Raw genomic sequence first — 229,360 nt, 5'->3', positions numbered from 1 at the left:
TTCACCATCGTGCTGTCCACGATCGGTGCCACCCAGCTCTTCGGAGAGCCCCTGATCTTCGGCCAGGGCCCGAACGGCATCACCGGGGGAGCGGACAACCAGTACCAGACGCTGGGACTGCTCCTGTACGAGGAGGGCTGGAAGAACTACCAGATGGGCCGGGCCGCCACGGTCGCCTGGGCGATGTTCCTGCTGCTCATCGTCCTCTTCGTCGTCCAACGAGTCGTCAAGCGCGTCCTGGCGCGCAGGGCCTGACCGGGAGAACCCCATGACCACAGACAGCATCCCGGTCGAGACGGCGGACGCACGCCCCGGGACCGTACAGAAGAAGACACGGAAGACCACCAGCCCGCCCGGTGGCCGGAGCCGGCAGCTGTTCCGGCATCCCGGTGCCGGGCGCCAGCACCACGCGGGCCCCGTCGCCTACATCCTGCTGGGGATCGCGGCGCTCTTCTCCCTCTTCCCGCTCTACTGGACGATGGTGGCGGCCTCGACCGACAACACGCGCGTCACCCAGACGCCGCCGCCGTTCCTGCCCGGACCCCATCTGCTGGACAACCTCGGCAAGGCCTGGCAGGACGCCGCGCTGGGCAAGGCCATGCTCAACAGCCTGATCGTGGCAGGGGTGATCGCGCTGTCCACGGTGCTGTTCGCCACCCTCGCCGGTTTCGCCTTCGCCAAACTCCGCTTCAAGGGCCGCAACATCCTGCTGATGCTCGTGATCGGCACAATGATGGTGCCGCCCCAACTGGGCGTCGTACCGCTGTTCATGATGATGACCGAGCTGGGCTGGGGGCAGCAGCTGCCCGCCGTCATCTTCCCCACGCTCGTCAGCGCCGTCGGGGTGTTCTTCATGCGGCAGTACCTCAGCGAGGCACTGCCCGACGAGCTCGTCGAGGCCGGACGGGTGGACGGTGCGCACTCCCTGCGCATCTTCTGGAGCATCGTGCTGCCGATCGCCCGGGCCCCCATGGCCGTCCTGTTCATGATCACGTTCGTGCACGCCTGGAACGACTTCTTCTGGCCGTTCATCGTGCTCGACATGTCCAATCCGACCGTGCCCGTCGCGCTCACCCAGCTGAGCGCGGGATACGTGCGCGACCAGTCGCTGATCATGGCGGGCGCTCTCCTCGGCACGCTCCCCCTGCTGGCCATGTTCATCGTCTTCGGCCGTCAGATCGTCGGCGGCATCATGCAGGGAGCGGTCAAGGGATGACCGGCCCGCCGCCGGCCGGGTGCCGCGGCCCGCCGCCGTCCCGTCCCGCTCCACCTGGCCTCTCCCGTCCCGCAGCACATCTGGAAGGACTCACGTGACCACCGTTACCCGACGTGTCGCGCCCACCCCGGACGACTCCACCGCCCTCCGGTTCCCGCAGAACTTCACCTGGGGCACGGCGACCGCCGCCTACCAGATCGAGGGCGCCGCCACCGCGGACGGACGCACCCCCTCGATCTGGGACACCTACTCGCACACGCCCGGCAGGGTGCGCAACGGCGACACCGGCGACGTGGCCACCGACCACTACCACCGCTGGCGCGAGGACGTCGAGATCATGGCCGACCTCGGGGTGAGCGCCTACCGCTTCTCCCTGTCGTGGTCGCGGGTGCAGCCGACCGGCCGCGGTCCGGCCGTCCAGAAGGGGCTCGACTTCTACCGCGCCCTCACCGACGCCCTGCTGGAGAAGGGCATCGAACCCGTCGTCACCCTCTACCACTGGGACCTGCCGCAGGACCTGGAGGACGCGGGCGGCTGGCCGGAGCGCGTCACCGCCGACCGGTTCGCCGACTACGCGACCCTCGCGGCCCGAGCGCTGGGGGACCGGGTGAAAACCTGGACCACGCTCAACGAGCCCTGGTGCAGCGCCTTCCTCGGGTACGGCTCCGGTGTCCACGCACCCGGCCGCACCGACCCGGTGGCCGCCCTGCGCGCGGCGCACCACCTCAACCTCGCCCACGGCAAGGCGGTGCAGGCACTGCGCGCCGAACTGCCGTCCTACGCGCGGGCCTCCGTCACGCTCAACATCCACCACGTCCGCGCGCTGACCGAGGCCGCCGAGGACGTGGACGCGGCCCGCCGCATCGACGCGCTGGCCAACCGCGTCTTCACCGGCCCCCAGCTGCGCGGCCAGTACCCGCAGGACCTCCTCCAGGACACGGCCGGCCTCACCGACTGGTCCTTCGTGCAGGACGGCGACCTCGCCGACATCCACCAGCCGCTGGACTTCCTGGGCGTCAACTACTACACGCCCACCGTCGTCTCCGCCGCCACCGACGGGGCCAGCCACGGCTCCGACGGGCACGGCGCGAGCGAGCACAGCCCGTGGCCGGGCGCGGACGTCGCCTTCCACCGGCCCGAGGGCAGCACCACCGCGATGGGCTGGGCGGTCGACCCCAGCGGCCTCTACGACCTGCTGCTGCGGCTCAAGGCGGACTTCCCCGCCATGCCCCTGATGATCACCGAGAACGGGGCGGCGTTCGACGACTACGTGAACCCGGAGGGCGAGGTGGTCGACCCCGAGCGCATCGCCTACCTCCGCGGCCATCTGTCCGCGGTGCACCGGGCGATCAGGGACGGCGTCGACGTACGGGGCTACTTCCTGTGGTCCCTGCTGGACAACTTCGAGTGGGGCTACGGCTACAGCAAGCGCTTCGGCGCCGTCTATGTCGACTATCCGACCGGCAGGCGCATCCCCAAGGCCAGCGCGCGCTGGTACGCGGGCGTGGCCCGCTCGGGCACCCTGCCGGGGGAGGGAAGCGGGAGCTGAACCGGGCCTCCTCCACACCTTCGCCGAGGCCGTGAAACAAATGAGGGGCATGTGCAGGTATGGACTCGCGGGGACGGGGCACCCGGTGGTGTACCCGACACCGTGATCCGGTGTCGCCCAGTGTCAACGACGCCACTGAGGAAGTCCTGATTCTCGCGGTGGCGGCTGCCCACGCGCGAGCTGTGCTGTGTGTGGGAGAGGAAATCACCATGATGGTGCCGGCGGAGAAGGAATTGCGTGCGGTCCTGGCCCAGTTCGCCGAGGTGCGGATCGAGCACGACGTGCGCCCGACCGGCCGCACCAGCCGTGCTCTGGAGGACGTCACCTACACCCTGTGCGTCATGACCGCCTCGCGCACCGCCGAAGAGGCACTGCGGACGGCCGACCTGCTGATCGAGCAGTACCGCACCGCGCGCGAGGGCGTGGCGCGGGAGGACGAGGCACTGGCCGCATAGGCGGCACGGTCCGGTGACGGCTGCCTCGCCGACGCGGGGGCACGGTCGGCTCCCCATTTCCGCAGGTGCCCCCGCGCCGGTCTGTCCTCCCCCTTGGTGGGAGCGAGCGGGAGCCGCTCCCAGGACGGAGGGGAGGACGCAATGCCGGGGCCCCGGTGTCCGCTGCGAGGATCACAGGGCTCCGGCCGTCTCGCGGCCGTCACCACTTCCGGTGCGCGGCCCGGGGTCCGGGAGCCGGGCGGCACGGTGACCCCGCGGGTTGTCGGCGCGGGCACCTGCCACTGCCCACACTGTGGACGGGCGCCGGTCTCCGGCGCTGCGGCGCACACCGGGCGGACCGGGGGCAGGGACGGCGCATCGACGCACACACCGGATACGGCACATCTCCTGCCCCAGGGGCACGGACAGTTCCCGGGCCGGTGTCCAGTCAGGTGTTCGGTGTTCGAGCAGCACGCGGCGGGTCGGCCGCGCGAGTTCCCGGGTGGCCGGTGACAGTACGGCCCCCTGACGACGGACCACGGCGATGGTGTCGTACAGCGGCTCGGCGAAACCGACGGTGTGCAGGTTTCCCGGGAACGTGCGGCTGCCCGCGACGGCCCGGGACACGATGGTGTCCCCGGCGCCCCGGCGCCCCGTAGACGAGGTGCAGCGCGGAGTCGACCTGCTCGACCTCCACCACCGGGGACAGCGTGTGCCCTCCACCTGGGCGCGCTCGGCCGGCTGGCGGCGCGTGGGATCCCGCCGGCCGTAGTGCGCGGGCAGCCCGTCCGGCCGCTGGGACTGCGCCGGGCGCGCGCGGCCACCGCGCTCATGCCGGCACCCCCCGGGGCACGGGTACTGGCCGCGTCCGAGCCGGTGACGACCCATGTGCCCATCGACGCCACGGTCTGGTTCACCACCGAGGAGGCCTGACACGCGGGGCGGCGGTTCTCACGACGCGCAGGGAGTCATGGATGCGCGGGCAGGGGGAAACCGACCGGGCATGGACGCAACGACAACGACGCGCGTACGGTGCCTGGTCGCCCTGACGGCGATCGTCCCCCTCGTGGCGGCATGCGGCGGTGGCCACGACGGAAGCGACGATGACGGCGCGTGGGGAGCCGCGGCGCAGCCGTCCGTGGCCCGGGGCGCCGACCTCGTGATCAGCACCGACAACGGGGTGCGGCTGCGCCCCGCCGACGGCGACCGGGTGGGCGTACGGGGCCATGTCCGGCACGAGTGGTCCCACCGGGACGACACCTGGGTGCTCGACCTGTCGTGCCCCGAGCAGGACACCGACGACCGGGAGTCGGGCCAGGAGCCAGGCCGGGCATCCGGCCGGGAGTGTGCCCGGATGCCCGAGGTCGAGGTCCCGGAGGGCGCGTCCGTCACCGTCTCCGCCCGCAACGCCGGCATCGACGTGGCCGGTGTCGTGGCCGCACTGGACCTCACGACCGTCAACGGCGATGTCACCGTGACCAGGTCCGGTCGGAAGGACGCCCCCGTCCGGCTGGAGACCCGCAACGGATCCGTCCGCGCGGGCACCCTGCGCGCCGACGACGTGCACGCCGAGACGGTGAACGGCGATGTGACGCTCGGCTGCGCCACCTCACCTCAGGGGGTCGGCGCCCGCACCACCAACGGCTCGGTCCGGGTCACGCTGCCGCACGACGCGCCCGCCTACCGCATCGCGGCGACCACCGACAACGGCCGCCCCTCGGTCACCGTCCCCACCGCCGACGGGGACGACGACCGCGACATGACGCTCACCACGGTCAACGGTGACGTCACGGCCGGCGTGGAATAGGCCCGTACCGGGTCCGTCGGCGGTTCATCACCCGACCGTGAGGGACACCCCACTGGTCCGGTCGGACGACGGGCCTGTCTCCAGGAGGAGTTCACCCGCCTCGACACCCACGGAGAGGTCGCGCGTCACCGAAGTGAGTGTGTCCGCGTCGATGTCGAACACGGCTTCCGCGCTCTCGCCCGGGGCGAGCCGAACCCGGGCGAACCCCCGCAGCTCCCTCGTCCTGGGCCACGAGGAGCCGCCCGACAGCCGCCGCACGTACAACTGCACGGTCTCGCACACCGGCCGCCGCCCCGTGTTGGTGACGGTGACCGCGCAGGTCAGCTCGGGCGAGTCCAGCGACACGTACGTACGCGACAGCGTCGGCTCGCCGTAGGACACCGACGTGTACGACAGGCCGTGGCCGAACGGATGGCGGGCGGACGCCGGTTGGTCGACGTATCCCCGGTAGCGGTGGTCCTTGCCGTTGTAGAAGACGGGCAGCTGTGCCGCCGAGCGCGGGACCGACACGGGGAGCCGTCCCTCCGGCTCCGCGCGGCCGAAGAGGACGTCGGCGACCGCACGGCCGCCCCAGGGCCCCGGATACCAGGCGCTCAGCACGGCGCCCGCGGTACGGGAGAGGTCCGGCAGCGCGTGCGGACGCCCCTGGATCAGGACCACGACGACGGGTGTGCCCGTGGCGGCCACGGCATCGATGAGCCGCAACTGAGCGACGGGCAGCGAGAGTTCGGCCAGATCGACGCCCTCACCGCAGGTCATGCCGCTCGGTGTGGCCGACCCGACCCGAGCGGCTCCGTTGTCGTCGAAGGCCGTTTCGGCGTCGCGGGCGCTGGAGCCGCCCAGCACCAGCACGGCCACCTCGGCCGCGGCGGCCAGGGCGACCGCTTCGGGGAGCGCGGACAGATCGGCGCCGGTCAGCGCGCACCCGACGGCGTGGGTGACCTCGACGCCGGCGGGCGCGGCCTCGCGGATGCCCCGCAGCACGGTGACGCCCGTCCCGGGCCGCTGGGGCGCGGTGTAGTCCCCGATCTGGTGCGGTACGGAGTCGGCGCCGGGCCCGAGCACGGCGATCCGCCGGGCCGCCGGACCCAACGGCAGCGTGGCCCCGTCGTGTTCGAGCAGCACGACGGATGCCCTGGCGATCCGCTCGCTCAACTCCCGCACGGGGTAAGGCGTTTCATGGGGTGCGCGCCCGGACGCGTACGGCTGCTCGAAGAGGCCGAGCCGGAACTTGAGCGCGAGGACCCGGGCGACGGCGGCGTCGAGCGCGGCCTCGGGAACGAGTCCACGGGTGACGGCCTCGGCCAGCCGGGGGAAGCAGGCGTCCCACAGGCTGAGGTCGCAGCCCGCCGACAGGGCCATGGCTCCCGCGGCCACCGGGTCGCCGGTGAGGCGGACCAGACGGTCGATGGCGCCGCCGTCCGCCATGACGATCCCGTCGTAGCCCCACCGCTCGCGCAGCAGCCCGGTCAGCAGGGGCTCATTGGCGACACAGGGCAGCCCGTCGAGTTCGTTGTACGCGGCCATCACCCCGGCCGCGCCCGCCCGGACGCCCGCGCGTGCCGCCGCGAGGTGGATCTCGTGGAGTTCCCTCGGCCCCAGTTCGGTGGCCGCGCTGTTGCGTCCGCCGACCGTGGCCCCCTGTCCGGCGAAGTGCTTGAGCACGACCGCGGTGTCAGCCCTGCGCATGCCGCGTACGAGCGCCTCCGTGAAACGGGCCGCCAGGTAGGGGTCCTCGCCGAAGCACTCCTCGGCGCGGCCCCAGCGCGGGTCGCGCACCAGGTCGAGGGCCGACACGAGCGCCACATGGCCGCCCCGGGCCCGCAGTTCGGCGCCCGCGGCCTCGGCGGCGGCCTCGTACAGGGCGAGGTCCCAGGTGGCGCCCACACCGAGGTTCACCGGCAGGAGGGTGCCGTCGAGGGCCTGGTGGCCGTGCGGCACCTCCTCCACGAACAGCACCGGCACGCCCAGGCGGGTGTTCTCCACGACGTGCCGCTGCACCTCGTCCGCGACCCGGGCACCGTCGGCCGCCGTGATGCCGTCCGCGAACCCGACCCCCGACCAGGGATCCGCGCGCTGGAGCCCGTACAGGGCGCCCATGCCGTCATGGGCGTCGACCTCGGTCCGGAAGGCGTCGGTGAGCCGGTGCCCGCCGGACGACGCCCGCTCGTAGGCGTCCCAGCCGTACAGGCGCTGGTTGACCTGGCCCACCTTCTCCCGGAGGGTCATACGGCCCAGCAGGTCCCCGACCCGGGTGTCGACCGGCGCGTCCGGGTCCCGGTAGAGCGGGCCGCTCATGTCAGCTCCAGGACGGCGACCCCGTACGGGGCGAGCCGCACGTCCGTCACCTGTGCGCCGGAGGTCACGTCGTGCAGGGTGCCGTCCGCCCGCGGGCGGACGGCCAGTTCCTCGGCGCACTGGCTGACCAGCCACACGAAGCGCCGTCCGTCCTCGTGCACGAGCAGGTCGGCGCCGACGTACGGGCTGTCGACGGTCACCGGGCGGTCGGCGCCCGCGAGATCGGCGAGCGCCGCGTACAGCCGGTGGGTCTGCTCCGGATTGACGTGGGCGGTGCGGGCGGCCATGTGCTCCAGCGGGTAGGTCGCGAGAACCGTGCGTCCGCTCCCGGTCTCCCGTACGAGGAGGGCGGGGCGGCCGTGCCCGTCGACGGCGACCACCCTGGCGTCGCGCGGGACCACCGGCAGATAGGCCCGGCTGTCCTCGTTGCCCGCCACCGGGAAGGTGAGGGTTTCACCGGCCGCGAGCGGCCCGAAGTCCTCGGTGAAGGTCATCTCCAGTACGTCGTCGGTGATGGGTTCGGCGACCCCGTACGACAGTTGCAGCTCGACCCCGAAGAGGCCGTCGAGGTCGTCGAACCACGGGCCGCGCGTGCCGGGGTGTTCGCCGGAGCAGAACGACAGGTAGACCGTCGCCCCCTCCTCCGCCCGGCGGGCCAGTTCACGCCGGGTGCGGGTGGTCAACTGCCGGGTGGCGGGCAGCAGATAGAGCTTGGCGTGGCCGGGGAGGTGGTCGGCCTCACGGACCAGTCCGGCCGGCAGGTCGGCGGCGCGCGCGGCGACGTACGCCTGGTGCAGCGAGGTGAAGATCAGCGGCCGGTCGGCCGGCCTGCTGTAGGGGTAGCCGCGCTCCAGGAACGCGGGCACCACCAGGGCGGCGTCGGTGTCGGCCCGGCGGCAGCGGGCGAAGTCCACGGCTTCCAACACAGCGGCGAACGCGGCGAGTTCGAGGAGCGGGGCCTTCGGTGCGCCCTGGCTGTCCGTGATGCCGAAGTGCATCTCGAAGGGGTGGTGGTCGTACGGCGAGCGGTCCCACAGGTCGTCGTAGTCGGTGTTGTTCCAGGCGATCCAGCCCGTGGCACCGCCGAGCAGGCTGTTGTGCAGGGTCTGCCGGTAGTAGATCCCCGCGTTCTCGGCCGAGACGGTGTCGGTGGAGAGGCCGAACTCCTCCAGCACGACGGGCTGTTCGGTCACCGAGGCCAGCTCGCACTCGAAGGCGGCCCGGTAGTGCTGGCGGGCCCTGTCGGTGTCCGAGCGGTAGACGTGCGGTCCGACGAAGTCGACGTACTCCGCGGTGTCCCGGAGGGAGAAGCCGTTGTCGCGGCCGGTCACCTCGATGCCCCAGGCGCCGTCCCCGAGCGAGACGGGCTGGGTGCCACCGGCCGCCCGTACGGCGTTGCACATGGCCTGCGCCCAGGCCGTGACGACGTCGGAGGAGGGAGGATTCTCCTGGTAGACGCGGCCGTAGCCGGGCATCTCGTTGGTGATGAGCCAGCCGGTGACCGCGGGGTGGTCCTTGAAGCGGCGGGTCATCTGCGAGGCGAACCACGCCTGGCGGCCGACCATCCACACGTCCTCGTACAGGTCCCGGCCACCGCGCCAGACGGGGTCCCAGTTCTCGCCGGACATGTGGCCGACGATGAAGGTGGGGACCGTGCCCATGCCCGCCTCGGTGTGGGCGTCGAGGAAGTCCGCGAACCGCTCGCACAGGGTCTCGTCGATCCGGTGCGGCTCGGGGTGGAAGTCGGGCCAGTAGAAGAAGGAGCGCGTCATGGTCAGACCGTGCTCGCGCAGCACTCGCAGTTCCTCGCGGACCGTCTTCGGGTCGTAGTCGCGCCACATCAGAGGGCCGCCCGTGCGGGACCAGAAGTTGGCGCCGAGCCAGGGCAGTACGGCGGAGTCGTGGGTCAGGTGGGCGCTGTGGCGTCGCATGGTCCTTCTCGGATCGATCGGGTGGTGCGTGTGCGGGCGTGGGGGGAGAGGTCAGGAGGGCGGTCTGCGGGGAACCGGGCCGGTGGACTCGCGCACGACCAGGCGGGGCCGGTCGTTCAGCGGCTCGGCCTCGACGTCCTCGCCGCACCGGGCGAGCAGGACCCGCGCGGCGGCGGCGCCGACCCGCTGCACCTGCTGGTCGACGGTGGTCAGCCGCGGGTGGAGCCAGCGGCCCAGCGGCAGGTTGTCGTATCCGACGACCGAGAGGTCGCGCGGGACGCGCAGACCGGCCCGCTGGGCGGCTCCCATTCCGCACACCGCCATGGAGTCGTTGGCGTAGACGATGGCCGTGGGGCGGTCGGCGGTGTCGAGCAGCGCGACGGTCGCGGCGACGGCCGACACCTCCGAGAAGTCCGTGTGCAGCACGGCGACCGGCCGCACCCCCGCTTCGCGCAGCGCCGCGTCGAAGGCGCCGTGCCGCAGCCTGGTGTGCTGCAACTCCTCCGGGCCCGCCACATAGGCGATGCGCCGGTGGCCGAGCTGCAGCAGGTGGGCGACGACCTCTTCGACGCCGGCCCCCTGCTGTCCGAGGCCGACGCTCGGCACCGCCGCCGCGCGGTCGGGAGCGCCGAGCAGCACCGCGGGCAGGCCGAGGCGGGCCAGCAGCGCGGGGCGGGGGTCGACGGCCCGTGCGTCGGTGAGCACCGCGCCGTCCACCCGGCCCTCGGCGGCCAGCCGCTCGTAGAGGACGTTCTCCTCCTGCGCCCCGGCCACCAGGTGCAGCAGCAACCCGTAACCGCGCGGGGCGAGTTCGCCCTCTATGCCGGTGATCAGCTCGCTGAAGTGGGGGTCCGCGCCCAGGACGTCGGTGGGGCGGCGCACGACCAGGGCGAGCGTACGGGTGCGGGCGCTGCGCAGGGCGGCGGCGGGCGCGCTGGGCGACCAGCCCAGCTCCAGGGCGGTGTCCAGGATGCGGCGGCGGGTCGTCGAGGACAGCCGCCCCTTGTCGTTGAAGGCCTGGGAGACGGCGGCGGTCGACACACCGGCGGCTGCCGCGACGGCCTTGATGGTGGGACGCCGCCCCGCCCTGTCCGCCGTGCCGGACTCCTCGGTGGGCGTGCTCACATCTTCACCGCCCCACTGACGAGCGCCTGCTGCATGCGCTTCTGCAGCACGGTGTAGACGACCCACACGGGGACCAGGGTGAGCACCGTGCCCGCGGTGAGGACGCCGTAGTCGGTGCCGGTGATCGACTTCAGGGTGGGCAGGGCGACCTGGACCGTGCGCTGCGCGGGATCGGGCCCGATGATCACGAGCGAGTACAGGTACTCGTTCCAGAAGGTGAGGAAGTTCAGCAGCAGGACCGTAGCGATGCCGGGCATGCACATCGGGATGTAGACGTGCCGCAGGACCGCGAACGTGGACGCCCCGTCCATGCGCGCCGCCTCCTCCATCTCCTTGGGGATGGTCCGCATGAACTGCACCAGGATCACCACCGACAGCGGCATCGCGGTCGCGGGCAGGAACAGCACCATGAACGTACGGGTGTGGAACAGGCCCGTCGCCGCGGCCAGCAGGAACGTCGGGAAGAGCGCGGCGAAGGTGGGGACGAGGAAGCCGAGCGAGAACACCTTCTCCATGACCGGGGCGAGCCGGCCGGTGGACCGGGCCAGCGCGAACGCCGCGGGCAGGGCCAGCCCCAGGGTCAGCACGAGCGCGAGGACCGTCACCAGCGTCGAGTTGACGACGGCGAGTCCGAGGTCGGCGCTGTCGAAGGCGGTACGGAAGTTGCCGAACCCGAACGAGGTGGGCAGGGCGAAGGGATGCGCGAAGATCTCGTCGTTGGTCTTGAAGGCCGAGGCGAGGAAGTAGTACAGCGGCACGATCAGCAGGACCGCGTAGGACCACACCAGGATGTGCGCGGGCAGCCAGCGCTTGCCGAGCTTCATGGTGAGCGGCTCCGATCAGTAGTTCTGGCGGAATGCGCGGCGGATGGTGAGCAGTCCGACGAGCCCGGCGAGGAAGAGGATGACGCCGACGGTCTGGCTGTAGCCCAGGTCGGCCGCGATGAACGCCTTCTGGTAGACGAGGAACGACAGGGTGGTGGACGAGCTGCCGGGGCCGCCCTGGGTGAGCAGCAGGACGTGCTGCGCGGAGCCGAAGAGCGTCCACAGGAACTGGAGCATCGTCACGACGCCGACGTAGTCGCGGATGACGGGGAAGTGGATGAGCCACATCGTCCGCCAGTGCCCGGCGCCGTCGAGCTGGGCCGCCTCGCCCAGTTCATCGGGCACGCTGCCGAGCCGGGCCGCGAAGAGTACGGCCGTGAAGCCGATCCCGGCCCACACGTCGAGTGCGATCAGACAGGCCAGCGCGGTGGACGGCGAGGCGAGCCAGGCGTCGGTGAGCGAGCCGAGGCCGACGGACTCCAGGGCGCCGTTGGCCAGCCCGTCAGGCGACAGGGCGGCGTAGAAGACCATGGCCTTCGCCGGGGTCGAGATGAGCCCCGGGATGAAGAGCAGATAGCGGATGACCCGGTGCCCCGGCGGCTTCTGCGCCACGTAGTAGCCCAGCATGTAGGCGCACACGATCATGATCGGCAGGGCGACGGCGAGCTGGACGGCGGTGTTGCGCACCGCGTCCCAGAACACCGGGTCGTCCATGACCGTACGCACGTTGCCGAGGCCGGCGAACGACACCGGTTGCAGCATGCCGGGCCAGTGCAGGGCCGCGACCACGAAGATCGCGACCATCGGCCCGACCATGAAGACCAGGTACCAGATCAGGGCCGGCACGGCGAGGACGGTGCCGCCCTGCCGGGGCGGGCGCCGCTCCGCGGTGGCGGACGGCGGTCCGGGACGGCGGACCGTGGTGTCGCCCGGGGTGGGCGTCAACGTCGTCATGCGGTGACTCCGATGGACTGGGGCGAGGGACGAGGGGGACACGGGGGAGGGGGCGGGGGATGGCTCATGCGGAGCGGTACGCGGCTTCCAGCGCGGCACGCACCTTGGCGGCGCCGGTGCCCCGGGTGAAGGACGTACTGGTCGCGGTGATCAGCGGCTGGGTCGCCGCGGGCGGCACGTACACATCGGGCAGCAGGACCTGGCTGACGTCGTTTCCCAGCCGCTGGGCCGCCGCGACCAGCGGGAAGTCCGTGCTCACCGTGTCGGAGCGCAGTGCCATGTCCCGTCCGCTCTCCTGGATGAACCGGGACACGGTGTCGGGGCGGTACATGAACCGCAGGAACTTCTCGACGGCGTCGATCTTCTTCGTACCGTTCGGACTGATCCAGAACCCGATCAGCGTGTACGTCCGCAGGATCGTCGGCAGCTTGTGCGCGGCGCCCTCGGCGAGCGGCCAGCCGCCCACGTCCGTGTGGCGGGCGACGGCCTCGGGCACCTTGGCGAGCGCCGACGACATCGCCGACTGGATGGCGGCGGACCGCGTGTTGTACTGCGTGGTCATCAGGTCGGAGGTCAGCCCCTGCGCCTTGTCCACGAACACCCCGGCGTCGCGCAGCGCCACGAAGTACTCGATGCCCTCCTTGGCGCCCCGGCTGCCGCTGAAGTCGCCGGTGGAGTAGACGTGCCGGGCCTCGTCCTCGGTGAGGAAGGTCTGGATGACCTGGGCGAGCAGCTTCTGCCCGGTCCAGTCGTTGCCGCCGGTGGTGACGGGTCCGATGCCCTTGGCCCGCAGCTTGCGGGCGGCGGCGATCAGCTGGTCGCCGGTGACCGGGATCTCGTCCACGCCCGCCTTGTCGAGGAGCGAGCGGTTGTAGGCGACCGGCCAGTTCGTGGCGAAGTAGGGGAAGGCCCGCAGCCTGCCCTTCCCGTCGGTCCAGGCGTCCAGGGCCACCGGCAGCACCCGCTCGCGCAGCCCCCAGTCGGCCATGTAGTCCTTGACGTCGACCGTGGCGCCGACGTCGGTCCAGGCCAGCGTCTTGTCGTAGAGGTTCACCATGACGACGTCCGGCTCCTTGCGGGCCAGCCGGGAGGTCTCGTAGACCTGGGCGAGGTCGTCGCCGTTGACGAGGTTCTTGACCTTGAGCCCCGGGTTCTCCTTGCGGAAGCGGTCCAGGGAGGCCAGATAGGTGGGCGATCCCGGCGCGGTGGTGCCCAGCTGGCTGTGCACGACGAGGGTGTCGGGATCCGAGTCCGCCGCGGCCAGCGCGGAACAGCCGGACAGAGCGGGCAGGGCGGTCGCGGCGGTGAGGCCGGAACCGGCGGCGAGGAAGCCGCGCCGAGTCAGCGGTGAGCGCACAGCGGGGTGTCTCCTACCAAGGCGGTTAACGAGTGGTTAATCGATGTACCTGCGGAAGTGCGAGGACTTTAGGAGGGGTTCCGCCTGCGGTCAAGACCCAGAGGGGTACGAGTGCCCCGAGGGGGTGCGGGGAACTGCGCGCTCGGCCCGAGCCGCCCCGGGAATGGGGAAGACCCCCAGCACCGTTTCCGGTCACCCCTTGGCGGGGCTGGGAGAACGGTGCTGAGGGTCGGTGGTCTTGCGCGGCGCGCCCGGTCGCCACCGGGCCGAACAGGGGCAGGCTCAGTCGTGGTGGCTGCCGTGGCGGCCGTCGTCCTCGGCACCACCGTGCTTGCCGGCGTCACCGTGGTCGTCGTCGGACTTGGTGCGGGACCGCGTGATCTCGCCGCTGCTCCGGTCGACGTGCACCTCGTACCGGCTGCCGTTCCTGAGGATCTTCACGCTCCACACCGCGCGGCCGTGTTCCGTCTCGGCCTCGATCTCGGTGAGGGTTCCGCCGCCCACGTGGGAGAGCGCGATCTCCCCGGCGCGTCGGCTGCCCACCGACGAGCCCGCGGGAGCGGTGGTGGTCGGAGCCGTCGTGGGCACCCCGGAGGGCGAGTGCGACTGCCACGGTGAGGCCGACGAGGTCGACGAGGTCGACGAGGCCGACGAGGTCGGCGCGTCGGAGGACGGTCCGGACGGAGCCGTGGCTTCTTCCGTGGCCTCTTCTGTGGCCTCTTCCGTGGTGGTGGCCGTTGCCGAGGCCGACGACGTGCTGCGGGCGCGTGACGTGTCGTCGCTGCCGCCCGCCAGCGCGGTGCCGGTGATCGCGGCGACGAGTGCTCCCGAGGTGAGCAGGACGAGTGATGCGCGCTTCATGACGAACCTCCTGTGTACCTGTGTACCTGTGTGCCTGGTGTCGGAGAGAGGTTCGCGCGGGCCGGGATAGGCCCGCGCTGCGGCAGTGCTAAGAGCGCGCTAAGGCGGTCATCCAGAGAGGGGAGGGGAGGCGGCCGGGGGTGTGCGGGGTGTGGGGGGTCCCAGTTCCAGGGTCACCCGGGCCCCGCCCGACGGGCCGGTCGCCAGGACCATGCGACCACCGCTGGACCGGGCGGCCCGGCGGGCGATGTCCAGGCCCAGGCCGGTGGACCCGCCGAGGCTCGCGCCCCGTCGGGCCAGGTCCGCCGACAGGCCGGGACCGTCGTCGGCCACGGTGAGCACGGCTCCGCCGCCGGCGCGGGGTGACAGCGTGACGCGGAAGGCGGTCCCGTCGGGAGTGTGGGCGAACACGTTCCCCAGCAACGCGTCCACGGCGGCGGCGAGTTCGTCCGCGGGGACCCCGACCGGCAGGGGGCCCTCCGCCGTGACGTCCAGGGTGACGGCCCGTCCGGTGTCCTCGGCCAGCACGGTCCAGAACGCCACCCGTTCACGGAGCTCCGGAGCCGCGTCGCACCGCGCGTGCGCGTCCGCCTCCGGGCGGTGCCTGGCCTGGCTGATCAGGCCGGTGACCGCCCGTTCCATGGCGTCCACGCGGGCCGCGATGCGGACGGCGTCGGTACCGGTCAGCGATTCCGCCTCCAGCCGCAGGGAGGTGAGAGGGGCGCGCAGCCGGTGGGAGAGGTCCGCGACCTGTTCGCGTTCCTCGCGCAGCAACTCCTGGATCCGGTCGGCCAGATGGTTGAGGGCGCTGGCGACCTCGCGCAGTTCGGGCGGCCCGTCGGGGCGGGCACGGGCCGAGAGGTCGGCCCGTGCGAGCCGGTGGGACACGGCGGACAGCTCCGAGATGGGGCTCACCAGGGCGCGGCTGAGGCGGTCCGCCACGAGCAGGCCCAGCAGCAGGAGCGCGACGCCCAGACCGGCGAGTACCAGCCAGGCCTGCGTGACCCCGCGGGTCAGTTCGGCGGCGGGCACGAAGGCGCGGATGACCGCCGTGCCGTCCGGGCGGCCGAGTACGGCCACGACGATCTCGCGTCCGTCGGCCCGCTCCACGGTCCGGCTGACCCCGGCCAGGCTCGCGAGCCGCACGGCACTGGTCCGCGCTGCCGGGGTGCCCAGGACCGACCCGTCGGCGAGGAACACGGTGAGTGGGCCCCGGGCCCCGGCGGCCACGTGCTCGACGCTGCCGCGCAGGGTCTCCGGGTCGGCGGTCCCCACCAGCGAGACCAGGCTCTGCGCGTCCGCGCTGGCGGCGACGGTGGCACGGTCCTGCGCGACCGTACGCAGCAGCAGCGCCAGGGGCACGACGAACGCGAGGAGCGCCAGGCACATGGTCGCCGCGACGAGCAGGGTCAGACGGCGTCTCACGCACGGTCCGCGGGCGCGCTCAGTCTGACACCGACACCTCGTACGGTGTGCAGATAGCGGGGTTCCTGCGCGCTCTCGCCGAGTTTGCGGCGCAGCCAGGACAGGTGGACGTCCACGGTCTTGTCGGCGCTTCCGTACGGCACCCGCCACACCTCGGTGAGCAGTTCCCGCTTGGTGACGACCTGGCCCGCCCGGCTGGCGAGATGGTGGAGCAGGTCGAACTCGCGGGGCGTGAGGTCGAGTACGGCGCCGGCCAGGCTCGCCTCGCGGGTGCCCGGATCGATGCGCAGTTCACCGACGACGGTGGCGGCGGCGGGTTCCCGGGAGTTGGTGCCGCGCCGCAGCACCGCCCTGATCCGTGCCTCCAGTTGGGCGGCGGTGAACGGCTTCACCACATAGTCGTCGGCGCCGGCGTCGAGCCCCCGGACGATCTCCGCCTCGTCGTCCCGCGCCGTCGCGATGATCACCGGGACGGGACTGACCGCCCGCAGCATGCGCAGCAGTTCGATGCCGTCGAGATCGGGCAGGCCGAGGTCGAGGACCACGAGATCGGGGCGCTCGTCCAGCGCGGTCTGCAGCCCGCCCATCGCGGTGTGCGCGGCGGCGACGGCGTGACCGCGCTCGCGCAGGGCGCGGAGCAGCGGCGTCCGTATCGTCGGGTCGTCTTCGACTATCAGGAGGTGAACCACAGCAGGCACGCTATCCGAGCGATCGGGCGGGCCCGGGCTGTTAACCATCCCTTAGGTTTCCCCGGTGCTCTCCTTATCCACGGCCGGGGCATAGTCGTACGCATGCCATCCCGCACCTTTCTCGCCCTGGCCGGCTGGACGGCCGCCGCCGTGGCCGCCACGCTCACCGGCCTGGCCGCCGTCGAGGTCATCGGGGACGGGATCACCGGCTCCTCCGACGGCGGCACACTCAGTTCCCAGCAGGTCGAGCGGCAGCTCGACGCGGCGAAGGCCTCGTCGTCGGCCGGGCCCGACGGGGGAGGGGACGGCGCGACGCCGAGCGCGACGTCCGGCACCCGGGAGCCGACGCCCACGCCTACCGCCGCGACCGCACCCGCCGCCACCGCCGCCGGGGTGCGCAAGACGTTCTCCGCCCCGGGCGGCACGGCCATCGCCACTTGTGAGGGAACGACCGTACGGCTGCTGTCCTGGGCGCCCGCCCAGGGGTACGGGGTGAAGAGCGCCGATCCGGGCCCCGACGACGAACACGCCGAGGTGAGGTTCGAGGGCGCGGCGGGCAGGGCCGAACTGCGTGTGCGCTGCACGGACGGCCGCCCGACCGGATCGTGGAAGCTGGACGACTGACACGCGCCCCCCCGCGGTGGAGGAGACGTGGGCCGGACTCCACCCGTACTTCCACCCATGGGTCCAGGCGTGAGAGGCCCGCGAACGACAGCCTTGGGCACATGACCACCACCGACTGGCTCACCGATGTCGCCCTCGTACTCGTCGTCTTCCGGCAGTTGCGGGAAGGCCGTCTGGACCTCAGGTCCTATCTGATCCCGCTGGGGATCGTGGCTTTCGTAGCCTCCCAGTACCTGCACACCATTCCCACCGCGGGCAACGACCTGGTGCTGATCGGAGCGCTGGTCGGCGTCGGCGCGGCGCTCGGCGTCGCAGGCGGCGTCTACACCCGGATCCGCGGCGCCGGCGGACACCTCTTCATCAAGGCAGGCGCCGTATCGGCGATCCTGTGGGTGCTCGGCATGGGGGCGCGCATGGCATTCCAGGTGTGGGTCGACCACGGCGGCGCCGACGACGTGGGCCGGTTCAGCGTCACCCACGACATCACCACCTCACAGGCCTGGGTCGCCGCGTTCGTGCTGATGGCGCTCACCGAGTTGGTCACCCGGCTGGCGACGATCTTCGTCAGGAGCCGGCGGGCGACGCGCGAGCCGCAGCCGTCCATGGGTACGCGCCCCGCGGCCACGGCCCTCGACCACACGGTCTGACCGTGGGTTATGGTCGCGGCGTGTCCGCATCGGCGAGTGCCCCGCACCCCGGGCCGGCTCCCGACGGGGAGCCCGGCCCCCGGGTCGTGCCCCGCCAGGACCCGCGGCTGCAGTGGGCCATCAGCCTGGCGGTCGTGGTCGCCGCGATCGTGACCGTCCGGCCGCTGGCCACCAGCGGCCGTGGTCTGCTGGTGGCCGCCCTGCTCGTGGTCAGCTCCGCGGCCCTGATGGCGCGGCACCTTCCCGAGGCCAGGTTTCCGCCGCGCGTCGCGCTCGTCTGGCTGACCACGGGGGTCGTCGCGTCCGCGGCCCTGATCGGGGTCGGCCGCACCGGCTCCACGTATCTGTTCGCGTACTTCCTCGTCGGCCACATCGGCTACCGACTTCCGCTGAAGCAGGCCCTCCCGCTCGCCGTCCTGACCAGCCTTCTCTGCGGCGGTGTCCTGTACTTCCGCCTCGGCCCCGGCCACGAGGCGCTGCACTGGACCCTCGGCCTCACCGTCGGCGCTCCGGTGGTGGCGGGGATCCTGAGCCGCAGCAGGCAGCGCGCCATGGAGGCGGTGCTCTCGTCCGCCGCGTCCGCCGAGCGGGCCGCCCGCGCCGAGGCCCGTACCGCCGTACTCACCGAACGCGGTCGCATCGCCCGGGACGTCCACGACGTACTGGCGCACTCGTTGGCCGGGATCAACATGCAGTTGGAGCTGGTGGACGCCCTGATCGACACCGGCGACCTGGAAAAGGTCCGCGAGGCGAACGGCAAGGCGCACAGCTTGGTCAAGGAGAGCCTGAAGCAGGCCCAGTGGACCGTGCACGCGCTGCGGGAGGACGCGCTTCCGCTGCTCGGCAGCCTGAGCGCGATGGTCGAGTCCTCCGGCCACCGCGACGGCCTCACCGTCACCGGAACCGTCCGCGAACCGCCCGTCCAGGTCACCCAGCACCTGCTGCGCGTCGCCCAGGAGGCGCTGACCAACGCCGCCCGGCACGCTCCGGGCGGCGACGCGGGGGTGGAGCTGACGTTCGACGCCGCGTCGACGACACTGCGCATCCGCAACGGGCCCGCGACCCGCGCGGTGACCGCGGGCGCCGGCAGCGGAATGGGGCTGATCGGGATGCGGGAGCGCGTCGCCCTGCTGGGTGGCACCATGACGGCGGGCCCGGTGACGGAGGGCCCCGACCAAGGCGGCTGGCAGGTGGAGGCAGTGATCCCGGGATGAGCGAACCGACCGATGAGCCGCAGCAGTTGAAGGTGATCGTCGCCGACGATCAGGCGGCCGTCCGTGAACCCCTTGCCGCGGTGCTCGGCATGTCCGAGGACATCGACGTCGTCGCCGCCGCGGCGGACGGCACCGAAGTGCTCGCCGCCGTGGCCGCCGCACCGGTGGACGTCGTCCTGATGGACCTGCGCATGCCCGTGCTGGACGGCATCGAGACGACCCGCCGGCTGAGCGAGGAACACCCCGAGGTCGCCGTGGTGGTGCTCACCACCTTCGCCGACGACGACTCGATCCTGGCGGCGCTGGGCGCCGGCGCGCGCGGCTACCTGACGAAGAACGCGGGGCGCCAGGACATCGTGCGGGCGATCCGCGCCGCCGCCGCGGGCCAGTCCGTACTCGACCGCGAGGTCCAGGACCGGCTCCTCGCCACCGCCCGAGCCCGCCCGTCCGCCACGGACCGGGCGCTTCCGCCGGACCTGACCCCGCGCGAGCGCGAGGTGCTCACCCTCATCGGCCGGGGCCTGCCGAACCGGGCCATCGCCGAGAAGCTCTTCATCAGCGAGGCCACGGTCAAGACCCACATCAACAACCTGTTCGCCAAGGCCGCCATCCGGGACCGCCCCGACGCCGTCCGCCGGGCCATCGCGGCGGGCCTGGCCTGACTCCCGCGCCCGGGCCCTGTCGCCGTTCTCTCGTCCTCCTGCTCCGTCCTCTTGCCTCCGTCCTTCTACTCGGCCGGGACTCGTATCGGTGCGGCAGCGACGTGTGCGCGTTCGCCCCGCGGGCCGTCGAGGGTGGCCGACAGCGGGATGTGGTCCAGCGCGGTGAGCCGCAGCAGGAGCCGGATGCGCGGCTGGTCGCTGATCAACTCGATGTGGCCGCTGCGGGCGCGGGCGCGTTGGTGGGCGCGGTTCAGCAGGTGCAGCCCGCTGGAGTCCATGAAGGACACCGGCCGCAGATCGACGATCACGTGCGGGACGGGCTGCCCGGTCACGGCGTCGAGGTCGACGGCGATCCTGTCGACGGTGAAGACGTCGATCTCTCCGTGGAGTTCGACCACCGTGACGTCGCCGTGCGGAAAGCAGCGAGCATGGGCGCTCGGCGGATCCGTACCGGGCAGAGGGCAGGAGATGGGCAGCGGCATGATGACCTCACCGTGAACGTCGTCCGGGCCTCCGCGCACCGCGCCACGGCGATACGGAGGTCGAGCTGATCTGTTGCTGCGGGCTCACGGGGTCCAGGTCGCCTCTTCCGCACCGTAGGGCGCGAGGGACGCGCAGAAACGATATGCCTGTCCGACGGATCACTCGATCGTATGAATAACGGGCAAGTAGCTTGCGGTGAGTTGGCGAAGGAACTTGATTGGACGCGGTTGTTGCCGCGACCGGACCTCGGCATGATGGACGGCGCATGACGTGAACCGGCGCCGACCGCCGCCTCTCCGCCGCCGACCGCCGCTTCTCCATCGCCTCGCCATCGAAGACCCGGCCGGAACGCCTGTCGCGATACAGCGCTAGTCTTCTCCCGCGTCGCCGACCGCGTCGCGCGGAGATGTTCGACCGGACCAGGACGGAAGCATGTCGGAAGAGATCTCGCCCACCGGGAAGCCCTCCGGCCCCGGTTCGCCACCCGACCTGCGCGCCTCCCACGCGGACCGGGACCGGGTGGTGGACGTGCTGCGTATTGCGGCGGGGGACGGCCTGCTGACCGCGGACGAGCTGGACGAACGCCTCGAAGTCGCCCTGTCCGCGCGGACGCTGGGCGAACTGGCCACGCTCACCACCGACCTGCCGCCCACGGTGGCCACGGCCGGCGGCGCCGGGGTCGAGGCCAAGGCCAAGGACATGGTCCGGATCGAACAGGCCTTCAGCGGCGCGATCCAGCGCGTGGGCGCCTGGGTGGTGCCCCGGAGGCTGGAACTCGCGGTCACCTTCAGCGAGGTGACACTCGACTTCACCGAAGCGGTGATCACGCACGACACCCTGCGGATCGACGTGGCCATGACGGGAAAGACCCTGACGCTCGTCACCAGGCCGGGCATCGTGGTCGACATGGACGCGCTGCAACTGGTCCACAGCAAGGTCAAGTACCGTCAGGCGCCCGCGCTTTCCGACACACCGGTCGTGCTGCGCGTGGAACTGGTCGGGCAGAAGGCCCACGGCCGCGTGGTGGTGCGCCCCGTCCGGCGGACGTTCGTCCAGTGGCTGCTGCGCAGGCCCGCGTCCCGTCCCACGGGCGCCTGACTCAGGTCAGTCGATCCACCATGCCGGCCCCGCTTCAGGATCATGCCCGTTGCTCTCTGGTGGTAGCCGGTTCCGCGGTGTAGCGTCATCCCCAGATGTCGTGGTTCGCAGTACCTGCCCGCGCTCCGGTGCGGGCATTTTGCTGTGCAGTGCTGGACCAGGGCGATCACCTCCGGGCCCACGCGGTGTGGGTCCGATAGCGACTGGAAGGGCACGAACATGGCCAAGGGAACTGTGAAGTGGTTCAACGCCGAGAAGGGTTTCGGCTTCATCGAGCAGGAGGGCGGCGGTCCTGACGTCTTCGCCCACTACTCGAACATCAACGCCTCCGGCTTCCGTGAGCTGCAGGAGGGCCAGGTCGTGAACTTCGACGTCACGCAGGGCCAGAAGGGCCCGCAGGCGGAGAACATCACCCCCGCCTGACCCGTCTGACCCGCACGGCCGGACTTCGGTGGCCCCCGGAACATCCGTTCCGGGGGCCACCGCCGCGTGTCACCCGTCCGCGCCCTTCTCTCTTCGCGTCCGGTCCTGCTCCGGGCCGTCGTGCGACGGCCGCCGTCCCGGTGATCCGCCCGACGGCGCGATGTCGTCCCCCCGGTCGTGGCGCATACCGGGTACCGCGTCCAGGGCGCCGTGCGGCCGGTCGGGCCGGGCGGACTCGTTCGCCACGACGACCACCTCGTCCCGCGCGTTCCACACGCGTCGTTCGGTCTTGGCCGGACCGAGCCGCAGTTCATGACCGTGACCGGCGCCCGCCTCCGGGTCGATACGGCGGTAGCCGACGGCACATTCGCTCCGCTCCCGGGCAGCCGCTACGACGGTCGCGAACGACGCCTCGCACCCGGTCGGCGTGTAGTGATGGGCCGGACGCAGATGGACCGAGGCGCCGTGGGCCGCGAACAGTTCCCCGAACACGGCGGCCAGCCCCGGGTTGTGCGCGATCTGAGCCATCAGCAGGCTGGTCAGTTCACCCCGGATGACGACATCGGATGCCGGGCCCAGCGGCGCGAGGGCTCGGTTGCGGTGGTCGCCGAGCTCCGCGACCACCGGCAGGATCCGGCCCGCGCGAAGCTCCAGCTCCCGCAGTATCAGCAGAGTGACCAGAACTCCGTCGTCGGGATGCCCCGGCCCGTCCACGGCGTCCGCCCCGAGCACGATCACCGTGTCGTATCCGAAGAGATCCAGGTCCGGCAGGCTCTCCGGGTGCAGCAGTTCGCCCCTCCGGCACGAGACGGTCAGCCGTGCCGAGTCCCCCGGCGAACAAGCCTGCTCCTGGACGGGGGCCGCCGGTGTCTCGTCGACGACGACATCCAGTACGGACCCCGCAGCGACGCTGTCGCGCAGTGCCTCCACCAGCAGGGGCGCGCGGCGGTTCCAGCCGAGCAGCAGCACCCGCACCGGCCCGACGGGATCCGGCCGCGGCGCCGCGAACGAGGTCCGGTCCACGTACGCGCCGAAGTCGGCCGGCGCCTCCCGGACGGCGTCGTGCGCGATCACGATGAGCCGGTCTCCCGGGCCGACGACGGTGTCCGGAGCTGGGCTGAGCCGCGGCTGCCCGTCCGGACTCAACAGCCCCACCACCACAGCCCGTTCGAAGCACAGCAGCAGCTCTCCGAAGCGAGCGCCCGCGGGCCCCTGCCGGACGAACCGGGGCACCTCCACGAGATGGAATTCCGCGCCGGAGAAATCGAGGAGGTCACGCAGCACCTCGCCCACCCCGGTGCGCCGCGCCGACTGCACCAGCAGCCTCGCCGTCGTCGCGTCCGTCTCCACGATCGTGCCGCGGCCACCCGCCGCGAGCCGGGCGGCGGGCAGCTGACGGCGGTCGCGCACGGCCGCGACGACGGGCGGACCGGCCTCGTCACCGAGCACCGCCCGCAGGGCCAGCAGCACGCGTACGACTTCACTGTCCGCGTCCGGAGCCTCCGAGGGCAGAACCAGCACGGAACTGGCGGCCCGCGGAGTGACAAGGGCCAGGGTGTCGACCGTGGTCAGCGAACCGCTCCGGCAGACCAGCCGGACAGCGGAGCCGCGCCCCAGGGACGCGGTGAGTGCCTCCTGCATCTCGGCGACGTCCCGGTCGGCCAGAACGGCGATCACACACCGGGCGCCGGCCCGGGCCGCGGCCAGTTCACCCACCACCGTGAACACCTGGTCCGACCAGCCCAGGACAACCGCGTGCTCCTGCTCAAGCACCATCGAGCGGCCCCGCCGCAACTCGGCCAGCCGTTCACCCAATCCGGTGGTGATCACGCCCACCAGAGTCGACACGCACAGCAGCGCGACGACCCCCAGCAGCACCGACAGCGCCATCCGCACCGGCGCACCGGTCGGCGCGCCGAGCCGCAGCGTCTCCGCGCTGGTCCGCCACACCTCCGACAGGCGGCCCGACAGCGACCGCGGCGAGCCCGGATCGGTCCACACCACCAGCGCGCTGACGGGCACCACCACCGCCAGACAGGACAGCACCAGCCAGCTCACCAGCATCCCCGTGCTGCGGGCCAGCGTGGTGTCGAACCGGTAGCGTGCCCGGTCCCGTAAAGAGGTCGGCCGTTGCCGCTCCACCGCGTACCCCCGCTTCCCCCGCCCGCCAGGGACGGCGCCGCCGACACACACCAGGGGCACCACCGTCCGCACGTGAAACGGCAGTGCCCTGGTCCGGCAAGAGTGCTGGTCCGACGGCGAGGACACGCCCGGACGCGAGGACGTTCATCCTTTCGGGACACGTCACGTTTACTCGGCGGCGGGCGGCGGGCGGCGGTCAGGGATCGTCGCGGCGACGGTCGGCTTACGCCAGTGGCCCCTGGCCCCAGTTGCCCCAGTGGCCTGTGGCGGGCGGGGGTGACTACGCGCCGGACGGTGCGGTCTGCTGCACCACCTCGAAGGACCACAGCGTGGAACCGCTCGCCGCCGGCTTGGGCCGCTCACCGCCCTCGGCGCCGCCGCCCTGGTGGGCCGACTTCATGTTCCCCTCCATCCACGCGGTGAAGGACTCCTCGTCACGCCACCGCGTGTAGACGAGGTAGCTGTCGGTGCCCTCGGTCGGGCGGAGGAGTTCGAACCACTCGAAGCCGTCGGAGTTCTCGACGGCGCCCGCGCGGGACGCGAACCGCTTCTCCAGAAGTTCCCGCTGCTCGGCCGGGACGGTCAGGACATTGATCTTGACTACGCTCATGAGCCCATCCTGCCGTCACCACGCCGGGCGACGGACGACGGGGTCGCCGTGGCGCCCCACGGCCTTGCCGCGCCACCTGACCGGCATACGGACAGAATCATCCGTATGAACGCGCACGACGGACCGCGGAAGACTCCCGACGGCCACCACGTCGTCATCAAGGGGCGGAAATGGCGGGCCACGGATCCCTCCCTGCCCGAGGACGTCGCGGCCCGGCTGCGACGCCATCTCATGGCGGCCCGCCGTGCGGTCCGTTCGGCGACCACCGCCGACGACGCGGCGGCCGAGCGGCTGGCACGCGCACGCGTGCAGCAGGCGAAGACCGCGTTGGGGGAACGGGGCACACCCTGGTGGGAACAGTCCCCGGACCAGCGCCGCCGCCGCTGGGAGGGCCACCTCGCGAAGCTCGACGCGGACGCGCCGGACCAGCAGGACAGCTGATCCGGGCCCCTCTTCCGAGGACGGGCGTGCCCGTGCCCGGCCGGATGTACCGGCCTGATCGCCTGAGTGTCAGTGCCTGCCTCTACGGTGTGAGCAGTGGGACCCGCCGGAAAGACCGCGGGGCCTGTTCCGGGGAGGGAACTGTCATGGCTGGTGGGTCCGCGTCGACGACGTATCTGGAGCTGTCGCAGGAGGACGGCGCCGCGCACAAGTTCTACGAGGTGGCCGTGGACGGCCTGGTGGTGACGGTGCGGTACGGACGCATCGGCGCCGCCGGACAGACACAGACGACGACGTTCCCCACGGTGGACAAGGCGCGCGCCGCCGCCGCGAAGAAGGTGGGGGAGAAGGTCCGCAAGGGATATGCCCCCGCGATCGCCGGACAGCGTGCGCCCCGTGCGGTGACGCGGCGTCAGGTGGCGTCGGCCCCCTCCACCGCGCGGGCCGTGGCTCCGGTGCTGTGGCGTTTTCGTACCGGCTCGTCGGCGTTCGGCATCCACGTCGACGACGACCGCTGCTGGGTCGGCAACCAGGCGGGCGATGTCTACACCCTGGACCACGACGGCGGTGTCCTGGCCCGCTTCAGCCTGCCGGACGGGGTGAAGTGCCTGGTCGCCGACGACTTCTGGATCTACGCGGGCTGCGACGACGGCCGGGTCTACGACCTGTCCTCGAAGCTGCCGTTCGCGGCGTACGACGTGGCGGCGGACGTCGACATCTTCTGGCTGGACATCCACGAGGGCGTCCTGAACGTGTCGGACCGCGAGGGCCGGCTGACCGTCATCGACCACGAGGACGAGCACCAGTGGTCCCGGCGCAGTTCCGGCGAGCACGCCTGGATGGTCCGCGCCGACGACCGTGCCGTCTACCACGGCCACCAGAGCGGGGTGAGCGCCTACGCGCCGGACGGCAGCGGCGAGTTGTGGCACACGCCGACCCGCGGCGGGGTCCTGTTCGGCTGGCAGGAGCAGGACGCCGTGTTCGCGGGAACCGCGCACCGCGTGGTCCAGCGGCTGTCGAAGGCGACGGGTACGGTCGAGGCCACCTATGCCTGTGACAGCGCCGTCTACTCATGCGCCACCTCGCCCGGCGGACGCTTCGTCTTCGCCGGGGACGCCTCCTCGTCGGTGTACTGCTTCGACCGGGACGGCACGCGCCTGTGGAAGCTCGGCACCGGCGGCGGCTCGGCGCTGTCGATGCAGTACCGCGAGGAGCGGCTGTACCTGGTGACCACGGACGGCTCGCTGGTCTGCGTGGACGCGAGCGAGGCGGCCATCACGGCGGCCCAGCAGGGTACGGTGCCGGTCGCCCGGGACGTCAAGCTCGCCGCGGCACTGCCGACCTACGCACCGGCCACCGCCGCCACCTCGCTGGCCAGCGTCTCCCAGGCTCCCGCCGGAGCGATCGTCGTCGAATGCGTCCAGACGACCGGCCGCCTGCGCGTCCACGTGGTGTCGGAGGGCTACGACCACTCCTGGAACGTCCAGTTCCCGCGCACGATACGAGAGCCCGGAGCCCGCTACGTCGTGGACGCCCTGCACCCGGCGGCGGGCGGCTTCTACCGGGTCCGCGGCGACATCCGCCGCCTGCTGTAGAACGGCCCGGCGGCCCGGCCTCCGCCGACCTCCATGCCGCCGGGCGGCCCGCACGGCGGTTCGTACCGTCGGGGAAGGAACCGCCTGGCTGCGCGAACCCCGGGGACGGGGGCGGGCGCGGGCCCCGGGTCGGCGTCGCCGCCGACCCGGGGGGCGCGGACGCTACTTCTCCAGGGCGCCCGAGGCGGCGATCACGATCTTCGCGCGGGTGGTACCGGAGCGCGAGCCCAGGGACTCGATCTTCCGCACGAGGTCCTGGCCCTCGACGACCTCACCGAAGACGACGTGCTTGCCGTCCAGCCACGAGGTGACCACCGTGGTGATGAAGAACTGCGAGCCGTTGCTGTTCGGGCCGGCGTTCGCCATGGACAGCAGGAACGGCTTGTCGTGCTTGAGCTTGAAGTTCTCGTCGTCGAACTTGGCGCCGTAGATGCTCTTGCCGCCCGTGCCGTCGCCGCGGGTGAAGTCACCACCCTGGAGCATGAAGTCCGGGATGACACGGTGGAAGCCCGAGCCCTCGTATCCGTAGCCGTGCTGGCCGGTGGCCAGCTCACGGAAGTTCTGCGCCGTCTTGGGGACGACGTCGTCGTACAGGTCGAAGACGATGCGGCCGGCGGCCTCGCCGTCAATGGTGATGTCGAAGAAGACGTTGGTAGACATAGGGGGATCCTTTCACGTCGCCGCGCCCCGCCCGGGGCCCACCCTGGTGCGCCGCCCGAGAAGCCCAGTTTCCGGCGGTTTCCCGTCCGCGGAGCGAACGGCCGGGCAGTGACGGCAGCCGGTACAGCGACGGCAGCCGGTACACCGACTGCGTCGCCCGCACCTACTTGGTGACCCGGAGAGGGGTCCCGCCGGTCACTTCCATCCGTACGCGTACGCCGCCACCCACGTGATGTCGATCCGCGCGCTGCTGCCGGGCGCCGCCCCGGGCCCTTCCAGGGCGCTCTCGTTCTGCATCACCCATGACAGCGGGCTGTCCGGCACACCTCGGGTGTCATGGCCCGTCTCGCGGCCGTCGACGAAGAACCGGACATGGCCCGGCGTCCATTCCGTGGAGACCGTGTGCCAGTCGGTCCAGTCGTCACTGCCCGGGAAGTAGCCCTGCTCGCCGCCGCCGCAGGGGTGGTGGAAGGACGAGAGGGGGCCGGTCCACTCGCCCTCGGGGTGGTCCATCTCGCAGCCGCCGCCGTAATGCAGCCAGGCGGACTTGTAGCCTGGCGCCACCTTCGTCACCCTGATGCGCGCGGAGTACTTGCCGTAGGCCATGTCCATCACCGCGCGAGGCACCACTGCCGCGGAGTGCACCGGACCGCCGTCGGCCGGACGCCACATCCGGATGAACATCCGTCCGTCGCCGTTCGGCGCCGTACCCACGCTCACGGTGTCCTCCGGGTGGTACACGCCCACCACCTCGCGGCCCCGGCTCCGGGCCGTGTCGGGCCAGCCGGTGGGGTAGGCCCACCAGTTGGCGCGGAACGTGCCGCGCAGTCCTGCGCAGTAGGCGCCGGAGGTGTCGGCGTGGTGATCGCAGTCACTGAACGAACCGAGCGGTACGCGGTCGCCGTTGAAGTCCTCCGCGAGGACCTGCCAGAAGGGACCGCAGTCACCACGGGGCAGCCGCACGGCCGTGGCACCGCAGGCGTCGGTCCTCCCGGGCGCGCCATCGGCACGGGTGAGCCACAGCAGTGCGGCCATCAGCACGACCGCCACGGACACCAGCAGCACAGGGGGCCTCGGACGGTGCGGGGCCGCGTGTGAACCCATCACCCACTCCTCGGGTCGCGACTGCCGACTGCCGACTGCCGAGCGTCGAACTGCCCGCCGCCGAACGCCGGCTGCCGGAAAACATCCTCGCCGGTGACCTGGCGGGGCGCCACAGCAGCGCACCGGCCCTACGCCGATTCCCGGACCACCAGCTCCGGATCGAAGATGACCGAGGTCGGCTCGGTGCGTACGCCCCCGATGTGCTCGGCGAGCAGGCGGGCCATCGCCGCCGCCATGTCCTCGACCGGCTGGCGGACGGTGGTCGGCGGCGGCCGGCAGCTCCGTCATCGCCGCCACGCCGCTGCCGACGGTGAAGCCGCCCTGGACGAGCGGAACGTACGCGTGACCGTGGCGGGCCGTCGTGTCGCGGAACCCGGCCAGCCGTCGTCGGTCTTCACGTACGGTGCGGTCATCAGGGCGTCCAGGTTGTTCGTCGCACAACGACCTTGGACGCCCTGTCCGCGTTCCCGGACACACCGTCAGCATGCGGAGTGATGGGAAGGGGCGGCCGTGGTGACGCAGCTTCAGACGCCTCTCTGTTTCGGCGACAGGCTTTCTGCGACAGCCGCGATGGTCTGAGCGAGGGGGGCCAGCAGGTCCGGGGGAATCTGGTCGAGGACTCGACTGCGGGCGCTGGCCAGGTGTGCAGGCTGGGCCGAACGGAGGGCACGCAGACCAGCTTCGGTGAGGACTGCCTCGCTTCCACGGCCGTCCTGGCCGTGGCGTTCTTTGCGGACGAGGCCGTGTTTGCTCAGCCCGTCGATGACGCGCGTGATCCGGGAGGGCGTGAGTCCGGAGGCGCCTGCGAGGGCTGACATGCGCATGCGGTGGTCGGGGGCTTCGCTCAGGATGAGCAGGGCGGCGAACTCGGTCATGGTGACGCCTGCACGGGTCATGTCTTCTTCCAGCGCGCGTGGCAGGGAGTGGACCAAGCGGCCCAGGCTCTGCCACAGGAGGAGTTCGTCGGGTGTCAGCGGGGCGGCGTGGGCGTCCATTCAGCCAGTTTATTTGACGAGGCAAGCAACTAGAGTAATGCTTGCTTAGGCAAGCAAATTCTGAAGGGGTTCCATGCTGTCTCCTGCATCTGCACCTGACGGGTTCGTCCATGCCTACGTCCAGGTCAACAGCGATGTCCGGCTGCACTATGTGATCGGCGGAAGCGGCGGCCCCGCGATCGTCCTCCTTCACGGATGGCCGTTCAGCTGGATCGAGTGGCGCACGGTGATGCCGTTGCTGGTGAGGCACGGCTTCACGGTGATCGCGCCTGATCTGCGCGGTACCGGACACTCCGCCATACCGGCCGGGCACTGGAGCAAGCGGGACGAGGCCGAGGACCTGCACCGGCTCCTCCGCCACCTCGGCCACGACCGGACGTTCGTGGTCGGCACGGACGTGGGCGCGATGACCGCCCATGCCTGGGCGCAGGCGTACCCGGAGGAGGTGTCCCGGCTGGTACTCGGCGAGGCGTTCCTGCCCGGCTTCGGCCTGGAGGAGCACATGAATCCGGCCACCGGAGGCTCGTGGCACTTCGGCTTCCATGCCCAGAGTGAGCTGGCCGCGATGGTCACCGAGGGCAAGGAGGAGGCGTACCTTTCGGGCTTCTGGTCGATGATGAGCCGCGGCGGCCTCACCGACGCCGACCGCGCCGACCTGTTGCGCGCCTACACCGCGCCCGACGCGATGCGCGGCGGGTTCGAGCACTACGTCACCCTCGTCGACGACGGCCGCGCCGCCCGCAACGCCAACCGTCTCCGCATGCCCGTCCTGGTACTGAACGGCGAGTTCGGACTGCCACAGCACGTTCTCCTGGACGGCGCCCGGCAGGCAGCGCGCGACGTGCGCGCGGACATCGTGCCGGCCGCCGGCCACACCTTCGCCGCTGACAACCCCGCCTGGACAGCGGAGCGGCTCGCACGCTTCTTCACCTCCTCCTCCGCCGCCTGACGCGCGGCCACTCCGCACCACACCGAAAACGGAGCACCACCATGCAGATCCTCGTTATCGGCGCCACCGGCTACGCCGGCCGCCGTGTCTGCGCCGCCCTGGCCCGCGCAGGGCACACCGTCCTGGGCCTGGCCCGCGACACCACCACCCCGGCCGCCCGCGACCTCGCGATCAACGAAGTCACCCCTGTACAGGGCGACTTCTCCAAGCCCGACACCTGGCGCGGCCACCTGGACGGCACGGATGCGGTCGTGCACCTCCTGATGGACATGAGCGACCCGATCGGCGCCGACCAGCGCCTGCTCGCCGAACTCACCGGCGCCCAGGAACGCGACGGGCGCCACCGACACCTGGTGTTCACCACCGGCATCTCCTCCTATGGCCGCACCGGCCTACCGCTGATGGACGAGAACACACCCGGCAACCCCGAAGGCCCCCTCGGCTTCCGCTTCGCCCTGGAGAAGGAACTCGCCGACAGCGGCCTCGCCCACACCGTGGTCCGCCCCGGATTCATGTACGGCGGCCCCGCCACGACCTCCATGACCGGCCAGTGGTTCGCCGCAGCCGAAGCCGGCAACCCCGTCTTCTACGGCGACACCGCCAAGCGCTGGAGCTGGGTCCACGTCGACGACCTCGCCGACGCCTACGTCCGCATCCTCGGCAACCCCACTGCCGTGGACGGCGAGGTCTTCGTGATCGCCGACGACCAGCGCCTGACCGCCCTGGACATGCAGTACGCCGCCGGGCGCGCCGCCGGCTACACCGGCGAGATCACCCTGGAAACCGCCGATGCGGGCGGCATGATGCAACTGGCCGCCGACCAGGACGAACTCGTCACCAGCGCCAAGGCCCACCGCCTCCTCGGCTGGCGCCCCCGCCACGCCTCCTTCACCGACGCCCCCGACCGGCACTACCGCGCCTGGAAGGCGGCCCAGCCCGCTGACTGACCCAGCCCCGGAGATCTGACGGATGTGCAGTGGACCCGCCTGGAAACGTTGTTGCCCCAGGGTGAGAAGTCGGGGCGTCCTGCCGGACGGTCGCGGACCCGCCCTGGCGGAGTCCGCGCCGACAAGGCCTGCACCTCCCGCGAAACCGCGCCTACCCGCGACAACGCGGGATCCGCTGCACCATCCCGGACAGAGCAGGCCAGGGAATCCCATCACAAGAAGCGCGGCTCCCGCGGAGGCAGGCCATCCGCCGCAACTCGGCGCCGTCCCGGCGAGGCCGAACAGCTCGTTCCTGGCCCTGGTCCTGGCCCTGGTCCTGGTCCTGGTCCTGGTCTTGGTCTTGGGAAACTCTGATCAGCGGTGGAGGCGCCAACGCCGACTCTGGCCGGCTACAGCGCAAATCGGTGCCGGGTGGCGGCGAGTTGGACTGTTGCCGAGATTGATCGGTTCACCCGTCCATACCGGCCCGGCCGGGTCGATGCCCTCCCCGCGCACACAGGCCGTTGCCGTCACCGGCAGGGTCCCGGCTCCCCCTTTCGCCTCCGCTTGCGCCAGGGCCCCCACCTTCGCGAAGTCGGCCTACTGATCGCGGTGCCGAAGGTGCCCGGTGTAGCCGAACGTGGCACACACAAAAACGAGTACTATCGCGTTCTGGATGGAACGCGATAGTATCGCGTCCGGTTGGATGCTGGCCTTCAGCGCCCTGCCGCATAGACGAGTTTCCGAGGAGTCCCATGGCTGCCCTGCTCTCCCCCCTCCTGGACCTGCTGACGATTCAGGGCACGGTCACCGAGACCGAACATGTCGCCGCCAGACTCCGTCGTCTGCGCGTTGAGGGCGAGGCGCTGTCCGGGCTGACCGTCCGTCCCGGACAGCAGGTGAGGGTCGTGGTCGGCGACGGGCTGACGCTGCGCACGTACTCGATCTGGCGCTACGACCCGCAGGGCGCCGTCGAGTTGTGCGTACTGGATCACCCCGGGGGTGGCCCCGGAGCACGGTGGGGGAGCGGCGTCACCGTCGGTGACCGGGTCCGCATGCGCAAGCCGGAAGGGACGTTCACGCTGCGGCCCGACGCCGCGCACCACGTGTTCGTCGGGGAGGAGACGGCGTCGGTCTGCTTCGGCGCGATGCTGGGCGCACTGCCTGACGGGGCGCGCATATCCGGCTGTATCGAAACGGAGACGGCTGCCGACCGGCTCCCCGTGCCGTACTCGGACCGCCTCGACTGGATCATCAGGAACGGCACTTCGCTCCCGGACGCGGTGCGACGCCTCGCCCCTGAGGCGGGCGGGATCGCGTACGTCGCCGGGGAAGCGCGGACCGTGCAGCACGTGCGGCAGGTGCTCGTGCGAGAGGCTGGCTGGGACCGACGGGCGGTACTCACCAAGCCGTTCTGGGCGCCGGGCAAGCGCGGGCTGGAGTAGGGCGGAATCACGCCCGGCTGTAGTTGTGCGGGATGCCACCTCCGGGTCGGTCGGGTGCTGGTCGCGCAGTTCCCCGCGCCCCTGAAGGGCGCCACGGCCGAACTCGTGGCGATGAGAGACCGGGGCGCAGCCCCGTCTCGTAGGGGCGCGGGGAACTGCGCGGATGCCCCCTACTAGGGGGCATCATGGGGAGGAGCGGGGATGCCAGGCGGAGCTCAACCCCACAGACCCTTGTCGAACAGGTCGTTCAGGCCCGCCCCCGCCGCCCAGCGTTCGAGCGCGGAGCCGTCGACGAGCCGCGTGTCCCCCTGGCGCTGCGCCCACCGGACATCCCGCTCCCGGAACACCCCCCGGTGCACGACCAGTTGGAGACGCGGCCCCGCCGTATCCCGGCGGCTCCGGGGATCGGGGGTGGCCTCGTCCGGCAGCGGCTCCGCCACCGGCCGGAACGCCACGTCGAGCTGCCTGCCCGCCGAGTCCCGCGCGTACAGCCGCGGCCGGTCCGGCGCCGGCAGCAGCCGGACCCGCCAGCCGTCCCGCCGTAACATCCGCGCGACCGCCAACGCCAGCCCCTGCACGTCGAGTTCGCGTAACTCTTCCGCGCTGTAGCGTCCGCGCCGACGGCGTGCGCCCGGGCGGCGGCGCCGGATCTCCACCGCGATGACGAGAGCCGGCAAGGAGACGCCGATGACCGGCACGACCGGCCCGCCCACGCGGTATCCCACCGCCAGTCCGGCGACGACCGCGCACACGACCACGACCGCCCCGGCGAGGGCGGGCAGGACGTCACGGAACCTGGGCCCGTAAAGTCCCTGGTCCCGCAGCCGCCGCACGGTGTGCCGCCTGCGGGAGAAGGACGAGCGGGGCGGTCCTGACGTCCACGACAGGCGTGCCACAGTGCCAGTCCCCCCAACGCCGCAGAAGCCATCGTTGGGGAGAGGAATACCCAGCGTGCGGCCTCATGCCCCCGAGGGCGGTGGGAATCCGGCCACCTGCCCCGGCGCACGGAAGCACCGGACGGCTCACACGGAGGCTCAACTCCTCCCGTGCGTCACCCGGACCGGGTCGAACGACACCCGCGTGCACGCGCCGTCCTCCGCCCACACCACCTCGACACCGTCGGTGTCGGCCACCACGCGTGTGACGGCCTCCGCGAGCGGACCGGGGCCCGGCGCGCCGGTGAGGGCGGCCAGGCTCACGTGCACGGAGGTCCCGCCCGCCTCCCCGACCAGACGGGGCAGCTCGGCCCACGGCACGTATGCGGTGCCCTGCGGCGCCCGTACCGTCTCCGGCTCGGGGCTCCAGCCGTGCAGACCGTGCAGCGCCGAGACCAGCGGCTCCAGCGGCCCGGTCGCCCACCCCGTGTGCGTGAGACGCGCACCGGCCGGCGCGCCCACCACCCGGTGCACCCGCAGTTCGTAAGGCCCCCGCACCACCGTCACACTCTCCACCCGCAGCCCCGGAACCATCGGGGGGCCGCCCACGAAGACGGGCCGGTGCCACGACGCCGCCCAGCCCCAGCCGTCGCCGTGTCCCGTGCCGAGCGGATGGATCCGGCGCCGCACACTGCGCCGGCCGCCGACCTCGACCGACAGATGGTTGTCCGCGATGTTCCCGGTGGCGGTCGGCCCGGTCCGGGTCGAGTAGGCCTGCCGCCCGTAGTGCGGATCGACCCCGTCGGCCGACTCGGCCTCGTGCGGCCGCACATGGTCACTGCCGTGATTGTGCAGCCGTACGATCCCGTCCTCGCGCGTCGCCTGTACGAGCAGTCCGGGCGAGGCCAGGGCCAGCACCCGGTCGCCCTCCTCGACCGGGGCGGCCTCTTCCGTCGCCGTCCACAGCGGATGGCCGGCGGGTGCGAGGAGGGAGACGAACGCCTTCGACGCCCAGTAGGGCGAGGCGGGGCCGGAGTACGTCTGCAGGGTGGCGTCGTTGGGCCCGTACCAGCCGAGGCTCAGCAGACCGTCGTCCGTCAGCGCCCCGCGGTCGAGGAAGTGCCGCAGGCTGCCGCTGACCAGACGGCGTGAGGTGCCGGGCGTCAGCGGTGTGTGGCCGGTCAGGGAACCCAGGCCGACGGCGGCGGACGCGGCGAAGCGGTAGGCGAGCGACCGGCCGAAGTGCATCGGCGCCCCGTCCGCGCCGAACATGAGCCCGAAGCCCGCCAGGTGCTCGCGCAGCCGGTCGCCGTACCGGTCGAGCTGCGCCGCGTCGCCGCCGAGGTGGGCGTCGAGCACCGGGTACAAGTGCAGTGCCCAGCCGTTGTAGTGGTCGAAGGCGCGTCCGTCCCCGTCGGCGTACCAGCCCTCGCCCCGGTACCAGCCCTCCATCAGCTCCAGCGCCCGCTGCCGTACGGCCGCCGTCCCGGCGTCGCCGCGGCCCACCGACTCCAGGAAACCGGCGACCGTGTAGGGGAAGAGGTACCAGTTGTTCGGCGCGGGCACGTGCCGCAGCGATCCGCGCAGCCACTCCTCGACCCGGTCCTGGACCCCCGCGTCGAGATGCTTCCACAGCCAGGGCGCCGTCAGCCGCAGACCGAGGGCGACCGACGCCGACTCGACCATGGGCTGGCCCTGGACGTCGTGGTCGAGGATCAGCGGCCAGGACTCGGTGTCGTCGCGGCCCGGGGACCGGGTGCCCGAGGCCAGGCCCTCGGCGTAGCGCCCTACCCAGCCGTGCGGGTCCTCGCCACCGGCGCCCGCGACCCGGAATCCGGCCGCGAGGAACGTCCGGGCGAAGCCCTCCAGACCGTCGGAGCGCACCCCCGATCGGGAGGGCCGTCCCGGCAGGTCGAGCAGGGCCCGGCCCGGCGTGCTCCAGCGCCACGCGGCTGCCAGCAGACCGTCCGCGACGGCCTCCCAGTGGGCACGGGTGTAGCCGGTGTACGGGCTCGACGCACGGTCCTCAGGGGGGAGTTCGAAGGGGATGCGGATGCTCATGCCAGGAACGCCAGCCTTTCGCGTCGTACGGGATGGAGGAAGCCGGTGCCGGACGCCCAGCGAGCGGTCTCGGCGAGCGCGAGGTCGGCCAGCCGTCGCCACTCGTTGCCCTGGGAACCTGCCAGGTGAGGGGTGATCAGCGCGTTCTCGCAGTCCCACAAGGGGTGGTCCGGCGGCAGCACCTCGGGGTCGGTGACGTCCAGCACGGCCCGGATCCGGCCCGCCCGGACGGCGTCGGTGAGGGCGTCCTGGTCGACGACGGCGCCCCGGGAGGTGTTGATGAGCATGGCTCCGGCCGGCATCGAGTCGAGCAGGGCGCGACTGACGAGGCCCCGGGTGGTGGGCAGCAGCGGGGTGTGCACGCTGACGGTGTCGCAGCGGGCGAAAAGATCCGCCAACTCCACGCGCTCCACGCCGAGTTCGGCCGCGTCCGCGTCACTCACGTACGGGTCGTGGAGCAGGACCCCGATGTCGTGCGGACGCAGCAGCTCGATCACCCTGCGGCCGATCAGCGACGCGGAGAGGATGCCGACGGTGCTGCGGTAGTTGCCGACGGTGTCCGGGGTGCGCAGCCACTCGTCGCGCCTCCGCGACGCCCTGAAGTCGCGGGCGCGCTCCAGGACCTGCTTGCCCGCGAGGAGGATCATGGCGAGCGTGTACTCGGCGACCGGCAGGGCGTTCGCCGCGGCGGCCGAGGACACCTCGATCCCGCGCTCCCAGCACGCGTCCGTGACATGGCCGCGCACGCTGCCCGCCGTATGCACCACGGCACGCAGCCGCGGCGCGGCACGCAGTACCTCCTCGTCCAGGACCGGGCAGCCCCAGCCGGTGATCAGCAGATCGGCCTCGGCCAGCACCGCCTTCGCCCGCGGTGTCGACAGGTCGTCCAGGGCGGGGAGAGGGGCGAGGTCGCAGATCTCGCGCAACGCGTCCAGCGACACGCTGTCGAGGACGGCCGCGGCGGCGTCCTGGGACATGGCCAGGGCGGCGCGGGGCCGGAAGCCGGGGCCGGGGCCTTGCGTACAGGGAGCGTGCGAGGTCACTTGACGGCTCCGGCGGTCAGGCCGCTGCGCCAGAACCGCTGGAGCAGGACGAAGGCGAGGACGAGGGGCAGTACGGCGAGCAACGATCCCATGATCACCACGGAGTAGTACTCGGGCGACACGGACGCCGAGCTGTTCCACTGGTACAGGCCGAGGCTGACCGGATACAGGTCCTGGTCGGACAGCATCACCATGGGCAGGAAGAAGTTGTTCCAGATCGCCGTCAGCTGGAAGAGGAAGACGGTGATCAGGCCGGGGCCGAGCATCCGCAGGCTGACCCGGACGTACGTGGTGAGTTCTCCCGCCCCGTCCACCCGCGCGGCCTCCAGCACCTCGTCGGGCACGTAACCCCGGCTGAAGATACGGCCGAGATAGACGCCGAACGGGTTGAACAGCACCGGGATGAACACGGCCCAGAAGGTGTTGACGAGCCCGGCCTCGGAGGCCATCAGATACAGGGGGAGCGCGAGGACCGTCTGCGGCACCATGACCGCCGCGAGGACCAGACCGAACAGCTTCTCCTTGTGCGGGAAGCGGTACTTGTCGAAGGCGTACCCGCAGGCCACGCTCAGCAGCGCGCCGACCGCGGCGCCGAGGACCGCGTACAGCAGGCTGTTGAGGTACCAGCGGCCGTACAGCCCGCCGTCCATGGCGAACAGGTCCTGCAGGTTGCGTACGGGGGAGAAGCCGCTCGTGGAGAGCAGGTCGCTGCTGAACAGGGCGTCCCGGTCCTTCGCGGCGGCCAGCACCAGCCACAGGACGGGCAGCAGGGTGTAGAGGACGGAGACCGCCACGACCACGTTGACCGTGGCCCGCCCCAGCAGACGAGGGCGCAGCAGGGAACTGTCGGTGGTGCTCATCGGGCCTCCTCGGCGTCGGCACGGCTGGTGAAGCGGGTGACGCCGTAGGACAGCGCGATCGTGCACACCAGCAGGACCACCGAGGCGGCCGCCGCCAGGCTGTAGTTGTTGCGGGTGAAGGCCGCGTCGTAGATGTACATGCTCGGTGAGAAGCGGGAGCTGATCATCGGGGAGGACTGGCTGAGCAGCATCGGCTCGGTGAAGAGCTGCAGCGCCCAGATCAGGGTGAAGATCGCCACCATCACGATCGAGGCGCGTACCAGCGGTGTCTTGACCTGGAGCGCCGCGCGCACGGGTCCGGCGCCGTCGACCACGGACGCCTCGATCACCTCGCGGGGCACGGCCTGCAGGGCGGCGTAGAAGACCACCATGTTGTAGCCGAGGTTGCTCCACAGGGCGATGTTCACGATGGACGGGACGACGGCGTGGATGCCGAGGAAGTCGATCGTGATGTCCGCGCGGGCGAAGAGGTCGATGATCGGGCTGATGCCCGGGGTGTACAGGTACAGCCAGATCAGTGCGGCGATGATGCCGGGCACGGCGTGCGGGAGGAACAGGCCCAGTTGCGCGAAGGCGCGCAGCCGCACCACCCCGGAGTCCAGGAGCAGGGCCAGGGCCAGCGCCCCGACGACCATGAGCGGGATGTAGATCAGGCAGTAGAGCGCGACCGTGCCGAGTCCGCCGAGGAAGGTGGGGTCGGTCAGGACGGCGGCGTAACTGCGCAGTCCGACGAAGACGGTGTTCTCGGGGCCGAAGCCGAGCCCCGGCTGGTCGTCGCTGAAGAAGCTGAGGTAGACGGCCGTGCCGACGGGGATGAGGAAGACGGTCGTCAGCAGGACGAAGAACGGCCCCATGAGGACGACGACCGCGCCGGACCGGCGGCGGCCTGCGGTGCGGCGGGCGCGCCTGTCCGCGGCGGAGCGGGCCGGGTCGCCGGCGCGGGACGCGTCGGTCGGCACCCGGGGCTGAGCGGTGGTGGTCATGCGGTGTCACCTGCCTTCTCGTCGGCACAGGCTCCTAGGAGGAGCGCTGGGTGGTGGACAGGCCCAGGGCCTTGAGGTCGGGCATGGTGCCCTCCTGTGCGGCGCGCAGGGATCCGGTCAGCGAGCCCTGGCCGCCGCCGACACGGGCGAAGGAGTCCTGCATGACCCGCTGGGTGGCGCTCATCCGTGGTCCCCACAGCCAGCCCTCGCCGATCTTCTCCGCTTCCTGTTCGTACAGTCGGTAGATGTCCTGTCCGCCGTAGTAGGACCGGTCGAAGGCCTTGCGGCCGACGGCGACCAGGCCGGGAGCGGCCGGGTACTGACTGCTGTTGCCGCTGGAGAGGCGGGCGCGCAGGGCGTCGGGATGGGAGACCTGCCATTCGATGAACTCCATCGCCGCCTCGGGTCTGCGGCTGTCCTTGGTGATGGCGAACGTCGACCCGCCGTGCGTGCCGACGGCGGGGCTGCCGGTGTCCCACTGGGGGAGCGGGGCGATCCGCCACAGGCCCTTCTGGCCGGGCCGCGCGTTCATCTGCGCGCCCGCGTCCCAGGCGCCGCTGAGCCGGGTGAGGACCAGTCCGTTGCCGATCTGCGCGTCGGACTGGCGGCTCTCGACGGCGTTCACGAACACGTCGTCCCGGTCGATGAGCCGCTGCCAGTACGCGGCGACGCGCCGGGAGGGTGCGTCGGCCAGGGAGACGTTCCAGGCGCCCTTCGAGGTGTCGAACCACTGGGCGCCGGCCTGCCAGGCGTAGGCGGCGAACTGGGTCATCCCGTCCGTCGGGAACAGCACGAGCCGCCGGCCGGCCGCCTTGCGGCGCACGGTGCGCGCCTGCTCCGCGAACTCGTCCCAGGTGCGCGCCACTTGGAGGCCGTATCCGTCGAAGAGATCGGTGCGGTAGTGCATCACCATCGGCTCGACGTCCAGCGGAACGCTGAACACCCGCTTCTCGAAGGTGGTCTGGGCGAGCGCCTGCGGCAGCAGTTTGCGGCGCAGGGAGTCACTGACGAGATCGGTGATGTCCCGGGCGACCCCGTCGATGGCGAACCCCGGCACCTGTGGATACTCGATGGTCGCGATGTCGGGCGCGTTGCCCGCGCGGGCGGCGTTGCTGAGCTTGGCGTAGCCGCCCTGCCCGCCGGACGGGATCTGCTGGAAGTCGACCTGCACGCTCGTGTGTGTGCGGTTGAAGGCGTCGACCACTTCCTGGCTGCCGCGCAGTGCGGACCAGAAGGTGATGCGTGTGGTGCGTCCCGTGCCGGCCGACGAGGCTCCGTTGTCTCCGCTGCAGGCGCTTACGGCTCCTGTCAGCGGTACGGCGGCCATCGCGGCGAGCACGGAACGACGATCGGGTCGTCCGGGCATGGCGCCTCCCGCGGCTCCTGCGTGTCCACGTCCCTGCGGACACGACTGTTCGGGACACGGGAATCCTCATCGCTCCCGACCCAAACGGTCAATAGAGCGATCAGAAGAAAATAAAACGCTCAAACGCTCATTGTGAGGGGGAGGTGATCCCGGCCGGGCCGTCGGCCCGCCGGGTGGAGCCGCGCACCATCAGCCGCGGGAGCAGCTCGACGCGGCGCGCGGGCTCCCGTCCGCCCTCCCGCAGACGCTGCGTCAACAACTCGGCGGCGGCCCGGCCGACCTCCGCCTTGGGCGGGGACACGGCGGTCAGGGGGGACGTGCCCAGCGCCGCCACCACGTCGTCGTACGCCACGACCGAACAGTCCTCGGGCACCCGTATCCCGTCGTCCGCCAGCCGCTGCACCACCATCAGCGCGTCCACGTCGCTGTGCAGCACGATCGCGGTCGCGCGCGTCCGGCGCAGCAGACCCGGCAACTCCGCCGTCTCCTCCGCCGTGTACGGTCCCTCGCGCCCCGCCTGCTCCGAGATCAGCGCCCACGCCCACTCCTCCAGCAGCGGATGTGCCCCGGCGATGCCGGTGAAGGCGGCCCGCAGGGTGCGCGCCGTCGGACTGTCCTCGCGCGTCGCGAACACGATCCGGCGATGGCCCAGTCCCACCAGGTGCTCCACCGCGAGGTGCGCGCCGAACCAGTGATCCGTGCACACCGAGTCCAGGGCATGCGCCACGCTGCCCCGCCGCGGCCTGCGCTCCATCAGCACCGTGGGCACCTCCAGCGCGGCCAGCCAGTCGTGGTCGGCCAGCTCCGCCGCCAGGGTGTGCCAGCGGGGCGCGAGCAGCAGACCGCGGGCGCCGTCCGCCAACGCCCGCTCCACCAAAGGGCGTTCGGCGCCGGCCACCTGGGGGGCGATGTGCAGGGCCATGCGCATCCCCGCCTCCTCCAGCGCTGTACGGGCGCCGTGCAGGGTCTCGGTCAGGTACGAGTGGCGTTCCGGCACCACGACGGCCACCCGGTCGCCGTGGGCCAGGTCGTTCGCGGGGATCTCCTGTGCGGGCAGCGTCGAACGGACGACACCGTGTCCGCGGCGCAGCATGCCCTCGCGCGTCAGCTCCTCCACGTCCCGGCGCACCGTCACCACCGAGACCTGCAACTCGTCGGCGAGGTCCCGTACCCGCGCGGCCCCACGGGCCTGGACCGCCGCGAGAATGCGCTGACGCCTGCGATCGACCGGCTCCCGCACTGTGCTCCACCCCGAATGTTCGTTTGAGCGATTCAGCTCATCATAACGATCGGCTCGCGGTGCCGTCGGACTTCGTGCCGGGAACGGTTACGGAGTCACCCCGGCGAGGACCGCGTCGATGACCAGTTCCGTCGACGCCGCCATGTCGACCGCGGTCGGGTCGAGGAGCCACTGGATCTGGAGGCCGTCCATGACGGCGATGACCGCGTTGGCCGCGTGCCGCGCGCGTTCCGCGTCCGCCTCGCCGTCGCCGAGTCGGCACGTCTCCGTGAGGGCGTCGGCGACGAAGCCGCGCAGACCTGCGTAACGGCTGCGGAAGTACTCCTGGGCCGGGTGGTCGTCGGTGACGGACTCCGCGGAGAGCACGGCGTAGAGCCGGACGATGCCCTCGCGTTCGGCGTTGCGCCGGGCGGTCTCGACGAGGTGGTGCAGGAACCGCAGTCCGCGCGGACGCTCGGTGCCGAGTTGCTCGATGTCCGTGTCGTCGCGCAGTTCGAGCACGCTGGTCAGCAGCAGCGACTTGGAGCGGAAGTAGTGCAGGACGCCGGCCTGGGTGAGGCCCGCCCGGTCCGCGATCTCCGCCAGGGAGGCGTTGTTGTAGCCGCGTGCCGCGAACGTGTCCATCGCGATGTGCAGGATGTCCTGCTGGCGCCGTCGGGCTTCGGGGCTGCGTGGGACGCGGGGCCTGTCGCGGGCTCCCCGAGCGGCTCGGCCTACCGACTGGTCAGTCACCCGTTCACCATACGCCGCGCTGCCCGGCCCCCGAATGATCTTTCCGGCACGTTCCGTTTTGTGATGCAGACCACTTACTAAGTGTTTAGTAGGTGTGCTTTCATGGCGCCGTCGTTCCGCCGCGCCACGCCGGTTCGGCGGCACGCGCGCACCACCCCTTCGCACCCCGTCCGGCTCGCCACCCCCTCACCAAGAGGCGGGACGGCCGGGGCCCCCACGCGTCACCGACCGAAGGAGAGCCGCACCCGTGTCACATCTCCCTCTTCGAAGAATCCGTTCAGCACGGGCAGGGGCCGCCGCCCTGACCCTGGCCCTCGCCGCCGCCGGTCTCGGGCTCACGGGCGGCGGCACCGCACACGCAGCCGACCCGGTCGCCCAGGTCTGGGTGACCACCGGGGACGGTGCCCGCAAGCTCAGCTCCGACGGCACCCTCACCTTCAACGGCTCGCCGCAGGGCACCGACGTGCGCATCGACGGCAACCAGCGGAGCCAGCGCTACACCGGCGCCGGCGCCTCGGTCACCGGAGCGTCCGCGCGCCTCATACAAGGGCTCCCGGCGGACAGGCGCAGCGAGTTGATGCGCTCACTGTTTTCCACCTCGGGCGACGGGATCGGTCTGTCCTACCTGCGCCAGCCGCTGGCCAGCACGGACTTCGACGCCTCCAACAGTCCGTACTCCTACGAGGACACCCGCGGACAGTTTTCCATCGACCGCGACAAAGCGGAGATCATCCCCGTCGTCAAGCAGGCCCTCGGCGTCAACCCGTCCATCCGCTTCATGGGCACGCCCTGGTCGCCGCCCGCCTGGATGAAGACGAACAACTCGCTCAACGGCGGCAGCCTGCGGACCGAACACTACGGTGACTTCGCGGACTACCTGGTCAAGGCGGTCAAGGCGTACGGCCAGGAGGGCATCACCCTCACCGACCTCACGGTGCAGAACGAGCCCGAGAACCCGACGAGTTACCCCTCGATGTCGATGAGCTCGGCACAGCAGGCCGACTTCGTCCGCGTCCTGGATCAGCGGCTGACCGCGGCCGGGCTGCCGACGAACATCCTCGCCTTCGACCACAACTGGGACCACCCGAACTACCCGCTCGACGTGTTCTCCCGTACGAACGGGATCAACCGGGTCATCGGCGCCGCCTTCCACTGCTACGCCGGCAGTCCCACCGCCCAGCAGCAGGTCTACGCCACCGGCAAGCGCGTCTTCTTCACGGAGTGCTCCGGCACCGACAGCGACAACCCGGCCGGCACCTTCGGCGACAGCCTGCGGTGGCAGGCCGAGAACCTCGTCGTGCAGAACATGCGCAACGGCGGCGAGACCGTACTGACCTGGAACCTCGCCCTCAACCAGAGCGGCGGCCCGCACCAGGGCCTGTGCGGCACCCGGTGCAACGGCGTGGTGGAGATCGCGAACGGCAACGTCACCCGGGGTGCGGAATATTATTCGCTCGGCCACATCAGCAAGTTCGTGAAGGTCGGCGCCACCCGGATCGGCTCCACCAGCCCGGGAGGCGGCATCCAGAACGTCGCCTTCCAGAATCCGGACGGCACCCGCGTCGCCTACGTCGTGAACACCGGCGGCACGCAGCGCTTCTCCCTCACCGACAACGGCCGCTCGCTGGCCTACACCCTGCCGGCCGGTGCGGTCGCGACCTTCGTGTGGAACCCGTCCGGCGGCGGCGAACCGACCGGCCCGATCGACACCACTGCCTGGTACCGGGTGGCGAACACCAACAGCGGGGCCTGCCTGGACGCCACCGACTGGGGTACCGCCAACGGCACGGCGCTCCAGCAGTGGTCGTGCGGTGACGGCGCCAACGAGAAGTGGCAGTTCCGCTCCACCGGTGACGGCTACTACCAGGTCGTCAACCAGCACAACAACAAGTCCTGGGACGTGGACGGTGGCGCCGGCGCGACCGCGGACGGCGTCAAGGTCCATCTGTGGGACTACACGGGCGGCGCCAACCAGCAGTGGCGTGCGGAGTCCGTGGCCTCGGGGCAGTACCGCTTCGTCGCCCGGCACAGCGGCAAGTGCCTCGCCGTCGACGGATCGTCCACCGCCAACGGCGCGAAGCTCTCCCAGCAGACCTGCTCCGGTTCGGCGGCCCAGTCCTTCCGGCTGACCTCCTGATCCACCGCCCGCCGCACCTGGCCGTCACCGCGCACGCGGCGGCGGCCCGGTGCCCACGCCCCCGGGCCGCCGCTACGACTGAGTACGCCGGCCGAGTCGACTGAGTAGGCCGTCCGATGCCCCGCCGCGCGAACGGTGCTGAACTGTCCTCATGACCAAGGACATGCCGTCTGCCCGCCCCCTGCGTTCCGCCACCCGCACCGCTGTCACCACCGGTTCGGCGCTCGCGGTCGTGCTCGTCCCCTTGGTGGTCGGGGCCGTCGCCTCGCGGGCGATCGGGGGCGACCCGATGGCATCGGTCAACGCCATGATGACCGGCGGGGGACAGCGCGCCCGGCTCTCCCGCAGCCAACTCCGCACCTACCGGGGCCGGGCGCTCACGACGGCACGGAACGCCTGGGACCGGTCGTCCCGGTCATCCCGGTCGCCTCGGTCCTACCGGCTCACCGGCGGAGAGCAGCTCCGGGACACTCTCGCCGGGACGGGCCACCGCCTCGGGCTCAAGCGCCCGGTTCCGCCGCGCCGTGGGATGCCGGGCACGGCGCAGCGGCCGTAGCGGTAGTCATGGGTCGGTCGGTGAGTGCTGGTCGGCGCGTGCCGGTCGGTAGGTGAAGGCCGCCGGCGCGTCAGCCCAGCGTCGCGCTCGCCGCCCGCAGTTCGTCCAGTGCCGCCAAGGTGTACCCCGCCAGTGCGTCCTCGGCGCCACGCTCACCTTCGGACCATTCGGCGAACCCCCGCTTGAAGGCCAGGATGCCCAGTTCACCCGCGAGGTCCGCGGTTGGGCCGGGGACGCCCCGGGCGGTCAGGGCCGCCGCCATCGTGGCCGCGAGGCTGACGCTCTTGAGAACGTCGCGCTCCTGCAGTTCGGTGCTGGCGGCGACGGCGGCCTTCACCCGTGGGGCCAGTTCGCGGTTCATGGGCCCCATCGCGCCCGAGGCCCGCACAAGGCCGGCGGCGACCGCCTCCAGCGGGGTGGCCGTGTCGGGTGCCTCGGCGATGCCCTCCGTCAGCAGCCCGCTCAGCGTCTCCTGCCCGGCGACCAGCAGCTCGCGCTTGTCGGGGAAATGCCGGAAGAACGTGCTCTTGGTGACTCCGGCGCGCTCGGCGATCTGCGTGACCGTCGTGGCGTCGTATCCCTGCTCGATGAACAGATCGACAGCCGCCATGACGAGGCGTTCGCGTGCGCCCGGTTCCCATCGACCCATGAGCCGATCATACGTGACGGGACTCTTGTCCCATCACCCTGTACAGTGATGGGACAAGAGTCCTATCACTTGCGGGAGATTTTCATGCGTGTTCTCGTCACCGGTGGCACCGGTCTGATCGGCACCGCGGTCGTCGCCGAACTGCTCGGCAACGGCCACACCGTCCTGGCGCTCACCCGCTCCGACGCGTCGGCGCGGGCCGCCGAGGCGTCGGGCGCCGAGCCGCTCAAGGGAGGTCTCGCCGACCTGGACGTCCTCCGCGCCGGCGTCGCCCGGACCGACGGAGTGATCCACCTGGCGTTCCGCAACGACTTCAGCAGTCCCGAAGCCCTCGCCTCGGCGATCGCCGAGGAGACCGCCGCGCTCACCGTCCTGGGCGAGGCACTCGCAGGAAGCGACCGCCCCCTCGTCACCGTCTCGGGTACGCCGTGGGTACCGGGCCGGGCCTCCACCGAGGCCGACCCGCTGCCGACCGACGGTCCGGTGGGCGGACGTGGCCGCACGGTCAACGAGATCCTGGGCCTGTCCGCACGAGGGGTCCGCAGCACGGCCGTACGCCTGCCCCGGACAGTGCACCACCAGGGCACGGGCGGGTTCGCCGGAGTGCTGACCGAGACCGCGCGCCGGACCGGAGTGTCCGGCTGTCCGGGCGACGGCACCCAGCGGTGGCCCGCGGTGCACGCACTCGACGCGGCCGTCCTCTTCCGGCTCGCTCTGGAGCGCGGGCCCGCCGGGTCCGCCTGGCACGCCGTGGCCGACGAAGGCGACCGGGTGCGCGACATCGCCGCGGTCATCGGCCGGCGGCTCGGGCTGCCGGTGGAGTCCGTACCGCAGGACGCGTACGGTCCGCTCGGCCCGATCTTCGCAACGGACCAGCCCTCCTCCAGTGCCCGTACCCGCGAGGCACTCGGCTGGGAACCCGAGCACCCGGGCCTCCTCCAGGACCTGGAGAACATCCAGCCCTGACGAGGCACGGGGAGGGTTCCCGACGGGGATCCTCCCGCCGATCCCGGCCCGGCCACAGGACCGGGGCGGAGGTGGCTGATGAGCACGGGCCGGTTCAGAGTTCCCAGGCCGGTGCCTCTCCCGTCCAGCTCAGGACCAGCAGGACGTCGTCGAGTGTGCCCGACTCGAACACAGCGCCGGCGCCCGCGTCGAAACCCAGTTGCCAGTCGCCCGCCGGACCGGTCCCCAGTAAGGCGTTCCAGGCCGCGGCATTGCCCCGCCGGGTGCCGGCGACGCCGTTGGTCGCCGTCGCCCGGCCGCCGCTCGCCCCACGGGACAGGGAGACCGTGGTGTCGGGAACCGGCGCGTCGCTCGCCAGGCGAACCGCGACCGCGGCGGTGGTGAGCTCTCCGATCCCGGCCGGGAAGTCGATGTCGCGCAGCGGGAGCGTGATCGACCTCGCGGTGGGGTCGGCCGGGTTGTTGAGGTCGTACCACTGGTCCGGGAAGTCCCTCGCCAGGCTGAACACACAGTCGGCGCCACGGTCCCGGTCGGCGTTGAGCCGGGTGACCACCTGCTCGCGGTAGGTGCCGTCGTATGCGGCGGTGTAGTCCACCGTGACCAGCAGGTCGACGATGGTGGAGTAGTCGAGTGGATTGGCGGCGGGCGGCAGCCGGAACTCCCAGGTGGTGTCCACGCCGCTGCCCTCGAACGGCAGCAGCATGTCCGACTGGGCGTCGAACTCGAACACCCCGCTGGCGTTCATCGGCGATGTCAGGGCGACGACCCCCGGATCGCTGCGCACCACGACCTCCTGGAACGTGCCGTCCCGACCGGTGGTGACCCGCGAGATGCCGTTCGAGTAGAGGGTGGCGCGGATTCCCCGGTCCGGCGGCACCAGCGCGACAAGGCTGGTGCGCACCTGACGGACCAGCCGGAGGTAGTGGCCGGGGAAGTCGGCGTCGAACAACGCCGTGGGGGTGGTGAAGGCGAGCGTGCCCGTCCGGCGGAACTCCAGGAACTCCACCGGCATCAGACGGGCCAGCGAGAACGTCTGCGAGAGGTTCAGGCGCCGGCGCGCGGAGCTGAAGGCGTACTCGTCGAGCCGGGCCAGGTCCTGGGCGAGCTGTTCCGCGCCGGTGAGGCCCCGCCGGTCGGGACCGGCGTTCGAGGTCATCTCGGCCGGCGTCTGGCCGTAGTCCTGGCGGATCAGCACCCGGGCGGGTTCCGCCCGCTCGAAGGCGAGTTGGGCCTGCGCCTGCCGGGCCGTCGCGGTGGCCTGCTGCAGGAAGTACCGGTACACCCCGCCGAGGGTGTTGCTCATCCAGAGGTACAGGTCGGCGTTGGTGAACTGGCCGTTGAGGAAGGTCAGGGTGGCCGTCGCCTGGTCGTGCTGGAGCGTCGCGACGTCCTGTTCCCGCTCGGCGATCGTGACCTGGTCGTCCGCCACGGTGACCTGCGCGGCGGCGATCTGGATGTCCTGCTGGGCGGCCACCTGCTGGCGCCGCCACTCGTCCTTGCGCTGCTCGATGCCGGCCCGCAGCTGATTGGCCTGCAACTGCGCCTCCAGATGGTTCTGCTGGAGCTGGAAACCGCCCTTGACGGCCGCGGTCGCACTCATCGAGATGGCGAGGGCCTGCCGGGCACCACCGCTGAAGATCGCGTCCATCAGGCTGGCCCCGGACGACGCCGCCTGCGCGATGGCGAGAGCGGTGTCCGCCACCGTGATCGCGTCCCTGATGTCGCGCATCTCGCCGTAGTTGTCGAGCAGGTCCTGCTCATACCTGTTCGTGGGCGCTTCGAGAGCTTCGGCATAGGACGCGGCCATGGTCTCGGCCTTCGTCAGCTGCGCCGTGGCGGCGGTGACGGCATCGTGGGCCTCGTCGACCCGGCTCAGCGCCACCCTGGCCTGCGCCGCGCTCAGATCGATCGCCTTGAGGGCGTCGTAGACACGCAGATTGCGGTCGTCGTACTTCTCCAGGGCGGAGAGGTAGCCGGCCTCCATCTGGGCGGCCTGCGCGGCGAGTTGCCCGGCCCGCTCCAGCAGCACCTTGCAGCGGTACGGGGTCGGCTGACTGACCGTCGCCGCCGCGAGGCCCTGCGTGCGCGGCATGCCGGCGATGTTGCGGCCCTGGCGGAGCTTGGCCAGTTGCATGTCCACCCGGGTGCGCAGGGTGCGGACCTCCGGGATCGGCAGCGCCGGCTCACCGAGGTTCGTCGGCGTCTGGGGCACCAGAGCGGCGGAGCCGAGCAGTCGGCGGGCGGTGACGTAGAGGGTACGGGCGTGCGCGACCGACTCGTCGGTCTCCCGGGTGAACTCCGCGTCGCCGTAGTCGAGATGACATCTGATGATCGACAGCAGGGTGTACCGGGTGTGGGGCTTGGGACGCTTCGCGGACGCCGAGTCCGCCAGCGCGAACGGGTCGAGATTCGTGGTCCAGTCGGCCGGGAACGTCAGATCGGGGCCGGACAGCGTCTCGCCGTTGATGCGGCTGTAGATCGAGGTCGGCGAGGCGAGGTCGTACGGAAGGACGATCCAGTACCAGTCGAGCGCCGCCCGGTAGTCCCCGGCCGCCTGGAGGCGCTGCGCGAGGAGCATCGGCACGGCCCAGAAAATCTCCCGGTTGTCGGCGTGGCCGGTGTTCTGGACGGCCTCGATCCCGCTCGACGTGCCGGCGAGAGCGGTCTGATGGGCGAGCCTGCGCTGCGGATCGAGATAGGTGTACGAAGCGGGGAGGGTGATCCTCTTCGCCGTGAGGTAATCGGCTGCCAGCTTGACGGCCGTGCCGGCGGTGAACGTGACCCCCGGCCCACTGACCTGCGCGAAAAGTATGTCCAGCGGCAGGGTCGGCGTGCCTGGAGTCATCGTTCTGGTGCTCGGGACGAGCAGCGCGGGGTCGAGGTGCCGCTCGGGGAACAGGAACGCGGTGGTGGCCGCCTGCCAGGTGCCCTGCTCACCCAGCCAGGCCCAGGCGGCGGCGAACGTCTCGGGTCCGTTCCTGAACGTCCAGCCGGCCGCGGGGTGGTCCGGGGCCAGCTCGCCCGACCGCTTCGCCGACAACAGTGACTGCACACTCTCGACGGCCTGCCCGATACGGCTCGTGCGCAGGGTCCCGCCGGCGAGCATGTCGACGAAGAACCGTGCCGACATCGACTCGCCCACTTCGCCCGCCGCCGTGGTCGTGGCGGCGAGGTCGGCGAGCAGGGCGTCACGCAGGACCGGCAGCGCGGCCTGCTCGGCGGCTGCCACGGCCTGCGCGTCGGCCTCGCCGAGGGCCTCCCGCTGGGCGATCCTGGCGCGCAGCACGGACTGCCAGGCGGCACGGGCCCCGCCCTCGGCACGGTACGGGCCGGGCGCGGGCCCGGCGCCGCCGGTGACGAAGAAGTCCGGCGAGAGCACGAAGCCCGACTCCGCCGCCCGCCAGGCCGGGTAGAGCTGTTGGCGCTTGTACGCACCTGTGAGGACGGCCAGGCCGTCGTCCCACTCGGCCGTGGTGACCGTTCCGGCGCCGGCCAGCGCGCTCAGCTGCCTGAGATACAGGAAGCCGCCCCGGGCCAGGCCCCGGGCGGCGAGGGCGCCGCCGATGTCGGCACCCTGCGCGTCCTGAGCGGCCAGGGCGGCCAGGTCGAGGCCGGGCTGCGCCAGCGTGAGCATCGCGGTGAGGGCGGCGGCCGGAGTCCTGCCCGTCCTGAGCGCGGACAGCGTCGCACGGTACGCGGAGAGGGCCTGGGCCCGGTCGGTCAGCAGCTTGCGGACGGGGTCGCCCGCCGGCCCGTCGATGACGTCGTCGGCGTCGATCACATCGGGATCGGCGAGCACCTCGAAGGCCCTCGGCGCGTCGGGATGCTGGTCCTGTCCGGCCCAGGCGAGCGACTGGGCGGCCAGCCGCCAGCCGAGCAGCAGGGGCACGGCGGGGACACGCAGGGGGTCGGCCGCGGTGGTCGAGGGCAGGCCGAACAGTGTCTCCAGACCGGCCTCGGTGAGAGCGGGGCCGTCGACGAGCAGTTGGTCGAGTTCGTCGGGCGCCGTCGTCCTGAGCCGGATGCCGAGCCGGTCGGCGAGCGCCCGTCGGGCCGTGGCGTCGGCGCCCCTGGCCAGCCGCAGTTCCGCGTAGGAGGTTCCGGCGGCGGCGAGCAGGGACGCGTAGGCCGTGCCGCGGTACTCCTGCTCCAGGGCGGCACCGGGCGCGGTGGGCGTGTTCGTGGCCGCGATACGGGCCCGCAGGAGCTCCACGGGAATCCGCAGCTGGTTGACTTCGTGGCCGCCCAGACCGGCCTCGGCCGACAGCGGCTGGCTGAGCCGGTCGAGCGGCTGCCCGAGCGCCGCCACCAGGGTGGCGGTGTCCAGCGGCGCGGCGGGCGGTCCCGGCACGTTGACCTGCCCGTGCGCGAAGGACAGCAGCGCGGCGAGATACTCGCGCTCGTCCAGCCGCTGCTCCAGGGACTCGGGCACATAGGAGCTGATCACCGTGGCCTGGACGTCCTTGGCGGTGACGTTGCCCGCGTTGTCGGTCGCCCACAGATGGACGGTGTGCGCGCCGAACCCCGTCAGCGGTACGTCCGCGGTCCAGTTCCTGAAGTCGCTGCCCGCCCCGGGCTTCGCCAGGGTCCTGGTGCCTGTGGGGGACAGCGCCCACTCCACTTTGGCGCTGCCGCCCGTCATACCGCTCTGCGCGTCGGGAGCCGTCCCCTGCAGCGGGGCGGTGGCGGTGCCCTTGCTGTCCCCGAACACGGTGACGGGGGAGACCTGAAGGTTCGGCGGCGAGGCGTCACGCCCGGTGAACGTGCGGGTCTGAGTAGCGGTCAGGCCGTCGGGATCGGTGCAGGTGAACGTCACGGTCCGCGCCCCGAGCGGCATGGGCAGCAGACTGACCGGTATCCGGTACGAGGTGACTCCGGCCCATGCCACGGGTGTGGTCGTGTTGTCCCGGGTGATGGAGAGGGTCAGCGGTGTGATCTGGGCGCGGGTGACGTTGAACTGGGCGGTGATCTGCCCGCTCCCCTCGAACAGGTCGACCGTGCTCCCGGCGGCGGGGGACGTCCAGGTGAAGGCCGGTGGTGAGGCCGCCTGCACCTGGACGGTCTGGGAGACGCTGATGGGGGTGGACGTGGCGGACCACACGTCGGGCCACTGCTCGGGGTACGGGACGTACCAGTCGATCGCACGGTAGTTGGCGGTCACCTTGACCGAGATCTGCGTGCCCGGCGTGACGGACGCGGGCAACGGCACCTGAGCGGTCCAGCCCCCGCCCGAACCGGTCGCCTGTACCGCGGGCTGCCCGGCGACGGTCACCATGACCGAGTTGAGGATGTCGTACGGGTCGTGGTCACCGCCCGGCGGGACGAGCCCATTCACCTGCGCGGTCACCACCACCGTGCGCCGTACCACTGCGTTCGCGGCCGGCCCTGTGATCTGTACGGTAACGGTCATTTCTGCTCTCTCCTTCTCGTCGAAAACGGCAATGGCCGGGGCGACGCCTCACCGGCGTCGCTCCGGCGGTCAGGGCTGTGGCGCGGGCTGTTTCGACGAGTTGAAATGACTTTCGATCATCTGCCTCGCACGGTCCTGTGCCCCCTGCGATTCGCGCAGCAGCTCCTCGGCGGTCCTCCGGTCGTTCTCGAAGGCGGCCCTGGCACCGTCGAGGCTGTCGTAGGCGGTCGTCGCGCCGAAGCTGTTGACGAACTTGATCTGAGGCGTGAGGTCCACGAAGCCGGGACTCTTCTTGTCATGCATCTCGGGCCGGTAGTCGTGGAGGAATCGCACGACCGCGGAGACCTCCTCCTTTCTGATGGAGAAGAGGTCCTTACCCGTCGGGTCACCGTGTCCGTGCGCGGAGGAGAGCTCCTTGGGATCCATCACCCCGCCCTCGACGTAGTAACGGCCGGTCGCGTCCGCGTGGCTGTCGTCGAGGCCGTAGAGGTGACCGATCTCGTGCTTGACCAGATCGGGTGAGTTCCCCAGTTCGCCGTAGCGGCGGTGCTTGTTCATCCAGACACCCCCGCCTCCGCCACCGAACCTGGTCACCCCGCCGACGTAGGTGTCACCGGGGCGCGCCCGGTCGTCCCCGACGGCCTCGGGCGTGTAACCCCTTCTGGCCTCCGAGAGGTACCTGTTGCCGCGGTAGTTCACGGTGCCGGGGTCCGGAGCGGCCGGCTTGTTGAGGACCTGGAGCCGCACCCGCACGTCGAAGGTGACCGTCATCCCGTTCTGGTCCGTGAAGGGGGCCGCCGTGTCGAACGCCTTCTTCGCCTTGAGTACTTGCTGCTCCTCAAGGGGCGTGGCGACCACGATCACCATGCCGAGGACCATGGTTCCGCGTTCCCAGTCGGTGACCACCGTGAAGTCACGGCCCGACCCGTCGACGAGCCGCAGCGGCGCGCTCCCGCAGTACTGGTAGAGGTTGATCGCACCCCCGGGTCCCGCGGGGTCGGGCACCGACCAGCGCGCCAGCCACGGCAGGTAGTACCGGTCGCCGTGGCAGGCGAGACCGCTCTCCTCATCGCGTTCCGCCCCGGTGAAGCGGTAGCGCTTGCGGGTGTGGCTGCCGAAGCTGGTCTCGCCGTAAGGGGTGTACTCCTCACGGTTGGTGAGGGTGCCGCTCTGGTCCAGGACGGCGGCGCTGCTCCCGAGGTGGTCCGGCAGGTGGTAGGCGACCGCGGGCCCGCCCTCGTCGGGATGGGCGCCGCCGAACCGCACCAGCGCGACCCGCCGGTGGTTGTCCATGACATGGACGTGGTTGTTCTGACCGCTCCGCGATCCGCTCCAGCGGTGCTGCTCGAAGGTCCCGTCGATGTAGTGGGTGACCTCGACGGCGCCGCCCTGTCTGCGGACGAGTTTCTTCACCCGTGCACCGGCCGAGTCGTACAGGTACTGGGCGTGCACGGACGGCTCGGCCCCGGCGGTCTGCGTCGCGAACGCGGTCATCCGGCCGGCGTGGTTCCAGGAGAAGTGGCGGGACGTGGTCTCGGACAGCAGGTTGCCGCCCGCGTCGTACGTGTAGTCGTACGGTGTCGTCCCGTCCGTGCCGGTCGTCATGCGCCGCAGCCGGTTGCCGCCGTCAGCCGCCGTGAACGTACGGGTGAAGCCGCCGGCACCGGCGTGGACGAGGCTGAGCAGGTTCCCCGCCCCGTCGTAGTCGTACGTCTCCCGGTACACCTGGGCCCGGGTCACGTCGGTGCCGCGCGGAGTGGCCGGCCACGGATCGCCCTGGGCAGGGGCCGCGTACTCGCGCCCGCTCGCCGACAGCAACCGGTAGAGCGGATCGTGGGTGAAGCGCCGGTCGAGCGCGTCACCGCCGGCCAGCAGGGCACGCAGTGCCGGGTCGGCGACGGCAGCCGCCTCGGGATTGCCGGGAACACCGCTGCCGGGGGTGCGGTCGCGCAATGCGGTGAGGTTGCCGACCAGGTCGTAGGTGTAGCCGAAGTCCTGTAGCGCGGGCCCGGCGGGCCGGAAGGTCATCGGGTCGAGCAGGCTGTAGCGCTCGGTGCGCAGCCGGGTCAGCCGGAACGTGTCCGGGTCGTAGGCATGGCGGGTCAGCACACCGTTGCCGTAGGCGATCAGCGACCGTTGGCCCTTGGCGTCGTAGGCGATGCGCCGGACGTGCACCGTGCTGTCGAGCTGCACCTGCTCCAGCGCACCCGCCCGGTTGTACGTGTGATAGAGCACGTGCCGCCTGCCCTCCGCGTCGACGGGCAGGAAGCGTCGCTTGAGGCGGTTGAGGGCGTCGTACTCGCTGGAGGTGACGTGCTCGGCCGGTTCGAGGAGCTGTGTGTCGCGCTGGGCCTGGCTCTGGCCGGGCCAGGGCGTCCAGTCGAGTTGGAACGGCCGCACCTGCCAGCCGTCGGCCGCCGCCCGGTCGTAGACGGACAGGAGAGCCGCGTCGGCGATCACCCGGCGACTGCTCTGCAGGACGTTGCCCTTGAAGTCGACGGACCCCACACCGGCGTGTCCGGCCTCGTCCCAGTGGCGCACGGCCCGGCCGAGCAGGTTGCGGCCACGGGCGCCGTCGCGTTCGGCGGGCCGCTGGGCGGCGGTCCCGGCGTCGCCGTAGGAGACGCGCTGCCGCAGGGTGACGCTGTCGGCGTGGTCGTCCCTGGCCCAGACCCGGCTCGGCCGGTGCAGCGCGTCGAACGAGCCCAGGACGAGCGCACCCCTGCTGTCCCGGGCCTCGACCACCTGCCCCATGGCATCGGGGACGCTGTCGTGCCGGCCCGCGTCGATGCCGTCCGCCCGCCAGCGTCGGTGCGCCAGGTCGAAACGGTAGGCGAAGGCCGCCCGCCCGAGCTGATCGGTGATGCCGAGCAGATTGCCCTGGACGTCGTACGCCGACGTCGTGGTGAGCCACTCGGCGGCGGTGGGCCCGCGCCGGGCGACGGCGCGTACGACCCGGCCGAGCGCGTCGACCTCCGTGCTCGACGGGGTGTCCCAGTGTGTCCGGTCCGCCGGGGCCGCGTCGCCGTGGGTGCGGCCCGCGTTGTCGTTCTCGTCGTAGGTGTACGACTCCCAGGGCGTCGGCAGCGCGCGGTCGGGGTCGGCGAGGTCGAACGGGACGCCGAAGACGACCCGCTGCTCGCTGCCGTCCGGGTTCACCGTGCGCTCGACGCGCCCGCTCGCGTCGTGGAACATGACGCTCCTGCGGCCGAGTTGGCTGTCGAGGGGCGGCGCGTAGTCGTAGCCGATGGAGAAGAAGGGCTCGTACTTCTGCACCACCCGGCCCTTGTTGTCGTACACCTGCCAGCCGGACACCACCACGTTGTCCGGGCTGCCCGGCGCCCTGGTCCGGCCCGTCGAGTCGCCCGTGGGCGTGAGGTCGCCGCCCGGGATGACGTTCCCGCCGAAGGACGGATCGCCGAAGAGCGTGTCCTCGGCCTGCGTCCTGGTCTGCAGCGGCCTGCCGAAGCCGTCCGAGTACGCCACCGACACGAGCACGTCGTCGAGCCGTTCGGCGGGAACCGAGGTCTCCCAGTCGTGGTGCACCCGCCTGACCGTGCGTACGGACGCCGGCTGTCCGCTGCCCAGGAAGGCATGCAGGTTGTACTTCATCGTCGTCCCCGGTGCCGTCCGGTCGCCCTCGCCGTTCTTGCCCCGGGTCCAGGTCGCGGTGACCAGCCCGGCCGGGGAGAACGTCACCGAGGTGGCGTTGCCGTTCGGATCGGTCACCGTGTGCGGGCGCAGCAGGCGGTAGTCGTACTCCGCGGCGGTGGTCAGCCCGACGGCGTCCGTGTCGAGGACGGGGAACAGGGCGTGCCGGTCGTGGGCGACCTGGCTCCGCGCGCCGAGCGGGTCGAGCGAGGCCGTCCGCAGGCCGCGCGGTGTCGACCCCGGCTCGTGGATGTCGTAGCGATGCCGCCACGCGGTCACGTAGTAGCCGCCGGGGGAGCCGGGCACCTCGGCGTTCGCGTAGTGCGTGTATCCGGCGAGCGCGGGCAGCGAGCCGCGGAAGGCGGCCGGATACTCCACGGGCCAGTCGACCCGGTCGCCGGGGGCCAGGTAGGGCGGGCGCGGCCCGGCCGCCCGCGGGTCGTCGGCGGGGTACAGCCAGTCGAGAAAGCTGTCCTCGAACGCCAACGACTCGCAGCGCACGGGCAGTCCGTACGCGCCGAGCGTACCGAGCGGCAGCCCGGTGAACTCCGCGCCGTCGTAGTAGGTACGGGTGTGACCGGTCACCCGCAGCGAGACCCCGGACGGCAGCGTTCCGCCGACCACGGCGTCCCGCAGCGACGGCACCGGCAGCCGGCCGTCGTTGACGACCTCGTGACTCGACGTCCTCGCGACGCGGTCCACGACGTAGTGCTCGGCGTCGTCCCGGCGCGCGTACTCCGTGGTCGCGTACGTGGCCGGGTAGGGCTCGGGCGTCTCGTCCGGCCCCGCGACCGTCAGCGGGTCACGGCCGCGCGGCACCGGGACCGAGAGCTGCCCCGTCGGACACCCGTACGCGTCGTACCCTGTGGGGAACGCGAACTGTGTCATCGGCTCCGGGCCGCGTTCCCACCGCGTCGTGCGCGTGCCGAGCGAGAACGGGAAGAAGACCCGCTCCCGGTCCGGCGGACCCCCCGCCGCCTCCTCCCGTACGCCCGACAGGGTCTCCGTCACCGTGTAGGGCCGGTCGGACAGCGTGCCGCCGTCCAGCGCGAACACCTCGGTGCGCAGCACCTGCCCCCGCAGGGAGCGCAACGCCGAACGCCGGGCCGCCCGCGGCAGTCCGGCCAGGAACGCGAGCTGCTGCGGCGGTCTGGACAGCACGGGTGAGTCGCCCTGCCAGTACTCGTGGCTCAGGTCGAGTTCGGTCCAGTCCCCGGCCTCGCCGGCTGCGACCGGCCCGCAGTGGAACCAGCTCCTGGTGAGCACGGGCGGCGCGTGATGGTCCGCGGGCACGCCGACGCCCGTCGCTCCGCCGAACGTCTCCGTGTCCAGATGCTCGACCAGCGCGAACCCGCGGAACTCCCGCTCGACGCCGTCCCAGTAGCCATGACGGTAGCGGTACTCGGTGGCCAGGGTGCCGCCCGAGATCCGGTCGGCGGCCTCGGTCCTCGTCACCACGTGCACCGGGAAGGGCAGCGGGGTGCGCCACCGGGTGGCCGGATCGGCGAAGTCGCGCAGGTACTCCTGGGTGGAGGGTGCGTACGACACCCGCGTCACCGCGCCGAGGCTGTTGTCCATCGAGGTGAGCAGATGCGGCTTGACCCCGCCGGTGAAGTCCAGGAAACGCGCGTGGGGCCCGCCGGAGACACCCGCCGGCCGGCTCAGCAGCAGCCCGGCCATCCCGGTGCCGAACAGGTCGGACAGTTCGAGCAGGTCGGTGCCGGACACCGGCGGGGTGCCGCGGACGACGACCGGGGTCCGGGTCCATCCGTTGCCCGACCGGTTGCCCCACAGCAGCACCCGCCCGCTGTCGACGTACAGCAGATCGGCGACCCCGTCCCCGTCGACGTCCCCGAGGAGCACCCGGCGCGGATCGTAACCCTCGGGCAGGCGGGGCGCGTCGCGCATCTGGATCCGGGCGCCCCATCTGTTGTGCCCGAGGTTCGGCCAGTACGCCACGTTCCCGTTGCGCAGCAGCACGAGGTCCTGAAGGCCGTCGCCGGTCATGTCGGCCAGTCGCACCCGGGGATCGGCGAGGTCGACGGGCGGGCCACCGGTGCCGGTCGCGGTGCGCTGCCAGGCCTCGCGGGGATCGCGGTCGTTGAACCACGCCTGGAGGCGGGTGCCGGACCGCACCAGGTCGGTCAGCCCGTCGCCGTCGAGGTCGACCGGCTTCACCCGCGGGTCGGCGACGCCCACACCGGGGGAACCGCGGTAGCGGGTGAAGCCGCGGCGGCTCCAGCCGCCCGCGAAGGCCATCGGGAAGTAGCCCGCGGCGGGGCCGGCGTCCCGGCCCGGGGTGCCCGGCGCCGGCGCGAACAGATCGGGCCGGCCGTCGCCGTCGGCGTCCAGGAACATGACCCCGGGCTGTCCGAGCGAGAGCGGGGGTGCCTCGGCCATCGAGCGGGGCGCTTCGAAGCGCCCGCCGCCCGCGTTGCGCCACACCCGCGCCGCCGCACCGAGTTCCACGACGTCGGGCAGACCGGCGCCGTGCAGATCCACCAGGGCGAGCGTGGGACTGTTCAGCGCGGCGGCCGGGAAGCCGGGGCCCGTCACCGGGGAGAAACCGCGCCCGCCCGGATCGAAGCCCGAGTACCCGAAGATCAGCGGAGGCATCAGCTCCTCCGTCACCACCGCCGAAGCCGACTCCGATGCCGAAGCCGACTCTGTCTCTGTCTCCGTCTCCGTCTCCGGTGCCGACTTCGGTGCCGGTGCCGGTGCGCCCGACTCGTCGATCCCCACCTCGGTCACGCTCGCGAGCAGCGACACCCCGTTGAACTCCGCCTGCCGGTAGGCGAGTCGGTACTCGCGAGCCACCCGTGCCACCCCGTCCACGGCGTGGGTCGTCACCCGGATCACCTCGCAGCGCACGGACGTCCGTACCTCGAAGCCCGCCCGGTGTTCGGAGAACGGGTCGGGGCGCGACGCGTACCCGAAGTCGACGGAGACCAGGAACCGCGGGTCGGCCCGGTCGCCGTAGTCGGCGTAGAAGATGCCCGCCAGGAGCGGCCGGGACCACGACCTGCCCTGCTCGGTGCCCGCGTCGGCGAGGTAGACGTAGCGGACCAGGTTGCCGAGCGGGTCGACGGTCTCGGTGAGCTGCCAGCCGAACACGCGCCCCGTGTCGCGCGGATCGGCGGTCACCGCCGGGTCCCGCCAGGTGTCCGCGGCTCCCGCGGGACGCCGTGTTCCGTATCTGCTGAGCGAGCCGTCCTTGCCCCGGACCTCCCAGTAGTCACCCGTCGCGTCCTTGACGTGCTCGATCCGGGCGAACAACCCCTCCGTGCGGGGCCGGTAGCGCACCCGGCCGGGATACGAGCCGAGGACCGGCACCAGGTCCTCGGCCCCCGACAGCAGGAACACATCGGCCGGATCGCCTGCCGGCCCGGTGGCATCCACATACCTCGGAACGCCGTGCGACGTCTTCCGCGAGACACCGGGCAGACCCAGCTGCCAGCCGAGCCCGAACGGCCCGTTCCCGTTGCCGGTGCTGTAACCGAGGGCGAGCGACGGCGTCGCCCCCTGCCGCCCCGCGGGTATCGACAGCGGCACGGACATGTTGCCCGTCCCCGTGAACAGGTCGGGCGCGAACTTCTCCCCCAACCCGCCGACGGCGCCGCCCCCTTGCGGTAACGAGATCGCCGAACCCGCCGCCGTCGCGTCCGCGGTGTCCGCAGAACTCATGGTGCCTCCCCCTGGATCGAGCCCCGGCACCCGCTGTCGCTCATCGACGGGACACCGATCTGATTCGTCAGCGTGGGCTGCGTGTGTGGATGGAAACGTTGTCGATAGGTTGTCGCCCAGCGTGAGCCGTGTGTGGAGTGTGTGGGGAAGATCTGTACGGGGGGTGCGGACTCGTGATTCGACTGCGACTGCTGGGTCCGGTGGAGCTTGTGGCGGGGGAGCGGGGCGTGGAGATCGGGCCGCCCCAGCGCAGGGCCGTGCTGGCCGCGCTGGCGGTGGACGCCGGCAGGCCCGTCACGGCCGACGTGCTGATCCGGCGGGTCTGGGGAACGAGCCCGCCGGACGGGGCCCGGCGGGCACTGCACGCGCACATCGCCCGGCTCCGCCGACTGTGCGAGCAGACCACGAACGACGGCGGGGACGTCCAGTTATGCCTGGTACGTCGTTCGGGCGGCTACCTTCTGGAGGCCGAAGCGGACCAGGTGGACGTGCTCCGCTTCCGCCTGCTGGCCGGCCAGGGACGGGAGACGGGACGCACGGACGACGACCGGGCGGCACTGCTGCACGAGGCGCTGCGCCTGTGGCACGGAGACCCACTGGCCGACGTGGGCGGACAGTGGGCGGAGCGGGTACGGGAGGCGTGGCGGCGCCAGTACGTGGACATCACCGTCGGGTGGGCCGCCGTCGAGTCGCGTATCGGCGATCCCGTCACCGTGATCGGCCCGCTCACGGATCTGCTCGACGAGTTCCCGCTGGTGGAGCCCCTGGCCGAGACCCTGATGCGGGCCCTGCACGCCGCCGGCCGCGGTGCGGAGGCACTGGACCGCTTCGCCACCCTCAGACGCCGGCTGGCCGAGGAACTGGGCGCCGACCCCGGTCCCGGACTGCGCGAGGCACACCGGGCGATCCTGCGGGGAAACCCGCCCGCGCCCGCCCGGCGGACGGCACACCGGAAGACCTACGAGCCCGCCTCCCACGGGTCCCTCCCGGCACGACCCGAGCCGGAGCCCTCACCGGGTCCCTCGCCGGTGACAGGACGGTGGCCGGGCGCGCTCCCCGCCCAACTGCCCATGGGCGTACGGAGTTTCACCGGCCGCGCAGACGAGCTGGCGCAACTCGACATGATCCTCGCGTCGACGGCCGTCCAGCCGTCGGCCGTGGTGATCTCGGCGTTGTCGGGCACGGCGGGCGTGGGCAAGACGGCGCTGGCCGTGCACTGGGCACGCCGGGCCCAAACGGCCTTCCCCGACGGTCAGTTGTACGTGAATCTCCGCGGATTCGGCTCCGCCGCAGCGGTCATGAGCCCGGCGGAGGCGGTACGGGGATTCCTGGACGCGTTCGGAGTGCCACCGGCCCGTGTCCCGGTGGGCCTTGAGGCACAGACCGGCCTGTACCGCAGCCTGCTGGCCGGACGGCGGGTGCTGGTGGTGCTGGACAACGCGCGCGACGCCGAGCAGGTGCGCCCGCTGCTGCCCGGCGCGCCCGGCTGTCTGGCGCTGGTGACCAGCCGGCGCCTGCTGACCGGCCTCGCCGTGGCCGAGGGCGCCCATCTCCTGACCGTCGACCTGCTCACGTCCGGCCAGGCCCGAGAACTGCTGACCGGCCGACTGGGCGTGAGCCGGACGAGCGCGGAGGGCGCCGCCGTCGGGGAGATCGTCGGACGGTGCGCGGGACTGCCCCTGGCCCTCGCGATCGTGGGAGCCCGCGCCGCGGCGCGCCCCCGGTTCCCGCTCGCCACCCTCGCCGAGGAACTGCGCCGGGCCGAGAACCGCCTCGACGCCCTGGACGGCGGGGAGGTGACCAGCCAGGTGCGTGCCGTGTTCTCCTGGTCCTACGAGGCGCTGAGCCCCGGGGCGGCCAGGCTCTTCCGGCTGCTGGGCGTGCACCCCGGGCCCGACGCGGCCCTGCCCGCCATCGCCGCCCTGGCCGGCATACCGGTCAGCCGTGCCGTCGCCCTGCTGGCCGAACTCGTCGACGGGCACCTCCTCACCGAACACGCTCCGGGCCGGTACACCTTCCACGACCTGCTGCGCGCGTACGCCGTCGAACTGGTCGACGCGATCGACAGCGACCTGGAACGGCACACCGCGCTGCACCGGCTCCTCGACCACTATCTGCACACCGCCCACACCGCCGACGTACTGCTGACTCCGCAGCCCAACCCCGTCCCGTTGCCACCCGCCGGGCCGGGCGCCGCCCCTGAGACACTCGCGGACCACGAGCAGTCCCAGGCCTGGTTCGCGGCGGAGCACACCGTGCTCGTGGCCGTGGCGGAGCAGGCCGACGCGCGCGGCTTCGACCGGCACAGCTGGCAGCTCGCGGCGTCCCTCACCACCTTCCTCGACCGGCACGGGTACTGGCGGGTGCTCGCCGCCCTGCAGACGAGCGCACTGAAAGCGGCACGCCGACAGGGCGACCGCGCGGGCCAGGCCGGTGCCCACCGGGGACTCGGACTCGCCCTGGACCGGCTGGGCCGCGGCGAGGACGCCCGTGGCCACTACCTGCTCGCCCTCGACCTGTTCGCCGAACTCGGCAGCGACGCGGGCCAGGCGCGCACCCACCAGCACCTCGCACGGATGTCCGCCGCCCAGGGCAGCCCCCAGCGGGCGCTCGACCACGCGGGGCACAGCCTCAGGCACTACCGGGCCGCCGCCGACCGGGCCGGGCAGTCCGCCGCCCTCAACCACATCGGCTGGCTCAGCGCCCAGCTCGGCGAGCACCACGAGGCCCTCGGCCACTGCCGACAGGCCCTCGACCTGGCCCAGGAGACCGGCGACCTCAACGGGCAGGCCCACACCTGGGACAGTCTCGGCTACATACAGCACCGCCTGGGCAGGCATGCCGGGGCCGTCGACTGCTACCGGCGGGCCGTCGACCTCTTCCACCGGACCGGCGAGCGACAGAGCGAGGCCGCCGGCCTGCTGTGTCTCGGTGACATCCATCGCGTCACGGACCGCCCCGACGCCGCCCGCACCGCCTGGACGCGGGCCCTGGCCATCACCGACGAGTTGGCCCTCCCGGACCTGGATCCGCTCCGCACCGAACTCCTCACCCGTCTCGACGTACGGACCGGGCCGGCCTCGGAGCAGCGGGAGCAGCCGCTGCGGTCGGCGGTCCGGGCCGTGCCGGTGAGGGCGGTGCCGGAGACCTCCGCCCCGTAGCCGTGCGAGGCCGCGGCCCGGGTCACTCAGGAAACCGTGGCGGCGGGCGGCGTCCACCGTTGGGCGCGGCGCACCGAGTCGGAGACTCCGTACTCCCTCTTCAGCTGTTCGGGGATGGCGTAGTGCATGACGCGTCCGCGGGTGAGGGAGGACAGTTCGAGGACCGTGGTGAGGTGGCCGAGGCGGTCCAGCGCCCAGGCGCCCAGCGGTGAGCGGTCCTCGATGGTCTCCAGTACGCCGAGAAGGTGGGGCACGGCCTTGACGACCGTGTCCCACGGGCTGCGGGGCACCTGGAGCCAGTCGCCGCAGGTGTCGCCGGCGAGATGGCGGATCAGCGCGGAGACGACCGGGTCGAAGAAGGTGCCGGGCACGACCTCTTCGTAGAGGTCGATGAGCTGCCGGGTCAGGTGCGCGCCCTCCTCGGAAGGACCCATGTGCCGGACCATGTACAGGTCGAGGAACTGGCGTGCCTCTTCGAGGGACTTGGGTACGGCGTCCTGGTCGACCCCGAGCATCGCTCCGACGACCCGCCAGGCGTAGTAGTAGGCCTCGGCCCCCTCGGTGGACATATGGATGCCGAGGCGGTGCAGGGAGTCCAGCACCAGCAGGGAGAAGAACATCTGCCCGCCGATCATGTCCTCCTGGCAGATCGGCGTCCCCTGGTCCTCGGTGCCCCAGCGGTCCTCGCGTGCGAGGTGGTAACGGATGGAGGCGTGCAGCAGGCGGACCTTCTGGGCGGCGGGGATGAAGCGGCTGCCGGCCTCGAAGGCGTCCGGCTGCATGAGGTAGACGGTGAACTGGCCGGTCTCCGCCATCCGTTTGGACGGGTACTTCAGCCCGTGGGCGGCCGACAGCAGCTTCGCCACATGGGGGACGACGTAACAGGCGGGCATGGAGGCGAAGGAGAGGGCGGTGGAGATGTGCACGTTGTTGTCGATGAAGAACAGCCGGGCCTTCTCCATCTCGCCCCAGTCGACCCAGGCCGGCGGGGTGCTCGTGGCCCGCAGGTACTCCCGGGCCACCTCGGGCAGCCCGTCCGGCAGCGGCGCGCCGACGGTGGAGACGTACCGCATCAGGGTGTTGAACTTCCCCACCTCACCGCGTTCGAAGAGGGTGGCGACGGTGGCGTCGGCGAGTTCGTCACCGGACTGCCGCAGGGCGTCCATGGATGCCTCGGTGTAGTTCATGGCAGGGCTCCTTACGAGGTTCAGGACGAGGTTCAGGACGAGGATCAGGACAGGCGGGCCGCGGCCGAGTGAGCCAGCGACGTCAGGGCCGAGGCGGCGTGTGCGGGTACGTCCAGTTCGTCCAGCGCGCCCAGGGCCTCCGCCACCCGGGCGGCGATCATGTCCTCCACGCGGTCGGGTGCCTTCAGCCGGCGCATCACCTCGCGTACCGCGCGCAGCCCGTCGCCGTCCGGGTCGCGCCGGCCCAACAGGGCGCGCAGCCGCTCCCGGTCGGCGTCATCGGCGAGGCGCCAGGTCTCCGCCAGCAGGGCCGTGGGCCGCCGGCCGCGTACGTCGTCGGCGTTGGCCTTGCCGGTCCGGTGCGGGTCCCCGAACAGGCCCAGCAGGTCGTCCCGCAACTGGAACGCCTCACCCAGCGGCAGCCCGTACGCGGAGTAGCCCTCACGCAGCCGCCCGTCCGCCCCGGCCAGGGCGCCACCGATCAACAGGGGGTGCTCGACGGTGTACTTGGCGGTCTTGTACCGGATCACCTTCAGCGATGCCGTGATGTCCGGCTCGTCCCCGGTCCGCAGGATCTCCAGGCACTCGCCCGCGATCAGCTCACGGGCCAGCACCGACCACAACGGGCGGGCCCGCGCCAGATAGGCCGCGGGCAGCCCACTGGTGGCGAACAACTGCCCGGCCAGCCCCATCAGCAGATCGCCCACCAGCAGCGCCAGCGACCTGGCGGCGGCGACGGCACGCGGACGGCGGCGTACGGCACCGCGCAGGGCGACGTGGGCGGTGGGCCGCCCGTGCCGTAACGCGCTGTCGTCGATGAGGTCGTCGTGCACGACCGCGGCGGCGTGCACCAGCTCCATGGAGGCCGCCGCCCTGACCAGCGCGTCGCTGTCCGGCTGTCCCACCGCGCGCCAGCCCCAGTAACAGAACGCGGCCCGCAGCCGTTTGCCGTCCGCGACCGCCGTCTCCATCTGCGTGGCCACCGGCCCGAGCGCCGGGTCGATCGCCGCCAACTGCCCGGCCTCCTGGGCCACGAACGCGTGCAGCACCTCGTCGACGCGGCGCTTGAACGCCGCCGGATCCGAAGGGTCAGACATCGTCGGCGGCCTGTCGGGCCAGGGCACGCCGGGCCAGGATCTCCAGGTGGGCCGGGGGCGCGGTCGCGTACCGGTCCAGCACCAGGCGCCCGCGCGCCAGCAGATCGTGCTCGGCCTCCGCCGCCAGTTCCGCGCCGTCCGAGCGGCGCAGCAGCCCCCGCACGGCCCCCAGGGCCGACCCCGCCGTGCTCACCGTCAGCTCGGCCAGGCCCGCCACCAGCAGGACGGCCCGCTCGTCCATACCCTCGGCTCGTTCCGTCGCTCGCGTCACGCCACTCCCCACCCACAGCACATCCGGACGGCGCCCGTCGCACGCCGTTCTTCCCAGCATCACGACATCCAGCATCACGACATACCGGGCACAGGAGGTAAGGAACTCACGATCGAGTGATCACCTCGCTCGACCGTACGGATCACGGTCGACGCCGGCTCGGGTCGTGGAGGTGCACCGGCCCGGCCACGGTGACTCCACGAGGCCCGGGATCCCGGTGACCGTCGCCTTCCAGGACCCGTCCGACGGGCGGGAGTTCAGACTGCGGCATACGGGAAGGAACGGCCATGTCGTGGCAGCGGCCTGGGTGGGCCAGGAGTTCCCGGTGCGCTATCCGCGCCGCCGCCCCGAGCGGTGGCACCTCATGCTGGACAGCAGAGGGGAGGAGCGGGGGCTGGGCGGCCCGAACTGCATGCTCCTCCGGCTGCTCGTGGGGCTGGTCGTCCAGCCGTCCGGCGTGGCCGCCGACCCGGTCGCGCTCCAGACCGTCGTCTCCGAACTGCGGATTCCGCGCACCGGCGACCAGGTGCTGCTGATCGCCGACCCCGCCCGGCCGGGCGGCTACCTCTACGCGGGGGACGGCGTGACGCCGTAACACGGTGGCCCCGGGACCTGCCTCCGTCCCGACGCTCCGGCCGCGCACAGCAGTGGTCCCGCGACCACGCGCACAGCAGCGGTCCCGACAACGCACATGCGGTGGTCCCGGAGACAGGAGAACGCCTCCCCCCACCGGGACCACCGCCGTGCGTGCCGTCGGCTACGGCTTCTCGTCGCCGTAGAGGGTGCTCACCTCCTGGGCGGTGAGTGCCCGGTCCACAGCGTGCACCTCGTCGACCGCGCCGTTCCAGAAGTCGACGTTCGAGCCGTCCCAGTGGGCCCGGCCGACCGTGAGCGGGCCGGTGCTCCCGAGTGCGGCGCCGCCGGTGGTCGTCGCCGCGAGCTTCCCGTCGAGGTACAGCTTGATCTCGTTGGTCACCGAGTCCCGGACCCCCACGAGGTGGTACCAGCGCCCCGTCTCCGCCGCGACGGCCACCTGGGCACGGCGCTCACCCGGGGTGCTGAAGGCGAAGTTGCCGTGTCCGTACTGCAGATAGAACGAGTTGGCCGTGGCACGCGTGTCCTGGCTGACGGCCGTCCCGTAGTTGCCGGGAATCCCGTCGAGCCGCACCCACGCCGACACCGAGTAGCTGCCGCTGGTGTCGAGCACCGGTCCGGAGGTCTCCGCGTACTGCTTCTGGCCGTCGAACTTCAGGGCGCTGCCGCTGACACCCTCGGTCCAGGAGGCACCCTCGCGCAGCGTGAGGGGACTCTTGCCGGGCCCGGTGTCCTTGGCCGTGGTGCCGGTGCCATCGTCGAGGGTCCAGTGCCCGCCCTTCAGCTTCTGCTTCGAACCGGCCGCGGCCCCCGCCGCGATCACCTTGAGGTTGACCTTCCGTACCTCGGCGGCGTCCATCTTGATGTCGCGCCGGTCGTACGTGTAGAGACCGTTGAGCTCGTTCTCCAGGTCGGTGATCTGTGTGTAGACCGAGCCGGACAGTTCGGCGCCCGCCTGCTCGACGTAGAACTTCTCGGTGTTCTCGACGTACTTGCGGGTCAGCTCCGCCTTCGTGGTGACACCGCTGTAGATCACGGTCGGGGCACCGGGCCACATGTGGCCGGGGGAGCGGAGGGTGAAGCCGCCGTGCTCGCCGTCCATGGCGGCCCGCTTCTCGTCCGGGAAGGGCGGGTCGTCGTTGTTGTAGTCGTGGTGGTCGATGATGTCGCCCTTGCCCGAGTCACCCTTGCTGTTGCAGCAGTTGACACCGCTGTGGGCGTTGACGACACGGGACGGGTCGGCGGCCTTGACGGCCTCGGTGATGCGGCCCGTCTCTTCGCGGTTCCACTCGCCCCAGCCCTCGTTGAAGACGATCCAGCCGATCACGGCGGGCGAGTTGTGGTGCTGCTTCATCACCTCGCGGCCCTGGTCGACGAACGCCTTCTGCCCGGTCTCATTGGTGATGTTCCCGGAGACGAAGTCCTGCCAGACGAGCAGGCCGAGCTTGTCCGCGTGGTAGAACCACCGCGCCGGCTCCACCTTGATGTGCTTGCGCACCGCGTTGAAGCCGAGCTTCTTGTGTGCCTCCAGGTCGAAGGCGAGGGCGTCGTCGCTGGGCGCGGTGTAGAGACCGTCGGGCCAGAAGCCCTGGTCGAGGGTGGCGAGGGAGAAGACCGGCTTGCCGTTGAGGACCAGCTTGTTGAAGCCCCCCACCTTCTCGACGCCGATCTCGCGCATACCGAAGTAGCCGCGGACCTTGTCACTCGACCTGCCGTCGGTCAGCGTCACGTCGAGGTCGTAGAGGTACGGGTCGTCGGGGCTCCACAGATGCTGCTTCGCCACGGGCAGGGTGAGCTTCTTGTCGGCCGCGCCGCTGACCCTGCCGACGACCTTGCCGCGGGCGTCACGGGCGACGGCCTCGACGCGGGCGGAGGAGGAGGCGCCTTCGGAGTCGACCGTCACCGCGAGGGTGCCGGTGTCGATGTCCGGCGTGGTGACGACGTTCTCGATCGCGGCGGGCGCGACCGGCTCCATCCACACGGTCTGCCAGATACCGGAGGTCTGCGTGTAGAAGATGCCGCCCGGGTTCGTGGACTGCTTGCCCATGGGCTGGTCCGCGCCGCCGGTGTCGGTGACGGCGACCACGATCTCCTGCTTGCCGCCCTTCTTCAGCGCGTCGGTGATGTCGACGTCGAAGGCGGTGTAACCGCCGGTGTGCTCGGCGACCTTCGTCCCGTTGACATAGATACGGGACTGGTAGTCGACCGCGCCGAAGTTGAGCTTGAGCCGGTTCGAGCGGCTGTCCTTGCCGACCTTCCAGCTCTTGGGCACGTCGATGACCCGGCGGTAGAACATGTGGTCCTCGTGCCGCTCAAGGCCGGACAGCTGCGACTCGACCGGGAACGGCACGGTGATCTTCTCGCCGAGGTCCTTGCCGAAGACCGGCTGCTCACCCGCCTTGGCGGCGCTGAACTGCCAAGGCCCGTTGAGGTTCTCCCACTTGGACCGCTTCTGCTGCGGCCGCGGGTACTCGGGCAGCGGGTGCTTCTTGTCGACCTTGTCGCCCCACTTGGTGGTGAGACGGTGGGTGGAGGCGTTCTCCGCGTACCGGATGACCTTCGGTACGGCCTTGCCGCCGACCGTCAGACCGCCCGAACCGTCGTAGGAGACCCGGACGAGCTGGGCCTTCTGGATCGGCTCCGACAGATTGACGTAGAGGGAGGAGGAGTCCCCGGGGACGGACGTCACCGACTTGATCGGCATGGCGGTCGTGTCGGCCTCGACCTTCAGATGGTCCTTGACCCCCTGGAGGCTGCCCACCTTGCCCTCGAAGCGGGCGCGCAGCCGCGTCCCGTTCTCGGCGACGGTGTACTCCACCGGGAAGACCTCGAAGTCGGCCGGCGGGGTGAACGCGGACATCGGCACGATCTGCTTGGCCAGCGTCGGCGTCGACCAGCGCAGGTACATGTTGGCGCCGCCGGTGTCCTGGAACAGCTCCAGCCGGAACGAGTGCTTCTCACCGGCCGTCAGTTTGACGGCCTGGCTGGTCTGTTCCTTGTCCCAGTCACCCACCCAGTGGTCGATGACGGGCTCGTCGTCGATGTAGAGACGGAAGCCGTTGTCGCCGATGGCGTAGAACGTGTAGTCACCCGTGGCCGGCGCCTCGATCTGGCCCGTCCAACGGGCCGTGGTGTGCTCCGTCTTACCGGTCAGCTCCTTGAACGTGTCGGTGAGACCGGAGAAGTTGATCTGCGGGTCGAGCGTCGTGCCACCGAGTTCGGCGAAGTCCCGGGCGCCGGGCGCCGACATGCTGAAGTACTCGCCCTTGAGACCGTGCGTCACCACGGCGGCCTGGCCGGTGGCGGGTGCCGACGACGCTCCGCCCGTCGACTCCGCAGCCGCCGCGACGGGCAGCATTCCGCTCGGGGGCAGCACGAGAGCCGCCATGGCGAACAGCGCCAGCACTCTGGCTCTGTTCCTGGTTCTGGGGCGGGTGCCGTGTCGTGTCATCGAACCTTTCCTCGCATTGAGGCCGCGACCACGACCGCGTCCGACTGCCGGGGCGGGCGGGCTACGGGTGCTCGGGTGCGGCCTTTCCAACGTTGGAAACCCTCTGCCAGCGGTATGACAACACGCTCACAGGAACCTGTCCAGACCTCGTGCAGCACTCTGTTGTGCGGCGTCACGACGAGGAGGGCGCCGGAGTGCCGTGCGGTCGCCGGATACGGGGAACGGGAGAGAGGAGGGGTGGTGCGCAGTGCCAAAGCGGTTGCCGACGGGCAGAGTTAGGCCGAAATTGTCGAATACCCTCTTCTTGAAGACGTCGGATGTCGTGGCCGTGCACGTTCCTGGACGCACACGTTCATGGGCGTTCACCCGGAGGAGGCGATCGTGTTCACGAGGCGCATGCGTCTGCTCGTGGGCGTCCTGATCCTGGCCTGCCTGGTCCTCCTCGGCCGCAGCGGACCGATCGACGGCCCCTTCGCCAAGTCGCTGGAGGACGAGGGCACCGCGGACGTCGTGCCGAACCGCGTCATGACCTGGAACATCTGCAATCCCTGCGACGAGAGCAGCGCGGACCGCGCGGCGGAGATCGCCAGGTACGCCCCCCAGGTCATCGGCATGCAGGAAGCGTGCGTGCGCGACGTCGAGCGGACCCGGGACTATCTGGAGAGGCGGCACGGGCTGGTCTACCACGTCGCCTACGGGTCGGTCCTGCAGAACTGGGGCCGTTGCGGGGGACTGCCGTGGAGCCCCGGAGCCTTCGGTCAGGCGATTCTCTCGGCGGCGCCCATGACCGACGTCGTTCACAAGGAGTATCCGAACGGCGGATCCGAGGACCGCGGGTACATGGCGGTCACCACGACCGTGGGCGACCGGTCCGTCCGTCTCTTCAACACCCACCTCGCGCAACGGCGTCAGGAGGCCGTCCGGGCGGACCAGACCCGCGTGCTCGCCGCGGAGGTGGCGCGCTACGACCGCGCGATCGTCATCGGCGACTTCAACGCGGTGTCCAACGCCCCCGAGCTGGCCCCGATCTGGAAACTGGCCACGGACGTCGACCCCGCGTGCCTGCCCTCCTCGTACTCCGGCGACTGTAAGCCGACCACGGACTGGCAGAGCAAGTTCGACTACATCTTCCTGCGGGGGATCCGCCCGCTCGATCACCGCGTTCATCCGACCCGGTACTCGGACCACCACATGCTGTACGGCGACCTGGACCTCGGAACGGCGCGGGGGGACGGTTGAGGCCGTCTCCGTGCGGGCGTCACCCCGTCAAGACGCGAACGCAGAACGGGCCGGCCCTTGCCATGACCCCCGTGTTGTGTTCAATCTATTGACACGTCCATTACGAAGGCTTTACGTTGCGCCCACCTGAGAGCGCTCTCAGGCACCCGTCCCGTGAGACTTGAGGTGCCGCATGCCATCCCCCCGCATCAGGCCGGCAGCCGGGTTGCTCCTGGCCTCAGCCCTTGTCGCCGTGGGCCTGGGCCCGGCCGCCGCGCCCGCGGCAGCCGCCACCGTGCCCGTAGGCTCCGGCAGTTACTCCGACACCCGGCCCGCCGGTACGTCGGGCCCCACGACCAACACCGGCGCCCCGGTCACCCCCAAACTGACCGCCGCCGCCAAGGACAGACCCGTCCCCACCAACGACTGGTGGTCCTCCCTGGCCTTCCAGCGCTACGGCGACAACCCGTACTCGACCCCCATGTACGGCCACCCCCTCACCTACCAGGCCGCGTCCGGCGGTCTTGACGTCGGCTACCCGACGACCCCCGCGATCGTCGGCGACGGCCGCCAGTACGAGTACGCCCACAAGCGCGACCTCACCATCGGGCTCACCGGCCTCAACTCGCCCGACACCAAGGCCGACGACTGGTCCGACTGGACGGTCACCCCGCAGTGGTCCGACGGCACCCGCACCCTGCGCACCACCATCGGCCACGGCTCCCCGTTCGTATACGCCAAGGGCACGGGCGGCAACGCCCAGATCACCACCGCCGCCACACCCACCGTCTTCTCCGACCAGGGCAACGTCCTCGGCATCACCGTCGCCGGACACCACTACGCCCTCTTCGCGCCGACCGGCAGCGACTGGAACATCGCCGGCTCCACCGTCACCGCGGGTCTCGGCGCCAAGGACTACTTCTCCGTCGCCGTGCTGCCGTCCACCGACGCGCTGGCGACCTTCAAGAAGTACGCCTTCAGCTTCGTCACCGACTCCAAGGCGACCTGGAGCTACGCCGGCGGCACCGTCAGAGCCACCTACACGCTCACCACCGAGGCGAAGGAGGGCACCGAGCGCGGCACGCTCCAGGCCCTCTACCGCCACCAGTGGCTGAACACCACGGACGCCCTGACCTCGTACACCTATGTCTCGCCGCGCGGCACGATGAAGGTCCGGGAGTCGGCCTCCTTCAGCACGAGCCAGAAGTCGTCCGCGGTGCTGCCCGGACTGCCCAAGTCCAGCGGTGTGGACACCGCCAGGCTGCGCGGTTATCTGAACGAGGTCGTGAACGCCTCCGACCCGTTCTCCGGAGCCTCCGACACCTACTGGACGGGCAAGGCCCTCGGGCGCCTCGCCCAACTCGTCCCGCTGGCCGACCAGATCGGCGAGACCGGCACCCGCGACAAGCTCCTCGGGCTGATGAAGGGCAAACTGCAGGACTGGTTCACGGCAGGCGGCGCGAACGAGTTCAGCTACGACAAGGACTGGAAGACGCTCACCGGCTACCCCGCCTCCTACGGCAGCGACACCGAGCTGAACGACCACCACTTCCACTACAGCTACTACGTCTACGCGGCGGCGATCGTCGCCCAGTACGACCAGGGATGGGCCGCCGACTCCGCCTGGGGCGGCATGGTCAAGGCCCTCGTACGGGACACCGCCAACCCCAGCCGCACCGACACCGCCTACCCCTTCCTGCGCGGCTTCGACGTCTACGCGGGCCACAGCTGGGCCTCAGGACACCAGGGCTTCGCCGCCGGCAACAACCAGGAGTCGTCCTCCGAGTCCACCAACCTCAGCGCCGCCCTCGTCCTGTGGGGCTCCGCCACCGGTGACACCTCGCTGCGCGACCTCGGCACCTACCTGCTCACCACCGAGTCGGAGTCGATCGCCCAGTACTGGTTCGACGCCGACGAGCAGGTCTTCCCGTCTTCGTTCAGCAAGGACACAGCGGGCATGGTCTGGGGCAGCGGCGCCGCCTACGCGACCTGGTGGACCGCCAACCCCGAGGAGATCCACGGCATCAACGTCCTTCCCGTGACCGGCGGTTCGCTCCACCTCGGCGGCGAGAAGGCCGCCGTCCGGCGCAACATCGCCGAGATGGAACGGGAGAACGGCGGCTCGGCCGTCGAATGGCGGGACATCCTCTGGGAATTCCAGTCCCTCGCCGACCCGGGCACCGCCAAGGCGAAGTGGGACGCGGGCAACGCCGACTACACCCCGGAGCAGGGGGAGTCGAAGGCGCACACCTACCACTGGATCAACACCCTCGACAGCGTCGGCGCCCCGGACGCCACCGTGACCGGTGACATCCCCACCTCAGCCGTCTTCACCAAGGGCACGACCCGGACGTACGCCGCCCACAACTACGGATCGACGGCCCGTACCGTCACCTTCTCCGACGGCAAGACCCTCGCCGTACCGGCCCGGTCCACCGCGACCGGCACCGGGACCGGTTCGGGCGACCCCGACCCCGACCCGGACCCGCCGACCGGGACCGGCAACACCTTCCAGTTGCGTACCGGCGGCACGCTGACCACGGCGACCGGGGGCACGGCGGGCAGCGACACCATCGCCTCCGCCGGTGGCACCAACCACGACGGCACCCCGTACCAGCCCCTCGTCTACGAGGTCCGGGGCGTCGACGGCACACTCACCCCCGGCGCCCAGAGCGCGTTCCGGCTCCAGGTGGACGCGGGCAGCGCCGTCGGACTGGGCCAACAGGCCCGGGTCAGCTACGACTTGACCGGCGACGGCACCTTCGATCGCACCGAGACGTACAACTACTTCGCGACCGACCCGGTGAGCGGCTGGGAGGAGTACACGCAGGCCCGCGGCCTCAAGGCGGCCACGGGCACGGCGGGCGATCTCGACGGCGGCACCGTACGCCTCGAAGTGTGGAACGCCATCGGCAACGGCGCGTCCAAACTGCAGACGGGCACGGACAAGTCGGTGCTGGTCATCCCCTACAGCTGAACCGCAGGACCGCCCGCGGCGGGCAACGGCGCCGGCCCTTGCCCGCCGCTTCGGCGGGATATGACACAGGCTCTCAGCCCTCGACGGTGTTGTAGTTGACGATCCCCTCCACCAGGACGGCGACCGCACCGACCAGTGGACTGTCCACCCCCTTCCGGACGACGTCGGGCAAGCGGTGCGCCTCCTCCTCGGTGACCGCCACCATGCCCCAGAACGCGTTGAAGGCCGCGGGATCCGCCGGCTTGTCGGTGGCCGCCTCGACCGTCACGACGCCGTCCCCCTCGACCAGGGCCAGCGCGCCCATCTGCCCCAGCGTGCCGGGATCCCGCTCCTCGGCGGCCACCACGCTCCAGCCCGCCCCGTCCACGTGCCGGAGTGCGGCGAAGAGACTGCCGGCGCTGCCCGGACCGGAGACAACGATGTCAGGCAGTACGAGGGCCACCGGCCCCCGCGTCATGGGCAGGGCGGACCGGATCGCGCCGTCGAGGTCCGGTTCGAACGACTGGTCCTGGTGGACGAAGACCAGTTGGAGGGTGTCGGCGTAACGCGTCAGATAGCTCACCGTGTCCAGCTTGTGCGTCCCGAACACGACGACCAGGCGCACATGGAGTCCGCTCTTGGCCAGTTCGACGACCGCCTCCAGGCTGCGGTCCAGCACGGTGACCCCGGGAGCCAGACAGTGCAGCTCCTTGGAGTAGGGCGCCTTGAAGCGGGTGCCGAATCCGGCGCAGGGCAAGATGATCGAGACATCGGGTACGGGCGCGGACGGTCTTTGCATGGAGCCGCTCTCAGGTTGTGTGGACGACAGGGAACCTTGCACGCGTCGGCGGGTACGGGCGGCCGGGGGGCCGACGGGGCACCGTCGGCCCGAAAGCACGTCGGCGATCACCGTAGCCATCGGGCCGGTTCCGCGCGAGAGGGCGTGGAGCGAGTGAACCGCCCACGCTGTACGGGAAGCCGTGCGGTCGCCGGGAAACGAGGCACCGTCGGTGACCGCTGCCGCCCGAACCCGTGTGGCCTCGACCGCGGTTGGGCAGGCATGGGCCGGAACGTATGGCGAGCCGTGACGAAGGAGAGCGCACGATGCGGGTGTTGTTGTCCACATACGGGACGCGCGGCGATGTCGAACCGCTGGTGGCCCTCGCGGTCCGGTTACAGGCGCTCGGTGCGGAGGTACGGATGTGCGCCCCGCCGGACGAGGAGTTCGCGCGGCGGCTGGCGGGCGTCGACGTGCGACTGTTTCCGGTCGGGCCGCCCGTGCGGTCGATGATGAGCGGCACGTCCCTGCCCTCGGCGGCGAAACTGTTCCGGTCTCGGAACGAGTTGGTCGACGCGCAGTTCGACGTCCTGCCCGCAGCGGTCGAGGGCTGCGACGCGCTGGTGGTGGCAGGCCTGGCGCAGATCGCCGCCCGGTCCGTGGCCGAGGCCGCGGGCATCCGCTACGTGTACACGAGCTACGCGGCGGTCAACCTGCCGTCGCCGCACCATGCGCCGCCGCCGAGGCCAGGCTGGCCGGAGCCGGAGACCGACGACAACCGCACCCGGTGGGAGGTGGACGCCCAGCTCGTGAACGCGCAGTACGCCGAGACACTCAACGGCCACCGGGCCTCGCTCGGGCTGCCCCCGGTGGACAACGTCCGCGACCACGTGTACTCCGAGCAGCCGTGGCTGGCGGCCGACCCCGTCCTGGGACGGTGGCCGCGGACCCCTGGCCTCGACGTGGTGCAGACGGGCGCCTGGGGCCTGCCCGACGAACGCCCGCTCCCCGCCGGACTGTCGGCGTTCCTGGACGCCGGCGCGCCGCCCGTCTACGTGGGCTTCGGCAGCCTGCGCCCGGCGCCGGACATCGCCCGCAGGGCCGTCGACGAAGTCCGTGCACAAGGCCACCGCGTACTCGTCTCCCGGGGCTGGGCCGACCTGGACATGGCCGACGAGCAGGACGACTGCCTCACCATCGGCGAGGTCAGCCACCAGAGCCTGTTCCCCAGGGTGGCCGCGGTGGTGCACCACGGCGGCGCGGGTACGACGCTGACGGCGGCCCGGGCGGGTGTGCCGCAGGTGGTGGTACCGCTCCAAGTGGCCGACAACCCGTACTGGGCGAGCCGGGTGGCGGCCCTGGACATCGGCGCGGCCCTCGACGGTCCGACCCTCACCGACGACTCACTCACCCTCGCGTTCAAGACGGCTCTGGCCCCCGGAACCCGGGCGCGGGCCAAGGCCCTGGGCGCCGGGATCCGCTCCGACGGAGCGGAGGTCGCCGCGAGACTGCTGGTCGAAGCCATCGGCTGAGCGGGACCGACCAGGCCTCGGGCCGCCGCACCACGTGCCGGCCGGCCGCCGGCTGCTAGCGTTCGGGCGCATGGAAGAGAGCGTGTACGTGGGCAACGCCGGCAAGGACGCGGCCCTGGACCGGGGTTGGCTGCTCGGACACTTCAAGGAGCACGGCGATCCGCGCCACAGCGATGCCCTGGAGGTCAAATGGGGCGTCCACCCACGGGGCGAGGGGCGGGCGCAGTGGGTGAAGGGCGAGGTGCGGACAGCTCTCCTGGTGCTCATCACGGGCCGCTTCCGTATGGAGTTCCCCGGTCGAAGCGTGCTCCTGGAGGAACAGGGCGACTATGTCGTGTGGGGCCGGGGAGTCGACCACTCCTGGGTCGCGGAGGACGAGTCCGTGGTACTGACCGTGCGGTGGCCCTCCGTGCCCGGATACGCCGTGGCGCACGACGACGAGCGGACAGGCTCGGAGAGCTGAGCACGCGCCTGCCCGACCGTCCCGGTGGGTCCGCCCTCAACGACCGGCCGGCGCCGACTCATGGGGGTGCGCCTGGGCCTGCCGGAACCGCCCCGGCGGGACTCCGTACTCGCGCCGGAACGCGCCGGCGAAGGCGAACTCCGTCGAGTAGCCGACCTGCCGGGCAATCGCGGCCAGCGACGCGTCCGTCTCCCTGAGCAGCCGGGCGGCGCAACTGAGCCGCCACTGCCGCAGATACGTCATGGGCGGCTTGCCGACCACTGACGTGAAGCGCCGCGTGAACGCCACCCGCGACATGCACACGGTCTCACTGAGCCGCGCAACCGTCCACTGCGTCTGCGGCTCGTTGTGGATCGTGCGCAGCGCGGAGGTGATCGCCGGGTCGGACAGCACGGGCCGGCCCTGCGAGCCTTCGTCCTCCATCCACTGACGCAGCACGTGAACGAGCATGAGGTCGAGCAGCGCCGACCGCGTCACCCTCGTACCCTGCTGCGCCTGTGCCTGCGCCTGCGCGTGTGACTGTGACTGGGCGTGCGCCTGTGCTTGTGCCGTGTCGTCGTCGAGCAGGTCGATGACCGACCGCAGTGCCGGGAACCGGCCATGGTCGGGAGACACCACGAGCAGGTCCGGCATGACCGTGAGGTACGGGTGCACCTGGCCGTGGTCCAGACGGTAGGCGCCGCAGAGGAACTCGAAGTCGGCCGGGCCGGCGGGCGGGCGGTCGAGGCCCAGGGTCACCTGCGGCAGCCCGTCGAGCAGACACGGAGCGTGGCTTAGCCCGTGGTCCGCTCCGGAGGTGACCAGGACGACATCGCCGGGGTGCAGGGCGACGGGCGGCGCGTCGGCTGAGACGAGCCAGCCGGAGCCCCGCAGGACCACGTGGAAACCGCTCCCGCTCAAGCCGGCGTACCGCATGCCCCACGGACCCGACTGACGGAAGCGTCGGACGGTCTCACGTCCGACGCGAAGACCGGAGACGGCCTGGCTGATCATGTCCACCCATCCAATTGTATCGGCCGTCCAAACGCGTATGCGGTGGCGACGGCCGCGTATGTCCGAGCACGTCAGCCGCTGGTTCAGTGAGTGGCATGAACGAGAATCACAGCGGAACGAAGGACTGCGTCGTGGTCGGCGCGGGGGCTGCCGGACTGAGTGCCGCACTTACGCTCGGCCGGGCCCGGCGCGGCACCATGGTCATCGACGCCGGCCGGCAGAGCAACCTGGTCGCGGGGGGTGTCGCGGGACTGCTCGGACACGATGGGCGGCCTCCTGCCCGGTACTACGCCGCGGGCCGCGCCGAACTGCTGGCCTATCCGTCCGTCGAGCTGCACAGTGGCGAGGTCACCCACGGTGCGCGGGAGGACGACGGAACCTTCGTCCTCACCCTCGGTGACGGCCGTCGCGAGCGGGCGCGGAGCCTGGTCCTGGCACCGGGAACGGACTACCGACACCCCCAGGTGCCCGGCTTGTCCGAACGATGGGGGGACGCGGTCTTCCACTGCCCGTTCTGTCACGGCTGGGAGGTCGGTGACCGCCCGCTGGGTGTTCTCGCGACGGGCGCGGTCGGTGTGCACGGAGCGCTGAACCTCCGGGCCTGGAGCGATCGGATCACGTTGCTGACCAACGGGGTCGAGCTGACCGACGGGCAGCGCGAGCAGCTGACCGCCGGCCGAGTGGGCTGGGACGAACGGCCGGTCAGTGCCCTCGACGGGCCGGGGACCGAGCTGCGGGCGGCGGTCTTCGCCGATGGCGCCGAACTCGCCCTCGGGGCTCTGCTGGTCAAGTCGACCCTCTATCAGCGCTCCTCACTGGCGCGGGATCTCGGAGCGTCACTGTGCGAACCGGACGAGATGCTCAGTGTCGAAGCGATCAAGGTCGACGCGATGGGCCGGACCGGCGTCCCCGGGCTGTACGCGGCCGGTGATGCCGCCACCTCGGTACCGCCGTCCATGGCGGCGGCCGTGGCCTCCGGTTATCTGGCGGGCGCCGCGGCGGCCGTGCAACTCGCCGCGGGGTACTGAACGGGTACCGGGCTGCCCCCGGTTCTGCCCCCGTGGACATCCCGACTTCGACGCCTGCCGGATAGGAGGGAAGAAGCAACAGCCAACAAAGGGGAAAATATGCGTATCCAAAGGGAGAACGACAAGGGAGCGGACAGTGCGGGCAAACGTCCCGCCTCCCGGCCGCCCACGGCCCTGCACCCGCTGATCGCTCTCCAGCAGGCCGCCGGAAACGCCGCGGTGACGCGCGCGATCCAGCGGGCACGGAACGAGCAGCGCCCCGAAGGGCAGCAGAACGTGCCAGAAGGGAAGAACGCCGATGGGCAGCGGAGCGTGCCCGAGGAGAAGACAGCCGACGGGCGGCAGAGCGTGCCCGAAGAGAAGGACACCGACGGCCCGCAGAGCGGGACCAGGGGTGGGACCGCGGGGCACGAGGCCGAGGGGACCGCGCCGGTCCAGCGGCGGCCATCGGTCCGCGACGCCGTCGGTTCCCCCGGCCGCCCCCTGGAGCCCCGCGTCCTGCAGCGGGCCGAGCAGGCCTACAACATGCCCTTCGGTCACGTACGCGTGCACAACGGTCCCCTCGCCCAGCGTTCGGCGGAGGACCTCGGCGCTCTCGCCTACACGACCGGCTCCCACATCGTGCTCGGTGGGAGCCGCGTCAGCGACGAAGTCATGTACGAAGAGGTCGACCACGTGCGTCAGCAGGCGCTGGGGCCCGTTCCCGGCACCGACAACGGCAAGGGCGAGAAGGTCTCCCGACCGGACGACTCGTTCGAGCGGAGTGCCGGCGCCAACGGGCGCAAGCTGGCCCGGGGTTCGGCGCCCGACCTCTCCCTCCCGGGGGCGTCGTTACCCGCCTTACCCCGCGGGGCGGTGCAGCGCAGCGCGGACGGATCCGTCCCCGTCCAGCGGGCGGACCGCCCCGGCCCCGTACCCACGGCCGAGCCGCCGACCGTGGCGGAACCCTCGACCGTGGCGGAGCCGCCCACCGTGGCCACGCTGCCGGCCGTCGTCCGTCTCGCGCGGCTGCTCGTCGGCGGCAATCAGGAGATCAGGAACAAGGAAGTACGGGCCGTCATCCACAAGCGGGTGCGAAGCGGCCCGAGGTTCACGGACGAAGAGCTGCGGACGATCAAGGCAGTGGAGTCCGAGGACCCCAAGTGGCTGAAGACCGTGGGCCTGTGCACCCATACCGAGGCCGAGACCTACCTCAAGGCGGGCAAGTTCCACGACTGGCTGGAGCAGCCGGAGGGCAAGCGCCTGTTCGTGGCCACCCTGCGCTGGGAGCAGGAGACCGAGAACCACAGTGCGGGCAGGCCGCCGGTGGAACCCAGCCGATCGGACTACCAGCTCGGCCGGCACATGGCGATGCACGCCGAAGACACCCCGGGGCCGGAGAAGGACCGGCTCGCGGGGGAGCGGAACGAGCAGATCTTCCAGACCTTCGTCGACACCATGCTCCCTCCCGGGATCAGCGACAAGGTGCCGGACGCCGCCAAGCACCGGGAGCGGGTCGCGCGCGGCACCGAGCTGCTGACCAAGATCTTCCTGATCCTGAAGGAGGGGCTGAAGGTCTTCAACCCTGAGGCCGGCGTCCACGAGGACTTCAAGGACGACGTCGCCCACGCCCTGGCCTACGGCGGACGCGTCAACATCCGCATTCCGCAACTTGCCGACGGCCAGCACGGTTACGAGCTGCCGCAGTGGCTCCACATCACCAAGGAGGACCGGAAGTTCTGGGAGCCCAGGTCGACGCCCGAGAAGCCGGTGTACCGGCGCGGGTTCGGTACGCATCACATGGACATCGGCGACAACCAGAAGGACGGCACGCGGGGCAGGTTCGTGGAGAAGGGTGAGATCGGGGCCACCCTGCAGAACTGGCTGGATCCGCACAGCCACCTCTACGGTCTGCCGCTGGCCCTCAGGGGCATGGGCAACAAGGACTTCCACGGCGACACCATTCTTCCGAACGAGTCGTACGGACACGCGTTCATGGGCTACAAGCCCCCGAGCGCCAAGCGGGACGGGGCCCTGCAGGTCGGTATCGAGACCGCCGGGCCGGGAGGCCGGACCCCCGACGGCTACGAGCACGGTCTGACGAGCAGTGAGAAGAACAGCAACCCCGTGAGTCAGCTGGGCGGCCACAAGGACGACAAGATCGGCGGCAAGGCTCCTCTCGAATCGAGCCAACGCCACGTCGACCTGCGGGAGTTCGGCGACTGGGTGCAGAAGCTGAAGGACCTGGAGAAGGACTGGAAGGCCGGTCTGGACGCGGCCAAGACGCATGAGGAACGCGCGGCCCTGTACCGGGACCTGATCGGCAAGCGGAGCGATTCCGCCTCCTGACCGTCCGCCTCCTGGCCGTCCGCTTCCTGGCCGGCGGACGGCTGCTCGTGCGGCGGCCGGCGCAGAGACCCCGCCGCACGAACGGCCCCGATCCCTCTGTTCACGTGGTGTTCGGCACACAACCATCGGCCGTTCCCGCGTGTCTGACAGGCGAATGTCAGCCGTGCGCGGCCCAGGAGGCCGCGGACCGTCAGGAGGACTCGTGGGCATCCGTCGACTGGCCGTACCGACCGCCGTGGTCGCCGCTCTGATCGGCACCTTCAGCGTGCAGCTCGTCGCGGGCACCGCGTCCGCCGCGGGGCGTGCCACCACCGTGCGCGAGGACTTCAACGGCGACGGCTACCAGGACGTCGCGGTCGCCGCCACCGCCGCAACGGTGGGCGGTCACGCCTGGGCCGGCTACCTCACGATCACCTACGGCTCGGCGGCCGGCCTCGACACGGCCCACCCCACCGTCATCACCCAGGACACCCCGGGCGTGCCCGGCGCCTCCCGCGACAACGGCGTCTTCGGTTACGAGCTGATCCCCCGCGACCTGGACGGCGACGGCCTGACCGACCTGGCCGTGACGACCCGCGAGTACCAGCCGGAGGGCAACATCAGCGGATCGGTGATCGTCCTGTGGGGCCGGAAGACGGGCATCTCCGGCCAGGATTCCGTCCGCGTCCCCGGGGCACCGGAGAACGCGGACGTCGGCGGCGACATCACGGCGGGCGACTTCGACGGGGACGGTCACACGGACCTGTTCATGGGCAACGGCGACGAGTACGACTACCGCGACGTGCTCTACGGCCCGTTCGAGCGCACCGGGGCACCCGCCCGTGAACAGCGGATGCTGGTGTTCAGCACCGACAACACGATCTCCTCCACCGCGGCCGGCGACTTCGACGGCGACGGCATCGAGGACCTCGCGACCTTCTATGTCTACGAGAACCACGCCGAGGGCGGCAAGCTGTGGCTCGGCACGAAGGACGGCCTGTCCACCGTCCCGCAGCGGTTGTCCTCCGCGTCCGCCACCGCCGTCGCCGACTTCGACCAGGACGGTTACGCCGACCTCGCCACCCGCGAGTTCCCGGGCGGCGACACCGAGATGGTCGACGACCCCGGTACCGTCAAGATCTATTACGGCTCGGCCGCGGGACCCAGCCAGACCCGTACGGTGACCATCACCCAGCAGACCGCGGGCGTGCCCGGCACGAGTGAGAAGAACGACGCCTTCGGTGCGCGTCTGAGCGCGGGCGACGTGAACGGCGACGGGTATCCCGACCTGGCCGTGGGTGTCCCTGGTGAAGCGATCGGTTCGGTGGCCAGGGCCGGTTCCGTGGTGCTCCTCAAGGGCGGCAGGGGCGGCGTCACCGGCGCGGGCGCGCAGGCGTTCCACCAGGACACCGCGGGCGTGCCGGGGGTCGCGGAGAAGAACGACGTGTTCGGCGGCTCGGTGCGGCTGCTCGATGTGACGGGGGACGGGAAGGCCGATCTGACGGCGGGCGCGCCCGGGGAGGATCTCGGTTCGGTCAGTAACGGCGGCGCGGTGTGGCTGCTGCGCGGCACGGCATCCGGCCTGACGGCCTCGAAGTCGTCCGCGCACAACCCCGTGGACTTCGGGGGGCCGTCGGCACGGGCAGAGTACGGCTACAACCTCAGCGGCGACAACGGCCCGGGCGTGCATATCCCCTGACCGCCGTCGCGCCGGGACAGCTGTTCCCCTACCTGTCGGCGGGGCTCCGCCGCGGACGCAGGTCGTGCTGGTACCAGGTGCCCGGCCTGCCACCGAGGTGGGCCGGGTCGGCCGGTCCGACGGGGACGAAGCCGGCGTGGGTCAACACCGCCCGGGACGCGGCATTCTCCTGTGCGGTGGCCGCCCGCAGGGTGTGCAGTCCGTGCCGGGCCGCCGCCAGCCGGCACAACTCCCGCACCGTCGCGGTCGCCACGCCACGGCCGGAGGCGTGCTGCGCGACGCGATAGCCGAGTCTCGCGGTGCCGTCCTCCAGGTCGTACAGGTTGAACCTGCCGAGTACCGAACCGTCCTCGGCGAGGAGCACGTAGAAGGCGCAGACTCCGGCGTCCTGGTCGGCCAGCGAGGCGCTGAACACGTCGGGGAACTCGTCGAAGAAGGCGTCGCCGCGGTCGGAGACCGAGGCCGCGAAGTAGGCGCAGTTGGCCAGCTCGAAGGCCAGGACCGCCGCGGCGTAATCGGTGTGCAGCAGCTCCAGTTCAGGCACTGCCCGACTGTATCGAGACGGTTCTCATACGTCCTGTCTGTTCGGGTCCCGGAAGCGGTCGAGCCCCTTCTTGAGGGCGTTGAGCGGTGAGCTGATCGCCTTGGGCGTCTCCGGCGCCGACAGCCGGGGCGTACCGGCGGCGCTGGTGAACTCGGCCAGCGCCGCCCGGGCGGCGTCGGCCGCTTCCCGGTAGAGGTCGCAGGACTTCGTCATGGCGTCGAGGGCTTCGGCGTATTTGACGGCCATGCTCTGGGCGTGGGCCAGTTCCTCGTCCGGGGTCAGCAGGTGCCAGCCCTGGCGCAGTTGGGTGAGGGCCTGCTCGGCGCCGTCGGGCAGCGGGCGCGGCAGGTGGGCGAACTCCGTGATGAGGGCGAGGAGTTCGGTGGGTTCGGAGCCGTCGAGGAAGACGGTGTGCACGCTGAAGTGCTCCGCGTCGTGGTCCCGGCCGCGCGGCTGGGCGGGCAGGACGACGGCGCCGCCGCGCGGCATCCGTACGCCAAGTTCCCGCTTCATCGCGAAGTCGGCGGTCTCCGCCTGTGCCGGCGTGGCGCGGTGTTCCACGACACGGTGGCGCAGGCTCGGCGGCAGGAACGCGGAGACCGGCCGCTGCCCGCTCGCGTCGGGCGTCATGGCCTCATGCACCACGACATGGATGTACCAGGTGTTGCGGGAGCAGTCCCGCAGGCGGCGGCGCAGCTCGCTGTCGTCGGTCGGCAGGTGGTTCGTCGTCCGCAGACGGACCCCGGGCAGCAGGTCGTGGTCCCATTCGACGCGCTCGCTGTCGGGCCAGAACATGGTGGCCGGCGAGGGCCATCGGAAGTCCCACGGCAGCTCCGCCTCGGCGGCCAGGATCCAGGTGACCGCCTCGTCGTCCGAGCGGCGGCCCCGGGGCTCGTACGTGGTCAGCTGGGCGCGCACCATGACGCCGTCCGTCACGCGCCAGTGGGCCTCGAAGAGGCGACGGGCCGACGGGCCGGGAGCGGCGGACGCCTCCCGCGGATACAGGACGGTGGAACGTCCGGCCTCCACCGGGTCGAGGTCCAGGAAGTCGTCGATGACCCCGGCCGCCTTGAGGGCGATCAGGTTGCGCCGGACGTCCTGTTCGGGATCGGCCCCGGGATGACGCCCACGTGCCAGCCACACGGTGCCGGGGACGGTCGTCGCTGAGCTGCTGTTCTTAGCCATGGAACCGTTCTGTGGAGATCAATGCCTCTACCAGTATGGCCCCTGCCGCCGCACCCACGGCGCGACGCCCCGCGCCCTCGTGCGCCTGTCGCCCACTCCGGGGCTCCGGCTTGCCGTGCAGGCAGTCCCATTTGTTGCTTCGGTCGGCGTCGGCGCATCGGTGTCTGAATTACCCGGTTTGCGCGGCGCATTCGGCATCCCCTGTTTGTCACTCGTAGGAGTCATTGAGTTGTCCACGAAATCCACGGTGATCGTCGGCGGCGGTTCAGTGGGGCTTACTCCTGCGGTTCCTCTGTCCCGCACCCCCGTCTCCGCACCTCCGTGTCCGCACCTCCGGATCCCCCACCTGATTGCGTCTGGGTTAATCGTTGATTCATTTGCGTGCACTTGCTGTTAAGTGGGCCGCTCTCTAGCGTTCTCGGCATGGACCTCATCGCCCTCGCGGCCTCCGGCCGGACGAACCCGGACCCGGACCCGAACCTGTGCCGAGCCGGGGGCGGGCGGCGGCGTCGTGGCCCCGTCGTCGGCCGCCCGTGGTCAGTCGGCGGTGATCTCGTCGATCGACGCCCTGACCTGCTCGCGGAGCCAGGCGTGGGCGGGGTCGGAATCGTAGCGCTGGTGCCAGTTGCAGTGGATCGTCACCGCCGGGGACTCGATCGGCAGCGGCCGGGCGACGAGGCCGAACGCTTCGATGAGCGGGCGGCCGAGGACCGCCGTGCAGGTGACCAACGCGTCGCCGTGGGCGGCGATCCGCAGGGCGGTGGGCAGCGTGGCCACCGCGGCGACCACCCGGCGGTGCAGACCTTCCGCGGCGAGCGTCTCGTCGATCGGCGCGGTGAGGCGGCCACGCCGGGAGACCAGCACATGGGGGTGTGCCGCGTAGGCCTTCAGGTCGAGTCCGGTGGCGCAGGGATGGTCCGCGCGCATCGCCACGACGAACGGGTCGGTGCCGAGCGGCTCGGACCGGAACTCGGGCAAGCTGGGCCTGCCACCGCCGAGTTCGAGATGGACGCGCCCGTGCCGCAGGTCGTCGGTGTCGACGGAGTTCTCCGCCAGCGCCCGCAACTGCACCCCCGGCGCCTGTTGCCGGAGTCTCCCGACGAGTACCGGGAGCGGTGACGCGGCCACCGCGTCGTGGCACTGGATCGTGAAGGTGCGGTCCATCGTGGCCGGGGCCAGCTCACGGATCGGCGACAGCACCTCGTGCGCCTGCCTCACCAGCCGGTGCACGTCCTCCCGCACCGACATCGCGTATGGGGTCGGGGTCATCGAGTGGCCGGTGCGAACCAGGATGTCGTCCCCGGTGACGGCCCGCAGCCTGCCGAGGGTGCGGCTGACCGCGGGCGAGGACAGGTGCAACCGCTCGGCCGCGCCCATCACGCTGCCCTCTTCGAGGAGGGCGTCCAGCACGGTCAGCAGATTCAAGTCCTATTGCATGACGGTAAGTCTGAACAACTCATAGATTCATCTCGATCAACTCCAGGAGCATCGCATGAGCCAGGAACTGCTTGCCGCCACCGTCGCCGCCGTCCGCGCCGCCGGCGCCCGGATGATGACGCGCTACTCCACCGAGTCCCGTCCGTCCGGGCTCCCCGAGCTGCTCGCGAACCTCCAGGCCAATGACGCGGCCGTCGTCGACGTGTTGCGCCCCGCGTTGACCGAGGCTCTGCCGAGCGGGGGCTGGCTCAACGACGAACACGGCTCGGGGCCGCTGGCCACGGGTGAGTGGTGGCTCATCGACCCGGTCGGCGGCAACGTCAACGCCGTGCACGGCATGCCCGACTGGAACATCGGCGTGAGCCTCGTTCGTGACGGCCGCCCGGTACTGGCAGTGGTCCACTTCCCGGTCCTCGACGAGATGTACACCGCGACCGAGGGTGGCGGGGCGTTCCTCAACGGTGTGCGGATGCGGGTCTCGGCCAAGGCCTCCCTGGACGGCGTACTCGCGGGGACCGGCCAGGCCCAGCCGGGCCACGACCCCGAGCTGGCGGAGAGGATGGGGTCCTCGTTCGCCGCGATGACGAACGCCGCCCTGCATGTGCGGGTGTCCGTGCCGGTGACCCAGCAGCTCGCCCACGTCGCCGCGGGCCGGATGGATCTGCACTGGCAGTTCGACAATGTCCGGTCCCACGCGGCAGGGGTGCTGCTGGTCCAGGAGGCCGGAGGCGTCGTCACCGACTTCGAGGGCAAGCCGTGGGACCTGACCGACGGGAGCTACCTCGCCGCCGCGCCGGGTGTGCACGCCGCCGCACTGAAGGTCCTGACCGCCTGAGAACCGACACCGTCGAACGCGTCACCCCTCTCAGTGCCGTTGCTGGGCGGCCATCCACTGCCAGACGTGGGTTCCGTTGCTGCTGGGGTCGTTGCGGCCCACGTAGATCCACGACCAGTGACCGGAGAACTGGTGGTCGTTCCACACGACATGGTCGTAGAGCGTCACCAGCGACCCGGGAATGAGTTCGTGCGCGTGGACGGTGTTGGCCCGCGGATCCACGGTGAGGTCGTCGAGGGAGGCGACGAGCCAGCTGGGGGTGCTGATCTTCACCAGTTCGCTGTCGGGGATCAGCGGCGCGCCGCCGGGCGGGAAGGATCCGACAACGCCGCAGATCGGCACGGAGGCGGCGAACAGAGTGGGATAGACGGTGGTCATCTTCATGCTCATGTAGCCGCCGTTGCTGCAGCCGACGACATAGATCCGGTCGTGGTCGACGCGGTTGCCGCGTACGACGTCGCCGATGATCTCGCGGATGAGGGGGGCGAAACGGGGGCCGTCCTGCATCCAGGCGGAGGTGCTCTGCGGGGCCACCACATAGGCGCCGTCGAAGATGCGCTGCGCTTCGGGGGTGGCGAAGCCCAGGGCGCCGCGGTTGGCTCGTAGCGTCGTCTCGTTGTCGTAGTAGTCGGGCAGCGAGGCGCCCTCGCCCCCACCGTGCAGCCAGACGATCAGCGGGCGTCGGCCCCGTCGGGAGGAATGGGCGCCGGTGGGGGAGTACAGCCGGTACTTCATCCCCGAGCCGGAGACATGGGAGCTGAACGCGTCGACCTCCGGGTCCGACAGCCGACGGCTCTGCGTGAAGCTCTCGATGGTGACCGGTCGGTGGTTCCGGAGGGTGAACGGGGCCCGCTGCGTGATGGTGTAGACGAGGTCCAGCATGACGTTGCGGCCTCTGCCGGCGATGTATCCGAGCGTGCCGCCGCCGGTCTGGCCCTCGGCGTGGCTCAGGTCGAGCACGATGTCGCCGCGGCGGTCGAGCCGGACCGCGGTCACCGTGCGGTCGAGGTCGTATTCGCCGAAGATCACGTCATCGGTGACGGGGATCGGGCTGGTGGCCTTGGCGTGCACGGTGAAGGTGCCGGTGGTCAGACTGGCGGGGTCGATCGGGCCGAGCCGGGCGGCGTGGAGGGTGACGGAGGTGACCTGTTCCCCACCGTCCAGCACCTGTGCGTTCAGGGTGAATCTCACACCGGCGGTCGCGCGGTGGTCGTCGGCATACGCGGTGACGCCGGGCAGGGACAGCCCCGCGGCGGCGCCCGTACAGGCGGCCAGAAGAGTGCGACGGCTGAGCGGTGTTGCCATGCGGACTCCTTGAGTGGGGGGTTTCATCGCGGACGGGTCGCCGAACGCGGCTCTGCCGCTGAGGAGTTGACGGCGGCTCGCCCGTGCCGGATCAGGACGGGCCGTGTCATGAGCAGCACAGGAGCGAGCACCGTCGGCACGTTACCTGCGCCACCGCGTCGCGGACAGGTGCCGCTTCGGCTTTTCTGCGCACGGCGAGCGCGTCGCCCGTCCCGTTCCCGCCGGGCGGAGGGTGGCCGCCCTCGGCACGGACTGTCACATCGGGCGCGACGGGGACGAGGGCGGAGATGGCGTGTGGCGTACGAAGCATGACGTTCGACGTGTGGCGCGGGCCTCCGTCGACGCCGGTCGTTCGCGAACAGGCGCTGGGGGCTTGTGCCGTGACGGATCGAATGCAGGCTGCTTCATGTGCGAACACTGCATTTATTCACTCGGTCGAGTGGAGCCGTGCGAGTGGATTCGCTGGTTCCGCGAGTGAACTGCAACACAGTTGAGCCGGGAGAGGCGTAGACCACCCTCTGACGCTCACGGGGAAAGTGCTGGCCACTCTGCGTTACTGACCGGTATGCGGCGGCTTTGTGCATCGTTCAAATATCGCTCTGTCATGTTCGCCCTGCCAAGCATGCGTGTTCGGCCGTTCAGCCGAGTTTCATGGGCGACGTCAGAAGGCGCCGCGGGTGCGCATCTCGTAGCGCGGAGCCGTTCGCATCTTGCCTCAACGAAGAGGATCCATGACTGACGATGCCCGCGCGGGGGCCGGCGGCAGTCCGGTGACAGCCACCGGCGTGCTGCCCTTCCCGCTGGATTTCGAGGCGCTCTATCTGAAGAACCAGGAGGACTACCACCGGTTCGCGCGAGCGATACTCAACGATCGGCAGGACGCCGAAGACGCCGTCCACCGCGCTTACTTCGAGATCCTCGCGCACTGGCCCGACCTGCTGGCCGACGGCAACGTCCACCAGCAGACCTGGGCGATCCTGCGACGCACCGTCATCTCCGAGAAGCTGACGACCTACCGGGGCAACCTGGCCGAACTCACCGAGGACAACGACGTGGCGCGTGCCCTGTGCACCCTGCCGTCACGGCAGTTCGACGTCATGGTCCTGCGCTATCTGTGCGGCTGTGCCACCGCCGACATCGCCTGGTACCTGGGCGTGTCGGCCAGCACCGTCGACTACCACGGCCGAAAGGCCAAGCAGCGCCTTGAGCAGGCCATGCCCGCCCGTATCCGAAGGAGCAACTGAATGAGCGCCCAGAAGGGATCCGTCTCGCACGCCGAACAGGTGCTGGCCGCGGCAGGCCGACGTCTGCGCGCCCGCCAGCCCGGATTCGATGTCGCGGCCGGACTGCTCCGCCTGGCCCGGGACGCCGGTTACAGCCCCGTACCGGACACCGTCCCGTCCGTCTCCCGCGCCCTGCGCCACCTTGAGGAGTTCGTCAGCTGGAGCCTGGACCAGCCAGGCGCCACCACGCACGTCGAGCGGTACGCCGCGACGCTCGGGGAGAGCGACGCCTACCGTCTGCTGACGCGTGATCGGGACACCGAGGAGATCGACCTGGACGGCGCGCACGTCTTCGCCTGCATGCTGTATCTGGCGGGCCATCCCGAGAGCGCCCAGTTCTGGTGGCGCTTCACGGCCGGCGCCGGCATCGGAGCCAGTGCCCTGTGCCTTCAGTTGCTGCACAGGTCCCGGGGGGAGACGGCCGAAGCGGAGCACTGGCGCGAGATGCTGCTCCTCGTCGTCGACCTGGACGATGACGTCGCCGTGAAGACGACGTTCGTCACCACGGTCGGCAGGTTCGCCGCCTACACCCGGCGCCACCGGCCCCCGGCCCCCGTGACACCGGCCCTGAACGCCGAAGTGCGCCGTCTGGCGACTCAGGACGACGCCGCCGACCGCCTGGTGTGCCGGCCCGACGCCGGCCTCGCCCGGCGCCTGCAGGACTGCACGGGCTCCCGCTGACCCCGCACGGACGAGGTGCCCGCCCGCTGTCCCGGGTTCCTGTGCCACCGACCGCAGGCAGGCATCTCCTCATGCCCCCGGAAGGACGTACAACACCATGCGACGTACGCCACGAACCGCCGTGTCCAGCACGGGATCGCGCCGCCGACGCCTGCGTGATGCCGCCGCCTTCGCTCTGCTGCGTGGCATGGCGTACGGCCTGGGAACCGGAGCGGCGGGACTGCTCGTGTACTGGCTGCAGTCCTACCTGTGAATGTCCTGCCGCACCTCTGCGACGCACTCCCGCCATCGCGCTCGCCACGCACCCCTCCCGTGCTCCGAACAGTCCTTGGACGGCGGCTCGTTGTACGTGATCCTGACCGGTGCGTTCGCCTCCGCGCGTGCACGCTCCGACGCCGTCGCGACCTCCTCGTAGGTCCACTCCTTGTAGAAGCGCTCCCCGTGGGCATCGGTGATGTCGATGACCACGCCGGTCCACTCCTCGGCGGGCTCCTCGGGGACGAGTCCCAGCTCGTACACGGCGTCCTGGAGGAGGGCTTCGGTGACCCGTATGCCGGTGAGTGTCTCGGTCAGAGCGAGGACCGCCGCCTTGCGGTCGACGTCCGGGGCGCTGTCGTCGTGCTCTCCCTCGGAGGTCAGGGGGAAGCCGACTCCCCGTAGCAGGGGGACCAGTCCGTCCGATGCCACTGACAACGCGCGGTCCTCCTCCTGCCGGTCCTAACTCCGGCGGGGTCAGGTGCCCTCAGGCAGACCCAGGGCGGTCAGGAGGGCCGAGGAGAGCTCTTCCGCGAACAGCTCCGACCCGGTGAGAGCCTGCCGGACGGCCTCCTCGTCCGGCGTCAGTCCGGCGGCGGCCGACCATGCGAGTGCGCCGGCCACGGCGGCTTCGACGGGGAAGTGCTCCACAGGTATCTCGTAGCTCTCCGCCAACTCCGGGTTGAGCAGGCCTTCCCAACTGCCGCCGTCCGGTGTGAGGGCCTCGACGAGACCCACATCGCTGTCGACGTAGGACACCATGAGAGCCGGCGCCCCCAGTCGCCGGACGAGGTTCGCCAGGCTGCTCGGTCCGGCGTCGGCGAAGTCCGTGACCTGCCAGCCCTTCACCGACGCCCTGGTGTCGTCGATGCCCGTGAACCCGGCTGCCCGCATGAGCTGGTGCAGTTCGCCCGCGGCCCGGGTCGTCAGCGATCCGCCTGAATTTCCCATGGTCCGCACCGTAACGGGTGCCTCTGACAAGCCGACTCCGGCAGTACGGGCCCACTCACCGTCCGCCGCGATGGCGGTCGGGGTGTCGATTTGCCCTGGAGCGCACTCGAAGGTGTTCGCTGGGGGTGCAGGGCCCGCTCTGCCACGCGCGACGGTGTGAAGCCGCTGGCCGCGGGCCCCGGCGACGAGTTTTCCTGAGGAGGATGCCATGACGCAGAAGATCTGGTTCATCACCGGTGCCTCACGCGGATTCGGCCGCGAGTGGGCGATCGCCGCGCTGGAGCGCGGCGACTCCGTGGCCGCGACGGCACGCGACCTGTCCACGCTGGACGAACTCGTGGAGACCTACGGTGAGCGGTTCCTGCCGCTGCGACTCGATGTCACGGACCGCGAGGCCGACTTCGCCGCCGTGCGCCAGGCGCACGAGCGGTTCGGCAGGCTCGACGTGGTGGTCAACAACGCCGGTTACGGCCACTTCGGCATGGTGGAGGAGATCTCCGAGCCGGAGGCCCGGGCGCAGTTGGAGACCAACCTGTTCGGGGCGCTGTGGGTCACCCAGGCGGCCCTGCCGTTCCTGCGTGAGCAGGGCAGCGGCCACATCCTGCAGGTCTCCTCCATCGGCGGGATCAGCGCGTTCCCCCTGGTCGGCATCTACCACGCGTCGAAGTGGGCGCTGGAGGGCATCAGCCAGGCCCTCGCCCAGGAGGTCGCGCCGTTCGGGATCAAGGTCACCCTGATCGAGCCCGGCGGGTTCGCCACCGACTGGGCCGGCTCCTCGTCGAGCACGTCCGAACCGCTGCCCGCGTACGCGGAGTTCCACAAGCAGGTGCAGGAGCAGCGCCGCAAGCGCGTCGGCACCCCCGGCGACCCGAGTGCTTCCGCCGCCGCCGTGATGGAGATCGTGGACGCCGACGAGCCGCCGCTGCGCTGCTTCCTCGGCACGGCACCGCTGGGCATCGCCAGGGCCGACTACGAGGGACGGCTGGCGACGTGGGAGAAGTGGCAGCCGGTGGCGGAGCTGGCCCAGGGCTGAGGGGCAGGTCCGAGCGCCGGTCGGCCCGGCCCCCGGTCGGTCGGCGGCCTCCCTCAGGGGCTGCCCGTCCCGAAGCCGACATCGACGTCGACGGCCTCGGGATGGTCCTGGATGTACGCCCTGACGACCGACTCGAAGTCGTCGTCGGGGCGCAGGCCGAGTGCCGTGGCGCGCGCGTTGTCGAACGAGGCGGGCCATGAACCGACGATGGCCTCGATGGCCGGGTCGGGCGCGACGGTCACCAGGTCGGCGACGGCGTCACCGGCCACCCGGCGCAGCGCGTCGAGCATCTCGGCGACCGTGACCGTGAGCGCCGGCAGGTTGACCGGAAGCCGGCCTTCGAGGGAGCCGGGGCCGTCGTCGCGTGCGGCCTCGGTGATACGGAGGATGCCTTCGACGGTGCGCCGCGGTGAGGCCAGCGCGACCCGCAGACCGGGGTCGACCGGGCAGGTGGCGGGGGATCCGGCGAGGGGCTCGCGGATGATGCCGGACAGGAAGCCGGAGGCGGCGGCGTTCGGTGCGCCTGGCCGTACCGTGACCGTCATCAGACGCGCCACGCGTCCGTCGATGAAGCCCCGCCGCGTGTATTCGGCGATCAACTGCTCGCAGACGCGTTTCTGTGTGCCGTAACTCGACTGCGGCGTCGGCAGCGTCCGCTCGTCGACCATGGGCGGCAGGGGCGCCGCGGGGTCGGAGCCGTACACCGCGACGCTGCTGGAGAACACCACCCGCGGTGTCGGTCCGCCGGCGGCCGACTGGGCGCGGGCGGCGTCGAGCAGTGCGCGCGTCGTGTCCAGGTTGGCGGTCATGCCGAGGTCGAAGTCGTTCTCGCACTCGGCCGACACGGCCGACGCCAGGTGGATGACCACGTCCACGGGCTCCCTGAATACGTCGTCGAGCCGCTCGCTCAGGTCGCCCCGGACGACGTCGACCAGCGGGTGGTGCGCCACCGGCGACGCGGTCGGCACGTACCGGTCGGCGAGCAGCAACCGGTCGACGGGCGCACCGCACAGGGCCCGCCGGGCGAGCAGGACGTCGGTCACCCGCTGCCCCAGGAAACCGAACCCACCGGTGATGACGATCCTCATGCCGTCCTCCTCATGCGGTCCTCCTCAGGGCGTCCCGAGGCATCGGGGTTGGCATCGAAGTAAGCTAAGGCTAGCCTTACTCGCGTGTCGAAGAATCCGAAGTTGATGCCCCGGCAGCCCCGGCTGTTCCGTTGTCACGTCGTGCGCAGTGAGCGGTACACGTCCTCGATGCAACGGGTCACGGTGACCGGACCCGAGCTCTCCTCGTTCCCGTGGCAAGGCTACGACCAGTGGTTCCGGTTGTTCCTGCGCAAACCGCACCAGGAGGAATTCGTCCTGCCGGAGATCTCCGGTCCTGTCTGGTGGAAGCCGTTCCTCGCCACACCGGAGGACGAGCGGGCGCACTGCGCGAACTACACCGTGGCCGAATTCCGTCCCGACGCGGCGGAGCTCGACATCGATTTCGTCGTGCACTGCGGCCCGGGCGGCGAACCGGAGGGCGCCGCGGCGATCTGGGCCTGCGGGGTGGCCCCCGGCGAGGAACTCGCGCTGCTCGACCAGGGGTTGCTGTTCGACTGCCCCGACGACGCCTCCGAGGTGCTGCTCGTCGCCGACGAGAGCGGTCTGCCCGCCACGGCCGGGATCCTGCGCTCCCTCCCGCGTGAAGCGGTCGGCCGTGTCATCCAGGAGATCCCGACCGCGGGCGACCGCCGCGACCTGGACGCCCCGGCCGGAGTGAGCGTCACCTGGGTGGTGCGCGACGACCCGTCCGCGGTTCCCGGCGCCGCCGCGCTCGCCGAACTGCGCCGGCACGTGCCCGCCGCCCCGACGGGCTATGCCTTCGTCGTGGGGGAGTCGACCCTCGCCACCGAGGGCCGCCGGCACCTGCACCGCTCGGGGCTGCCGAAGTCGCGTATCACCTTTTCCGGCTTCTGGAAGCGCGAGGCGCACGAGCAGGCCGCTGCCGCCTGACCGGTGCCGCGCCCGGGGGGCCGTGCCCACCGGCACGGCCCCTCGCGGACGTTACGCGTCCGGTGTCGGGCGCAGGTGGAGGACGACCGCCGCCGTTCCGAGTGGCGGCACGGTGACCGGGACGGTTCCCTCCGGGTCCACGTCGATCGCGTGCGGGTCCAGCCCCAGGTAGTTGGTGCGGAACGCCTGCCCGACCGCGAGCGGGGTACCGACGCGGCAGACGACCGGAGTGTCCGCCAGGGACTGCAGGCGGACCATGAGCCGCCCCTCGCCCGGAACGGTCAGCCCGACGAGCCGCACCCGGGGATCGTCCAGCGTCAGCAACCTCGTCTGCGCCGGAAGATCCGCCTCGGCTCCCGCACGGGCACGGGCGCGGACCGGTACCAGCGGATGGCTGGTGACGGCCGCGGTACGCACGGCCAGTCGCTCGCCGAGCCCTTCGGAGTTCCCCTTGGCCGCCGTGAAGGCGACGCTGTAGCGGAACGTCTGGTGGAACGCCTGCTGGGACGGGAAGTTGGTGTCCCAGACGTTGTTATGCACCCAGGAGAAGACCGTGCCCGGCTCCTCCTGCGGCAGCGACTGCGGGTAGGGCGCGTACGGGATCGCGATCCCGCCGAGCTGCACGAGCGGGGCGTCGGCCGTCGCCAGGGCGGCGTGGTGGCCGGCGTCGCTCAGGCTGATCCAGCGGCGGATCGCGCGCATGTGGATGGCGGACCCCGGCACGGTCTCCCGGTCGGTGCCGAGGACGCCGCCGGTGGCCTCCGTGCGCACGGAGGGGTCGTCCAGGGCGAACGGGAAGGCGAAGAAGGCGCTCTCCTTGGTGAGCGTCGCCGTCTTGTCGATGCGGTTCTCCACGTCGATACGGGCCGCGTCGTGCGGCAGGCGCACCGTCACCCGGAGCCGTCGCGTGCCGGCCGGGGCGCATTCGTAGACGAGGCTCTGGCCGGTGGCGTCCGTGGTGCGGTCGACGAGTGCCGCGGGCGGCGCCGTGCTGCGCGAGGCGAGCAGGTGCATCGAGTCGTCGGCGACGGTCTTGCTCGACTGGTGGTTGAACGCGCCGGCCGTGGCGTACTCGTCGTACACATAGCCGTTGAAGCCGATGACGGAGTCCTGCCGGACGAGTTCGCGTCCGGTCCCCTTGTCGACGACCGAGCCGATGCACGCCTCGCGCAGGTCGACGGTGACCCGCAGGTGGTCGTTCTCCAGGACGACCGGGTCCGCGGACGAGCCCGCCCGGCCGTCGTCCCGGGGCTCGGGGGCAGGAGCGGTGCCGGGCACGATGTCCAGACGCAGCGAGCCGCAGGCCGGTACGTCGGCGACGGGCACGTTCAGGAACCGGCCGGCCGCCCGGTGACGGTCGTTGCTCTGCGCCTCCTCCACGAACGGCAGCGCCGTACCGGTGCGCGCGTCCAGAACCTGGACCGGGTCGCGCAGCGCGACGGTGCTCTCCGGCAGGAAGAGCCGTGCCGTCTCCGTACGCGGCCAGCTGCAGGTGTTGACGACGTGGAAGGAGGCCGGCGCGTCGGCGGGTGCGGCGAAGGCCTCGCCGAGCAGTGCGGAGGCGGCGTCCAGGAGCGTCTCCGCGTCGTCGTGCGCGCGCATGGCCTGGGAGTACTTCCAGTGCCACTGCTGCTCACCGGAGCCGTGGCCGTGATCGCCGTGGGTCCACGGGTCGCCGGCGCCCCAGGTGTGCTCGTTGAACAGCGAGGCGGCCCGGTAGACGTCCGGCGCCTTCGAGGTGACCGCCGTGCTGCCGGGTACGTTCAGCAGGTGCGCGTACCCGGCCACGGTCTGGGCCTCGGCGAGGGCCGCCTGGCCGCGGCGGGTGGCGGCGAGCGGGACGGCTCCGGCGCCGACCCCGTCCACCCACCAGTCGCTCCAGTCGCCCCGGTAGGTCTCCAGCCGGTCCCCGACGCGCTGCTCGGCGTCCGCGAAGAAGTCCTCGTTGCGGGAGGCCCGCAGCTGCGGATAGGCCCACTGCTCGTTCCAGCGGCGCACCGTGTCGGCGATGATCCGGCGCGGCGGGCCGTTGTCCGCGAACTTGCCCAGCACGCGCAGGTGCAGGACGTCCCACGGATAGGGATCGACGCCGGCCGTGGCGGCCGAGGTCTGGTCGAGGACGGGGAAGCCGGGAATCCCGCGGCCCTCGTGCGGATGGGGGAACCGGGCCAGGGCGGACAGGTAGGCGGGCAGCAGGTCGTCGACGCTGTCGTAGGACTCGTCGAAACCGAGGATCGAGCCCTCCATGTACGCCAGACCGTGCGGAGTGTCCGTACGCCACACCAGGACGCTGTTGCCGCTCGGCGCCTGCCAGCGGAACAACCGCGGGAGGTGTGCTCCGCCGACGAGGTGCGGGACGGCCCGTCCGGCCCAGTTGTGCGCCACGGACAGGTAGCGGATGCCGTTGTCCGCCAGGACGTCCGGCAGGCCGACCACCTGCCCGGGCACGTCGGTCTGCATGGCCGTGGTGATGCCGATGCCGTGGCGGTCACGCAACTCCGTCACCGGGCGCAGCAGTTCGTGCAGTTCGTCCGTGGAACAGGTCTCCGTGTGGAGGTTGAACGGCATCGCCGTCAGCTCGACGCGCCCCTCGCGCACCCGGTCCAGGAAGTTCTCCACCTGGCGGGCGGGCCGGTTGGCGCTCCAGTCCTGGAAGGAGTGGAACCCCTCGACGGCCCAGCGGAACCGGGCGGGCTCCGGCCAGTCGTCGGTGTCCCGGCACAGTTCGAGCAGGGAGTCGAGGTAGGCGCGGGACTCGGCCATCACCCGGCCCTGCGGATCGGTGTAGCCGATGTCGAGGTGGGAGTGCTGCACCAGGTGCAGCGTCCAGTGGCGCTGCGGGCGGGCCTCGAAGTCGAGCCAGGTTCCTTCCGCGAGGTCGGGGAGTTCGATCCGCAGGTCGGTGGGCGCGTCCACCTCCGGCACCAGGACACGGAGGTCCGTCCCGGGGCCGGAGAGGAGTTCGCCGCGGACGGGTGTACCGCCGGCGGTGGTGACCCGGACCCTCGTGATACGCGGCACCCGGACGCCGGCCGCCGCGCCCGGACCGTGCAGCCGCACCCGGATGGACTGCAGCAGTCCGCCGGAGCCGTCGTGGCGCAACAGGGGTTCGCCCGACAGGCGCACCTCCAGGTCACCCACGCCGACGGCGGCGGTGACCACGCGGTTGCGCAGGATGTCGCGCGCGATGTCGGAGTCCCACCAGGACGGCCGGGTCAGCGGTGGCTTGGGCATGGTGCGTGATCGTCCTTCGTGTCGGGGTTCGGGTCGGGTGGTACGGGCCCTACTTGGGCCCGTGACCGTGCCGGTCGCCGCGGGCCAGGGTGGCGAAGATCTGCACCATGGCCGACTGGTTGAGGGTCGCGGCCGGGGCCTGCGGGTCGTAGTCGCCGCCGTTCGACGGCTGGAAGCGGAACAGCCCGTCGGAGGCGTCCCGGTTGGTCCGGTACGTGCTGTCCGCGTAGTCGCTCATGGTCTGCCGATAGGCCGGGTTGGGGCGGATCGCGTCCAGGTCCAGCAGGTCCTTGAAGTAGAAGGTGTTGAAGATGGCCGGCTGGTCGTGCAGCCGGGTATCTTGCGCCCAGTACGCGAGAGAAGCGTCGGCGTCGGTGACGGCCTTGGTCAGCCAGGCGGACTTGCCGGTCCCGCGGTACAGGGCCGTCGCCGTGCCGATCATGGCGCCCGAGTTGTACGTCCACAGGGTCTCGTTGATGCTGCCGTCGTCGTTGCGATCGTTGACGTACAGCCCCGGGGCCTTGCGCATGCAGGAGGCCACCCAGCCGTACCACTGCTCGGCCTTCTCCAGGTAGGCACGCTTGTGGGTGTGCTCGTAGAGCCGGGCGGCGAGCTGCGCCGAGAGGGAGGTGACGTTGGTGGCCCGGACGTTGTTGTTGGGGGAGTCGACCCAGTCCATGCCGCCCGGACAGGCTTTGGCGGTGTCGCCGTCCCAGGCGCGGGTGACGACCGGTATGACGTTCTCGGCCCGCCGCAGGAACGTCCTGTCGCCGGTGGACTCGTACTGGTCGAGCTGGCTCAGGGCGACCACGGCGTTGTCGTCGTAGTAGACGTCGCCGCCCGGGCCGAGCGGGGCGGGCAGGTACGACTGGTAGCCGGGCCGCTCGCCGCCGGAGTGGTACAGCTCGAACGTGTCGAAGCGCTCCGCCGCGTCCGCGCGGTAGGCCTGGCCGGTGCGCGGGAGTTCCTGCATGTCGACGGCCGCAGCGGCGGCCTCGCGGAACGGCCACAGGAAGGAGTGCGCCGGGTCGCTCGCCTGTCGCGGGGTGTGCTCCAGGTACAGACCGTGCTGGTCCGTGCCCTCGTACAGACGGGTCTGCAGGGCCCGGTAGGTCTCGGTGGCGCGGTCGGCCCACAGGGACTGCGGGACGGGGCGGGGCCGGTCGGGACGGTCGGTGCCGGCGTGTGCGGGGGCGGCGGTCCAGAGCAGGCCCGCGCAGACGGCGGTCACGGTGGCACGGCGGAGCAGCGGTCGCGGCATGGTTCACCCTTCACGGAGAGGAAAAGGAGAAGAGAGGGACACAGCGGACGTACGAGAAGACGTAGGAGAGGACGTACGGGGGTCAGCGGTGGATCTTGAGGCTGCTGATGAAGAAGCGCTGCGCGGAGAAGAACAGCACCAGCGTCGGCAGGGAGACCAGCAGGGCGCCGGCCAGCACGACCGGGGGACCGACGTTGGAGTAGTTGCCCTGCAGGTCGGCGAGCGCGGCCATGACCGGCCGGATGTTGCGGCTCGTGGTCAGCGTGATGCCGAACATCAGGTCGTTCCACACGGCCACGAACTGGAACACGAACACGGCGATCATGGCGGATCTGGTGAGCGGTACGTGGATCTGCCAGAACAGCCGCCACCAGGACGCGCCGTCCAGGCGCGCGGCCTCCACGACCTCCTTCGGCAGGGTGAGGGCGTAGTTGCGCATGACGAAGAAGGCGAAGGGGATCGCGATCGCCGTGTAGATCAGCACGAGCCCGAACTGGGTGTCGTACAGGGACGATTCCGCGTACGACAGGAACAGCGGGCGGATGAAGACCTGCAGGGGCAGCAGCGTGCCGGAGTAGATCACCCAGAACCACAGCGCCCGGTGCTTCACGGGCATGATGATCGTGGCGAAGGCGGCGCCCGCGGCCAGTACGGCGGAGGCCAGCGCGCTGACGACGGAGTACAGCAGGCTGTTGCCGAACGCCGGGCCCAGGTTGGCCCGGTCCCAGGCCTGGGACATGTTGTCGAACAGTCCGAACTCCGTCGGGAACCAGTGCGGGCTGCCCGAGTAGCTTTCGGCCGGCACCAGGGCGTTGACCACCAGGAGCCAGGTCGGGACCAACCAGAGCAGGGCGAGCACCGCGACGGTGCCGGTGCGCAGGACGCGGCCGAGGGACATGGTCATTCGCCTTTCACGTCGAGCTGACGGCGCAGATAGAGCCAGGAGGCCGCCAGGACGATGACGGTGAGGACGACGGCGATCGCCGCTCCCGCGCCGGGCCGCAGTTCCAGGAAGGTCTCGTTGTACATGGACACCGCGAGGGTCTCCGTGGCCCGGCCCGGGCCTCCTTGGGTGAGCACCCAGATCAGGTCGAACGACTTGAGGCCGTTGACCAGGCTCATGCCGATCACGATGATCGACACGGGGCGCAGCTGCGGCAGGACGATGTACCGGAACTGCTGCCAGCTCCCCGCCCCGTCCAGGGAACCGGCCTCCAGGGTCTCCGGCGGGATGGACTGGAGTCCGACCAGGAAGAGGATGACGGCCACACCGGTCGCCTGCCAGGCGTTGGCGAGGATCATCACGAGGGTGTTGCCCGGCCAGGTCAGCAGCCACCCCTGGGCGAACGAGTCGAGGCCCACCGTGGTCAGGACCTGGTTGACGGCGCCGTCGGTGGTGAGCATGAAGTTCCAGACCACCGCCACCGCGGAGCCCGAGAGCGCGTACGGGAGGACGACACACAGCCGCGCGAGGCGCGAGAAGCGGGTGGCGTCGGTCATGCAGGCGATGGCCAGCCCGAGCACGAAGGGGAGCACGACCGTGCCCACCACCCACAGCAGGGTGTTCTGGATCGAGCGGGTCAGGGCCGGGTCGGAGGCGAAGCGGGTGTAGTTGTCGAACCAGCTGAAGGGGGAGGTCCGGGTGTCGGCGAAGAAGCTGCGGTGGATGGTCCACACGAACGGGGCGAGCAGGAACACCGAGACCAGGAGCACGGCCGGTGCCATGAACCCCCCGGCCGTCAGGCGCTCGCGCCCGCTGATCCAGGTGTCCCGCCGCACGGGACGCGGCTCCCCGCCGGCGGGCGGTGTCCGTCTGCTCCCGCCGGTGGCGGGTCGGTCGGTCGTGGAAGTACTCATGCCTCGTCGCGCCTCCAGGCTGCCCATTCGTCTTGTGCGCGCTCCTGCATCCGGCGCAGCGTGGTCTCCGGTGAGGTCTGCCCGGCCATGAACCCGCCCAGGTCGTTGGTGTTGCCCTGGATGAGGCTCGGCGGGCTGGCCTCCCAGTAGCGGATCAGCGGGATCCGGTGCTCCTTGGCCACGTCCCGCTGCAGCGCCGCCACCACCGGGTTGTCGGACCGCACCGTCGGGTTGGCGGAGCTGTCCTGCAGGAAGTCGCTCCACACCCGCTGGACGGGCGGGGCGAGCCACGAGCCGACGTTCGCCAGGGCGGCGTCGTGCGAGGAGGCACGGGCGGGCACCGTGAAGACGCCCGACTCGGCGATCACGCTCTTCGGTGTCGCGGACTTCACGGTGGGCAGGATGAACGCCCCGTAGTCCGCGCCCGGCTTCATGCCGGCCGCGGTCATTCCCTGGGCCTGCCAGGTGCCGTGCAGGAACATGCCGACCGTCCCGGCCTTCAGCGCGCCGGGTCCCCGGGCCTGGTCGAAGTCGGGCGACGTCATCCAGCCCTTGCGCATGAAGTCGTGCCAGATGTCCATCGCCTCGCGGGCCGGGTCGTCGGTGTACGAGGCCTCGCCGGTGACCAGTTTCTGGTAGAACCGCGGGTCGACCTTGGTCACCAGCTCCTGGAACCACTCGATCGCGGGCCAGCCGCCGACCTGACTCGCCAGGAACGGCGTGATCTTGTTTCGCTTGAGGACCTCGGCGCAGTGCAGCAGCTCGTCCCAGCTCCGGGGCTCGGACAGCCCGAGCTTCTTGAACACCGGCTTGCTGTAGAACAGCACGTAGTACGACTCGTAGAGGGGGATGCCGTACACCTTCCCCCGGTACGCCACCGCGTCCCGTGAGGCGCCGCGCACCCATCCCTTCGCTTGGTACTTCGCCCAGACGCCCGACAGGTCCGTGAGGCCGCCGGCCCGGGCGAGGCGCTTGAGCTGGTAGCCCGAGGCCCACTTGACCAGGTCGGTGGCCTTGGACGTCTGCAGCGTCATCTGGACGACCTGCTGGTACGAGGTCACCGAAGGGTTGGACAACGGCCGCAGCGCGTAGCCGGTGATCTTCTCCAGCGCGCGTCCGGCCGCCCGGTAACCGTCGTCCCAGGTCGCGTTGTCGTTGGAGATGCTCGTGGTGCCCGGTTGCGCCGACGTGCTGTCTCCGCGGGCGCAGCCTGCTGCCGTGAGCGTGGCCGCGCCCGCGGCCATCCCGGCAAGAAGGCGGCGCCGGGCGAGCGGCGCGGCCGCACTTCGGGTCCTGCCCGATGCTGACATTGATCACCTTCACGGAAGCGAGCCATGTGCATGGCCGAATGTGAACCACTGGGCACAGTTATGTCCCGGAAACGCCCGGGGTTGCCGAGTGGTTGTTGCGTGGAAGTTAACGACAACATCTCTGCAGTGGCAAGGGTCTGGACGGTAGAAGGAGAGAAAGTGGGTTCGACCTCTGCTAAAAGGCCAGCTTGTAAGGCCATATGCCGGAGAAAATCGATGACGGATCGAGGATGGACTCTCCCGGACAGTCGTTGTTATCGTTAACGCACCGACAGAGCCCTACTGAGGAGCAGATGTGCAGTCCGCGTCTCGTTCGTACGACCCCCACCCCAGTTACGAACCCGTCGGCGGGCAGGTGACCGGGGGATGGCCGGCCGCGGTCGCCGCGCTGCCGCCCGGTCCGCTCGTCCTGGCCGTGGACGGTCCTGCCGCACTGGACTGGGACGCCCTGGCCGACGGCCTCACGGCGGCCGTGCGCCTCACGGGACGGCAGGCACAGCGGCTGGACGTACGCGATCACTACGCACCCTCCGCCGCCGAACGGATCACGGCATCGCCCCACCCCGCCGACGACCCGTTCTTCACCCCGCTGTCGCAGGCGAGCACCGCGGACCTCTTCGACTCCGTGCCGCAGCCGGAAAAGCCCGAGGGGGACGGCGTGCTGCTGGTCCTCGGGCCGGGCGCGGCGCTCTGCGCACCGGACGTGCTCTGGTACGCCGACCTGCCGAAGCGGTACGCGGAGGCCGCCGTGAGCAAGGGCGAGCTGCCCGTCGGCGCCAACCTGGGGCGTCCCGGCGCGCCGGGCGACCTGGTGCGCCTGTTCTACACCGACTGGCCCGTACTGGACCGCCACCGCGACGCGATCGCCGGCCGGGTGGACCGATGGATCGACACCCAGGACCCGTCGGCGCCCGCCTCCCTGGACGGCACGGCGCTGCGCGCCACGCTGGAACACCTGGCCCACGGGCCCGTCCGTACCCGCCCCTACTTCAACTCCACGCCCTGGGGCGGCCAGTGGGCCGCGAGCGAACTGGGCTTCACCCCGCAGGCCGGCAACACCGCCCTCGGCTACGAACTGATCGCCCCCGAGGCGGGCGTGGTCGTCGGCGAGAAGGACGGAGCGCAGGTCGAGATCCCGTTCCAGCTGCTGTGCGTCGAGCACCCCGAGGCCATGCTCGGCGAAGAGGGGCACCGCCGGTTCGGCACCTCCTTCCCGATCCGCTTCGACTACCTCGACACGATGGGCGGCGGCAACCTCTCCCTGCACCTCCACCCGCGCGAGCAGTACATGCGGGAGGTGTTCGGCTGGCCGTACACCCAGCACGAGACGTACTACGTGACCGCGCACGAGGAGGGCGCCCGCGTACTGCTCGGGCTCACCGAGGACGCGAACCCCGACGTCATGCGCGGCCAGGTGGAGGAGTCCATCGCCGACGGCACCCCCTTCCCCGTCCAGGACCACATCCAGACGCACCCGTCGGTCCAGGGCCAGCTGTTCATGATCCCCGCGGGTACCCCGCACGCCTCCGGCGCCGGGAACCTGGTGCTCGAGGTGAGCGCGACGCCGTACCTGTACTCGCTGCGCCTGTACGACTGGCTGCGCAAGGACGCCGCCGGCGCGTCCCGGCCGTTGCCCTACGCGCACGGCTTCGCCAACCTGGACACGGCACGGCGCGGGGAGGACGTGGTGAAGGACCTGGTCCAGCAGCCGCGTACGCTCCGCTCCGGCGAGGGCTGGCGCGAGGAGGTCGTCGGCGCGCTGCCCGAGATGTTCTACGCGGTCCACCGGCTGGTCGTCGCCCCCGAGGCGGGCATCCCCGACGACACCGCGGGCCGCTTCCACATCCTCAACGTCGCCGCCGGCCAGGGCGCCGTCGTCGAGACCCACGACGGACGCACCCACTTCCTCGCCTACGCGGAGACCCTCACGGTGCCCGCCGCGGTGGGCCCCTACCGGGTGCGCGCCGTGGGCGGCGACGAGGTGCGGATCGTGAAGGCCCTGGTGGTCGAGCCGTGACCGAGGCCGCGAAGGACCGGTCGGCCGCGCCCGTCCCCGTCCTCGACGTCGGCGGTACGCACGTCACCGCCGCGCTCGTCGATCCCGGGACAGGCCGCCCCGTGGTGTCGTCGGTGATCCGCAGGCCGCTCGGTTCGCACGCAGGCGCCGACGGCATCCTCGACGACATCGCCCTGACCGCGCTCCGACTGCCGCCCGGACACGGCCCGTACTGGGGGGTGGCGATGCCCGGACCCTTCGACTACGACACCGGCATCGGCCGTTTCACGGGTATCGGCAAGTTCGAGTCCCTGTCCGGTGTGGACGTGGGCGCGGGACTGCGCCGACGGCTCCTCGACCGGGCCGAGCGGCTGTGCTTCCTCAACGACGCCGACGCCTTCGCGCTCGGCGAGCACCGGGCCGGGGCGGCCGAGGGGCACGACCTTGTGGTGTGCCTGACGCTGGGCACGGGCATCGGCTCCTCCTTCCTGCGTGCCGGCCTGCCCGTGCACGACGGCCCCGACGTGCCGCCCGGCGGCCATGTGCACCGGCTGGACATCGACGGCCGCCCGCTGGAGGAGACGGTCTCGCGCCGCGCCATCCGCCTCCACCACGCCCGGCTCACGGCTCCGCACCGGGAGCCGGACCCGCGTCACGAAGCCACCCTGCCGGACGTCCACGAGATCGCCGCGGCGGCCGAACAGGGCGACAGCGCCGCGGCGGAGGCCTTCCGCTACGCTTTCGACGCCCTCGGCAGGGCCCTGGCCCCGTGGATCGACCGCTTCGAGGCCACCGCCGTCGTCGTCGGCGGTTCCATGGCGCAGTCGTGGGACCTGTTCCATCCCGCGTTCGCCCGCGGACTGGCTCGGGCCGAAAGGTCGCCCGTACGTGTCCTGCCGGCCCGGCAGCCCGCGGCGGCACCGCTGATCGGGGCCGCGCACTGGGTCCGCAGCGCGGCGGGCACGTCATGAGGACCGGTCCGGGGCGAGGTCGCACGCCGCAGGCCGACGGAGAAGGGGGAACGGGCATGACAGCTCGTCGAGGCGGCGGGCCGACCATGCATGACGTCGGGAAGCTCGCACAGGTCAGCGCCATGACCGTGTCCCGCGTACTGAAGAACGACCCCGGAGTCTCCGAGGCGACCAGGGAACGCGTCTTCGCCGCGGTGGACCGGCTGGGCTACCGCCGCAACGAGACCGCGCGCAGCCTGCGGCTCGGCGGCAGCGGGATGATCGGGCTCGTCGTCACCAACCTCGCCAACCCGTTCTACTCACGCCTCGCGCTCGGCGTCCAGGAAGTCGCCACCGAGTACGGCTTCCGCATGGTGCTCAGCAACTCCGCCGAGCAGGCCGACCGGGAGCCCGGTCTCGTCGACGGCCTCGTCGACCACCAGGTCGAAGGGCTCATCGTCGTCCCCGCCGGGAGCCGGCAGCAGCACCTGGCCGCCGCCATGCGCCATGTACCCGTGGTGCTCGCCGCACGGCCACCCGCGGGACTCGACACCGACTGCGTGCTGGTCGAGGACTTCCACGGGGCCCGCGAGGCCACCGCCTGCCTGCTGGCCGAGGGGCACACCCGTATCGCCTTCCTGGGCAATCCGCCCTCGCTCTACACCGGGGCCGAACGACTGCGCGGGTTCTGGGCGGCACACGACGAGGCCGGCGTCGAGCCCGACAACTCCCTCATCCGGCAGGGCCTGGTCGACGCGGCGACGGCCGAGGCGGCGACCCTCGAACTGCTGGGCCGGCCCGACGCCCCCGCGGCGCTGTTCTGCACCAACAACCGCATCAGCCAGGGCGCCATCCGGGCCCTGCACAAGTCGGCGACCACCCTGCCGCTGGCGGGCTTCGACGACTTCGAGCTGTCCGACATCCTGGGCCTGCCACTGACCCTCGTCTCCTACGACGCCGACGAGATCGGCCGGGAAGCCGCACGCCTGCTCATCGACCGCCTGGGACACAAGGACGCGGAGCAGCCCCCGTCCCGCCGCGTCACGATCCCCACGCGCGTCGTCCGCCACGGCGTCCACGCCGGGGGCCGCGCCCTCGGTACCCCGCGGACCGACACATAACGCGTCACGCAACGAGTCACGTAACACCGCATGTACCAGGTGACCCGGCGCGTCACGCGACACGTCACGTACGAAGAAGGGCCGACCATGCAGTTCCCCACGAGTGTCGAGGACCATCCGCTGGTCCGGCGCGCGGTGCGGCACCTCGACTCCCTCGGCGACCGGCGCCACGGACAGCTGCTGGTGCGCTGCCTCGACGACACCCTCGCACGCACCGTCCGGGCCATGCCCGACGGCAGCGCGTTCGTGGTCACCGGCGACATCCCCGCCATGTGGCTGCGCGATTCGTCGACCCAGCTCATGCCCTACCTGGCGCTCCTGCGGGACGACAAGGGCCTGCAGGACCTGGTGGCCGCCGTACTGGAGCGCCAGTTCGACCAGATCCGGCGCGACCCGTACGCGAACGCCTTCAACCCCGAACCCTCCGGACACGCTCACGACGGCGACGACCTGTGCGTGGACCCCTGGGTGTGGGAGGAGAAGTACGAGGTCGACTCGCTGGCCTTCCCGCTCCTGCTCGCCCACCGCTTCTGGCGGGCCACCGGCCGCACCGACCACCTCGACGGGGCGGTGCGCACCGCCCACTCCGTACTCACCGTCTGGCGGACCGAGCAGGACCACGAGCGCCTGTCCGCCTACCGCTTCTCGCGGACCTCGGGACCGGCGAGCGACACGCTGCCCGCAGAGGGGCGCGGAACGCCCGTCGCCCGGACCGGAATGACCTGGAGCGGGTTCCGCCCGAGCGACGACGCCTGTACGTACGGATACAACGTGCCCGCCAACCTGTGCGCCGCCGCCGCCCTCGACGGGACGGCCGAGATGGCACACCAGGTGGGGGACACGGCACTGGCCGAGGACGCCACCGCCCTGGCGGCCGAGCTGCGCGAGGGGGTCGCACGCCACGGAACGGTCGACCACCCCGACCACGGCACGATCTACGCCTATGAGGTGGACGGACTCGGCAACGCCCTGCTGATGGACGACGCCAACATGCCGAGCCTCCTCTCCCTGCCCCTGGTCGCGAACGTCTCCACCGCCGACCCGCTGTACCGCGCCACGCGCGAGTTCGTCCTCTCCCCGGCCAACCCGACCTGGTACCGGGGGACCGCGGCCGAAGGAGTGGGCAGCCCGCACACCCCCGAGGACCACATCTGGCCGATCGCCATCGCGGTGCAGGGCCTGACCGGCGACGACGAGGCGGCGCGGCTCGCGGCCCTGCGCACGCTGGCGGACACCGACGCGGGCACCGGCGCCATGCACGAGTCCTTCCACAAGGACGACCCGCGGCGGTTCACCCGGCACTGGTTCTCCTGGGCCAACGCGATGTACGCGGAACTCGCCCTGGACGTGGCCGGTCTCGGGACCCGCCCCCTGTGGTCCCGGCCCTCTCCCCAGGCGTCCGCGCCCCCGGGGGCGTGAACGGGTAGCGTTCCCGTATGGACTTTCGTACAACAGTTGAGCGTGCTCAACGCCTGAAGCAGTTGCATGCCGAGTACAAGCCGCTCGTGCTCCCGACCGTCTGGGACGTCTGGTCGGCGCGTACGGCGGCCGGCGCCGGGTTTCCCGCGCTGACGATCGGCAGCCATCCACTTGCCGACTCCCGGGGGGCCGAGGACCACGAGGGGCAGACCTTCGAGGAAGTGCTCGCCGCCGTCAGGCCGATCATCGCGGCGGTCGACGTGCCCGTGTCCGTGGACCTGGAGGCCGGGTACGGACAGCAGCCGGCGGATCTCGTCGCCGGACTCATCGAGGCCGGCGGTGTCGGTCTCAACGTCGAGGACACCGTCCACTCGGACGGCGGACGCGTGCGCGGCACGCAGGAGCACGCGAAGTACATCGCCGGGCTGCGCGCGGCGGCCGACGACGCGGGCGTCCCGCTCTGGGTCAACGGGCGCACCGACCTCTTCCTGCACGCGAAGGACGCCTCCGAGGTCCGCGACGAGGCGATCGAGCGACTGCGGGCCATGGAGCAGGCCGGCGCCGACAGCGTCTACCCGGTGGGCATCCAGGACGACGACGACCTGCTCACGGCGGTGACCGGTGCCGTCGCCGTTCCCGTGAACTCCACCGCTCATCCCGTCAAGCACGACCTCGAACGCTTCCGCCGTCTCGGCGTCGGCCGGATCACCTACGGTCCGCTGCTGCAGATCGCGCTGACGGACGCGATGAAGGGCATGCTCGGGCCGTGGGCCCCCTGACGACCCTGACGAACTGACCGGGCGACGGGCGCCCCCGGCCCTCTGGGAGGGCCGGGGGCGCCCGTCTGTCGTCGGCGTCGTACGAGGATCTCCCCGAACCCTTGACGGCGTTGGTTCAGACCTTTACGTTCTTGCGCACACCACGTGTTCATAGGTGAACTCGTTGTTCACCACCTTGAACGAGCCTCCCCCACCGTCTGTCTCGGACGAAAGGCTGCGATCACTCCCATGACCGTGCGTACCCGTACCCGTACTCGTCCCCATGTCCTGCGCGGCGGACTCGCCCTGGCGGCCCTGCCCCTGACGGCGGCTCTCCTCGCCGCCCCGCAGGCCGGCGCCGTCCCCGCGGCCACCTCGACCGCCGTCGCCCCGTACCTGTACAACGGCTGGGGAAACCCGCCCAGTCCCACGACGATCACCCAGGCCACCGGCGTGAAGTCGTTCACCCTCGCCTTCATACTCAGCAACGGCTACTGCAACCCGCAGTGGGACGGCAGCCGCCCGCTCACCGGCGGCGTCGACCAGCGCACCATCACCACGATCCGCAACGGCGGCGGCGACGCCATCCCGTCCTTCGGCGGCTACAGCGGCAACAAGCTGGAGAGTTCCTGCTCCAGCGCGAGCGAACTCGCCGCCGCCTACCAGAAGGTCGTCGACGCCTACACGCTCAAGGTCATCGACATAGACATCGAGGCCGCCGCGTACGACAACCCCACCGTGCAGCAGCGCACCGTCGACGCCCTGAAGACCGTCAAGTCCCGCAACCCGGGCCTGAAGGTGCACATCACCATCGGTACCGGGCAGAGCGGCCCCGACACCAGCCTGATCAAACGCGCCGCCGCCTCGGGCCTGGCCGCCGACAGCTGGACCATCATGCCCTTCGACTTCGACGGCGGAAGCCAGAACATGGGCACCCTGACCCTGCGCGCCGCCGAAGGCCTCAGGACCGCACTGAAGCAGGCGTACGGCTACAGCGACGACCAGGCCTACCGGACCATGGGCATCTCCTCCATGAACGGCGTCACCGACCAGAACGAGAAGGTCACCGTCGCCGACTTCCGCACCATCCTCGGCTACGCCCAGCAGCACCACCTGGCCCGGCTCACCTTCTGGTCAGCCAACCGCGACCGGCCCTGCACCGGGGGCGACTCCGAGAGCTGCTCCGGTGTCGCCCAGGCCGCCTGGGACTACACCCGTGTCTTCGCCCAGTACACCGGCTGACCCGCCCGCACCGTTCCCCCTCGTCGCGAAGGAACTCACATGACGCGCTTCAAATCCCTGGCCACCGCCACCGTCGCGGGCATCGTCGGTACGATCGCGGTCCTGAGCACCGGCAGTGCCGCCGCGGCCGACCCGAACAAGGCTCCGGGCGGCAACTTCGACCTCTCCGTATGGCAGTTGCAGGAGCCCGTCGGCTCTCCCGGCTCACCGACGACCATCTCCTCGTCCCGGCTCCAGGGCGCCAACGGCTACCAGGACTCGTACTTCTACACCGACACCCGGGACGGAGCGATGACCTTCTGGGCCCCGGAGAAGGGCGTCACCACCCCCAACTCCAAGTACGCCCGCTCCGAACTGCGGGAGATGAACCGCAACGGCAGTGCCGCCGACTGGTCCCTCAAGGGCAGTCACCGTATGGACGCGACCCTGCGCGTGGTGTCGGTGACCTCCAACGTGTGCGTCGGGCAGATCCACCTCGGTTCCGGCGGATCCTCCACGAAACCGCTCGTCGAGCTGTACTACCGCGCGAACGGCGACATCGTGGCCGGCATCGAGAACTCACCCGCCGGCGGCCAGACCCCGCACACCGTCGGCCATGTCTCGCTCGGCAAGACCTGGACGTACTCCATAGCCGTATCCGGTGGCCGGACCATCGACCTGACCGTCAACGGAAGCACCACGCACTACACGATCCCGACGTCCTTCGACCCGTACAAGCAGTACTTCAAGGCCGGTTCCTACAACCAGTCCTCATCGGACAGCACCACCAAGGGGGCCCGTGTCGCCTTCTACGGCCTGACGGTCTCCCACAACTGAGCCTGGCCGGGGGCGCGTTCCACGGGCGCGCCCCCGGTACCGCCTTCGTCAGCCGGCCGTGCCGTCGAGCAGCCGGCTGTACCGCAACCGCAGTGCCCGCTCGGTACCCGCCACCGCGGTGACCAGGGTCAGCACGACGTTGCACCAGGCAGGCAGCTGGACCGGCGCGGTGAAGGCCCCGACCCGCTCGGCCACCGCGGGGATCTCGGCGACCTGCTGGGCGAGCTGCGTGACCAGCACGACCAGGGCGACGACGAGCACGGTCAGCGAGAAGGCGCCGATCCAGCGGCTCAGGGCCGGGTGGCTCCGGTCCAGGTGGGCCCGGCGCCCCTCGGCGGAGTCGCGGTCCGGCACGAGCGGGTGTTCGGCGCCGTCGACGGTGACGTAATGGCAGCGCCGCAGCCCGAAGGCGCTCAACCGCACCTCGACGGTGCCGCCCGGCACCGGGAAGGCGGCGGGGAGTTTCGACCGGGCGTGATGCCTGCCGTCGAGGTACAGATCGGCCCCGGCCGTCGCGGACGTCTGGTCCTGTCCGCGTTTGACGTCCACGGCGTAGACCGCCTTCCCGCCGCTCCCGTCGGGCAGCGGCAGATAGAACAGGGAGCGGTAGGGCAGCTGCCACCAGCGGAACCGCTTCAGCGGCCGGCCGTCCCCGGGGGTGATCCGCCGTGCGGCCCGGCGGCTCCGCATCTCCTCGAACATCGCAGGCACCTGCCTCACTTGCTTACGTTGCGGGGTTGCGCCGCGTCACCGGAGTGCGTCGCGTCACCGGGTTGCGCCGCGCAGGCGAGGTCCCGCGCGGGGCGTTCCCCCGTGGTCAGGAACGTCGTCGCGGCATCGTTGGCGCACGTGTTGCCGCCGTACGGGTAGACACCGTGGCCGCCCTGGTCGACGGTCACCATCGTGGCCCGCCCGCCGAAGGCCCGCCTCAGCTCCCGGGCGCCGGCCAGTGGAGTGCCCGGGTCACGCTCGTTCTGCACCATCAGCACGTTCGACGGGCCGCGGCCGGTGATGCGCACCGGCGGTTCGGTCCGCTCCCGCGGCCAGTACGCGCAGGGGTTGACGCTTGCCGTGGAGCCGCCCAGCATCGGATACCTCAGCCGGTCGACGGCGACATTGCGCTGGTACTCCCGTACCGTCCCCGGCCAGCGCGAGTCACCGCAGACCACGGCGAGACGCGAGGCCAGCAGGTTCTCCAGGCCCGCGGGCAGCTCCGGGAGCGGCAGCTCACCACCCGTCTCGACCGCCTGCCAGAACTCGGCGAGCCGGGGCAGAGAGCTGTCGGCGTACAACTGCTCGAAGGTGAACGCGCGGAACGCGGTCCCGTCGACGCCCTGGACCGGCTTCGCGTCCAGCCGGGCCGCGAGCTCGTAGAACTTGGCGGTGATCTGCTCGGGTGTGGAGCCCAGACCGTACTCGGGGTGCCCGACGGCGAACGCGGCGAAGTCGGGGAAGCGGTCCTCAAGCCCCCTGGCGAACAACCGCATGGCCGTGACGTCGTAGCCGCCGGGACCCAGATTGCTGTCGAGTACGATCCGGTCGCTGCGCCGTGGGAACAGCGTCGTGTAGACCGCGCCGAGGTAACTGCCGTAGGAGGCGCCGAGGTACGACAGCCTCGGCTCGCCCAGTGCCGCGCGGAGGAGGTCCATGTCGCGTGCGGTGTTGGCGGTGGTGGTGTGCGGCAGCATCCACGCAGTCGCCGAGTTCTCGCACTGCCCGGCGATCTTCCGGGCGTACGGTGCTTCTCGCGTGACGTCGGCCGCGGTGTGCGCGTACGGCGGGAAGTTGCCGCTCCACTGCTGTTTCTCCGTCAGGTCGCAGGTCACCGGAGTGCTGCGGCCGACACCGCGCGGGTCGAAGCCGATGATGTCGTAGGAGTCGAGCACCTCCTGCGGCAGCCCCGACGCGGCGAGGACCGCCGGGTAGGTCAGGCCGGAGCCGCCCGGACCGCCCGGGTTGGTCAGCAGCACACCGCGTCGCTGTGACGGCTTCTCGCTCGCCAGCCGGGAGACGGCGACATCGATCCGCCGGCCTCCGGGGGCGCGGTGATCCAGCGGGACTTCGAGCGTCGCGCACTCCAGGCGGGGTGCCGCCGCTCCCTCGGGGCACGGGCCCCACCGCAGGGCGCCGGGCGCCGGCGCCGTCGTGGCCGCCACGGACACCGGTGAGGACGGTGTCGCCGCGGGCGCCGACGCCGGAAGGGCGGTCACCGTCAACGCTGCGGCGGTCACGGCGAGGGGCAGACTTCTGCGCATGAGGTGTCCTCCTGTGGGGGGCTTTACCGGCACGCGAACGAGTCTGTCGAGCAGCGGCGGCCCGGACATCGGCCCGACGGACCGACCGGGCCTGGACCGGGGGAGAGGAGCGGGTTAGACCTGGGTCGTAGGCGCATCGGTCCTGGGTGTGATCCACCGGTCGCACGATATGGTGACAATGGCCTGGTGAACACGGATGTGATGCCGCGGCTCGGGGTGGGGCAGCAGGCCTGGCGGCTGACGGTGGCCGCGCTCGTCGGCCTGCCGATCTGGCTGACGACCCTCGCTCTGTCGCGCAAGCAGCCCGGCGGCCCGGACACCTGGATCCTCGTCGGCGATCCGCTGGTGGCCCTCGGGTGTCTGACGCTGCTCGTGTGGCGACGGCGGCGGCCCCTCACGGTGGCCCTGGCGGTCGCGGTCGTCTCGACCGCGTCGGCGTCCGCCACCGGCGCCGCCCTGCTGGCACTGTGCTCGGTCGCCACCCGCCGCCGCCCGGTGGAGATCGGGGCCGTCGTCCTGGCCTACGTGATCGCGTCGCAGCTCTCCGTCGGGATGTTCCCGGTGGAGGGCTCGGACGACGTGGCGTTGTGGGTCCAGGTCGTGGTGCCGGCGCTGACGGCGGGGATGGCGGTGGCCGCGGGCATGGCCGTCGGGGCGCGACGGGCCGAGATGCGGTCCCTGCGGGAGCGGGCGGAGAGCGCGGAACGGGAGCAGAGCGCGCGGGCGGCGCAGGCACGGGCCATGGAGCGCAACCGGATCGCCCGCGAGATGCACGACGTCCTCGCGCACCGCATCTCCCTGGTCGCCATGCAGGCCGGGGTGCTCGACCACCGCCGTGACCTCCCGGCCGACGAGAACCGCGTCCTGGTCCGCGGCATTGCCGAGGGCTCCCACCAGGCACTGGAAGAGCTGCGCGAGGTCCTCGGCGTGCTCCGCGCCGACCCGGGCCGGCCGGAACCGCCGCAGCCCTCCCTCGACCGGGTCCCCGACCTGGTGGCCGACGCCCGCGCCTCGGGACTCGACGTCCGGCTGACCGACGGCGTGACCGCGACCCCGCCCGGCGGCGCCGGCCGGACCTGCTACCGGATCGTCCAGGAAGCGCTGACCAACGCCGCGAAGCACGCTCCCGGCGCGGTCGTACAGGTCACCCTCGACGGCGCTGAGGGCGGCACCCTCGACATCCGCGTCCGCAACGGACCGGCCCCGCTGCGCACCACCCGGCCGCCCGCCTCCGGCTTCGGCCTGCTGGGCCTCGGCGAACGGATCACCCTCGCCGGCGGCGAACTCGACCACCGTGCCACGCCCGACGGCGGGTACGTTCTCACCGCACGACTGCCCTGGCCGGACGGCCCCGCCCCCACCCACGAAAAGAGCGCATGAGCCACGCCGAGAACACGTCGACCGAGAGCCGGCCCGATCCCGTACGGGTCGTCATCGTCGACGACGAGGAACTGGTCCGCATGGCCCTGCGCCTCGTCATCGACGGCGAACCGGACCTGACCGTCGTGGCGGAGGCGGCCGACGGCAGCGCCGCGCTGACCGTGGTGGCCGAACAGCGGCCCGACGTCGTACTCATGGACGTACGCATGCCGGGCCGGGACGGTCTGGAGACGACCCGGGAACTGCTCGCCCGGCCGGCGCCGCCCCGGGTGCTGATGCTGACCACCTTCGACTCCGACGACCTGGTGCTCGGGGCACTGCGCGTCGGAGCGCTCGGCTTCGTCCTCAAGGACACCCCGCCCGCCCGCATCCTCGACGCGGTGCGGACCGTCGCGGACGGCAACCCGGTGCTGTCACCGGCGGCCACCGCACGGGTGATCGCCGCGGCCACCGGACCGGACTCCGCGCACGCCCGTGACCGTCACCGCGCCGCCGCGCGTGAACGCCTGTCCTCGCTGACCGAACGGGAACGGGAGACCGCCCGCGCCATCGCGGACGGACTGGGCAACCCGCAGATCGCCGAACGGCTGCACATCTCCGTCGCGACCGTCAAGGCCCACACCGGCAGCCTCTTCGCCAAACTGGCGGTCGAGAACCGGGTACAGATCGCGCTGCTGATCCGGGACGCGGAGGACTGACGCACCGGCGGCGCAAGGGGATCGCTCGACGTCGCCGACGGCTCCTGTGGTCAGGCCAGGGTGGTGTGTGGGCGGCGTACAGCGTGTGCTGGTCGCCCGACTGCGGCGTGCCAGACCAGGGCCGCGCATATGAAGGCCGTCGCCGCGGAGACCAGTGACCTGGTGAGGGTGTCGCTCCGCGCGCCGGAGACGAGGGCGACGGCCAGTGCCGCCGTCAGGGTGATGAAGGGCAGCGCACGGGGGATCCGCGTGGCGTTCGGCACGGCGGCCGGCGGCGGCAGCAGCCAGGTGGCGAGGCCGTAACACGCACAGGCCAACAGTGTGGCTCCCAGCACCTCGCTGGGCCGGTGGCCGCCCATGGTCGCGCTGTAGGCGGCGATGCAGGCGAGCCACAGCACACCGACCATGGCGACGTAGGGGCGGATCCGGGGGGAGAGCACGAGGACGGCGGCGAAGGTCAGCGCGGCGGGGATGGCCGTGTGCCCGCTGGGGAAACCCTGATCAAGGAGGTTCTCGGGCGCGCCCACCAGATCGGGGCGGGGCAGGGTCGATTTGAGCACCTCCTTGCCTCCGGTCGCGAGAACGACGACCCCGAGCGCCGCGAACCCCTGCCGCCAGCACCGCCGGACCAGCGTGAGGACCACGATGACGGCCAGGCCCACCATCAGGGTGGGCTTGGCGCTCAATTCCAGCGGTGGGAGGGGCGTCGAGCCGTAGGCCGCTCCTGACAGGGGGTAGATCCAGGCAGTTTCAGGGTTCCCGTTGCCGAGGCGGAACAGGGCGTTCTCAGTTCGTTGCCCCCACGGGGTGCAGATGGCGAGCAGGTAGACCGTCAGGAACCCCAGGGTGTACAGCAGCGCAGGCATCCACGGCCGGGTCGTGCGGGACGGAGGGCCGGGGGTGTCGAGGGTCTTCTCGGGGGTCTCGGGGGTGGCCTGCGTTGCGGGCCCCGGGCGGTGCGTGGGCAGGGACTGGGAATCGTGCTGAGTCATCGCTCTTTTTCTTCTGTCGGGGGGTGTTCGGTCACGCACGTCTTCCGGCACGACGCGGGCCGCCCGGCTCGGCCGGCCGGCCCGCCGGAGGGCCGCTCCTATTCGGCGAGTGCCCGTCCCTGTCGGCGCTGGGCGGCGATCGCCAGGGCGGGGAGGGGTGCGATCAGCAGGATGAGGACGACCAGGTCCGGAAAGGACTGCATGAACGCGTCCGGCCGGACGACGATCGCCTGCGTGCGGACGATCGCGAACGCCGCGACGGGGATCAGCCACCGGTAGTCGCCCGTGGCGGCCGTCGCCACCCACGCGGCGATCAGCGCGGCGACTTCGAGGACGAACAAACCGCGTTGGAAGGTCGGACTGACAGAGATGATGTGCAGGCCCCCGGCCACGAACATGGCGAGCATGACAGGGGCCAGCCAGCGGTACGAGCGGCGGCGCAGCCGGCTGGGACGGCAGAGCGCCAGTACGGCGCACGCGGCACACAGTGTCCCCGACAGCACCAGGTCACGGGCCGTTATCGGGGCGCCCAGGCCGTAGTAGCCCAGGCCCGCCTTGCCCTCGTCACCGAAGAAGGTGCGGCCGTGGGACGTGGCGCCGGCCCACATCATGGCTGCCGCGGCCGGCAGCGCGAACCCCGGTCTGCCGCGCAGCAGGGCGATCAGGCAGCCGAGCGGGAGCAACCCGTAGGGCAACAGCCGTACCTGCGTGGGACCTTCGGCCCACGGGTACCAGCCGGCGAAGCGGAAGGCGATGGCGTGCTGTCCGGGGTCGATGTGCAGGGCCCAGTGCCACACATCCTGCAAGTACGGCACCAGTGCCAGCGCGGCGAGGGCCAGGGCGGTCAGATGGATGCCGTCCAGCCACCACGGCCGGGCCGTGTCGTCGACGACGGCACGGGCGCGGGCCTGCACTCCGGCGCGCACCAGGGCGGCGACTTCCCGCGGCGGGGGCCAGGAGCGGCCGGGATACGCCTCGGACAGGCAGGCCAGCACTTCCTCTCCCTGCCGGGAACGGTAGGGCTCGGGATAGGGGGCGAGCAGCAGACGATTCATGCCGGGGCCGCGCCCGCGTCCCGCGAGTGTCCGATGACGACGGCCGCCGCCTGCTGCATCCGCAGCGCCTCCCGGCCGAGCGCCTCGGTGCCGTCCTCGGTGAGCCGGTAGTAGCGCCGCGCCCGCCCGTCCACGATCTCCTCGTGGCCGGCGGCCACCAGCCCAGCCCGTTCCATCCGCTCCAACGCGCCGTAGAGAGTGCCGACAGCGATCCGGACCCTCCCGCCGGTGGCCCGCTCGGCGGCCTTGATGATGCCGTAACCGTGCAACGGGCCGTCCATGAGTGCGGCAAGGATGAAGTACTGCGGTTCCGTCAGGGGCGGATTCCGTCTGGTCATGCGTCGAGCATATATCGAGCTACGAAATATATCTGCCCGTCTCTGGTGGTCTCAGGCAACACCCCCATGCTTCACCCGGGCCCGTGCGGCGTCTCCTTGCCGCCGGTCTCTGTTTCGATGACGTGGACGCATCGGTCGAGGGCGGCCACCATGTAGCGGCGCCAGAGCGGGGCGAAGGGGCCGGCGAGGATCCAGCGGCGGCCGGGCAGTGCCTTGAACTCGTAGGTCCAGCGGATGAGCGTGCCGTCACCGTCGGGGTTGACGTTGAACTCGCCCCGGACACCGGCCGCGAGGCGGGACAGGACGTTGGTGAAGCCGGTGAGCTGGTAGGCGAAGGAGGAGTCCGGTACGTACTCGGTGAGTTCTTCGTCGACCTGGGAGCCGTCGTCGAACTGCGGGTTCCTTCGCGGTCCCGCGTGATCCCAGGCCCCCGTCTGGTTCTTCACACCGCTGACCCCGGGAAACGGGGCCACCGGGCGGAAGACGGTGGGCAGATCGATGGGCGCCAGGATGCGGAAAGCGTCCCGGGGTGACGTGCGGGTCCGCTGCTGGACGGTGATCACGACGGTTCTGTCCGCCGGGCCGATGAGGAGACTGGTCATCTTCAACTCGCCATACTTGTCGTCGCGGTCATGGTCATGGTCATGGTCGTGGTGCGGAAGGTCGGATAGTCGGTGTAGCCGCGGTGGTCGCCGCCGTAGAAGGTGGCCGGGTCGGGCTCGTTGAGCGGGGCGCCCGTGCGGACGCGGTGGGGCAGGTCGGGCGCAGGCCACGCGGTGCGGCTGTCGTCGTAGGTCCACAGCAGGTACGGCTCGATGTGCGGGTCGGGTGTGGGGGTGCGGTCGTCGAGCACCGGCATGAGCAGGATCTGCCGGGCGATCGCCGGTCCGCCGCGGTCCCGGGCGAGAATCGACAACGCCGCCGCCAGGCCACCGCCCGCGCTGTCGCCCATCACACCGACCGCGCGGGGTCCAGACCGAGCGACATGGTCTCCTGCTTTCCAGATTCGGGTTCGTGCTTCGTGCTTCGTGCTTCATGGGTCTGGGCTGGTCGGCGAGCAGCGAGCAGCGAGCAGTGAGCGGCGGGCAGCGCTCAAGCGAAAGAAGCGGAGGGAAGGGTGGGACGGGAGGGAAGGACGATGGCCTTTCCGGCGAGCGCTCCTTCGGCGGCCTCCGCGTGCAGGGCCGGCAGGTCGGCCAGCGGCACCCGCCGGGCGATGTCGACGCGCAGCACTCCGGAGTCGACCAGTGTCACCAGCCGTGCCAGCTGCCCGGCGTCGCTGTTGACGAACAGGTTGACGCCGCGTACGCCGCGGTCCTCGTCGGACGGCGCGGGCATCCACACCGTCGTGTTCACCACGACACCGTCGTCGCGCACCACGGAGGTCAGGGCGGCCAGCTGCATCGGATCGACCGGCGCGAGGTTGAGTACGACGTCGACCAGCGCGGAGAGTTCGGGAACTCCGTGGCCGAACACCTCGTCGGCGCCCGCCGCCCTGGCCCGCTCGCCGCTGCGCGGCCCGGCCGTGGCGATCACGTGGGCGCCGGCGTGCTTGGCCAGTTGGACGGCGTAACCGCCGACCGCGCCGCCCGCACCGTTGATGAGCACCCGTTGGCCCGGGGTCAGCGCGGCGTGGTCGAAGAGAGCCTGCCAGGCGGTGAGGCCGACCAGCGGCAGTCCGCCCGCATCGGCCAGCGGGATGCTCGTGGGCGCCGCCGTCAGCAGCTCGGCCGGTGCGATCACGTACTCCGCCGCCGCGCCGGTGCCGGTCATCGGCAGGAAGCCGACCACCCGGTCTCCCACGCTCACGACGTCCACGCCCTCGCCCAGTGCGTCGACCGTGCCCGAGACGTCGATGCCGGGGGTGTGCGGCAGCGTCACCGGGATGGGGCCCTGCATGAAGCCCGCGCGGATGTTGCCGTCGACCGGGTTGAACGATGTCGCGGCCACCTGGATCCGGACCTCCCCGGCCGCGGGAATCGGCTGCTCCACCTCCTCGTACCGCAGGACGTCCGGACCGCCGTACTCATGGAAACGCACTGACTTCATGACAAATACCAACTTTCATGACAGGGAGAAGACGTGGATGCGCATGCGTGGATGCGCGTGCACGGACGAATGTGCATCCATGTGCTTCGAATTTGAATCACTGGAGGATCGGGGCACGCCTCAGCTCTTGAGGAGGTGCCGCCGTGTGTGAGGGCCGACAGCGGCTAGTCGTCGTCGACGACGGCCAGGAGTTGGAGTTTGTCGTGGCTCGGGGAACCGGGCACGGCGGAGAACACCAGCAGCGTCTGGCGCTGCTCCGGATCCAGCAGCATCTCGGCGTACAGCTCCAACTCTCCCAACTCGGGGTGGAGGTAGCGCTTGAGGTCGTGGTGGTGGGTCACCCCCACCTCGTGCAACCGCCAGATGTTCGCGAACTCGGGACTCGCCTCCAGCAGTGCTGCGACGATCTCCCCCGCCTTCCCCGTGGGGTCCGCCGTGTACGCCTCCCGGATCTCCGCGGCGAAGACCCGGCCCCGCCGAGGGTGGTCCTCGATGGGGTACAGGCCACGCACCCGCGCGTCGCCCGTGAACCAGCGGTACACCAGATAACGGGACAGCCCCGAGTACTTGGTGTAGTCGCCCAACAGCGCGACCGCCGGGCGCGTCTGCAGCAACGCCTCGCCGCACCGTGACAGCACGATGGCGGGCACATCCGCGAGGCCGGCGACGATCCGCAGCATCGTCGGACCCACGTGATCGTCACGCAGCATCCGCCGCGGTGCCGGGAGCCCGCCCAGGATGAAGAGGTGGTCACGCTCGCTCAGATCGAGACGCAGCGCCCGGGCCAACGCGACCAGCATCCGTTCCGACGGCACCGGGCCGCGCTGCTGCTCGATCCGGCCGTAGTAGTCGGCCGACATCCCGGCCAGCACCGCCACTTCCTCCCGCCGGAGCCCGCCGGTGCGGCGGCGCTGCCCGCGGGGGAGCCCCACGTCCTCCGGCTGCAACGCCTGACGACGCGCACGGAGAAAATCCGCCAGCAACGCCCGGTCCATCGTCCGACCTCCTCTGTTCGACAAGGCAATCTTGACGCGAACCGGGAACCGGATGAAGGGCGATCTTAACCGGGGACAAGTTGTCCCTGGCTGAGCGCGGTGAATCGTGGGTACACGGTCAATCTGCGGTACAGGGCGAATCTGCGGTACAGGGCGGATCTTCAGTGCATGGCGAATCCTCGGTACACGGCGAATCCTCGATGCACGGCGAATCCTCAGTACACGGTGATACCGAAGATCGACAGGACCTCCGCGACGGGCTGGTGGTAGGAGACCCCGCCCGAGGTGCAGTTGCCGCTCGCCCCGACCAGGAAGCCGACGGCCAGGGTGCCGGAGTACGCCGGGGCGCCCGTGTCACCTGCCTCCGAGCAGGGGGTGGACCGGATCAGGCCGTAGACGGTGCCCTCGGAGTAGTTGACCGTGGCGTTGACCGCGGTCACCCTTCCGCAGTGGACCCCGCTGGTCCGGCCGACATGGCAGAGCGACTGTCCGACCGCCGGGCTCGCGACCCCGGTGATGTCCTGGTAGACACCCCCGCCCAGCGCGATGTCACCGGGCAGGTTCAGCGTGTTGGAGGTGTAGCGGACCACGCCGTAGTCGTCGATGGGGAAGGCGGCGCCGGCGGTCACACCGACCTGCACGGTACGTGCCGCGTCGGCGTACCAGGTGGTGGTGTGGGTGCCCGAGCAGTGGCCGACCATCACGCCGTAGTAGACGCCGTTGCCCCGCGCGTTGAAACCGACGACGCACTGCGCGCCGGTGGCGGCGTAGAGCACGGTGCCGCCCCGGATCGTCGTCGCCTGCAGGGCGGTGGCGGACGGAACGGTGCCGAAGAGCAGGGCGATCACGGCCGTCACGGCTGTGGTCAGCATCGCCAGGCAGGTGTGCAGACGTCTCACGGCCCCTCCCGGGGTCATCGGTGGTCCGGTACCGGACAGTTCCTTCATGGTGGGGGCGCGGCGGGCGCGGCGACAGACCTACTCAGGCCGTCCCTTCCCGCCTCCGCCTCCGCCTCCGCAGCCGTCCCTTCCCGCCTCCGGGGCCGTCCCTCCCGGCCGCCGCAGCCGGCCCTCGTCGCCGCCGAAACCGCGCCCCGTCTCCCGCCGCATCCGGAGTCGTCACATCACCCAAGTGACGGCCACCGGTCGGCGGCCCACGCGCACCACCCCCGCCAACCCGGAGGCGGCTCGCCGATCCCCCGTCCATCGAGTTCCGCGGCGTCCGGCTCCTCGAACAACGCCCTCCAGTGCGTGAGGTCCGCCTCGCTCATCGGAAAGGTCTGCTCCGGAGCGAGCGACTGACGGCGGGCAACCCTGGCTCGCTGAGTCCCAGGGTCCACCGGCATGTACACGATGCGGTAGGACGCGCCCACGGACTCCGCCAGCGAGCGGACCGCGGACCTTTCGTCACGAGTCCAGCATCCGAAGTCCAGGATCACGTTGGTTCCGAGGCTCAGCGCTTCCAGGCCCAGCGCAAGGAGGCGTCCCTCAAGGACGTCACGCTTCCCGTTCGCATCGGGCTCACCGAACAGCGGGATCATCCATTCATCAGGCGTCAGCCGAAGCGCGTGGTGCTCCACGGCCAACTGCCGAGCCCTGGTGGTCTTCCCGGCCCCCGGGAGGCCGACAGTCAGGAACAACGTGGTCACGCCTGGATCATTCACGGAGTCCAACTGAAGGGCAATCGAGTAACTGCCCCTCTGGTCAGGGACGTTGAGACGGCACCGTAACCCCGTAACCCCGTAACCCCGAACCCCGTAACCCAGAACCCCAGAACCCCGAAACCCCGAACCCCGACTCCGGAACCGCGCCGACGTCACCTAATTGTTATGGCGGATGACAAATAGCGCTCCCCGCCCTCTGGGCACAGGGTCCTGAGCGTCGTAAGTTCCCGCTCACAACATTCAGTTCGGGCGGATCGCCCGACACCCGGCAATTCCCCCGAGTCGCGCTTCTCGGTTTCCCGCTCACCACCCTCGGCCGTCCGGCCGTCCGGCCGTACCACCAGAAAGGACCCTGCCCATGCGCAAGGGACTTCTCCTCACCGCCGCTTCGGTGGCGCTGGCCAGCTCGCTCGCTGCCTGCAGTGACTCCTCGTCGGGCGACGACTCCGGTTCCGGCTCCGGCTCCGGCGCCAAGCCGAAGATCGGTGTGATCCTTCCCGACAGCAAGTCCTCGCCCCGCTGGGAGACCGCGGACCGCAAGTACCTCTCCGAGGCGTTCAAGGCGGCGGGCGTCGAGTACGACATCCAGAACGCGCAGAACGACAAGCAGGAGTTCCAGACCATCGCGGACCAGATGATCACCAGCGGTGTGAACGTGCTGATGATCGTGAACCTGGACAGCGGCACGGGCAAGGCGGTTCTGGACAAGGCCAAGGGGCAGGGCGTCGCCACGATCGACTACGACCGGCTCACCCTGGGCGGCTCCGCCCAGTACTACGTGAGCTTCGACAACGTCGAGGTCGGCAAGCTCCAGGGCGAAGGCCTCACCAAGTGCCTGAGCGACATGAAGGCCAAGAAGCCCATCGTCGCCACGCTCAACGGCTCACCGACGGACAACAACGCGACCCTCCTCGCCCAGGGCTACAACGGCGTCCTCGGTCCGCGGTACAAGTCGGGCGACTACGTGAAGGGCCCGAACCAGTCCGTCCCGGACTGGGACGGCGCCCAGGCCACCACCATCTTCGAGCAGATGCTCACCAGCCAGCCGAAGATCGGCGGCGTGCTGGCCGCCAACGACAGCCTCGGCAACGCGGCCATCGCCGTCCTGCGCAAGCAGAAGCGCAACGGTGAGGTCCCGGTCACCGGCCAGGACGCGACGGTCCAGGCCCTGCAGAACATCCTCGCGGGCGACCAGTGCATGACCGTCTACAAGGCGGTCAAGAAACAGGCCGATGCCGCGGTCGAGCTCGCCGTCTCCCTCGCCAAGGGCAAGAAGGGCAAGACGAACGGGACCGTCAAGGACCCCGAGGGCAAACGCGAGGTGCCGTCCGTGCTGGAGACGCCGCTGGCCGTCTACAAGAACAACGTCAAGGACGTCGTCGACGACGGCTATGTCACCAAGGAGGAGCTGTGCAAGGGCAAGTACGCCGCCCTGTGCGCCGAGGCCGGCATCAAGTAGCCCTGACCGGCCGGACCGTCGTCCCCGGTCCGGCTGGTCCGCTCGGCCCGCCCGGTCCGCCCGCGGGCCCCGGAGCTCCCGTCTCTCCGGGACCCGCGACCTCACGACCCCTGAGGAGCCGTCTTCAATGACCGTGACCCCGATCCTCCGGCTGCGCGGGATCGACAAGAGCTTCGGCGCCGTGCGGGTGCTGCACGACGTGTCCTTCGACGTCCGTCCGGGGGAGGTGACCGCACTCGTCGGAGACAACGGCGCGGGCAAGTCCACCCTCGTCAAGTGCATCGGCGGGATCCATCCGATGGACGGCGGCGAGTACTGGTTCGAAGGTGCGCAGGTCCAGGTGCACAGCCCGCGCGAGGCGGCGGCCCTGGGCGTCGAGATCGTGTACCAGGACCTGGCACTCTGCGACAACCTCGACATCGTGCAGAACATGTTCCTCGGCCGCGAGAAGCGCCGGGGGCTCGTCCTGGACGACACGACGATGGAGGAGATGGCTGCCCAGACCCTCGAAGGTCTGTCGGTCCGTACCGTCAAGTCCATCCGCCAGCAGGTCTCCAGCCTCTCCGGCGGCCAGCGGCAGACCGTGGCCATCGCCAAGGCCGTGCTGTGGAACAGCAAGCTCGTCGTCCTGGACGAGCCGACCGCCTCGCTCGGCGTCGCCCAGACGGCGCAGGTCCTCGAACTGGTCCGGCGGCTGGCCGACAACGGTCTCGCCGTGGTCCTGATCTCGCACAACATGAACGACGTCTTCGCGGTGTCCGACCGGATCGCCGCCCTGTACCTGGGCCGGATGGCCGCCCAGGTCAGCACCTCCGACGTGACGCACTCCCAGGTCGTCGAACTCATCACCTCGGGCCGCAGCGGAGACCTCGGCCTGGCCCAGAGCAATGGAGTCACCGCATGACCGCCGCAGTCGCCCCCGAGAAGCCGGAACTGCCGCGCGGTCCCGGTACGCCGAAGAAGAACGGAGCGGCCGGAGCCACAAGTCTGCGCTCGGTCGCCCGGAACTACGTCGACCGGGTGAGGGGCGGCGAGTTGGGCGCCCTTCCCGCCGTACTCGGCCTGATCGTCCTGTGCGGGTTCTTCGCCGCACTGCGCCCGGTCTTCCTGTCCGAGCTGAACTTCGCCAACCTGCTCACCCAGGGCGCGGGCAGCATCGCCATCGCCATGGGGCTGGTCTTCGTCCTCCTCCTCGGCGAGATCGACCTGTCCGCGGGGTACGCGAGCGGGGTCTGCGCCGCCGTCCTCGCCATCCTGCTCACCGACCACGGATGGCCCTGGTACGGTGCTGCCGGCGCGGCGATCCTCACCGGCACGGTCATCGGCCTGCTGCTCGGCCTGCTGGTGGCGAAGGTCGGCATCCCCTCCTTCGTGGTCACACTGGCCGCCTTCCTGGGGTTCCAGGGCATCGTGCTGATGCTGCTGAAGGAAGGCACCAACATCTCGATCCGGGACGAGACGATCCTGGCCGTCGCGAACAACAACCTCTCCCCGGCGCTGGGCTGGGTACTGCTGGCCGTCTGTGTCGGGGCGTACGCGGCGATCCAGTTCCGGCGGAGCGGGAACCGCCGGCGGCGCGGGCTCGCCACCCCTCCGGCCGTCCTGCTCGCGGTCAGGATCGGTGGCCTCGCGGCGCTCGGCGCGATCGCCGTCCATCTGCTCAACCAGGAGCGCAGCCGCAACGTCATCGTCGACTCGCTGAAGGGCGTGCCGATCGTGGTGCCGGTGATCGCCGTCCTGCTCGTCGCCGGTACGTTCCTGCTGCAGCGCACCAAGTTCGGCCTGCACATCTACGCCGTGGGCGGTAACGCGGAGGCTGCCCGCCGGGCCGGCATCAACGTGGCGGCCGTCCGGATCTCGGCGTTCGTCATCTGCTCCTCGCTGGCCGCGGTCGGCGGCATCATCGCCGCGTCCCGGGGCAACTCGGTTGACCCCAACACCGGGGGCAGCAACGTGCTGCTGCTGGCGGTCGGCGCCGCCGTGATCGGCGGCACGAGCCTGTTCGGCGGGCGGGGCAGGGTCGTCGACGCCGTGCTCGGCGGCATGGTGGTCGCGGTCATCCAGAACGGCATGGGCCTGATGGGGTACAGCTCAGGGGTCAAGTACGCTGTCACGGGTTCCGTTCTGCTGGTGGCCGCGGGCGTGGATGCGCTGTCCCGTCGCCGGGCCGTACGACGATGATGTCTGGGGTGCCATGAAAGCCGGTCCCTCGCAGGAGGAGATCCGCCGGCACAACCTCGGCACCCTGCTCCGTCATGTGCACATCGGCGGATCCATGTCCCGTGCCGTGCTGGCCGAGCGCATGGGGCTCAACCGCAGCACCATCCTGGGTCTGGTGAGCGAGCTGGGCTCGGCCGGCCTGGTCCGCGAGGAACTGCCCCGTGAGACCGGCCGGGCGGGCCGGCCGTCCCTGGTCGTACGGCCCGAGTCCGACCGCGTGTACGTCCTCGGCTTCGACGTGGGAGTGGACCGGCTGGCCGCCGCCCGTATCGGCCTGGGCGGGGTCTTCCTCGACCGCAGGGAGATCTCGGTGCTTCCCGGGCCCCGGCACGCGGGCAAGGTGGCCGAGATCCTGGCCGGCGCCGCGCTGGACATGGTGGGTGCGGCAGGGCACGGCACCTACTGCGTCGGTGTGGCCGCCGCTGTCCGCGGGATGGTGCGCCGACCCGACGGTTTCGTCCGTGCCGCCCCCCATCTCGGCTGGGAGGACGAGGAGTTCGGCGAGGACCTCATGCGTCTGCTGGGCCTCGGCCTGCCCGTCTCGGTGGGCAACGAGGCCAGCCTCGGCGCGCTCGCGGAACACCTGCGCGGAGCCGGGGCGGGCTGCCAGGACCTCGTGTACCTGCACGGCGACATCGGCATCGGCGGCGGTGTCATCAGCGGCGGCCAGTTGCTGGCCGGCGACCAGGGATACGGCGGCGAGATCGGGCACATGGTCGTCAACCCGCGGGGCGGCAGACCCTGCGGCTGCGGGGCGCTCGGCTGCCTCGAAGCGGAGGCGGGCGAGCGGGCCCTGCTGGAGGCCGCGCAGCGCGATCCGTCGGCGACCGGCCGGGAGGCCGTGCACGCCGTCGTCGAGGCGGCGGACCGGGGCGACATCGCGGCGCGTGCCGCCCTGCACGACATCGGTGACTGGCTCGGCATCGGCGTGGCCAACCTGGTCAATGTGCTCAACCCGCGCACGGTCGTCTTCGGCGGGACGCTCCGCGAGGTGTACCTCGGCTCGGCCGCCCAGATCCGCAGCCGTATCAACCGCATCGCCCTGCGGGCCTCCCGCGAGAACCTGCGGCTGCGCGTGGGGGAACTGGGCGCCGACGCGGTGCTCATCGGAGCCGCCGAACTCGCCTTCTGCGAGATCCTGGACGGCCCCCTGGAGACCCTGGCCCGCGCCGGCGCATAGGCACGTACGGCGAGGCGGCCAGTACGGCGACGCGACCAGTCAGTACGGCGACGCGACCCCGTACGAAGGTGGCCGGTGCCGAGTGTCGAGTGCCGGATCGGGGGGACGGGCCGGATCGGGGGGACGGGCCGGATCACCTCGTGATCCGGCCCGTCCGGTCGTGTCCGCTCAGGGAGCGGCACGGGGGCCGGCTCGGGACTCAGCAGGCCTTGCGCACGTATCCGCTGCTGCCGGGGGCGGTGACGAGCACATCACGCAGGACGACGCTGAGGCGACCGCCCCACTGGGCGCACGTCTCGTCGAAGTACTTCTGCTTGTACTCGATCACGATGACGTGGTCGTTGAAGCCCTCGGTGTAGTCGCCGCACTCCTTCCACTCGCCGCACTCCTCGGCGACGGCGAAGTCCAGTCCGGTCGCGGAGCGCGAGGTGGAGAGTTGGGGGGTGTTCTTCTGGCCGATGGCCAGGCCCTTGTCGTGGGCGTGGTCCGCGAGCAGTTTGACGAACGCCTTGGCGTTGCTCTCGCTGATCAGGTTGGTCCGGGTGAAGGAGTCGAGGTTGTCGGGCTCGACCGCGTCGAAGCCCTTGTCGGCACAGGTGTCGATCCAGGCGTTGACCTTCGCGGCGACCTGCCGGCGCTTGTCGGCGGTGCGGATGTCGAGGAAGGCCTCGTCCCAGTCCGGGTCGTAGACGACCTTTCCGGCGGCGTCCTTCAGCAGCAGGTCGCCCCACTGGCTCTCGGCTCCCGGCTGGGCCTGGAAGGCGTTGACGTAACAGATGTTGTACAGGCCGGCCGCGGGGGAGGCGGTGTGGTCGCGGGAGACCACCCCGACGCCGGCGGCGGGGGTGTAGGCCTGGCCGATCTGGTAGTCGAAGGACGCGTTGACCGGCGGCAGTTCCACCGCCGGGGCGGCGTTCGCGCTGGAGGAGACGAGCAGGCCGCCGACGACGGCACACGTCAGGGACGCTGCCACGACGGCAAGCTTGCGGGACCGCACGCGATGGGTGTGGGGCATGTGGAGCTCCAGAGGATGGGGGTACGTCCCCGCCTCGGACTGCGCTGCGATGCGGCCGTCCTGGCGACTGTGTCCGGACTTGCGGTTGCGGGCACCGCACTACCGGCTGGGCGTACCTCTGGCGCCAGGAGTTCGATGTTGGCGCTGCAGGGAGTAAACCGAGCGGCTCACACCATGTCAACCGGGCCGGATCCGGATGCGGAACGTTCACCACCGCACTCGAAGACGCCAACTGCCCAGCAGAAGCTGATGACTTGGTAAAAACCCGGCACCAGGTCATGTACACGCCTATTCAGGAGAGTGCAGAGTCTGCCTGTCCGTTTCACCGGAACATGCGCGAAGGGACGACTCATGACCCTCTCCCGTTCGGCACGCCTGGGGGCGGTGGCCACAGCCGCCGCCTCCTTCTGCCTGATCGCCGCCGCACCCGCGCCCCATCCGGGCGCCGACGGCGTCGGCGACCCGTACTTCCCACAGCTCGGCAACGGCGGCTTCGACGTACGCCACTACGGCCTCGACGTGGCGTACGACCCCGACACCGACCGCCTCGACGGCCGTACCACGATCACCGCGCGCGCCACCCAGAACCTGTCGTCCTTCGACCTCGACCTCCAGAAGCTGGAGGTGACGAAGATCGCGGTGAACGACAGACGGGCGAAGTTCACGCGCGAGGGCGACGAGATCCGCGTCAGCCCGCGCGACAGCCTGCGCAAGAACAGGACGTTCACCGTGACCGTCACCTATGGTGGCGTGCCCGAGCCGCTGAGCGGCCCCATCGTCTTCGGCTCCGACTACGGCTGGATGAAGACCGCCGACGGCGTCTTCGTCGCCTGCGAGCCCAACGCCGCGTCGACCTGGTTCCCCTCCAGCGACCACCCGGGCGACAAGGCCACCTTCGACATCCGCATCAAGGCCCCCAAGGGCCTGACCGGGGTCTCCAACGGCCGGCTGGTCGGCACGTACGACAAGGGCAACCGGACCGTCGCCCACTGGCGTGAGAGCAAGCCGATGGCGACGTATCTCGCGACCGCCACCATCGGCAGGTTCAACGTGCGGCAGGGCACCACCCCGGCGGGCACCCCGATCTACGTCGCCATCGACCCCGTCCTGGAGAACAGCAACAACGTCGACGTGTACGAGGTCACGGCGGAGGCCACCGACTACTGGTCGAAGATCTTCGGCCCCTATCCCTTCGAGGAGACCGGCGCGATCGTCGACGACATGCCGCAGGCCGGCTTCTCGCTGGAGACCCAGACCAAGCCGGTCTACTCCGCGGTCCGCAGTGAGTCGACCATCGTCCACGAGCTCGCCCACCAGTGGTTCGGCGACTCCGTCTCGGTCGAGAAGTGGAAGCACATCTGGCTCAACGAGGGCTTCGCGACCTACTCCCAGTGGCTGTGGAGCGAACACAAGGGCACCCAGAGCGCCCACGACGCCTTCCTGGCGGGCTACAACGCACGTCCCGCCGACGCGGCCTTCTGGCAGACGGTCGTCGGCGACCCGCAGCGCGACACGATGTTCGCCTCAGCCGTCTACCAGCGCGGCGCGATGACGCTCCAGGTCCTGCGCGAACGCATCGGTGACAAGGCGTTCTTCGAACTGCTCCCGGCATGGACCCGGCAGAACCGGCACGGGAACGTGAACACCGACGATTTCATCCGGCTCGCCGAGAAGATCTCGGGCAAGCAGCTCGACTCGCTGTTCCAGACATGGCTGTTCACCAAGGGAAAGCCTGCCCTGTAGCGGAAACCTGCAGGGGGCTGCCGACTCGGTGGCGGGACTACGCCTTCTCGCCGCCCCGTCGGTCCGCCAGGCCGCGGATCAAGGAGACGAAGGGTGCGACGTGCGAGCTGTAGCTCATACCGTCGAAGCTGTTCGTCAGTGACAGCCCGTCAGTCATGGCCCGCCCCAGGACAGCCAGCTCCTCGATGAAGGCCTTGTCGCCCGCGACGTCGCCGGGTGCGAAGACAGGTGTCAGGACGTCCACCCACGAAGCGTGGGCGAAGTCGCGGATGCGGCGCACGGTGGCCCGTACGACCTCGTCGTCCTTCTGCGGTCCCACGCTGATCGCCAGCAGAAGGCGCAGGTAGTCGGGCCGTTCGTCGAGGGAGGCGCACGCGGCGGTGAACCAGGCCTCGAACCGGTCGAGGGGTTCGAGGTCGTCGAAGGAGGAGGGATGGGCGAACAGCGCGTGCAGCTCGTTGAAAGTGCGGTCGAGCAGCGCCGCCAGGACGCCCAGTTTGTTGCCGAAGTGGTAGTAGATGGAACTGGCGGGCAACCCGGACTGCGTGGAAAGGTCCGAGATGGCCATGCCGTCATACCCACGACTTGACACGAGGCTACGGGCCGCATCGAGGATGAGATCACGGCTGCTCAACCCGGCAGCGGCCGATACGGAGTTGTTTCCCCTCACCATCGGCCCATGACAGGTGCCACGTGATGGGTGGACGGACAGGCGTACGGCGGGGGCAAACCGGTGCCTGCCCCCCGTCCGCCAGGTGGCCGAGGCGGCTCAGCGCAAGAAGCCTTCGTAGGTGCGCTGTTGCAGCTGGCCCTCGATCTGCCTCACCGTCTCCAGGCCCACCCCGACGATGATCAGAATGCTGGTGCCGCCGAACGGGAAGTTCTGGCCCGCGCCCGTCACGGCCAGCGCGATGGTGGGGACGAGAGCGATCAGTCCCAGATACAGCGCGCCCGGCCAGGTGATCCGGGTGAGCACGTGGTGCAGGTACTGGGCGGTCGGCCGCCCGGCCCTGATTCCCGGTATGAAGCCTCCGTACTGCTTCATGTTTCCGGCGACCTCGTCCGGGTTGAAGGTGATCGCGAGATAGAAGAACGCGAAGAACACGATCAGGGATCCGCGAGCGGCTCGATCAGTTGACCACGGAGCTGCTGCGGGAACTGAAAGGCACCGAGCAACTGCGTGACAGGCCCGTCCCTTGCGCGGTGCAACTCTCGCTGGCGGCCGGCTCCGCGGCGGTGCTGGAACGACTGGACGCGCTCCACCGTCAGGCACTCAGGACCGGGACGCATTCCGTGTGCCGGTAGGGAGCGGGCCGGGCAAGCCTCGTAGCGCTCCAAGGTAGAACGTTCGGTCTTGACATCCTGTGGCGCGGTCGCCATGATGATGAGACAGAACATTCAGTCCCGCGGAAGAGTGTCCGTTGGTTCGCCGTTGGCGGCCGTCCGGCACACCACGCACGTTCAGCGGACTGAAGTGGTCATCCCCCTGGTCGAAGCGGCCGACAGCACAGCGTGCCGAGCCCGCCTCACCTCCCCGTATCAATCGAAAGGTTCGTTGTGAGCACTGTTGCTGCTGCTCCGTCCGGTGTCGCCGGGACCGCGTCTGCCCTGCGGCGGTTGTACTTCGTCCGGTTCGCGTTCGCGATCGTCTGGGCCGCGGTGCTGCTTCCGATGGCATCGAAGATCAACCCGGTGGTGGCGACGCTTCTGGTGCTGTACCCGCTGTTCGATGTGGGCGCGGCCGTGTACGACGCGAAGGTTTCGAAGGGCACGGGGTCACCCGCGCTGCTGTACGTGAACGTCGCGGTCAGTTCCGCCACGGCGATCGGTCTGGCCGTCGCGAGTGCGTCGGGTATTCCGGCGGTGCTGCGCGTGTGGGGTCTGTGGGCCGTGGTGGCCGGACTGGTCCAGCTGATCGTGGCCGTTCCCCGACGCAAGATGGGTGGCCAGTGGCCGATGATCCTCAGCGGCGGCATCTCGGTCCTGGCGGGCGGATCGTTCATCGCTTCGGCCGGCGCCGACGACCCCGCGCTGTCCGGCGCGATCGGCTACGCCATCCCTGGCGCGATCTTCTTCCTCATCTCGGCCCTGCGCCTGGGCCGCGCCTCGAAGGGTGAGTGACATGGGCGAGAACGTCTATGACGTCATCGTGATCGGCGCCGGACCGGTCGGCGAGAACGTCGCCGACCGGGTGGTGCAGGGCGGACTGACTGCCGCCGTCGTCGAGCGCGAACTGGTCGGCGGTGAGTGTTCGTACTGGGCCTGCATGCCGACCAAGGCGCTGCTGCGGAGCACGGCTGCGCTCCGGGCCGCCCGGCAGGTGCCGGGGGCGCGTGAGGCGGTGAGCGGTGAGCTGGATGTCGCGGCCGTGCTGCGCCGTCGGGACTCCTTCGCCTCACAGTGGAAGGACGACGGACAGGCGTCCTGGCTCAGCTCGGCGGGGATCGCGCTGTACCGGGGCCAGGGGCGGATCAGCGGCGAGCGAGCCGTCGAGGTGGCCGCCGAGGACGGTACGACGACGACGTTGACCGCGCGCCACGCGGTGGTGATCGCGACGGGAACCGCCGCGCTGCTGCCGGACATCGACGGTCTGCGTGAGGCGGCGCCGTGGAGCAGCCGGGAGGCCGCTGCCGCGAGCGAGGTGCCCGGGCGGCTCGCTGTGATCGGCGGCGGTGTGGTGGCCTCGGAGATGGCGACGGCGTTCGCCGGTCTTGGCTCGTCGGTGACGGTGCTGGCGCGTGACGGTGTACTGCCGCTCGCGGAGCCGTTCGCCGGTGAACGGGTCACCGTGGCACTTCGGGAGGCCGGTGTCGAGGTGCGTCTCGGCGAGGAAGCCGTGTCCGTGAAGCGTGACGGTGACGGTTCGGTGCACATCACGCTCGCCACCGGGGAGAGCGTCGAGGCCGACGAGGTTCTCGTCGCGGTCGGTCGTACGCCCAACACGCAGGACATCGGCCTGGGAGCGGTCGGCCTGACTCCGGGCTCCTGGCTCGCGGTGGACGACACGCTGCGGGTGGTCGGGCCGGCCGGGGAGCCCTCGGCCGACGGATGGCTGTATGCGGCCGGTGATGTCAACCGCCGTGTACTGCTGACGCATCAGGGCAAGTACCAGGCTCGTGCCGTCGGTGATGTCATCGTGGCGCGTGCCAAGGGCGAAGCGGTGCACGACGAGCCATGGGGCAGGCATGCTGCCACCGCGGACGAGCGTGCGGTGCCGCAGGTGGTGTTCACCGAACCGGAGATCGCGTCGGTGGGACTGACCGCGGCTGCCGCCGAGGCCGCCGGCCTGCGGATCCGTGTCGTGGACCACGACCTCGGTGCTGTCGCGGGCTCGGCTCTGCATGCCGAGGGCTATCAGGGACACGCCCGCATGGTCGTCGACGAGGACCGCAAGGTGATCGTCGGTTTCACCCTCGTCGGCCCCGACGTGGCTGAACTGCTGCACGCCGCGACGATCGCGGTCGTCGGCGAGGTGCCGCTGGACCGGCTCTGGCACGCGGTTCCGGCGTTTCCCACTGTCAGCGAGGTCTGGCTGCGGCTGCTGGAAGCGTACGGGCGCTGACCGACCCGTGCCGTCCCGTCCCGTCGTGACCCCGACGGGACGGGACCGTGACAGGACGAACGGCCCCCACCGCAGGGCACGCACTTCACGAGCCCAAGATCATCTTATGGCGCATCTTCATGACGCAACGGAGTGACCTGATGGAACCGGAACTCACGAGTCAGTTCGAGGACGACGACCCGGCAGGGCTCACGTCCGGGAGACGAGCGGTCAGTGGCGGTGACAGCGGGTCCGCGGGCAAAGAGATGGAGTTGCTGCACCCGGGGAAGGACCGTGTCCTTGAGTTCACCGTGCGAGGACCGGAGAACGGGCCGGTCGTTCTCTTCCATCACGGCATGCCGGGTTCAGCGGTTCCGATGGACTCCGTCCTCGACTCGGTGATGGGCAAGGGGTATCGCGTCGTGACCTGCTCCCGCCCCGGCTACGGCGCGTCGACTGCGGCCCCGGGGCGCACAATTGCCGACACCGCGGAGACGTGCCGCGTCCTCATGGATCATCTGGGCGTCCACGAGTACTGGGTGGCGGGGTGGTCCGTGGGCGGTCCGTACGCACTGGCCACGGCCGTCGCCGACTCCGCACGGGTCTCCGGTGTGCTGTTGATCGCCTCCTTCGCGCCGTATGACGCCCAAGGACTCGACTTCGTCGAGGGCATGGGTGTGCAGAACCGTGTCTTTTTCGGGAGTGCGGCCCGCGAAGAGCGGGAACAGCGCGCGATCGTCACGCAGATGGCGGCGATCGTCCGTGACAGCGATCCTGCCGAGCTCGCGGCCGGCATGGCGAGCCTGCTCCCGAAAGTGGACGCAGCCGAACTCACCGGCGCCTACGGCGTGGACAACGCCGCGCACATGAACCACGGACTCGCGGCGGGGGACGATGGGTGGCTTGAGGACCTGCGGGCGCTGACGGCACCGTGGGGGTTCGAGCCGGGTGACATCACCGTTCCCGTCGAGTTGTGGCACGGCGCCCTCGACCAGATGGTGCCGGTCGCGCACGGGCAGTGGCTGACCCGGCAGTTGCCTACCGTCCACGCTCACATCGAGGGCGGCCACGGACACATATCGCTCGGCGTCGGAAGACTGGGACACAAGCTCGACCGGCTCAGGTCCAGGGCGGCCTGACCGCACCGCGACCTGACGCGTACCGCGACGTCACGACACGTGGCTGCGCCGGTCACGACCGATGCACGGCGGGGAGCCACGAGTTGTGCGCCTTTCGTGCTGCACGTGACTGCACATGACTGCAGGTCATCTCACCTGACTGCCGAGGACACGGTCACGTGACTGCATGTGACCGCACCTGACTGCCGAGGACGCGGCCGCAGGTCTCCTTGCGGCGCTCCTCGAATCCGAGCGCGTAGGGAGCTGTTGTGTCATCCAAGAACGTCGTGGACTACATCATCGTCGGCGGCGGGCCCGCGGGATCGGCGTTGGCCCACCGGCTCGGCGCGAATCCGCAGAACCGGGTCCTGGTGATCGAGGCGGGTAGCGGTTCCGACCTGGGTCCACGGCCTCCGGCCCCCGCGAACCTCGTACGGGCGTCGAGCAGTGGTTCGCCGTACATGAGGCACTACGCCCATCGGCCCTACGACACCGACCGAACGGAACAGCGGCTGACGGGGCGGGCCTTGGGCGGTTCGCCGACAGCTCCCGGCTTGATCTGGGACCGAGGGGGAGAGGCCGACTACGACGCGTGGGAGGCGGCCGGCATCACCGGCTGGAACCGGTCCCGTTTCGAGCAGGCCTTCACCGCCATGGAGAAGAACGCCCTCGGTGTCACCGGAGGGCGCGACGTCGGCAGCCCCCGCAGGCCCGAGGTGCCGGGCCCGCCGGACCTGGCGAGCGCGTGGTGGATCGACGCTCTGGCGCGGCACGGCATCGAGGCGGCCGAAGACCTGAACGTACGTCACGAGCAGGCCGCGTACGCGTCGTTGTCGACCTGGAACGGCGCCCGCACGAGCGGACCCCGCGCGTTGCTGCGCGGATACGGCCGACGGTCGAATGTCCGTGTCCGCACCCACTGCGAAGTCCGTCGGATCCTCTTCGACGGCACGACCGCGACCGGGGTCGAGGCGAAGACCCGTCGAGGAACGGTCCGGTTCACTGCCTGCCGTGAAGTTGTTCTCTGCGCCGGGACTACGGGGAGCCCCTTGCTGCTCGAACGCAGCGGTGTGGGTGACCCGGAGGTGCTCACCGCAGCCGGGGTGCACCTCGTCGCGGCGAATCTCTACGAGTCCGTCCTCGAGCTCGAGCTGACCGACTACCGCGCCCCCGGCCTGTACTTCTTCCGTTGCAACACCGCCCACCACAGCATCGCGCTCGCGCGCGCGGCGACGCCGTCGATCCACCACCTCGAGTTCGAGTACGACTCGCTCGACGACGTCGGGCGGGCCTACGACCGAGCCAAGGCCAACGGCGAGCCGATCTCGATCAGTCTCGGCCGGCACATGAACGACAAGGCGATCTCGTTCTATGTGCGGAACCCCAGCGGATTCCACCTCGAGATCGGCTGCGGCGGGATCGAGGTCGGGGAGCACTGGGTGCCGCACGACTTCGGCGTTCCGGACGTGTGGGGGCACCACCACGCCAGTGCCAATCCCTTCGCGTCGCCGACGTCATGACGAGCACGCACCGGGGCCCTGACCTGTCCGGTCGCCGTGCCGTCGTCACTGGCGCGGCGAGCGGGATCGGCGAGGCCGTCGCGACCCGGGTGGCGGGGCTCGGAGCCCACGTCGTCGTATGTGACATCGATGCCGGGGGCGCGGCACGGACGGCCGGGCGGATCGGCGGCGAGGCGCTGGTCGTCGACCTGAGCCGCACCGCGGACCTGGCGGACCTGGCACTGGAAGCGGACATCCTGGTGAACAACGCCGGAGTCCAGCAAGTCGCTCCCGTCGAGGAGTTCGAGCCCGAGCGGTTCGCGTTCATGCTGCGACTGATGCTGGAGGCACCCTTCCTGCTCAGCCGTGCCGTCCTTCCCCGCATGTACGAGCGGGGCTGGGGCCGGATCGTCCACATCTCCAGCATCCGCGGGCTGCGGGCCAGTCCCTACAAAAGCGCGTACGTCAGCGCCAAGCACGGTCTTGCGGGCTGTCGAAGGTCATCGCCCTGGAGCGGGCCGCCAAGGGAGTGACCAGCAACTGCGTGTGTCCCGGGTATGTGCGGACCCCACTGGTGGAGAAGCAACTGGCGGACCAGGCGGCGGTGCACGGACTGAGCCCCGGTCAGGTGGTCTCGGACGTGCTGCTGGCGCGATCGGCGCTCAAGCGGCTGATAGAGCCCGACGAGGTCGCCGGCGCGGTGGCCTTCCTCTGCTCACCGGAGGCGATGTCCGTCACCGGCACGGAGCTGACCCTCGACGGAGGGTGGAGTGCGTCCTGACAACGATGACCAGGGCCTCCGCGGCGCCCTCGCGGCGTTTCCCGGAGCTACAGGCCGCTGCGCGGCGCCGGTCCGCGAACAGGTCGCTCACCTCCAGGTACAGCACGTTCGGCGAATCAGGCGGACTGCCCCGTCGTGGGCAGGAGAGAATCGCTTGTGACACCGGGAGTCGGTGAGACGTCTGCCCTGTAGCGCTCCCGCGGAGCAGGGGGATGAGGAGGAAGCGTGACCAAGATCGAGTGGGTGTGGCTCAGCAGAGGTGTCAGGGCTGTTCCTCGGCCCGTCACCACCCCGTTCGTCTGGTTCGTGGCTCTCGCGGGCGCTCTGCTGCTGGTGGCGATCACGAACCGCCTCGGTGAACACGGCCGACCCGCCGTGGCCCTCGTCGCGCTGTCTCTCCTCGCCGCGCTGCTCGGACTGCGCGCCCGCTTCGCCGCCGCGCCCGGCACCGCCGTACTGTGCTGGCTGGTGCTGAACGGCTTCGCCATCCCGCCCGCCGGACAGCTCACCTGGGCCGGGCACCGCGACACCACGTGGCTTGCCTGTCTGCTCGCCGCTGTGGTCGCCGGAACCACCATCGCTCGGGTGGTCAACGCCCGCGCCGCATACCGCCGTGTCACCCAGCGGCACGACCCGTGGGCGTAGCCGGACCCGACGCCGCTCGTGTCGTCGGCCACAACGACCTCGACAAGCGCGTCCGGATCGTCGCGGCCGACCTCGGCACCGAGGTGCCGAACCAGCCGACAGCCCAACAGCAGGGCTGACCGCAGGAACTGACGGCAGCGCAGGGCAAGGACTACGAGCAGAAGTTCGCGAACCTGTTGCGCTCCGCGCACGGCAAGGTCTTCACGACGGTCGCGGAAGTCCGCGCCACCACGGGCAACACGCTGATCAGGCAACTGGCTTCGGACGCCAACCAGACCGCGCTCGATCACATCGCGATGCTGGAGCGAACCGGGGACGTCGACTTCGACGCGCCGGCCCTCGATGCCGCGAAGGGGCTTACCGCCGGCCCGACCGGGCCCCCGCCGCCCGCGCCCGGGGCATCCACCGTCTCGGTGCGGCCCGCGCGGCCGACCGGTGACCCCGCCCTGACGTCGAGCCCCTCGGCGCTGCCGACGGACGGCACGGTAGGCACGGAGCGTCCACAACCCTCGGACCCGCAGGGCCTACTGCGGTAGCCGGGCCCGCCCGACGTGGCTGCCGGCACATCACACTGGCTGTGCCGCGTGGTGAGTGCTGAGCGCCGCCTGTGACGTACCCCGTCGCCCAGGGCCGAATGGGGCGGGTGGGGTGACCGGACGGCAGCCCAACAGGCCGTGTCGAAGGGGACGTTCAGCCCCGCGGTCGCGGACCTTCGGCATCCGGTGCCGAGCGCCGCGTGGGTCAAGAGTGGGAGGTGTCAGAAACCGACTGGACCGAACTCGAAGGGATCACCACCATGGCCGTGCACGAGCACCCGCACCGCAGTCCGCGATTCCACCTGCCGTCGCTGCGGGGGAACCGGACCGCACCCGCATCCGAGGACGGGGTGGCGATGCTCAGCGACACGCACACCGCACGTGCCTACGCTTTCGCGTCGCTGCGTCTGCTGACCGGGTTCGTCTTCCTGTGGGCTTTTCTGGACAAGACGTTCGGCTTCGGTTACGCGACGCCGTCCGGCAAGGGCTGGATCGACGGCGGCTCGCCGACCAAGGGTTTCCTCAGCGGTGTGGCCGCCGGTCCGATGGAGTCCACGTTCCATGACTGGGCCGGGGCGACCTGGGCCGACTGGCTGTTCATGATGGGTCTGCTGGGCGTCGGAGTGGCCGTCATGGCCGGGGTCGCGCTGCGGCTGGCCGCGCTGGCCGGGATCGCGATGATGGCGCTGATGTGGATCGCGGAGTGGCCGCCGGCGAAGCACCTGTCCGACGGCGCGCCCAGCATGTCGACGAACCCGTTCGTCGACTACCACGTGATCTACGCCGTCGCGCTGATCGCCCTCGCGGCGGCTGCCGCCGGTGCCACCTGGGGTTTGGGCAAGGTCTGGGCCCAACTGCCCGTCGTCCGCGACCACGCCTGGCTGCGGTGACCGCCCGGGAGGCGGCGGACCCGTCACGGGCCCGCCGCCTCCGTCGGTCCAAGGGCCCTTCGGCCCCGGTCGGGGACCAGCGGCCCCTGCCTCAGACACCCCCGCGCCACGAAGTTGGAACCACATCACCCGTCAGGAGGCACCATCATGGTCCGCACCGTTGTCGCAGGTCTCGACGGATCGGCCGAGAGCCACGCCGCCGCCGAGTGGGCGGCCCGCGAGGCGAAACTGCGCGGCCTGCCGCTGAAGCTCGTCCATGTCTGGGAGCCGGTCCCCGAACCGATCGCCCAGGCACCGCTGCTCGGCGCGGAGACGCAACAGCACTGGACCGAGCGCATTCCACGGGAGGCGGCCGACGGCCTCCGGCTGCGCCACCCCGGCGTGGACGTGAGCGTCGAACAGCTCAGCGGCTCACCGCGCGACGTGCTGACGCGCGTGGCGAAGGACGCCGAACTGCTGGCCCTCGGCTCCCGCGGCATGAGCGGCATCGGAGGCTTCCTGCTGGGGTCCGTCGGCCAGGCCGTCGTGGCCCAGAGCGACCGGCCCGTGGTTCTGGTCCGGGCGGGAGAGCAGGCCGCCGACGAACACGCGCCGGACCCGTCCGGCATCCCCTCCGCCGCGAGCCCCTTCCGCCCCGTGCTTCTCGGCCTCGACACCGACAGCCCGCACGACACGGTGATCGGGTTCGCCTTCGACGCCGCCGCCCGACGCGAGTCGGGCCTGCGGGTCGTGCACGGCTGGAACCCTCCGCCCTACTACGCGTACGGGATCCCGGCGGACCCCGGACTCCATGAAGAGCTGGCCAAGCAGCAGGTCGCGGCCCTCACCGAGGTGCTGAGCCCGTGGCGGAAGAGGTTCCCCACGGTCGAGGTCGTTGAGCGGTCCCGCTTTGGCAGCGCGGCCAACCACCTGGTGGACGCGGCCCGCGAGGCCTCCCTGGTCGTCGTCGGGCGACGGATCCGGACGAACCCCCTCGGCGTGCACGTCGGCCCCGTCACGCACGCCGTCCTCCACCACGCCACCGCGCCCGTCGCCGTCGTGGCACACCACTGACACGGGTGCACCACTGACGCGTAGGGCCGAAGAGGAAGAGGCGTTCACGAAGACAGAAGACAGCGGTCGTACAGGACGGTCAGGAGGGTGAGGGTGATGGAAAAGGTGATGGAAAAGCCGCTGGTGGTCGGGGTCGACGGATCCGATGAGAGCCTGCACGCCGTCGACTGGGCGGCTGACGAGGCCGCACTGCGCGGAGTGCCGCTCCGACTGGTGTTCGCATCCCTGTGGGAGCGTTACGAAGGTGCCTCGTTGGCCCAGGGCCTCGGCAGGACGTCCGAGCAACTCTTCGACGACAGGATCGTCGAAGCCGCTGACCGGCGGGCCCGCGGCCGTCGGCCCGAGGTGCGGACCGAGACCGAGGTGCTGCCTGACGCGCCGGTGCCGGCGCTGGTACGCGAGGCCCGCACCGCCGCCCTGGTGGTCCTCGGCTCACGCGGCCGTGGCGCCATCGCCGAACTGCTGCTCGGTTCGGTGAGTCTCGCGGTCGCCGCGCACGCCCACTGCCCCGTGGTCGTCCTGCGGGGACGGCACGACAGGAGTGGTGGCGGCGCGACGCACGGGCGCGTCCTGCTCGGTGTGGGCGAGGGGGAGGACGGCTCGGCAGCAGTGCGCTTCGCCTTCCAGGAGGCCGGGCGACGGGGCGCGGTCCTGGAGGCCGTACGGGCCTGGCGATGTCCCGCGTACGAGACCACCGACCATCCCTTGATGGCCGGAGAGCCGGCCCGCCTGCACGAAGAGGGAGCGGTCAAGGTACTGGAGGCGGCCATGACCGACGCCGCCACGGAGTACCGGGCCGTCGAAGTGCACCAGCGTACGGCCGAGGGCACCGCCCGCAAGGTGTTGCTGGACGCCTCGGCCTCCGCGGACCTGCTCGTCGTCGGAGCCCGGCGCAGGGGTGGGCACTTCGGGCTCCAGCTCGGGCGCGTCGCTCATACGGTGCTGCACCACTCCGCCTGCCCTGTCGCCGTAGTGCCCGGGGAATGAGGAAAGGAAACTCGGTGCCGGTGCCGCGCTGACGCGCATGTTGATGGTGATGACCGTCCGGACGGTGTCGCCCGGCGCCCGGCGCCCGGCGTCCGGCGTCCGGCGTCCGGTGTCCGATGTCCGGTGTCCGGTGTCCGGACGGTCCCCGCTGACGCGGCTGCGCGGGGTGTGCCGCTCCGGAGCGCTCCGCGAGCAGTGCGGGAGCGCCCCGGGGTGCTGTGCCTCGGGCTGCTGCGCGCCGGGCGCGTGAACCGGCCGTGCGGCCCGTTCCCTCGGGGCCGACCGGCCCCGACACCGCCCCCGGACAGCCCCTGGGGCCACGGACCGGACCGCTGGATGCTCGAAGTGCCCAGAAGCCTTGAGGAGACCCGCGATGACGGACGACGTACTCGGCCGACCCACGGTCCATGCCCTGCTCGCGGACGGCACCACGGTGTGCATCCGTCCCGTCGTGCGAGGTGATCACGACCAACTGCAGGGGCTGTACGAGGAGATGTCCCCGGACAACCTGCGGCTGCGTTTCTTCGGGCCGAGCCGGCGCTCCGCCGAGATGGCCGCCGGGCGTGCCTGTGCACCGCCGAGGCCCGGTTACCGGGCGCTGCTGGCCGAGACGCAGGGACAGGTGATCGGCCTGGCCGAGTACGACACCGCGGGCGGGGGCGACTCGGCCGAGATCTCCATCGCCGTCGCCGACGGACTCCACCACCGGGGCATCGGCACCCTGCTCGTCGAGCATCTGGTCTCGGCCGCCCGTGCGGAGGGCATCCGGACGTTCACCGCCGACGCGCTCAGTGAGAACCACGAGGTCCTCCAGCTCTTCGCCGACCTCGGCCTGCGCACGGCCCGCCGTTTCGACGGGCCGGAGGTGCGCTGCCATGTGGAACTCACCGAGGACGACGCCTATCTGACCGCCGTGGAGGCGCGCGGGCGGGCCGCCGACATCGCGAGCCTCCGACCCCTTCTGAGGCCCGACGCGGTCGCGGTCGTCGGTGCGGGCCGCAGGGCCGGTTCCGTGGGACGTGCCGTCCTGCACCACCTGCACCAAGGCGGTTTCAGCCGGCGGCTGTTCGCGGTGAACCCGGCGGCCACGTCGATCCTCGGCGTGCCGTCCTACCCCTCGGTCAGTGCCCTGCCCGTAACGCCCGACCTGGCCGTCGTCGCGGTGCCGGCCACCGCCGTCCCGGCCGCCGCCGAGGAGTGCGGCAAGGCAGGCGTGAGGGCGCTGCTCGTCGTCTCCGCCCGCCTTGACAGCGCCCAGGCCCGGGCGCTGATGGCGGCGTGCCGCACGTACGGCATGCGCCTCGTGGGGCCCAACTGTCTCGGCGTCTCCAACACCGAACCCGGCCTGCGGCTCGACGCCACCTTCGCCGCCGACCATCCGCGCCCCGGCACCGCCGGCGTGGCCGTGCAGTCCGGCGGCGTCGGCATCGCGCTCCTCGACGGACTCTCCCGCCTCGGTATCGGTGTCTCCTCCTTCGCCTCCCTCGGTGACAAGTACGACGTCAGCGGCAACGACATGCTCCAGTGGTGGGAGAGCGACGGCCGCACCGACCTCGCCCTGCTGCACCTGGAGTCCTTCGGCAACCCGCGCTCCTTCTCCCGCACGGCGCGGCGGGTCACCCGCCGCATGCCCCTGCTCACCGTCGACGCCGGCCGTACCGACGCGGGCCGCCGTGCCGCCGCTTCCCACACGTCGGCCGCGGCCACCCGGACGATGACGCGGCAGGCCCTGTTCACCCAGGCGGGCATCACCGCCACCCGCTCGGTCGCCGAACTCCTCGAAGCCGCCGCTCTGATGCACTCCCAGCCACTTCCGGCCGGGAACCGCGTCGCGATCGTCACCAACGCGGGCGGCGCGGGCGTCCTGGCGGCCGACGCGTGTGCCGAGGCGGGGCTCGCCCTGCCGCCGTTCACCCCGGAGACGGTCGACGACCTGCTCGGCGTACTGCCTGAGGGTGCCGCTGTCGGCAACCCCGTCGACGCCACCGCCGGGGTCACCGAGGAACAGCTCAGGGCGTGCGTGGAGCGGCTCACCCGCTCGCCGAGCGTCGACGCCGTCCTGCTGGCGCTCGTCCCCACGGCGGTGGCCACGGCGACCGGCGACGACCTCGTCCGGGCCCTCACCCGGCCTCGGCCCCGGACTCCGGGCCCGGTCCCGAACGGCGAGGCCGGACCTCCCGCGCAGTGGGTACGGCCGGTCGTGGCGGTGCGACTCGAACAGGATCTGCCGGTCAAGCTGCTGCCCACGACTGACGGCGGCACCGTCCCCTCCTACGCCGAACCCCAGGCGGCGGCACGGGCGCTGGCCCACGCCGCCCACCGCGCGACGTGGCTGAGCAGGCCCGAGAGCACGATCCCGGATCTCGACGGAGTCGACACCCCACGGGCTCACCGGGTCGCCGAGGACTTCTTCGCCGCTCACCCCGACGGCGGCTGGCTGGACCCGCACACCTGTGCGGAACTCCTGTCCTGCTACGGAGTTCCGCAGCTCGAATGGGCCTGGGCGGAGACCGAGGACGACGCCGTGACCGTCGCCGAGCGGCTGCGCGGACCCGACGGCCGGGTCGTCATGAAGGCCCACTGGCCGGGCCTGCTGCACAAGAGCGCGCAGCGGGCCGTCCACCTCGATCTCCAAGGCGACTCCCAGGTACGTGCCGCCTTCCGGGACCTGGAGACACGGTTCGCGGGCCTGCTCACCGGAGTGGTCGTGCAGCCCTTGGCCGCCCGCGACACCGAGCTCTTCGCGGGCGTCGTCCAGGACGAGGTCTTCGGACCGCTGGTCCTGTTCGGCCTCGGAGGCACGGCCACCGAGGTGCTCGCCGACCACGCCGCCCGGCTCGCCCCGCTGACCGACCGCGACGTACACGACCTGATCACGGCCCCGCGCTGTGCTCCGCTCCTCTTCGGCGCGCACGGCAGCGGGCCGGTCGACCTCCCCGGCCTCGAACAGGTGCTGCTGCGCCTGTCCCGCATGGCGAGCGACCTCCCCCAGCTCGCCGAGGCCGACTTCAACCCCGTTCTGGCGACACCGGGCGCGGTCTCCGTGCTTGACGCGCGGGTGCGTCTGGTGCCGCGCCGGCCCCAGGACCCGTACCTGCGCCGACTCCGCTGAGAAGGGAACCACCATGAAACACGACAAGATCGGTTCCGTGATGACGACCGAGGTCGTCCGGGCCACGTACGGCACCCCGTTCAAGGAGGTGGCACGGCGGCTCGCGGAGCACCGGATCAGCGGCCTGCCCGTCATCGACGAGGACGAGAAGGTCATCGGAGTCATCTCCGAGACCGACCTGATGCTTCGGCAGGCACGGACGCCCGACCCGTACGCCCCGAAGCGTCGCTTCTCGCTCGCCGGGCTGAGGCCCGGCGTCCGCAGGCAGGCCGTGAAGGCGAGGGCCCGGACCGCGGGGCAGCTGATGACCGAACCGCCTGTGACGGCGCACGCCGACGACACGATCGTCGAGGCCGCCCGCACCATGGCCCGGCGACGGGTGGAACGCCTGCCTGTCCTGGACGAGGAGGACCGGCTCGTGGGCATCGTCACCCGCCGCGACCTGCTGCAGGTGTTTCTGCGGCCCGACCGGGAGATCCGGCAGGAGGTCGTCGACGAGGTGCTGGTCAGGTCGCTGTGGCTGGCGCCCACCACGGTCGACGTCTCGGTGACCGAGGGCGTGGTCACGCTCACCGGTCACGTGGAACGCAAGAGCGAGTCGGAGATCGCCGTTTCCATGACGCGCCAGATCGACGGTGTCGTCGCGGTGGTCGACAAGCTCACCTTCCGGCTGGACGACGCGCGGTTCCGGGCCGACGAGAACGCGCCGCACGGGGTCGCCGACGACTGGCTGCGCAGGATGTAGAAAGACTCGCCCCATCCCCCATCCCCATCGCCATCGCCATCAACATCACTCTCACCCGTTTCCCGGGCGGAAGGAGGCGTACCGCCATGACCGAGAGCGTGCTGGTCGCCTACGGGACGAAGAACGGATCGACCGCGCAGATCGCCGAGGCCATCGCGGCGGTCCTGCGCAAGAACGGACTGACAGCCGACGCACGGCCGGCCGCGTCCGCGGAGGCAGGCGTCGCGTCGTACGACGCCGTGGTGGTCGGCGGCGCGCTGTACGCCGGACGCTGGCACCGGGACGCCCGCCGGTTCGTCCGGCGGCACCGCCCTCAACTGGCGGCGCGTCCGGTGTGGCTGTTCAGCAGCGGGCCCCTCGACGCGTCGGCCTCGGAGCGGGACATCCCACCCGTGTCCGACGTACGGCGCGTCATGGGCCGGCTGGACATCAGGGAGCACGTGACGTTCGGGGGGTGCATCGAGGAAGGTGCGCGCGGGTACATGGCCCGGTTGATCCTGCGTTCCGGAAAGGGCGGAGACTTCCGGGACTTCGGGGCGGTCGAGGCGTGGGCGGAGCGCATCGGCGCCGAACTCGTGGGCGAGCAGGCAGCGGAGCGTGGGCGAGAAGGCAGCCGAGAAGGCAGCGGAGAAGGAAAAGGCTGACACACCGTGACCAGTTCCCACGGTTTCCGAGGGCCAGGCGCTCCCGCTCCTGCCCGCGCGGCTGTGAGGACATCCACGCGAGAACCTCGTGGCTGGGGAGACACGAGGTCTCGCGCGCCGGCCGTCGTCCTGAGCGGTGCCCAGGGCGACGGCCGGTTGATTCGATCCGTCACGAACTGTCAGCAGCGATCAAGTGCGTCATCGGTGCACGAGTTCGGTGCGTACGTCGACGACCCCTTCGACGGCCCGCACGGCCCGGGTCAGCACCGGTACGAGGCAGCGGTCGGGCAGACTTCCGCCCAGCGTGACCACACCGCCGGCGACGCCGACCGTCAGGGGGGTGGTGACCGGAAGCTGGATGAGGACGGACCGCCGGATCTCGTCGGCGATCTCCTCGTCGGACCGGAGGAAGACCTTCAGCAGGTCGCCGCGGCTCACCACACCCTGCAGCAGGCCGATCCTGTCGACGACCGGGAGCCGCTTGACCCTGCGGCGGGCCATGATGCGCGCGGCCTCGGGCAGCGTGGCGTCGGGATGCACGGTGACGGCGGGAGTGCTCATCAGCTCGCCCGCGGTCAGACCGCCCGCAGTCAGACCATCTGTGGTCGGGCCACCCGCGGTCGGGCCACCCGCCGCGACCCGTTCCGGAGGGACGCCCGCACGGGCGGTGGCCTCGTCGTCGGCATCCCGCAGCTCCTCCGCGCGCAGCAGGTCCGCCTCGGACACCACGCCGATGACCCGTCCCTCGCCGGCCAGCACGGGCAGTGCGCTGACCTTCCACTGGGCGAGCAGTTCGACGATCTCCTTGAAGGACGCCTCTCGCCCGACGGCGACGACGGTATGGGTCATCACATCGCTCACCGTGTGCGGTGATCCGGCAAAGGGAGAGGTGGAGGGTGAGTCGGACATCGAAGCCTCCCGAAGTGCGGACGACCGTCGGCCCGAGGAAGGGACGGAGACCGGCCGGCGATCCTCGTACGTGCCTTCGTCCCTCTCACTGTGCGCCGCGCACAGGGCGTGCCACAGGGGCCGAACGACCCATGCCGGGGGCCGGACGTCCGTGTCACTCCGGCACGACGGCCACCGGACTTCCGGTGGACCGCAGCAGGGTGTCCACGGTGGCGGACAGACCGTGCACGACCGGGCGTCCGCGTCCGACCACCACGAGCTCGGCGTTGTCCGGATCGCGTAGCAGCGCCTCGGTCGGCGAGAACAGGACGACGTCCTCAAGGACCGGCACGGTCGGGTCCTTCTCACGCCACGGCCGCAGCACGTCGGACAGCAGCTGCACCTCGTGGTCCTCCCACGTGGCGCGGTCCTTCTCCGGTACGCGGAAGGGCAGTTCGGCGGCGGCCGGCGGAAGCGACCAGGCGTGCACCGCCCGCAGCCGCGCCTGCCGCAGCCGAGCCGTGCCGAAGGCGAAATCGAGCGCACCGGCCGCGGGGTCGCGCGCGTCGATCCCGACGGTGATCCGGGTGGGCCGGTTCGGCGGTCTCGCGGGGCCGGGACCGCCGGGCACGAACACGACCGGGCACGCGGCGCCCCCGACGATCTCCCGGACGATCGGACTCGGGAACGGACCGGCGGACCCGGACTCCTCCGGCGTGCCTGTGCCTGTGCCTGCGCCCGTACCCGTACCCGTACCCGTACCCGTACCCGTACCCGTACCCGTACCCGTACCCGTACCCGTTCCTGTTCCTACGACGACCAGTTGCGCGTTCCGGACCAGCGAACGCCCTTCCCGTACGACCGTTCCGGTGATGTGCGTGGTGTCGACTCTCAACCCCGTGTGAGCGTGGGCAAGTTGAGCCGCCACGGGGTTCGCCACGGGTCGCGGGTGACCCCCGTCGTACCGGGGCGTGCCGTGTTCCACCCGCGGCGCGACATGGACGATCCGCAGAGGAAGCCCCCGCCGCGCCGCCTCACACGCCGCCCACTTCACGACACGCGTGCGCGCCGACAGGTCGTCTCCGATGACCATCACCCACTGCGTCGACATGGTGCCTCCGAGGTCCGAGGGAGGGGCTCCCCACCCTCCGGACTCTGGGTCCTGATGACCCGGTACGCGCAGGGGCCGAACGGTCCCTTGTGGAGCCCTGGCGGCCCCTGCTGCCGGGGCCGGGGAGGGACGACACTGGCTATGAGAAGCAGACCCGGATGCTGGAGGTGTGCGGAATGCTCGCGCCTGTGATTGCCGGAGTCGACGGTTCCGCCGAGAGTCTCTCCGCGGCCGAGTGGGCGGCCCGCGAGGCCGTACGCCGCGAACGTCCCCTGTGGTTGCTGCACGCCCGCAACTGGCATCCTCGCCAGGACGGCGAGGCGGCGAACGCGGCGCAGCGCCATCAGGCCCGCCGTGTACTGCGCCGGGCGGAGGATCGTGTCCGCCGTGCCTGCCCCGCGGTCCGGCTGTCCGAGGAGCAGGCCGACGGGCCCGCGACAGCCGCCCTGTTGCGGGCAGCCGACCGTGCGGAACTGCTGGTCCTGGGGTCGCGTGGGCTCAGCGGCTTCACCGGCTTCCTGGTGGGCTCCGTGGCCCTCGGCGTGGTGGCGAAGGCGACGTGTCCCGTCGTCCTCGTACGGGCGGGGGAGGAACCGCAGGACGAGCATGTTCCCGAGGCGGACGGGGGCGCCTCCGATCGCACCTGCTACCGCGACGTGGTGCTGGGTCTCGATGCCGGTGACCCGAGCGACACGGTGATCGACTTCGCCTTCGCGGCGGCCCGGTCGCGCGGTGCCCGGCTGCGGGTCCTCTACGCCTGGCAGGCGCCCTCCGCGTTCGAACTGGGCCCGGGAGACGTCGCTCTCGCGGACCGGCCGCAGCAGGCACGGGAGTGGCGGGGTTTCCTGTCCGCGGTGCTTCAGGTGTGGCGGGACAAGTACCCCGACGTCGAAGTCCTGGAATGCGTACCGCAGGGCAAAGCGGCCTCGGTGCTGATCAAGGCCGCTTCCACGGCGGGTCTTCTGGTGGTCGGTCATCACCTGGCCGAGCGTCCCCTCGGACCGCGTACCGGACCCGTCACCCACGCCGCCGTCCATCACGTGAGCTGTCCCGTCGCCGTGGTGCCCCTCTTGTGAGCGCACCGAGTTGACCGGAGCGGCAGCGAGCCGACGGGAACGATGCCCGGCAGAAGGCAGGACAGAGGGCAGGACAGCAGGCAGGGCGGAAGGCAGGGCGGAAGGCGAAGGGGGTGCGACCGATGGGGAAGGCCAGGCGCACGACGGTCCTGGGATGGCGATGGCGACGGCGGGACAATCCTCTGCGGCGGCACAGCGACAGGGCGGAAGCGTGGGTCGTCCTGGCCACCTGGGTGCTGGCGGCGGCCGGCGCGATCGCTGCGGGACTCGCCTCCGCCCTGGTGATCGAGGACGTGATGGCGCGCAGCCGTGCGGAGGGCCGGGAAGTGTCCGCCGTGCTTCTCGAAACCGCGCCGGCCGCTCTGCGTGACGTGAGCACCGGAGCCACCTACACACATGTGCGGGCGAAGGTGCGGTGGACCGATGGCGAGGGGACGGTGCACATCGACCGCGCGAGCGTACGGGCCGGCGCGGACGCCGGTGCCACGGCGACGGTCTGGACGGACGGGAACGGCCACCTGATCCCCACGCCCATGGGCCCGACGGAGGCAGAGGCACGCGCGGTCCTGACCGGGGTGGGCGCTGCTGTCGGCGGCGGTCTGGCGGTCCTGGCGGGCGGACGGCTCGTCCGGCTGCGGATCGAGCGCCGTGCCACCGAACTGTGGGCCCGGGAATGGGAGAAGGTCGGGCCTCGGTGGGGCCACCGGACCGGCTGAGGCACGCCGACGGTGTGGGCCGGACCGGATCAGGACCAGGGTCCGGCGCGGAGTCAGCTTCGGAGCCCGGGTCGGCGATCGGGTCGGCGATCGGCCGAAGGGGCGTCCGAGCCGCGCGACACCTGTCAGGAGAAGCGGTATCTGTCAGGAGAAACAACAGGTGTCAGGAGAAGCCGCATCTGTCAGGAGAAGCGACACCTGTCAGGAGAAGTCGAACTCGACGTCCACGACACCGTCCACGGCCCGTGTCAGACGTGCGGCCAGGGGGACGAGTGACCTGTCGCCGATGTGTCCGCCGAGCTTCACGACCCCGTCCCGTACCTCGGTGCGCACGCGGGACGAGGGCGGGAAGAGGTGGGCCACGACTTCTCGCCGGACCTCCTCCGCTATCTCCTCGTCCGCACGCAGAAAGACCTTCAGCAGGTCCGAGCGGCTGACGATGCCGTGCAGCGAACCGGAGCCGTCGACGACCGGGAGTCGCTTGACCCCGGAGCGGGCCATGGTCCGGGCGGCCTGGGCGAGCGTCGTGCCGGGGGGTGTGGTGAGGGCGGGGGAGGTCATGAGTTCCCCGGCGGTCACCGCCCCGGCCTTGGTGAGATCGGTGAGCCCGCGAAGCCGGGACCGGGGGAGGTCCGGGCCACTGTCGCGGAACTCCTCCTTGGGCAGCAGATCGGCCTCGGAGACGATCCCGACCACCTCTCCGTTCTCGCCCACGACGGGCAGGGCGCTGACGTTCCGCTCCTGCATCGTCTGGACGATCTCCTTGAACGAGGCCCCGCGGCCCACGGTGGCGACGGTATGGGTCATCACATCGTTCACGACGTGCGGCATGCCGAGCATGATGTCTCCCTGGACGTATCGATCGCGGTCATCTTCGAAGGAGGCCGCGGCGTCTTGCGGGGCCCGCCTCACCCGATTCCGGGGCCCGCCTCACCCGACGGTCTCCGTGAGGCGTACTCCGGTGATCAGATCGGGGTGGATGAGGACCGCGTGGTCCATGGTCCGGTGCAACCAGGGCCGGAGCAGCGTCTGGTAGCGGGCGACTTCGCGCGGGTCGGTGACCAGACGGGCATAGCCGGTGACGACCACGCTCCAGCCGAGGTGTGTGTCCGGATCGATGGCGTCGGCCTCATAGGCGACGACCACGCCAGGGCCGTCGGCCTGCCGCGTACGTGTGGTGAGTGCCGCCCCGTCGTGGGTGCGGATGACGATGTGCCCGGCGTCCAGTACGTGGTTGACCGGACGGATGGTCGGCAGGGCGTGCTGGGTGAAGACGATCCTTCCCAGCGACACACTGCCCAGCAACCGCAGGGCTTCGTCGCTGTCGAGCTCGACGCTCACGCGAAGCCCGGGAGAACCCGGCTCGGCATTGTGGGGAAGCATGGGCGACCTTCGTACGGAATCGGTGTGCACGGTGGTGTGCGTGGTGTGCGGGATCAGATCATTCGAGTGCGCTCGACGTGCCGCACACCAGGGGCCGTTGGGCCCTCGACCCGGTCCGGTCGGGCCCGCGGCCGGAGTCTGTCGCCCCTCATCGGCTGTCGCTCGCTGCGGTCTTCGGCAGGGCGGCGCGTCCGGCTTCCAGGCGGGCCACCGGGACCCGGAACGGTGAGCAGGACACGTAGTCCAGTCCCGCCGCGTGGAAGAAGTGCACGGACTCGGGATCGCCGCCGTGCTCTCCGCAGACCCCGATCGTCAGGTCGGGCCGGGCCGCGCGGCCCTCGGCGACCGCGATCCCGACCAGTCGCCCCACGCCCTCGCGGTCGATCGTCTCGAACGGGGACGTGGCGAAGACACCCTTGTCGAGGTAGGCGGAGAAGAACGCCGCCTCGACGTCGTCGCGGGAGAAACCCCAGGTGGTCTGGGTCAGATCGTTCGTGCCGAAGGAGAAGAACTCTGCTTGCCCGGCGATCCGGCCGGCGGTGAGCGCGGCCCGGGGCAGCTCGATCATGGTGCCGACCGGGCAGGTCACCTCGATGCCGGACTCGGCCGACACCTCGGCCAGTACGCGTTCCACCTCCTCGCGCTCGATGCGCAGTTCCTCGACGGCACCCACCAGCGGCACCATGATCTCCGCCTTCGGTGAGCCGCCGGCCCGCCTGCGCTCGACGACCGCTTCGGCGATGGCCCGTACCTGCATGGCGACCAGGCCCGGCACCACCAGACCCAGGCGTACACCGCGCAGGCCGAGCATCGGGTTCTCCTCGTGCATGCGGTTCACGGCGTCGAGCAGTTCGGCGTCGTGCGGATCCGGCAGGTCGCCGTGTGCCTCGGTGGTGGCGATGCGTACGGCGAGTTCGGTGTGGTCGGGCAGGAACTCGTGCAGCGGCGGGTCCAGAAGACGGATGGTGACCGGCAGTCCGTCCATCGCTTCGAGGATGCCGACGAAGTCCTTCCGCTGCAGGGGCAGCAGCGCGGCGAGGGCGCGTTCGCGTGTGTCGTCGTCGGCGGCCAGGATCATCTGCTCGATGAGCTTGCGGCGTTCTCCGAGGAACATGTGCTCGGTGCGGCACAGGCCGACGCCCTGGGCGCCGAACCGGCGGGCCCGGGCGGCGTCCTCCGGCGTGTCGGCGTTGGCCCGCACCTCCAACCGCCTTGCCCGGTCGGCCAGTTGCAGGGAACGAGCCACCGCGTCCACCACTTTGTCCGACTGCTCGGCGCATGCACCGGTCTCCAGGTACCGCATGACCGCGGAGTCGACCAGTGGGGCCGCTCCCGGGTACACGGCACCCGCGGAGCCGTCCACCGAGATGACCGTGCCCTCCTCGACGACGGCGCCGTCGCCGGTGGTGAAACGCCGTGCCCTGGTGTCCACGGTGAGTTCCTCGGCCCCGCAGACGCAGACCTTGCCCATGCCGCGGGCGACGACCGCCGCATGGCTCGTCTTTCCGCCTCGGCTGGTGAGAACGGCCTGGGCGGCGACCATGCCCGGCAGATCGTCGGGGGTGGTCTCCTGGCGGACCAGGACGACCTTCTCCCCGGCCGCGGCACGCCGTACGGCCTCGGCGGAGTCGAAGACGGCCGCGCCCACCGCCGCACCCGGCGAGGCGGGCAGACCGCGGGCGAGCGGGTCACCGGTCACCGAGGTGTCGAACCGCGGGAACATCAGGTGGGCGAGGCCGTCCCCGCTCACCCGGGACAGGGCCTCGTCGGCGGTGATGAGTCCCTCGTCGGCCAGTTCGGCGGCGATGGCGAACGCGGCCTCCGCGGTGCGCTTGCCGACCCGGGTCTGCAGCATCCACAGGGTGCCGCGCTCGATGGTGAACTCGATGTCGCACAGGTCCCGGTAGTGGTTCTCCAGCGTCCGCAGGTGCTCGCGCAGCCGCCGGTAGGAGGCCGGGTCGAGCCGTTCCAGTTCGGCGAGGGGCACGGTGTTGCGGATGCCGGCGACGACGTCCTCGCCCTGTGCGTTGGACAGGTAGTCGCCGTACAGTCCGCCGCGTCCGGTGGCCGGGTCGCGGGTGAAGGCGACACCGCTGCCGGAGTCGGGGCCGAGGTTGCCGAACACCATGCGCTGCACGGTGACCGCGGTGCCCAGGTCGTCGGGGATGTGCTCGCGCCGCCGGTACAGGCGGGCCCGTTCGCCGTTCCACGAACCGAAGACCGCGAGGACCGCCCGCCGCAGCTGCTCGGCGGGCGACTGCGGGAAGTCCTCGCCCGTCACGACGTGGATCAGGTTCTTGTACGTCTCCACCAGCCCGGCCAGGTCGCTCGCGTCCAGCTGCAGATCGTCCGGGGCCCCGCGCCGCTCCTTGAGCAGCGTCATGGCCCGCTCGAACAGTTCGGTGTCGACGCCCATGACCGTGCTGCCGAACATCTGCACCAGCCTGCGGTACGAGTCCCAGGCGAACCGCTCGTTGCCCGAGGCCTTGGCCAGCCCCAGGACGGAGGCGTCGTTGAGACCGATGTCGAGGACCGTCTCCATCATACCCGGCATGGAGAAGCGGGCCCCGGAGCGGACGGACAGCAGCAGCGGGCCGTCCGGCTGTCCCAGCACCCGTCCGGCCGCGGTCTCGACGGCCGACAGATGGCGGGAGATCTGTCGGGACATGCCCTCGGGTTCGGCGCCGGTGGCCAAAAAGGCACGGCAGGCCTCGGTGGTGACGATGAAACCCTGCGGGACGGGAAGGCCCAGCCCGGTCATCTCGGCCAGGTTCGCTCCCTTGCCGCCGAGCAGGCCGGCCATGTCACGGCCGCCCTCGGTGAAGTCGTACACGTAACGGCCCATGTCCCTGTGCTCCTCGGCTCGGCGCCCCGGCTCGATGTGCTCGTGTCCCTCCAGCGTCGGGTGGCCGCGGGCAGGAGTGGCAGGTGCTGGACGTCCCTGCGGGTGGGCCGGTCGGCCCCCCTGGCGGGCGTCGGGAGCCGGTTCGCCCGGGAAAACAGGGCCGACCGGCCCTGGCCGTTCGTCCTTGAAGGGGGAAGGATCCAGAAGTACAAGAAGCCGGTACGCGCACGGGTGCGGACGGCGTCCGGCGCGCGACAGGGAGCATCCGATGGCGGACAGTGCACGACCCGGCCCCGACGGTTCGATCCGGGTCTTCCTGCTGGACGACCACGAGGTGGTCCGGCGCGGGGTGCGCGATCTGTTGAACGACGAGCCGGACATCACGGTGGTCGGCGAGGCCGGCACCGTCGAGCAGGCGCTCGTCCGCGTTCCCGCCCTGCGGCCGCAGGTGGCGGTCCTCGACATCCGGCTGTCCGACGGTGACGGCGTGACCGTCTGCCGGGAGCTGCGCTCGCAGATGCCCGAGCTGGTCTGCCTGATGCTGACCTCGTTCGACGACGAGGAGGCCCTGCTCGACTCGATCATGGCGGGGGCTTCCGGCTACGTCCTCAAACAGATCAAGGGAGCCGACCTCGTGTCGGCCGTCCGTACGGTGGCCGCGGGCCAGTCCCTGCTGGACCCGAGCGCCACCGCCAAACTGATGGCCCGGCTGCGCGAGGGGGACCAGCCGAAGGAGGAGCCGGAGGCGCTGCCCGGCCTGACGGAGCGGGAACGCGACATCCTCGCCCTGATCGGCAAGGGGCTGACCAACCGGCAGATCGGCCAGCAGCTCTTCCTCGCCGAGAAGACGGTGAAGAACCACATCTCGCGGCTGCTCGCCAAGCTCGGTGTGGAGCGGCGCATCCAGGCCGCCGTCATCGCCACCCAGGCCGAGGACAGACGCAGGCACGAAGCACACTGAGTCCCACGCGCCGAGCACGAGCGCGGACGGCCACGCCGAGGAGAGCGGAACGCGCTCCAGGGCTTGTCCGGCGCGCAGCCAGTCCGTCCGGTGGGCGTGCGCGGTGGACAGCAGGGCGATCAGCGTCTGCCTCTCGAAGGGCCTTGTGGGCAACACGTCCGGATGACGGTAGGCACCGAAGTCCCGTAGCGGGATCTGTTCGCGACGGAACAGCCGCTCGGTCTCACCAGGGCCGGGAAGGGACAGGGCGGCTCCCTCGGCGTGGGCGGCCTCGCGGAGTTCGGCCGGGACACCCGAGGGCACCGGCCGCCCGGAGAACGGCGGACGGCTGCTGTGCCGTGGTTGCGGAAGACATGGGATCCTCCTCCCCGCCTTGCGGCGACCGGTTCAGCGTGGCGCGGGCGGCAGCGGGGGAGGAAAGGCCGAACGGCCCCGTCGCGGGCCCGGGAGGGCCCGTGCCCGATCCCCGCGGCGGACGCGGGAGCGCGGGAGCCGGGCGCGGGGGAACACCCCCGCGAAGGCGGGGCCGAACGTCCTGGGGAAAGGACTGGGCGGCCCCTGCTGCACGAAGCGCTTCCCGCGCCAGGCTGGGCCAGGGAGGGGAACGAACCCACCTGGACGCGGGAGGTACGCGTCATGCTCCGCCACGTTGCCGCGGGGATCGACGGCTCACCACAGAGCCTCGCCGGCGCGCACCGGGCGGCGAGGGACGAGGAGGCACAGTCATGACCACCCCGTACGTGACCGTCGGTGTGAACGGCTCGATCATCGCCGTACGGGCCCTGGACCGAGCGGCACGCGAGGCCGAACTGCGCGGAGCGGCCCTGGACATCGTGTACGCCGTGCCGGACACCGACGAGGCGGGACCGATCCTGGCGTCCGCCGTGACCCGGACGCGGGAGCGTCACCCCCGCCTGCCGGTCACGGCGTCGGCGGCCGAGGGCGGCGCCGTACAGGCACTGCTGCGCCACGGCCGCGACGCGGCGCTCACCGTGGTCGGCGCCCGCGGCCTCGGTACCCTCGCCGGTCTCGTCCTCGGCTCGGTGAGCCTGCGCATGGCGGCGTACTCGCACGGTCCGCTGCTCGTCGTGGGCGGCGACCACCGGCCGCACGGCGGTGACGTACTGCTCGGACTGGAGAGCGACGCCGACGCCGACGTGGCCGCGTTCGCGTTCGAGGAGGCCGTACGCCGCGGCGCGGGGCTGCGCATCCTGCACGCCTGGGGCTACCCGCACCTGCTGCCCGAGCAGGCGCCGCCGATACCGACGCGCCGGGTGGCGGACGAACTCGCCCGGCACGCCCGGACGGAGCAGGCGGTGCCGCGCTTCGCCGTGGCCGCCCTGCGGGAGAAGTACGCCGACGTCGAGGTGCAGACCCGCACCGTGCGCTCGGGGCCGGTGCACGCGCTGCTGGAGGCGACCCGCGAGGCCGCCGTCGTGGTCGTCGGCGGCCGTCGGCGTCCTGGCCTTGCCGGTCCGCCCCGGGGCCCGGTCACCCACGCGCTGCTGCACCGGTCCCACTGCCCGGTGCTGTTCGTTCCCACAGGGCACGCAGGAGACGCAGGGCACGCCGGTACGGGCCTCGGCTGAGCGGTACGAGGGTCGCGGCGCCGTGTCCGGGTCTTGGGCAGCGACCCGGTAGCGCCGGCCGGACGCGGCCTGTTCGCCGACGACACGGACCCGCGCACGGTCCACCCCGGCCGTGCGGTCTCCGCCGACAGGGCCCGATCGCGTGCCGTTGGGGGCCGACCGGCCCTGTCGGCGCCGCGAGGCCTGGCCCGAGGGTGGTCCCGAGTGCGTACCGGCAGGAGACCGCGACCCCGGAAGGGAACCCATCATGCGCGACGCCCCCCAGCAGGCGCCCACCCCCATCACGGATGACGAACTGCGCGTCCTGGACGCCCACTGGCGCGCCGCGAACTACCTGGCCGTCGGGCAGATCTACCTCATGTCCAACCCCCTGCTGAGCGAACCCCTGCGTCCCGAGCACGTGAAGCCGCGACTGCTCGGGCACTGGGGTACGTCCCCGGGCCTGAACCTGGTCCACACCCACCTCAACCGCGTCGTCAAGGCCCGGGGCCAGGACGCGCTGTGCATCTGGGGGCCCGGACACGGCGGCCCCGCCGTGCTGGCCAACTCCTGGCTGGAGGGCAGCTACTCGGAGACCTACCCGGACGTGAGCCGCGACGCCGAGGGCATGGCCCGACTCTTGAGGCAGTTCTCCTTCCCCGGCGGCGTGCCCAGTCACGTCGCGCCCGAGACCCCCGGATCGATCCACGAGGGCGGCGAACTCGGTTACTCCCTCTCGCACGCCTATGGAGCGGCCCTGGACAACCCGGATCTGCTGGTCGCCTGCGTGATCGGCGACGGCGAGGCCGAGACCGGCCCGCTGGCCGCCTCGTGGCACTCCAACAAGTTCCTCGATCCGGTGCACGACGGGGCGGTGCTGCCCATCCTGCACCTCAACGGCTACAAGATCGCCAACCCGACGGTGCTGGCCCGGCTCGCCGAGTCCGAACTCGACTCGCTGCTGCGGGGCTACGGGCACATACCCATCCACGTCACCGGGGACGACCCCATGACCGTCCACCGGGACATGGCCGTCGCCATGGACCACGCCCTGGAGCGGATCGACCTCATCCAGCGCACGGCACGCGAGGACGGTGTCACACAGCGGGCCCACTGGCCGGTGATCGTACTGCGCACCCCCAAGGGCTGGACCGGCCCCGCCGAGGTCGACGGTCTGCAGGTCGAGGGCACCTGGCGGGCCCACCAGGTCCCGCTGTCCGCCGTCCGCGACAACCCCGAGCACCTGCGGCAACTGGAGGCGTGGCTGCGCTCGTACCGCCCCGAGGAACTCTTCGACGCGCACGGCCGCCCGCGTGAGCAGGTGCTGGCCTGCGTTCCCGAAGGCGCCCTGCGCCTGGGCGCCACCGCGCACGCCAACGGCGGTCTGCTGCTGCGCGAACTGCCGCTGCCCGAACTGGACCGGTTCGCCGTCGCCGTCGACAAACCCGGTGTGACCCTGCACGAACCCACCCGGGTGCTCGGGGACCTGCTGGAGCACGTCATGCACCACACCGCGGGACGCCGTGACTTCCGGCTCGTCGGCCCGGACGAGACGGCCTCCAACCGGCTCCAGGCCGTCTTCCACGCCAGCGGCAAGGCCTGGCAGGCCGACACCCTCCCCGTGGACGAACACCTGGACCGGCACGGCCGGGTCATGGAGATCCTCTCCGAACACACCTGCCAGGGCTGGCTGGAAGGCTATCTGCTGACCGGCCGGCACGGTCTGTTCTCCTGCTACGAGGCGTTCGTCCACATCGTCGACTCCATGGTCAACCAGCACATCAAATGGCTGCGCGTCACCCGCCGCCTGCCCTGGCGCGCCCCCATCGCCTCCCTCAACTACCTGCTGACCTCGCACGTGTGGCGTCAGGACCACAACGGCTTCTCCCACCAGGACCCGGGCTTCGTCGACCACGTCCTCAACAAGAGCCCTGAGGTCGTCCGGGTCTATCTGCCCCCGGACGCCAACACTTTGCTGTCCGTCGCCGACCACGTGCTGCGCAGCCGCGACTACGTCAACGTCGTCGTGGCGGGCAAACAGCCGTGCTTCGACTGGCTCAGCATGGACCAGGCGCGGGTGCACTGCGCCCGGGGCGCGGGGATCTGGGAATGGGCCGGCACGGAGGACGGCGCCCGCGAACCCGACGTCGTGCTCGCCGCGGCCGGCGACGTGCCCACCCAGGAGGTGCTGGCCGCCGCGCAGTTGCTGCGCCGGCATCTGCCCGACCTGACCGTCCGCGTGGTCAACGTCGTCGACCTGGCACGGCTGCTTCCCCAGGAGGAGCACCCGCACGGCATGCCCGCCTCGCAGTACGACGCGCTGTTCACCCGCGACAAGCCGGTCATCTTCGCCTACCACGGCTACCCGTGGCTGATCCACCGCCTCGCCTACCGCCGTACCGGCCACGCCAACCTGCACGTACGCGGCTACAAGGAGATCGGCACCACCACGACCCCGTTCGACATGCTGGTGACCAACGACCTCGACCGCTACCGCCTGGTCATGGACGTCATCGACCGCGTGCCCGGCCTCGCCGTGAAGGCCGCCCCCGTACGGCAGCTGATGGAGGACACCCGGCTGCGCCACCACGACTGGATCCGCGAACACGGCACCGACCTGCCGGAGGTCGCGGACTGGACCTGGGACGGCTGAGGCCACCGTTTCGAACCGTCGCCCGGAGCCGCGCGGGCCTCCACCGGCAGGTGGCCGTGCGCCGATCGGTGTCCGGGTGCCGTCCGGGTCCGGGTGACACTGGGTGCGTGATTATCGAACGCGCCTATGCCCACCTCTCCTCGTACGACGAGAAAGCCTGGCCGTGGTCGGTGCCGTGCGTCCGGCAACTGCTCGACGAGGGGCTGCGGTTCACCGCGCCGGTGACCTTTCTGGTCGGTGAGAACGGCTCGGGGAAGTCCACCCTGGTGGAGGCGCTGGCGGAAGGGTTCGGCCTGGACCCTTACGGCGGCTCCCACGACTGGCGCTACGCCTCCCCGCGTGAGAGGTCGGTCCTCGGTGAGCACATGAAGTTCGACGCCGCCGCCGGACGCGGGCGCCGTATGGCCACCAGTTGGTCGGCCCGCAAGGGCTTCTTCCTGCGGGCCGAGACCGCCCTGGACGCTCTCGACAGGGAGGGGTTCTCGCCGGACCGGGTCAGCCACGGGGAGGGCTTCCTCGCGGCGTTCCGCGGCAAGTTCCTGCACGCGGGGCTCTATGTCCTCGACGAGCCGGAGGCGGCGCTCTCCTTCACCTCCTGCCTCGAACTGATCGGACACCTCGACCGGTTGGCCAAGGAGGGCGGCCAGGTCGTCTGTGCCACCCACTCCCCGCTGCTGACCGCGCTGCCCGGCGCGGACATCGTCGAGGTCGGCGAGGAGGGTATGCGGAGGGTCGCCTGGGGCGAACTCGGCATCGTGGATCACTGGCGCCGCTATCTCGCCGACCCGCACGCCTATCTGCGGCACGTCGTCGACCCGTAGTCAGGGCCCCCTCGGCGTCCCCACGGCGTCCCCTCGGCGTCCCCTCGGCGTCCCCACGGCCGCCGCGCCGACCCCCGGTCGAGGCGCGGGAGGCCGGCTCTGTCACTCGCCGAGCATGCCCCGCTCCTCCAGCGTCCTGCGCAGCGCCCGCATGGCGTAGAAGGCGCGACTCTTGACGGTGCCGGGCGGGATGCCGAGGCGCTGGGCGGCTTGGGCAACGCTGCATTCGAGGTGGTACATGAGCTGAATGCCGGTCCGCTGCTGCTCGTTCAGGTCCCGGAAGGCTCGAACGTTCTCGTCGTGACGACCAATGACGTACCTGGATACGAAGTCAAGGAGGTCATGGGAGAGGTGTTCGGGCTCACGGTGCGTTCTCGCAACCTGGGATCGCAGCTCGGAGCCGGGCTGAAGTCAGTCGTAGGCGGCGAGCTGAAGGGCCTCACCAAGACGCTGGTGCAGACCCGGAACGAGGCCATGGAGCGCCTGATCGAGGCCGCCGGTGCCCGCGGCGCGAACGCCGTGCTCGCCATGCGTTTCGACGTCACGACGGCTCAGGACATCGGCACCGAGGTCTGTGCCTACGGAACGGCCGTGGTCGTCGTTCCGGTCGCCTAGCACCAGGCGAGTTCCCAACGCGGGGCGGGCGGAGCGATCCGCTCGCTCCGAGAAGTGGAGCGCGGGACGGTCCCGCGGTCACAAACCCAGGATCGTCGCCACCAGTTCGCTGCGGCTGCGGACGCCGGTCTTCGCGAAGATGTTCTTCAAGTGGTCCTGCACGGTCGCCGCGGTGATGTGCAGTTCCACGGCGATGGTCCGCGACGGCAGGCCGGCGACGACCCGCGCCAGCACGTCCCGCTCGCGCGGCGTGAGGCCGTAGGCGAGCAGCAGTATCTCGGCCACGTCGGCGGCCGGCGCCGGATGCACCGTCACGGCGACGGCCGCCGGGTGCGGGCCACCGCTCAACGGCGAGGCCTGGACGGAGAGCCACCGTCCCGAGCGTCCGCGGACGCGCCCGTACGCCGGCAGCTCCGCACCTCTCACCCGCGCGGCGACCTCAAGGACCGCCGACGGCAGTTCCGCCTCCGACGGGTCCAGTTCGTCCTGCCAGAGCTGGGCGGCCTCGTTCTGCGAGAACAGCCGCAGGTCCTGGTCGAGCAGGAGCACCCCGGCCTCGGACGGCCCCGCGGCGTCGTCGTCGGGGATCCGGTGGGCGGCGCGCCGCAGGGCCGCGCCGACCGGGGCGGACAGCCTCCGCAGGACGCCGACGTCGACCGGGGTGAAGTCCATCCGCTCGCCGCCGCGGAAGAGGGCGATGACACCCCAGCACCGGCCGTCCACCACGAAACCGGCCCTCAACTCGTGCTGTGCGTCGATCATCGGCAGCACGGTCCGGTAGCGGTGGCTGGACTCCGGATCACCGCCGGTGGCCGCACCGAGCGTGCCCGCGGACACCTCGCCGCGGGCCAGTGCCGCGAACTTCAGGACGTCGTCCACCAGGTACTCGTTGTGCGCGGCGGCCGGGGCCGCCTCCGGCACGAGTCCGGCGCTGACCTGGTCGGCGGTCAGCAGCGTCATCGGGTCGATCGTGCTGAAGCAGTAGGAGTCGGCCGCGATCAGGCGCGCCAGCCGGTCGACGATCCGGCGGCGCAATTCCCGGGAGTCGAGGTCGAGACGGCAGAGCGCCTCGACGTCGCGCACGGTCTCGCGCCGGACCATCGGGGAACTCACCCTCCCCACGCTATCCCAGAAATATGGGAGGGCCCGCCGGCCTCCGGGCGCCTACCGTTGGCCCGAGAAGCCCCAGGTCACCGGAGGTAAGCAGACATGACCCCGTCCCTGCTCAACGTCGGACTGGACCCCGCGCTGGTGGACGACGCGCCCTCGTCCCGGGCGGCGTTCCCCGAGATCGACGCGCAAGCGGTCCGGGCCGGGCTGGCCGCCGGTCGGGCGCGGCTTGAGGAACTCGGCCTCAGCGTCGATGTCTGCCTGCTCGACTACGGCCGCACGGCCGAGGCGGTGTACCGCGCCGCGCTGACCGCCAAGGACTACGACCTCGTGTTGATCGGCGCCGGCGTCCGTCTCGACCCGGAGCTGACCCCGCTCCTGGAAGTGCTGGTCAACACCACCCACGAGCTGGCACCCGGCGCGAAACTCTGCTTCAACGTCAGCCCGTTCACGATCGTCGAGGCCGTCCAACGATGGTGGCCCGAACACAAACCGCTGGTCTAGGCGTTCCGTTCGGCTCCCTTCGCTTCCCTTCGGTTCCACTCAGCACTCAAGACCCCTTCAAGACACGACGCGACGAACGGGAGGCGGTCCTCCGCCATGACAGCAGGGAAACTCAGCGACAAGGTCGCACTGGTCACCGGCGGCAGCCGGGGCATCGGCCGCGCGATCGCGGAGCGGCTCGCCCAGGACGGCGCCGCTGTCGGTGTCAGCTACGCCCGCGACGAGACGGCGGCGAGCGAAACCGTCGAGACCATCCGCAGGAACGGAGGGCAAGCCTTCGCGTTCCGGGCGGGGTTGGGCGATCGCGGCGACGCGGCCCGCCTCTGGGCCGCCTTCGACGCCGCAGGCACGGAGCACGGGCTCGACGGGAAGCTCGACATCGTCGTCAACAACGTCGGCATCGGAGACTTCGCAGCCCTGGAGTCGCTGACCGAGGACGCATTCGACCAGGTCTTCGCAGTGAACGTACGCGCACCGTTCTTCATCACTCAGCAAGCACTGCCGCGCCTGCGTGACGGGGGCCGGATCATCAACATCTCCAGCTCTGTAGCCCGCTTGGCCACGCCGGCGATGATCGCGTACGGCGCCACCAAGGGCGCCCTGGACAACTTCAGTCTGACGCTCGCCAAGGAGCTGGGCCCCCGGGGCATCACGGTCAACTCGGTGGCCCCCGGAACCGTCCTCACCGATGCCAGCGCGGCCACCCTCCTGAACGATCCGCAGGCTGAGGAGCAAGCGGCGGCCCTCGCGGCCCTCGGCCGGATCGGGCGGCCGGAGGACATGGCCGACATCGTGGCCTTCCTCGCCTCCGACGACGCACGCTGGGTGACCGGTCAGGTCATCGACGCGACGGGCGGCATGGCCCTCTGACGTGATGCGGCCGGCTCCGGGCCCGGTCGGCCGCGAACCGCGGCTGCGGCGGTGGGTGGATTGCGGGTCACCGGCGCGCGTCGAACTCGGCCTGGCTGGTGCGGACTTGGGCACTGTGCTCGACGGTCCAGGCGTAGAGGTGCAGGAATGGTTCGCGCAGCGACTCGCCGAGCGGGGTCAGTGAGTACTCCACGCCCACCGGTGACGTCGGAAGGACCGTCCGCCGAACCATCCCGTTGCGTTCGAGTCGGCGCAACGTCTGGGTCAGCACGCGCTGCGTCACTCCGTCGAGCCGCCGTTTGATCTCGTTGAACCGGGTCGGACGCACCAGCACGGCCATCGCCATCATCGACCACTTGTCGGCGATCTGATCGAGGACGGGACGGCTGGGGCAGTCGGGCGCGAAGACGAACTCGGGGTCGGCGGCGAAGGGGTCGACGTGGTGCGCGGGGGTCGGCATGGCGGTGTCCTCAAGGATCCCTGGTGACTGCGAAGTGCGTTCTTGACCACTGTAGGCCCGCCACCGAATCTAGGTATGCAAGAGATACCGACCCAGCTCAGAACGGATTCGTAACCATGCCACTCGACGGGTTCAGCACCCTGCACACCGACCTGGACGGCGGCGTCCTCACCATCACTCTGGACAACCCGCCCGTGAACGCGCTGAGCGCGACCATGATGCGCGAGCTGCGGGACCTGCTCACCGGCCTGCGCTCCGAGACGACGGTGAAGGTGATCGTCGTCCAGAGCGGGATCCCGGAGTTCCTCATCGCGCACGTCGACATGGACATCCTCGCGCAGGCGGACGTGTTCGCCGACCTCGCGGCCTCGGCCCCCGCCGGGCTCAACGTGTTCCAGTCCGTCAGCGAACTCCTGCGGACCCAGCCCCAGGTGACCGTCGTCAAACTCGCGGGGACGGCGCGCGGCGGGGGCGCGGAGTTCGTCGCCGCCGCGGACTTGGCCTTCGCCGCCACCGAGACCGCCGGCCTGGGCCAGATCGAGGCCCTCATGGGGATCACACCCGGCGGCGGCGCCACCCAGTACCTGCTCGAAAAGGTCGGCCGCAACCGCGCCCTCGAGCTCGTCCTGACCGGTGAACGCATCGACGCCACCACGGCCGCCGCCTACGGGTGGATCAACCGGGCCGTCCCCGCCGCCGACCTCGACGCGTTCGTGCACCAGGTCGCGCACCGGATCGCCGCCCTGGCCGACGGGGTGGTCACGGCGGCCAAACGCGCCCTGCCGCCGCAGGACCACGCGGCCGGCTTCCGCACCGAGCACCTGGCCTGGGCGGAGCTGGTGGAACGCCCGGCCGCGCGGCAGTTGATGGCGGGCGCCACGCGTCGGGGCGCGCAGACCGTAGGGGGAGAGCGAGACCTGGAGGGCCTGCTGCGCTCGGTGGCAGCACAGCAGGCGTAGGGCGGGCTCGGCCTTCCGCCGAGCCCGCCCCGCCGGTCCCGTACCGGAGCCGGACCGTCCTGAGCCGTCAGCGCTGCAGTGTCAGCAGACCCGGACGGTAGGGCAGGAGGCCGTAGTCGCCGCCGGAGTTGGGGCTGCGGCCCTGGTAGAGCAGTTGCAGATTGCAGGGATCGACGGTCATGGTCTGGTCGGCGCTCGTGCGGATCAGCTCGCCGTGGCTGATGTCATTGGTCCAGGTGGCGCCGCTGTTGGCCTTGCCCGCGAAGGGGTTGCTCTCGGTCGCGGCCTGGGGTGTCCATGAGCCGTTCAGGCTGGTGGCCGTGAACGAGCGGAAGTAGCGGCCCTGTGCGCCGATGGCCTCGACGATCATGAGGTAGCGGTTCTGGCCCTGCAGTTTGTAGACCTGAGGGGCTTCGAACAGGTTGTTCGTCGTATCGCTCATGACCACGGTGGAAGTCGTGCCGAAGCTGCCCGGGAAGTTCCCGATCGGCATACTGGCCCGGTAGATCTTGCCGTTGTCACCGGCGAAGAACAGGTACATGTTGGTCCCGTCACCGATGACCGTCTGGTCGATGGGACCGGTTCCGGAGCCGGAGATGCTTCCGGAGAAGAGCACCTGCGGCGACGACCAGCCATTCGGGTTGGTGGGGTCGCTCGACGTGCGGTAGGAGAAGGCGGTCGCGCCCCACTGGTAGGTGAGCACCCAGAGGTTCTTCGGCGCGAAGTAGAAGAGCGTGGGAGCGACGGTGGGGGTCGACATCCCGTTCTGGCCGGCCGAGGCCATGTCCGACCAGTTGGTGAACAGGCCGAAGTTCATCGAACCCCAAGTCGTTCCCGTGTCGTGCGTCGTCGCATAGACGAGTTGCCGCCCGTTGTAGGGGACGACGGTGAAGTCCTTGAGCGAGACCCACCCGGACTTGGGCTGTGCCAGCGCGCCCGTCGATGTCCAACGGTATGTCGACGGGAGATCGCACTGGCCAGGGGTGTCGGCGCCGACCTTGACGAGTTGCCACTGCTGGTTGGTGCCACCCCAGTCGTCGTACTGGACGATGTTCGCGTTGTCGGCTGTGGAGGCGCCCTGCACTTCGAGGGCCTTGTTGCTGTGGCGCGAGATGAGCCGCACGTAGCCGTCCGAACTGTCGGCCAGTCGCCACTGCTGGTTGGCGCTGTTCAGGTCGGCCCACTGGACGATCGAGCCGCCGTTCGCGGTGGACCAGTTGTAGAGGTCCAGCACCTTGCCGGAGTGGCGGGACTTGATGCGGTAGTAGCCGTCTCCGGAGTCGACGAACTGCCACTGCTGCTGGGCTTGATCATTTCTGGCCCACTGGGTGATGCGGGCGCCGTCGGTGGTCGCCATGTTGTACACGTCCAGAGCCTTGCCGCTGTTGCGGTTGACCAGCACATACGAGGCGTTGGGGTCTACGGTCGCCGCGCTGGCGGGCTGGACACCGAGGTAGGCGGCCACGAGCAGCAGGGGCGCAAGAACGGCGAGCAGGCGTCTTGGGCGGACCGGGGACGGGTGGCGGAACCACATCGGAGAGCCTCCTTGGGGTGGGGCGGGGTGACGCGGACGATCCGGGTGGCAGCCCTGCCGGTGCCGGGGCAAGAGCGGTGTCGAAACTTTCGAAGAATTCCCGGGTTCTTCGACGCCACAAGCTAGGAACGCGTGGCCCCGCGGTCAAGGCTTGGCGCGTACATGTCTGCAAACAGTCGCTCGCCACTCAGGGCGTGGCATGCGGCCTCGCCCATCGCGGGCGCTCCGATGGTCAGGCGACGCGGTTCGCTGTCCGACACAACAGGGGATCGAATGTTTCGGGCCAGAAGAGGAAACTTTCCTGTTGCAGTATTGACTACCCGCCACCAATCCCTCAACCTCTTCCCGAGGGTCGACCGAAGTTCGAAATGTCGAACAAGTAGTAAGCGGCCAGGGGTACTGCCCTGGCTCCGCGCCTCACGCGCCGGATTCGGTGCGGTAAGTTCCCGGCGTCTGTCCCATGGTGCGGCTGAACGTGTCGATGAACGCGCTGGTCGTCGCCCACCCGCAGCGCCGTCCCGCCTCGCTGACGTTCGCCCCTTCCGCAAGCAGCACCATGGCGTGGAAGACCCGCACATTGGTCCTCCACTGCGGGTACGTCATGCCCAGTTCGGTCCTGAACAGCCGGGCCAGGGTGCGCTCGCTCACCCCGATGCGCTGCGCCAACCAGACTGCGGAGCGCGGGTGTTGCAGATCGTCGGTCACCAGCGCACAGGCCTGCCGCAGGAGCGGGTTGCCGGGGGTGGGCAGCGCCAACGGCTCGATGAGCGCGCGCCGCAGCCGGTCCCGCAGGACGGCGCGGAGGTGGTTCGCCTCGGCTGCGGGGAGCGACGGTTCACTGCACGCGATGATCAGTTCGCGTACCAGGGCGTCCGCGGCCACGACGGTCGGCGTCCCGGAGTCGAGCAGGACGTCATCGACGGGGAATCCGAGGGTGTGCACGGAACTGTGTCCGTGCACCCGGTGCTGGTGCCAGGTCCCCGCGGGGATCCACATGGCGCGGGCGTTGGACGCCACCCAGGACGCCTCGCCCGTCTGGACCGCCAGGACACCGGAGCTGACGTACAGGAGTTGGTGATAGCCGTGCTGATGCCGCCCGATGACCTCACCCGCGAGATGTGCGTGGGTGGAATCCCTGGGCTCCCTGTCCATCTCCGTTGCCTGGCTGTTTTCCGACATACGACGGCAGAATAACGGAAGCGGCACACCGTACGGCCCTGCGAGCGTGGCCACCATGCCCAGGACGCCGCAGACCCCGCCCTCCGACCGCCCGCCTTCCGTCGCCCCTCACCCGCTGAAAACACGAGTCACCTCAGGTCTGCGCGGCGCGGCGCTCGACATCCGTCCTCTGGCGCATCCCGTCTTCCGACGCCTGCTGATCGGGCAGAGCGCGGCGTACATCGGGACCATGGTCACGGGAGTCACCATTCCCGTGCAGGTCTACGCGCTGTCCCGGTCGTCCCTGTCCGTGGGCCTGACGGGACTGGCCGGACTCGTACCGCTGGTGGTCTTCGGGCTGTACGGAGGTGTCGTCGCGGACCGGTTCGACCGCCGCGTGCTGTACCTGGCGTCGGCGTTCGTCACCTGGGGGACGACATTGGCGCTGTTGTTCCAGGCGGTCGCGGCACTGCGATCGGTACCACTGATCCTGGTTCTCGTGGCCGTCCAGGCCGGTGCGTTCGCCATGTCGTCCGCGGCCCGCGGCGCCATCATCCCGCGGGTCGTCCCCACCCACCTGGTGCCCGCCGCGAACACTTTGTACTTCACCGCCGGCAACGTCGGGCAGGTCGTCGGACCGCTCGTGGCAGGAGCCCTGATCTCCCTGCCGAACGGCTACTGCTGGGCCTACGGCGCCGATGCCCTGCTGTTCTCCCTCCTGCTGTACTCCGCCTTCCGCCTCCCTCCGGTCAAGCCGACCGGTACGCCGATCCGTGCCGGCGGGCTGCGTCCGGTCCTGGACGGGCTGCGCTTCATCGCGGCGGCCCCCGTGCTGTGGATGTCCTTCGCCGTCGACATCGCGGCCATGACCCTGGCCATGCCGACCGCCCTTTTCCCGGAAGCCGCAGAGCTGCGGTTCCACGGCGGAGCGGGCCTGCTGTACTCGGCCATCGCGATCGGCTCGGTCACCGCCGGACTCTTCAGCGGATGGATCGGCCGGGTACGCCGGCAGGGGCGGGCGCTGGCTCTCGCGGTCGCCGTCTGGTCGGCGGCCGTCACTCTCGCGGGTACGGTCCACCATCTCCTGGCCGCCGTACTCCTGCTGGCCGCGGCCGGGGCGGCGGACCTGGTCAGCGCGGTCTACCGCCAGACGATCCTGCAGACCTACACACCCGATGCCCTGCGCGGTCGTATGCAGGGTGTCTTCACCGTCGTCGTCGCGGGCGGACCCCGCCTAGGTGACCTGCGTGCCGGTGCGATGGCCTCAGTCACCGGCCTCGGCCTCGCGTGGAGCGGCAGTTCACTGCTCTGCCTCGTCCTCGTCCTCGGCGGAGCGCTGCTCGTCCGGCCGTTCTGGCACTACGACGTCACCTCCACCCACCCCGACCACATGACCCGTCAGAGCTAGCTTCAGCACTGCTGAGCCCGTCACGAGATCGACGGACAGACATGGCTCACCGGCAACGCTTCCCGGTGACCGTCGAGCGGGTCGCGCTCAGCGATGCCAGGAGGTGCAGCCTGTCCGCGTCGGGGCTGCCCGGCTCGGCCGTCCAGACCAGCATGACCGAACCGGGCGCGCCGGGCAGCGGATAGGTGTCCCAGTCCAGGACGACGTCGCCGACCTCGGGTACGTGGAAGGTCTTGGTGCCGCTGACCGCCGCGCCCACGTCGTGCCGGGCCCACAACCGCCGGAACTCGGCGCTGCGGATGCTCAGTTCACCGACGACCGCGGTGGCACGCGGATGGGTGGGGTCGGCGGCGACGGCGGAGCGCATCATGCCGATGTAGTCCAGGGCCTGTCGCTCCCAGTCGGAGCAGCTCCGCTCGACGGTCAGCGTGTCGTCGAACATCAGCAGGAGCATGTTGAGTCGGTGGGGCGGAAGGCCGGCCGGGCTGCCGAGCAGGACCTCCGCCATCGTGTTCCAGGCCAGCAGGTCCAGGTGCCTGCCGAGTACGACCGCCGGGGTGTCCATCACCCCCAGCAGCCGCCGCGTACTGTCCGGAACCCGCTCCGGGCCGCGCTCCACCCGGCTGGGCACGGGCCGACGGGCGGCGTGGGCCAAGGTGAACAGGTGCCGGCGCTCCTCGTCGTCGAGGACGAGCGCATCGGCGAGCGCGTCGAGACCCCGTCGGACGGGCGTACCTCCCTGCCCTGCTCCATCCGCTGGTAGTAGTCGGTGCTCAGCCCGGCCAGCAGCGCCAGCTCCTCCCGCCGCAGCCCGGTGACCTTGCGCCGGCCACCGGGCTCCAGACCGACGTCACGGGGACGCAGCCTGTTGCGCCGGGCACGCAGGAATTCGCCGAGTTCACGAGCGTACGGATGGGTCATGCCGCAAGTGTGCCGCCGCACCGGGCGTCCACGGTAGGTCTCACAGACCTAGGGAAACGCGAACCACCGAAGCCGCCCGGCCTGCTCCTAGCTTCGTTGTTCCACCGCATGACAGTCACGATCTCCAGGAGCAGAGCATGGCCGCATGGACCGCCGACCGCATTCCCGACCAGCACGGCCGGACCGCCGTCGTCACCGGAGCGAACTCGGGTCTCGGGCTGGTCACCGCGACCGAACTGGCTCGCCACGGCGCCCGGGTCGTGCTCGCCGTCCGCAACACCGCCGCGGGTGCGGAGGCCGCGCGCCGGATCGGCGGTGACGTCGAGGTGCGCGAGCTCGATCTGGCGTCCCTCGACTCGGTACGGGCCTTCGCCGCCGGACTGACCGCCGACCACCCGGTCGTGGACCTGCTGGTCAACAACGCCGGAGTGGTCCTGCTCGGCCCCCGCCGCACCTCCGCCGACGGCTTCGAGCTGCAACTCGGTACGAACATGCTGGGCCCCTTCGCGCTGACCGGCCTGTTGCTCGGAGCCATCTCCGCGGCGCCGGAACCTCGCGTGGTGAGTCTCAGCTCGATCACCCACAAGAGCGCGCACCTCGACTTCGACGACCTGATGTTCGAACGCGACTACCGGGCCGCACGCGCCTACGGCCGGTCCAAGCTCGCCACCACGGTCTTCGGCATCGAGCTGGACCGCAGGCTGCGTGCCGCAGGATCGCCCGTCGTCAGCGCACTGGCCCACCCCGGCCTCACTCGCACCAACCTGACTCCGCGCGCCTGGGAACACCGCGGCCGGCCCGGCCAGGTGATCGCACGGCTCGGCCTGCTGGCCACCCAGTCGGTGGAGCGGGGCGCGCTGCCGCAGCTGCGGGCCGCGACAGAGCCCGGTGTGCGTGGCGGCCAGTTCTTCGGCCCGGGAGGACTTTTCGAGACCCGGGGCCGGGTCGTCGAGGCCCGACTCAGCCGGGAGGCGACCGACCCGGACGCCGGCAAGCGGCTGTGGTCGGCGGCCGAAGAACTGACCGGGGTCAGCTACCTGTGAGTGTGTGCTTGTGTTCCGTGGGGCTTCTCGCGCCGGCAGCCTGCCACCCGTACCTGCGCGGAAGGAAGCGACAAGACAAATTTTCGAGGATGTGCGTGGATACCGCGTAGTTGGGCACTCGGACTATCGCACCGAGGTCCTGGTGTAGATCGGAGCCGGGGACCTCATGGGCGAGAAGAACTTAGGCCGTTCCGTGGCTCATACGCACACGCGTCTGAGTCAGACCTGACGACAGGAAGTTAACATGATCATTCTTGGGCTTATTCTGCTGCTCATCGGCTTGCTTGTCGGCATGGGACTGCTCACGACAATCGGCAGCATCCTCATTGTGGTGGGCGCTGTCCTGTGGATCCTGGGTGCCAGCGGTCGCGCGGTCGGTGGACGCAAGCACTTCTTCTAAGAGTCAGGGGGCCTCACCACGCCGCGACCCGTGAGGCCGGCGGGGATGATGAAGCTGGTTGCCGTCACGGGCGGTGGACGGCGGCATCCCCGCCGCCACCGCCCCTGCCGACTGGGGTGGCATTGCGGCTCTACGCGGTTGTGGCAATGCCGCCGTCGACGGGGATCACGGCGCCCGTCAGGTATGCACCGGCCCGGCTGGCGAGGAACACGGCGACACCCGCCATGTCGTCGTCGCGGCCGATCCGCCGTAGTGGGGCCGACGCCGCGATCGCATCGCCGAGCTCGTCGAGGGTCTCGGCCATCATCGCCGACGGGAACGGTCCCGGCGCCACGGCGTTCACGGTGACATGCTGAGGACCCAGTTCCCGGGCGAGCACCCTGGTGAGCTGATGCAGCGCGGCCTTGCTGCTGGAGTACGAGTAGTTGGGTCGATGAGGGATGTGGATGGCGGCGATGCTGCCGATGTTGATGATCCGCGCGGGATCGTCGCCGGTACCCGCCTTGCGAAGAGCGGGCAGAAGCGCCTGGACCAGCCAGAACGGCGACTTGAGATTGAGGTCGACGACCGTGTCCCAGGCCGCGTCCGGGAACGTCTCCAGCGGCTCGTCCCACATGGCGCCCGCGTTGTTAACGAGGATGTCGAGACGCTCCGATTCGGCGGTGACGAGGTCGGACAGCCGCTGACACTCGTCGTGGCGGGACAGGTCCGCGGGGACCGCCCGCACCTCACCGAACGAGGACAGGTGTTCCTGCGCCTGAACGCACGCTTCCGCGTTGCGTGAGCTGATGACTACTCGGGCGCCCGCCTGGAGAAGGCCACGGGCGATCATCATTCCGATGCCTCTGGTGCCACCGGTGACGAGCGCGCGCTTTCCCCGCAGATCGAATAGTTCTGCGTGTGTTGTGAATTGGTTGTCCACCACTTGCCGTCTTCCTCTTTGGCCATACGGGATGATGCGTCGACCCGTCGGGTGCTCGGTCCAGCTGCCGGAGGACTCATCACGACTTCGCCGGGGTCGCGGTGGCTGACCGCAGAGCAAACACATGCCTATGCGGCCGAGTCCGAGAGCCGAGACTTCGAGGGTCTGCTCTGGTGCGGGTTGTTGCATGGCGGATGCTCCCGAGGTACCGGTCACCCGCATGCCCGCAACGCTAGGGCCTTGGCGTGCACTTCAAGCAAGCGAGACAGGCACGGCGGAACCGCCGGTCGCGCCGCCGGTCGGCCTGCCCCGAGCCGTACCCGGAGCTCAACGCCTTCGCGCGCCGCGCCACCGCCGCCCCACTCCGGCTCGGCCGCCTGACCGCTGCCAGTGCGAAGAACCGTCGGCCCCACGCACCGGCGGCCGTCACCGGAGGGACGTCGTCATAAGCGGGCCAACCCCCTACCGCAGTGACAGTTCAACCAGCCGCGCGCCCGCCCCCGCGCCCACCCTCGCTCCGGAGCCGGTGTCGCCGTCGACGGCGACAGCCACGTAGCGTGCCTCGGTGTCCGTGCTCAGCTGCCGGCTCCGTCCCGGGCCTGCCGGCCGCCCGATCTGCGCGTACGTCAGCCCGTCCGTGCTGACCTCGACGCGTACCCCCGGCACCCGCCCTCGAGTCCACCGCACGCTGATGCTGCGGATCCGCCGCGTCGCGCCGAGGTCGACGACCATCCGACCGCCGGGGCCGGGGGTCCACGCCGTCGCCGGATCGCCGTCCACGGCCGCGGAGGGGTCCGACATGCCCTGCGGCAGCGGCGATGTGGGGAAGACGGTGCGCCCCAGAGCGAGATCGTCGCGCGGATACGCGGGCGTGTCGCGCAGCGTGCAGGTGGCGACCCGTCCCTTGCGCACCACGACCACCGCCCTGGCGTTCGAGCCGACGACCTCCACGCGGCAGGACGGACCACTGAGCCGGACCGTCGAGGCATCGACGACCTCCGCGCGCAGGCCCACCGGCAACCGACCGCCGGCCAGCGGGCGCAACGAGAGACGCGGCGCGAGGACCTGAGCCGTGGCAGCGTCGACAGCGGCCTCGTACGAGCTGCCGGCCGTGTCCACCGACTGCCGGCCCTCGAACAACGTAAGGCGGGACCGGGACTGCGGGATCGCGACCCGCGTGGTGATCGCCCGGTCGGAGAGGTTGAACAGGCTGAGGTGGCCGTCGGTGACAGCGGCACGTACGGCATCGTCCGTGGCGTGCGGGGCGGGGCTTGCGGCCAGTTCGCGCAGGGCGGCTGGGGAGGCGTCGGGCAGGCCTTCGACCAGCAGCGGGGCGGCCGGACCGTCCGCCAGGATCACGGTGTCGCCGTACACGGCCAGCCGGTGTTCCGAACCCCGCACCACGAGTCCCGCACGGCCGTCGACGTCGAGCCAGCCACCCCGGCTCGACACGTCGGGGACCGGCCAGGACACCAGGTCGGTCCACTCCCGCCCGTCCACAGAGCCCTGCAGAAGGTAGGCGCGCCCCGCGGCGGCCTCCCAGCGCAGAGTCACCCGGTCCACGGAACGTGAGCCACCGAGGTCGACGGCGAGCCAACTGTCCGCGCGGGGGCGCTCCGCCCGCGAGACGGCCCACCTGCTTGCCGCATTCCCGTCCACCGCCAGCGCCGGCTCCTTGCCGGGATCGAAGGACGAGGCGGTGGCCGTCGCACCCCGGGCGAGGTCGGTGCCGGCCGCCCCGTCGCGTGCCTCGAACTCGAACAACGAGTATCCGTACGTCGGATCGGGCCGGACCCCGGTCATACGCAGGTGCCGTACCTCGGTCCGCGTGAACGTGAGGTCGTCCACGCGCGGGGAGGGCACCGGTGGGCGGGCGTCCTGCGCGGTGACCGTGGTGCTGCCCTCCGCGAAGCGGTAGGTACGGGAGCCCGACAGTCCGGCCACGCCTGGCATGGTGAGGTTGTGCACCTCCAGATGCCCCTCGCCGGCGGCGACGCCCGTGGTCGCGTAGACGACGGCGCCCGAGGGCAGAGTCGTCCAACCGGCGTACTCCGTACCCAGCCGCAACACGGTCGCGCTGCCGTCGAACCCGTCACGGACGCGGCTGTATGTACGCACCTGACGGCTCTCGACCTTGCCCGACACGGCCGGGAGGAACATCGGGGTGGTTCCGCTGATTTTGAACAGCCAGTCGTCGTGCGCCGGTTGCCAGGCGAACTTCACGAAGCCGGGCTTGGAGACGGCGCCGGCCCAGGCTCCGGCCGACTGGTGGGAGACCAGCCCCGGCTCGGCTCCGAAGTCGGTGACTCCGCCGGCCCGCGCGAACAACTCGGCCTCGGACAGCGGGCGGACCGTGTGCCCCTGCTCGGCCGCCCACACATGCAGCAGGTAGCTGATGGCCAACTCGGCCCTTGCCTCCGGCTCGTACTTCGGTTCGCCCGAGAACTTCGCCAGCCGGTACTGCGGCGGGTACGCCTGATACGCCTCCAGTCGCGCGGCCAGTGAGCGCTCCGCACGGGCCGCGGCCCGGTCGCCGCCGATCTGGGCGAGGAAGGCGAGTGGGATGACGTCTCGCCCGTACAGGTGCTCGCGGTCGGCCACCATGGGCATCAGCGGCTCTCCTGCGTCGCTCATCACGCCGAGGAGGGTGCGCCACAGGAGGTCGGCGTTCGGCTGCCGGGTGAGTACCTGCGGCATCGGGCGCCCGGCCGCGATGAAGTGCGCGGCGTTGCGTCCCGACGTACGCCACAACTCCTGCTGGTAGTGCGGGCCGAAGGATCCGTGGTTCTCGACGATGAACGTGTCGTACAGGTTGTGGGCGGTGTTCGCGGAGACGGGAACGCCGTCGACGCGGGCCGGGTTGGCGAAGTCCGCTTGGGGCAGCCCCGCTTCGTTGCGGGACCAAGTGCCGTACGCGGTCAGCCAGTCGGCGTGCCGGGGGTCGTCCGCGGCCCAGGCGGCACCGGGGGCGAGGGACTGGGCGTAGACGCCCATCTCCTCCAGTTTGGTGTCCTTCTGATAGCCGCCGGAGAGCCCGTGGGGGGTCCAGTCGCCGGAGGCCGGGTCGTCACCCGTGCCCAAGGCGGCCGTGTAGGCCGCCTGTTCGCGCGCGATGGTGTCGACGTGCTGGTGGGTCACTGCGTCGAGTTGGTCCCACAGGAGTCGCGCGGCGAGGACGAAGTACGACTGGAAGGTCGTGTCGAAGAACAGCTTGCGGCCCCACTGGGTGCCGCCGGTCAGCCGGTTGGAGGCGGCGAAGTGCTTGATGGTCGCCAGAGTCCGGGTCCGCAGGGTCTGCTCGTCGACACCGGCCCGGTCGCTGTCGTACGCGCCGTGCGTCAGGAGGACCGCGTTGCCCAGGACCACGGCGAAACCGAAGTCCTTGTCCGTGTAATAGCCGCGTGCCTGGTCCCATTGCTGCTCGGACCAGCGGGTGTGGTTCAGCAGGACGCGATGGTAGACGGCCGCCACCTCGTCCGGCGGTGCGTCGGCTCGTCCCGCGAGAGCGCCGGAACGGTCCTCGGCGTGGGCGGCGGCGGGTCCGAGTGCCACAGGCAGGGCGGCGAAGCCCGCGGAGACGCCGAGGAGTTGGACGAACCGGCGTCGAGCAACCGGGGGAGGGGGTATGCGGGACACGATCGACGCCTCTCTCAATGAACCAGACAACGTTGTCAAGCGGCAGCGGTAATCTTTCGTCCATTCGGCGCGGTGCGTCAAGGTCTGTGACGTGTGCACCTGTCCGCGGGGGACAGGAGCGACGGCGATTGAGGCTCGCCGGTCAGGGCCGATACGGGCCGTTGTGGGCCCGTATCAGCCGGTGGCGCCGTACGGGCCCCGGGCCCTACTTCGATTCCGGGGCCTCCTCGAAGGGCCGTTTCCCGTCCCAGGGCACCTCGGCGCAGGGTTTCACCGCTCCCTTCACCGCGTACACGGTTGGGTCAGGGCTGATCCGGCCCGCCGGTTCCGGCTCCTCGAAGACCAGCCAGTCACCCGAGCGCAGTGTGTATTCGTACTTGGGCATCACACCGGAGGGGTCACCTGAGGAAGTCAGGCTCCAGAGCGGCTGGTACACCTCACCGCGAGGGTGCGCGCAGACGTAGCCGCTCCTGGGCTTGTCCACGCTCACGTGGATGCCCTCCACCCGGAGCCTGTCGGTCAGCTCCTCCTTGTCCTGACGGCTCAGCAGGATCTCCTCCAGGCTCACCGTGACACTGCCGTCCTCGTGCCGCTCGACGGCGTACGCCTGCGCCCCTCCCGTCGACGCAGGCAGCGCCACCGCGCCCCCCACCGCGGCGGCACACGCAGCAAGGGCGACCAGCGCCCGGCGGGTGGTGATCCTGCGACGGCTCGACGGCTCCGCAACCGACGGCACCACAACCGGTGAGTCCTCAACCGGCGCATCCTCGACCCGGAGGGCGAGCTCCCGCTTCAGTTCGTCGAGCAGACGGTCCTCGAAGGTCTTCGTCGTCCTGGCGCTCATGCCTCTCCCCTTGCGTACGTGAGTGCTGCCTGCTGCCCGCCGACTTCGGCCGCCGCCAAGCGCAGTGCCCTGCGCGCCCGGTGCAGTCGCACCCGGGCGGTGACCTTGCGTATGCCCAGCGCCACGGCGGTCTCGGTGACGCTCAGTTGGTCGACGGCCACGAGTTCGATCACCGCGCGCTCGCCGTCGGGGAGCCTGTCCAGGGCGGCCAGCGCACGACGCCCTGCCTCCTCGGCGTCGAGCTTCTCCTCCAGCCGCCCGATGTCGTCGCCCTCCAGCAACCGACGGCCGGCGATACGGCCCCCGAGCACGTTCTGACGCGCGCTCCTGCGGGCCTCCGTGGCGACCACGTTGCGTGCGATGCCGTACAGCCAGGCCGTCTCGCTCCCGAGGTCGGGGCGGTAGGTACGGGCGGAGTCGATCACCGCTAGGAAGGTCTCGGCGGTGAGATCGGCGACGGTGTGCGGGTCGGTGACCCGCCTGGCCATGAAGCGGGTGACGGCGTCGACATGGCGGCGATAGAAGGCCTCGAAGGCGACCGGGTCGTACATCTCTCCCCGTGGGCCGCTCCGGCTTCTGCTCTCGGATGCCAAGGTGTGAACCTCCCGTTGTCCGTCCTGCTGTCACTTCTACTTGGAACAGGGAGTCGAATGCGTTACAGGAAGGCCCTCGGCGGGCTGCCTGGGAGGCGAAGAGCGCTGTACGAGGAATTTTCCGTGCACGCTGGTCCGCCGACTGACCGACTGACAGAACGCATCCATCAGGACCTGGCGGGACCAAACACACAGAAGCACCCTCGCCGGCGATTCGGCGGGGGTGCGGAGGCCTCTCCATGAACTCTTTCGGGCCGAGCGTCGGCGCGGCTTCGGTCACGGATCAGCGTCACCGTGACCGGGCGGGTGAGCCGGCAGGGGAGGGGTGTTGTCAGACGTTGCAAAGCCCGAACCGTCGGTTCGGGCTCCGGTCGGTCGGAGTTACGGCGTGGCGGTGGTGTTGGAGGTGAGTTCCGGGATGGTGCGGGCCTTGAGGATGCCTTCGACGCCGTGGAGGAAGGTGTCGGAGATCAACTTCGGGTCGAAGAGACAACCGGCTGCCATGGCGCCGTCGCGGAGCATGATGAAGTGACGCCCCGCAGCGTCGGCCGTCTTCTCGCTGGTTTGTGCCAGCAGGTCGGTGACAGTGGTCAGGAACCATTGCCGGTGGGCAAGGACCATCTGGTGAATCGGGTGGGCGGGATCGGAGTACTCGGCCGCCGCGTTGAGGAAGGCACATCCGCGGAAGCCGGCCGACTGGATGCCGTCGGTGATGGACCGGGCCACTGCCCGGACCTGGTCGTTCGGTGACGGGCTGCTCGCCTGAGCGGCGGCGACCTGCCCCCGTATGGCCTGGTCGGCCTGCGCGAGGTAGGCCAGGATGAGGTCTTCCTTGCTCGCGAAGTGCCGATACAAGGTGGCCCGGGTTACCTGCGCCTCCGCGACGATCCGGTCGATACCGACGGAGTGGATCCCCTCGGTGTAGAAGATCCGGGTTGCTGTGTTGAGCAGCCGCGTACGCGCCTCAGATACCACGCCGCTGCCGCCTTCAGTACTCCGACTCATACGCTCCCTTACCAGATCTCGACGAGATAGAACGTTCGATTTCCACTATAGTACGTCGAGCCCCATGCAGGTAACGGACGATGGTTTCGCAGGGGCTCGCCCAGGCGTTGTTCTGCCCCGGCCCGGCGCACTTGCGTGGGGCGTCCCGCTCGGTCGGGGGAGGCTCAGCGCGCTCCCCCCGACCGGCGTCACGCTACCGTGACATCGAGGGCAACCGGAACGTTGCCGCGTGTCGCCTTGGAGTACGGGCACATGGCGTGAGCTGCCTCAACCAGCTTGTCCGCTGCCTCCTGCGCGACGCCGGCCAGTTCGACATGCAGGGCGGCGTTGAGGCCGAATCCACCCTCCGGCGTCTTCTCCACGCCCACCTCGGCGACGACAGCAGAGTCGGAGATCTGGATCTGCTGCTGGGCCGCTACGGCCTTGAGGGCCGAGTGGAAGCAAGAGGCCCAGCCTGCGGCGAACAGCTGCTCGGGATTGGTTGCGCCCCCGGGGCCGCCCATCTCCTTCGGGATTGCGAGTGTCACGTCGAGCAGTCCGTCATTGGTCCGCGCACGTCCTCCCGCCCTGCCGTCGCCGGTGGACGTGGCAATGCCTCTGTAAATGGTGTCAGTCACTTCTACTCTCCCGGTTGAGGAAGCGGCATGGTCAAGCCGCTGTCTCACTCTCGCGCCTGCGGTGACCGTCGTGACGGATTCTCCAGCCGACGGATTCGCTGTTGCACGGTAGAACGTTCGGTCTAGATGTCAGTCTCACGGCTGGAAGCGGTCACTGTCAAGACAGAACGTTCTAGCCCCCTTCGAGTGGTGTGGGTGGCGCCATGGATGACTGGGGGCTGGGGCATGTGACTTCGCGCGAGCGGCCGAAGCCGATCTACCGCTGAAGCAGTGAAGGCCTGCCAGCTTCGTCCAGCGGTGTGTAGCTGTTCCGGCCGCGGTGTACGGAACCGACGCCGAAACGGGTGGATGAGTGGGAGGTTCCCACCTCTGGTCGATCCGGAATCGCACCTAAGGTGACGTGCGGCATACAGATCCCCGCGTCCCTCGATCCCGTGTCCGCCCCGCGTGGCGGACCTGCCGACCGGAAAGAGAAGACCCATGCCCGATCAGGCCCTCGTCGCGACCGTCGCCGGAGCAGTCGATGTCATGGACGGTCTGATGCAGCCGCGTCCGCTCACCATCGCGCACATCCTTGAGCGAGCCGAACGGCTTTACGCGCACAAGCACGTCACCACAGCCGGCACGGAGCGGCACACGTATGTCGACGTCGTACAGCACGCTCGGCGTCTCGCCACCGTCCTGGACTCCCTCGACGTCCCGGTCGGTGCCCGTGTCGCCACGTTCGCCAGCAACAACCGACGCCACCTCGAGCTTTATCTCGCCGTCCCGGCCACCAAGCGAGTCCTGCACACCATCAACATCCGGCTCTCGTCGGAGCACCTCGAATACATCGTCAACCACGCCGAGGACGACGTGGTGTTCGTCGATCGCAGGCTGCTCCCACGGATCCGGCCGATTCTCGACCGGATGCCACGTGTGCGGCACTGGGTGGTGCTGCCCGACGGCAGTCCGACGGACATCCGACCGGATCCTCGCATCCTGGACTACGACGAGTTGCTCTCGGGTGCTGATCCGTTCGCGGGTTCCTTCGAGGACACGTTCGTGCTCGCGGACGAGAACCTGGCCTCCGGGCTGTGCTACACGTCGGGTACGACCGGACGGCCCAAGGGCGTGCTGTACAGCCACCGTTCGACCGTCCTGCACTGTCTCGGCACACTGGCGGCCGGTCTCATCGGCCTCCGCGAGAGCGACGTCGTGATGCCGATCGTGCCGTTCTTCCACGCCAACGCCTGGGGGCTGCCCTACGGCGCGATGATGGCGGGTGCCTCCCTGGTCCTGCCCGGCCACTCGGCGGAACCGGCTCACCTGCTCCAGTTGATGCAGACCGAGCGGGTCACTGTCGCGGGTGCCGTTCCCACGGTGTGGTCGAGTCTGGTTCCACAGCTGAGGGAGTACGACCTTAGTGCCACACGCTTCCTGCTCGGCGGCGGGTCCGCCGTTCCGCCGACGCTGTCCGAGACCTATCGCGCCGCGCTAGGGGTACCCATCACCCATTCCTGGGGGATGACGGAGGTCAGCCCCGTCGGGGCCATCGGCGGTACGCGCACCCAGCACGAGCAGGCGACCCCGGAGGAGCGGGTGGCAGTACGGGCCGCCCAGGGGCAGCCGCTGCCGTTGGTGAACGTGCGGATCGTCGACGTCGACACGGGCCGGGAGCTGCCGCGCGACGGCCACGCCGTCGGCGAGCTGCAGGTGTCGGGGCCGTGGGTGGCCAGTGGCTACTTCCGGGTGGGAGCGGACGAGAGCTACACCGACGACGGCTGGCTGCGCACCGGTGATCTGGCCACCATCGACGCCGATGGCTACCTGCGCCTGGTGGACCGGATCAAGGACCTGATCAAGTCCGGAGGCGAGTGGATCTCCTCGGTGGAACTCGAAACCGCCATCGCCTCACACCCGGACGTCGCCGAAGTCGCCGTGATCGCCCGCCCGGACCCGCGGTGGACGGAACGTCCCGTCGCCTACGTGGTGCTCCGTGAGGGCAGCGGGGGCACGGCCGACGAGCTCTTGCAGCACATCACGCCGATGGTCGCCAAGTGGTGGCTGCCCGACGACATCGTCTTCCTGGCGGCCCTGCCCAAGACGGGTACCGGCAAGTTGTCGAAGAGCAGCCTTCGGGAGTCGATGCGTATGGGCTGAGGGCATTCGACCTGCCGGGGCCTGACAGGACTCGGTTCGGTGGAAGCGCCCTTCAAGGCTGCATCGGGGCAGCCGCGATCGCTCTGAGCTGGTGCAGCCGCAGTCCGAGTTGCAGTTCCAGGTTGTACTCGTGGCGCCAATCGAGGTCGAGGACGCTGCTGGCGCGGTCCAGTCGCTTGAGCAGCGTATTGACATGCACGTACAACGCCCGTGCGGTCGCCGCCACATTGGCGTGGTGGGCGTAGTAGGCACTGAGCGTGTCGACGAGATCGGTGCCGCGTTGCTCGTCGTACTCCACCAGCGGTCCTATGGTGTCGAAGACGAACCGGTTGAGCTCCTGGACCCGCTCGGTGTCGAACGCCATGGCATAGAGGGCGTACCGACGGGTTGTGGCACCCAGGTCGGTATGCCCGATTCCTCGCACCACGGCGCCGCAGCGACTGGCCAGGGAGAAGGCGCGTGCCCAGTCGTGATGCACCACCCGTTCTCCGATGACGACGACGGGGCCTGCCAGCGTGCGACGCAGCTGCTGGTGGACCTCCTCGACGGTCCGGTCGTCATCGGCACTGGGCAGGATCAGTGTGGCCCTGCCCAGGTGCTCGCCGGCCAGCCCGGAGTGGTCCCGGGCGATGTCGTGCAGATGGCGCGAGAGGTCGATCGACGACACCGTGGGCGAGTCGGCGACGAGGAGCAGGCCGAGGCGGTCGACGTCGATGCCGCGGGCCTGCGTGCGGGCCCGCTGGGCAGGGCTGATCCCGGGGCTGCCGACCATGAGCTCGGTCAGCAGCTCCCCGCTCAGTCGCTCGCTCGCTTCGGTGACGGCCCGTTCCTTGAGGATGAGCAGCCCCAGGATGTGGGTGGCCCGCTCAAGGGTGTGCAGATCCATGTCGTCCGGGCCGCCGTCGTCGGCGACCTCCGTCCGGCTCCACGCCAGTGCGCCCAGGTGGCTGTCGCCTGCCTGGATCGAAGCCACACTGTGGGCGACTCCGGCGGTGTCGGCCAGGTGGGTGCAGCGGCCCGAGCGGTTCGCCTTCTCCACGGCATCGGCCAGGTCGACCGGGGACGGGGTCCGGCACGGACTCGACGTCGAGTCCCGGCGGATGAGAGTCACGCCGGCCCTGTCGAGGAGTGACACACCTCCCCCCAGCTGATCGGCGAGCAGCTGTGCCACGTCGCCGGTCGTCCCGCCCCCCAACACGGCACCGGTCAGCGCTTCGTGAATGGCCTGCGCCTGCTCCATGACGGCCACATGCTCCTCGATCTTCCGGTACGCGATCTGCAGCTCCCGCAGGGCGGTCCGGCTCGCCTCATAGAGACGGGCATTGTCCAGGGCGACCGCGGCGTGATCCGCGAACGCGCTCAACAGGGCGATCTCGTCGGCCTGGAAGGACCGTTCGGAGCGCTCCGCGGCGAAGAGGGCGCCCACCGCCTCACCTCGTATGACCAGAGGCACACCGAGCAGCGCGACAAGTCCCTCGGCGTCGACCAGGCGGTCGAAGTCCGGGTCGTGGTGGATCAGCGTCGTGGCGGCGTAGTCGCGAACCCAGTGCGGACTCCGCGAGGCCAGCACCTTCCCACCGAGGCCCACGTCGGCGGGTATGCAGGCCGCGAGGAACGAGGCGGAGATCGTCCCCTGTGAAGCCCGGGCCGACAGCCTGCCGTCCCCGCCCACCAGCGAAAGGTAGGTGAAGTCCGTGTTGATCAGGTCATGGGCGTGGTGGACGATCGACTGCAGTACCGCGTCGAGTTCGCCCAGTGCGGTGAGTGATTTGGCGGTCGCGTACAACGACGCCAGCTCGCGCTGTCGGCGCACGAGCGAGTACGTCTCCGTCCCACTGCCCGGGTCGCTGACCACAGAGCCGCCCTTTCCACTGCCGGGTAGGAGAAAGCTCCACCGGGTCGACGCGAGGTGTGTGTGATGTACACCTCAACCAAAGGGTAGCGGCGCCCTAATGTCACCGCCATCACCCTGCTGTGCTCTCGACGAAGGCGGCATGTATGGCAACCCCGCTCGTCCAACCCGAAGGACCATCCGGCCGGCTCGGCGGCGGCGAATCCACCACGGCGCGCCATGCCTCGCGCAAGCTGCAGGCCGCCGGGCTCGTCGCCAGCTCACTGGAGTGGTACGACTTCTTCCTCTACGGCACCGCGGCGGCACTGGTGTTCCCCAAAGTGTTCTTTCCGCACTCATCGGCTCTGATGGGGACCCTTCTCGCCTTCAGCACTTTCTGGGCGGGCTTCGTGGCGCGTCCCATCGGCGGGGTGCTCGCCGGACATCTCGGTGACCGATACGGACGCAAGCCCGTCGTCGTGACCTGTCTGGCGCTCATGGGAGCCGCGACCTTCCTGATCGGCTGCCTCCCCAGCGCATCGGCCGTCGGCACACTGGCCCCGGCGCTGCTGGTCACCCTGCGCTTCGTCCAGGGACTCGCGGCCGGCGGTCAATGGGGAGGCATCATGCTCCTCCTCACCGAGTCCGCCAGTCCCAAACGACGGGGCTTCGCGGGGACTTTCGGCCAGACCAGCGTCCCGGTCGCCGTGATCATCTCCAACCTCATCTTCGTGACCGCCGGCGCCCTGATGCCGGATGACGACTTCCTCAGCTGGGGCTGGCGCATCCCCTTCCTGGTCAGCGTCGTGATGTTCCTGGTGATTCTCTACATCCAGACCAAGGTGGAGGACACACCGGAGTTCCGTGAACTGCAGCAGGAGGTGTCACGGCCGGAGAGGGGAGTGGTCCGCACTCCGCTGGCACAGGTGCTCCGCGACAGGTGGAAGACCATCCTTCTGGGCTGCGGTCTCCTGTCAGCCACCAACAGCCTTTTCTACGTAAGCATTTCGGGACTGCTGAGCTACGGCACCGGCACTCTCGGACTCGAACGCAACCCCCTGCTGACGGTTGTGCTGATCAGCGCCGTGGCCATGCTCGCGACCCTCCCATGGTCGGGGTACATGTCCGACAAGGTAGGCCGTCGGCCACTGATCCTGGTCGGCGGACTGGGCGTCGCCGTATGGGCCTTCCCGTACTTCTGGCTCGTCGACACCGCGTCGCTGCCGCTGATCTTTGTCGCGGTGGTGGTGGGCTTCGTGTTCCAGTGCCTCACCTACGGCCCGATCGCGAGCTTCCTCGGAGAGCTCTTCGCGCCCGGCGTGCGCTACTCGGGCGCCTCGCTGGCCTACCAGCTCTCCGCCATCATCGTCAGCGGTGGCACGCCCTTCCTCATGACGGCACTCATCGCGAGGACCGACAGCACCCTGCCGGTCGCCTTCTACATCATGCTCATGGGCCTGATCACCTTCGCCAGCGCATGGTTCCTGCCCGAGACGAACCCCGCCGAAGTCCGCGACGACCCCGCCGCCGTCCCGGGCGCACACCTCTACCGCTGATGTCCCGCAGGCCGGCGGGAGACGAACAGCCTGTGGAACGGCGGCCGGCACACCACGGAGGACAACCCCACCTCGTGCCCACACGATTCAGGAAGAGGCCCACGTGAGGAGACCAACGGCAAGAGGTAAGCGGACTTGTCGCATCGCCGCGTTTGCGGCCATGAGCGTCCTGGTGGGCGTGCTCCACGGCCCGGGAACCGCACCCGATATCGCGACGACCACGGCTGAGGTCACCCACTCGACGACCGTGCCGCGATGCGCCGCGCTGGAAGGGACGAAGATCCCGGCATCGGCCATGACCCTGCCGACGAACGGCGGTCGCGTCGTTTCCACAGCGGTCATGACCAGCCTGGTCAGCGGCGAGACGGTCAAGTACTGCCAGGTCGGCCTCGCCATCCACCCCGTCGACGCGTCGGCGCCCGACATCAAGACGAAACTCGCCCTGCCCTACGGCTGGAACCGCAAGGCGCTCATGTTCGGTGGCGGCGGCTACAACGGCACCATCCCCGACCTGCGGCAGAACGTGCCGTTCGGTCCCACCGACAAGCCGGCGCCCCTGGCCCGCCGATATGCGACATTCGCCGGTGACTCCGGCCACCAGGAGAGCCCGGAAGCCGTTCCGTCGTTGGACGGGTCATTCGGCGTGAACGACGAAGCGTTGGCCAACTTCGCCGCCGGTGACGCACTCAAGAAGACACGGGACGCGAGTGTGTTCCTCATCCGGCGGGCCTACCGGGCGAATCCTGCCGCCGTCTACTTCGCCGGAGGTTCCACGGGCGGTCGCGAGGCTCTCGTCGTCGCTCAACGATGGCCGAAGGCCTTCAACGGCGTGATCTCCGCCTATCCGGCCTGGAACAACCTCAGCGAGGTCCTGGGCCTGGGGTACCTCGCACACGTCCTGTCCCGGCCCAACGCCTTCCCGGGGCCCGTGAAGCAGACACTCCTCTACGACAGCGTCATGCACACTTGCGACGACGTGGACGGGGTCAAGGACGGCGTCATCTCCCACCCGGCCGCTTGTCACTTCGATCCGCACACCCTTCGCTGCCCGCGCGGTGCCGACACCGGCCCGAGTTGTCTGTCGGTCCCTCAGATCGAGTCCGTGACCGCCATGTCCTCCCCGTTCAGATGGCCGTATCGAATCGCCAGCGGCGAGACCCAGTACCCGGGTTTCCCGTTCCTTTCGGGTGCCGACATGAGGACTCCGTTCCTCGGCTTCGGCGTCACGGCCCCGGCCGATCCCATGCCCGTGACGAGCGGCTACGGAATGCAGTACTGGGACCAATGGGTCAAGTACTTCCTGACCCGGGACCCGCACCACAACGCCCTCGACATCGATCCCAGGCGTCCCGGGAAGTGGCTCGACCGCATCAGCCACTTGTCCACGATCCAGGACCGCAACAACGTGGATCTCCGCCCGTTCGCCCAGGCAGGCGGCAAACTGCTGCTGCTCCATGGCGCAGCGGACGAACTGGTCTCCCACCGCTCCACGAGCGACTACTACAGACGAGTGCGCGACCTGTCGGGCCCCGACGCGGCCCGCACCTTCATCCGGTACTACCTCGTGCCCGGAGCCAACCACGCGAACTTCGGCACGCCGGCGTTCGCCGCAGGCTGGGACTCCCTATCCGCACTCGAACGATGGGTGGACAAGGGACAGGCCCCCGCCCATCCGGTAGTGACCGACCAAAACCACCACCGCACACGCCCACTGTGCGTATATCCGGACTGGCCCATGTACCGGACGGGTGATCCGGACAGCGCGTCGAGCTTCGTCTGCACGCGCTGACGGTGTCCGCGGCGGGAGGTCGAGTTCCGGGTCACCGACCGCGCGGACGTCGTAGCGTTCGTCGACGCCGCGGTGGCCGAGCACGGGCGCGAGGCCGCCATCTCGCCGGATGCGATCGCCCGCGCGATCTCCTACGCCATCGGAGAGCCGGCGGATGTGGATGTCAACGAGTTGATCACCCGGCCGGTCCGAGCACGCTGATGCCACGCTGCCGACTCCGCGAAGGCAGGGCGCCCGGTCTGCGGGGGCGCCCTCCCTCGAGACATGTTCCTGGAGCGCGAGGTGACTCCACTGGTTGCCTGCTTCCCGGTCCCGCCGACCCTTGGTCGGGTGCGTGCCCGGATGTGGAGTAACTCCCTGCGCGAGCGCAGAGATTCAGGGACCCTGGATAATCGTGACCGAAATCTTGAGCGATACCACTCCAGGCAGTGAAGTAACGGCACTTCTTCGCAGCCTGCACGGGCAACGACGCCACGTTCTGGGCATCCTTGACGGGCTCGACCCGGCGGACCTTCGACGGCCCGTGCTGCCTTCGGGATGGGACTGCCTGGGGCTGGTCCAGCACCTTGCGCTCGATGTGGAGCGGTTCTGGTTCCGCGCGGTCATCGCCGGGGACCAGGCAGTCATCCACGGTCTGACGAGCGGCGACGAAGCGTGGAAGGTGGACCCGGAGGTGCCGGCCGTGGACGTACTCGACCGGTATCGGCGAGAAGCGGAACTCGCCGATGCTGTCATCACCGCCGCCCCTGCCGATGCCGCACTGGCCTGGTGGCCCCACGACCTGTTCGGTGAACCGCACTTGCACACGCTGCGCGACGTCCTGCTGCATGTCATCACCGAGACGGCGTGCCACGCAGGCCACCTCGACGCAGCCCGGGAGCTGATTGACGGCCGCCGCTGGCTGGTCCTGACCTGAGAGGCGCCGTTCCGACGCCGCGAGGAGCCCGCCGTCGCCGGTGCCGAAGTGCTCAACGACGTAGGCCTGAGCAGTTATGCCAACTGCGCTGCGGCCACGGCCGCTTCGGCATGAAGGCGTGCGGTGGCGAAGATCGGGACAGGACTGTCCTCGGGGCCGATGAGAAGCTCGATCTCGGTGCAGCCCAGGATGATGCCCTCCGCGCCGGCGGCAACAAGGTCGTCCATGACCTTTCGGTATGCGGCGCGAGACTCCTCCTTCACGACTCCGAGGCAGAGCTCTTCGTAGATCACTTGGTGCACTACGGCGCGACCTGCGGAATCCGGGATGAACACGTCCAGCCCACTCGCCTCAAGACGGCCCCGGTAGAAGTCCTGCTCCACGGTGAACGCCGTACCCAGTAGCCCGACACGGCTCAGACCGGAAGCCCGTACGGCGTCCGCCGTCGCCTCGGCCAGGTGGAGCAGCGGGATGGACACCGCCGCTTCGACGGCATCGGCCACCTTGTGCATCGTGTTGGTGCAGATGAGCACCAGGTCGGCGCCGGCTGCTTCCAGAGACCGAGCGGCCTCCGCAAGGATCTCGCCGGCCTCGGGCCAGCGCCCCTGGGTCTGCAACTGTTCGATCTCTGCGAAATCAACCGAGTAGAGCACGCACCGAGCTGAGTGGAGCCCGCCGAGTCGGTCGCGCGTGATCTCGTTCAGGTGTCGATAGTACTCAGCCGTCGATTCCCAGCTCATCCCGCCGATCAAACCGATGGTCTTCATCGACTCACTCCACGTTCCGTCGTCAACGGGGCCTGTTTGCAAGCTCATTGGGCTGCCATAAGCGAAGCTAGCATAACTGGGAATAGGTATAAGCGTTAGCTATCGCCCGGTGTGCTGTGCGAGTGCGCTTGCTTCCGGGGGACTCGACAAAGGGGCGTGCAATGCAGTCGCCCAACGGGGGAAGCCGTGAGCTGCTGGCGATTTCGGCGGCGATTTCGGCGTCGGCGTCGGCCGATCGGTGGGGGTAGCGGTAGAACGTTCTGTCTTTACAAGGGGAGAGGCATTCGTTAGCGTCTCCCTCAGCAGAATGACCAGTCTGCCTGAACGGACGTAGACCCTTCGTCTGACCCTGTGTTGCGTCCCAGCGCACTCGGGCAGTACGAAGGCCGTAGTGGTGTGTCTGCAACCTTGCCGCAGAGTCGGCTCGGCCGGTGTGGGTGTGATGCACCCATGCTCCGGCAGTCGGCCCGCATTACTGTCGTTGGTGTGGACAGTGAGAACAAGCTGGGTGACTATCTGCGGGCCCGGCGGGCGCTGGTCCGGCCGCAGGACGTCGGTCTGCCCGATGTCGGTCCTCGGCGGGTGCCGGGGCTCCGGCGCGACGAGGTGGCGCTGCTCGCCGGGGTGAGTACGGACTACTACATCCGGCTGGAGCAGGGCCGGGAACGGCATCCCTCCGATCAGGTGCTGCGGGCGATCGCCGGCGCGCTGCGGCTGACCGATGCGGCAGCGGAGCATTTGTTCCGTCTGGGCCTGCCGGTGTTCGGGGCGGGGGCGGCCACGTCGCTGACCGTGGCTCCGGAGCTGCTGCGGCTGATGGACGGCATGCCGGACGTGCCGGCCTTCCTGGTCGGCGCGGCGCAGGACATCCTGGGCGCGAACGCGATGGCGCGCGAGCTGTACCGCGGGTTCGCCCGATACGACAACTTGCTGCGGATGATCTTCCTGGACCCGTATGCGAGGTCGTTCTACGGGGACTGGGACGCCGCGTCGCGTCTCGCGGTGAGCAACGTGCGGGCGTCGTCCTCGCAGTTCCCCGCAGACGAGCGCATCGAGCGGGTCGTCGGTGAACTGACGGTGCACAGCCCGGCGTTCGCGAACCTGTGGGCCCGCTACGAGGTGCGTCCGCGAACCCGCGAGGAGAAGCATTTCGTCCACCCGCGGGTGGGGGAGCTGCGGCTGCACTTCGAGACCCTGGCGGTCGCGAGCGCCCCTGGCCAGCACCTGTCCGTCTACAGCGCCGAACCCGGCAGCGCCAGCCACGACGGCCTGATCCTCCTTCGGCGCCTGGCCGAGAAGTCAGCCGCCGATGTCGAGAACTCCGACCAGGAGAGCACTCTGGAAAGAGGCGACACCCGATCATGACCACGTGTGTCGCAGAGCGGGATCGAGGCGATGGTGACGGTCGCCTGGTAGGACTCGCGGGTCTTGTCACAGCGGGTGGCCAGTCCGCGTCACTGCTTGTGGTGGTTGCAGCAGCGCACGACGACGTTGCGGCGGCGGTAGACGCACCGGTCGAAGCCCTCTTTTGCCGCCGACGGCATGCTGGTGGGCCCGAACGATGGCGGAGTCGACCGACACCAGCCAGTCGATGTCCCCAGCGGACTGGGCGAGCAGCGTCCCGGCCAGGGGGCGGGGCAGCATGGGTGTCTACACGCAGCAGTGCCTGCTGCCCGCCAACTTCAGGGACGCCGCACCCAAGACCAAGCAGGCGCAGATCAACCTTTACGTCAAGCAGACGACCTCGGCCGCGGTCAAGGACAAGATCGACTCGTTCGCGACCTACGGGTTCGCCGACATCATGACCCTGACCCGACGTACTCAAGGGCATCACCGGCAAGATCACCGTCGCCACGGGGGCGACGTGTTCCTCGGCGCCCCCGCGGCTGCTCCGCGCTTCCGCTGCCGAAGGACAGCTGCGGCAGTTTGATCGTCTCTCTGCAGGTGCTGCCGAGCGGCAAGCAGAAGGTCCTCACCGGCGATGGACCAGTATCTGCTCTTCGCCCTGCAGGACGCGCTGCGGTTCGCCGATCGCGCCTGTGTCCTCAGGCACGGTGAGCTGGTGGCGCAGGGCACCTCCGAACAGCTCACCGAGCAGTTGGAGGCCCCGCATGACAGCTACTTCGACATGAGCAGTCCGCGGTAGGTGCGTTGGGCGCGCGGGGTGCGGGGTGCGGTCACAGCGTATGTCCTCGGCGCGTTTGTGCAGGGCCTGCTCCCACCGTGCTGTCGATACGTCCTGACGGTGGTTTGCTTGTGCTGATGTCTGCTGGCCGCCGGGCTGGACCCTTGTCAAGGAGATTTTTTGCTGAGCAGTGATGTTGTGGTTGTCGGTGCCGGGATGGCTGGCGCGTCGATAGCCGCGGAGTTGTCCGAGCGGTTGTCGGTGGTCGTGGTGGAAGCAGCTGCCTCGGGGGAGGAGCACAGCACGGGCCGGTCCGCTGCCGCGTACCTGCCCTCCTACGGCAGCGCTTGGGTGCGCGCACTCACCGAGGCGAGCCGCCCGCTGTTCGAAGCGATCGCCGCCGAGAACGGCGTACCGCTGTTGCAGATGCGGCCTCTGCTCTGGCTGGCGACCGACGAGCCGAGCGAGGACGCCGTTACCGAGCTGAGGCGGACCTCATCGCACACGGAGGCGCTCACCCCGGCACAGGCGCAGGCGCTCTGTCCGCCGCTGCGTGCCGAGCGGGTCCGCTCCGCCGCCGTCGACCACTCGGCTGCGGATCTGGATGTCGCCGGCCTGCACCAGAGCTACTTGAGGGCACTGCGACGGCGTGGCGCCACCGTGCTGTTCAACGCGGAGGTGCGCGACATCGCGCGGGACGGCCAGGGCTGGCGCGTCACGGCAGGAGACCACGTCATCCGGTGCGCGAAGGTGGTCAACGCCGCGGGCGCGTGGGTCGATCAGGTCGCCGCCCGCGCAGACGTCCCGCCGGTCGGCATCCGGCCCAGGCGGCGCACGGCGTTCGTCAGCCCGACCCGTTACGGCGGTGACGTCTCCGAACTGCCGTTGGCCGTGGACGCGTGTGAGCGGTGGTACGTCAAGCCGGAAGCGGGGCTGATGCTGGGCTCGCCGGCCGACGCCACGGATGTGTCTCCCGGCCGCCCGCGCCCGGACGAGCTGGAGATCGCCCGAGCACTCGAAGCCATCGAGGAGACGACCACGCTCGGATTGCGTAGTGTGCAACGCGCGTGGGCGGGACTGCGAAATTTCGTCGACGATCACGAGCCGGTGGTCGGCGCGTGGCCCACGTACGAGAACTTCTACTTCCTTGCCGGGCAGGGCGGTTACGGCATCCAGATGGCGCCGGCACTGGCCCGGCTGGCCGCGGACGTCGTTGCCGAGGGAGCGTTGTCGCCCGAGACAGCCGCGTACGGGGTCCCCATGACCGGTCTCGCCCCCTCCCGTCTGTCGCACGAAAACCGCGGCCGGTAGAGAACTGCCCGGCAGAGTCAAACAGGGGGCACGCGACCGCCTGCCCGACACCTACCGGGCCATCGGCGGCCTCGTATTCGACCGCCTCATCATCGTCCGCGAGGCGGAGGACGCTCGGGCGGGCACGTTGCTGAAACTGTTGAGCCAACTTCCCAGCGTCCCCACGAGGTCGGAGTTGTGCCGCTGGCCGTACGCGAGCAGACGGGCCACCGTTGCCATCGGTAGGTCGGCGCGATCGTCGGACAGGTCGGACAGGTCAAGGAGGAGTGCCCGGAGCGACGGGTACCTCGCTGTCGTAGGGCCGCTGCATCTCAGGACACCTTCGGGGTCGCCCGCATACCGTGGTGCACGTACGCCTCGTCGGTGGGCAACTAGTAGAACGTCACCGGGATCCAGGACGGACTGCCAGCGTACCGAACGAGGAACTCGCCCTCCGAGACGGGCATCAGCATTCACCGACACGAATGAGGCACCCGCCTCGGCGTAACAGCCGAATGCCAGGACCACGCGGGACGACGGGCGAGCGTCAGCTGTCGTACGAGAAGAGATGACCGATCGACAACGTCGTGGTAGCCGACAGGGGAGCACCGCCTTCCTCCATGCGGATGTGCGGCAGCCCCGGGTCTTGCTGGAACGTGCCGGCGAACACCTCGGCTTCGAACGCCCCGTAGCTCTGTCGTTGCTCGCGCTCCTTCACTTCCTGCCCGACGACAAGGACCCGTACGGCGTCGTGAGCACCCTGGTGAAGGCACTTCCGTCAGGCAGCTTCCTGCTTATGTCGCACGGGACAACTGATCAGCATCCGGAGTGGAAGGGAAAGACCGAAGCCGCGTACGAGCAGGGTGCGATCCCCCTCCGGTTGCGTACTCGCACTGAGGCCGAGCCCTTCTTCGAGGGCCTCGAACTCGTCGCGCCCGGACTCGTGTACGCCACCGAGTGGTACCAGGATGGCCCGGCGCCCACCCTGGAGCGATGTGGTTTCCACGTCGGAGTTGCCAGGATCCGCCGACTGGGCGGCCTGACGCGACTCGAACACCAGGGACTGGGGCGCCGCGACCGCCGCAGCCGCTGCCATGTTGTCCGGCATGGGTCCGCGCCTCGCCGAACCGTCGGCGTATCGCCTAGCGGGGCCTGAGTCCGTCGACGACGATGTCCAGCATTCGGTTCAGTTGGGGGCGCTGCTCGGGTGCGCCCGCCACGGAGAGCAGACCGGCGAGGATGCCGCCCACCTCGACCGGGTCGATGTTGCTGCGCAGTTCTCCTGCTGTGGCGCCGGCCTCAAGCACCATCGCCAGGACCTGCTGAACCTCGTCGCAGACCGGTCCGGTGCCGAAGCGGCCGGAAGCGCTCATGGCGACCAGGGCCTCGCAGACGCCGCGTCGTTCACCGGCCCAGTCGGCGAATCGGAGCATCCACGAGTGGAGGGCCTGCGCGGGCGGTTTGGTGGCCAGCAGGGTGCGCGCGTCTTCGCGCAAGGGCCGGATCTGGTCCCGGTAGACCTCTTCGACCAGGTCTTCTCGGGTGGGGAAGTGCCGGTACAGAGTGGCGTTCCCCACTCCCGCGCGTTTGGCGATCGCGTCCAGCGAGATCGCGCGTCCGGACGCGAAGGCTTCGGCGGCCGTGGCGATCAGCTGCTCGCGGTTGCGCTGCGCGTCGGCGCGCAGGGTGCTGCGTGGAGGTGTCATGACCTTCGCGATCGTAAGTGTCGGATGAGGCTCAGGAACGATTCGGGGAAGTCCCCGGTTCAGTGTACGGTGAGGCAAACGGGGAGTTCCCCGATTACGGATGATCCCACCCGTCGTTTCAGCGACGAAAGGTTTGCCATGGCTGTAGCTCTCATCACCGGGGGAACGACCGGGATCGGCAGGGCGACTGCCGAGCTGCTGCACGCCCGCGGCTACCAGGTCGCGGTCACCGGACAGCATCCCGATTCCCTCGCACGAGCAAGATCCGAACTCCCCGACGATGTGCTCGTCGTCCGATCCGACGGGCGCGTGCTCTCCGACACCGATGCCCTGATGTCAGCGGTGTCGGCGCGGTTCGGATCGCTGGACCTGCTCTTCCTCAACGCCGGGATCTTCCGCCCGGCACCGGTCGCCGAGGTGACGGAGGAATCGTTCGACGAGCACGCCGACCTCAACTTCAAGGGCCAGTACTTCACCCTCCAAAAGGCCCTTCCCCTCATGAACGACGGCGCCTCGATCGTGCTGACCGTCGGCATCGGATCCCGTCGCGGCACCCCTGGCGCCACGGTGGGGGCGGCGACACGCGGCGCGCTGCTGGCCATGCTGCCCTCGCTCGCGCTCGAACTGGCCCCGCGCAGGATTCGCGTCAACACCGTGAGCCCCGGGGCCACCGACACGCCGCTGCTCGACAAACTGGGGGTGCCCGAGAGCGGCCGGGACGCCATGCGCGCGAAGATCCCCTTCGAGCGCTTCGGATCCAGCCAGGAGGTCGCGGAAGCAGTCGCCTTCCTCGCCTCGGACGCCGCCGGCTACATCACCGGCCAGGACATCACCGTGGCCGGCGGCTACGGGCTCGGCGCCTGAAACCCCAGCGAACCGACCACCGATCCACACCTCTCGAACACCACGATCCACACCTCTCGAACGCCACGATCCACACATCTCGGACACCTCGAACCGCACCTCACCGCCACGAACCACACCTCACAGGAGAACACGATGGCACTCACTCTCGACACCTATCGGCTGCTGGGCCGTTCCGGACTCCGGGTCTCGCCGCTGGCGCTGGGCACGGCGACCTTCGGCACCGAGTGGGGCTGGGGCGCCGAGCGCGACGAGGCGCGCAAGCTCTTCGACCGCTACACCGAGCTCGGGGGCAACTTCTTCGACACCGCCAGCACCTACACCAACGGCAGCTCCGAGCGACTGCTCGGAGAATTCGCCCGCACCAACCGCGACAAGATGGTGCTGGCGACGAAGTACTCGACGCTGCGCCAGCCCGGGGACCCGAATTCCGGGGGAACCCACCGCAAGAGCATGCTGGCGTCGGTGGAAGCCAGTCTGCGGCAGCTGAACACCGACTACATCGATCTGCTCTACGTGAACGTGTGGGACTTCAGGACGCCGGTGGAGGAGATCCTGCGGGGCCTGGACGACCTGGTGAGGCAGGGCAAGGTGCTGTACGTGGCGATCTCCAGCGCCCCGGCCTGGCAGGTGTCGCGCATGCAGGCGATCGCCGACCTGCGCGGCTGGTCGCCACTGGTCGCACTGGAAACCGAGTACAGCCTGATCGAGCGCACCGCGGAGCGTGACCTGATCCCGATGGCACGCGAGATGGGACTCGGCGTGGTCCCCTTCTCTCCGTTGGGCGGCGGGGTGCTCACCGGCAAGTACAGCCGAGAGGACCAGAACGCGGCGGGCTCCGTTGTCGGCGAAACCGCCGGCAACCGCAAGAGCCTCAACGTCGCCCTGGGATGGGTCACCGACCGCAACCTTGCCATTGCCGATGCGGTGAAGGAGGTCGCCTCCGAGCTGGGCCGCACGCCCGCCCAGGTCGCACTGGCCTGGGTCCTGAACGCCCCCGGAGTGACAGCACCCATCATCGGCGCCCGCACCCTCGCGCAGCTGGAGGACAACCTGGGTGCCCTGCAGGTCGACCTGACTCCTTCTCAGCTGGCCCGCCTCCATGAGGTCAGCGCCATCGACCTCGGCAATCCGCACGGCCTGCTCGCCAGCGATCACATCCGCACAGTCACCACAGGAGACATGAAGGTCGAAACCCTCGGCTGATGCGCGTCCCGAACGGCGCGTCCAGAGAAACCGACATGCATGTGATGAGGGAACGGAGCAACTCCGGTATGGGTACGTACAGCGACAAGAACGTGGTGATCACGGGTGGCAGCAGCGGCATGGGGCTCGCGCTGGCGGAGCTGCTGGTGCAAGGCGGGGCCCGCGTGGTGATCACGGGTCGTTCTGAGGCCAAGCTTGACGCGGCACGCGAGCGGCTGGGCGAGAATGCCGTGGCCGTCCGGGCGGATGCGGCATCGCTGCCCGACCTGGATGTGCTCGCTGGCCGTATAAAGAGCGAGCTCGGCTCGATCGAGGCCTTGTTCGTCAACGCCGGCATCTCACCCCTCACGCCCCTCGGGTCGACGACCGAGGACGTGTACGACGAGCTGTTCGCGATCAACGTCAAGGGCGCCTTCTTCACTGTGCAAGAGCTCGCCCCGCTGCTGAGCGCGAACGCCGGCATCGTCCTCACCACCTCCATCGCGAACGTCATCGGCATGGCGGACACCAGCGTCTACGCGGCCGGCAAGGCGGCGCTGCGCTCGATGGCCCGCACCTTCTCCCGCGAGCTGCTTCCGCGGGGGATCCGTGTCAATGCGATCAGCCCGGGCCCCATCGACTCGGGGATTCTGGAAACGATGAACCTCACCAGAGAGGCCGCCGACCGGTTCAGGGTGGAGCGGACCGCGAGCAACCCCATGAAGCGCTACGGCACCGTCGAAGAGTTCGCCAAGGCGGCCGCATTCCTCGCCTTCGATGCCACGTACACCACCGGCATCGAACTCGCCGTGGACGGTGGCGAAACCCAGCTCTGAGCTCGTCTGCCGTCCCGCCACGGCGTAGGGCCCGCTACCACGGCGGGTTCGGGGGCCGCTGCAACACGTGGTCGTGTCGATCAGGCCGCGAGCAGTTCATGCGGACGCTCGGCACCGATGAGGAATGACCCGGGTCCGGGGCGGTGCGTGCTCGTCAGGGTGTCTTTGGGTGCGGGGCGCCCGCCGGTCGGTCGTGTGCTGTGTCCGCGGACCCGCTGTGTGAGAGTGCGGCGAGGAGTCGCAGTTTCTCGTCGCTGTCGCTGTCCTTGTCGGGGTAGTAGACGACGAGGATGACGTCGTCGATGGCGAGTTTGTCGCGGTGGAGGCGTAGTTCACCGACCACAGGGTGGTTGACGGTGGTCGTGCCTCCGTCGAGACTGCGCACGTCGTGGCGGGCCCACAGAGTACGGAACCGCTGACTGGACAGTGCGAGTTCTCCGACGAGTTCGATGAACCGGGGGTTGTCGGTGTCGTCCCCGATGGTGGTGCGAAGGGCGGCGATGAAATCGGCGGTGGCCTTCGTCCAGTCCTGCTGGAAGGCTTGTTCCTCAGGATCAAGGAGGAGAGAACGCAGCCGGTTCTGGCCGGGCCGCAGGCGGGGGGAGAGTGCCACCGCCATGGGGTTGGAGGCCAGTACATCGAACGCCCGCCCTTCGACGAACGCGGGGATCTGAAGGTGGGCGAGCAGCTCATGCACCCGCGCTGGTACGCGCTCGGGCCGCTTGCGCCGCGGCGCCCTGGGGCGTGCAGCCGCGAGGCCGAGCAGATACGTCTGCTCGACGTCGTCGAGTTGCAGGACCCGCGCGAGTGACTCGAGGACCTGCGCTGAGGGGTTCTTGTCACGTCCCCGTTCCAGTCGAAGGTAGTAGTCGGGACTGATTCCGGCGAGGAGGGCGACTTCCTCACGGCGCAGGCCGGGCACGCGGCGGTTGCCCCCCGGCGGGAGCCCCGCCTGTGCCGGGGAAACCAGTTCACGCCGGGCACGAAGGTAGCTGCCGAGCGGGTTGCCGGATTCCTCATCCTTCATACCGACACCGTATTACGGTGCGCGACTTTCAAAGGGGGCCCTGGCAGGACCAGGGAAGACGGGGGTACTGCCACGCCCGGAGGATGCCGTCAAGACTGCGATAGCACTGTCTCGAAAGAGACAGAGCACATCACTGTCTGCGCCGCCGGCCTGCATGCCGGCAGCGCCCTGGACTGACGGGAAAACCTCGTGGATCTCTCCAACCGCACCGTTCTCATCCTCGGCGGAACCTCGGGTATCGGGCGAGAGCTGGCCCGCCGGTTCGCCGCGGCGGGCAGCACCGTGGTCGTGGGCGGCCGCAACCCGGAGGCACTTTCGGAACTCGCCGAAGAAGGCTTCGGCACGATCAGCATCGACGTCACCAACGGTGCTTCCGTCGCATCCGCCCGTGACGCCGCGCTAGCCCGGTACCCCGAGCTGGACACCGTGGTGACGATGTCGGGCGTCATGCTCCTGGAGGACCTGCGCGACCCCGCGCACTTCGAGGCGGCGGCAACGACGATCGACACCAACCTGCTCGGCACCATCCGGGTCATCGATGCCTTCACCCCGCACCTGATCCGGCGGGGGAGCGGCACCTTGATCACCGTCACCTCCGGCATCGCCTTCCTGCCGTTCCCGCCCATGCCCAGTTACGCCGCCTCGAAGGCCGCGGTGCATGCCTATTCCGAGGCACTACGCGCGCAGCTCGACGGCACCGGCGTCGGCGTCGTGGAGCTCGTCCCTCCGGCTGTCGCCACTGCAGGACAGGAAAAGGTGAACCCGCACGCGCTGCCGCTCGACGACTTCGCCACCGAGGTCATGCACCTGCTCGCACAGGACCCCACCCCCCACGAGATCCTCGTGAAGGGCGTCCTCATGCACCGCTGGGCCGAGCGCGACGGCACCTACGACGACCTCGTCTCACAGCGTTCCCAGGCCCTGGCCATGCTCCCCAGCCGCCAAGGCTGACACTCTTCCCCTCCCGGGCGGCAACGGTTTCAGCGGCGGACGTTCTCCGGCTTCCTGTGCCGGGACTTCGCCGTCAGTATGAGCGTCAGCATCCGCGGTGGGGTGCCCTGCTCGGCAAGGTGGGAACAGCCTCAATCACGGGCCGCCATGGCCGGGGACGCCCGCCTTCCCCGGCCATAACGGAGGATGTGTCACCTCGTACCACGGTCCGCCTGCTCAATCAGGTCCGCGACCGCCTTGGGGTGGCTGACCATGGCGGCGTGCGAGGAGTTGATCTCGACGGTGTGCGCTCCGATACGCTCGGCCTCCCAGCGCTGGAGGTTCGTACTGTTCGCGTGGTCCTGCTTGGCGATCAGGAACCACGAGGGAATTGTCTTCCACGCGGCCGCCGTGGCCTTCTGGTTGAGGGCCGCTATGTCGATCGGCTTCTGCGTGTCCGCCATGTCGGCTGCCACAGTCGCATTGACGTCCGCGGCGAACGTCTCGCGGAACTTGGCCCGATCGATGTACGCGTCGGTGCCTCGGGTTCCGTCCGGCTTTGTGAACTCCGCCGGCTGCAACGGGAGGGACGGCGCGGGGCTGTCGACCTGGTGGGCCTTCAGGTCGGCCAAGGACTCGCCGACGTCCGGCACCGAGGCCGCCACGTAGACGAGGGCCTTGACGTCCGGGTCACCCGCGGCCGCCTGGGTGATGACTGCCCCACCGTACGAGTGACCGGCCAGGATGATCGGTCCCTTGATGCTGTTGAGGAAGTCGCGGACGTAGGCGGAGTCGCTGGGAAGGCCACGCAGCGGGTTGTTCGCGGCACGGACCGGATAGCCGTCCTTGCGCAGCTTGTCCATCGCCCCGTACCACCCGGAGGAGTCCGCGAACGCCCCGTGCACAAAGACAACGGGTCGGCTTGGGGCTGTCGGCCGACGTGTTGTCGTTCCCGACGGCATATGGGCAAGAGAGGACGTTCGGTCGAGTTCTGCTGGCGTGATGCCTCTCCCCGAAGGCGTGCCGCCCCCGCGAACGCTTCCCTCCGAGAGTCGGCGTCGACGTCGGCGCAGCGGGCGGCCGGACTCAGGATCGCGGGGCGGTGTGCCGCAGACCGTCGTAGAGCAGGTGTACTACGTCCCGGGCGGCGTCCTCCCAGCCGGGCTGACCGTGTGAGGCGCAGATGCCGCCCATGGCGCGGAATACGGTGTCCGCGGTGATGTCGGCGCGGATCGTCCCGGCGGCAACCCCGGCGGCCATCAGTTGCCCGATCGTGTCGACCATGGTCTCGCGGCCGCGGTTGAACACCGGAGAGCCGAGGTCCATCAGCGTCTTGAGCGCGGCGGCCATGCTGCGGCTGTCCACGGCGTGCTGGATCAGCTGTTCCAGGAACGCGCGCAGGGCATCGTGGGGCGGGTCGGTCGCCAGCCGGGTCTGCACGTGGGCGCACATGTCCCGCACCCGCTCGTCGTAGACCGCCTCGACGACGGCCTCACGGGTGGGGAAGTGCCGGTAGAAGGTCCCGACACCGACCCCCGCACGGCGGGCGATCTCCTCCACCCGGATGTCCGCCTCCCCGGCGGCGAAGGCCTCACGCGCGGCGCCGAGGAGCGCGTCCCGGTTGCGCCGGGCATGGGCGCGCAGGGGCCGGTCGGCCGGCGGCGTGGCGCGGTCGTCGTCCACCACCGCGAATCCTCCTCGTGTTGCTCTTCCCTGAGCCATCACCTTACCGGAATCCGGTTCCGCTAAGGTGGAGGAATCGGATTCCGGTTTGTGTCGGGCATCCGATGCGTTCTCATCCCCATCTGGCACCTCACCCCGGAGACACCGTCATGCTTCACACCACCTTCGGGCGCGGCACAGGGCTACGCGTGTCCGAACTCGCCCTCGGCACCGCCACCTTCGGCACCGGCCCGGACGCCCCCGCCCCGCCCGCCACGGCGCGGGCTGTCTTCGAGGCGTTCGCCGAGGCGGGCGGCACCTTCGTCGACACCGCCGACCGTTACCAGGGCGGGCAGTCCGAGACGGTCGTCGGCGAACTGCTGGGCGCCGACCGCGAGCGGTTCGTCCTGGCCACCAAGTACACCTCCGGCAGCGACGGGCTGAGTGGCATCGGCTCCGCCGGTAACGGCCGCAAAACAATGATCAGGTCGCTGGAGGCCAGCCTGCGGCGACTGCGGACCGACTACGTCGACGTGTTCTGGGCGCACCTGCCCGACACCGTCACCCCGGTCGAGGAAATCGTCACCGCCTTCGACGACCTGGTGCGCGCCGGCAAGATCCGTTACGGCGGCCTGTCCAACTTCCCCGCCTGGCGGGTGGCGACCGCCGCGACCCTGGCCAACCTGCGTGGCCGCACTTCCGTCCTCGGCATCCAGATCGAGTACAGCCTCGCCGAGCGCACCGGCGAGCGTGAACTGCTCCCCATGGCTGAGGCGTTCGGGCTCGGCGCCACCCTCTACTCGCCGCTGGCCGGCGGTCTGCTCACCGGCAAGTACCGTCAGGGTGACACTGACAGCCGACGCATCGAGCGCCCCGAGACCCCGCACACCACGGCCGTCCTGGACACCGTCCTTGAGATCGCCGACGAGTGTGGCGCGAGCGCCGCGCAGGTGTCCGTGGCCTGGCTGCGCGGCCGGGCGGCCCGCAGCGCGACGGCGTTGATTCCCGTGGTCGGCGCGCGCACCACAGCGCAACTCGACGGCTACCTCACCGCGCTCGACCTCGACTTGAGCCAGGAACAGTACGACCGTCTGGAGGGAGTCAGCGCCGTCGCCCAAGGTGTCCCGCACGAGGCGGTGGCCGGCGCCTTGCCCGGCATCTTCGGCGGCGACCTCGGCAAGCTGCGCCGACACCCGGTGCCAGTGATCTGATCGCGCACTGTGCGGACAGGGGGCTGCGGGCTGCGGGCTGCGGGCCTGGCGCCGACATAGCGGCGCCGAGCCAAAAAGCGTAGGTCCGACGTTGCGAGTACCGTGCCGAGGCGTGCGCAAGCGGAGCCCTCGCCCCCCGTGGGGGGCCTGCTCACGTGCGAATACTGCCGCAACCTTGGAATACGAGCCCGTTGCCAGCTCCTCCATCCGGTCGAATGCGCTCCCGCGACTTGGACGGCCCGAGGTGCACGCACCAAATCGTCGGTGCCAAGCCCCGATTGAGCTCTGTTTGAAGCCGGCTTGCTTGAAGTGTTCGGGCAGCGAACTCCTTGGACGGCCTCATGATGTCCGGCATAGGCGGCGGCTCGCGGGCCCATCAGGCTTGCCTGGTTCGCGTCCAGACTCGGCACGGCTGCGATCACTGAATCGGTGCCGGCGCAGGGCGGGACGGCTTCGGTCATGGCGTCCTCCACCTGGAGGAGAGCGTTCCTCGGTCAATCATCACGACAATGACCACGTCCGCAACGGACGCAGTCCCCACCCGCTGCGCTCATGATGCCGGCTCAGACGCTCACAGTCGGGGGAAGATGCATGACGCGGTTGAGTCCGCCGTCGACCGTGATGGCTGCACCGTTGACGTAACTGGCTTCAGAGCTGGCCAGAAAGGCCACGACGGCGGCGATTTCCTCGGGGGTTCCCATGCGGCGCATGAGAATGTGCGCCGAGTACGTCTCGACGGCGCCCGAGTTATCGCCCATGAAGCCGGTCATGCCTGTCGGGTAGTCCACGCCTGGGTGCACCGTATTCGAGCGAATGCCCTTCGCGCCGTTTTCGATCGCGTGCGTTCGCCGGCCTGGCCAGTGGTCTGGTCTCCGCGACTCTTCAGATCAGCGCCGCGCTGTCAGTAGCGATCATCGGCGGCATCTTCTTCACGGCCGCCGACGCGTACGGGTCGACCCCGGCCATCACCATCGTGTCGATCCTCATCGCCGTGCTGCTGTTCGTCTCCGCTCTGCTGTCGCTACGGGCTGAGCGGGCCCCCGCCCTGGAGACCCCTTCGAAGATCGTCGACGCACATGGCCCCCAGTCGCCTGACATCAAGGAAGCACAGGCCCTCTCCCGGGTACAGGATCAGTGAATGGCGATCTGCGTACGCCGACGCCGTTCGGCACCACCTTCATGACGGGCGGAATCCCTGTTCTTCTGCCTGACCAGCGGGTTTCAGGCGTGCCTGAAGGGTCTCGCGCCGCCGCTGCCATCTGCGCCATGGTGTGGACGTGATCCGCGTACGGACCGACCTACGTACGGGCCGGTCACCGTACGTCCTGGCGCCAGGGCCGATGGCCACGACCAGAAACAGGGGAACGACATGCACAAGAAGACCGCTGCAACCCTCGCAACCGCCGCTGCGATGCTCGGTGTCATCGCTTCGGCCCCCACCGCCTCTGCCGAAGCCAATCCACCCGGATGTCCCAAGGGGTACTTCTGCGCCTACAGCGGACCGGATCAGACCGGAACGCTCGTGCTGAAGACGGCGGGCAACTGGAGCGGCCAGGTGGGCTTCCGATCCGTCTTCAACAACGGCTACGCGTTCCCGGGAGCCGACCACGTCGACATGACATACGTGTACGAGGGGGACTCCACCGTCACCAGTTGTTTCCACTACAACCCCGGGCCTGGCCAGTACAAGTGGACCGCTCCCTACACGGAGGTCGTGTACGGCGTCCGCTGGCGAGGCGAGTGCTGACGCGAACACCCGCAGCGTAGAGGGCTGATCGCCGGGGCCGACTGTGCCTCCTTCAAGGGTTTTCGACAGCAGTGGTGTCCACCGCCCTTCGGTGGCAGTGCCTCGGCGACGGTGGCCTCCGTCGCCGAGGCACTGCCGGAATCAGTTGAGGACCCGCTCCACGAACGCGTCGAGGTTGCCGCGCAGGCGCTCGATCTGCTGCTCGACGGTGAGGGACTCCTCCATGCGTGCGCCGGGTGCCGCCTTCTTCTTGCCCCGTACGTACAAGGAGCAGTCGAGGTCGGCGCAGATGTAGAGGCCCACCGAATTGCCTCCGCGGCCGGCCGGGCCCGCCTTGAGGGCGGTCATGAGGGAGACGCCGTTGCCGGGATGGGTGGTCAGGCACAGCGAGCACAGGCTGCGGCGCAGGAAGCCGCGGCTGCCGGAGACGGAGCGCAGGGACAGGCCGATGAGCTCATCGCCGCGTTCGACGACGAGATACCGGCGATCGGGCGCGGACAGATCGAACCAGCCCAGGAAGTCCAGGTCGTCCCAGTGGTCGAAGTCCGCCAGGTTCCTGGGCAGGGGAAGGCGTTTGGCCTCGCCCTTCGAGCAGTTGACGAACGAGGTACGGATGTCGTGCTCGGTCAGGGGTTTCATGCAGGATCCTTCGTGGGGGTGAGGTGGACGGTGGCGGGACGCGGCTCCGGCTCGCTAAGCCGGTGTGTCGTCAGGCCGGTGTGTCGTCCCTGGCACGCTTGGGTGTCTGGGGCCGTACGGTGAGGCCCGCGACCAGGGCGGCGAGGAGCAGGACGCCCGCCGAGCACCGGTAGGCGACGGAGAAGCCGTGCACCATGCCTTCGTGGAGGGCCGCGCCACCGTGGGCCGGATCGTGCGTGCGTGAGTGGACGTAGCGGCTGGTGGCCCCGGTGGCGATGGTGTTGAGCAGTACGGTGCCCAGCGAAGCACCCATCTGCTGAACGGTGTTGAGGACGGCCGAGGCCACACCGGCATCCTGGGCGGGCACGCCGGCGGTGGCGGTCGCGTAGACCGGCATGAAGGTCAGGCCCATGCCCAGACCGAGCAGCAGCAGGGCGGGCAGCACGTGCGAGATGTACTGCGCACGCACGCTCAGGGTGCTGAGCAGCACCATGCCGGTGGCGGCCAGCACCATGCCGGACGACATCAAGATGCGCGGCGCCGTGCGTGGCAGGAGGCGGGCCGCGATCTGGGTCGCGCCGATGACGATGCCGGCCGAGATCGGCACGAAGGCCAGGCCCGTGCGCACCGGCGGATAGCCGAGGGCGACCTGCAGGTAGTACGTCAGGAACAAGAAGACGCCGAACATGCCGATGGTGGCCAGGCCCATCGTCGCGAGCGATCCGGCCCGGACCCGGTCCTTGACGATACGCAGCGGCAGCAGCGGGCACGCCGCACGGCTCTGCCACCACACGAAGGCGGCGAGCAGGAGCACGCCGGCCGCGAGCAGTGTGAGGACCGACGGGCTGGTCCAGCCGCGGGGTTCGGCCTCGCTGAAGCCGTACACGAGGGCGACGAGTCCGCCGCAGCCCAGCAGCGCGCCCGGCACGTCCAGGTGGCCGCCCGGGCGGGCGGAGCGGTCGCGCAGGAAGGCCGGTGCGCCGAGCAGGGCGGCCAGCGCGATGGGGACGTTGACGTACAGGGACCAGCGCCAGTTCAGGCACTCGGTCAGCAGACCGCCCACGATCAGGCCGACCGCGCTGCCGCCGCCGGCCAGTGCGCCGTAGACGCCGAACGCCCTGGCCCGCTCCTTGGGGTCGGTGAACGTCGTCGTCAGCAGGGACAGGGCGGAGGGTGCCAGGAGTGCCGCGAACGCGCCTTGCAGGGCCCGCGCCGCGAACAGCATGCCGGGGCCGGTTGCCGCGCCGCCGAGCGCGGAGGCCGCGGCGAACCCGGCCAGGCCGATGACGAAGGTGCGTTTGCGGCCCACCAGATCGGCGATCCGGCCGCCGAGCAGCAGCAGTCCGCCGAAGGCCAGCGTGTAGGCGGTGATCACCCACTGCCGGTCGCCGTCCGACATGCCCAGAGCGTGCTGGGCGGAGGGCAGTGCGATGTTCACGATGGTGCCGTCGAGGATCACCATCAACTGGGCGAGGGCGATGACGGCCAGCGCCCACCAGCGCTTGGGATCGGGTGCCGATTGCGGGGAATGGCCGGTGGTGGTGCGGGGGGCGGAGGGGAGGGATCTCCCTCCGGGACGTTCGGGGCGGTTCTTGCTCATGGCGATCACGCACGTTTCGTGTCGAAGTGCTGTCGAGTCAGCCGGCCGGGGACGGTCGCAGGGGTGACGACGGGCCGGTGCACGCAGCACGGGGACACGGCAGGGCGAGGGGGCAGGGGGAACCGCGGACAGCACCCGGGGCCTGCCTCACCAGCCGTGTGTCACACACGCCGGCGCTCTTGCGGGTCGTGAGACGGAGTACGCCTGGATCACGGTGACCAGCAAAAGAAGGGCCCGTCTTCGGGCGCGCGCTCCCACCGGCCGCGTGGCGAGGAACCGCGCAGGCCAGGACATCTCGTGACCCGGCATCTCAGAAAGACGCCGAAGACAAGAAACAGAAAAAGGGGGGAGAGTTACCGCGCGCCGCAGAGGAGGGAGGGCACACGGCCGGAGGCAACTATGGCCGCAACGCATTCAGCACGGTCCATGTCTCTCGCCTCCTTCCGGGCAGGGCACGCGGTGCGTGTCGACGCCGAGCGCGCCGAACGGGGCGGCAGTGGACCTGCCGCGGAATCCCGGACAGGCTATCCCATCGACGCCACCGCGCAAACGGAATTGCCGACCGGCCGGCTTGTTCAGGAAGCATGCGATCAGTACAGGCGACAGGCGAGGTGCGACGTGTGCCACGGGCCACCTGGGCAGCGCCAAGGCCTGCGTCGGCGCCCGCCGGGCTGCCACTCAGGGCGAGAGCCAGCCCGGCGGGGGAGTTCACCTCACTACGACATTGTCCCCGGCCGAAGTCGACGGCCCGGTCGTGGTGTTGCCGTAGTACACCCAGCGCCATGTGCCGCTCTGGGATGCCTTCACGGTGGTCTTGAGGTTGCCCGAGCCGTTCGCGTACACCTTCTTCACCGTGGTGTAGGAGGCGGCTCCGGTGGGCTTGAACTGGAGGCTCACCAGGCGGCCTTCGTAGGAGGCGTACTTCCTGGTCTCCCAGTTGGCTCGCGTGACCTTTCCGGTCACGGTGAGGGTGCTGCCCTTGGTCACCGGCTCGGGTGAGGCGTTCACGGTCAGCCGGGAGTTGCGCTTGACGTAGGCAGTGAGGCCCTCGTCATCGGTGTCACCGCCGCCGCCCTGGAAGTACACCTCGGCCGCGACCTTCCAGGCTCCGGCCTCGCTGTTGTGCATGTCCCACTCACTCGGGTCGAAGAACATCGTCTCCGTGAAGTCGCAGACACCCGAGCTCACCTGGTTGCAGTCACTCGTCTCGATGGCGTGCCAGAGCCGTTCATCCGCACTGCCGCGGTACAGGAACACCGCGGGCCACTTGTACGCGTGGGTCGTCGCCATCCGGAAGGAGGTGGGCACCGCGACCTCCTTCGACACTCCGATCACGATCGGCTTGCCGCCGTTCACCTGGACGCGGGTGAACGAGACCCCGCCTTCGGCCGCACCGGCCGGCACCGCCGCCACACCCGTGAACACCGCGGCCGCGCCACCGGCCACGACGGCTCTCCAGAACTTCTTCCCCACCTGATCCCCGATCTCTGTGTACCGAAAGGCGCCGGAGAATGATCCTCCGACGCGTTCTTCAGACAGCCGTGATCCACAGGGAGTTGTACACCCGTCGATCACGATCGGGCATCATCGGAGAAGGCCGATCCCGAGCGGTTGGGTGGGGGATCGATGCCCCATTATCTCGGGTTGAAGGGGCGTGGAGATGCGCACCGCTGACCCGGCGCGTCCCGCTGTCGGCACCGGGCGTCAGTGGATGTCGTGGTCGGGGTGGGTCCGGTCGTACGCCTGTCGTGACTCGGCGATATCGGCACGGTGGGCGAGGGACCAGTCCGCGAGTGCCTTGACCAGGTGCGTCAGGTCGGCTCCTGTCCCGGTCAGGCGGTAGTCGACCTGGGCCGGGACCGTCGGATAGACGGTGCGGAGCACGAGGCCGTCCCGTTCGAGCCTGCGGACCGTGAGGGTGAGCATGCGCTGGGAGATGCCCTCGACGGCGCGCTGCAGTTCGCGGAAGCGGCGCGGCCCGCCCGCGAGTTCGACGACCACGAGCACCGACCACTTGTCGCCGATGCGGTCCAGCACATCGCGTATGCCGCAGTCGGGGTGCTCTTCGCGGCCACAGGGGTCGAGAGCTGCGGGGGTGGTTACCCCGGTGTGCGTGAGTGACATCGAACTGCCTTCTTGTGGCCGGTGGGCGTGCGATCAAGGATCAAGCGTAATGACCGACCAGGACCACGACGGAAGACTGTGATGGGCATGATCTTGGTGACGGGAGCAGGCGGGAATCTCGGCTCGGCCACCCTGGCGGCGCTGCGTGCCGGTGGCGTCGCGGCGACGGGCGGCAGCCGCACGCCGGGCCCGGGGACGAGACACCTCGACTTCGACGACCGTGACGGCCTCGACCTCGCCGGGGTGTCGACCTTGGTGCTGATCTCCGCCGGGTACGCGGAGGACGATCAGGTCGTCGCGCGGCACGCGGCGGTTCTGGAGGCCGCAGTGCGCGACGGTGTCGACCACGTCGTCTACACGAGCCTCACTGCGGCCGGCGACCATCTCGGGTTCGCGCTGGCGCACCGGGCCACCGAGCGCCTGGTCCGGGCGAGCGGACTTCACTGGACGATTCTGCGCAACGGTTTGTACGCCGAACTCTTCGGCGGCCTGCTGACATGGGCCGGTGAGGGGGTGGAGTCCGCCTTCGGGGACGGCGCCCTGGCGGCGGTCGCGCGGGAGGATCTCGCCGACGCGGCGGCAGCCGTCGCGGCGAACCCGGCCCGACACCGCGGCCGGGTCCACGAGTTGGTCGGCACGCCGATCACAGCGGGTCAGCTGGCCGGCAGGTTGGGGGTTCCGCACAGCACCATCGGACTGGGGGAGTACCGGCGCAGGCTCCTCGACGAGAACCCGGGGCTGCTGCCGTTCCAGGCGCCCATGCTCGTGTCGATCGCCTCGGCCGTCCGGCACGGCTTCCTGGACGGCACCGCTCCCGATCTGACCGATCTCCTCGGCCGCGCGATCCGCGACCCACTGGTTGTGGCCGTGACGGCTGCGTCCGCCGCACGGCCACGAGGGACAGGGCGGTGAAGGTGCCGGTGCCCGCAAGCCTCGCGGTACGGAGCCGCGCGGGAGGCGCCGCTGACGACGCGGGAGGAGGCACGGAGGCGGACCACCCCCTCCGTGGTCGTCTACGCCTTCATCTCCTGATGACAGAACAATGCGGGCTGAACGAAGGGCGGGGCCACGCCGTTTCGTGTCCGGGGGCGCGCGGTAGGTGTCTCGTCCCCGAACAGCGGCGGTGTGCCGTACTCATCGGGTACGGCTGGGACGGCGGCCGGCCCGGCGGGCACGAGGGGCCGCCGCGGCGCCTCCTGGTCGAAGTCGTCCGGCGTCATGCGCGTCCAGTCACGTCCATGCTGTTCGCTCACTCGTCGTCTCCCGCCACCGCTGCCGTCCGTGCTGTATCTACTCTTCACCTTCCCGTCATTCGTGGCCAGCGATCATGATCCGCTCGATTTCGAAAGAAAGAGGGACGGATGCCGGTGCGCAACCGACGAGAGGACACCGGCGGCGGCCATGATGTCGATGGCAGCCGCGTCAGGCGATCAGGCCGGCGCTGGTCAGCCAGATGTGTTCGCATGTCTGCGATGCCTCTTGGAGCTTTTCGCGGGATTCCTGCGAGGCGTGGTAGAAGGTCCGCTCGATCATCCAGCACAGGGCACGTGCCATCGCCGGGGCCTGGTCCGGTGCGGTGCCGGACCGGATGCCGGCGCGTTCCAGGACAGCGGTGATGGCCGCGATGAACAGGTCGGCGGTGTGGGTCCACAGCTCGCCGATCTCCGGCACGGTCAACGACAGGTCGATCGCGGTGCGCATGACCAGGCCGTGCTCGTTCCACAGCTCGACCGTGCGCCGCATGGCCGCCGCGATCGCCTGACGCGGCTCGTCCGTCTGCGCGGTGGCCCGGGACCGCTCCCACAGATGCTCGACGGTCCGGGCCACGAGTGCCGTGACTACTTCCTGCTTGGAGCCGAAGTAGAAGTACAGGGCACCACGCGTGATACCGGCTCCCTGGGCTACGTCCCCGACGGTCATGGCTTCGTAGCCCTTGTCCGCCAGCAGGGTTTCGCAGGTGTCGAGGATGGCCCGCTCCCGGACATCCCCCTTGCGCTCGGTGGTGCGACGGCCGCGCACGGAATCGTGACCGGGCATCAGAGCTGTGCGCCTTCGGCGAAGTCGGTCGTGCGGGAGAGTGTCTCCCACGTGCGGATGTCCTCGTCCACGGCCGTGCGCGCGGCGGTGACGAGCCGCAGCGCGTCCGAGCCCAGGACCAGGTGGGCCGGCGGCTGCTCGACCGAGGTGATGTGTACGACCGCTTCCCCGGCCTTTGCCGGATTGCCCAGCTGGTTCCCGCTGGCCTTCTGCCGCGCTGCACGGATGGGGGCGAAGAACTCGTCGTAGTCGTCCACGGTCCGCTCGGCGCGCGTCATGGACCGTCCGGCCCAGTCGGTGCGGAAGGAGCCGGGCTCGATCGCCGTCACATGGATCCCGAACTGCGCGACCTCCTTGCCCAGTGCCTCCAGGATGCCCTCCACAGCGAACTTGCTGCCGCAGTAGGCGGACATGCCGGGCACGGCCATGAGCCCGCCCATGGAAGTGACGGCCATCAGGTGTCCGCGGCGGCGCGCGCGCATGTGGGGCAGCGCCGCCTGCAGGGTGGCCACCGTTCCGAACACGTTGACCTCGAACTGCCGCCGCACCTCGGCCAGCGGGGTCTCCTCGAAGGTTCCCTCCAGGCCGTAGCCGGCGTTGGCGACGACGACGTCGAGAGGGCCGAGGTTCCGCTCGACCTCCGCGACCGCGCCGGAGACGGCGTCATCGTCCGTGACGTCCAGGATGCGGCCGTGAGCGTGTCCGGGCCTGAGTTCTTCGAAGGCCCGCAGGTCCTTCTCGGAGCGGACGGTGCCGACCACGGTGTGCCCGGCGGCCAGGGCGGCCTGCGCGAAAGCACGCCCCAGGCCCGTGCTGACGCCCGTGATGAGCCAGTTCTGCTTCTGCATCGTTCCTCCAGAGGGGTATCGCGAGGAGCCGGGCAGCTCCAACAAAAGTCTACATGGTGTCGATTTTTATCGTTGCAGCGTAGATTCCCCTAGTGCTCGCGGGGTGCGGTTCTCGACGTGCTCGTCCGCGCCGGCCCGGCGTCGGCCGCCTGGGATTGGGCGCCCCGGTCCTCCGTCGTCCGGGCGCCAGAGGTGCCGAGGTGCTGGCCTGTCCGGCGCAGGTCGGTCGTGCGAGCCAAACGGCAGTGGGCGACTGTGAGTTGTCAGCTGCGGGGCAGCACGCCCAGGAGTGTCGCGGTCAGGGCCAGCTTCAGGGAGTCCCGCAGTTGCAGGTGGAAGTGGGCCAGGGAGGGTTCGGCCTGATAGGCCGCCTGGAGGCTGGGCGGGGGTGTGCTGTAGGCCGACAGTGCCCCGGCCAGGACCATGGTCTGCAGGCTGAACAGCGTCGCGCTCTCGCCCAGCTCCGGGAGGTATTTCCGGATCAGGGCGGTCATGGTGGTCAGGCGGTCCAGGGAGGCGCGCTTGTAGCGTGTGACGACCTCGACGGAGACGTTGCGTTCCAGGACGGTGCCCTGTGCGCCGAAGAGGTCGCACAGCACCACCCGGCCGGAGAGCGAGCGGCTGAGTATCTCGGCCACCGCTGTCGCCCGCTCGGCCATGGGCAGATCTTCGTCGACGCCGGCGGCCAACTCGTCCGCCAGTTCCGTCAGCCACTCCTGCAGGAACCGGTCCAGCAGTTCCAGCAGCACCGCCTCGCGGGACTCGAAGTAGCGCAGCACGTTCGGCTTCGCCAGGCCCACCCGGCGGCTCAGCTCGTTCAGGGTGACCGCGGCCACGGGCATCTCGTCGAGCATCGCCGACGCCATGTCGAGGATCGCCCGTCGGCGGATCTCCCGCTGTTCTTCGGTTCGTGCCCGCTGGAATGTCACGATCACCAGCCTAACTTAAGTACCTGCGGTACGTTGACAAGGTACCGCAAGTACTTTACTGTCGTCCGTGCAAGATACTTCCGGTACGTTACTGAGTCAGGGGCTGGCATGAGCGGCAAGTGGACGACGGCGAACATTCCGGATCAGCGCGGGCGGGTGGCTGTGGTGACCGGGGCCAACACCGGACTGGGGTACGAGACCGCCAAGGCGCTCGCGGAGCGCGGGGCGTCCGTGGTGCTCGCCGTGCGCAACCCGGAGAAGGGTGAGCAGGCCGCGGCCCGCATGGCCGGTGACGTGAGCGTGCAGGCGCTGGACCTGACCTCGCTCGACTCCGTCCGGACCGCGGCGGCGGCGCTGCGGTCCCGGTTCGACCGGCTCGACCTGCTGATCAACAACGCCGGCGTGATGTACACCCCGAAGCAGACCACCCGGGACGGCTTCGAGATGCAGTTCGGCACCAACCACCTCGGCCACTTCGCGCTCACCGGGCTGCTGCTGGACCTGATGCTGCCGGTGCCCGGCTCGCGCGTGGTGACGGTCAGCAGCACCGGCCACCGCATCCGGGCCGCGATCCACTTCGACGACCTGCAGTGGGAACGGTCGTACAGCCGGGTCGGCGCCTACGGTCAGTCCAAGCTGGCCAATCTGATGTTCACGTACGAGCTGCAGCGCCGACTCGCCGCCCACGGCACCACCGTCGCGGTGGCCGCGCACCCCGGCCTGTCCGGCACCGAACTCGCCCGCAACACCCCCGCAGCCCTGCGCCTTCCGCTCACCTGGCTCGCGCCGCTGATCACCCAGAAGCCCGCGATGGGCGCGCTGCCGACCCTGCGCGCTGCCACCGACCCCGCCGCGCTCGGCGGCCAGTACTACGGTCCCGGCGGACGCAACGAGGTCATGGGCCACCCCCGGCTGGTCACCTCCAGCCCGGAGTCGTACGAGGCAGCCGTTCAGCAGCACCTGTGGGCCGTCTCCGAGGACCTCACCGGGGTGACGTTCCCCGTCGGTCGGTCCCAGCAGAACGCGTTGCCTTCCGGATCGGCCCCCAAGAGGTAGCGGCGCCCGGGGCGACGAGACGCACGTACTCCAGCCCCGCTTCGCGGTGGTGATACGGCGGGGCCGACGCCATTTCGTCCTCGCCGAACTCGCCGCACGTGGACTCGCGATCGACCCAGCACTGACCATCGGTGCTGTCCCGTGCTGTCCCGTGCGTCACGCGGTCAAGGCGATGTACTTGGTCTCCAAGAACTCAAGGATGCCCTCCGCGCCGCCCTCCCGGCCGAGCCCGCTCTGTTTGACGCCACCGAACGGGGCGGCGGGGTCGCTGGCGACGCCCCGGTTGACCGCGACCATGCCGGCTTCGAGGCGCCGGGCCACCGCCACCGCCTCGCGCTCCTCACCGAACACGTAGGCCATCAGTCCGTGCACCGTGTCGTTCGCCATCCGGATCGCCTCGTCGACATCCTCGTACCGCACGACAGCGGTCACCGGGCCGAAGATCTCGGTCCTGGTGATCGCCGATCCGTGGGCGACCCCCGTGAGGAGCGTCGCGTCGTAGAACGCGCCGTCGCTCCGGGCCCGTCCGCCGCGCACGAGCGTCGCGCCGTCCGCGACCGCCGCGTCGACCAGCGCCGCGACCTTGTCGCGCTCGGCCCGCGAGACGAGCGCACCGAGCGTGTGGGAACGGTCCAGGCCCGGGCCCGCCGTGAACGTGTACAGCGCGGCGTCCATCCGGGCCACGAACTCGTCGTGCACCGAGGTGTGCACGTAGAAGCGGTTGGCGGCCGTGCAGGCCGCGCCGCCGTTACGCATCTTGGCGAGCACGGCGCCCTCGACCGTCAGCCCCAGATCGGCACCGGGCAGCACGACGAGGGGCGCGTTGCCCCCGAGCTCCATCGAGGCGCTCACCACGCTGTCCGCGCAGGCGCGCAGCAGTTCCCGTCCGACCTCGGTGGATCCGGTGAACGAGAGCTTGCGGACCTCGGGACGGTCGATCATCCGCCGTACCGCCGGGCCCGGCGGAACCGGCGTGACCAGGTTGACCACGCCGTCCGGGACACCGGCCCGGCGCAGTACCTCCACGACGTAGGCCGCGGTGAGGGGCGTCTCGGCGGCGGGCTTGAGGACCGTGGTGCAGCCCGCGGCGAGTGCCGGGGCGAGCTTGCGGGTCGCCATGGCGGCGGGGAAGTTCCAGGGGGTGATCAGCAGCGACACCCCGATCGGCTGCCGCTCGACGACGATGCGCTTGTCGCCGGACGGCGAGAGGCGGTGGTCGCCGGGCACGCGGACGGCCTCCTCGGCGAACCAGCGGAAGAACTCCTTGGCGTAGTGGACCTCGCCGACGGCGTCCGGCCAGGACTTGCCGTTCTCGCGCACGATGAGCTCGGCGAACTCCTCGGCCTCGGCGGTGAGGATCTCGTACGCCGTCCGCAGCAGTTCGCCGCGCTCGCGCGGGGCGGTCGCCGCCCAGGAGAGTGACGCGGCGGTCGCGGCGTCGACGGCGTCCATGCAGTCCTGCTCGGTCGCCACCGCGAAACGGGTGATCGTCGAGAGGTCCGAGGGGTCGACGACGTCGAACCGCCCGCCGTCCGTGCCCGGCCGCCAGTGGCCGCCGATGAACAGATCCGTGCGCAGGTTCATGCCGCCGTCCGATCGTCGAGGGTTCCGGCGTGCGCACGCCGGATGATGTCGAGGAGCAGGTCCCGGGTCGGCTCGACGGGAGCGATGGCCAGCAGCCGCGCGGACTTCAGGGCCAAATCGGCCAGGCGTGGGAACTGGTCACGTCCGACACCGATCTCGCGAAGGCTCGCGGGCACCCCTATGGCCCGGTTGATCTCGGCCACCCGGGCGACGGTCCGTCCCGGGGAGGCCTCGTGCGTCGGCACCTGCTCAAGTGCCGCCCCGAAGGCCGCGACCCGCTCGGCGCCTTCCGGTTCGGCCCGCAGGGTGTCGAGGACGTAGGGCAGCAGCAGCCCGGTGCCCAGGCCGTGTGGCGTGCGGGTGAGGGCGCCGACGGCGTACTGGAGGGCGTGACACAGGTGCGTGCCGGTCGAACCGAATGCGATGCCCGCGGACAGCGCGCCCAGCGCGACCTGGTGACGGGCCTGCCGGTGGGACGGTTCACGGACGGCCACAGGCAGCCAGGGGCCCAGGAGCGCGGCGGCCCGCAGCGCCATCGGTTCCGCCAGCGCGTTGCGCCCCGTGAACACGGGGACGCGCGCGGGGTCGAGTACGGGAGCAGGGCCGGGTACGGGAGCGGGGTCAGGTACGGGCCGGCCGGTGTCCGGCGGTCGCCCGGTGTCCAGGGATCGCGCGGTGTACGACTCGGCGGCGTGCACGAGCGCGTCTATGCCCGAGTGGGCGGTCACGGCGCGTGGCGCGCCCAGGGTGAGGTCCGGATCGACGACCGCGGCGGCCGGCACCAGGAAGGGGCTGGAGATCCCCACCTTCAGCTCACGGTCCGGGTCGGACACGACGGCCACCGGTGTGACCTCCGATCCGGTGCCCGCCGTCGTCGGCACCGCGACGACCGGGAGGACCGGTCCTGGGACCAGGTTCTCGCCGTAGTACCGGCTGAGCGGGCCCTCGTGCACGCACAGCAGCGCGATCAGCTTGGCGGCGTCCAGCGCGCTGCCCCCGCCGACCGCGAGGACGACCTCCGTGTCGTACTCGCGCGCCACCGCCGCGGCCGCGTCCAGTGAGCCGGCCGGCAGTTCCGGGGTGATGTCGGAGTGGATCCGTACCGCCAGGCCCGCCGAGGCCAGCGCGCCGCTGAGCTCGTCGAGGTACGGGGTCGCCGAGAGGAACGGGTCGGCGACGAGGAGCACCCGGCTGCCGTGCAGGGCGACGAGGTCCGGAAGCAGCGCGCGGGAGCCGTGACTGAAGTGCACCCGCGCGGGCAGCCGCAGTGTCCCGGAGGCGAGCGTCCCGGAAGCGTGCGGCGTGACGTCGGTCGGCCGCACGCCGGCCGACGGCGGGAGTGCCGGCGAGGGGACGGCCCGTCCGGGCGCCGGCTGCGGGGCGACCGGGTGGCGGGTGTCCGGGTGACGGGCCTGCCCGTGGGGGATGTCCGGGCGCTCAGGCAAGGAAACCCCCGTCGACCGGCAGCACGACGCCGCTGATGTGTGCGGCCAGGTCGCTCAGCAGGAACGACACGCTCGCGCCGACCTCCGCGCCCGTCCCCGCCTTGCGCAGCGGGGTGGCGGCGATCCTGGCCTCCACACCGCCGGGGATCGCCTCACGCGTCCGGTCGAGCATCGGCGATTCGGTCGGGCCGGGCGCGATCACGTTGACCCGGACGCCGAGCGGCCCGAAGTCATGGGCGGCGGTGCGGGTCAGACCGATCACGGCGTGCTTGGTGGCCTGGTAGGCGCCCATGCCGGAGCTGCCGCGCAGGCCCCCGATGCTGCTCACGTTGACGATCGAGCCCGCGCCCTGTCGCTCCATGACCCGCATCTCCTCGCGCAGGCACAGCCAGGTGCCCTTGACGTTGACGGCCATGATCCGGTCGAAGTCCTCGTCCGTGATCCGGTCGAGGCGGCCCGCCTGGGTCGTGGCCGCGCTGTTGAACGCCCCGTCGAGGCGGCCGAACCGGTCGACGGTGGCGTCGACGAAGGCGGCGACGCTCGACGCGTCCGTGATGTCGCCCGTCCGGTACGCCACCTGGTGGCCCGCCGAGGTGAGTTCGTCGGCGAGTTCCTCAAGTGGTCCCGCGGTGCGGGCGACGAGCATGACGGCGGCGCCGTCCATGGCCAGTACGCGCGCGGTGTCGGCTCCGATCCCGCTGCTGGCGCCGACGACGAGGACGGCCTTGCCGGCGAGCGGCGGCCGGTCTACTGGTTGTTGCGGCATGGTGCCGGATGTCCTTTCCCGTTCTGGTCCCTCTGCGGCGGGGTCATGCGCCCGTCGCGTCGACAGCGCTCGCGCCGCGGAGCGCGAGCATCTTCCGGGCCTCGGCCGGTGTGGCGATCTCCTTGCCCAGGTCCTCCACGACGGCCCGGATCTTCCTCACCTGCTCGGCGTTGCTGCGCGCCAACCGCCCCTTGCCGGCCCACAGGCTGTCCTCCAGGCCCACCCGCACATGACCGCCGAGCCACGCGCTGTGTGTGGCGAACGGCATCTGGTCGCGTCCGGCGCCGAAGGCCGAGAAGTAGTAGTCGTCGCCGAAGAGGCGGTCGGCGATCCGCACCATGTGCTCCAGGTTGGCGTGATCGGCGCCGATGCCGCCGAGGACTCCGAACACGCCCTGGATGAGCAGCGGCGGCCGGGCCAGGCCCGCCTCGACGAAGTGCGCGAGGGAGTACAGGTGGCCTATGTCGTAGCACTCGTACTCGAAGCGGGTACCGGACTCGCCGAGGGTGCGCAGGGTGTGCTCGATGGAGTCGAAGGTGTTCACGAACGGATGCGACCAGGTGTTGAGCACATAGGGCTTCTCCCACTCGTGCGTCCACCTGGTCACCTTGTCGGCGATGGCGGAGTACACGAAGTTCATCGTGCCCATGTTCATCGATGCCAGTTCGGGCTTCAGGCGCAGCGCGGCGGCCAGGCGCTGCTCCATCGTCATCGACGACGCCCCGCCGGTGGTGATGTTGATGACTGCGTCGGCCCGCTCGCCGATGCGTGCGACGATCTCCTCGAAGACCTCGGGGTCGGCGGTGGGCCGTCCGTCGGCTTCGCGGGCGTGCAGGTGCACGACGGCCGACCCGGCCTCGATCGCCTCCAGCGCCGAGTCGGCCACCTGCCGTGCGGACAGCGGGAGGTGCGGGCTCTGCGAGGGCACGTTGACGGACCCCGTCACCGCGGTGGTGATGACGACTTTCTCGGCCTCGCGCATCAGTTCCTCCTGGGACCGGGGACGCGCGACGCGTCCGTGCGTGTGCTGTCCGTACGCGCGCTGTCCTGGTGCGTGTTGTCCGCACGTGGCGCGTCCGCTTCCCGGAACGCCGTCACCAGGTCGCGTGCGGTGGCCGCGAGCATCGTGGTGTCGTTGCTGAGCAGGACGAAGTCGCAGCCGTCGCGCACCGCCCGCGCGGCCTGCCGCGGTGCGCCGCCGAACGCGAGCCCCACCCGCTTGCCGGCGGCGTGCGCGGCATCGCGTGCGGCGGCGATCGACGCGACGACCTCGGGTGAGCCCGGTTCCGTCTCCAGGGACAGGGAGAGGTCCGCGGCGCCGACGAACACCGCGTCCACGGAGTCCAGGGCGAGGATCCCGGGCGCCGCCGCGATCGCCTCGGGGCTTTCGAGCTGCGGGATGCACAGCACGTCGTCGTTCCCGGTGGCCAGGTAGTCGGCGTTCGGGCGCAGCCCCCAGGCCCCGGCCCGGCTGGTCCCGCCGGCGCCGCGGATCCCGTACGGGGGGAAGCGGCAGGCGCGTGCGGCGGCGGTGGCCTGTTCGACGGTGTCGACGTGCGGTACGAGGACGCCCATGGCACCGGCGTCGAGGACCTTCTGGACGGTGGACGCGGTCGTGTCCGGGACGCGTACCAGCGGGACCATGCCCAGTGCCGCGGCCGTGTTGATCAGCCGGTACGCCGTCAGGAGGTCGAGCGGGGCGTGCTCCAGGTCGATGACGACGAAGTCGAAGCCGGCGTACGCCATGATCTCGGCCGGTTCCGTCGAGCCGATCTTCAGCCAGGTGCCGACGGGAGTGGTGCCGACGCCAGTGGCGTCGCGGTCCGGTGCGAACAGGCCGGCGCCTGTGCGTCGCGGCGCGGTCATGGCGCCGGGTAGTCGTCGGCGTTGAGAACCCAGCCCGGTTTCGCGGAGAAGTCGGCGCGCGGCGGGCTGAAGATGTCGATCAGCTGGTTCACGCCCGGGTCGACGGCCGCGGAGGTGTGCACGGTGGGCGGCGGAATGACCGCGAGGGACGGGCTGCCGAGCGTCACGTGCTCGTCGTCGCGCCAGCCGGTGCTGTCGTTCAGCCAAGGGGTGCGGATGTGGTGGACGTACGTGCCCCGCACCGCGAGGGAGAGCTGTTCGAAGTCGTCGTGGGTGTGCGGGGAGAGTCTGCGTGGATCGCGCGGGCCCTCCTGCGGGGGCAGGAAGTTGACCATGAACGCGCGGGTGCGGAAGACGCGGCCGAACCGGCCCGGTTCGTCGGGCACGCCGGCGAGCCGGTAGAAACGTACGGCCCGGCCCCCGACGGGCTCCGGCCAGCGGCGCAGGAGGGTGACGCGGGGGTGGTCCAGGGCGTAGGCCCCGGCGTTGACGGCACGCTCCCGCCAGGCGGGTTCACCCGTCTCGAAGAGGCGCACGAGCGGGCCGTCACCGTGCACGGCGAGCCGGGAGGTGCCGGGCGGGACGACCACGAGCCCGGGTTCGTCGATCAGGTGCTCCTCGCCGTCCACGTGCACGGTGAAGGCGGGGGAGTCGTCGGTGACCACCACGGCCAGTTCCCCGTCGAGGGTTCCGTTGTCGAGGTCGTCGCCCGCCCGGGCGGCGGTGTGCGCGAGCACCACGTTCTGCGCGCGCACGACGACGGTGCGCCCGGCGGACGTGGCGGCGTCCGGCGACAGCAGGCGGCCGAGGTCGACGTACTGGGCGGCGGCGATCGGGGCGTCGTGGTCCGGCGGTGACGCGGATACCGGGGTGAGGGTGGAGCGGGGATCGTCGGTGGCGTACACGTTCATGGTCCTTTCGCTCAGAGGCCGGGGGAGGTGAAGGCGATGAGGTCGATGAGGGAGCCGTGCACCCCGGGGCCGACGGGGGAGGGGCCCGGGTGGGGGAGGGGCACGGTCAGTCGCGGGCGGCGGCGGATCAGTCGGAGGGGCCGAGGTCGAGCAGGTACGCCGGGTTGTCGCACACCATGCGCCGCAGGTCCTTCGCGGGCAGTCCGAGGTCGAGCAGTGCCTCGGCGACCCGCAGCCACGCGTCCACCGGCTTCGGGTTCGTGTTCTGGCCGAAGTCGGAGGCGAGGACCGTGTGTTCGGGGCCGATCTCCTCGATCCAGCCCATCAGCCGCTCCGGGGCCCAGCGCTCCGGCCCTTCGGGGTCGTAGTGGCCGACCTCGTGCTCCAGGTACGCGCCGAGACCGGTGAGTTCGCGGCACAGGGACCGGTCGGCGCCGATCACGAAGTCGGGGTGGCTGACCACCATCCGGCCGATGCCGCGCTCCTTGGCGGCGTGGAACAACGTGCGGATGTACTCGGGGTACATGTGACCGCCGTTGACCACGGCCCGCTGTTCCTTGATCTCGTCGAGGATCTCCACGGCTTCGGGCTTCAGCGCACCGCTGTCGTCGACGATGTCGATGCGCTCCAGGGTCAGCGGCACGGTGGTGGTCGGGAACGACCCGTCCTCGGGGTGGCAGTCGATGTGCCGGCCCGAGGAGATGGTCGGGAACCACACGACCTTGCCTCCCATGCGCAGGCACATGCGCACGGCGTGGACGTTCAGTCCCCCGACGGTGCTGTTGAGCGCGATGCCGCCGTGGACGGTGGCCGCGACGCCGGCCAGCCGGTCCTTCATCGCCAGGACGTCCATCTGGGTGTTGTGGTGGTGCGACTTGGCGACCATGGCGCGCAGGCCGATCCTGGCGCCGTCCTGCGCGGCCTCGACGTGGTCGAAGCGGCGGGGAAACGGGCTGGGACCGGAGTGGACGTGCATGTCGACCAGACCGTGCAGGACGGACGCGATGGCAGGAGGCTTCTTCATGGACTCACCCTTCGTTACGGACTCACCCCTCGTTCGCATTACGAAGTATGAGTTCACAATGAGACCGGGTGTCAACCCTGGTCCACAGCCTTGTGTGCGCCACGGTGGCTGATTACGGTATCGGTGTTCGCTTCGTGAACGCGCAGTTCGCATTGCTGTGAACCAGGTAGATCGCGAGCTGTAGACAGCCCACGGCACTTCGGAGGACGACGATGTCCACACCGCCACCCGCCACCGAGCCGCAGTCCGCGGCTTCGGACGTATCCCGCCCCCTGCCGCCGCACGGTCCGGACCCCGACAAGGTGCGCGCCGCGGTGCGCGGCGGAACGCTGGCCTACTTCGTCGACCAGTTCGACATCTACCTGCCGATCGTGGTGCTGGCACCGGCGATGATCTACTTCCAGTCCGCCGGGCTGAGCGCGAGCACGACGGCCCTGCTGTCCTCGCTGGTCTTCGCGTCGACGCTGATCGGCCGCCCGCTCGGCGCGGTGATCTTCGGGCACTTCGCCGACACGGTCGGACGCAAGCGCACCACCCTCGTGGCGGTCGGCGGCTTCGGTGTGATCACCCTGCTCATCGCCTGCCTGCCGGGGCACGAGACGATCGGGGCGTGGTCGATCGGCCTGCTGATCGCGCTGAGATTCATCGACGGGGTCTTCCTCGGCGGCGAGTACACGACCGCGGTGCCGCTGGCGATGGAGTGGAGCCCCCGGCACAAGCGGGGGCTGTACGCCTCGATCATGACCTCGACCTCACCCGCCGCGTACGCCGTGATCGCCGGGATCACCCTGCTGATGCTGAACCTGATGGGTTCCAGCGGGCTGCACAGCAGCTATGTGCAGTGGGGTTGGCGGGTGCCGTTCCTCATCGGCGCCGTCCTGGCGGCCGTGCTCTTCCGCTATTACCAGACGCAGGTGCACGAGCCGCCCGTGGAAGTGACCGGCGAGCGGCACAAACTGCCCTTCCTACGGCTGCTGAGGCAGTACCCCAGGGCCCTCGGGCAGGTGTTCGTGCTGATGACAGGCGTCTGGCTGGCGACGAACATGCAGGCGGCCGTGGCCCCCGCCCAGCTGAAGAGCCACCTCGGGCTGTCGAGCGAGCAGGTCACCCTGGTCATGCTCGTGATGAACGGTGCCGCCGCGCTGTCCTTCCCCCTCTACGGTCTGCTCTCCCAGCGCATCGGGCGACGGCGCTTCTACATGGGCTACGGCCTGGTGGTCCTGTTCCTCGGCACGGGCGCCTACTCCCTGCTGATGGCCTCGGACGGCGGGATCGGCGCCGCACTCGGCTGGGGGTCACTCATCGGTGTCCTGACCGTCGGCACGTTCGGCCCCATCGCGGCCTACCTGACCGAGCGGTTCCCGGCCGGCGTACGGTCCACCGGTTACGGCGTCGGCTACAGCCTCGCCCTCATCGCACCGGCGTTCTACCAGTTCTACCTGCAGCAACTCGACGGCGCCGTGCCGGACCACGTCGCCCCGGTCGTCCTGCTCGCGCTCGCCGGCGTGCTCATCAGTCTCGGTGGCTTCCTAGGACCCGAGACCAAGGACGTCGACATGGCCGACGACGACACGATCCCCGCCCTGTCCTGACGTCCGGCGGCCACGGCCGACCTGTGACGGCCCACATCGGTAGGACCGTGCCCCGCCCGGCTAGACGGCGGGCCGCTCCGCGTCGTCCGGCGCGTAGTGACCGCCCAGTTCCCGCGTGAGCGCCCGCGCGGCGTCGACGACGGCACGCAGTTCGGGAGCGTCGTCCGACATCGGTAGCGTGTTGTCGGGGGCGACGACGGCGAGGGTGGCGCAGATGCCGTACTCGTCGAAGACGGGCGCCGCCACCGCGACCACGCCCGGCGTTCCCATCGCGAAGCAGTGCCCGACCGCGCGGACCCGCTCCACGTCGGCGCGCAACTCGTCCCGCGCGGGGCCGGGCAGATTGGCCATCAGCCGTTCCATGGACAACTGGTCGGCGTGATAGGCGAGGAAGACCTTGCTCTGGGCCGTGTCCAACGGCAGATGACTGCCGACCCGCACGGACACGATGACGACCGCGGACAGATTCTCCTCGACACGGGAGACCACCGGACCGGTGAGCCCCCACAGGCTGAGCACCGCGCTGGTCCGGGTGACGCGCGACAGCGCCTGCATGTGACGGGGCGCCAGGTTGACGACACGGCGGTGACCGATGGCGAAGGCACCCAACTGGAGCAGCAGCCCGCCGGGCACGTACGCGCCCTCGGCATTGCGCTCCAGCAGACCGGCCGCCACCAGTGACGTGCAGTACCGGTACGCGGTCGTGCGGTTGAGTCCCAGCCGCTCGGCGACCTCGCCCGTGGTCACTTCCGGCATGGCCGGCTCGAACAGCGAGAGGATCTGGCTGACCCGGCTGACCGCCTGGATGTCGGCCTGGTCGGCGCGGACGGTGTCCGACGACCGCGTCGATCTGGTCACGAAGGCCTCCGCCGGACGATGTTTTCAACGACTCCGCCATCCTACGGGCTGCCCGCGCACGACCTGCCGGTGGCTCGGCGCGGGCCCGCTACCACAGACCCGGACGCCCAGCCGGGTCCCCGGTCGCCCGCCCAGATCGTTCCCGGGACCCGGGTCAGGAGTCCGGCCGTTCCTCCAGACGGACGGTCACGATGTCGCCCGCCTCCTCGCCGATCGCTTTGTTTAGGTCCGCGTTCACCGGCAGCTTGTGTGTGCCGTCACCCAGGGCCATCGAGGCGCGGTCACTCGGACTTGATGGCCGCCAGCATGTTGAGTTTGGAGGCGCGGCGCGCGGGCCACACCGCGGCCAGCATGCCCACGCCGGCGGCGAGAGCGAGGAAGAGCCCCAGCCGGCCCCAGGGCATGACCAGTTCGTACGTCGGAAGTGAGGGAGCGATCAGTTCGCCGGTCGCCCAGCCGAAGAACGCACCGAGGCACAGGCCGAGGACCGCGCCGAAGAGCGAGATGACCAGCGACTCCAGGCGCACCATGCGCTTGATGCCCTTGCGGTCCAGGCCGATGGCGCGCAGCATGCCGATCTCCCGGGAACGCTCGAAGACCGACATGGCCAGGGTGTTGATGACGCCGAGGACGGCGACGATCACGGCCATGGCGAGCAGCCCGTAGAGCATGTTCAGCAGCAGGGTGATCGCCTTGGCGATGTCGTTGGAGATGTCCTTCCTGTCCTGCACATTGATGGCCGGGTTGTCGCCGAGCGCCTTCTGCAGCGCGTCCTTCGTGGCCTGCTTCGGGCCGTCCTCGGTCTTCACCATCACCTTGCTGTCGGTGACGTCGGCCATGTGCGCGGAGAGCACCGCGCTGTCGATGACGACTCCGTTGAGCAGGGAGTTGCCCTCGTAGACGCCTGCCACGGTGAATTGTTCCTTCGCGCTGTCCTCGAAGGCGACCGGGACCTTGGAGCCCGCGTGCCAGTTGTTGTCCTGGGCGGTGTCGTCGTCGACGACGATGTTGTTCCCGGTGACCTCGGAGAGCGAGCCGGAACTGAAGTCGACCGAGATCATCCGGCCGATGGTGTCGCCGTTGACGCCGGTGAGCGTCGCCGTGTCGCCGTCGACGAGGGCCGGGGAGGTGCGTTGGGTGCTGGTGGCGGTGACGCCGTCGGTACGCTTGAGGGTCTTCTCCACATTCGGTGACAGGCCGGTGGCGCCGGTGGCTCCCAGGGAGACGACGTAGTCACTGCGCAAGGAGCCCGCGGCCATCTCGTCGATGCTCTTCTGCACACTGCCCGCGATCACGGTCAGGCCGGTGATGAGGGTGAGTCCGATCATGAGCGCGGAGGCGGTGGCGGCGGTGCGGCGGGGGTTGCGCACCGCGTTCTGGCGGGCGAGTTTGCCCGCGACACCGAAGACGCGCAGCACCGGTGCACAGGCGGCGATCATCGGCCGGGACAGCAGCGGGGTGAGCACGAACACGCCGATCACCAGCGCGCCGGCGCCCAGGCCCATCGGTGCCTTGGCGTCGCCGCTGCTCATGCCCGTCGCGGCGAGGACCAGTGCGACACCGCCGCCGGCGAGGATCGCGCCGATCGTGTTGCGTACGACGAGGCCGCGGCCGCTCGGAGCGGCGTGCACGCTGCTCATCGCGGCGATCGGGGGGATCTTCGCGGCGCGGCGCCCGGGCAGCCAGGCGGCGAGGACGGTGACGACGACGCCGACGAGGAGCGCCGCCAGGACGGTGGTGGAGGAGACGACCAGCGGCCCGTCGGGGACCGTGGAGCCGGTGGCGCCCAGCAGCGAACGCAGTGCGGCACCGAGGCCGATGCCGGCGAGGAGCCCGGTGACGGCGGCGACCGAACCGACGACGGTGGCCTCGATCAGCACGGAACGGGTCACCTGGCGGCGGCTGGCACCGACCGCGCGCATCAGGGCGAGTTCCCGGGTGCGCTGGGCGACCAGCATGGTGAAGGTGTTGGCGATGATGAAGATGCTGACGAACAGCGCGATTCCGGCGAACACCAGAAGGCCGGTCTGCAGGCCGCTCATGCCGGCCTTGATGTCCTTGGCCTGGTCGTCGGCGAGCTTCTTGCCGGTGACCGCCTCCGACCTGGCGGGCAGCAACTTGTCCACGCCGGCCTTCAGCGTCGCCTGGGAGGTGCCGGCCGCGGCCTTGACGTCGATCTGGTCGTACTGGCCGGGCTTGGTGAACAGCTTCTGCGCGGTGGCGTCGTCGAAGAGCGTGAGGGTGCCGCCCGCCGCGACATTGCCGTCGTCGGTGGAGAAGATGCCGACGATCTTCTTCTGACGCACCGGGCCGTCGCTGGACAGCCGCACGGTGTCGCCCACGCGGTAGTCGCCGCGGTCGGCGGTCTTGGCATCCAGAGCCACCTCGGCGGCGGTGTTCGGGGCGCGGCCTGAGCCGAGGTCGTACCGCGGATCCTTGCCGTTCTTCGCGGGGTAGTAGTTGCCGCCGGTGCTGGAGAAGCCGTTGCCGAGGAGATCGCCGTCCTTGTCGGCGACGGCGGTGTAGCCGGCCACCGTGCCGGTGACCGTGTCGGCCCCGGGAACGGCCGAGATCTGGTCCAGCAGGCGCCGGCTCAGGCGCGGTGGGTCACCGGGGGTCTTGTCGTCGTGCTTGTCGTGCGGGCGAACTGCGACGTCGACATCGTCGAACCCCTTCTCGGAGCTCTTCTGGTAGGCCTTCGAGATCGTGTCGGTGAACACCAGGGTGCCGGACACGAAGGCGACGCCGAGGAGCACGGCGAGCACGGTCATCAGCAACCGGGCCTTGTGGGCCAGCACATTGCGCAGGGCGGTACGGAACATGGGGGAGTCCTGGAGGAGAGGCGGGAGCGGGGTGGCCGGTTCGCGGTGCGGCGGCGCCGGGCCGGGAGGCCGCCGAGCGCGGCGTCAGGTCGTGCGCCCCTTGGCGTCGAAGCGCTTCATGCGGTCGAGGACGGTGCCGGCGGTCGGGTTGTACAGCTCGTCGACGATCCGGCCGTCGGCGAGAAAGATCACCCGGCCCGCGTGGGCGGCCGCGACCGGGTCATGGGTGACCATGACGACGGTCTGGCCGAGCTCCTGCACCGAGTTGCGCAGGAAGCCGAGGACCTCGGCGCCGGAGCGCGAGTCGAGGTTGCCGGTGGGCTCGTCGGCGAACATGATCTCGGGCTTGCCCGCCAGGGCGCGGGCCACGGCCACCCGCTGCTGTTGGCCACCGGAGAGCTGGTTCGGCCGGTGCTTGAGCCGCCCGGACAGGCCGACGGTCTCCACGACCATGTCCACCCAGTCCTTGTTGGGCTTGCGGCCGGCGATGTCCATGGGGAGCGTGATGTTCTCCAGGGCGGTCAGCGTCGGCAGCAGGTTGAAGGCCTGGAAGATGAAGCCGATCTTGTCGCGGCGCAACTGGGTGAGCTTTTTGTCCTTCAGCGCGGACACCTCGACGTCGCCGATACGCGCCGAGCCGCTGGAGATGGCGTCCAGACCTGCCATGCAGTGCATGAGCGTGGACTTGCCGGAGCCCGAAGGCCCCATGATGGCCGTGAATTCGGCCTGCCGGAACTCGACAGAGACGCTGTCCAGGGCGACCACCTGGGTCTCGCCGTGTCCGTACACCTTGGTCAGGTCCGTTGCGCGGGCCGCGGCCACGGCGGGGCGGGTCGCGGTGGGGGCACCGGTGGGGAAGGCGGTCACGGTGGAGTGCTCCTGTCGTACGAGGGCTCTCGGATCGGAAGCTGCCGAGGGCACGTGGAGATGAACCAGTGGGATTTCGCTCTGGTCTCCATCGTCCGTGCCGAGGAGGCCCCGGACATCCGACCGCGTGCCCGTTCCCGATCAGGTCCAAAGTTGAAGATGGCCGCCGCCGAGTAGTCCTCAAGGAGGAGAAACCTCCGCCGGAAGGCTGCCTGGACCCGACAGCGGGCCCCACGGCTTCTCTTCGAGGCGGTTCTGCCGGCAGTGCGCAACCGTGCACGCAGACTAAAGGCTTGTGCAGTCAGTCATAACGACGGGGCGCATCGTGACGCCCATCCTCTTCTGTGGAACGGGGACAACCAGTCCTCGTCGACATTCACTCACAGCGGAGGGGGTGCGCTCAGGCCGGAAGGAAACAGCGTGCCACGGGGGCGACAGAGCACCACCATGACCATCGCCACGGTGATATCCGCCCTCCCCGTGCTGACGGGCTGTACGTCGAATCCGGCCCGACCGACGGCGTCGGCGGTGACCGCGGGCCGGGCCTGTTCTACGCGGACGCGAGCCACGAGGGCGTGCGGGGCTGCCTCGCACGGGGCGAGCTCTACGTCGACGACCTGCGGGACAACGTCCTCGAACTGGACAACACGTCGACGAACGCGAACAACGTGATCAGCTCCCACCTCTGGACGTCGGGGTCACCAACCCCTTGACCTGACGGCCCGTCCCGGCTCCCGCGAGCTGAGCCGGGACAACCGCCGACCTTGCGGGGATACGGGTCCTGGCCGTGGCCACGGCCAGGACCCGCCGGCGTGAACCACGATGGCACGGCCGCGCTACGGGCTGAGCGTCGAACGTCTCGTGAACGAGGCCAGAGGACAGCGCACCGCCCGGCTCGGACTGAGGATCCTGCAGCTGCCCGGTGGCGGGCTCGGAATGGTCGGCTCCATAAGCCTTTCCGGCATCGCGACGAGCAGACGCCGCACCACCGCGGCGGGAGTACGGTGGTGCCTGGGGCACCGGCCCGCACCCCTGGACCGGATCCTGCTCCTCACCGGCCCCCCCCGACCCCCTCACGGCACGACGTACACCAGCACCTGCGCCACTGCCAGCCGTTCACCGGGCACCAGCACACACTGATGGGCAACGATGACCGCACCAGGCACCACTCCCACGGGGACACTTCACCAGGTGGCCCAGTCGGCCAGCGCCATCACCGAACTCCTCGACGTGATGTGGGAGCACGCCAGGAACTCCACCGCCGGTGCCACCGTGCCGGGCTCGGCGTCCCAACTGCGTCTGATGTACGTCGTCGACCGGCAGGACGGCATCCGAATGCGTACGGTGTGCGACCAGCTCGCCTCCGCACCCGCGACCGTGACCCGCATGTGCGACCGCCTGCAGGCCATAGGTTTCCTCGAGCGCTTGCCGTCGCCTGACAGCGGACGCGAGGTCGCTCTGCGGCTGACCCCCTCGGGAAAACGGCATCTGCGACGCATCCGAGAGCAGCGTGACGCCATGCTGCACGAGGCGATCAACAGCATGCCCTCGACCGAACGGCGCGCACTGGCCACGGGACTCGCCGGACTCAGCGCCACGCTCAACGCCACCGACGAGGAAATCAACACGTCCCGGGCCGACTCCACAGCCTGAGCCGCCAAGGACCGTGCGTCACTCGACCGTCAGTGCGACCGCGCCGAATCGCGGCCGAACCAGTCAAGGCAGACGACGAGGGCGTCATCGTCGGGATCCGCGTCGCGATACGTCCTCAGCTCCTCCAGTACGGCCCGGGGAACCGAGGCTGCCGGCAGGAGGCGCACGTTTTGAATGGCTCGTGCGAGCGCCCGCTCCTTGAACACTTCCCCCGTCCCGGAGACAGCGCCGTAGACCCCATCGCTGACGAAGATCAGACGGTCGCCGGGCAGAGCCTGGAATTCCTGCGCGTCGTACAGGGTCTCGTCGAACATGCCGAGAGGCTGCTGCGCCTCGAAGTCGATCCGCTCCACGACCTTGCCACGCTGACGCCAGAGCTGGGGCGATCCGGCGTCCACCACCTGTACGCGCCCTGTGGTGAGTTCGAAGAACAGCAGCAACGTCGATACATATTGCAGTCCCTGATGCTGGGCATAGACGGCCTGATCGGCGAGCGCTGCCTGATCGGCGATGCCGATTCCGGCTCTGCGGGCATTGCGAAGGGCGTTCACTGCCAGATTCGTCAGCAGAGAGGCATGGATCCCTTCGCCCATTCCGTTGGTGACGGTGAGAGTGAGAGTGTCGGCTGTGGTCGCCCAGTCGAAGTTGTCGCCGTGGATGTCGTAGGCGGGCTCCAATTGCCCTCCGATGGCGTATTCATGACGTGCGCACGAGCGGGCGGGCAAAAGCTGCCACTGCATCTCCGCCGCCAGGGTGAGGCGCTGACTGCGGCGGGCCTGGAGATAGAGATCGGTGTCGCGCTCGGCCACCAGGATTTCGTGACCCAGCACTTCCGCGAGTCCGGTCAATTCGTCGACATCCTGCGGAGTGCACCTGTGCTCCGGGAGTCGTAGGGTCAGGATTCCGAGCCTGTCGCCGCGAACGGTCACCGGCAGATGCAGGTCCACCGTCCCGTCCTGCGAGATGCGCTTTCCGTAAGGCTCCTGACTCAGGAAGGCGCGGCCCTCCGGGCTGCTCCGCACTGACAAGGGCTCGGCAGTATGAGGAAGAGTGATCACCGGCTGAAGGACGGTGGAACTGTAGTCCGCCACGAGCAGGTCGACCCGGGTTGCCTGGAAGTGCTCGATCAGTGCGTCACGCACCGTGCCGAGAAGTTCGTGGGGAGCACCCGTGCGCAGAGCGCGCTCGACGGCCAGGAAGCGGGTCATGATCAGCGCCATTCGTCTGGAACAGGGGAGAAGATGTCGGCCAGCTAACCACGCGTCGAACCCGGGAGCGCGACCTCTCATCGGCTGCGCCCCGCACCCCGCACCCCGCACCCCGCACGAAACCGGATACCTCGCCGGCGCACTGCCCCGCGCGGGCGAGTCCCGCTTTCGCCGACACGCCGGGCACGGTCAGGACTGGTCCGTTACGGCGCCGGTGAAACGTGCCGCGAGCGCCGCAACCGCGGCACGCAGTTCCTCCCCGCCCTCGACCCGGAAGGTGAACGGTATCCGCGCCAGCCATTCCTGCGCGTACATGTCCGGGTTGCGGGTGCTGCCGACCAGTACGCAGCCGTCCTTCAAGGGCTCAAGACGCCCCATGGGCGGCCGGACCCACGGGGCCACCTCGGCCTGGGGAGCGTCGAACACCACACGGGTGGAGAACTCCCATCCGAGGCCCAGGTTCTCCTCAAGTACCGCAACCGGGTCGAGGCCCTCGGGCGGTTCGAACCCGCGCTCGGTCGGTCGGACCGTGCGGACCCGGTCGACCCGGTACGTGCGGATGGCGTCCGCGCGATGGGAGTGGCACAGCAAGTACCAGCGCCCGTAGCGGATGACGAGGGACCAGGGATCGACCTCCGCCTCCCACTCGTTGCCCGCCTCACTGCCGTAGGTGACCGAGACGCGACGCCGGGCCGCGATGGCATCGACGAGTTCGCTGGTGACGGCCGGATCGGGGCGGGCCGCGTACGGGTCCGCCGCGGCCGACGCGTACTCCCTCAGCATTGCCGCCTGTTGACCGACGCTCTCCGGAAGCGCCTTGACGACCTTGCCCAGGGCGGTGCCGATCAGGTCGTCGGCGTTGGCCGCGGTCGGCTGGCCGCTGAGTACCGCCATCACCAGGCCGATGGCTTCGGACTGCGTGAAGTGCACAGGCGGCAGCCGCGTCCCGCGCCCCAGCCAGTACCCGCCGTGCGGCCCTCGGGCCGACTCCACGGGGATGTCGGCCTCTCGGAGGATCTCGACGTACCGGCGCGCGGCCCGCTCCGTGACGCCCAGCCGCTCGGCGAGTTCGCCGGCTGTCGTACCGGGGCGGGTCTGGAGGATCTCCAGGGCGCGCAGGGCACGCGCGGTGGGGCTGAGATCGTTCGGCACAGGAACAGGCTAATCCGCTCCGCTGGGCTCTGGGGTTACGTGAGTCCGTCGCCCCGGGCCCGTCGGGCGAGGGCAACAGGGCCTGGTTGCCATCTGTGGACCGCCGACGGCCTTCGCTCAGGGCGTTTGGGCGGGCACCGGATGAACCGGCAGTGGATTGTCCGGATCACCTCCTACGGTGGCATCCATGAAGTCGGAGAAGGGGAACTGACCATGGACATTCTGCTCATCGGCGGCCTGTGGCTGAACGGATCGGTGTGGGACCGTGTCGCGTCCGCGATGGAGTCGCTCGGCCATCGCCCCGTGCCGCTGACCCTCCCGGGCCAGGGGGACGGTTCCGTGTCCGCCACGCTCGACGACCAGTTGGCGACGGTGCTGGCCGCAGTGGACGCGGCGGCCGGCAAGCCGATGGTGGTGGCGCATTCCGCCGCCTGCACACTGGCCTGGCTCGCCGCCGACCGGCGGCCGGAGCGGATCGCGAAGGTTGCCCTCATCGGTGGTTTCCCCACGGCCGACGGTCAGCCGTACGCCGACTTCTTCGAGGTGAGCGACGGTGTCATGCGCTTCCCCGGCTGGGGCCCGTTCGAGGGACCGGACGCTGCCGACCTCGACGACGGGGCGAGGCGGGAGTTTGAGGCCGGTGCGATTTCCGTGCCCGTAGGCGTGACCAGGGGAGTGGTGCGGCTCGCGGACGAACGGCGGTTCGACGTTCCGACCGTGGTCGTGTGTCCCGAGTTCACGCCCGAGCAGGCGCAGGAACTGATCAACGCCGGCGACGCCCCGGAGCTCGCTCGGGCCAAGCACATCGACTTTGCCGACCTCGACTCGGGCCACTGGCCCATGCTCACGCGGCCTGCCGAACTGGCCCGGATCCTGGCTGCGGCAGCTGGCGCGGCCTGACGCGGAAAATCCCAGGCATGGGCAAACCCCCGCTCTCGGCGGGCCGGTTCGCGGCGGAATGCTCGCCGCTGCCCAGATCTCCTTGCCACGAGCCCAGTCGGTCGACTCCCGGCTGGGCCGGGCCTCCCTGCGGGCGGGTTTGCTGTGTTCTCTGTCCGGCGGCGGGGAGGGCAGGTTGTTGGGGTCAGTCGGTGAGGTCGATGACGTCGGTTTTGGGGGGTTCGACATTGAAGGGGGTGTCGAAGGCGCTGAAGGAGGTGACGTTGCGGAGGTCGGGGCTCTTGTACACGACCCGGTAGATGTAGGGCTCGCCCTCGGTCGCCACGTGGAAGGTCCAGGTGGCGTCCTCGTCGGCCTTGTCAGTCTTGTCAGTCTTGTCGGTGACGATCAGGCTGATCGTCGGTACCCCGGCGATGGTGACGGTCTTGCCTTTGGTGGCCTTGCCGAACGAGGCGAAGGGGTGGGTGCAGTCGGTCAGCCCGTTCTCCCCGGCAGGAACCGTCGGATCGACGGCTGTCTTGCCCCATTTCTTCTGGTCCTTTCGGCCCGTGGTGTCCATTCCTGACAGCTGCATGTGCTTCAGGTTCGGCCGTACGTAGTCGGCCTCGACGCGGGCAAGGAGGACGGGACCATCCGAAAGGACGCCGATCCACGTGACTTCCTCCAGCTCACCGGCGCGCTGTGGCGCGCCGCGCACGGCCCCGAGGACCGGGCGCCCCACATGCTCGCGCTCATCCTGGACGGACTGCGTACGCAGCGGTACGAGCCGCGCACGTGACTTACGCACGCAGTTTGGTTCACTCACGGTGAAGCGGATGTGGCGGGCCCTTCCCAACGACTGGACCCGCCACCCCCTGAACCTTCCCCTTGATCATGGACACCTGGAGACTGGGATCTTGAGGTTCCAGAGGAAGTAGCACCAGGTGGGAAGCAAGTACACGAAGCGGTACACCGAAGAGTTCAAACGGGACGCGATCGCGCTCGTCGACTCCACGGGCAAGACGGTCACCGCCGTCGCCCGGGAACTCGGCATCAGCTCGGAGTCCCTGCGCGGCTGGTACCGCCAGGCCAAGGCTGACCGGGGCGAAGGCGCTCCGGGTGAGCTCACGAGCGCTGAGCGCGAGGAGCTAAAGCGGCTGCGTCGGCAGAACGCCGAGCAGGCCAAGACGATCGAGGTGCTGCGAAAAGCCGCGGTCTTCTTCGCGAAGGAGAGCGATCGGTGAACGAGACGTACGCGTTCATCGAGGCGGAGAAGACCACCCACGGCGTCGCTTTCCTGTGCCGCCTGTTGAAGGTGGCCCGCTCCTCCTTCTACGCCTGGCTCGCCGCGGCGAAAACTCGGACCGTTTGGCGGGCCGCCGATCAAGCCCTGGTGCACGAAAACAGAGTGATCCATGTCGGCTCGCGCCAGACCTATGGCGTCCCGCGCGTCCATGCCGAGCTGCGGCGTCTGGGACGGCGAGTGAACCGTAAACGGGTCGCCCGCCTCATGCGCGAGCACGGCATCCAGGGCGTCACCCACCGCAAGCGCCGTTCGCTGACCCGGCCGGACAAGAAGGCCAGGCCGGCCCCGGACCTCATCGGCCGCGACTTCCACGCCGATGCGCCCGGCACGAAGCTGGTCGGCGACATCACCGCGCTGCCGACCGCCGAGGGCTGGCTCTACCTCGCCTGCTGGCTGGACCTGGCCACGCGCGAGGTCGTCGGCTACTCGATGGCCGATCATCATCGCGCCGACCTGGTCGTCGATGCGCTGAGGATGGCCGCGGGCC

199 protein-coding genes and 8 pseudogenes (2 of these 207 only partly in view) are annotated in these 229,360 nt (G+C 70.4%); 102 read left to right on the top strand and 105 right to left on the bottom strand.

Translation table 11 applies throughout. The features are described from left to right. The 6 genes from K3769_RS19480 to K3769_RS19455 all read left to right on the top strand — a co-directional run. A protein-coding gene (locus K3769_RS19480) for a carbohydrate ABC transporter permease (protein ID WP_267027682.1) crosses the window boundary here: on the top strand, positions 1-255 show its final stretch. The gene continues 741 nt to the left of window position 1, outside the view; only the last 255 of its 996 coding nucleotides appear in the window; the start codon falls outside the window, past its left edge; the stop codon is at positions 253-255. A 13-nt stretch (positions 256-268) separates the two neighbouring features. Further along, positions 269-1,216, top strand: coding sequence for a carbohydrate ABC transporter permease (locus tag K3769_RS19475; protein WP_267027681.1), 948 nt, complete (start codon positions 269-271; stop codon positions 1,214-1,216). Positions 1,217-1,310: 94 nt separating this feature from the next. Then, the gene (locus tag K3769_RS19470) at positions 1,311-2,765 is read left to right on the top strand and encodes a GH1 family beta-glucosidase (protein ID WP_267027680.1); all 1,455 of its coding nucleotides are present in this window, start codon (positions 1,311-1,313) and stop codon (positions 2,763-2,765) included. Positions 2,766-2,974: 209 nt separating this feature from the next. Further along, positions 2,975-3,220, top strand: coding sequence for a DUF5133 domain-containing protein (locus tag K3769_RS19465; protein ID WP_267027679.1), 246 nt, complete (start codon positions 2,975-2,977; stop codon positions 3,218-3,220). Positions 3,221-3,970: 750 nt separating this feature from the next. Beyond that, entirely contained in the window at positions 3,971-4,132 is a 162-nt protein-coding gene (locus K3769_RS19460) for a hypothetical protein (RefSeq protein ID WP_267027678.1), read from the top strand. A gap of 70 nt (positions 4,133-4,202) precedes the next feature. Then, positions 4,203-5,006 carry a DUF4097 family beta strand repeat-containing protein gene (locus K3769_RS19455; RefSeq protein ID WP_267027677.1) on the top strand — a complete coding sequence of 268 codons (804 nt, stop codon included), beginning with the start codon at positions 4,203-4,205 and terminating at the stop codon, positions 5,004-5,006. A 27-nt stretch (positions 5,007-5,033) separates the two neighbouring features. Here K3769_RS19455 and K3769_RS19450 read toward each other — a convergent pair whose 3' ends face one another. From K3769_RS19450 to K3769_RS19410, 9 genes are all read right to left on the bottom strand, one after another. Beyond that, positions 5,034-7,304 carry a glycoside hydrolase family 3 N-terminal domain-containing protein gene (locus K3769_RS19450; RefSeq protein WP_267027676.1) on the bottom strand — a complete coding sequence of 757 codons (2,271 nt, stop codon included), beginning with the start codon at positions 7,302-7,304 and terminating at the stop codon, positions 5,034-5,036. Beyond that, positions 7,301-9,235: a glycoside hydrolase 5 family protein gene (locus K3769_RS19445; RefSeq protein ID WP_267027675.1), complete on the bottom strand. Its 1,935-nt coding sequence runs from the start codon at positions 9,233-9,235 to the stop codon at positions 7,301-7,303. Before K3769_RS19445 ends, K3769_RS19450 begins: the two co-directional genes overlap by 4 nt. 51 nt (positions 9,236-9,286) lie before the next feature. Beyond that, positions 9,287-10,360, bottom strand: coding sequence for a LacI family DNA-binding transcriptional regulator (locus K3769_RS19440; RefSeq protein ID WP_267027674.1), 1,074 nt, complete (start codon positions 10,358-10,360; stop codon positions 9,287-9,289). Next, positions 10,357-11,184: a carbohydrate ABC transporter permease gene (locus tag K3769_RS19435; protein WP_267027673.1), complete on the bottom strand. Its 828-nt coding sequence runs from the start codon at positions 11,182-11,184 to the stop codon at positions 10,357-10,359. Before K3769_RS19435 ends, K3769_RS19440 begins: the two co-directional genes overlap by 4 nt. Before the next feature lie 15 nt (positions 11,185-11,199). Then, a complete protein-coding gene (locus tag K3769_RS19430; RefSeq protein ID WP_267027672.1) occupies positions 11,200-12,138 on the bottom strand; it encodes a carbohydrate ABC transporter permease in 939 nt (312 codons plus the stop codon). A 64-nt stretch (positions 12,139-12,202) separates the two neighbouring features. Then, positions 12,203-13,495: an ABC transporter substrate-binding protein gene (locus K3769_RS19425; protein ID WP_267027671.1), complete on the bottom strand. Its 1,293-nt coding sequence runs from the start codon at positions 13,493-13,495 to the stop codon at positions 12,203-12,205. A 282-nt stretch (positions 13,496-13,777) separates the two neighbouring features. Beyond that, positions 13,778-14,356, bottom strand: a complete 579-nt coding sequence (locus tag K3769_RS19420) for a PepSY domain-containing protein (RefSeq protein WP_267027670.1) — start codon at positions 14,354-14,356, stop codon at positions 13,778-13,780. Positions 14,357-14,464: 108 nt separating this feature from the next. Further along, positions 14,465-15,781, bottom strand: coding sequence for a sensor histidine kinase (locus tag K3769_RS19415; RefSeq protein WP_267027669.1), 1,317 nt, complete (start codon positions 15,779-15,781; stop codon positions 14,465-14,467). Next, positions 15,778-16,470 (bottom strand): response regulator transcription factor, encoded by a 693-nt coding sequence (locus tag K3769_RS19410; protein WP_267027668.1) that lies wholly within the window; start codon positions 16,468-16,470, stop codon positions 15,778-15,780. Before K3769_RS19410 ends, K3769_RS19415 begins: the two co-directional genes overlap by 4 nt. Before the next feature lie 102 nt (positions 16,471-16,572). Here K3769_RS19410 and K3769_RS19405 point away from each other — a divergent pair, with 102 nt between their 5' ends. The 4 genes from K3769_RS19405 (at position 16,573) to K3769_RS19390 (ending at position 19,617) form a co-directional block, all read left to right on the top strand. Beyond that, positions 16,573-17,094, top strand: a complete 522-nt coding sequence (locus K3769_RS19405; protein ID WP_267027667.1) for a hypothetical protein — start codon at positions 16,573-16,575, stop codon at positions 17,092-17,094. Positions 17,095-17,195: 101 nt separating this feature from the next. Then, positions 17,196-17,741 (top strand): hypothetical protein, encoded by a 546-nt coding sequence (locus K3769_RS19400; protein WP_267027666.1) that lies wholly within the window; start codon positions 17,196-17,198, stop codon positions 17,739-17,741. Between the two features lie 2 nt (positions 17,742-17,743). Next, positions 17,744-18,955 (top strand): sensor histidine kinase, encoded by a 1,212-nt coding sequence (locus K3769_RS19395; protein WP_372514984.1) that lies wholly within the window; start codon positions 17,744-17,746, stop codon positions 18,953-18,955. After that, a complete protein-coding gene (locus K3769_RS19390) occupies positions 18,952-19,617 on the top strand; it encodes a response regulator (RefSeq protein ID WP_267027665.1) in 666 nt (221 codons plus the stop codon). The genes K3769_RS19395 and K3769_RS19390 overlap by 4 nt, the downstream gene beginning before the upstream one ends. Positions 19,618-19,682: 65 nt before the next feature. On the opposite strand, the gene K3769_RS19385 is transcribed toward K3769_RS19390, so the two are convergent. Next, positions 19,683-20,099 carry an STAS domain-containing protein gene (locus K3769_RS19385; protein ID WP_267027664.1) on the bottom strand — a complete coding sequence of 139 codons (417 nt, stop codon included), beginning with the start codon at positions 20,097-20,099 and terminating at the stop codon, positions 19,683-19,685. 433 nt (positions 20,100-20,532) lie between these two features. Here K3769_RS19385 and K3769_RS19380 point away from each other — a divergent pair, with 433 nt between their 5' ends. After that, the gene (locus K3769_RS19380; RefSeq protein ID WP_267027663.1) at positions 20,533-21,198 is read left to right on the top strand and encodes a DUF1707 SHOCT-like domain-containing protein; all 666 of its coding nucleotides are present in this window, start codon (positions 20,533-20,535) and stop codon (positions 21,196-21,198) included. A gap of 219 nt (positions 21,199-21,417) precedes the next feature. After that, a complete protein-coding gene (locus K3769_RS19375) occupies positions 21,418-21,621 on the top strand; it encodes a cold-shock protein (RefSeq protein ID WP_107014587.1) in 204 nt (67 codons plus the stop codon). 69 nt (positions 21,622-21,690) lie between these two features. Here the strand turns inward: K3769_RS19375 and K3769_RS19370 are convergent, their stop codons facing one another. Then, a complete protein-coding gene (locus K3769_RS19370) occupies positions 21,691-23,763 on the bottom strand; it encodes a CASTOR/POLLUX-related putative ion channel (protein WP_267027662.1) in 2,073 nt (690 codons plus the stop codon). A 280-nt stretch (positions 23,764-24,043) separates the two neighbouring features. Further along, the gene (locus K3769_RS19365; protein WP_267027661.1) at positions 24,044-24,373 is read right to left on the bottom strand and encodes an antibiotic biosynthesis monooxygenase family protein; all 330 of its coding nucleotides are present in this window, start codon (positions 24,371-24,373) and stop codon (positions 24,044-24,046) included. A 105-nt stretch (positions 24,374-24,478) separates the two neighbouring features. On the opposite strand from K3769_RS19365, the gene K3769_RS19360 reads away from it, so the two are divergent. After that, positions 24,479-24,814: a hypothetical protein gene (locus tag K3769_RS19360; RefSeq protein ID WP_267027660.1), complete on the top strand. Its 336-nt coding sequence runs from the start codon at positions 24,479-24,481 to the stop codon at positions 24,812-24,814. A gap of 146 nt (positions 24,815-24,960) precedes the next feature. Next, the gene (locus K3769_RS19355; protein ID WP_267027659.1) at positions 24,961-26,409 is read left to right on the top strand and encodes a WGR domain-containing protein; all 1,449 of its coding nucleotides are present in this window, start codon (positions 24,961-24,963) and stop codon (positions 26,407-26,409) included. A gap of 162 nt (positions 26,410-26,571) precedes the next feature. On the opposite strand, the gene K3769_RS19350 is transcribed toward K3769_RS19355, so the two are convergent. The 4 genes and pseudogenes from K3769_RS19350 to K3769_RS19335 all read right to left on the bottom strand — a co-directional run bounded on the left by K3769_RS19350 (position 26,572) and on the right by K3769_RS19335 (position 29,168). After that, a complete protein-coding gene (locus tag K3769_RS19350; RefSeq protein WP_267027658.1) occupies positions 26,572-27,069 on the bottom strand; it encodes a peptidylprolyl isomerase in 498 nt (165 codons plus the stop codon). 195 nt (positions 27,070-27,264) lie between these two features. Beyond that, entirely contained in the window at positions 27,265-28,173 is a 909-nt protein-coding gene (locus K3769_RS19345; RefSeq protein WP_267027657.1) for a glycoside hydrolase family 16 protein, read from the bottom strand. A gap of 128 nt (positions 28,174-28,301) precedes the next feature. Then, positions 28,302-28,575: pseudogene (locus tag K3769_RS19340) on the bottom strand (substrate-binding domain-containing protein); the annotation flags it as partial. A gap of 122 nt (positions 28,576-28,697) precedes the next feature. Continuing rightward, on the bottom strand, positions 28,698-29,168 hold the full coding sequence (locus K3769_RS19335; RefSeq protein WP_267027656.1) for a MarR family winged helix-turn-helix transcriptional regulator: 471 nt from the start codon (positions 29,166-29,168) through the stop codon (positions 28,698-28,700). Between the two features lie 73 nt (positions 29,169-29,241). On the opposite strand from K3769_RS19335, the gene K3769_RS19330 reads away from it, so the two are divergent. The 4 genes and pseudogenes from K3769_RS19330 to K3769_RS19315 all read left to right on the top strand — a co-directional run bounded on the left by K3769_RS19330 (position 29,242) and on the right by K3769_RS19315 (position 32,488). After that, a complete protein-coding gene (locus tag K3769_RS19330) occupies positions 29,242-30,117 on the top strand; it encodes an alpha/beta fold hydrolase (protein ID WP_267027655.1) in 876 nt (291 codons plus the stop codon). Positions 30,118-30,158: 41 nt separating this feature from the next. After that, complete coding sequence (locus tag K3769_RS19325; RefSeq protein WP_267027654.1) at positions 30,159-31,064, top strand: NAD-dependent epimerase/dehydratase family protein; 906 nt, start codon at positions 30,159-30,161, stop codon at positions 31,062-31,064. A gap of 78 nt (positions 31,065-31,142) precedes the next feature. Beyond that, positions 31,143-31,310: pseudogene (locus K3769_RS19320) on the top strand (IS5 family transposase); the annotation flags it as partial. A gap of 488 nt (positions 31,311-31,798) precedes the next feature. After that, positions 31,799-32,488, top strand: a complete 690-nt coding sequence (locus tag K3769_RS19315; protein WP_267027653.1) for a siderophore-interacting protein — start codon at positions 31,799-31,801, stop codon at positions 32,486-32,488. Between the two features lie 215 nt (positions 32,489-32,703). Here the strand turns inward: K3769_RS19315 and K3769_RS19310 are convergent, their stop codons facing one another. The 8 genes from K3769_RS19310 to K3769_RS19275 all read right to left on the bottom strand — a co-directional run bounded on the left by K3769_RS19310 (position 32,704) and on the right by K3769_RS19275 (position 41,540). Beyond that, on the bottom strand, positions 32,704-33,384 hold the full coding sequence (locus tag K3769_RS19310; protein WP_267027652.1) for a hypothetical protein: 681 nt from the start codon (positions 33,382-33,384) through the stop codon (positions 32,704-32,706). A gap of 138 nt (positions 33,385-33,522) precedes the next feature. Next, the gene (locus K3769_RS19305; protein ID WP_372515156.1) at positions 33,523-35,418 is read right to left on the bottom strand and encodes a DUF2264 domain-containing protein; all 1,896 of its coding nucleotides are present in this window, start codon (positions 35,416-35,418) and stop codon (positions 33,523-33,525) included. Between the two features lie 2 nt (positions 35,419-35,420). Next, complete coding sequence (locus K3769_RS19300; RefSeq protein WP_267031441.1) at positions 35,421-36,401, bottom strand: hydroxyacid dehydrogenase; 981 nt, start codon at positions 36,399-36,401, stop codon at positions 35,421-35,423. Between the two features lie 62 nt (positions 36,402-36,463). Then, on the bottom strand, positions 36,464-37,327 hold the full coding sequence (locus K3769_RS19295) for a carbohydrate ABC transporter permease (protein ID WP_267027650.1): 864 nt from the start codon (positions 37,325-37,327) through the stop codon (positions 36,464-36,466). Continuing rightward, a complete protein-coding gene (locus K3769_RS19290; protein ID WP_267027649.1) occupies positions 37,324-38,310 on the bottom strand; it encodes a carbohydrate ABC transporter permease in 987 nt (328 codons plus the stop codon). Before K3769_RS19290 ends, K3769_RS19295 begins: the two co-directional genes overlap by 4 nt. A 34-nt stretch (positions 38,311-38,344) precedes the next feature. Beyond that, the gene (locus tag K3769_RS19285; protein ID WP_267027648.1) at positions 38,345-39,676 is read right to left on the bottom strand and encodes an ABC transporter substrate-binding protein; all 1,332 of its coding nucleotides are present in this window, start codon (positions 39,674-39,676) and stop codon (positions 38,345-38,347) included. Positions 39,677-39,803: 127 nt separating this feature from the next. Further along, positions 39,804-40,916 carry a substrate-binding domain-containing protein gene (locus tag K3769_RS19280; RefSeq protein ID WP_267027647.1) on the bottom strand — a complete coding sequence of 371 codons (1,113 nt, stop codon included), beginning with the start codon at positions 40,914-40,916 and terminating at the stop codon, positions 39,804-39,806. Positions 40,917-41,003: 87 nt separating this feature from the next. Further along, a complete protein-coding gene (locus K3769_RS19275) occupies positions 41,004-41,540 on the bottom strand; it encodes a TetR/AcrR family transcriptional regulator (protein ID WP_435369372.1) in 537 nt (178 codons plus the stop codon). 355 nt (positions 41,541-41,895) lie between these two features. Here K3769_RS19275 and K3769_RS19270 point away from each other — a divergent pair, with 355 nt between their 5' ends. Next, positions 41,896-43,785 carry an RICIN domain-containing protein gene (locus K3769_RS19270; RefSeq protein WP_267027645.1) on the top strand — a complete coding sequence of 630 codons (1,890 nt, stop codon included), beginning with the start codon at positions 41,896-41,898 and terminating at the stop codon, positions 43,783-43,785. Positions 43,786-43,936: 151 nt separating this feature from the next. Next, entirely contained in the window at positions 43,937-44,341 is a 405-nt protein-coding gene (locus tag K3769_RS19265; RefSeq protein ID WP_267027644.1) for a hypothetical protein, read from the top strand. A gap of 70 nt (positions 44,342-44,411) precedes the next feature. Here K3769_RS19265 and K3769_RS19260 read toward each other — a convergent pair whose 3' ends face one another. After that, positions 44,412-44,990: a TetR/AcrR family transcriptional regulator gene (locus tag K3769_RS19260; RefSeq protein ID WP_267027643.1), complete on the bottom strand. Its 579-nt coding sequence runs from the start codon at positions 44,988-44,990 to the stop codon at positions 44,412-44,414. Between the two features lie 84 nt (positions 44,991-45,074). On the opposite strand from K3769_RS19260, the gene K3769_RS19255 reads away from it, so the two are divergent. Beyond that, positions 45,075-45,956 (top strand): SDR family oxidoreductase, encoded by an 882-nt coding sequence (locus tag K3769_RS19255; RefSeq protein WP_267027642.1) that lies wholly within the window; start codon positions 45,075-45,077, stop codon positions 45,954-45,956. Between the two features lie 94 nt (positions 45,957-46,050). Here the strand turns inward: K3769_RS19255 and K3769_RS19250 are convergent, their stop codons facing one another. Together K3769_RS19250 and K3769_RS19245 are read right to left on the bottom strand one after the other, a co-directional pair. Further along, on the bottom strand, positions 46,051-51,366 hold the full coding sequence (locus K3769_RS19250; RefSeq protein WP_267027641.1) for a Tc toxin subunit A-related protein: 5,316 nt from the start codon (positions 51,364-51,366) through the stop codon (positions 46,051-46,053). Between the two features lie 69 nt (positions 51,367-51,435). Next, the gene (locus tag K3769_RS19245) at positions 51,436-58,701 is read right to left on the bottom strand and encodes a SpvB/TcaC N-terminal domain-containing protein (RefSeq protein WP_267027640.1); all 7,266 of its coding nucleotides are present in this window, start codon (positions 58,699-58,701) and stop codon (positions 51,436-51,438) included. A 173-nt stretch (positions 58,702-58,874) separates the two neighbouring features. Here K3769_RS19245 and K3769_RS19240 point away from each other — a divergent pair, with 173 nt between their 5' ends. Beyond that, positions 58,875-61,862, top strand: coding sequence for an AfsR/SARP family transcriptional regulator (locus K3769_RS19240; RefSeq protein ID WP_267027639.1), 2,988 nt, complete (start codon positions 58,875-58,877; stop codon positions 61,860-61,862). Between the two features lie 26 nt (positions 61,863-61,888). Here K3769_RS19240 and K3769_RS19235 read toward each other — a convergent pair whose 3' ends face one another. Genes K3769_RS19235 through K3769_RS19225 form a run of 3 tightly spaced genes read right to left on the bottom strand, consistent with a single transcriptional unit; the run spans position 61,889 to position 64,387 of the window. Further along, a complete protein-coding gene (locus K3769_RS19235) occupies positions 61,889-63,049 on the bottom strand; it encodes an oxygenase MpaB family protein (protein WP_267027638.1) in 1,161 nt (386 codons plus the stop codon). 44 nt (positions 63,050-63,093) lie between these two features. Then, positions 63,094-64,146 (bottom strand): polyprenyl synthetase family protein, encoded by a 1,053-nt coding sequence (locus K3769_RS19230; protein WP_267027637.1) that lies wholly within the window; start codon positions 64,144-64,146, stop codon positions 63,094-63,096. Beyond that, on the bottom strand, positions 64,139-64,387 hold the full coding sequence (locus K3769_RS19225; protein WP_267031440.1) for a polyprenyl synthetase: 249 nt from the start codon (positions 64,385-64,387) through the stop codon (positions 64,139-64,141). The genes K3769_RS19230 and K3769_RS19225 overlap by 8 nt, the downstream gene beginning before the upstream one ends. A gap of 322 nt (positions 64,388-64,709) precedes the next feature. Here K3769_RS19225 and K3769_RS41290 point away from each other — a divergent pair, with 322 nt between their 5' ends. Beyond that, complete coding sequence (locus K3769_RS41290) at positions 64,710-65,012, top strand: hypothetical protein (protein WP_267031763.1); 303 nt, start codon at positions 64,710-64,712, stop codon at positions 65,010-65,012. A gap of 162 nt (positions 65,013-65,174) precedes the next feature. Here K3769_RS41290 and K3769_RS19215 read toward each other — a convergent pair whose 3' ends face one another. Continuing rightward, positions 65,175-68,462 (bottom strand): LamG-like jellyroll fold domain-containing protein, encoded by a 3,288-nt coding sequence (locus tag K3769_RS19215; protein ID WP_267027636.1) that lies wholly within the window; start codon positions 68,460-68,462, stop codon positions 65,175-65,177. A 354-nt stretch (positions 68,463-68,816) separates the two neighbouring features. On the opposite strand from K3769_RS19215, the gene K3769_RS19210 reads away from it, so the two are divergent. Next, entirely contained in the window at positions 68,817-69,701 is an 885-nt protein-coding gene (locus K3769_RS19210) for an endonuclease/exonuclease/phosphatase family protein (protein ID WP_267027635.1), read from the top strand. A gap of 172 nt (positions 69,702-69,873) precedes the next feature. Then, a complete protein-coding gene (locus K3769_RS19205) occupies positions 69,874-72,657 on the top strand; it encodes a glycosyl hydrolase (protein ID WP_267027634.1) in 2,784 nt (927 codons plus the stop codon). 73 nt (positions 72,658-72,730) lie between these two features. Here the strand turns inward: K3769_RS19205 and K3769_RS19200 are convergent, their stop codons facing one another. Further along, positions 72,731-73,435 (bottom strand): glycosyltransferase family protein, encoded by a 705-nt coding sequence (locus tag K3769_RS19200; RefSeq protein WP_267027633.1) that lies wholly within the window; start codon positions 73,433-73,435, stop codon positions 72,731-72,733. A 305-nt stretch (positions 73,436-73,740) separates the two neighbouring features. Here K3769_RS19200 and K3769_RS19195 point away from each other — a divergent pair, with 305 nt between their 5' ends. After that, the gene (locus K3769_RS19195) at positions 73,741-74,946 is read left to right on the top strand and encodes a glycosyltransferase (protein WP_267027632.1); all 1,206 of its coding nucleotides are present in this window, start codon (positions 73,741-73,743) and stop codon (positions 74,944-74,946) included. Between the two features lie 70 nt (positions 74,947-75,016). Then, entirely contained in the window at positions 75,017-75,409 is a 393-nt protein-coding gene (locus K3769_RS19190) for a cupin domain-containing protein (RefSeq protein ID WP_267027631.1), read from the top strand. A gap of 36 nt (positions 75,410-75,445) precedes the next feature. Here K3769_RS19190 and K3769_RS19185 read toward each other — a convergent pair whose 3' ends face one another. Next, the gene (locus K3769_RS19185) at positions 75,446-76,408 is read right to left on the bottom strand and encodes an AraC family transcriptional regulator (protein ID WP_435369365.1); all 963 of its coding nucleotides are present in this window, start codon (positions 76,406-76,408) and stop codon (positions 75,446-75,448) included. A gap of 89 nt (positions 76,409-76,497) precedes the next feature. Here K3769_RS19185 and K3769_RS19180 point away from each other — a divergent pair, with 89 nt between their 5' ends. The 3 genes from K3769_RS19180 (at position 76,498) to K3769_RS19170 (ending at position 81,436) form a co-directional block, all read left to right on the top strand. Further along, positions 76,498-77,430 carry an NAD(P)/FAD-dependent oxidoreductase gene (locus K3769_RS19180; RefSeq protein WP_267027630.1) on the top strand — a complete coding sequence of 311 codons (933 nt, stop codon included), beginning with the start codon at positions 76,498-76,500 and terminating at the stop codon, positions 77,428-77,430. A gap of 99 nt (positions 77,431-77,529) precedes the next feature. Next, positions 77,530-79,758 (top strand): eCIS core domain-containing protein, encoded by a 2,229-nt coding sequence (locus K3769_RS19175; RefSeq protein ID WP_267027629.1) that lies wholly within the window; start codon positions 77,530-77,532, stop codon positions 79,756-79,758. 202 nt (positions 79,759-79,960) lie between these two features. Then, the gene (locus K3769_RS19170) at positions 79,961-81,436 is read left to right on the top strand and encodes an FG-GAP and VCBS repeat-containing protein (protein WP_267027628.1); all 1,476 of its coding nucleotides are present in this window, start codon (positions 79,961-79,963) and stop codon (positions 81,434-81,436) included. A gap of 28 nt (positions 81,437-81,464) precedes the next feature. Here K3769_RS19170 and K3769_RS19165 read toward each other — a convergent pair whose 3' ends face one another. The 3 genes from K3769_RS19165 to K3769_RS19155 all read right to left on the bottom strand — a co-directional run bounded on the left by K3769_RS19165 (position 81,465) and on the right by K3769_RS19155 (position 84,590). Beyond that, positions 81,465-81,980, bottom strand: coding sequence for a GNAT family N-acetyltransferase (locus K3769_RS19165; protein WP_267027627.1), 516 nt, complete (start codon positions 81,978-81,980; stop codon positions 81,465-81,467). 24 nt (positions 81,981-82,004) lie between these two features. Next, positions 82,005-83,165: a hypothetical protein gene (locus tag K3769_RS19160; RefSeq protein ID WP_267027626.1), complete on the bottom strand. Its 1,161-nt coding sequence runs from the start codon at positions 83,163-83,165 to the stop codon at positions 82,005-82,007. 537 nt (positions 83,166-83,702) lie between these two features. Beyond that, complete coding sequence (locus K3769_RS19155; protein WP_267027625.1) at positions 83,703-84,590, bottom strand: LysR family transcriptional regulator; 888 nt, start codon at positions 84,588-84,590, stop codon at positions 83,703-83,705. Between the two features lie 67 nt (positions 84,591-84,657). On the opposite strand from K3769_RS19155, the gene K3769_RS19150 reads away from it, so the two are divergent. Further along, positions 84,658-85,437, top strand: coding sequence for an inositol monophosphatase family protein (locus K3769_RS19150; RefSeq protein ID WP_267027624.1), 780 nt, complete (start codon positions 84,658-84,660; stop codon positions 85,435-85,437). 30 nt (positions 85,438-85,467) lie between these two features. Here K3769_RS19150 and K3769_RS19145 read toward each other — a convergent pair whose 3' ends face one another. After that, complete coding sequence (locus K3769_RS19145; protein ID WP_267027623.1) at positions 85,468-86,742, bottom strand: PHB depolymerase family esterase; 1,275 nt, start codon at positions 86,740-86,742, stop codon at positions 85,468-85,470. A 731-nt stretch (positions 86,743-87,473) separates the two neighbouring features. Here K3769_RS19145 and K3769_RS19140 point away from each other — a divergent pair. The 3 genes from K3769_RS19140 to K3769_RS19130 all read left to right on the top strand — a co-directional run bounded on the left by K3769_RS19140 (position 87,474) and on the right by K3769_RS19130 (position 88,959). After that, on the top strand, positions 87,474-87,986 hold the full coding sequence (locus K3769_RS19140) for a sigma-70 family RNA polymerase sigma factor (protein ID WP_267027622.1): 513 nt from the start codon (positions 87,474-87,476) through the stop codon (positions 87,984-87,986). Beyond that, entirely contained in the window at positions 87,987-88,706 is a 720-nt protein-coding gene (locus K3769_RS19135) for a hypothetical protein (RefSeq protein WP_267027621.1), read from the top strand. It begins immediately after the preceding gene. A 97-nt stretch (positions 88,707-88,803) separates the two neighbouring features. Further along, entirely contained in the window at positions 88,804-88,959 is a 156-nt protein-coding gene (locus K3769_RS19130) for a hypothetical protein (RefSeq protein WP_267027620.1), read from the top strand. Here K3769_RS19130 and K3769_RS19125 read toward each other — a convergent pair. Then, the gene (locus tag K3769_RS19125) at positions 88,950-89,393 is read right to left on the bottom strand and encodes a DUF6461 domain-containing protein (RefSeq protein WP_372515155.1); all 444 of its coding nucleotides are present in this window, start codon (positions 89,391-89,393) and stop codon (positions 88,950-88,952) included. The genes K3769_RS19130 and K3769_RS19125 overlap by 10 nt on opposite strands. Positions 89,394-89,438: 45 nt before the next feature. Next, positions 89,439-89,912 carry a hypothetical protein gene (locus tag K3769_RS19120; RefSeq protein ID WP_267027619.1) on the bottom strand — a complete coding sequence of 158 codons (474 nt, stop codon included), beginning with the start codon at positions 89,910-89,912 and terminating at the stop codon, positions 89,439-89,441. 208 nt (positions 89,913-90,120) lie between these two features. On the opposite strand from K3769_RS19120, the gene K3769_RS19115 reads away from it, so the two are divergent. After that, positions 90,121-90,945, top strand: coding sequence for an SDR family oxidoreductase (locus tag K3769_RS19115; RefSeq protein WP_267027618.1), 825 nt, complete (start codon positions 90,121-90,123; stop codon positions 90,943-90,945). Between the two features lie 53 nt (positions 90,946-90,998). Here K3769_RS19115 and denD read toward each other — a convergent pair whose 3' ends face one another. Then, the gene (gene denD, locus K3769_RS19110; RefSeq protein ID WP_267027617.1) at positions 90,999-92,033 is read right to left on the bottom strand and encodes a D-erythronate dehydrogenase; all 1,035 of its coding nucleotides are present in this window, start codon (positions 92,031-92,033) and stop codon (positions 90,999-91,001) included. Positions 92,034-92,138: 105 nt separating this feature from the next. On the opposite strand from denD, the gene K3769_RS19105 reads away from it, so the two are divergent. Continuing rightward, positions 92,139-92,945, top strand: coding sequence for a siderophore-interacting protein (locus K3769_RS19105; protein ID WP_282566835.1), 807 nt, complete (start codon positions 92,139-92,141; stop codon positions 92,943-92,945). 51 nt (positions 92,946-92,996) lie between these two features. Here K3769_RS19105 and K3769_RS19100 read toward each other — a convergent pair whose 3' ends face one another. The 5 genes from K3769_RS19100 to K3769_RS19080 all read right to left on the bottom strand — a co-directional run bounded on the left by K3769_RS19100 (position 92,997) and on the right by K3769_RS19080 (position 100,607). Continuing rightward, the gene (locus tag K3769_RS19100) at positions 92,997-96,179 is read right to left on the bottom strand and encodes a glycoside hydrolase family 38 N-terminal domain-containing protein (RefSeq protein WP_267027615.1); all 3,183 of its coding nucleotides are present in this window, start codon (positions 96,177-96,179) and stop codon (positions 92,997-92,999) included. A gap of 49 nt (positions 96,180-96,228) precedes the next feature. Beyond that, positions 96,229-97,440, bottom strand: coding sequence for a glycoside hydrolase family 76 protein (locus K3769_RS19095; RefSeq protein WP_267027614.1), 1,212 nt, complete (start codon positions 97,438-97,440; stop codon positions 96,229-96,231). An 82-nt stretch (positions 97,441-97,522) separates the two neighbouring features. Continuing rightward, complete coding sequence (locus tag K3769_RS19090) at positions 97,523-98,344, bottom strand: carbohydrate ABC transporter permease (protein ID WP_267027613.1); 822 nt, start codon at positions 98,342-98,344, stop codon at positions 97,523-97,525. Then, on the bottom strand, positions 98,341-99,297 hold the full coding sequence (locus K3769_RS19085) for a carbohydrate ABC transporter permease (RefSeq protein ID WP_267027612.1): 957 nt from the start codon (positions 99,295-99,297) through the stop codon (positions 98,341-98,343). Before K3769_RS19085 ends, K3769_RS19090 begins: the two co-directional genes overlap by 4 nt. After that, positions 99,294-100,607, bottom strand: a complete 1,314-nt coding sequence (locus K3769_RS19080; RefSeq protein ID WP_267027611.1) for an ABC transporter substrate-binding protein — start codon at positions 100,605-100,607, stop codon at positions 99,294-99,296. Before K3769_RS19080 ends, K3769_RS19085 begins: the two co-directional genes overlap by 4 nt. Positions 100,608-100,902: 295 nt before the next feature. Here K3769_RS19080 and K3769_RS19075 point away from each other — a divergent pair, with 295 nt between their 5' ends. The 7 genes and pseudogenes from K3769_RS19075 to K3769_RS19045 all read left to right on the top strand — a co-directional run bounded on the left by K3769_RS19075 (position 100,903) and on the right by K3769_RS19045 (position 108,909). After that, the gene (locus K3769_RS19075) at positions 100,903-102,624 is read left to right on the top strand and encodes a class I mannose-6-phosphate isomerase (protein ID WP_267027610.1); all 1,722 of its coding nucleotides are present in this window, start codon (positions 100,903-100,905) and stop codon (positions 102,622-102,624) included. Next, positions 102,621-103,574: an ROK family protein gene (locus K3769_RS19070; protein ID WP_267027609.1), complete on the top strand. Its 954-nt coding sequence runs from the start codon at positions 102,621-102,623 to the stop codon at positions 103,572-103,574. Before K3769_RS19075 ends, K3769_RS19070 begins: the two co-directional genes overlap by 4 nt. Positions 103,575-103,630: 56 nt before the next feature. Continuing rightward, entirely contained in the window at positions 103,631-104,674 is a 1,044-nt protein-coding gene (locus tag K3769_RS19065; protein ID WP_267027608.1) for a LacI family DNA-binding transcriptional regulator, read from the top strand. Positions 104,675-104,761: 87 nt separating this feature from the next. After that, positions 104,762-106,093, top strand: coding sequence for a glycoside hydrolase family 125 protein (locus tag K3769_RS19060; protein WP_267027607.1), 1,332 nt, complete (start codon positions 104,762-104,764; stop codon positions 106,091-106,093). A gap of 17 nt (positions 106,094-106,110) precedes the next feature. Continuing rightward, complete coding sequence (locus K3769_RS19055) at positions 106,111-106,872, top strand: isocitrate lyase/PEP mutase family protein (RefSeq protein WP_267027606.1); 762 nt, start codon at positions 106,111-106,113, stop codon at positions 106,870-106,872. 321 nt (positions 106,873-107,193) lie between these two features. Beyond that, positions 107,194-108,093 (top strand): annotated as a pseudogene (locus K3769_RS19050) (chitinase); the annotation flags it as partial. Positions 108,094-108,132: 39 nt separating this feature from the next. Continuing rightward, positions 108,133-108,909: a polysaccharide lyase family 7 protein gene (locus K3769_RS19045; RefSeq protein ID WP_267027605.1), complete on the top strand. Its 777-nt coding sequence runs from the start codon at positions 108,133-108,135 to the stop codon at positions 108,907-108,909. A 48-nt stretch (positions 108,910-108,957) separates the two neighbouring features. Here K3769_RS19045 and K3769_RS19040 read toward each other — a convergent pair whose 3' ends face one another. Next, complete coding sequence (locus K3769_RS19040) at positions 108,958-109,611, bottom strand: hypothetical protein (RefSeq protein ID WP_267031438.1); 654 nt, start codon at positions 109,609-109,611, stop codon at positions 108,958-108,960. Positions 109,612-109,625: 14 nt separating this feature from the next. Beyond that, on the bottom strand, positions 109,626-111,164 hold the full coding sequence (locus K3769_RS19035; protein WP_267027604.1) for an alpha/beta hydrolase: 1,539 nt from the start codon (positions 111,162-111,164) through the stop codon (positions 109,626-109,628). A 201-nt stretch (positions 111,165-111,365) separates the two neighbouring features. Between K3769_RS19035 and K3769_RS19030 the strand changes: the two genes are divergently transcribed. Together K3769_RS19030 and K3769_RS19025 are read left to right on the top strand one after the other, a co-directional pair. Further along, positions 111,366-112,544 carry a sensor histidine kinase gene (locus K3769_RS19030; protein WP_267031437.1) on the top strand — a complete coding sequence of 393 codons (1,179 nt, stop codon included), beginning with the start codon at positions 111,366-111,368 and terminating at the stop codon, positions 112,542-112,544. Then, entirely contained in the window at positions 112,541-113,242 is a 702-nt protein-coding gene (locus K3769_RS19025; RefSeq protein ID WP_267027603.1) for a response regulator transcription factor, read from the top strand. Before K3769_RS19030 ends, K3769_RS19025 begins: the two co-directional genes overlap by 4 nt. A gap of 50 nt (positions 113,243-113,292) precedes the next feature. On the opposite strand, the gene K3769_RS19020 is transcribed toward K3769_RS19025, so the two are convergent. From K3769_RS19020 to K3769_RS18980, 9 genes are all read right to left on the bottom strand, one after another. Continuing rightward, positions 113,293-114,234, bottom strand: a complete 942-nt coding sequence (locus K3769_RS19020) for a phosphatase PAP2 family protein (protein WP_267027602.1) — start codon at positions 114,232-114,234, stop codon at positions 113,293-113,295. 98 nt (positions 114,235-114,332) lie between these two features. Further along, entirely contained in the window at positions 114,333-115,289 is a 957-nt protein-coding gene (locus tag K3769_RS19015; protein ID WP_267027601.1) for a hypothetical protein, read from the bottom strand. Beyond that, positions 115,286-115,627: a PadR family transcriptional regulator gene (locus tag K3769_RS19010; RefSeq protein WP_267027600.1), complete on the bottom strand. Its 342-nt coding sequence runs from the start codon at positions 115,625-115,627 to the stop codon at positions 115,286-115,288. Before K3769_RS19010 ends, K3769_RS19015 begins: the two co-directional genes overlap by 4 nt. A gap of 71 nt (positions 115,628-115,698) precedes the next feature. Continuing rightward, positions 115,699-116,229, bottom strand: coding sequence for an SRPBCC family protein (locus K3769_RS19005; protein ID WP_267027599.1), 531 nt, complete (start codon positions 116,227-116,229; stop codon positions 115,699-115,701). Positions 116,230-116,231: 2 nt separating this feature from the next. Further along, positions 116,232-116,633 (bottom strand): alpha/beta hydrolase fold domain-containing protein, encoded by a 402-nt coding sequence (locus K3769_RS41150; RefSeq protein ID WP_435369371.1) that lies wholly within the window; start codon positions 116,631-116,633, stop codon positions 116,232-116,234. Between the two features lie 86 nt (positions 116,634-116,719). Further along, the gene (locus tag K3769_RS18995) at positions 116,720-117,676 is read right to left on the bottom strand and encodes an NADP-dependent oxidoreductase (RefSeq protein ID WP_267027598.1); all 957 of its coding nucleotides are present in this window, start codon (positions 117,674-117,676) and stop codon (positions 116,720-116,722) included. A gap of 164 nt (positions 117,677-117,840) precedes the next feature. After that, positions 117,841-118,671: a helix-turn-helix transcriptional regulator gene (locus K3769_RS18990; protein WP_267027597.1), complete on the bottom strand. Its 831-nt coding sequence runs from the start codon at positions 118,669-118,671 to the stop codon at positions 117,841-117,843. Between the two features lie 215 nt (positions 118,672-118,886). After that, on the bottom strand, positions 118,887-119,570 hold the full coding sequence (locus tag K3769_RS18985) for a S1 family peptidase (protein ID WP_267027596.1): 684 nt from the start codon (positions 119,568-119,570) through the stop codon (positions 118,887-118,889). Between the two features lie 224 nt (positions 119,571-119,794). Next, positions 119,795-120,319 carry a P-loop nucleotide/nucleoside kinase family protein gene (locus tag K3769_RS18980; RefSeq protein WP_267027595.1) on the bottom strand — a complete coding sequence of 175 codons (525 nt, stop codon included), beginning with the start codon at positions 120,317-120,319 and terminating at the stop codon, positions 119,795-119,797. 373 nt (positions 120,320-120,692) lie between these two features. On the opposite strand from K3769_RS18980, the gene K3769_RS18975 reads away from it, so the two are divergent. The 4 genes from K3769_RS18975 to K3769_RS18960 all read left to right on the top strand — a co-directional run bounded on the left by K3769_RS18975 (position 120,693) and on the right by K3769_RS18960 (position 125,193). After that, positions 120,693-121,793: a sugar ABC transporter substrate-binding protein gene (locus tag K3769_RS18975; RefSeq protein ID WP_267027594.1), complete on the top strand. Its 1,101-nt coding sequence runs from the start codon at positions 120,693-120,695 to the stop codon at positions 121,791-121,793. Between the two features lie 127 nt (positions 121,794-121,920). After that, positions 121,921-122,697 carry an ATP-binding cassette domain-containing protein gene (locus K3769_RS18970; protein ID WP_267027593.1) on the top strand — a complete coding sequence of 259 codons (777 nt, stop codon included), beginning with the start codon at positions 121,921-121,923 and terminating at the stop codon, positions 122,695-122,697. Continuing rightward, the gene (locus K3769_RS18965) at positions 122,694-123,974 is read left to right on the top strand and encodes a sugar ABC transporter permease (RefSeq protein WP_267027592.1); all 1,281 of its coding nucleotides are present in this window, start codon (positions 122,694-122,696) and stop codon (positions 123,972-123,974) included. Before K3769_RS18970 ends, K3769_RS18965 begins: the two co-directional genes overlap by 4 nt. A 13-nt stretch (positions 123,975-123,987) precedes the next feature. Continuing rightward, positions 123,988-125,193: an ROK family transcriptional regulator gene (locus K3769_RS18960; protein WP_267027591.1), complete on the top strand. Its 1,206-nt coding sequence runs from the start codon at positions 123,988-123,990 to the stop codon at positions 125,191-125,193. 199 nt (positions 125,194-125,392) lie between these two features. On the opposite strand, the gene K3769_RS18955 is transcribed toward K3769_RS18960, so the two are convergent. After that, a complete protein-coding gene (locus K3769_RS18955; protein WP_267027590.1) occupies positions 125,393-126,208 on the bottom strand; it encodes an endo alpha-1,4 polygalactosaminidase in 816 nt (271 codons plus the stop codon). A 351-nt stretch (positions 126,209-126,559) separates the two neighbouring features. Between K3769_RS18955 and K3769_RS18950 the strand changes: the two genes are divergently transcribed. Next, on the top strand, positions 126,560-127,951 hold the full coding sequence (locus K3769_RS18950; protein ID WP_267027589.1) for a M1 family metallopeptidase: 1,392 nt from the start codon (positions 126,560-126,562) through the stop codon (positions 127,949-127,951). A gap of 37 nt (positions 127,952-127,988) precedes the next feature. On the opposite strand, the gene K3769_RS18945 is transcribed toward K3769_RS18950, so the two are convergent. Then, a complete protein-coding gene (locus K3769_RS18945) occupies positions 127,989-128,624 on the bottom strand; it encodes a TetR/AcrR family transcriptional regulator (RefSeq protein ID WP_267027588.1) in 636 nt (211 codons plus the stop codon). Positions 128,625-128,720: 96 nt separating this feature from the next. Then, a pseudogene (locus K3769_RS18940) lies at positions 128,721-129,062 on the bottom strand (preprotein translocase subunit SecY); the annotation flags it as partial. Between the two features lie 446 nt (positions 129,063-129,508). Here K3769_RS18940 and K3769_RS18935 point away from each other — a divergent pair. The 13 genes and pseudogenes from K3769_RS18935 (at position 129,509) to K3769_RS18875 (ending at position 143,502) form a co-directional block, all read left to right on the top strand. Beyond that, positions 129,509-130,072, top strand: a complete 564-nt coding sequence (locus tag K3769_RS18935; RefSeq protein WP_267027587.1) for a hypothetical protein — start codon at positions 129,509-129,511, stop codon at positions 130,070-130,072. Between the two features lies 1 nt (position 130,073). Continuing rightward, positions 130,074-131,513, top strand: coding sequence for a dihydrolipoyl dehydrogenase family protein (locus K3769_RS18930; RefSeq protein ID WP_267027586.1), 1,440 nt, complete (start codon positions 130,074-130,076; stop codon positions 131,511-131,513). 140 nt (positions 131,514-131,653) lie between these two features. Next, positions 131,654-132,631, top strand: a complete 978-nt coding sequence (locus tag K3769_RS18925; protein WP_267027585.1) for an alpha/beta fold hydrolase — start codon at positions 131,654-131,656, stop codon at positions 132,629-132,631. A gap of 248 nt (positions 132,632-132,879) precedes the next feature. Then, positions 132,880-134,130, top strand: coding sequence for an FAD-dependent oxidoreductase (locus K3769_RS18920; protein WP_267027584.1), 1,251 nt, complete (start codon positions 132,880-132,882; stop codon positions 134,128-134,130). Further along, positions 134,127-134,890, top strand: a pseudogene (locus tag K3769_RS18915) (SDR family oxidoreductase). Before K3769_RS18920 ends, K3769_RS18915 begins: the two are co-directional and overlap by 4 nt. A gap of 225 nt (positions 134,891-135,115) precedes the next feature. Continuing rightward, complete coding sequence (locus K3769_RS18910) at positions 135,116-135,535, top strand: hypothetical protein (protein ID WP_267027583.1); 420 nt, start codon at positions 135,116-135,118, stop codon at positions 135,533-135,535. 20 nt (positions 135,536-135,555) lie between these two features. Next, positions 135,556-136,071: pseudogene (locus K3769_RS18905) on the top strand (DUF4142 domain-containing protein); the annotation flags it as partial. Positions 136,072-136,331: 260 nt separating this feature from the next. After that, positions 136,332-136,961: a DoxX family membrane protein gene (locus K3769_RS18900; RefSeq protein ID WP_267031436.1), complete on the top strand. Its 630-nt coding sequence runs from the start codon at positions 136,332-136,334 to the stop codon at positions 136,959-136,961. 147 nt (positions 136,962-137,108) lie between these two features. Then, complete coding sequence (locus tag K3769_RS18895; RefSeq protein WP_267027582.1) at positions 137,109-138,014, top strand: universal stress protein; 906 nt, start codon at positions 137,109-137,111, stop codon at positions 138,012-138,014. 96 nt (positions 138,015-138,110) lie between these two features. Continuing rightward, positions 138,111-139,001: a universal stress protein gene (locus K3769_RS18890; RefSeq protein WP_267027581.1), complete on the top strand. Its 891-nt coding sequence runs from the start codon at positions 138,111-138,113 to the stop codon at positions 138,999-139,001. Between the two features lie 373 nt (positions 139,002-139,374). Then, a complete protein-coding gene (locus tag K3769_RS18885) occupies positions 139,375-142,113 on the top strand; it encodes a bifunctional acetate--CoA ligase family protein/GNAT family N-acetyltransferase (protein WP_267027580.1) in 2,739 nt (912 codons plus the stop codon). A gap of 13 nt (positions 142,114-142,126) precedes the next feature. Then, positions 142,127-142,858, top strand: coding sequence for a CBS domain-containing protein (locus K3769_RS18880; RefSeq protein WP_267027579.1), 732 nt, complete (start codon positions 142,127-142,129; stop codon positions 142,856-142,858). Between the two features lie 86 nt (positions 142,859-142,944). Then, positions 142,945-143,502 (top strand): flavodoxin domain-containing protein, encoded by a 558-nt coding sequence (locus tag K3769_RS18875; RefSeq protein WP_267027578.1) that lies wholly within the window; start codon positions 142,945-142,947, stop codon positions 143,500-143,502. A gap of 198 nt (positions 143,503-143,700) precedes the next feature. On the opposite strand, the gene K3769_RS18870 is transcribed toward K3769_RS18875, so the two are convergent. Together K3769_RS18870 and K3769_RS18865 are read right to left on the bottom strand one after the other, a co-directional pair. Then, positions 143,701-144,351, bottom strand: coding sequence for a CBS domain-containing protein (locus K3769_RS18870; RefSeq protein WP_267027577.1), 651 nt, complete (start codon positions 144,349-144,351; stop codon positions 143,701-143,703). A gap of 214 nt (positions 144,352-144,565) precedes the next feature. Further along, on the bottom strand, positions 144,566-145,501 hold the full coding sequence (locus K3769_RS18865) for a universal stress protein (protein ID WP_267027576.1): 936 nt from the start codon (positions 145,499-145,501) through the stop codon (positions 144,566-144,568). A 176-nt stretch (positions 145,502-145,677) separates the two neighbouring features. Between K3769_RS18865 and K3769_RS18860 the strand changes: the two genes are divergently transcribed. Both K3769_RS18860 and K3769_RS18855 read left to right on the top strand, forming a co-directional pair. Then, positions 145,678-146,577, top strand: a complete 900-nt coding sequence (locus K3769_RS18860) for a universal stress protein (RefSeq protein ID WP_267027575.1) — start codon at positions 145,678-145,680, stop codon at positions 146,575-146,577. A 122-nt stretch (positions 146,578-146,699) separates the two neighbouring features. Then, positions 146,700-147,293 (top strand): Rv1733c family protein, encoded by a 594-nt coding sequence (locus K3769_RS18855; protein WP_267027574.1) that lies wholly within the window; start codon positions 146,700-146,702, stop codon positions 147,291-147,293. Between the two features lie 201 nt (positions 147,294-147,494). Here K3769_RS18855 and K3769_RS18850 read toward each other — a convergent pair whose 3' ends face one another. The 3 genes from K3769_RS18850 to ppdK all read right to left on the bottom strand — a co-directional run bounded on the left by K3769_RS18850 (position 147,495) and on the right by ppdK (position 151,521). After that, the gene (locus tag K3769_RS18850; protein WP_267027573.1) at positions 147,495-148,133 is read right to left on the bottom strand and encodes a CBS domain-containing protein; all 639 of its coding nucleotides are present in this window, start codon (positions 148,131-148,133) and stop codon (positions 147,495-147,497) included. Positions 148,134-148,223: 90 nt separating this feature from the next. Then, a complete protein-coding gene (locus tag K3769_RS18845) occupies positions 148,224-148,676 on the bottom strand; it encodes a pyridoxamine 5'-phosphate oxidase family protein (protein ID WP_267027572.1) in 453 nt (150 codons plus the stop codon). Positions 148,677-148,824: 148 nt separating this feature from the next. Continuing rightward, positions 148,825-151,521: a pyruvate, phosphate dikinase gene (gene ppdK / locus K3769_RS18840; protein ID WP_267027571.1), complete on the bottom strand. Its 2,697-nt coding sequence runs from the start codon at positions 151,519-151,521 to the stop codon at positions 148,825-148,827. A 268-nt stretch (positions 151,522-151,789) separates the two neighbouring features. Between ppdK and K3769_RS18835 the strand changes: the two genes are divergently transcribed. The 4 genes from K3769_RS18835 to K3769_RS18815 all read left to right on the top strand — a co-directional run bounded on the left by K3769_RS18835 (position 151,790) and on the right by K3769_RS18815 (position 157,524). Continuing rightward, a complete protein-coding gene (locus K3769_RS18835) occupies positions 151,790-152,482 on the top strand; it encodes a response regulator (protein WP_267027570.1) in 693 nt (230 codons plus the stop codon). Between the two features lie 725 nt (positions 152,483-153,207). Further along, positions 153,208-154,071, top strand: coding sequence for a universal stress protein (locus tag K3769_RS18825; RefSeq protein ID WP_267027569.1), 864 nt, complete (start codon positions 153,208-153,210; stop codon positions 154,069-154,071). Positions 154,072-154,318: 247 nt separating this feature from the next. After that, complete coding sequence (locus K3769_RS18820) at positions 154,319-156,703, top strand: phosphoketolase family protein (protein ID WP_267027568.1); 2,385 nt, start codon at positions 154,319-154,321, stop codon at positions 156,701-156,703. A 107-nt stretch (positions 156,704-156,810) separates the two neighbouring features. Then, the gene (locus tag K3769_RS18815; RefSeq protein WP_267027567.1) at positions 156,811-157,524 is read left to right on the top strand and encodes an AAA family ATPase; all 714 of its coding nucleotides are present in this window, start codon (positions 156,811-156,813) and stop codon (positions 157,522-157,524) included. Positions 157,525-157,626: 102 nt separating this feature from the next. Here the strand turns inward: K3769_RS18815 and K3769_RS18810 are convergent, their stop codons facing one another. Further along, on the bottom strand, positions 157,627-157,764 hold the full coding sequence (locus K3769_RS18810) for a sigma factor-like helix-turn-helix DNA-binding protein (protein ID WP_372514977.1): 138 nt from the start codon (positions 157,762-157,764) through the stop codon (positions 157,627-157,629). Between the two features lie 18 nt (positions 157,765-157,782). On the opposite strand from K3769_RS18810, the gene K3769_RS18805 reads away from it, so the two are divergent. After that, entirely contained in the window at positions 157,783-158,139 is a 357-nt protein-coding gene (locus K3769_RS18805; RefSeq protein ID WP_267031435.1) for a YbjQ family protein, read from the top strand. A 78-nt stretch (positions 158,140-158,217) separates the two neighbouring features. Here K3769_RS18805 and K3769_RS40930 read toward each other — a convergent pair whose 3' ends face one another. Then, positions 158,218-159,252, bottom strand: a complete 1,035-nt coding sequence (locus K3769_RS40930; RefSeq protein WP_267027566.1) for a helix-turn-helix transcriptional regulator — start codon at positions 159,250-159,252, stop codon at positions 158,218-158,220. Between the two features lie 96 nt (positions 159,253-159,348). Here K3769_RS40930 and K3769_RS18795 point away from each other — a divergent pair, with 96 nt between their 5' ends. After that, positions 159,349-159,753, top strand: coding sequence for a hypothetical protein (locus K3769_RS18795; protein WP_267027565.1), 405 nt, complete (start codon positions 159,349-159,351; stop codon positions 159,751-159,753). A gap of 96 nt (positions 159,754-159,849) precedes the next feature. Then, positions 159,850-160,623, top strand: a complete 774-nt coding sequence (locus K3769_RS18790) for a glucose 1-dehydrogenase (RefSeq protein WP_267027564.1) — start codon at positions 159,850-159,852, stop codon at positions 160,621-160,623. Between the two features lie 67 nt (positions 160,624-160,690). Here the strand turns inward: K3769_RS18790 and K3769_RS18785 are convergent, their stop codons facing one another. After that, complete coding sequence (locus tag K3769_RS18785) at positions 160,691-161,083, bottom strand: winged helix-turn-helix transcriptional regulator (RefSeq protein ID WP_267027563.1); 393 nt, start codon at positions 161,081-161,083, stop codon at positions 160,691-160,693. 116 nt (positions 161,084-161,199) lie between these two features. On the opposite strand from K3769_RS18785, the gene K3769_RS18780 reads away from it, so the two are divergent. Further along, positions 161,200-162,042, top strand: coding sequence for an enoyl-CoA hydratase/isomerase family protein (locus K3769_RS18780; RefSeq protein WP_267027562.1), 843 nt, complete (start codon positions 161,200-161,202; stop codon positions 162,040-162,042). Between the two features lie 67 nt (positions 162,043-162,109). Here K3769_RS18780 and K3769_RS18775 read toward each other — a convergent pair whose 3' ends face one another. Then, entirely contained in the window at positions 162,110-163,576 is a 1,467-nt protein-coding gene (locus tag K3769_RS18775) for a non-reducing end alpha-L-arabinofuranosidase family hydrolase (RefSeq protein ID WP_267027561.1), read from the bottom strand. Positions 163,577-163,993: 417 nt separating this feature from the next. Continuing rightward, complete coding sequence (locus K3769_RS18770) at positions 163,994-164,755, bottom strand: helix-turn-helix transcriptional regulator (protein ID WP_267027560.1); 762 nt, start codon at positions 164,753-164,755, stop codon at positions 163,994-163,996. Between the two features lie 55 nt (positions 164,756-164,810). Between K3769_RS18770 and K3769_RS18765 the strand changes: the two genes are divergently transcribed. Further along, positions 164,811-166,142, top strand: a complete 1,332-nt coding sequence (locus K3769_RS18765; protein ID WP_267027559.1) for an MFS transporter — start codon at positions 164,811-164,813, stop codon at positions 166,140-166,142. A 46-nt stretch (positions 166,143-166,188) separates the two neighbouring features. Here K3769_RS18765 and K3769_RS40925 read toward each other — a convergent pair whose 3' ends face one another. Both K3769_RS40925 and K3769_RS40920 read right to left on the bottom strand, forming a co-directional pair. Continuing rightward, positions 166,189-166,707: an MmyB family transcriptional regulator gene (locus K3769_RS40925; protein WP_308216370.1), complete on the bottom strand. Its 519-nt coding sequence runs from the start codon at positions 166,705-166,707 to the stop codon at positions 166,189-166,191. Then, positions 166,707-167,063: a helix-turn-helix domain-containing protein gene (locus K3769_RS40920; RefSeq protein ID WP_308216369.1), complete on the bottom strand. Its 357-nt coding sequence runs from the start codon at positions 167,061-167,063 to the stop codon at positions 166,707-166,709. Before K3769_RS40920 ends, K3769_RS40925 begins: the two co-directional genes overlap by 1 nt. Positions 167,064-167,200: 137 nt before the next feature. Here K3769_RS40920 and K3769_RS18755 point away from each other — a divergent pair, with 137 nt between their 5' ends. After that, entirely contained in the window at positions 167,201-168,106 is a 906-nt protein-coding gene (locus K3769_RS18755) for an oxidoreductase (protein WP_267027558.1), read from the top strand. A gap of 244 nt (positions 168,107-168,350) precedes the next feature. Next, positions 168,351-168,506, top strand: a complete 156-nt coding sequence (locus tag K3769_RS18750) for a hypothetical protein (protein WP_267027557.1) — start codon at positions 168,351-168,353, stop codon at positions 168,504-168,506. A 130-nt stretch (positions 168,507-168,636) separates the two neighbouring features. Here the strand turns inward: K3769_RS18750 and K3769_RS18745 are convergent, their stop codons facing one another. The 6 genes from K3769_RS18745 to K3769_RS18720 form a co-directional block, all read right to left on the bottom strand. Next, positions 168,637-169,431, bottom strand: coding sequence for an SDR family oxidoreductase (locus tag K3769_RS18745; RefSeq protein WP_267027556.1), 795 nt, complete (start codon positions 169,429-169,431; stop codon positions 168,637-168,639). A 459-nt stretch (positions 169,432-169,890) separates the two neighbouring features. Continuing rightward, complete coding sequence (locus tag K3769_RS18740; protein WP_267027555.1) at positions 169,891-173,064, bottom strand: discoidin domain-containing protein; 3,174 nt, start codon at positions 173,062-173,064, stop codon at positions 169,891-169,893. Between the two features lie 205 nt (positions 173,065-173,269). Beyond that, positions 173,270-173,908 (bottom strand): hypothetical protein, encoded by a 639-nt coding sequence (locus tag K3769_RS18735; protein WP_267027554.1) that lies wholly within the window; start codon positions 173,906-173,908, stop codon positions 173,270-173,272. Then, entirely contained in the window at positions 173,905-174,459 is a 555-nt protein-coding gene (locus tag K3769_RS18730) for an RNA polymerase sigma factor (protein ID WP_267027553.1), read from the bottom strand. The genes K3769_RS18735 and K3769_RS18730 overlap by 4 nt, the downstream gene beginning before the upstream one ends. 423 nt (positions 174,460-174,882) lie before the next feature. After that, positions 174,883-175,506, bottom strand: coding sequence for a TetR/AcrR family transcriptional regulator (locus tag K3769_RS18725; protein WP_267027552.1), 624 nt, complete (start codon positions 175,504-175,506; stop codon positions 174,883-174,885). Between the two features lie 188 nt (positions 175,507-175,694). Further along, positions 175,695-176,123, bottom strand: coding sequence for an organic hydroperoxide resistance protein (locus tag K3769_RS18720; RefSeq protein ID WP_267027551.1), 429 nt, complete (start codon positions 176,121-176,123; stop codon positions 175,695-175,697). Between the two features lie 480 nt (positions 176,124-176,603). On the opposite strand from K3769_RS18720, the gene K3769_RS18715 reads away from it, so the two are divergent. Then, positions 176,604-178,265 carry a long-chain fatty acid--CoA ligase gene (locus K3769_RS18715; protein ID WP_267027550.1) on the top strand — a complete coding sequence of 554 codons (1,662 nt, stop codon included), beginning with the start codon at positions 176,604-176,606 and terminating at the stop codon, positions 178,263-178,265. A gap of 52 nt (positions 178,266-178,317) precedes the next feature. Here the strand turns inward: K3769_RS18715 and K3769_RS18710 are convergent, their stop codons facing one another. Beyond that, positions 178,318-180,120, bottom strand: coding sequence for a helix-turn-helix domain-containing protein (locus tag K3769_RS18710; protein WP_267027549.1), 1,803 nt, complete (start codon positions 180,118-180,120; stop codon positions 178,318-178,320). A 143-nt stretch (positions 180,121-180,263) separates the two neighbouring features. Here K3769_RS18710 and K3769_RS18705 point away from each other — a divergent pair, with 143 nt between their 5' ends. From K3769_RS18705 to K3769_RS18695, 3 genes are all read left to right on the top strand, one after another. Further along, the gene (locus tag K3769_RS18705) at positions 180,264-181,652 is read left to right on the top strand and encodes an MFS transporter (RefSeq protein ID WP_267027548.1); all 1,389 of its coding nucleotides are present in this window, start codon (positions 180,264-180,266) and stop codon (positions 181,650-181,652) included. Positions 181,653-181,812: 160 nt separating this feature from the next. After that, positions 181,813-183,441 carry a tannase/feruloyl esterase family alpha/beta hydrolase gene (locus K3769_RS18700; protein ID WP_267027547.1) on the top strand — a complete coding sequence of 543 codons (1,629 nt, stop codon included), beginning with the start codon at positions 181,813-181,815 and terminating at the stop codon, positions 183,439-183,441. Between the two features lie 394 nt (positions 183,442-183,835). Beyond that, complete coding sequence (locus tag K3769_RS18695) at positions 183,836-184,357, top strand: mycothiol transferase (protein ID WP_372514975.1); 522 nt, start codon at positions 183,836-183,838, stop codon at positions 184,355-184,357. Positions 184,358-184,431: 74 nt separating this feature from the next. Here the strand turns inward: K3769_RS18695 and K3769_RS18690 are convergent, their stop codons facing one another. Continuing rightward, positions 184,432-185,124, bottom strand: coding sequence for an aspartate/glutamate racemase family protein (locus K3769_RS18690; RefSeq protein WP_267027546.1), 693 nt, complete (start codon positions 185,122-185,124; stop codon positions 184,432-184,434). Positions 185,125-185,610: 486 nt separating this feature from the next. Between K3769_RS18690 and K3769_RS18685 the strand changes: the two genes are divergently transcribed. The 5 genes and pseudogenes from K3769_RS18685 to K3769_RS18665 form a co-directional block, all read left to right on the top strand. Continuing rightward, complete coding sequence (locus tag K3769_RS18685; RefSeq protein ID WP_267027545.1) at positions 185,611-186,489, top strand: helix-turn-helix domain-containing protein; 879 nt, start codon at positions 185,611-185,613, stop codon at positions 186,487-186,489. Positions 186,490-186,685: 196 nt separating this feature from the next. Beyond that, on the top strand, positions 186,686-187,054 hold the full coding sequence (locus K3769_RS18680; protein ID WP_267027544.1) for a hypothetical protein: 369 nt from the start codon (positions 186,686-186,688) through the stop codon (positions 187,052-187,054). 51 nt (positions 187,055-187,105) lie between these two features. Then, a complete protein-coding gene (locus K3769_RS18675; RefSeq protein ID WP_267027543.1) occupies positions 187,106-187,270 on the top strand; it encodes a hypothetical protein in 165 nt (54 codons plus the stop codon). Between the two features lie 177 nt (positions 187,271-187,447). Next, a complete protein-coding gene (locus tag K3769_RS18670) occupies positions 187,448-188,560 on the top strand; it encodes an NAD(P)/FAD-dependent oxidoreductase (protein WP_267031433.1) in 1,113 nt (370 codons plus the stop codon). A 577-nt stretch (positions 188,561-189,137) separates the two neighbouring features. Then, positions 189,138-189,563 (top strand): annotated as a pseudogene (locus K3769_RS18665) (SAM-dependent methyltransferase); the annotation flags it as partial. A 118-nt stretch (positions 189,564-189,681) separates the two neighbouring features. Here K3769_RS18665 and K3769_RS18660 read toward each other — a convergent pair. Further along, positions 189,682-190,245 (bottom strand): TetR/AcrR family transcriptional regulator, encoded by a 564-nt coding sequence (locus K3769_RS18660; RefSeq protein ID WP_267027542.1) that lies wholly within the window; start codon positions 190,243-190,245, stop codon positions 189,682-189,684. A 138-nt stretch (positions 190,246-190,383) separates the two neighbouring features. Between K3769_RS18660 and K3769_RS18655 the strand changes: the two genes are divergently transcribed. From K3769_RS18655 to K3769_RS18645, 3 genes are all read left to right on the top strand, one after another. Continuing rightward, positions 190,384-191,109, top strand: a complete 726-nt coding sequence (locus tag K3769_RS18655) for an SDR family oxidoreductase (RefSeq protein ID WP_267027541.1) — start codon at positions 190,384-190,386, stop codon at positions 191,107-191,109. 135 nt (positions 191,110-191,244) lie between these two features. Next, positions 191,245-192,315 carry an aldo/keto reductase gene (locus K3769_RS18650; RefSeq protein WP_267027540.1) on the top strand — a complete coding sequence of 357 codons (1,071 nt, stop codon included), beginning with the start codon at positions 191,245-191,247 and terminating at the stop codon, positions 192,313-192,315. Positions 192,316-192,383: 68 nt separating this feature from the next. Next, entirely contained in the window at positions 192,384-193,130 is a 747-nt protein-coding gene (locus K3769_RS18645; RefSeq protein ID WP_267027539.1) for an SDR family oxidoreductase, read from the top strand. Between the two features lie 154 nt (positions 193,131-193,284). On the opposite strand, the gene K3769_RS18640 is transcribed toward K3769_RS18645, so the two are convergent. After that, positions 193,285-194,157 (bottom strand): helix-turn-helix domain-containing protein, encoded by an 873-nt coding sequence (locus K3769_RS18640; protein ID WP_267027538.1) that lies wholly within the window; start codon positions 194,155-194,157, stop codon positions 193,285-193,287. Positions 194,158-194,346: 189 nt separating this feature from the next. On the opposite strand from K3769_RS18640, the gene K3769_RS18635 reads away from it, so the two are divergent. Beyond that, positions 194,347-195,108 (top strand): SDR family oxidoreductase, encoded by a 762-nt coding sequence (locus K3769_RS18635; protein ID WP_267027537.1) that lies wholly within the window; start codon positions 194,347-194,349, stop codon positions 195,106-195,108. A 191-nt stretch (positions 195,109-195,299) separates the two neighbouring features. Here the strand turns inward: K3769_RS18635 and K3769_RS18630 are convergent, their stop codons facing one another. Beyond that, complete coding sequence (locus K3769_RS18630) at positions 195,300-196,049, bottom strand: alpha/beta hydrolase (protein ID WP_267027536.1); 750 nt, start codon at positions 196,047-196,049, stop codon at positions 195,300-195,302. Between the two features lie 124 nt (positions 196,050-196,173). Then, complete coding sequence (locus tag K3769_RS18625; RefSeq protein ID WP_267027535.1) at positions 196,174-196,773, bottom strand: TetR/AcrR family transcriptional regulator; 600 nt, start codon at positions 196,771-196,773, stop codon at positions 196,174-196,176. A 146-nt stretch (positions 196,774-196,919) separates the two neighbouring features. Here K3769_RS18625 and K3769_RS18620 point away from each other — a divergent pair, with 146 nt between their 5' ends. Further along, positions 196,920-197,960 (top strand): aldo/keto reductase, encoded by a 1,041-nt coding sequence (locus K3769_RS18620; protein WP_267027534.1) that lies wholly within the window; start codon positions 196,920-196,922, stop codon positions 197,958-197,960. A gap of 563 nt (positions 197,961-198,523) precedes the next feature. Here the strand turns inward: K3769_RS18620 and K3769_RS18615 are convergent. After that, on the bottom strand, positions 198,524-198,748 hold the full coding sequence (locus tag K3769_RS18615; RefSeq protein WP_267027533.1) for an SDR family oxidoreductase: 225 nt from the start codon (positions 198,746-198,748) through the stop codon (positions 198,524-198,526). Between the two features lie 185 nt (positions 198,749-198,933). On the opposite strand from K3769_RS18615, the gene K3769_RS18610 reads away from it, so the two are divergent. Together K3769_RS18610 and K3769_RS18605 are read left to right on the top strand one after the other, a co-directional pair. After that, positions 198,934-199,098 carry a hypothetical protein gene (locus K3769_RS18610; RefSeq protein ID WP_267027532.1) on the top strand — a complete coding sequence of 55 codons (165 nt, stop codon included), beginning with the start codon at positions 198,934-198,936 and terminating at the stop codon, positions 199,096-199,098. Between the two features lie 231 nt (positions 199,099-199,329). Continuing rightward, positions 199,330-199,707, top strand: coding sequence for a peptidase inhibitor family I36 protein (locus tag K3769_RS18605; RefSeq protein ID WP_267027531.1), 378 nt, complete (start codon positions 199,330-199,332; stop codon positions 199,705-199,707). Positions 199,708-199,848: 141 nt separating this feature from the next. Here K3769_RS18605 and K3769_RS18600 read toward each other — a convergent pair whose 3' ends face one another. The 4 genes from K3769_RS18600 to K3769_RS18585 all read right to left on the bottom strand — a co-directional run bounded on the left by K3769_RS18600 (position 199,849) and on the right by K3769_RS18585 (position 204,070). Continuing rightward, positions 199,849-200,346 (bottom strand): FBP domain-containing protein, encoded by a 498-nt coding sequence (locus tag K3769_RS18600; protein WP_267027530.1) that lies wholly within the window; start codon positions 200,344-200,346, stop codon positions 199,849-199,851. Between the two features lie 70 nt (positions 200,347-200,416). Then, positions 200,417-201,946 carry an MFS transporter gene (locus K3769_RS18595; protein WP_267027529.1) on the bottom strand — a complete coding sequence of 510 codons (1,530 nt, stop codon included), beginning with the start codon at positions 201,944-201,946 and terminating at the stop codon, positions 200,417-200,419. A 708-nt stretch (positions 201,947-202,654) separates the two neighbouring features. Next, a complete protein-coding gene (locus tag K3769_RS18590; protein WP_267027528.1) occupies positions 202,655-203,419 on the bottom strand; it encodes a hypothetical protein in 765 nt (254 codons plus the stop codon). A gap of 231 nt (positions 203,420-203,650) precedes the next feature. Next, positions 203,651-204,070 carry a winged helix-turn-helix transcriptional regulator gene (locus K3769_RS18585; RefSeq protein ID WP_267027527.1) on the bottom strand — a complete coding sequence of 140 codons (420 nt, stop codon included), beginning with the start codon at positions 204,068-204,070 and terminating at the stop codon, positions 203,651-203,653. A gap of 87 nt (positions 204,071-204,157) precedes the next feature. Between K3769_RS18585 and K3769_RS18580 the strand changes: the two genes are divergently transcribed. Next, complete coding sequence (locus tag K3769_RS18580) at positions 204,158-204,982, top strand: NAD(P)H-binding protein (protein ID WP_267027526.1); 825 nt, start codon at positions 204,158-204,160, stop codon at positions 204,980-204,982. Positions 204,983-205,492: 510 nt separating this feature from the next. Here the strand turns inward: K3769_RS18580 and K3769_RS18570 are convergent. From K3769_RS18570 to K3769_RS18560, 3 genes are all read right to left on the bottom strand, one after another. Beyond that, positions 205,493-206,107 (bottom strand): TetR/AcrR family transcriptional regulator, encoded by a 615-nt coding sequence (locus tag K3769_RS18570; protein WP_267027524.1) that lies wholly within the window; start codon positions 206,105-206,107, stop codon positions 205,493-205,495. Beyond that, a complete protein-coding gene (locus K3769_RS18565; protein WP_267027523.1) occupies positions 206,107-206,955 on the bottom strand; it encodes an oxidoreductase in 849 nt (282 codons plus the stop codon). The genes K3769_RS18570 and K3769_RS18565 overlap by 1 nt, the downstream gene beginning before the upstream one ends. A gap of 263 nt (positions 206,956-207,218) precedes the next feature. After that, positions 207,219-207,884, bottom strand: a complete 666-nt coding sequence (locus K3769_RS18560) for a TetR/AcrR family transcriptional regulator (RefSeq protein ID WP_267027522.1) — start codon at positions 207,882-207,884, stop codon at positions 207,219-207,221. Positions 207,885-207,992: 108 nt separating this feature from the next. On the opposite strand from K3769_RS18560, the gene K3769_RS18555 reads away from it, so the two are divergent. Next, the gene (locus tag K3769_RS18555) at positions 207,993-208,940 is read left to right on the top strand and encodes an SDR family NAD(P)-dependent oxidoreductase (protein ID WP_267027521.1); all 948 of its coding nucleotides are present in this window, start codon (positions 207,993-207,995) and stop codon (positions 208,938-208,940) included. Positions 208,941-209,096: 156 nt separating this feature from the next. Here K3769_RS18555 and K3769_RS18550 read toward each other — a convergent pair whose 3' ends face one another. The 7 genes from K3769_RS18550 to K3769_RS18520 all read right to left on the bottom strand — a co-directional run bounded on the left by K3769_RS18550 (position 209,097) and on the right by K3769_RS18520 (position 216,536). Beyond that, positions 209,097-210,524, bottom strand: a complete 1,428-nt coding sequence (locus K3769_RS18550; RefSeq protein WP_267027520.1) for an NAD-dependent succinate-semialdehyde dehydrogenase — start codon at positions 210,522-210,524, stop codon at positions 209,097-209,099. Next, positions 210,521-211,969, bottom strand: coding sequence for an iron-containing alcohol dehydrogenase (locus tag K3769_RS18545; RefSeq protein WP_267027519.1), 1,449 nt, complete (start codon positions 211,967-211,969; stop codon positions 210,521-210,523). The genes K3769_RS18550 and K3769_RS18545 overlap by 4 nt, the downstream gene beginning before the upstream one ends. Further along, complete coding sequence (locus K3769_RS18540) at positions 211,962-212,735, bottom strand: SDR family NAD(P)-dependent oxidoreductase (RefSeq protein WP_267027518.1); 774 nt, start codon at positions 212,733-212,735, stop codon at positions 211,962-211,964. Before K3769_RS18540 ends, K3769_RS18545 begins: the two co-directional genes overlap by 8 nt. A gap of 43 nt (positions 212,736-212,778) precedes the next feature. Next, positions 212,779-213,717 carry a 3,5-dioxohexanoate:acetyl-CoA acetone transferase gene (kce, locus tag K3769_RS18535; RefSeq protein WP_267027517.1) on the bottom strand — a complete coding sequence of 313 codons (939 nt, stop codon included), beginning with the start codon at positions 213,715-213,717 and terminating at the stop codon, positions 212,779-212,781. Continuing rightward, a complete protein-coding gene (locus tag K3769_RS18530; RefSeq protein ID WP_267027516.1) occupies positions 213,717-214,601 on the bottom strand; it encodes an HpcH/HpaI aldolase family protein in 885 nt (294 codons plus the stop codon). The genes kce and K3769_RS18530 overlap by 1 nt, the downstream gene beginning before the upstream one ends. Continuing rightward, positions 214,598-215,512, bottom strand: coding sequence for a cupin domain-containing protein (locus K3769_RS18525; RefSeq protein WP_267027515.1), 915 nt, complete (start codon positions 215,510-215,512; stop codon positions 214,598-214,600). Before K3769_RS18525 ends, K3769_RS18530 begins: the two co-directional genes overlap by 4 nt. Positions 215,513-215,639: 127 nt before the next feature. Next, on the bottom strand, positions 215,640-216,536 hold the full coding sequence (locus K3769_RS18520; protein WP_267027514.1) for a DUF6282 family protein: 897 nt from the start codon (positions 216,534-216,536) through the stop codon (positions 215,640-215,642). A 212-nt stretch (positions 216,537-216,748) separates the two neighbouring features. Between K3769_RS18520 and K3769_RS18515 the strand changes: the two genes are divergently transcribed. Then, the gene (locus K3769_RS18515) at positions 216,749-218,128 is read left to right on the top strand and encodes an MFS transporter (RefSeq protein ID WP_267027513.1); all 1,380 of its coding nucleotides are present in this window, start codon (positions 216,749-216,751) and stop codon (positions 218,126-218,128) included. A gap of 60 nt (positions 218,129-218,188) precedes the next feature. Here K3769_RS18515 and K3769_RS40915 read toward each other — a convergent pair whose 3' ends face one another. The 4 genes and pseudogenes from K3769_RS40915 to K3769_RS18495 all read right to left on the bottom strand — a co-directional run bounded on the left by K3769_RS40915 (position 218,189) and on the right by K3769_RS18495 (position 222,675). Continuing rightward, positions 218,189-218,986, bottom strand: coding sequence for an IclR family transcriptional regulator (locus K3769_RS40915; RefSeq protein ID WP_267027512.1), 798 nt, complete (start codon positions 218,984-218,986; stop codon positions 218,189-218,191). 154 nt (positions 218,987-219,140) lie between these two features. Then, positions 219,141-219,260 (bottom strand): annotated as a pseudogene (locus tag K3769_RS18505) (DUF1905 domain-containing protein); the annotation flags it as partial. Between the two features lie 7 nt (positions 219,261-219,267). Beyond that, positions 219,268-221,808 carry an ABC transporter permease gene (locus K3769_RS18500; RefSeq protein WP_267027511.1) on the bottom strand — a complete coding sequence of 847 codons (2,541 nt, stop codon included), beginning with the start codon at positions 221,806-221,808 and terminating at the stop codon, positions 219,268-219,270. An 84-nt stretch (positions 221,809-221,892) separates the two neighbouring features. Further along, complete coding sequence (locus K3769_RS18495; protein ID WP_267027510.1) at positions 221,893-222,675, bottom strand: ABC transporter ATP-binding protein; 783 nt, start codon at positions 222,673-222,675, stop codon at positions 221,893-221,895. A gap of 575 nt (positions 222,676-223,250) precedes the next feature. Here K3769_RS18495 and K3769_RS18490 point away from each other — a divergent pair. The 3 genes from K3769_RS18490 (at position 223,251) to K3769_RS18480 (ending at position 224,328) form a co-directional block, all read left to right on the top strand. Next, positions 223,251-223,388 carry a hypothetical protein gene (locus K3769_RS18490; RefSeq protein WP_267027509.1) on the top strand — a complete coding sequence of 46 codons (138 nt, stop codon included), beginning with the start codon at positions 223,251-223,253 and terminating at the stop codon, positions 223,386-223,388. A gap of 109 nt (positions 223,389-223,497) precedes the next feature. Next, positions 223,498-223,815 (top strand): hypothetical protein, encoded by a 318-nt coding sequence (locus K3769_RS18485; RefSeq protein ID WP_267027508.1) that lies wholly within the window; start codon positions 223,498-223,500, stop codon positions 223,813-223,815. Positions 223,816-223,824: 9 nt separating this feature from the next. Continuing rightward, a complete protein-coding gene (locus K3769_RS18480) occupies positions 223,825-224,328 on the top strand; it encodes a MarR family winged helix-turn-helix transcriptional regulator (RefSeq protein WP_267027507.1) in 504 nt (167 codons plus the stop codon). Between the two features lie 29 nt (positions 224,329-224,357). Here K3769_RS18480 and K3769_RS18475 read toward each other — a convergent pair whose 3' ends face one another. Beyond that, positions 224,358-225,536, bottom strand: coding sequence for a PP2C family protein-serine/threonine phosphatase (locus tag K3769_RS18475; protein WP_267027506.1), 1,179 nt, complete (start codon positions 225,534-225,536; stop codon positions 224,358-224,360). A 189-nt stretch (positions 225,537-225,725) separates the two neighbouring features. After that, a complete protein-coding gene (locus K3769_RS18470) occupies positions 225,726-226,688 on the bottom strand; it encodes a helix-turn-helix transcriptional regulator (RefSeq protein WP_267027505.1) in 963 nt (320 codons plus the stop codon). Positions 226,689-226,901: 213 nt separating this feature from the next. On the opposite strand from K3769_RS18470, the gene K3769_RS18465 reads away from it, so the two are divergent. Beyond that, a complete protein-coding gene (locus K3769_RS18465; RefSeq protein WP_267027504.1) occupies positions 226,902-227,588 on the top strand; it encodes an alpha/beta fold hydrolase in 687 nt (228 codons plus the stop codon). 184 nt (positions 227,589-227,772) lie between these two features. Here the strand turns inward: K3769_RS18465 and K3769_RS18460 are convergent, their stop codons facing one another. Continuing rightward, positions 227,773-228,162, bottom strand: coding sequence for a hypothetical protein (locus K3769_RS18460; protein ID WP_267027503.1), 390 nt, complete (start codon positions 228,160-228,162; stop codon positions 227,773-227,775). Here K3769_RS18460 and K3769_RS18455 point away from each other — a divergent pair, their 5' ends adjacent. From K3769_RS18455 to K3769_RS18445, 3 genes are all read left to right on the top strand, one after another. Continuing rightward, positions 228,163-228,366 (top strand): SbtR family transcriptional regulator, encoded by a 204-nt coding sequence (locus K3769_RS18455; RefSeq protein ID WP_267027502.1) that lies wholly within the window; start codon positions 228,163-228,165, stop codon positions 228,364-228,366. 145 nt (positions 228,367-228,511) lie between these two features. After that, on the top strand, positions 228,512-228,811 hold the full coding sequence (locus K3769_RS18450; protein WP_267027501.1) for a transposase: 300 nt from the start codon (positions 228,512-228,514) through the stop codon (positions 228,809-228,811). Beyond that, positions 228,808-229,360: the 5' portion of an IS3 family transposase gene (locus K3769_RS18445; protein ID WP_267027500.1), read on the top strand. The gene runs 335 nt beyond the window's last position; the window shows 553 of its 888 coding nt (coding positions 1-553); the start codon lies at positions 228,808-228,810; its stop codon lies beyond the right edge, outside the window. Before K3769_RS18450 ends, K3769_RS18445 begins: the two co-directional genes overlap by 4 nt.

The organism is Streptomyces ortus, from assembly GCF_026341275.1.
In the GTDB taxonomy this organism is placed as follows: domain Bacteria; phylum Actinomycetota; class Actinomycetes; order Streptomycetales; family Streptomycetaceae; genus Streptomyces; species Streptomyces ortus.
The sequence above is the reverse complement of the archived record's forward strand: the minus strand, read 5'-3'. Positions and strand labels throughout refer to the sequence as shown.

What these genes read in the sequence shown, in the direction of transcription:
- K3769_RS19475 (WP_267027681.1), top strand. Translation starts at nt 269, where the DNA reads ATGACCACAGACAGCATCCCGGTCGAGACGGCGGACGCACGCCCCGGG.
- K3769_RS19465 (WP_267027679.1), top strand. Translation starts at nt 2,975, where the DNA reads ATGATGGTGCCGGCGGAGAAGGAATTGCGTGCGGTCCTGGCCCAGTTC.
- K3769_RS19455 (WP_267027677.1), top strand. Translation starts at nt 4,203, where the DNA reads ATGGACGCAACGACAACGACGCGCGTACGGTGCCTGGTCGCCCTGACG.
- K3769_RS19450 (WP_267027676.1), bottom strand. Translation starts at nt 7,304, where the DNA reads ATGAGCGGCCCGCTCTACCGGGACCCGGACGCGCCGGTCGACACCCGG.
- K3769_RS19445 (WP_267027675.1), bottom strand. Translation starts at nt 9,235, where the DNA reads ATGCGACGCCACAGCGCCCACCTGACCCACGACTCCGCCGTACTGCCC.
- K3769_RS19435 (WP_267027673.1), bottom strand. Translation starts at nt 11,184, where the DNA reads ATGAAGCTCGGCAAGCGCTGGCTGCCCGCGCACATCCTGGTGTGGTCC.
- K3769_RS19430 (WP_267027672.1), bottom strand. Translation starts at nt 12,138, where the DNA reads ATGACGACGTTGACGCCCACCCCGGGCGACACCACGGTCCGCCGTCCC.
- K3769_RS19420 (WP_267027670.1), bottom strand. Translation starts at nt 14,356, where the DNA reads ATGAAGCGCGCATCACTCGTCCTGCTCACCTCGGGAGCACTCGTCGCC.
- K3769_RS19405 (WP_267027667.1), top strand. Translation starts at nt 16,573, where the DNA reads ATGCCATCCCGCACCTTTCTCGCCCTGGCCGGCTGGACGGCCGCCGCC.
- K3769_RS19400 (WP_267027666.1), top strand. Translation starts at nt 17,196, where the DNA reads ATGACCACCACCGACTGGCTCACCGATGTCGCCCTCGTACTCGTCGTC.
- K3769_RS19390 (WP_267027665.1), top strand. Translation starts at nt 18,952, where the DNA reads ATGAGCGAACCGACCGATGAGCCGCAGCAGTTGAAGGTGATCGTCGCC.
- K3769_RS19385 (WP_267027664.1), bottom strand. Translation starts at nt 20,099, where the DNA reads ATGCCGCTGCCCATCTCCTGCCCTCTGCCCGGTACGGATCCGCCGAGC.
- K3769_RS19380 (WP_267027663.1), top strand. Translation starts at nt 20,533, where the DNA reads ATGTCGGAAGAGATCTCGCCCACCGGGAAGCCCTCCGGCCCCGGTTCG.
- K3769_RS19375 (WP_107014587.1), top strand. Translation starts at nt 21,418, where the DNA reads ATGGCCAAGGGAACTGTGAAGTGGTTCAACGCCGAGAAGGGTTTCGGC.
- K3769_RS19365 (WP_267027661.1), bottom strand. Translation starts at nt 24,373, where the DNA reads ATGAGCGTAGTCAAGATCAATGTCCTGACCGTCCCGGCCGAGCAGCGG.
- K3769_RS19360 (WP_267027660.1), top strand. Translation starts at nt 24,479, where the DNA reads ATGAACGCGCACGACGGACCGCGGAAGACTCCCGACGGCCACCACGTC.
- K3769_RS19355 (WP_267027659.1), top strand. Translation starts at nt 24,961, where the DNA reads ATGGCTGGTGGGTCCGCGTCGACGACGTATCTGGAGCTGTCGCAGGAG.
- K3769_RS19350 (WP_267027658.1), bottom strand. Translation starts at nt 27,069, where the DNA reads ATGTCTACCAACGTCTTCTTCGACATCACCATTGACGGCGAGGCCGCC.
- K3769_RS19345 (WP_267027657.1), bottom strand. Translation starts at nt 28,173, where the DNA reads ATGGGTTCACACGCGGCCCCGCACCGTCCGAGGCCCCCTGTGCTGCTG.
- K3769_RS19335 (WP_267027656.1), bottom strand. Translation starts at nt 29,168, where the DNA reads ATGGACGCCCACGCCGCCCCGCTGACACCCGACGAACTCCTCCTGTGG.
- K3769_RS19330 (WP_267027655.1), top strand. Translation starts at nt 29,242, where the DNA reads ATGCTGTCTCCTGCATCTGCACCTGACGGGTTCGTCCATGCCTACGTC.
- K3769_RS19325 (WP_267027654.1), top strand. Translation starts at nt 30,159, where the DNA reads ATGCAGATCCTCGTTATCGGCGCCACCGGCTACGCCGGCCGCCGTGTC.
- K3769_RS19315 (WP_267027653.1), top strand. Translation starts at nt 31,799, where the DNA reads ATGGCTGCCCTGCTCTCCCCCCTCCTGGACCTGCTGACGATTCAGGGC.
- K3769_RS19300 (WP_267031441.1), bottom strand. Translation starts at nt 36,401, where the DNA reads ATGTCCCAGGACGCCGCCGCGGCCGTCCTCGACAGCGTGTCGCTGGAC.
- K3769_RS19295 (WP_267027650.1), bottom strand. Translation starts at nt 37,327, where the DNA reads ATGAGCACCACCGACAGTTCCCTGCTGCGCCCTCGTCTGCTGGGGCGG.
- K3769_RS19290 (WP_267027649.1), bottom strand. Translation starts at nt 38,310, where the DNA reads ATGACCACCACCGCTCAGCCCCGGGTGCCGACCGACGCGTCCCGCGCC.
- K3769_RS19285 (WP_267027648.1), bottom strand. Translation starts at nt 39,676, where the DNA reads ATGCCCGGACGACCCGATCGTCGTTCCGTGCTCGCCGCGATGGCCGCC.
- K3769_RS19275 (WP_435369372.1), bottom strand. Translation starts at nt 41,540, where the DNA reads ATGGACACGTTCGCGGCACGCGGCTACAACAACGCCTCCCTGGCGGAG.
- K3769_RS19265 (WP_267027644.1), top strand. Translation starts at nt 43,937, where the DNA reads ATGACCAAGGACATGCCGTCTGCCCGCCCCCTGCGTTCCGCCACCCGC.
- K3769_RS19260 (WP_267027643.1), bottom strand. Translation starts at nt 44,990, where the DNA reads ATGGGTCGATGGGAACCGGGCGCACGCGAACGCCTCGTCATGGCGGCT.
- K3769_RS19255 (WP_267027642.1), top strand. Translation starts at nt 45,075, where the DNA reads ATGCGTGTTCTCGTCACCGGTGGCACCGGTCTGATCGGCACCGCGGTC.
- K3769_RS19250 (WP_267027641.1), bottom strand. Translation starts at nt 51,366, where the DNA reads ATGACCGTTACCGTACAGATCACAGGGCCGGCCGCGAACGCAGTGGTA.
- K3769_RS19245 (WP_267027640.1), bottom strand. Translation starts at nt 58,701, where the DNA reads ATGAGTTCTGCGGACACCGCGGACGCGACGGCGGCGGGTTCGGCGATC.
- K3769_RS19235 (WP_267027638.1), bottom strand. Translation starts at nt 63,049, where the DNA reads ATGAACTACACCGAGGCATCCATGGACGCCCTGCGGCAGTCCGGTGAC.
- K3769_RS19230 (WP_267027637.1), bottom strand. Translation starts at nt 64,146, where the DNA reads ATGTCTGACCCTTCGGATCCGGCGGCGTTCAAGCGCCGCGTCGACGAG.
- K3769_RS19225 (WP_267031440.1), bottom strand. Translation starts at nt 64,387, where the DNA reads ATGGACGAGCGGGCCGTCCTGCTGGTGGCGGGCCTGGCCGAGCTGACG.
- K3769_RS19215 (WP_267027636.1), bottom strand. Translation starts at nt 68,462, where the DNA reads ATGACACGACACGGCACCCGCCCCAGAACCAGGAACAGAGCCAGAGTG.
- K3769_RS19210 (WP_267027635.1), top strand. Translation starts at nt 68,817, where the DNA reads ATGGGCGTTCACCCGGAGGAGGCGATCGTGTTCACGAGGCGCATGCGT.
- K3769_RS19205 (WP_267027634.1), top strand. Translation starts at nt 69,874, where the DNA reads ATGCCATCCCCCCGCATCAGGCCGGCAGCCGGGTTGCTCCTGGCCTCA.
- K3769_RS19200 (WP_267027633.1), bottom strand. Translation starts at nt 73,435, where the DNA reads ATGCAAAGACCGTCCGCGCCCGTACCCGATGTCTCGATCATCTTGCCC.
- K3769_RS19195 (WP_267027632.1), top strand. Translation starts at nt 73,741, where the DNA reads ATGCGGGTGTTGTTGTCCACATACGGGACGCGCGGCGATGTCGAACCG.
- K3769_RS19190 (WP_267027631.1), top strand. Translation starts at nt 75,017, where the DNA reads ATGGAAGAGAGCGTGTACGTGGGCAACGCCGGCAAGGACGCGGCCCTG.
- K3769_RS19180 (WP_267027630.1), top strand. Translation starts at nt 76,498, where the DNA reads ATGAACGAGAATCACAGCGGAACGAAGGACTGCGTCGTGGTCGGCGCG.
- K3769_RS19175 (WP_267027629.1), top strand. Translation starts at nt 77,530, where the DNA reads ATGCGTATCCAAAGGGAGAACGACAAGGGAGCGGACAGTGCGGGCAAA.
- K3769_RS19160 (WP_267027626.1), bottom strand. Translation starts at nt 83,165, where the DNA reads ATGGCTAAGAACAGCAGCTCAGCGACGACCGTCCCCGGCACCGTGTGG.
- K3769_RS19150 (WP_267027624.1), top strand. Translation starts at nt 84,658, where the DNA reads ATGAGCCAGGAACTGCTTGCCGCCACCGTCGCCGCCGTCCGCGCCGCC.
- K3769_RS19145 (WP_267027623.1), bottom strand. Translation starts at nt 86,742, where the DNA reads ATGGCAACACCGCTCAGCCGTCGCACTCTTCTGGCCGCCTGTACGGGC.
- K3769_RS19140 (WP_267027622.1), top strand. Translation starts at nt 87,474, where the DNA reads ATGACTGACGATGCCCGCGCGGGGGCCGGCGGCAGTCCGGTGACAGCC.
- K3769_RS19135 (WP_267027621.1), top strand. Translation starts at nt 87,987, where the DNA reads ATGAGCGCCCAGAAGGGATCCGTCTCGCACGCCGAACAGGTGCTGGCC.
- K3769_RS19130 (WP_267027620.1), top strand. Translation starts at nt 88,804, where the DNA reads ATGCGACGTACGCCACGAACCGCCGTGTCCAGCACGGGATCGCGCCGC.
- K3769_RS19120 (WP_267027619.1), bottom strand. Translation starts at nt 89,912, where the DNA reads ATGGGAAATTCAGGCGGATCGCTGACGACCCGGGCCGCGGGCGAACTG.
- K3769_RS19115 (WP_267027618.1), top strand. Translation starts at nt 90,121, where the DNA reads ATGACGCAGAAGATCTGGTTCATCACCGGTGCCTCACGCGGATTCGGC.
- denD (WP_267027617.1), bottom strand. Translation starts at nt 92,033, where the DNA reads ATGAGGATCGTCATCACCGGTGGGTTCGGTTTCCTGGGGCAGCGGGTG.
- K3769_RS19105 (WP_282566835.1), top strand. Translation starts at nt 92,139, where the DNA reads ATGCCCCGGCAGCCCCGGCTGTTCCGTTGTCACGTCGTGCGCAGTGAG.
- K3769_RS19100 (WP_267027615.1), bottom strand. Translation starts at nt 96,179, where the DNA reads ATGCCCAAGCCACCGCTGACCCGGCCGTCCTGGTGGGACTCCGACATC.
- K3769_RS19095 (WP_267027614.1), bottom strand. Translation starts at nt 97,440, where the DNA reads ATGCCGCGACCGCTGCTCCGCCGTGCCACCGTGACCGCCGTCTGCGCG.
- K3769_RS19090 (WP_267027613.1), bottom strand. Translation starts at nt 98,344, where the DNA reads ATGACCATGTCCCTCGGCCGCGTCCTGCGCACCGGCACCGTCGCGGTG.
- K3769_RS19085 (WP_267027612.1), bottom strand. Translation starts at nt 99,297, where the DNA reads ATGAGTACTTCCACGACCGACCGACCCGCCACCGGCGGGAGCAGACGG.
- K3769_RS19080 (WP_267027611.1), bottom strand. Translation starts at nt 100,607, where the DNA reads ATGTCAGCATCGGGCAGGACCCGAAGTGCGGCCGCGCCGCTCGCCCGG.
- K3769_RS19065 (WP_267027608.1), top strand. Translation starts at nt 103,631, where the DNA reads ATGACAGCTCGTCGAGGCGGCGGGCCGACCATGCATGACGTCGGGAAG.
- K3769_RS19060 (WP_267027607.1), top strand. Translation starts at nt 104,762, where the DNA reads ATGCAGTTCCCCACGAGTGTCGAGGACCATCCGCTGGTCCGGCGCGCG.
- K3769_RS19055 (WP_267027606.1), top strand. Translation starts at nt 106,111, where the DNA reads ATGGACTTTCGTACAACAGTTGAGCGTGCTCAACGCCTGAAGCAGTTG.
- K3769_RS19045 (WP_267027605.1), top strand. Translation starts at nt 108,133, where the DNA reads ATGACGCGCTTCAAATCCCTGGCCACCGCCACCGTCGCGGGCATCGTC.
- K3769_RS19040 (WP_267031438.1), bottom strand. Translation starts at nt 109,611, where the DNA reads ATGTTCGAGGAGATGCGGAGCCGCCGGGCCGCACGGCGGATCACCCCC.
- K3769_RS19035 (WP_267027604.1), bottom strand. Translation starts at nt 111,164, where the DNA reads ATGCGCAGAAGTCTGCCCCTCGCCGTGACCGCCGCAGCGTTGACGGTG.
- K3769_RS19030 (WP_267031437.1), top strand. Translation starts at nt 111,366, where the DNA reads ATGCCGCGGCTCGGGGTGGGGCAGCAGGCCTGGCGGCTGACGGTGGCC.
- K3769_RS19025 (WP_267027603.1), top strand. Translation starts at nt 112,541, where the DNA reads ATGAGCCACGCCGAGAACACGTCGACCGAGAGCCGGCCCGATCCCGTA.
- K3769_RS19020 (WP_267027602.1), bottom strand. Translation starts at nt 114,234, where the DNA reads ATGACTCAGCACGATTCCCAGTCCCTGCCCACGCACCGCCCGGGGCCC.
- K3769_RS19015 (WP_267027601.1), bottom strand. Translation starts at nt 115,289, where the DNA reads ATGAATCGTCTGCTGCTCGCCCCCTATCCCGAGCCCTACCGTTCCCGG.
- K3769_RS19010 (WP_267027600.1), bottom strand. Translation starts at nt 115,627, where the DNA reads ATGACCAGACGGAATCCGCCCCTGACGGAACCGCAGTACTTCATCCTT.
- K3769_RS19005 (WP_267027599.1), bottom strand. Translation starts at nt 116,229, where the DNA reads ATGACCAGTCTCCTCATCGGCCCGGCGGACAGAACCGTCGTGATCACC.
- K3769_RS18995 (WP_267027598.1), bottom strand. Translation starts at nt 117,676, where the DNA reads ATGAAGTCAGTGCGTTTCCATGAGTACGGCGGTCCGGACGTCCTGCGG.
- K3769_RS18990 (WP_267027597.1), bottom strand. Translation starts at nt 118,671, where the DNA reads ATGGACCGGGCGTTGCTGGCGGATTTTCTCCGTGCGCGTCGTCAGGCG.
- K3769_RS18975 (WP_267027594.1), top strand. Translation starts at nt 120,693, where the DNA reads ATGCGCAAGGGACTTCTCCTCACCGCCGCTTCGGTGGCGCTGGCCAGC.
- K3769_RS18970 (WP_267027593.1), top strand. Translation starts at nt 121,921, where the DNA reads ATGACCGTGACCCCGATCCTCCGGCTGCGCGGGATCGACAAGAGCTTC.
- K3769_RS18965 (WP_267027592.1), top strand. Translation starts at nt 122,694, where the DNA reads ATGACCGCCGCAGTCGCCCCCGAGAAGCCGGAACTGCCGCGCGGTCCC.
- K3769_RS18960 (WP_267027591.1), top strand. Translation starts at nt 123,988, where the DNA reads ATGAAAGCCGGTCCCTCGCAGGAGGAGATCCGCCGGCACAACCTCGGC.
- K3769_RS18955 (WP_267027590.1), bottom strand. Translation starts at nt 126,208, where the DNA reads ATGCCCCACACCCATCGCGTGCGGTCCCGCAAGCTTGCCGTCGTGGCA.
- K3769_RS18950 (WP_267027589.1), top strand. Translation starts at nt 126,560, where the DNA reads ATGACCCTCTCCCGTTCGGCACGCCTGGGGGCGGTGGCCACAGCCGCC.
- K3769_RS18945 (WP_267027588.1), bottom strand. Translation starts at nt 128,624, where the DNA reads ATGGTGAGGGGAAACAACTCCGTATCGGCCGCTGCCGGGTTGAGCAGC.
- K3769_RS18930 (WP_267027586.1), top strand. Translation starts at nt 130,074, where the DNA reads ATGGGCGAGAACGTCTATGACGTCATCGTGATCGGCGCCGGACCGGTC.
- K3769_RS18925 (WP_267027585.1), top strand. Translation starts at nt 131,654, where the DNA reads ATGGAACCGGAACTCACGAGTCAGTTCGAGGACGACGACCCGGCAGGG.
- K3769_RS18900 (WP_267031436.1), top strand. Translation starts at nt 136,332, where the DNA reads ATGGCCGTGCACGAGCACCCGCACCGCAGTCCGCGATTCCACCTGCCG.
- K3769_RS18895 (WP_267027582.1), top strand. Translation starts at nt 137,109, where the DNA reads ATGGTCCGCACCGTTGTCGCAGGTCTCGACGGATCGGCCGAGAGCCAC.
- K3769_RS18890 (WP_267027581.1), top strand. Translation starts at nt 138,111, where the DNA reads ATGGAAAAGGTGATGGAAAAGCCGCTGGTGGTCGGGGTCGACGGATCC.
- K3769_RS18885 (WP_267027580.1), top strand. Translation starts at nt 139,375, where the DNA reads ATGACGGACGACGTACTCGGCCGACCCACGGTCCATGCCCTGCTCGCG.
- K3769_RS18880 (WP_267027579.1), top strand. Translation starts at nt 142,127, where the DNA reads ATGAAACACGACAAGATCGGTTCCGTGATGACGACCGAGGTCGTCCGG.
- K3769_RS18875 (WP_267027578.1), top strand. Translation starts at nt 142,945, where the DNA reads ATGACCGAGAGCGTGCTGGTCGCCTACGGGACGAAGAACGGATCGACC.
- K3769_RS18870 (WP_267027577.1), bottom strand. Translation starts at nt 144,351, where the DNA reads ATGACCCATACCGTCGTCGCCGTCGGGCGAGAGGCGTCCTTCAAGGAG.
- K3769_RS18865 (WP_267027576.1), bottom strand. Translation starts at nt 145,501, where the DNA reads ATGTCGACGCAGTGGGTGATGGTCATCGGAGACGACCTGTCGGCGCGC.
- K3769_RS18860 (WP_267027575.1), top strand. Translation starts at nt 145,678, where the DNA reads ATGCTCGCGCCTGTGATTGCCGGAGTCGACGGTTCCGCCGAGAGTCTC.
- K3769_RS18855 (WP_267027574.1), top strand. Translation starts at nt 146,700, where the DNA reads ATGGGGAAGGCCAGGCGCACGACGGTCCTGGGATGGCGATGGCGACGG.
- K3769_RS18850 (WP_267027573.1), bottom strand. Translation starts at nt 148,133, where the DNA reads ATGCTCGGCATGCCGCACGTCGTGAACGATGTGATGACCCATACCGTC.
- K3769_RS18845 (WP_267027572.1), bottom strand. Translation starts at nt 148,676, where the DNA reads ATGCTTCCCCACAATGCCGAGCCGGGTTCTCCCGGGCTTCGCGTGAGC.
- ppdK (WP_267027571.1), bottom strand. Translation starts at nt 151,521, where the DNA reads ATGGGCCGTTACGTGTACGACTTCACCGAGGGCGGCCGTGACATGGCC.
- K3769_RS18835 (WP_267027570.1), top strand. Translation starts at nt 151,790, where the DNA reads ATGGCGGACAGTGCACGACCCGGCCCCGACGGTTCGATCCGGGTCTTC.
- K3769_RS18825 (WP_267027569.1), top strand. Translation starts at nt 153,208, where the DNA reads ATGACCACCCCGTACGTGACCGTCGGTGTGAACGGCTCGATCATCGCC.
- K3769_RS18820 (WP_267027568.1), top strand. Translation starts at nt 154,319, where the DNA reads ATGCGCGACGCCCCCCAGCAGGCGCCCACCCCCATCACGGATGACGAA.
- K3769_RS18810 (WP_372514977.1), bottom strand. Translation starts at nt 157,764, where the DNA reads ATGTACCACCTCGAATGCAGCGTTGCCCAAGCCGCCCAGCGCCTCGGC.
- K3769_RS18795 (WP_267027565.1), top strand. Translation starts at nt 159,349, where the DNA reads ATGACCCCGTCCCTGCTCAACGTCGGACTGGACCCCGCGCTGGTGGAC.
- K3769_RS18790 (WP_267027564.1), top strand. Translation starts at nt 159,850, where the DNA reads ATGACAGCAGGGAAACTCAGCGACAAGGTCGCACTGGTCACCGGCGGC.
- K3769_RS18785 (WP_267027563.1), bottom strand. Translation starts at nt 161,083, where the DNA reads ATGCCGACCCCCGCGCACCACGTCGACCCCTTCGCCGCCGACCCCGAG.
- K3769_RS18780 (WP_267027562.1), top strand. Translation starts at nt 161,200, where the DNA reads ATGCCACTCGACGGGTTCAGCACCCTGCACACCGACCTGGACGGCGGC.
- K3769_RS18775 (WP_267027561.1), bottom strand. Translation starts at nt 163,576, where the DNA reads ATGTGGTTCCGCCACCCGTCCCCGGTCCGCCCAAGACGCCTGCTCGCC.
- K3769_RS18770 (WP_267027560.1), bottom strand. Translation starts at nt 164,755, where the DNA reads ATGTCGGAAAACAGCCAGGCAACGGAGATGGACAGGGAGCCCAGGGAT.
- K3769_RS18765 (WP_267027559.1), top strand. Translation starts at nt 164,811, where the DNA reads ATGCCCAGGACGCCGCAGACCCCGCCCTCCGACCGCCCGCCTTCCGTC.
- K3769_RS40925 (WP_308216370.1), bottom strand. Translation starts at nt 166,707, where the DNA reads ATGGACACCCCGGCGGTCGTACTCGGCAGGCACCTGGACCTGCTGGCC.
- K3769_RS40920 (WP_308216369.1), bottom strand. Translation starts at nt 167,063, where the DNA reads ATGACCCATCCGTACGCTCGTGAACTCGGCGAATTCCTGCGTGCCCGG.
- K3769_RS18755 (WP_267027558.1), top strand. Translation starts at nt 167,201, where the DNA reads ATGGCCGCATGGACCGCCGACCGCATTCCCGACCAGCACGGCCGGACC.
- K3769_RS18750 (WP_267027557.1), top strand. Translation starts at nt 168,351, where the DNA reads ATGATCATTCTTGGGCTTATTCTGCTGCTCATCGGCTTGCTTGTCGGC.
- K3769_RS18735 (WP_267027554.1), bottom strand. Translation starts at nt 173,908, where the DNA reads ATGAGCGCCAGGACGACGAAGACCTTCGAGGACCGTCTGCTCGACGAA.
- K3769_RS18730 (WP_267027553.1), bottom strand. Translation starts at nt 174,459, where the DNA reads ATGTACGACCCGGTCGCCTTCGAGGCCTTCTATCGCCGCCATGTCGAC.
- K3769_RS18725 (WP_267027552.1), bottom strand. Translation starts at nt 175,506, where the DNA reads ATGAGTCGGAGTACTGAAGGCGGCAGCGGCGTGGTATCTGAGGCGCGT.
- K3769_RS18715 (WP_267027550.1), top strand. Translation starts at nt 176,604, where the DNA reads ATGCCCGATCAGGCCCTCGTCGCGACCGTCGCCGGAGCAGTCGATGTC.
- K3769_RS18705 (WP_267027548.1), top strand. Translation starts at nt 180,264, where the DNA reads ATGGCAACCCCGCTCGTCCAACCCGAAGGACCATCCGGCCGGCTCGGC.
- K3769_RS18700 (WP_267027547.1), top strand. Translation starts at nt 181,813, where the DNA reads ATGAGCGTCCTGGTGGGCGTGCTCCACGGCCCGGGAACCGCACCCGAT.
- K3769_RS18690 (WP_267027546.1), bottom strand. Translation starts at nt 185,124, where the DNA reads ATGAAGACCATCGGTTTGATCGGCGGGATGAGCTGGGAATCGACGGCT.
- K3769_RS18680 (WP_267027544.1), top strand. Translation starts at nt 186,686, where the DNA reads ATGGCGGAGTCGACCGACACCAGCCAGTCGATGTCCCCAGCGGACTGG.
- K3769_RS18675 (WP_267027543.1), top strand. Translation starts at nt 187,106, where the DNA reads ATGGACCAGTATCTGCTCTTCGCCCTGCAGGACGCGCTGCGGTTCGCC.
- K3769_RS18660 (WP_267027542.1), bottom strand. Translation starts at nt 190,245, where the DNA reads ATGACACCTCCACGCAGCACCCTGCGCGCCGACGCGCAGCGCAACCGC.
- K3769_RS18655 (WP_267027541.1), top strand. Translation starts at nt 190,384, where the DNA reads ATGGCTGTAGCTCTCATCACCGGGGGAACGACCGGGATCGGCAGGGCG.
- K3769_RS18650 (WP_267027540.1), top strand. Translation starts at nt 191,245, where the DNA reads ATGGCACTCACTCTCGACACCTATCGGCTGCTGGGCCGTTCCGGACTC.
- K3769_RS18645 (WP_267027539.1), top strand. Translation starts at nt 192,384, where the DNA reads ATGGGTACGTACAGCGACAAGAACGTGGTGATCACGGGTGGCAGCAGC.
- K3769_RS18640 (WP_267027538.1), bottom strand. Translation starts at nt 194,157, where the DNA reads ATGAAGGATGAGGAATCCGGCAACCCGCTCGGCAGCTACCTTCGTGCC.
- K3769_RS18630 (WP_267027536.1), bottom strand. Translation starts at nt 196,049, where the DNA reads ATGCCGTCGGGAACGACAACACGTCGGCCGACAGCCCCAAGCCGACCC.
- K3769_RS18620 (WP_267027534.1), top strand. Translation starts at nt 196,920, where the DNA reads ATGCTTCACACCACCTTCGGGCGCGGCACAGGGCTACGCGTGTCCGAA.
- K3769_RS18605 (WP_267027531.1), top strand. Translation starts at nt 199,330, where the DNA reads ATGCACAAGAAGACCGCTGCAACCCTCGCAACCGCCGCTGCGATGCTC.
- K3769_RS18600 (WP_267027530.1), bottom strand. Translation starts at nt 200,346, where the DNA reads ATGAAACCCCTGACCGAGCACGACATCCGTACCTCGTTCGTCAACTGC.
- K3769_RS18595 (WP_267027529.1), bottom strand. Translation starts at nt 201,946, where the DNA reads ATGAGCAAGAACCGCCCCGAACGTCCCGGAGGGAGATCCCTCCCCTCC.
- K3769_RS18585 (WP_267027527.1), bottom strand. Translation starts at nt 204,070, where the DNA reads ATGTCACTCACGCACACCGGGGTAACCACCCCCGCAGCTCTCGACCCC.
- K3769_RS18580 (WP_267027526.1), top strand. Translation starts at nt 204,158, where the DNA reads ATGATCTTGGTGACGGGAGCAGGCGGGAATCTCGGCTCGGCCACCCTG.
- K3769_RS18570 (WP_267027524.1), bottom strand. Translation starts at nt 206,107, where the DNA reads ATGCCCGGTCACGATTCCGTGCGCGGCCGTCGCACCACCGAGCGCAAG.
- K3769_RS18565 (WP_267027523.1), bottom strand. Translation starts at nt 206,955, where the DNA reads ATGCAGAAGCAGAACTGGCTCATCACGGGCGTCAGCACGGGCCTGGGG.
- K3769_RS18555 (WP_267027521.1), top strand. Translation starts at nt 207,993, where the DNA reads ATGAGCGGCAAGTGGACGACGGCGAACATTCCGGATCAGCGCGGGCGG.
- K3769_RS18550 (WP_267027520.1), bottom strand. Translation starts at nt 210,524, where the DNA reads ATGAACCTGCGCACGGATCTGTTCATCGGCGGCCACTGGCGGCCGGGC.
- K3769_RS18540 (WP_267027518.1), bottom strand. Translation starts at nt 212,735, where the DNA reads ATGCCGCAACAACCAGTAGACCGGCCGCCGCTCGCCGGCAAGGCCGTC.
- kce (WP_267027517.1), bottom strand. Translation starts at nt 213,717, where the DNA reads ATGCGCGAGGCCGAGAAAGTCGTCATCACCACCGCGGTGACGGGGTCC.
- K3769_RS18530 (WP_267027516.1), bottom strand. Translation starts at nt 214,601, where the DNA reads ATGACCGCGCCGCGACGCACAGGCGCCGGCCTGTTCGCACCGGACCGC.
- K3769_RS18525 (WP_267027515.1), bottom strand. Translation starts at nt 215,512, where the DNA reads ATGAACGTGTACGCCACCGACGATCCCCGCTCCACCCTCACCCCGGTA.
- K3769_RS18520 (WP_267027514.1), bottom strand. Translation starts at nt 216,536, where the DNA reads ATGAAGAAGCCTCCTGCCATCGCGTCCGTCCTGCACGGTCTGGTCGAC.
- K3769_RS18515 (WP_267027513.1), top strand. Translation starts at nt 216,749, where the DNA reads ATGTCCACACCGCCACCCGCCACCGAGCCGCAGTCCGCGGCTTCGGAC.
- K3769_RS18500 (WP_267027511.1), bottom strand. Translation starts at nt 221,808, where the DNA reads ATGTTCCGTACCGCCCTGCGCAATGTGCTGGCCCACAAGGCCCGGTTG.
- K3769_RS18485 (WP_267027508.1), top strand. Translation starts at nt 223,498, where the DNA reads ATGGCACGGCCGCGCTACGGGCTGAGCGTCGAACGTCTCGTGAACGAG.
- K3769_RS18480 (WP_267027507.1), top strand. Translation starts at nt 223,825, where the DNA reads ATGACCGCACCAGGCACCACTCCCACGGGGACACTTCACCAGGTGGCC.
- K3769_RS18475 (WP_267027506.1), bottom strand. Translation starts at nt 225,536, where the DNA reads ATGACCCGCTTCCTGGCCGTCGAGCGCGCTCTGCGCACGGGTGCTCCC.
- K3769_RS18465 (WP_267027504.1), top strand. Translation starts at nt 226,902, where the DNA reads ATGGACATTCTGCTCATCGGCGGCCTGTGGCTGAACGGATCGGTGTGG.
- K3769_RS18460 (WP_267027503.1), bottom strand. Translation starts at nt 228,162, where the DNA reads ATGCAGCTGTCAGGAATGGACACCACGGGCCGAAAGGACCAGAAGAAA.